Source organism: Azospirillum fermentarium (assembly GCF_025961205.1).
Lineage (GTDB): Bacteria > Pseudomonadota > Alphaproteobacteria > Azospirillales > Azospirillaceae > Azospirillum > Azospirillum fermentarium.
Window position 1 is genome coordinate 985,172 of the sequence record NZ_JAOQNH010000002.1, and the last position, 227,996, is coordinate 1,213,167.

The 227,996-nt window shown below is 67.5% G+C and carries 221 protein-coding genes and 2 tRNA genes (2 of these 223 running past the window's edge); 114 read left to right on the plus strand and 109 right to left on the minus strand.

Annotated features, from left to right (window positions below):
* A protein-coding gene (locus M2352_RS19185; RefSeq protein ID WP_264666105.1) for a hypothetical protein crosses the window boundary here: on the minus strand, positions 1–85 show its 5' end (the start). It extends 209 nt beyond the left edge of the window; the window shows 85 of its 294 coding nt (coding positions 1–85); the start codon lies at positions 83–85; the stop codon falls past the left edge of the window.
* Between the two features lie 87 nt (positions 86–172).
* Positions 173–340 (minus strand): hypothetical protein, encoded by a 168-nt coding sequence (locus M2352_RS19190; RefSeq protein WP_264666106.1) that lies wholly within the window; start codon positions 338–340, stop codon positions 173–175.
* A gap of 348 nt (positions 341–688) precedes the next feature.
* On the opposite strand from M2352_RS19190, the gene M2352_RS19195 reads away from it, so the two are divergent.
* The 4 genes from M2352_RS19195 to M2352_RS19210 all read left to right on the plus strand — a co-directional run bounded on the left by M2352_RS19195 (position 689) and on the right by M2352_RS19210 (position 3,421).
* Positions 689–1,303, plus strand: a complete 615-nt coding sequence (locus M2352_RS19195; RefSeq protein ID WP_264666107.1) for a hypothetical protein — start codon at positions 689–691, stop codon at positions 1,301–1,303.
* 109 nt (positions 1,304–1,412) lie between these two features.
* Entirely contained in the window at positions 1,413–2,447 is a 1,035-nt protein-coding gene (locus tag M2352_RS19200; RefSeq protein ID WP_264666108.1) for a cation:proton antiporter, read from the plus strand.
* A gap of 63 nt (positions 2,448–2,510) precedes the next feature.
* Complete coding sequence (locus tag M2352_RS19205) at positions 2,511–2,978, plus strand: hypothetical protein (RefSeq protein ID WP_264666109.1); 468 nt, start codon at positions 2,511–2,513, stop codon at positions 2,976–2,978.
* A 188-nt stretch (positions 2,979–3,166) separates the two neighbouring features.
* Positions 3,167–3,421 carry a DUF1178 family protein gene (locus tag M2352_RS19210; RefSeq protein ID WP_264666110.1) on the plus strand — a complete coding sequence of 85 codons (255 nt, stop codon included), beginning with the start codon at positions 3,167–3,169 and terminating at the stop codon, positions 3,419–3,421.
* Between the two features lie 18 nt (positions 3,422–3,439).
* Here the strand turns inward: M2352_RS19210 and M2352_RS19215 are convergent, their stop codons facing one another.
* Positions 3,440–4,087, minus strand: coding sequence for a GntR family transcriptional regulator (locus tag M2352_RS19215; protein WP_264666111.1), 648 nt, complete (start codon positions 4,085–4,087; stop codon positions 3,440–3,442).
* Between the two features lie 165 nt (positions 4,088–4,252).
* On the opposite strand from M2352_RS19215, the gene M2352_RS19220 reads away from it, so the two are divergent.
* Complete coding sequence (locus tag M2352_RS19220) at positions 4,253–4,840, plus strand: O-methyltransferase (protein ID WP_264666112.1); 588 nt, start codon at positions 4,253–4,255, stop codon at positions 4,838–4,840.
* Positions 4,841–4,858: 18 nt separating this feature from the next.
* Here M2352_RS19220 and M2352_RS19225 read toward each other — a convergent pair whose 3' ends face one another.
* Positions 4,859–5,455, minus strand: coding sequence for a cation transporter (locus tag M2352_RS19225; protein ID WP_264666113.1), 597 nt, complete (start codon positions 5,453–5,455; stop codon positions 4,859–4,861).
* A gap of 180 nt (positions 5,456–5,635) precedes the next feature.
* Between M2352_RS19225 and M2352_RS19230 the strand changes: the two genes are divergently transcribed.
* Entirely contained in the window at positions 5,636–6,055 is a 420-nt protein-coding gene (locus tag M2352_RS19230) for a GNAT family acetyltransferase (protein WP_264666114.1), read from the plus strand.
* A 20-nt stretch (positions 6,056–6,075) separates the two neighbouring features.
* Here M2352_RS19230 and M2352_RS19235 read toward each other — a convergent pair whose 3' ends face one another.
* The 4 genes from M2352_RS19235 to M2352_RS19250 form a co-directional block, all read right to left on the minus strand.
* Positions 6,076–6,840, minus strand: a complete 765-nt coding sequence (locus tag M2352_RS19235) for an SDR family NAD(P)-dependent oxidoreductase (RefSeq protein ID WP_264666115.1) — start codon at positions 6,838–6,840, stop codon at positions 6,076–6,078.
* A 158-nt stretch (positions 6,841–6,998) separates the two neighbouring features.
* The gene (gene pflA / locus M2352_RS19240) at positions 6,999–7,778 is read right to left on the minus strand and encodes a pyruvate formate-lyase-activating protein (protein ID WP_264666116.1); all 780 of its coding nucleotides are present in this window, start codon (positions 7,776–7,778) and stop codon (positions 6,999–7,001) included.
* A 4-nt stretch (positions 7,779–7,782) separates the two neighbouring features.
* Complete coding sequence (gene pflB, locus M2352_RS19245; protein ID WP_264666117.1) at positions 7,783–10,056, minus strand: formate C-acetyltransferase; 2,274 nt, start codon at positions 10,054–10,056, stop codon at positions 7,783–7,785.
* Positions 10,057–10,157: 101 nt separating this feature from the next.
* Entirely contained in the window at positions 10,158–11,966 is a 1,809-nt protein-coding gene (locus M2352_RS19250; protein WP_264666118.1) for a carbon starvation CstA family protein, read from the minus strand.
* A gap of 222 nt (positions 11,967–12,188) precedes the next feature.
* Here M2352_RS19250 and M2352_RS19255 point away from each other — a divergent pair, with 222 nt between their 5' ends.
* The 9 genes from M2352_RS19255 (at position 12,189) to M2352_RS19295 (ending at position 21,595) form a co-directional block, all read left to right on the plus strand.
* A complete protein-coding gene (locus M2352_RS19255) occupies positions 12,189–12,488 on the plus strand; it encodes a RebB family R body protein (RefSeq protein WP_264666119.1) in 300 nt (99 codons plus the stop codon).
* A 212-nt stretch (positions 12,489–12,700) separates the two neighbouring features.
* Positions 12,701–13,486: a MetQ/NlpA family ABC transporter substrate-binding protein gene (locus M2352_RS19260; RefSeq protein WP_264666120.1), complete on the plus strand. Its 786-nt coding sequence runs from the start codon at positions 12,701–12,703 to the stop codon at positions 13,484–13,486.
* Between the two features lie 43 nt (positions 13,487–13,529).
* Entirely contained in the window at positions 13,530–14,597 is a 1,068-nt protein-coding gene (locus M2352_RS19265) for a methionine ABC transporter ATP-binding protein (RefSeq protein WP_264666121.1), read from the plus strand.
* Complete coding sequence (locus tag M2352_RS19270; RefSeq protein WP_264666122.1) at positions 14,563–15,231, plus strand: methionine ABC transporter permease; 669 nt, start codon at positions 14,563–14,565, stop codon at positions 15,229–15,231. Before M2352_RS19265 ends, M2352_RS19270 begins: the two co-directional genes overlap by 35 nt.
* Positions 15,232–15,249: 18 nt before the next feature.
* Positions 15,250–16,050, plus strand: a complete 801-nt coding sequence (locus M2352_RS19275; protein ID WP_264666123.1) for a MetQ/NlpA family ABC transporter substrate-binding protein — start codon at positions 15,250–15,252, stop codon at positions 16,048–16,050.
* Between the two features lie 253 nt (positions 16,051–16,303).
* On the plus strand, positions 16,304–17,290 hold the full coding sequence (locus tag M2352_RS19280) for an alpha/beta hydrolase (RefSeq protein WP_264666124.1): 987 nt from the start codon (positions 16,304–16,306) through the stop codon (positions 17,288–17,290).
* 123 nt (positions 17,291–17,413) lie between these two features.
* On the plus strand, positions 17,414–18,433 hold the full coding sequence (locus M2352_RS19285; RefSeq protein WP_264666125.1) for an isopenicillin N synthase family dioxygenase: 1,020 nt from the start codon (positions 17,414–17,416) through the stop codon (positions 18,431–18,433).
* 28 nt (positions 18,434–18,461) lie between these two features.
* On the plus strand, positions 18,462–19,772 hold the full coding sequence (locus M2352_RS19290) for an O-acetylhomoserine aminocarboxypropyltransferase/cysteine synthase family protein (RefSeq protein WP_264666126.1): 1,311 nt from the start codon (positions 18,462–18,464) through the stop codon (positions 19,770–19,772).
* A 296-nt stretch (positions 19,773–20,068) separates the two neighbouring features.
* Positions 20,069–21,595 carry an FAD/NAD(P)-binding protein gene (locus M2352_RS19295; RefSeq protein ID WP_264666127.1) on the plus strand — a complete coding sequence of 509 codons (1,527 nt, stop codon included), beginning with the start codon at positions 20,069–20,071 and terminating at the stop codon, positions 21,593–21,595.
* Here the strand turns inward: M2352_RS19295 and M2352_RS19300 are convergent.
* The 3 genes from M2352_RS19300 to M2352_RS19310 all read right to left on the minus strand — a co-directional run bounded on the left by M2352_RS19300 (position 21,583) and on the right by M2352_RS19310 (position 24,208).
* Positions 21,583–22,203 carry a helix-turn-helix domain-containing protein gene (locus tag M2352_RS19300; RefSeq protein WP_264666128.1) on the minus strand — a complete coding sequence of 207 codons (621 nt, stop codon included), beginning with the start codon at positions 22,201–22,203 and terminating at the stop codon, positions 21,583–21,585. The genes M2352_RS19295 and M2352_RS19300 overlap by 13 nt on opposite strands.
* Before the next feature lie 157 nt (positions 22,204–22,360).
* Positions 22,361–23,332: a DMT family transporter gene (locus tag M2352_RS19305; protein ID WP_264666129.1), complete on the minus strand. Its 972-nt coding sequence runs from the start codon at positions 23,330–23,332 to the stop codon at positions 22,361–22,363.
* 69 nt (positions 23,333–23,401) lie between these two features.
* On the minus strand, positions 23,402–24,208 hold the full coding sequence (locus tag M2352_RS19310) for a helix-turn-helix transcriptional regulator (RefSeq protein WP_264666130.1): 807 nt from the start codon (positions 24,206–24,208) through the stop codon (positions 23,402–23,404).
* 161 nt (positions 24,209–24,369) lie between these two features.
* Here M2352_RS19310 and M2352_RS19315 point away from each other — a divergent pair, with 161 nt between their 5' ends.
* The 15 genes from M2352_RS19315 (at position 24,370) to M2352_RS19385 (ending at position 40,028) form a co-directional block, all read left to right on the plus strand.
* The gene (locus tag M2352_RS19315) at positions 24,370–25,704 is read left to right on the plus strand and encodes a phenylacetate--CoA ligase family protein (protein ID WP_406567292.1); all 1,335 of its coding nucleotides are present in this window, start codon (positions 24,370–24,372) and stop codon (positions 25,702–25,704) included.
* A 16-nt stretch (positions 25,705–25,720) separates the two neighbouring features.
* On the plus strand, positions 25,721–26,323 hold the full coding sequence (locus M2352_RS19320) for a malonic semialdehyde reductase (protein WP_264666132.1): 603 nt from the start codon (positions 25,721–25,723) through the stop codon (positions 26,321–26,323).
* Between the two features lie 79 nt (positions 26,324–26,402).
* Positions 26,403–27,413 carry an ABC transporter permease gene (locus tag M2352_RS19325; RefSeq protein WP_264666133.1) on the plus strand — a complete coding sequence of 337 codons (1,011 nt, stop codon included), beginning with the start codon at positions 26,403–26,405 and terminating at the stop codon, positions 27,411–27,413.
* A complete protein-coding gene (locus M2352_RS19330; protein WP_264666134.1) occupies positions 27,407–28,201 on the plus strand; it encodes an ABC transporter ATP-binding protein in 795 nt (264 codons plus the stop codon). Before M2352_RS19325 ends, M2352_RS19330 begins: the two co-directional genes overlap by 7 nt.
* Positions 28,202–28,212: 11 nt before the next feature.
* Complete coding sequence (locus M2352_RS19335; RefSeq protein ID WP_264666135.1) at positions 28,213–28,827, plus strand: cysteine dioxygenase family protein; 615 nt, start codon at positions 28,213–28,215, stop codon at positions 28,825–28,827.
* 15 nt (positions 28,828–28,842) lie between these two features.
* A complete protein-coding gene (locus tag M2352_RS19340) occupies positions 28,843–30,441 on the plus strand; it encodes a rhodanese-like domain-containing protein (protein WP_264666136.1) in 1,599 nt (532 codons plus the stop codon).
* A gap of 239 nt (positions 30,442–30,680) precedes the next feature.
* A complete protein-coding gene (locus tag M2352_RS19345) occupies positions 30,681–31,715 on the plus strand; it encodes an ABC transporter substrate-binding protein (RefSeq protein ID WP_264666137.1) in 1,035 nt (344 codons plus the stop codon).
* A 19-nt stretch (positions 31,716–31,734) separates the two neighbouring features.
* Positions 31,735–32,595: a TauD/TfdA dioxygenase family protein gene (locus M2352_RS19350; RefSeq protein ID WP_264666138.1), complete on the plus strand. Its 861-nt coding sequence runs from the start codon at positions 31,735–31,737 to the stop codon at positions 32,593–32,595.
* A gap of 79 nt (positions 32,596–32,674) precedes the next feature.
* Entirely contained in the window at positions 32,675–33,580 is a 906-nt protein-coding gene (locus M2352_RS19355) for a LysR substrate-binding domain-containing protein (RefSeq protein WP_264666139.1), read from the plus strand.
* A 149-nt stretch (positions 33,581–33,729) separates the two neighbouring features.
* Positions 33,730–34,767: an ABC transporter substrate-binding protein gene (locus tag M2352_RS19360; RefSeq protein ID WP_264666140.1), complete on the plus strand. Its 1,038-nt coding sequence runs from the start codon at positions 33,730–33,732 to the stop codon at positions 34,765–34,767.
* Positions 34,768–34,806: 39 nt separating this feature from the next.
* On the plus strand, positions 34,807–35,919 hold the full coding sequence (locus tag M2352_RS19365) for an LLM class flavin-dependent oxidoreductase (protein ID WP_264666141.1): 1,113 nt from the start codon (positions 34,807–34,809) through the stop codon (positions 35,917–35,919).
* A gap of 5 nt (positions 35,920–35,924) precedes the next feature.
* Positions 35,925–36,938, plus strand: coding sequence for a D-isomer specific 2-hydroxyacid dehydrogenase family protein (locus M2352_RS19370; protein WP_264666142.1), 1,014 nt, complete (start codon positions 35,925–35,927; stop codon positions 36,936–36,938).
* Between the two features lie 30 nt (positions 36,939–36,968).
* Positions 36,969–37,754, plus strand: coding sequence for a class II aldolase/adducin family protein (locus tag M2352_RS19375; RefSeq protein WP_264666143.1), 786 nt, complete (start codon positions 36,969–36,971; stop codon positions 37,752–37,754).
* Between the two features lie 73 nt (positions 37,755–37,827).
* Positions 37,828–38,820, plus strand: coding sequence for an ABC transporter substrate-binding protein (locus M2352_RS19380; RefSeq protein WP_264666144.1), 993 nt, complete (start codon positions 37,828–37,830; stop codon positions 38,818–38,820).
* A 44-nt stretch (positions 38,821–38,864) separates the two neighbouring features.
* A complete protein-coding gene (locus tag M2352_RS19385) occupies positions 38,865–40,028 on the plus strand; it encodes an acyl-CoA dehydrogenase family protein (RefSeq protein WP_264666145.1) in 1,164 nt (387 codons plus the stop codon).
* Positions 40,029–40,051: 23 nt separating this feature from the next.
* Here M2352_RS19385 and M2352_RS19390 read toward each other — a convergent pair whose 3' ends face one another.
* From M2352_RS19390 to M2352_RS19440, 11 genes are all read right to left on the minus strand, one after another.
* Positions 40,052–41,425, minus strand: coding sequence for a trypsin-like peptidase domain-containing protein (locus tag M2352_RS19390; protein WP_264666146.1), 1,374 nt, complete (start codon positions 41,423–41,425; stop codon positions 40,052–40,054).
* Positions 41,426–41,562: 137 nt separating this feature from the next.
* Positions 41,563–42,633 (minus strand): malate/lactate/ureidoglycolate dehydrogenase, encoded by a 1,071-nt coding sequence (locus tag M2352_RS19395; RefSeq protein WP_264666147.1) that lies wholly within the window; start codon positions 42,631–42,633, stop codon positions 41,563–41,565.
* Positions 42,634–42,637: 4 nt separating this feature from the next.
* Positions 42,638–43,417: an HAD-IIB family hydrolase gene (locus M2352_RS19400; protein ID WP_264666148.1), complete on the minus strand. Its 780-nt coding sequence runs from the start codon at positions 43,415–43,417 to the stop codon at positions 42,638–42,640.
* 14 nt (positions 43,418–43,431) lie between these two features.
* On the minus strand, positions 43,432–44,673 hold the full coding sequence (locus tag M2352_RS19405) for a threonine synthase (protein ID WP_264666149.1): 1,242 nt from the start codon (positions 44,671–44,673) through the stop codon (positions 43,432–43,434).
* Between the two features lie 87 nt (positions 44,674–44,760).
* Positions 44,761–45,675, minus strand: coding sequence for an ABC transporter permease (locus tag M2352_RS19410; RefSeq protein WP_264666150.1), 915 nt, complete (start codon positions 45,673–45,675; stop codon positions 44,761–44,763).
* On the minus strand, positions 45,672–46,505 hold the full coding sequence (locus tag M2352_RS19415) for an ABC transporter ATP-binding protein (RefSeq protein WP_264666151.1): 834 nt from the start codon (positions 46,503–46,505) through the stop codon (positions 45,672–45,674). The genes M2352_RS19410 and M2352_RS19415 overlap by 4 nt, the downstream gene beginning before the upstream one ends.
* A 4-nt stretch (positions 46,506–46,509) precedes the next feature.
* On the minus strand, positions 46,510–47,526 hold the full coding sequence (locus M2352_RS19420; protein WP_264666152.1) for an ABC transporter substrate-binding protein: 1,017 nt from the start codon (positions 47,524–47,526) through the stop codon (positions 46,510–46,512).
* 185 nt (positions 47,527–47,711) lie between these two features.
* Positions 47,712–48,575, minus strand: coding sequence for an ATP-binding cassette domain-containing protein (locus M2352_RS19425; protein WP_264666153.1), 864 nt, complete (start codon positions 48,573–48,575; stop codon positions 47,712–47,714).
* Between the two features lie 33 nt (positions 48,576–48,608).
* Positions 48,609–49,379, minus strand: a complete 771-nt coding sequence (gene ssuC, locus M2352_RS19430) for an aliphatic sulfonate ABC transporter permease SsuC (RefSeq protein ID WP_264666154.1) — start codon at positions 49,377–49,379, stop codon at positions 48,609–48,611.
* 22 nt (positions 49,380–49,401) lie between these two features.
* Positions 49,402–50,583 (minus strand): FMNH2-dependent alkanesulfonate monooxygenase, encoded by a 1,182-nt coding sequence (ssuD, locus tag M2352_RS19435; protein WP_264666155.1) that lies wholly within the window; start codon positions 50,581–50,583, stop codon positions 49,402–49,404.
* A gap of 38 nt (positions 50,584–50,621) precedes the next feature.
* Entirely contained in the window at positions 50,622–51,608 is a 987-nt protein-coding gene (locus M2352_RS19440) for a sulfonate ABC transporter substrate-binding protein (protein WP_264666156.1), read from the minus strand.
* A 593-nt stretch (positions 51,609–52,201) separates the two neighbouring features.
* On the opposite strand from M2352_RS19440, the gene M2352_RS19445 reads away from it, so the two are divergent.
* The 6 genes from M2352_RS19445 to M2352_RS19470 all read left to right on the plus strand — a co-directional run bounded on the left by M2352_RS19445 (position 52,202) and on the right by M2352_RS19470 (position 59,470).
* A complete protein-coding gene (locus M2352_RS19445; RefSeq protein WP_264666157.1) occupies positions 52,202–53,308 on the plus strand; it encodes a sigma-54 interaction domain-containing protein in 1,107 nt (368 codons plus the stop codon).
* Between the two features lie 89 nt (positions 53,309–53,397).
* On the plus strand, positions 53,398–54,543 hold the full coding sequence (locus tag M2352_RS19450) for an MFS transporter (protein ID WP_264666158.1): 1,146 nt from the start codon (positions 53,398–53,400) through the stop codon (positions 54,541–54,543).
* Complete coding sequence (locus tag M2352_RS19455) at positions 54,543–55,292, plus strand: helix-turn-helix transcriptional regulator (protein ID WP_264666159.1); 750 nt, start codon at positions 54,543–54,545, stop codon at positions 55,290–55,292. The genes M2352_RS19450 and M2352_RS19455 overlap by 1 nt, the downstream gene beginning before the upstream one ends.
* Before the next feature lie 98 nt (positions 55,293–55,390).
* Entirely contained in the window at positions 55,391–55,606 is a 216-nt protein-coding gene (locus M2352_RS19460; protein ID WP_264666160.1) for a response regulator transcription factor, read from the plus strand.
* Positions 55,607–55,716: 110 nt separating this feature from the next.
* The gene (locus tag M2352_RS19465; protein WP_264666161.1) at positions 55,717–58,572 is read left to right on the plus strand and encodes an autotransporter outer membrane beta-barrel domain-containing protein; all 2,856 of its coding nucleotides are present in this window, start codon (positions 55,717–55,719) and stop codon (positions 58,570–58,572) included.
* Positions 58,573–58,576: 4 nt separating this feature from the next.
* The gene (locus M2352_RS19470) at positions 58,577–59,470 is read left to right on the plus strand and encodes an alpha/beta hydrolase (RefSeq protein ID WP_264666162.1); all 894 of its coding nucleotides are present in this window, start codon (positions 58,577–58,579) and stop codon (positions 59,468–59,470) included.
* Here M2352_RS19470 and btsR read toward each other — a convergent pair.
* The 7 genes from btsR to M2352_RS19505 all read right to left on the minus strand — a co-directional run bounded on the left by btsR (position 59,421) and on the right by M2352_RS19505 (position 68,529).
* Positions 59,421–60,137 carry a two-component system response regulator BtsR gene (btsR, locus tag M2352_RS19475; RefSeq protein WP_264666163.1) on the minus strand — a complete coding sequence of 239 codons (717 nt, stop codon included), beginning with the start codon at positions 60,135–60,137 and terminating at the stop codon, positions 59,421–59,423. The genes M2352_RS19470 and btsR overlap by 50 nt on opposite strands.
* Positions 60,134–61,846, minus strand: coding sequence for a sensor histidine kinase (locus M2352_RS19480; protein ID WP_264666164.1), 1,713 nt, complete (start codon positions 61,844–61,846; stop codon positions 60,134–60,136). Before M2352_RS19480 ends, btsR begins: the two co-directional genes overlap by 4 nt.
* A 73-nt stretch (positions 61,847–61,919) precedes the next feature.
* Positions 61,920–63,401: an IMP dehydrogenase gene (gene guaB / locus M2352_RS19485; protein WP_264666165.1), complete on the minus strand. Its 1,482-nt coding sequence runs from the start codon at positions 63,399–63,401 to the stop codon at positions 61,920–61,922.
* 145 nt (positions 63,402–63,546) lie between these two features.
* Positions 63,547–64,284: an RlmE family RNA methyltransferase gene (locus M2352_RS19490; RefSeq protein WP_264666166.1), complete on the minus strand. Its 738-nt coding sequence runs from the start codon at positions 64,282–64,284 to the stop codon at positions 63,547–63,549.
* A 31-nt stretch (positions 64,285–64,315) separates the two neighbouring features.
* A complete protein-coding gene (locus tag M2352_RS19495; protein ID WP_264666167.1) occupies positions 64,316–65,344 on the minus strand; it encodes a Ppx/GppA phosphatase family protein in 1,029 nt (342 codons plus the stop codon).
* A 213-nt stretch (positions 65,345–65,557) separates the two neighbouring features.
* Positions 65,558–67,648 (minus strand): glycine--tRNA ligase subunit beta, encoded by a 2,091-nt coding sequence (gene glyS, locus M2352_RS19500; protein ID WP_264666168.1) that lies wholly within the window; start codon positions 67,646–67,648, stop codon positions 65,558–65,560.
* A 5-nt stretch (positions 67,649–67,653) separates the two neighbouring features.
* Positions 67,654–68,529, minus strand: a complete 876-nt coding sequence (locus tag M2352_RS19505) for a glycine--tRNA ligase subunit alpha (RefSeq protein ID WP_264666169.1) — start codon at positions 68,527–68,529, stop codon at positions 67,654–67,656.
* 288 nt (positions 68,530–68,817) lie between these two features.
* Here M2352_RS19505 and M2352_RS19510 point away from each other — a divergent pair, with 288 nt between their 5' ends.
* The 6 genes from M2352_RS19510 (at position 68,818) to M2352_RS19535 (ending at position 74,616) form a co-directional block, all read left to right on the plus strand.
* Positions 68,818–69,258 (plus strand): CBS domain-containing protein, encoded by a 441-nt coding sequence (locus M2352_RS19510; protein WP_264666170.1) that lies wholly within the window; start codon positions 68,818–68,820, stop codon positions 69,256–69,258.
* A 227-nt stretch (positions 69,259–69,485) separates the two neighbouring features.
* Entirely contained in the window at positions 69,486–70,325 is an 840-nt protein-coding gene (locus tag M2352_RS19515; protein ID WP_264666171.1) for a response regulator, read from the plus strand.
* Positions 70,326–70,555: 230 nt separating this feature from the next.
* On the plus strand, positions 70,556–74,047 hold the full coding sequence (locus tag M2352_RS19520; protein WP_264666172.1) for an indolepyruvate ferredoxin oxidoreductase family protein: 3,492 nt from the start codon (positions 70,556–70,558) through the stop codon (positions 74,045–74,047).
* A 78-nt stretch (positions 74,048–74,125) separates the two neighbouring features.
* Positions 74,126–74,314 carry a DNA gyrase inhibitor YacG gene (locus M2352_RS19525; RefSeq protein WP_264666173.1) on the plus strand — a complete coding sequence of 63 codons (189 nt, stop codon included), beginning with the start codon at positions 74,126–74,128 and terminating at the stop codon, positions 74,312–74,314.
* Positions 74,315–74,405: 91 nt separating this feature from the next.
* Positions 74,406–74,481: transfer RNA gene (locus tag M2352_RS19530), tRNA-Phe, on the plus strand.
* Positions 74,482–74,540: 59 nt separating this feature from the next.
* Positions 74,541–74,616, plus strand: a tRNA-Phe gene (locus M2352_RS19535).
* 417 nt (positions 74,617–75,033) lie between these two features.
* Here M2352_RS19535 and M2352_RS19540 read toward each other — a convergent pair.
* From M2352_RS19540 to M2352_RS19580, 9 genes are all read right to left on the minus strand, one after another.
* Positions 75,034–75,558 carry a single-stranded DNA-binding protein gene (locus M2352_RS19540; RefSeq protein WP_264666174.1) on the minus strand — a complete coding sequence of 175 codons (525 nt, stop codon included), beginning with the start codon at positions 75,556–75,558 and terminating at the stop codon, positions 75,034–75,036.
* 27 nt (positions 75,559–75,585) lie between these two features.
* Positions 75,586–76,164 carry a 3'-5' exonuclease gene (locus tag M2352_RS19545; protein WP_264666175.1) on the minus strand — a complete coding sequence of 193 codons (579 nt, stop codon included), beginning with the start codon at positions 76,162–76,164 and terminating at the stop codon, positions 75,586–75,588.
* Complete coding sequence (locus M2352_RS19550) at positions 76,161–76,709, minus strand: hypothetical protein (RefSeq protein ID WP_264666176.1); 549 nt, start codon at positions 76,707–76,709, stop codon at positions 76,161–76,163. The genes M2352_RS19545 and M2352_RS19550 overlap by 4 nt, the downstream gene beginning before the upstream one ends.
* Before the next feature lie 19 nt (positions 76,710–76,728).
* Positions 76,729–77,052 carry a hypothetical protein gene (locus M2352_RS19555; RefSeq protein WP_264666177.1) on the minus strand — a complete coding sequence of 108 codons (324 nt, stop codon included), beginning with the start codon at positions 77,050–77,052 and terminating at the stop codon, positions 76,729–76,731.
* Between the two features lie 66 nt (positions 77,053–77,118).
* A complete protein-coding gene (locus tag M2352_RS19560; protein ID WP_264666178.1) occupies positions 77,119–78,684 on the minus strand; it encodes a hypothetical protein in 1,566 nt (521 codons plus the stop codon).
* A gap of 121 nt (positions 78,685–78,805) precedes the next feature.
* Positions 78,806–79,387, minus strand: coding sequence for a hypothetical protein (locus M2352_RS19565; protein WP_264666179.1), 582 nt, complete (start codon positions 79,385–79,387; stop codon positions 78,806–78,808).
* 5 nt (positions 79,388–79,392) lie between these two features.
* Positions 79,393–79,809 carry a hypothetical protein gene (locus tag M2352_RS19570; RefSeq protein ID WP_264666180.1) on the minus strand — a complete coding sequence of 139 codons (417 nt, stop codon included), beginning with the start codon at positions 79,807–79,809 and terminating at the stop codon, positions 79,393–79,395.
* Between the two features lie 111 nt (positions 79,810–79,920).
* Positions 79,921–80,193, minus strand: a complete 273-nt coding sequence (locus tag M2352_RS19575) for a hypothetical protein (RefSeq protein ID WP_264666181.1) — start codon at positions 80,191–80,193, stop codon at positions 79,921–79,923.
* A 419-nt stretch (positions 80,194–80,612) separates the two neighbouring features.
* A complete protein-coding gene (locus M2352_RS19580; RefSeq protein WP_264666182.1) occupies positions 80,613–81,356 on the minus strand; it encodes a LexA family transcriptional regulator in 744 nt (247 codons plus the stop codon).
* A gap of 273 nt (positions 81,357–81,629) precedes the next feature.
* Here M2352_RS19580 and M2352_RS19585 point away from each other — a divergent pair, with 273 nt between their 5' ends.
* The 10 genes from M2352_RS19585 to M2352_RS19630 all read left to right on the plus strand — a co-directional run bounded on the left by M2352_RS19585 (position 81,630) and on the right by M2352_RS19630 (position 88,592).
* A complete protein-coding gene (locus M2352_RS19585) occupies positions 81,630–81,851 on the plus strand; it encodes a helix-turn-helix domain containing protein (protein ID WP_264666183.1) in 222 nt (73 codons plus the stop codon).
* Entirely contained in the window at positions 81,848–82,120 is a 273-nt protein-coding gene (locus M2352_RS19590; protein WP_264666184.1) for a hypothetical protein, read from the plus strand. The genes M2352_RS19585 and M2352_RS19590 overlap by 4 nt, the downstream gene beginning before the upstream one ends.
* On the plus strand, positions 82,117–83,424 hold the full coding sequence (locus M2352_RS19595; RefSeq protein WP_264666185.1) for a DNA cytosine methyltransferase: 1,308 nt from the start codon (positions 82,117–82,119) through the stop codon (positions 83,422–83,424). Before M2352_RS19590 ends, M2352_RS19595 begins: the two co-directional genes overlap by 4 nt.
* A gap of 1 nt (position 83,425) precedes the next feature.
* A complete protein-coding gene (locus tag M2352_RS19600) occupies positions 83,426–84,289 on the plus strand; it encodes a DUF1376 domain-containing protein (protein ID WP_264666186.1) in 864 nt (287 codons plus the stop codon).
* A 14-nt stretch (positions 84,290–84,303) separates the two neighbouring features.
* Entirely contained in the window at positions 84,304–84,954 is a 651-nt protein-coding gene (locus M2352_RS19605) for a hypothetical protein (RefSeq protein ID WP_264666187.1), read from the plus strand.
* Positions 84,951–85,517 (plus strand): regulatory protein GemA, encoded by a 567-nt coding sequence (locus tag M2352_RS19610; protein WP_264666188.1) that lies wholly within the window; start codon positions 84,951–84,953, stop codon positions 85,515–85,517. The genes M2352_RS19605 and M2352_RS19610 overlap by 4 nt, the downstream gene beginning before the upstream one ends.
* Positions 85,518–85,583: 66 nt before the next feature.
* Positions 85,584–86,714 (plus strand): DNA polymerase III subunit beta, encoded by a 1,131-nt coding sequence (gene dnaN / locus M2352_RS19615; RefSeq protein ID WP_264666189.1) that lies wholly within the window; start codon positions 85,584–85,586, stop codon positions 86,712–86,714.
* Between the two features lie 13 nt (positions 86,715–86,727).
* Positions 86,728–87,342, plus strand: coding sequence for an MT-A70 family methyltransferase (locus M2352_RS19620; RefSeq protein WP_264666190.1), 615 nt, complete (start codon positions 86,728–86,730; stop codon positions 87,340–87,342).
* A gap of 12 nt (positions 87,343–87,354) precedes the next feature.
* Positions 87,355–88,287, plus strand: coding sequence for a DUF6456 domain-containing protein (locus M2352_RS19625; protein ID WP_264666191.1), 933 nt, complete (start codon positions 87,355–87,357; stop codon positions 88,285–88,287).
* 17 nt (positions 88,288–88,304) lie between these two features.
* Positions 88,305–88,592, plus strand: a complete 288-nt coding sequence (locus tag M2352_RS19630; protein WP_264666192.1) for a DUF2312 domain-containing protein — start codon at positions 88,305–88,307, stop codon at positions 88,590–88,592.
* Positions 88,593–88,895: 303 nt separating this feature from the next.
* On the opposite strand, the gene M2352_RS19635 is transcribed toward M2352_RS19630, so the two are convergent.
* On the minus strand, positions 88,896–89,675 hold the full coding sequence (locus tag M2352_RS19635) for a hypothetical protein (RefSeq protein WP_264666193.1): 780 nt from the start codon (positions 89,673–89,675) through the stop codon (positions 88,896–88,898).
* Between the two features lie 173 nt (positions 89,676–89,848).
* On the opposite strand from M2352_RS19635, the gene M2352_RS19640 reads away from it, so the two are divergent.
* Positions 89,849–90,340 (plus strand): hypothetical protein, encoded by a 492-nt coding sequence (locus M2352_RS19640; RefSeq protein ID WP_264666194.1) that lies wholly within the window; start codon positions 89,849–89,851, stop codon positions 90,338–90,340.
* Between the two features lie 150 nt (positions 90,341–90,490).
* Here the strand turns inward: M2352_RS19640 and M2352_RS19645 are convergent, their stop codons facing one another.
* Together M2352_RS19645 and M2352_RS19650 are read right to left on the minus strand one after the other, a co-directional pair.
* On the minus strand, positions 90,491–90,817 hold the full coding sequence (locus M2352_RS19645) for a type II toxin-antitoxin system HicB family antitoxin (protein ID WP_264666195.1): 327 nt from the start codon (positions 90,815–90,817) through the stop codon (positions 90,491–90,493).
* On the minus strand, positions 90,814–91,119 hold the full coding sequence (locus M2352_RS19650) for a type II toxin-antitoxin system HicA family toxin (protein ID WP_264666196.1): 306 nt from the start codon (positions 91,117–91,119) through the stop codon (positions 90,814–90,816). The genes M2352_RS19645 and M2352_RS19650 overlap by 4 nt, the downstream gene beginning before the upstream one ends.
* A gap of 709 nt (positions 91,120–91,828) precedes the next feature.
* On the opposite strand from M2352_RS19650, the gene M2352_RS19655 reads away from it, so the two are divergent.
* From M2352_RS19655 to M2352_RS19820, 34 genes are all read left to right on the plus strand, one after another.
* Positions 91,829–92,572, plus strand: coding sequence for a hypothetical protein (locus M2352_RS19655; protein ID WP_264666197.1), 744 nt, complete (start codon positions 91,829–91,831; stop codon positions 92,570–92,572).
* 272 nt (positions 92,573–92,844) lie between these two features.
* Positions 92,845–93,432, plus strand: a complete 588-nt coding sequence (locus M2352_RS19660; RefSeq protein WP_264666198.1) for a terminase small subunit — start codon at positions 92,845–92,847, stop codon at positions 93,430–93,432.
* 82 nt (positions 93,433–93,514) lie between these two features.
* Entirely contained in the window at positions 93,515–95,410 is a 1,896-nt protein-coding gene (locus M2352_RS19665) for a phage terminase large subunit family protein (RefSeq protein WP_264666199.1), read from the plus strand.
* A gap of 14 nt (positions 95,411–95,424) precedes the next feature.
* Positions 95,425–95,637, plus strand: a complete 213-nt coding sequence (locus tag M2352_RS19670) for a hypothetical protein (protein ID WP_264666200.1) — start codon at positions 95,425–95,427, stop codon at positions 95,635–95,637.
* Positions 95,634–97,214, plus strand: a complete 1,581-nt coding sequence (locus M2352_RS19675) for a phage portal protein (protein ID WP_264666201.1) — start codon at positions 95,634–95,636, stop codon at positions 97,212–97,214. Before M2352_RS19670 ends, M2352_RS19675 begins: the two co-directional genes overlap by 4 nt.
* Complete coding sequence (locus M2352_RS19680) at positions 97,211–98,494, plus strand: S49 family peptidase (RefSeq protein WP_264666202.1); 1,284 nt, start codon at positions 97,211–97,213, stop codon at positions 98,492–98,494. Before M2352_RS19675 ends, M2352_RS19680 begins: the two co-directional genes overlap by 4 nt.
* Positions 98,495–98,507: 13 nt before the next feature.
* On the plus strand, positions 98,508–98,894 hold the full coding sequence (locus M2352_RS19685; protein ID WP_264666203.1) for a head decoration protein: 387 nt from the start codon (positions 98,508–98,510) through the stop codon (positions 98,892–98,894).
* Between the two features lie 71 nt (positions 98,895–98,965).
* Positions 98,966–100,006, plus strand: a complete 1,041-nt coding sequence (locus tag M2352_RS19690; protein ID WP_264666204.1) for a major capsid protein — start codon at positions 98,966–98,968, stop codon at positions 100,004–100,006.
* Between the two features lie 11 nt (positions 100,007–100,017).
* A complete protein-coding gene (locus M2352_RS19695) occupies positions 100,018–100,485 on the plus strand; it encodes a hypothetical protein (protein WP_264666205.1) in 468 nt (155 codons plus the stop codon).
* The gene (locus tag M2352_RS19700) at positions 100,475–100,783 is read left to right on the plus strand and encodes a head-tail joining protein (protein WP_264666206.1); all 309 of its coding nucleotides are present in this window, start codon (positions 100,475–100,477) and stop codon (positions 100,781–100,783) included. Before M2352_RS19695 ends, M2352_RS19700 begins: the two co-directional genes overlap by 11 nt.
* Positions 100,780–101,364: a hypothetical protein gene (locus M2352_RS19705; protein ID WP_264666207.1), complete on the plus strand. Its 585-nt coding sequence runs from the start codon at positions 100,780–100,782 to the stop codon at positions 101,362–101,364. Before M2352_RS19700 ends, M2352_RS19705 begins: the two co-directional genes overlap by 4 nt.
* A 13-nt stretch (positions 101,365–101,377) precedes the next feature.
* On the plus strand, positions 101,378–101,692 hold the full coding sequence (locus M2352_RS19710) for a head-tail connector protein (RefSeq protein ID WP_264666208.1): 315 nt from the start codon (positions 101,378–101,380) through the stop codon (positions 101,690–101,692).
* Between the two features lie 3 nt (positions 101,693–101,695).
* Positions 101,696–102,403 (plus strand): phage baseplate assembly protein V, encoded by a 708-nt coding sequence (locus M2352_RS19715; RefSeq protein ID WP_264666209.1) that lies wholly within the window; start codon positions 101,696–101,698, stop codon positions 102,401–102,403.
* Positions 102,404–102,415: 12 nt separating this feature from the next.
* Positions 102,416–102,751, plus strand: a complete 336-nt coding sequence (locus tag M2352_RS19720) for a GPW/gp25 family protein (protein WP_264666210.1) — start codon at positions 102,416–102,418, stop codon at positions 102,749–102,751.
* Complete coding sequence (locus M2352_RS19725; RefSeq protein ID WP_264666211.1) at positions 102,748–103,584, plus strand: baseplate assembly protein; 837 nt, start codon at positions 102,748–102,750, stop codon at positions 103,582–103,584. The genes M2352_RS19720 and M2352_RS19725 overlap by 4 nt, the downstream gene beginning before the upstream one ends.
* Complete coding sequence (locus M2352_RS19730; RefSeq protein WP_264666212.1) at positions 103,585–103,728, plus strand: hypothetical protein; 144 nt, start codon at positions 103,585–103,587, stop codon at positions 103,726–103,728.
* Between the two features lie 60 nt (positions 103,729–103,788).
* Positions 103,789–104,823, plus strand: a complete 1,035-nt coding sequence (locus tag M2352_RS19735; protein ID WP_264666366.1) for a phage tail protein — start codon at positions 103,789–103,791, stop codon at positions 104,821–104,823.
* Positions 104,807–105,496 carry a hypothetical protein gene (locus tag M2352_RS19740; protein ID WP_264666213.1) on the plus strand — a complete coding sequence of 230 codons (690 nt, stop codon included), beginning with the start codon at positions 104,807–104,809 and terminating at the stop codon, positions 105,494–105,496. The genes M2352_RS19735 and M2352_RS19740 overlap by 17 nt, the downstream gene beginning before the upstream one ends.
* Before the next feature lie 12 nt (positions 105,497–105,508).
* Complete coding sequence (locus M2352_RS19745) at positions 105,509–107,482, plus strand: DUF4815 domain-containing protein (protein WP_264666214.1); 1,974 nt, start codon at positions 105,509–105,511, stop codon at positions 107,480–107,482.
* A gap of 15 nt (positions 107,483–107,497) precedes the next feature.
* The gene (locus M2352_RS19750; RefSeq protein ID WP_264666215.1) at positions 107,498–108,697 is read left to right on the plus strand and encodes a hypothetical protein; all 1,200 of its coding nucleotides are present in this window, start codon (positions 107,498–107,500) and stop codon (positions 108,695–108,697) included.
* A gap of 11 nt (positions 108,698–108,708) precedes the next feature.
* Positions 108,709–110,067, plus strand: a complete 1,359-nt coding sequence (locus M2352_RS19755; RefSeq protein WP_264666216.1) for a phage head spike fiber domain-containing protein — start codon at positions 108,709–108,711, stop codon at positions 110,065–110,067.
* Positions 110,068–110,137: 70 nt separating this feature from the next.
* Positions 110,138–110,413: a hypothetical protein gene (locus M2352_RS19760; protein ID WP_264666217.1), complete on the plus strand. Its 276-nt coding sequence runs from the start codon at positions 110,138–110,140 to the stop codon at positions 110,411–110,413.
* Positions 110,410–111,324 (plus strand): discoidin domain-containing protein, encoded by a 915-nt coding sequence (locus tag M2352_RS19765; RefSeq protein ID WP_264666218.1) that lies wholly within the window; start codon positions 110,410–110,412, stop codon positions 111,322–111,324. The genes M2352_RS19760 and M2352_RS19765 overlap by 4 nt, the downstream gene beginning before the upstream one ends.
* Before the next feature lie 12 nt (positions 111,325–111,336).
* A complete protein-coding gene (locus tag M2352_RS19770; protein WP_264666219.1) occupies positions 111,337–111,654 on the plus strand; it encodes a hypothetical protein in 318 nt (105 codons plus the stop codon).
* A 164-nt stretch (positions 111,655–111,818) separates the two neighbouring features.
* Entirely contained in the window at positions 111,819–113,243 is a 1,425-nt protein-coding gene (locus M2352_RS19775) for a phage tail sheath subtilisin-like domain-containing protein (protein ID WP_264666220.1), read from the plus strand.
* 12 nt (positions 113,244–113,255) lie between these two features.
* A complete protein-coding gene (locus M2352_RS19780) occupies positions 113,256–113,762 on the plus strand; it encodes a phage major tail tube protein (protein ID WP_264666221.1) in 507 nt (168 codons plus the stop codon).
* 95 nt (positions 113,763–113,857) lie between these two features.
* Complete coding sequence (locus tag M2352_RS19785) at positions 113,858–114,136, plus strand: phage tail assembly protein (protein WP_264666222.1); 279 nt, start codon at positions 113,858–113,860, stop codon at positions 114,134–114,136.
* Positions 114,137–114,303: 167 nt separating this feature from the next.
* Positions 114,304–116,928: a phage tail tape measure protein gene (locus tag M2352_RS19790; RefSeq protein ID WP_264666223.1), complete on the plus strand. Its 2,625-nt coding sequence runs from the start codon at positions 114,304–114,306 to the stop codon at positions 116,926–116,928.
* A 31-nt stretch (positions 116,929–116,959) separates the two neighbouring features.
* Positions 116,960–117,559: a phage tail protein gene (locus M2352_RS19795; protein ID WP_264666224.1), complete on the plus strand. Its 600-nt coding sequence runs from the start codon at positions 116,960–116,962 to the stop codon at positions 117,557–117,559.
* Positions 117,556–117,762 carry a tail protein X gene (locus M2352_RS19800; protein WP_406567293.1) on the plus strand — a complete coding sequence of 69 codons (207 nt, stop codon included), beginning with the start codon at positions 117,556–117,558 and terminating at the stop codon, positions 117,760–117,762. The genes M2352_RS19795 and M2352_RS19800 overlap by 4 nt, the downstream gene beginning before the upstream one ends.
* Before the next feature lie 3 nt (positions 117,763–117,765).
* Entirely contained in the window at positions 117,766–118,752 is a 987-nt protein-coding gene (locus M2352_RS19805; RefSeq protein WP_264666225.1) for a phage late control D family protein, read from the plus strand.
* Positions 118,753–118,777: 25 nt separating this feature from the next.
* Positions 118,778–119,314: a hypothetical protein gene (locus M2352_RS19810; RefSeq protein ID WP_264666226.1), complete on the plus strand. Its 537-nt coding sequence runs from the start codon at positions 118,778–118,780 to the stop codon at positions 119,312–119,314.
* An 80-nt stretch (positions 119,315–119,394) separates the two neighbouring features.
* Positions 119,395–119,805 carry a glycoside hydrolase family protein gene (locus tag M2352_RS19815; protein WP_264666227.1) on the plus strand — a complete coding sequence of 137 codons (411 nt, stop codon included), beginning with the start codon at positions 119,395–119,397 and terminating at the stop codon, positions 119,803–119,805.
* Between the two features lie 84 nt (positions 119,806–119,889).
* Positions 119,890–120,054 carry a hypothetical protein gene (locus M2352_RS19820; RefSeq protein ID WP_264666228.1) on the plus strand — a complete coding sequence of 55 codons (165 nt, stop codon included), beginning with the start codon at positions 119,890–119,892 and terminating at the stop codon, positions 120,052–120,054.
* Positions 120,055–120,214: 160 nt separating this feature from the next.
* On the opposite strand, the gene M2352_RS19825 is transcribed toward M2352_RS19820, so the two are convergent.
* Positions 120,215–121,300 (minus strand): ParA family protein, encoded by a 1,086-nt coding sequence (locus tag M2352_RS19825; protein ID WP_264666229.1) that lies wholly within the window; start codon positions 121,298–121,300, stop codon positions 120,215–120,217.
* 532 nt (positions 121,301–121,832) lie between these two features.
* On the opposite strand from M2352_RS19825, the gene M2352_RS19830 reads away from it, so the two are divergent.
* Positions 121,833–122,648: a Rha family transcriptional regulator gene (locus tag M2352_RS19830; protein WP_264666230.1), complete on the plus strand. Its 816-nt coding sequence runs from the start codon at positions 121,833–121,835 to the stop codon at positions 122,646–122,648.
* A 56-nt stretch (positions 122,649–122,704) separates the two neighbouring features.
* Here the strand turns inward: M2352_RS19830 and M2352_RS19835 are convergent, their stop codons facing one another.
* Entirely contained in the window at positions 122,705–122,926 is a 222-nt protein-coding gene (locus tag M2352_RS19835) for a hypothetical protein (protein WP_454464568.1), read from the minus strand.
* Entirely contained in the window at positions 122,923–123,201 is a 279-nt protein-coding gene (locus tag M2352_RS19840; protein ID WP_264666231.1) for a hypothetical protein, read from the minus strand. The genes M2352_RS19835 and M2352_RS19840 overlap by 4 nt, the downstream gene beginning before the upstream one ends.
* Before the next feature lie 230 nt (positions 123,202–123,431).
* Here M2352_RS19840 and M2352_RS19845 point away from each other — a divergent pair, with 230 nt between their 5' ends.
* A complete protein-coding gene (locus M2352_RS19845) occupies positions 123,432–124,121 on the plus strand; it encodes an Abi family protein (RefSeq protein ID WP_264666232.1) in 690 nt (229 codons plus the stop codon).
* A gap of 54 nt (positions 124,122–124,175) precedes the next feature.
* Here M2352_RS19845 and M2352_RS19850 read toward each other — a convergent pair whose 3' ends face one another.
* Positions 124,176–124,538, minus strand: coding sequence for a hypothetical protein (locus tag M2352_RS19850; RefSeq protein WP_264666233.1), 363 nt, complete (start codon positions 124,536–124,538; stop codon positions 124,176–124,178).
* A gap of 216 nt (positions 124,539–124,754) precedes the next feature.
* On the opposite strand from M2352_RS19850, the gene M2352_RS19855 reads away from it, so the two are divergent.
* From M2352_RS19855 to M2352_RS19870, 4 genes are all read left to right on the plus strand, one after another.
* Positions 124,755–125,975 (plus strand): tyrosine-type recombinase/integrase, encoded by a 1,221-nt coding sequence (locus M2352_RS19855; RefSeq protein WP_264666234.1) that lies wholly within the window; start codon positions 124,755–124,757, stop codon positions 125,973–125,975.
* 2 nt (positions 125,976–125,977) lie between these two features.
* A complete protein-coding gene (locus tag M2352_RS19860; RefSeq protein WP_264666235.1) occupies positions 125,978–126,400 on the plus strand; it encodes a DUF7831 domain-containing protein in 423 nt (140 codons plus the stop codon).
* 456 nt (positions 126,401–126,856) lie between these two features.
* Entirely contained in the window at positions 126,857–127,558 is a 702-nt protein-coding gene (locus M2352_RS19865; protein ID WP_264666236.1) for a hypothetical protein, read from the plus strand.
* 115 nt (positions 127,559–127,673) lie between these two features.
* A complete protein-coding gene (locus M2352_RS19870; protein ID WP_264666237.1) occupies positions 127,674–128,780 on the plus strand; it encodes a PA0069 family radical SAM protein in 1,107 nt (368 codons plus the stop codon).
* A gap of 34 nt (positions 128,781–128,814) precedes the next feature.
* On the opposite strand, the gene M2352_RS19875 is transcribed toward M2352_RS19870, so the two are convergent.
* Together M2352_RS19875 and M2352_RS19880 are read right to left on the minus strand one after the other, a co-directional pair.
* Positions 128,815–130,158 (minus strand): AmpG family muropeptide MFS transporter, encoded by a 1,344-nt coding sequence (locus tag M2352_RS19875; RefSeq protein ID WP_264666238.1) that lies wholly within the window; start codon positions 130,156–130,158, stop codon positions 128,815–128,817.
* A gap of 38 nt (positions 130,159–130,196) precedes the next feature.
* Positions 130,197–131,465: an MFS transporter gene (locus M2352_RS19880; protein ID WP_264666239.1), complete on the minus strand. Its 1,269-nt coding sequence runs from the start codon at positions 131,463–131,465 to the stop codon at positions 130,197–130,199.
* 185 nt (positions 131,466–131,650) lie between these two features.
* Here M2352_RS19880 and M2352_RS19885 point away from each other — a divergent pair, with 185 nt between their 5' ends.
* Positions 131,651–132,181, plus strand: coding sequence for a group III truncated hemoglobin (locus M2352_RS19885; protein ID WP_264666240.1), 531 nt, complete (start codon positions 131,651–131,653; stop codon positions 132,179–132,181).
* Positions 132,182–132,220: 39 nt separating this feature from the next.
* Here M2352_RS19885 and M2352_RS19890 read toward each other — a convergent pair whose 3' ends face one another.
* On the minus strand, positions 132,221–134,920 hold the full coding sequence (locus tag M2352_RS19890) for a serine/threonine protein kinase (protein WP_264666241.1): 2,700 nt from the start codon (positions 134,918–134,920) through the stop codon (positions 132,221–132,223).
* Between the two features lie 279 nt (positions 134,921–135,199).
* On the opposite strand from M2352_RS19890, the gene M2352_RS19895 reads away from it, so the two are divergent.
* Positions 135,200–136,165, plus strand: a complete 966-nt coding sequence (locus M2352_RS19895; protein WP_264666242.1) for an aldose 1-epimerase — start codon at positions 135,200–135,202, stop codon at positions 136,163–136,165.
* A 115-nt stretch (positions 136,166–136,280) separates the two neighbouring features.
* Positions 136,281–136,907 (plus strand): LabA-like NYN domain-containing protein, encoded by a 627-nt coding sequence (locus M2352_RS19900; RefSeq protein WP_264666243.1) that lies wholly within the window; start codon positions 136,281–136,283, stop codon positions 136,905–136,907.
* Positions 136,908–136,976: 69 nt separating this feature from the next.
* Here M2352_RS19900 and M2352_RS19905 read toward each other — a convergent pair whose 3' ends face one another.
* The 6 genes from M2352_RS19905 to dctP form a co-directional block, all read right to left on the minus strand.
* Positions 136,977–139,115, minus strand: coding sequence for a putative bifunctional diguanylate cyclase/phosphodiesterase (locus M2352_RS19905; protein ID WP_264666244.1), 2,139 nt, complete (start codon positions 139,113–139,115; stop codon positions 136,977–136,979).
* Positions 139,116–139,295: 180 nt separating this feature from the next.
* Complete coding sequence (locus tag M2352_RS19910; RefSeq protein ID WP_264666245.1) at positions 139,296–140,123, minus strand: ABC transporter permease; 828 nt, start codon at positions 140,121–140,123, stop codon at positions 139,296–139,298.
* Positions 140,120–141,367, minus strand: coding sequence for an ABC transporter permease (locus tag M2352_RS19915; protein ID WP_264666246.1), 1,248 nt, complete (start codon positions 141,365–141,367; stop codon positions 140,120–140,122). The genes M2352_RS19910 and M2352_RS19915 overlap by 4 nt, the downstream gene beginning before the upstream one ends.
* A 154-nt stretch (positions 141,368–141,521) precedes the next feature.
* Positions 141,522–142,538: an ABC transporter substrate-binding protein gene (locus M2352_RS19920; protein WP_406567294.1), complete on the minus strand. Its 1,017-nt coding sequence runs from the start codon at positions 142,536–142,538 to the stop codon at positions 141,522–141,524.
* 89 nt (positions 142,539–142,627) lie between these two features.
* A complete protein-coding gene (locus M2352_RS19925) occupies positions 142,628–143,734 on the minus strand; it encodes an ABC transporter ATP-binding protein (protein ID WP_264666248.1) in 1,107 nt (368 codons plus the stop codon).
* A 203-nt stretch (positions 143,735–143,937) separates the two neighbouring features.
* Positions 143,938–145,074, minus strand: coding sequence for a TRAP transporter substrate-binding protein DctP (dctP, locus tag M2352_RS19930; protein WP_264666249.1), 1,137 nt, complete (start codon positions 145,072–145,074; stop codon positions 143,938–143,940).
* Positions 145,075–145,253: 179 nt separating this feature from the next.
* Between dctP and M2352_RS19935 the strand changes: the two genes are divergently transcribed.
* Positions 145,254–146,945: a monovalent cation:proton antiporter-2 (CPA2) family protein gene (locus M2352_RS19935; protein WP_319802054.1), complete on the plus strand. Its 1,692-nt coding sequence runs from the start codon at positions 145,254–145,256 to the stop codon at positions 146,943–146,945.
* Here the strand turns inward: M2352_RS19935 and M2352_RS19940 are convergent.
* The 3 genes from M2352_RS19940 to M2352_RS19950 all read right to left on the minus strand — a co-directional run bounded on the left by M2352_RS19940 (position 146,897) and on the right by M2352_RS19950 (position 148,940).
* Positions 146,897–147,496, minus strand: coding sequence for a GNAT family N-acetyltransferase (locus tag M2352_RS19940; RefSeq protein WP_264666251.1), 600 nt, complete (start codon positions 147,494–147,496; stop codon positions 146,897–146,899). The two genes, M2352_RS19935 and M2352_RS19940, sit on opposite strands and share 49 nt — an antisense overlap.
* 14 nt (positions 147,497–147,510) lie before the next feature.
* Positions 147,511–148,275, minus strand: a complete 765-nt coding sequence (locus tag M2352_RS19945) for an SDR family NAD(P)-dependent oxidoreductase (RefSeq protein WP_264666252.1) — start codon at positions 148,273–148,275, stop codon at positions 147,511–147,513.
* Positions 148,276–148,739: 464 nt separating this feature from the next.
* Positions 148,740–148,940 carry a hypothetical protein gene (locus tag M2352_RS19950; RefSeq protein ID WP_264666253.1) on the minus strand — a complete coding sequence of 67 codons (201 nt, stop codon included), beginning with the start codon at positions 148,938–148,940 and terminating at the stop codon, positions 148,740–148,742.
* A gap of 21 nt (positions 148,941–148,961) precedes the next feature.
* Here M2352_RS19950 and M2352_RS19955 point away from each other — a divergent pair, with 21 nt between their 5' ends.
* Entirely contained in the window at positions 148,962–149,618 is a 657-nt protein-coding gene (locus tag M2352_RS19955) for a hypothetical protein (RefSeq protein ID WP_264666254.1), read from the plus strand.
* On the opposite strand, the gene M2352_RS19960 is transcribed toward M2352_RS19955, so the two are convergent.
* The 4 genes from M2352_RS19960 to M2352_RS19975 form a co-directional block, all read right to left on the minus strand.
* Positions 149,615–150,058, minus strand: coding sequence for a BON domain-containing protein (locus tag M2352_RS19960; protein WP_264666255.1), 444 nt, complete (start codon positions 150,056–150,058; stop codon positions 149,615–149,617). The two genes, M2352_RS19955 and M2352_RS19960, sit on opposite strands and share 4 nt — an antisense overlap.
* A 117-nt stretch (positions 150,059–150,175) precedes the next feature.
* The gene (locus tag M2352_RS19965; RefSeq protein ID WP_264666256.1) at positions 150,176–151,105 is read right to left on the minus strand and encodes a VOC family protein; all 930 of its coding nucleotides are present in this window, start codon (positions 151,103–151,105) and stop codon (positions 150,176–150,178) included.
* Positions 151,106–151,110: 5 nt separating this feature from the next.
* The gene (gene pbpC, locus M2352_RS19970) at positions 151,111–153,168 is read right to left on the minus strand and encodes a penicillin-binding protein 1C (RefSeq protein WP_264666257.1); all 2,058 of its coding nucleotides are present in this window, start codon (positions 153,166–153,168) and stop codon (positions 151,111–151,113) included.
* A 17-nt stretch (positions 153,169–153,185) separates the two neighbouring features.
* A complete protein-coding gene (locus M2352_RS19975) occupies positions 153,186–158,423 on the minus strand; it encodes an alpha-2-macroglobulin family protein (RefSeq protein ID WP_264666258.1) in 5,238 nt (1,745 codons plus the stop codon).
* Between the two features lie 373 nt (positions 158,424–158,796).
* On the opposite strand from M2352_RS19975, the gene M2352_RS19980 reads away from it, so the two are divergent.
* Positions 158,797–159,810, plus strand: a complete 1,014-nt coding sequence (locus M2352_RS19980; RefSeq protein WP_264666259.1) for a LysR family transcriptional regulator — start codon at positions 158,797–158,799, stop codon at positions 159,808–159,810.
* A 25-nt stretch (positions 159,811–159,835) separates the two neighbouring features.
* Here M2352_RS19980 and ybaK read toward each other — a convergent pair whose 3' ends face one another.
* Genes ybaK through M2352_RS19995 form a run of 3 tightly spaced genes read right to left on the minus strand, consistent with a single transcriptional unit; the run spans position 159,836 to position 162,443 of the window.
* Positions 159,836–160,318 (minus strand): Cys-tRNA(Pro) deacylase, encoded by a 483-nt coding sequence (gene ybaK, locus M2352_RS19985; protein ID WP_264666260.1) that lies wholly within the window; start codon positions 160,316–160,318, stop codon positions 159,836–159,838.
* The gene (locus tag M2352_RS19990) at positions 160,251–161,033 is read right to left on the minus strand and encodes a phosphatase PAP2 family protein (protein WP_264666261.1); all 783 of its coding nucleotides are present in this window, start codon (positions 161,031–161,033) and stop codon (positions 160,251–160,253) included. Before M2352_RS19990 ends, ybaK begins: the two co-directional genes overlap by 68 nt.
* 12 nt (positions 161,034–161,045) lie before the next feature.
* Positions 161,046–162,443, minus strand: a complete 1,398-nt coding sequence (locus tag M2352_RS19995) for a M20/M25/M40 family metallo-hydrolase (protein ID WP_264666262.1) — start codon at positions 162,441–162,443, stop codon at positions 161,046–161,048.
* 154 nt (positions 162,444–162,597) lie between these two features.
* On the opposite strand from M2352_RS19995, the gene M2352_RS20000 reads away from it, so the two are divergent.
* Entirely contained in the window at positions 162,598–162,891 is a 294-nt protein-coding gene (locus tag M2352_RS20000; RefSeq protein ID WP_264666263.1) for a DUF1488 domain-containing protein, read from the plus strand.
* A gap of 111 nt (positions 162,892–163,002) precedes the next feature.
* On the opposite strand, the gene M2352_RS20005 is transcribed toward M2352_RS20000, so the two are convergent.
* Complete coding sequence (locus M2352_RS20005; protein WP_264666264.1) at positions 163,003–167,460, minus strand: calcium-binding protein; 4,458 nt, start codon at positions 167,458–167,460, stop codon at positions 163,003–163,005.
* Positions 167,461–167,767: 307 nt separating this feature from the next.
* Positions 167,768–168,769: a GlxA family transcriptional regulator gene (locus M2352_RS20010; RefSeq protein ID WP_264666265.1), complete on the minus strand. Its 1,002-nt coding sequence runs from the start codon at positions 168,767–168,769 to the stop codon at positions 167,768–167,770.
* Between the two features lie 115 nt (positions 168,770–168,884).
* On the opposite strand from M2352_RS20010, the gene M2352_RS20015 reads away from it, so the two are divergent.
* Positions 168,885–169,457: a cysteine hydrolase family protein gene (locus M2352_RS20015; protein WP_264666266.1), complete on the plus strand. Its 573-nt coding sequence runs from the start codon at positions 168,885–168,887 to the stop codon at positions 169,455–169,457.
* Positions 169,458–169,823: 366 nt separating this feature from the next.
* Here M2352_RS20015 and guaA read toward each other — a convergent pair whose 3' ends face one another.
* The gene (gene guaA, locus M2352_RS20020) at positions 169,824–171,374 is read right to left on the minus strand and encodes a glutamine-hydrolyzing GMP synthase (RefSeq protein WP_264666267.1); all 1,551 of its coding nucleotides are present in this window, start codon (positions 171,372–171,374) and stop codon (positions 169,824–169,826) included.
* An 85-nt stretch (positions 171,375–171,459) separates the two neighbouring features.
* Positions 171,460–171,867, minus strand: coding sequence for a hypothetical protein (locus tag M2352_RS20025; protein WP_264666268.1), 408 nt, complete (start codon positions 171,865–171,867; stop codon positions 171,460–171,462).
* Between the two features lie 317 nt (positions 171,868–172,184).
* Here M2352_RS20025 and M2352_RS20030 point away from each other — a divergent pair, with 317 nt between their 5' ends.
* Positions 172,185–173,597 (plus strand): putative bifunctional diguanylate cyclase/phosphodiesterase, encoded by a 1,413-nt coding sequence (locus M2352_RS20030; RefSeq protein WP_264666269.1) that lies wholly within the window; start codon positions 172,185–172,187, stop codon positions 173,595–173,597.
* On the opposite strand, the gene M2352_RS20035 is transcribed toward M2352_RS20030, so the two are convergent.
* The 4 genes from M2352_RS20035 to M2352_RS20050 all read right to left on the minus strand — a co-directional run bounded on the left by M2352_RS20035 (position 173,541) and on the right by M2352_RS20050 (position 178,047).
* On the minus strand, positions 173,541–175,226 hold the full coding sequence (locus M2352_RS20035) for an ArnT family glycosyltransferase (protein ID WP_264666270.1): 1,686 nt from the start codon (positions 175,224–175,226) through the stop codon (positions 173,541–173,543). The two genes, M2352_RS20030 and M2352_RS20035, sit on opposite strands and share 57 nt — an antisense overlap.
* Before the next feature lie 2 nt (positions 175,227–175,228).
* On the minus strand, positions 175,229–175,555 hold the full coding sequence (locus M2352_RS20040; RefSeq protein ID WP_264666271.1) for a lipid-A-disaccharide synthase N-terminal domain-containing protein: 327 nt from the start codon (positions 175,553–175,555) through the stop codon (positions 175,229–175,231).
* Positions 175,556–175,632: 77 nt separating this feature from the next.
* The gene (locus M2352_RS20045; protein WP_454464569.1) at positions 175,633–176,406 is read right to left on the minus strand and encodes a glycosyltransferase family 2 protein; all 774 of its coding nucleotides are present in this window, start codon (positions 176,404–176,406) and stop codon (positions 175,633–175,635) included.
* Between the two features lie 126 nt (positions 176,407–176,532).
* Positions 176,533–178,047 carry a Do family serine endopeptidase gene (locus tag M2352_RS20050; protein ID WP_264666272.1) on the minus strand — a complete coding sequence of 505 codons (1,515 nt, stop codon included), beginning with the start codon at positions 178,045–178,047 and terminating at the stop codon, positions 176,533–176,535.
* A gap of 505 nt (positions 178,048–178,552) precedes the next feature.
* Here M2352_RS20050 and M2352_RS20055 point away from each other — a divergent pair.
* Positions 178,553–179,275 carry a hypothetical protein gene (locus tag M2352_RS20055; RefSeq protein ID WP_264666273.1) on the plus strand — a complete coding sequence of 241 codons (723 nt, stop codon included), beginning with the start codon at positions 178,553–178,555 and terminating at the stop codon, positions 179,273–179,275.
* Positions 179,276–179,363: 88 nt separating this feature from the next.
* Here the strand turns inward: M2352_RS20055 and M2352_RS20060 are convergent, their stop codons facing one another.
* The 5 genes from M2352_RS20060 to proS all read right to left on the minus strand — a co-directional run bounded on the left by M2352_RS20060 (position 179,364) and on the right by proS (position 184,955).
* The gene (locus M2352_RS20060) at positions 179,364–180,221 is read right to left on the minus strand and encodes a dienelactone hydrolase family protein (RefSeq protein ID WP_264666274.1); all 858 of its coding nucleotides are present in this window, start codon (positions 180,219–180,221) and stop codon (positions 179,364–179,366) included.
* Positions 180,222–180,318: 97 nt separating this feature from the next.
* Positions 180,319–181,017: an ABC transporter ATP-binding protein gene (locus M2352_RS20065; RefSeq protein WP_264666275.1), complete on the minus strand. Its 699-nt coding sequence runs from the start codon at positions 181,015–181,017 to the stop codon at positions 180,319–180,321.
* A complete protein-coding gene (locus tag M2352_RS20070; RefSeq protein WP_264666276.1) occupies positions 181,010–182,263 on the minus strand; it encodes a lipoprotein-releasing ABC transporter permease subunit in 1,254 nt (417 codons plus the stop codon). Before M2352_RS20070 ends, M2352_RS20065 begins: the two co-directional genes overlap by 8 nt.
* A gap of 85 nt (positions 182,264–182,348) precedes the next feature.
* The gene (locus tag M2352_RS20075; RefSeq protein WP_264666277.1) at positions 182,349–183,605 is read right to left on the minus strand and encodes a lipoprotein-releasing ABC transporter permease subunit; all 1,257 of its coding nucleotides are present in this window, start codon (positions 183,603–183,605) and stop codon (positions 182,349–182,351) included.
* A gap of 36 nt (positions 183,606–183,641) precedes the next feature.
* Positions 183,642–184,955, minus strand: coding sequence for a proline--tRNA ligase (gene proS / locus M2352_RS20080; protein ID WP_264666278.1), 1,314 nt, complete (start codon positions 184,953–184,955; stop codon positions 183,642–183,644).
* A 250-nt stretch (positions 184,956–185,205) separates the two neighbouring features.
* Here proS and M2352_RS20085 point away from each other — a divergent pair, with 250 nt between their 5' ends.
* Positions 185,206–186,372 carry a cytochrome-c peroxidase gene (locus tag M2352_RS20085; protein WP_264666279.1) on the plus strand — a complete coding sequence of 389 codons (1,167 nt, stop codon included), beginning with the start codon at positions 185,206–185,208 and terminating at the stop codon, positions 186,370–186,372.
* Positions 186,373–186,414: 42 nt separating this feature from the next.
* Here M2352_RS20085 and M2352_RS20090 read toward each other — a convergent pair whose 3' ends face one another.
* The 8 genes from M2352_RS20090 to M2352_RS20125 form a co-directional block, all read right to left on the minus strand.
* Positions 186,415–187,461 carry a cytochrome-c peroxidase gene (locus M2352_RS20090; RefSeq protein WP_406567295.1) on the minus strand — a complete coding sequence of 349 codons (1,047 nt, stop codon included), beginning with the start codon at positions 187,459–187,461 and terminating at the stop codon, positions 186,415–186,417.
* A 178-nt stretch (positions 187,462–187,639) separates the two neighbouring features.
* Positions 187,640–188,578 carry an SAM-dependent methyltransferase gene (locus M2352_RS20095; protein WP_264666280.1) on the minus strand — a complete coding sequence of 313 codons (939 nt, stop codon included), beginning with the start codon at positions 188,576–188,578 and terminating at the stop codon, positions 187,640–187,642.
* Positions 188,579–188,656: 78 nt separating this feature from the next.
* On the minus strand, positions 188,657–189,682 hold the full coding sequence (locus M2352_RS20100; RefSeq protein ID WP_264666281.1) for a 4-(cytidine 5'-diphospho)-2-C-methyl-D-erythritol kinase: 1,026 nt from the start codon (positions 189,680–189,682) through the stop codon (positions 188,657–188,659).
* The gene (locus M2352_RS20105) at positions 189,679–191,376 is read right to left on the minus strand and encodes a tetratricopeptide repeat protein (RefSeq protein ID WP_264666371.1); all 1,698 of its coding nucleotides are present in this window, start codon (positions 191,374–191,376) and stop codon (positions 189,679–189,681) included. Before M2352_RS20105 ends, M2352_RS20100 begins: the two co-directional genes overlap by 4 nt.
* Before the next feature lie 103 nt (positions 191,377–191,479).
* The gene (locus tag M2352_RS20110; protein WP_264666282.1) at positions 191,480–192,406 is read right to left on the minus strand and encodes an aminoglycoside phosphotransferase family protein; all 927 of its coding nucleotides are present in this window, start codon (positions 192,404–192,406) and stop codon (positions 191,480–191,482) included.
* A gap of 86 nt (positions 192,407–192,492) precedes the next feature.
* On the minus strand, positions 192,493–193,029 hold the full coding sequence (moaB, locus tag M2352_RS20115) for a molybdenum cofactor biosynthesis protein B (protein WP_264666283.1): 537 nt from the start codon (positions 193,027–193,029) through the stop codon (positions 192,493–192,495).
* A 26-nt stretch (positions 193,030–193,055) separates the two neighbouring features.
* Positions 193,056–194,831, minus strand: coding sequence for a lytic transglycosylase domain-containing protein (locus M2352_RS20120; RefSeq protein ID WP_264666284.1), 1,776 nt, complete (start codon positions 194,829–194,831; stop codon positions 193,056–193,058).
* A gap of 359 nt (positions 194,832–195,190) precedes the next feature.
* Positions 195,191–195,814 (minus strand): uracil-DNA glycosylase, encoded by a 624-nt coding sequence (locus tag M2352_RS20125; RefSeq protein ID WP_319802055.1) that lies wholly within the window; start codon positions 195,812–195,814, stop codon positions 195,191–195,193.
* A gap of 353 nt (positions 195,815–196,167) precedes the next feature.
* Between M2352_RS20125 and M2352_RS20130 the strand changes: the two genes are divergently transcribed.
* Positions 196,168–197,817: an electron transfer flavoprotein-ubiquinone oxidoreductase gene (locus tag M2352_RS20130; RefSeq protein ID WP_264666286.1), complete on the plus strand. Its 1,650-nt coding sequence runs from the start codon at positions 196,168–196,170 to the stop codon at positions 197,815–197,817.
* Positions 197,818–197,988: 171 nt separating this feature from the next.
* Here the strand turns inward: M2352_RS20130 and M2352_RS20135 are convergent, their stop codons facing one another.
* From M2352_RS20135 to M2352_RS20180, 10 genes are all read right to left on the minus strand, one after another.
* Positions 197,989–198,861 (minus strand): EAL domain-containing protein, encoded by an 873-nt coding sequence (locus M2352_RS20135; protein WP_264666287.1) that lies wholly within the window; start codon positions 198,859–198,861, stop codon positions 197,989–197,991.
* A gap of 111 nt (positions 198,862–198,972) precedes the next feature.
* Positions 198,973–199,599 (minus strand): LysE family transporter, encoded by a 627-nt coding sequence (locus M2352_RS20140; RefSeq protein ID WP_264666288.1) that lies wholly within the window; start codon positions 199,597–199,599, stop codon positions 198,973–198,975.
* Between the two features lie 34 nt (positions 199,600–199,633).
* The gene (locus M2352_RS20145) at positions 199,634–199,993 is read right to left on the minus strand and encodes a cupin domain-containing protein (RefSeq protein WP_264666289.1); all 360 of its coding nucleotides are present in this window, start codon (positions 199,991–199,993) and stop codon (positions 199,634–199,636) included.
* Between the two features lie 27 nt (positions 199,994–200,020).
* Positions 200,021–200,644: an FMN-binding negative transcriptional regulator gene (locus tag M2352_RS20150; protein WP_264666290.1), complete on the minus strand. Its 624-nt coding sequence runs from the start codon at positions 200,642–200,644 to the stop codon at positions 200,021–200,023.
* Positions 200,645–200,653: 9 nt separating this feature from the next.
* A complete protein-coding gene (era, locus tag M2352_RS20155; protein WP_264666291.1) occupies positions 200,654–201,616 on the minus strand; it encodes a GTPase Era in 963 nt (320 codons plus the stop codon).
* On the minus strand, positions 201,609–202,340 hold the full coding sequence (gene rnc / locus M2352_RS20160) for a ribonuclease III (protein WP_264666292.1): 732 nt from the start codon (positions 202,338–202,340) through the stop codon (positions 201,609–201,611). The genes era and rnc overlap by 8 nt, the downstream gene beginning before the upstream one ends.
* Positions 202,341–202,381: 41 nt before the next feature.
* The gene (gene lepB, locus M2352_RS20165; RefSeq protein WP_264666293.1) at positions 202,382–203,137 is read right to left on the minus strand and encodes a signal peptidase I; all 756 of its coding nucleotides are present in this window, start codon (positions 203,135–203,137) and stop codon (positions 202,382–202,384) included.
* Between the two features lie 28 nt (positions 203,138–203,165).
* Entirely contained in the window at positions 203,166–203,588 is a 423-nt protein-coding gene (acpS, locus tag M2352_RS20170; protein ID WP_454464570.1) for a holo-ACP synthase, read from the minus strand.
* An 11-nt stretch (positions 203,589–203,599) separates the two neighbouring features.
* Positions 203,600–204,376 carry a pyridoxine 5'-phosphate synthase gene (locus M2352_RS20175; protein ID WP_264666294.1) on the minus strand — a complete coding sequence of 259 codons (777 nt, stop codon included), beginning with the start codon at positions 204,374–204,376 and terminating at the stop codon, positions 203,600–203,602.
* Positions 204,377–204,543: 167 nt separating this feature from the next.
* Positions 204,544–206,229 (minus strand): hypothetical protein, encoded by a 1,686-nt coding sequence (locus M2352_RS20180; protein ID WP_264666295.1) that lies wholly within the window; start codon positions 206,227–206,229, stop codon positions 204,544–204,546.
* A gap of 327 nt (positions 206,230–206,556) precedes the next feature.
* Here M2352_RS20180 and M2352_RS20185 point away from each other — a divergent pair, with 327 nt between their 5' ends.
* From M2352_RS20185 to M2352_RS20195, 3 genes are all read left to right on the plus strand, one after another.
* Entirely contained in the window at positions 206,557–208,059 is a 1,503-nt protein-coding gene (locus M2352_RS20185) for a leucyl aminopeptidase (protein WP_264666296.1), read from the plus strand.
* 55 nt (positions 208,060–208,114) lie between these two features.
* Positions 208,115–208,564: a DNA polymerase III subunit chi gene (locus M2352_RS20190; RefSeq protein WP_264666297.1), complete on the plus strand. Its 450-nt coding sequence runs from the start codon at positions 208,115–208,117 to the stop codon at positions 208,562–208,564.
* Between the two features lie 99 nt (positions 208,565–208,663).
* The gene (locus tag M2352_RS20195) at positions 208,664–209,902 is read left to right on the plus strand and encodes a hybrid sensor histidine kinase/response regulator (RefSeq protein ID WP_264666298.1); all 1,239 of its coding nucleotides are present in this window, start codon (positions 208,664–208,666) and stop codon (positions 209,900–209,902) included.
* A gap of 28 nt (positions 209,903–209,930) precedes the next feature.
* Here M2352_RS20195 and M2352_RS20200 read toward each other — a convergent pair whose 3' ends face one another.
* From M2352_RS20200 to M2352_RS20235, 8 genes are all read right to left on the minus strand, one after another.
* Positions 209,931–210,416: a YchJ family protein gene (locus M2352_RS20200; RefSeq protein ID WP_264666299.1), complete on the minus strand. Its 486-nt coding sequence runs from the start codon at positions 210,414–210,416 to the stop codon at positions 209,931–209,933.
* Between the two features lie 85 nt (positions 210,417–210,501).
* Positions 210,502–211,278, minus strand: coding sequence for an ABC transporter permease (locus M2352_RS20205; RefSeq protein WP_264666300.1), 777 nt, complete (start codon positions 211,276–211,278; stop codon positions 210,502–210,504).
* Entirely contained in the window at positions 211,275–212,075 is an 801-nt protein-coding gene (locus M2352_RS20210; protein WP_264666301.1) for an ABC transporter ATP-binding protein, read from the minus strand. Before M2352_RS20210 ends, M2352_RS20205 begins: the two co-directional genes overlap by 4 nt.
* 15 nt (positions 212,076–212,090) lie before the next feature.
* Complete coding sequence (locus tag M2352_RS20215; protein WP_264666302.1) at positions 212,091–213,116, minus strand: ABC transporter substrate-binding protein; 1,026 nt, start codon at positions 213,114–213,116, stop codon at positions 212,091–212,093.
* Between the two features lie 201 nt (positions 213,117–213,317).
* Complete coding sequence (locus tag M2352_RS20220) at positions 213,318–213,869, minus strand: GNAT family N-acetyltransferase (protein WP_264666303.1); 552 nt, start codon at positions 213,867–213,869, stop codon at positions 213,318–213,320.
* A 124-nt stretch (positions 213,870–213,993) separates the two neighbouring features.
* Positions 213,994–214,293, minus strand: a complete 300-nt coding sequence (locus M2352_RS20225) for a hypothetical protein (protein WP_264666304.1) — start codon at positions 214,291–214,293, stop codon at positions 213,994–213,996.
* A gap of 166 nt (positions 214,294–214,459) precedes the next feature.
* The gene (gene panC / locus M2352_RS20230) at positions 214,460–215,317 is read right to left on the minus strand and encodes a pantoate--beta-alanine ligase (protein WP_264666305.1); all 858 of its coding nucleotides are present in this window, start codon (positions 215,315–215,317) and stop codon (positions 214,460–214,462) included.
* A 162-nt stretch (positions 215,318–215,479) separates the two neighbouring features.
* Positions 215,480–215,644, minus strand: a complete 165-nt coding sequence (locus tag M2352_RS20235; protein ID WP_264666306.1) for a hypothetical protein — start codon at positions 215,642–215,644, stop codon at positions 215,480–215,482.
* 336 nt (positions 215,645–215,980) lie between these two features.
* Here M2352_RS20235 and M2352_RS20240 point away from each other — a divergent pair, with 336 nt between their 5' ends.
* Positions 215,981–216,793, plus strand: coding sequence for a DUF2189 domain-containing protein (locus M2352_RS20240; RefSeq protein WP_264666307.1), 813 nt, complete (start codon positions 215,981–215,983; stop codon positions 216,791–216,793).
* Between the two features lie 84 nt (positions 216,794–216,877).
* Here the strand turns inward: M2352_RS20240 and M2352_RS20245 are convergent, their stop codons facing one another.
* Positions 216,878–218,311, minus strand: a complete 1,434-nt coding sequence (locus tag M2352_RS20245; protein WP_264666308.1) for a PI-PLC domain-containing protein — start codon at positions 218,309–218,311, stop codon at positions 216,878–216,880.
* A gap of 160 nt (positions 218,312–218,471) precedes the next feature.
* On the opposite strand from M2352_RS20245, the gene pdxR reads away from it, so the two are divergent.
* On the plus strand, positions 218,472–219,926 hold the full coding sequence (pdxR, locus tag M2352_RS20250) for a MocR-like pyridoxine biosynthesis transcription factor PdxR (protein WP_264666309.1): 1,455 nt from the start codon (positions 218,472–218,474) through the stop codon (positions 219,924–219,926).
* Positions 219,927–219,945: 19 nt separating this feature from the next.
* Here pdxR and M2352_RS20255 read toward each other — a convergent pair whose 3' ends face one another.
* Entirely contained in the window at positions 219,946–220,143 is a 198-nt protein-coding gene (locus M2352_RS20255) for a DUF1192 domain-containing protein (protein ID WP_264666310.1), read from the minus strand.
* A gap of 96 nt (positions 220,144–220,239) precedes the next feature.
* On the opposite strand from M2352_RS20255, the gene M2352_RS20260 reads away from it, so the two are divergent.
* Positions 220,240–221,232, plus strand: coding sequence for an NAD(P)H-quinone oxidoreductase (locus tag M2352_RS20260; RefSeq protein ID WP_264666311.1), 993 nt, complete (start codon positions 220,240–220,242; stop codon positions 221,230–221,232).
* Positions 221,233–221,334: 102 nt separating this feature from the next.
* Positions 221,335–221,913 (plus strand): hypothetical protein, encoded by a 579-nt coding sequence (locus tag M2352_RS20265; RefSeq protein ID WP_264666312.1) that lies wholly within the window; start codon positions 221,335–221,337, stop codon positions 221,911–221,913.
* 96 nt (positions 221,914–222,009) lie between these two features.
* Here M2352_RS20265 and M2352_RS20270 read toward each other — a convergent pair whose 3' ends face one another.
* Positions 222,010–223,806 (minus strand): FUSC family protein, encoded by a 1,797-nt coding sequence (locus M2352_RS20270; RefSeq protein ID WP_264666313.1) that lies wholly within the window; start codon positions 223,804–223,806, stop codon positions 222,010–222,012.
* The gene (locus M2352_RS20275; protein ID WP_264666314.1) at positions 223,806–224,258 is read right to left on the minus strand and encodes a MarR family winged helix-turn-helix transcriptional regulator; all 453 of its coding nucleotides are present in this window, start codon (positions 224,256–224,258) and stop codon (positions 223,806–223,808) included. Before M2352_RS20275 ends, M2352_RS20270 begins: the two co-directional genes overlap by 1 nt.
* A gap of 165 nt (positions 224,259–224,423) precedes the next feature.
* On the opposite strand from M2352_RS20275, the gene M2352_RS20280 reads away from it, so the two are divergent.
* Positions 224,424–225,305, plus strand: coding sequence for an EamA family transporter (locus M2352_RS20280; RefSeq protein WP_264666315.1), 882 nt, complete (start codon positions 224,424–224,426; stop codon positions 225,303–225,305).
* 11 nt (positions 225,306–225,316) lie between these two features.
* Here the strand turns inward: M2352_RS20280 and M2352_RS20285 are convergent, their stop codons facing one another.
* On the minus strand, positions 225,317–226,828 hold the full coding sequence (locus M2352_RS20285) for a UbiD family decarboxylase (RefSeq protein WP_264666316.1): 1,512 nt from the start codon (positions 226,826–226,828) through the stop codon (positions 225,317–225,319).
* A 24-nt stretch (positions 226,829–226,852) separates the two neighbouring features.
* The gene (locus M2352_RS20290) at positions 226,853–227,524 is read right to left on the minus strand and encodes a class I SAM-dependent methyltransferase (RefSeq protein WP_264666317.1); all 672 of its coding nucleotides are present in this window, start codon (positions 227,522–227,524) and stop codon (positions 226,853–226,855) included.
* 236 nt (positions 227,525–227,760) lie between these two features.
* Between M2352_RS20290 and M2352_RS20295 the strand changes: the two genes are divergently transcribed.
* Positions 227,761–227,996: the start of a CHAP domain-containing protein gene (locus M2352_RS20295; RefSeq protein ID WP_264666318.1), read on the plus strand. It continues 631 nt past the right edge of the window; only the first 236 of its 867 coding nucleotides appear in the window; its start codon is at positions 227,761–227,763; its stop codon lies beyond the right edge, outside the window.

A 227,996-nucleotide genomic window follows, 5' to 3' on the forward strand; every position in this document is an offset into this window, starting at 1 on the left:
CTTCGACATAGACCCGGACCTTGCCGGGCGTTTCCCGGTCTTGAACGTACCGGAAACGATACCCATTATACGACTCGACAGACATGGACGGCGGCTCCTTCCCCAGGATGGATGGCTGGATGGGGGTGGGGGTGCCCTCACCCCCACCTGCGGCATACTTGCGTTACACGCGTTACTCTGCCGACGGAACCCCGCCATGGTGGTAGGGATCGGATTCCACGCCATGGTAGGGGTCGGATTCGACGCCATGATAGGGGTCGGATTCGACGCCATGGTAGGGATCGGATTCCACGGCACAGTAGATATCCTGCTGAACGCAGCCATTATACTTGGTCGCCATGAGAAACCTCCAAATTTTGGTAGGGTGATTACGCCTGCCTTGGACAGAATTTTCTTATGACATCGGATCGATGCTGCGAAAACGCTGCCCATCGATTTTGGCCTCTACAAGGAAGAAGCATTCTTCTTTGCTGAACACTTCAACCTGATCACGCCGCGTCGGTGAAACACAAGTAACGCAATAAACGCCGTCGCGCAATGTGGTCGCAGGGAATGCGTGATATGCATGTAGCGCAATCCCCCTTCTTTTAATGGGGTTGCGTTTCGCGCGCACTTGTGGTACACAATGTCATCGGCGCACATTCAATGCGCCGTCTTTTGTGCTTGGTGGCTTCAGTCGGCGGCACAAATGGATGTGAGGCTATTGCAGGTTCGATCAGTGACAAAAAATGTAAAAAACAGCCGCTACGCACGCCAAAACTTTGCCGAACTCTTGGATACGGCAACAGGCGGAGAGCGAATCGCAATAGAAAGAATGGGTCATGTTGCCGCCGCCGTGGTCTCCCCGGCGGCGTTATTGTTTTTGGAATCCATTGAATGCGCAGAAAATGTTGATCAACTGCTTGCGGCTCTTTCCTTAAAAGAAGCGGATGGGCGCCCCATGGTCCGTCCCGATCTGGGGGCGTCGCTCATGATCGCGGTGCGGGAACGCAGAGGCGGCCCACGCGGCATCATGGAACTCAGCCGCGCCGTGCCGACACACCGCGACGGCAAAGTCGTGCTGATTGAATTCGGGGACGACGACGCCATCCAAGACGGCTCCATCCACACCTCCACCGGCCGCGACGGGCAGACGCTGCTGCATGGCTGGCTGGAAGTGACGGCCCCGGACCGCCCCCTCGCGCTTGAATTGACCAATGGGCAGCGGATCGACACCTTCGAACGCAATGGAAACGTGTTGAGTTTCCAGCGCGTGCCGGTGAACGGCGACATCGAACTGGAATTCACCAAACTGCGTTATTGACCGTTTGTGGTCGGCTCGTCCGAGGCCAGTGCAGGATCTTTTGCGGCTCTCCCGGTTCTTTCTTGCGGAAATTTGGAGAAAGAAAACAATACAAAAGGAATGTATGCCTATGGTGCAATTCCTGATCCTTTTATCGGCGACACTCTGCGGTGCTTTGCTGCAGTTCTTTTCCGGCGTGGACATTCATACCGGTGACCGCGGATACGAGGTGCTGGTCTCCTTGCTGCTTGCGGTCGGGCTGTACGGCAGTGTGCGCGGCATCGAATTATCCATCGTCCGCACCGACCTGCGCCGCATTGCCTTGGCGATCAGCATCGGCGTCTTTGCCAAAGCCGCCTTGATCGGGGGATTGACCAACGTTCTGACGGGAAACCTGACGCTGGCGCTGATGCTGGGAATCGCCCTGGCGCAGATCGACCCCGTTTCAGTTGCCGCCGCCCTGTCGGGAGGTGGCCCGCGCGGTCCCGTCGTATCGCCGCGGGCTCAGAACATCATTCGCGCCTGGTGCTCCTTCGACGACCCCGTTACCATTCTGATGGCGCTGGCCCTGTACAGCCATCTGGGCGCCGAAAGCGGGATGAACACATCCTCTTTCCTGGGGGAATTGCTGGGGAATGGGGCTCTTGTGGCCGGCGGCGGCTTGGCGGCGCTGGCAGCCCGGCGGATCAAGGGAATGGGCTGGGTGGAAACGCCGGTCCTGGCGGCAGCCTTGGTGGTGTCGGCGGTTTACGGGCTGATGCTCACGCCGGCGATCCTCGGGCTTTTCCTGCGTCCCTCCATCGACCGTTCCCTGAATATGCTGACCCTGGGCGCCCTGTACGGATCGGCGTTCGCCGTCGGGCTGTTCCTCAAGGGAGAGGCGGCGGTGACGATGGGAATGGGGGTGGTGGTCGGCGCCATTGTCTTTTGTGTGCATATCGTTGTTGCTGCCCCTCTCTCCCTGGGGCTGCCCGCAAAAGACCGCGTCTTCCTCGCCCTCGCCCAGCAAAGTGGTATTACCGCCATCCTGATTGCCCTTCTCTTCGAACAATTAAAACCTGGCGTCGTTGCCCTGGCCGTACCCGCTATCCTTATTGTCAATCTTCTTCATCTTTGTACAAATCGCTTGGTCGCCCATCGCATAATGCGCATGCCTCTCGATTGATTGGTTACCCCGCTCGTGCTAGTTTGCGGCGTGTTTAAGGCAATAGCCGGGTATGGGTGCCGTATGATCCGAAAGCACAGGGAAAAATTCAGGACGCTTCTCGAAGAAAGCTTAGCCAAGCCTTCGGACGGAGAGGCCCGCCCCGCACCAAACCGTCCTCCCTGCAGTCCGGCGCAGGAACCCCATGGGGCCCTGGAGTTTGCGACCCTCTTTTTCAACGGTGAGGTTCTGGCGCAGGCCATTGCCCCCCACAGCAAAAATTTCGATTCAAGCAATATCGAAAGATACAACAGACTTCTTTCTTTTTTTACCGATCTAATTAAGACTATCGAGGAAAGAATTGACGATTTCGGAATGGGCGAAATGAGCCGGATTGTCATCGACCCTAAATTTGGAGCTATTTATTTCACGAAGATCGATAAATCTCTTGTGCTTATGTCGGGAACCGGTGTTCAGGAAAACGTTCCCTACGCCGACGCGGATCATTATTACTTGGCGGAGCATGTTATGGAAATGGCCAGGAACCCATAGCCCTGACAGGGGCGCCTTCTCTCCCATACCCGTTCGACGCCACGAATCACTGCCTCATCCGTCCGCTCCGTCCGGCAGGCGCGAACGGCGCACGGGCGGCTCTGCCCCACCCCTTCATTTCCGGCCACGCCCGGTGTAGAAACACCCACAGATCCTATGCTCATCATGGTCTGCCGAGGGACAAGCCGATGATCAAATACGCCCTGAACTGCTCGTGCGGTCACGAATTCGAAGAGTGGTTCGACAACATGGCCGATTACGACGCCAAGAAGGGCACCAGCCTGACCTGCCCGTCGTGCGGCGGTCTGTCGGTGTCCAAGGCGATCATGGCCCCGCGGGTGGGCAAGTCGCAGGCTGCGGCCCCCGCCCTGCCCCCGGCCTGCGGCCCTGGCGGCTGCGGCGGTGCGGGCGGTTGCCCCATGATGTCGCAGATGATGGGATAAGGCCCCATCCGTCCGCGCTCACCCCGTCACCCCGGCCTCTTTCGCCAGGGTGCGGATGTGGGCGCGGGCTTCGCGTTCGGCGTCGTCGGGTTTGCGCGCCCTGATGGCATCCCACAGGCGGGCGTGCTCCTCCCACCGCTGGACCAGACCGGCGCGGCGGGGACCATCGGCCCGGCACATCACGCGGGTGCGGTCGTACAGCGTCAGCAGCAGCCGTTCGATCACGGCGTTGCGGCCCATCTTCATCACCGTCTGGTGGAACACCAGGGCGCCTTCGGCATAGGCGGCCTCGTTGTCGTTCTCCATGGCCGAGCGCTGGTCCAGCAGCGCCACCTCCAGCCGCCGCACGTCGGCGGGGTCGGGCTTCTGCGCGGCCAGACGCGCCACCATCCCCTCCAGCGCTTCGCGCGCCACGAACATCTCGGCCAGCGCCGCCGGGTCGCGGCGGGGCACGAACACGCCCTGGCGCGGCACCACCTCCACCAGCCCTTCCACCTCCAGCCGGGCGATGGCGGCCCAGACGGGGGAGCGGCTGACGCCCAGTTCCCGCGTCATCTCCTCCACGCTGATCTTGGCGCCGGGGGCGAAGCGCCCGCCCATGACCAGGGCACGCACCGCCTCGTACGCTTCGGTGCTCAGGTTGGTGCGCTGAAGCTTGCCGGCCATGTGCCGTCCTCCGCCGTTCCGACGAGTGTCATGTAACATGACACGGGGGCTGGCATGTAACATGAAATGCACCCTGACATGAAACATGAAACTCTGCGTGACACGTAACATGAAACATGGGTATGGTCGGGGCCAGGGACGACCCTGAGGGAAAGGAAACGCATCATGGCGCTGGTATCCGCCGCGGTGGACGCGGTGCTGCGGGATCTGGAAGTGTTCGGCCGGGAAAACGACGCCCACACCGCCGACCGCAACCGAAAGATGCTGAATCTGGAACGGGAGACGGCGGAACTCGTCCACATCCTGATCCGCACGGGCAACCGGCGGCGCGTGCTGGAGATCGGCACGTCCAACGGCTACAGCACCCTCTGGATCGCCGCGGCGCTGGGGGAGAACGGGATTCTGGAAACGCTGGACCGCGACGGCGACAAGCTGGCCGAGGCGCGGCGCAACCTGGCCCGCGCCGGGCTGGACGGGCGGGTCCGCGTCTATCACGGGGCGGGCACCGACATCGTGGCGGCGCTGCCCGGCCCGTTCGATTGCGTGTTCTTCGACGCCGACCGGGTGAGCGCGCCGGACCAGTTGGCGCTGCTGCTGCCCAAGCTGACGCGCGGGTGCCTGCTGCTGGCCGACAACGCCCTGTCGCACCCGGACCAGATCGCCGGCTATGTGGCGGCGGTGGAGGCGCTGCCCGGTGTCAGCACCACCATCCTGCCGGTGGGCAAGGGGCTGCACGTCACCTGCTGCCCCTGAGCCGGGTCACCCGCCCCGTCAGGCCGGGTGGTTGAGACGGCGGCGTCCCAGCAGCCCGGCCAGCGTCATGCCCGACAGGCCCAGCGCCACGGCGGTGTCGGGCCACGGCACGCCGCCCAGCCACACCCCGGCGGCGGCGGCCATGACGGCCAGCAGGGCCAGCACGTCGCGCCGGGCGCACAGCCACACCGCCCGCGCCGACACCCCGCCCCGTCCGCGGTTCTGCCGTCCGGCGAACAACAGGGTGGCCAGCACCAGCGCGATGCCCACCCCGGCCAGCGCCAGCAACGAGACCGGCGGTGCGTCGGGGATCAGGCCCAGGGCGGCGTTGCTGACGGCCACGGCCATCACCCCAACCCCGGCCAGCGCCAGGGCCGCGTTCTTGACGATGGTGTTCAGCGCCACGCCGCCCACCCCGTGAACGGGGCCGCGGCGGACCATCCACAGGCTCGCACCGTAATTGAGCGCCCCCGCGACGAAGCCCAGCCCGCCGGCCATCAGGGCCGCGGACCCCAGCCGCATGCCGCCCCACAGCAGCACCGCCGCGGTCAGGGCGTTGATGACGAAGGACTGCTGCAGCACGCGCTGGAAATCACCGTTTCCCGGCGCGCGCATGCCCCCGCCCCCGGTTCCGCCACCGCCGCCACAGGAACCGCCGCAACATCCGCTCATGGCCCGATCACTCCGTTTCCATCACAGGACGGTAATATGAGGTCCGCGGGCGGTTCGTCCAGGGCCTGGACACGGTTTCCGGGCGCGGCCTATCGTCATGGTTTTCCCCAAGGAGGGCCCCGCATGTCCCTGACCATCCGAAACGCCACGGCGGAGGACGAAGCCGCCCTCGTCGCGCTGTGGCGGGATTGCCATCTGCTGACCAGCTACAACGATCCCGTGGCCGATTTCCGGTTCGCGCGGGGCGGCGCCTGCTCCGACGTGCTGGTGGGGGTGGATGCGGCGGGCGCCATCGTAGGCAGCGTGATGGTGGGCCACGACGGGCACCGGGGGTGGCTCTATTATGTCGCCGCCACGCCCGGCGCCCGCGGCACCGGCATCGGGCGCGGCATGGTCCAGGCGGCGGAGGCCTGGCTGCGCCAGCGCGGCGTGCCCAAGGCCCAGCTCATGGTGCGGGAGACCAACACCGCGGTGGTCGCCTTTTACGAGCGGCTGGGGTTCGAGGTGACGCCGCGGGTGCTGATGGGCAAGTGGCTGGCCTGACCGCCCCCGGCCCCCTACCCCTACCCCTGCGCCGGCTGGCCGTTGGAGGCGGACAGGCCGCCGTCCACCGCCACCATGGCCCCGGTGACGAAGCTGGCGTCGGGACTGGCGAGGAAGGCGATGACCGCCGCCACCTCGTCCGGTTCGCAGACGCGGCCCAACGGGATGCGTTCGGTGAATTTGGCGATCAAGGGTTCGTCGTGCATCATGTCGGCGGTCATGCCGGTGCGGGTCAGGCTGGGGCAGACGGCGTTGACGCGGATGCCGCGGCGGCCCAGATCCAGCGCCAGCGCACGGGTGAGGTTGACCACCCCGCCCTTGGCGGCGTTGTAGGCGCTCATCCCCCAATCGCCCCCGGTGCCGGAGACGGAGGCGGTGTTGACGATGGACCCGCCGGTCTTTTCCAGATGGGGGATGGCGGCGCGGCAGCCGTAGAACACGCCGTCGAGATCCGCCGCCATCACCGCCCGCCACTGGTCGTCGGTGGTGGTGTCGGGTTGGCCGGAATGGTGGATGCCGGCGTTGTTGACCATCACGTCGAGCTGGCCGAAACGGTCCAGCACCGCCCGGACCAGGGCGTCCACCGCCCGGGGGTCCGCCACGTCGGCGGCGTGGGTCATGGTGCGGAGCGGCGGCAGGCCGGCGGCCTCCCGCTCCAGCTTGTCCGCCGTGCGTCCGGCCAGGGCGACCATCGCCCCTTCGCGGGAGAAGCGGCGGGCGGTGGCGGCGCCGATGCCCGATCCGGCGCCGGTGACGATCACCACCTTTTCCTTGAAGCGTTCCATGGGCTGACCTTTCCACGAAATCCGGGAACGGTCCTGCCAACACCCCCGCGGTGAAAAGGTCACGGCCTGGGCGCTGGCGCATAAGACAGAGGAAAACAGATGGTTTCCAAAGGCCCCCGGCCTTTGGCGGGTGCGGGCGGAGCCCGCGAAAGCATCCCTCATCCCAGCCCCGCCACCGTCAGCCCTTCGGCTTGAAAGATCCGCCGCACGCGCTCCGTCTGTTCCGGTGCCGGCGGGGGGGTGTCGGTGAGCTGGTAGGGGCGGCCAAGCTCGCGCCATTTGGCCTCGCCCATCTTGTGGAAGGGCAGCACGTCCACCCGCTCCACGGTGCCCAGCCCGGCGGCGAACTCCGCCAGCCCGGCGATTTCGCTCTCGTCGTCGGTCAGGCCGGGCACCAGCACGTAGCGCAGCCAGATCGGCTTGTTCATCAGCGCCAGCCGTTCGGCGAATTCCAGCGTCGGGCGCAGGGGCGCGCCGGTCAGGTGGCGGTATGTGGCTTCCTTGAACGCCTTGATGTCCAGCAGCACCAGATCCACGTCGGCCAGAAGCGCGTCGGTGGCGTGGGTGCCGAGAAAGCCCGAGGTGTCGAGCGCCGTGTGCAGGCCAAGACGCCTGCACCCGCGCAGGATGGCGGCGGCGAAGTCCGGCTGCACCAGCGGTTCGCCGCCGCTGAGCGTCACCCCGCCGTGGCCGTGGCGCAGGAAGCCGGCAACCCCCTCGATCTCCGCCAGCACGGCGGCGGAGGTGGTGCGGGTGCCGTCGTGCATGTGCTGGGTGTCGGGGTTGTGGCAGTAGAGGCAATGGAGCGGGCAGCCGGCGAAGAACACCACGAACCGCACCCCCGGCCCATCGGCGGTGCCGCCGCTTTCCAGCGAATGAATCCAGCCGGCCACCCCCGCGGGGGTGGCCGTGCCGAAGGAACGGCTGAGGCTGTTCATGGCATCAATGCCGGTCGTGGAAGGTGCGGGAGATCACATCCAACTGCTGTTCGCGGGTCAGCTTGATGAAGTTCACGGCGTACCCCGACACCCGGATGGTCAGTTGCGGGTACAGTTCCGGGTGATCCATGGCGTGCAGCAGCGTGTCGCGGTCGAACACGTTCACGTTGATGTGGTGGCCGCCCTGGGCGAAATAGCCGTCGAGCATGCCCACCAGATTGTCCACCCGTTCCCCCTCCGTCGGCCCCAGCGCGCCGGGGACGATGGTGAAGGTGTAGGAGATGCCGTCCTGCGCATCGGCGTAGGGCAGCTTCGCCACGCTGGCCATGGAGGCGACGGCGCCCTTGTGGTCGCGCCCGTGCATGGGGTTGGCACCGGGGGCAAACGGCTGTCCGGCCTTGCGCCCGTCGGGGGTGTTGCCGGTCTTCTTGCCATAGACCACGTTGGAGGTGATGGTCAGCACCGATTGCGTCGGCGTGGCGCCGCGATAGGCTTTCTGCTTGCGCAGGGCGGCCATGAAGCGCTGCACCACCCACACGGCGATGCCGTCCACGCGGGCGTCGTTGTTGCCGAAGGCGGGGAAATCGCCGTCGATGATGAAATCGGTGGCAAGCCCGCGCTCGTCACGCACCACCGACACCGTGGCGTGGCGGATGGCCGACAGGCTGTCCGCCACCACCGACAGGCCGGCGATCCCGCAGGCCATGGTGCGGAACACGTCGCGGTCGTGCAGCGCCATTTCCAGCCGTTCGTACATGTACTTGTCGTGCATGAAGTGGATGGCGTTCAGCGTGTTCATGTACGCTTTCGCCAGCCAGTCCATCATCGGTTCGAACCGGGCCAGCACCGTGTCGAAATCCAGCACGGTGTCGGTGATGGGGGCGAAGGCCGGGGCCACCTGTTCGCCCGACACCTCGTCCCGCCCGCCGTTGATGGCGTACAGCAGGGTCTTGGCCAGATTGGCCCGCGCACCGAAGAACTGCATCTGCTTGCCGATGCGCATGGCCGACACGCAGCAGGCGATGCCGTAGTCGTCGCCCCAGAAGGGACGCATCAGGTCGTCGTTCTCGTACTGGATGGAGCAGGTCTTGACCGAGGTCTCGGCGCAGAAGCGCTTGAACCCCTCGGGCAGGCGTTCCGACCACAGCACGGTCAGGTTCGGCTCCGGCGCCGGCCCCAGATTGTGCAGGGTCTGGAGCATGCGGAAGCTGGATTTGGTCACCAGCGTGCGCCCGTCCTCGGCCATGCCGCCGATGCATTCGGTGACCCAGGTGGGGTCGCCCGAAAAAAGCTGGTCGTATTCCGGCGTGCGCAGGAAACGCACCATGCGCAGCTTGATGACGAACTGGTCGATCAGTTCCTGCGCCTCCTCCTCGGTCAGCACACCGTCGGCCATGTCGCGGGCGATGTAGATGTCGAGGAAGCTGGACACCCGGCCCAGCGACATGGCGGCCCCGTTCGCCTCCTTCACCGCGGCGAGGTAGGCGAGATAGGTCCACTGCACCGCCTCCCGCGCGGTGGCGGCGGGCCGGCCCACGTCGAAGCCGTAGGACGCGGCCATCAGCACCAGATCGTGCAGCGCCTTGATCTGGTCGGAAATCTCCTCGCGCAGGCGCAGCGTGTCCTCGTCCATGCGGTCGAGGGCGAGGGAGGCAAGCTGCTCCTCCTTGTCCGCGATCAGCCGCTCGGCGCCGTACAGCGCCAGCCGGCGGTAATCGCCGATGATGCGCCCGCGGCCATAGGCGTCGGGCAGGCCGGTGATCACCCCCGACTTGCGGCAGCGCAGCATCTCGTCGGTGTAGACGTCGAACACGCCGTCGTTGTGGGTCTTGCGCAGGCGGGGGAACACCTCCTCCAGCGTGGGCGCGGGGGTGTAGCCATAGGCTTCCAGCCCGCTCTTGACCATGCGCCAGCCACCGAACGGCATCAGGGAGCGCTTCAGCGGCTTTTCGGTCTGCAAACCGACGATCAGTTCCAGCGACCGGTCGATAAAGCCGGGGGCGTGGCTGGTGATGGAGGAGAAGACCGCGGTGTCGGCGTCCAGAACGCCGCCGGTGCTGGCCCGTTCCTTCTTCAGCAATTCGGTGACCTTGGCCCACAGGGCCCTGGTGTTGTCCGCCGGGCCGGCCAGGAAGGCGCCGTCGCCGTCATAGGGGGTGACGTTGCGCAGGATGAAGCCGCGGACATCGACGTCATTCTGCCACGGGCCGGCGGCGAACCCGCGCCACGGGTCGGTCCGGGATACGTCCGCGCCGGTTTCCGTCAACAGTCTGTCCATGGTCCTTATACCTCCCGCTGGGGAGGGGCTGCCCGTGGACCGGGCGGCCCCTTCCGTTTGGTGTCGTCGTAGAGAGTTGGAACCCGCCGTCTCTTTGTCCATCACTCCGCAGGGGTGGCGAACAGCGGGACGTCGGCGGGCTTGGGCGTGTGGAACAGTTCCCACCATTTCTTGAGCGCGGCGATCAGGATGATGAAGCCCAGCACCAGCATGATCGCCGAGATGGCGGCGTTGAAGGGATTATACCCTTTGGCTGCGGTGTTCAGATACACATTCGCGATCATCCAGTAGCCGGCATAGTTCACGGTGACGAACAGATAGGCCAGCGGCACCAGGCAGGTCAGCATGTAGACCCGCTTCTGCGACAGCCGCAGAATGATGGTGGCGCCGATGATGAGGCCGACCGAGGCCATGAGCTGGTTCGACACCCCGAACAGCGCCCACACCGAATTGATGTCGCCCGAGGTCAGCAGATACCCCCACGCCACGCAGGCGATGACGCTGGCGGCGATGGAGCCGGGCAGCCAGTCGAGATTCTTCAGGGGCGCATAGAGGTCGCCGCCCAGATCCTGGATCAGATAGCGGGCCACGCGGGTGCCGCTGTCCACGGCGGTCAGGATGAACACCGCCTCGAACATCACCACGAACTGGAAGAAATAGGACGACAGCGCGCTGAACCACGGGATGCGGGTGAAGATCTCGGTCATGCCGACCGCCAGCGTCACCGCACCGCCGGTGCGGCCGTAGAGGTCGAGCCCGATCTCCTGGCTCAGCCGCGGCAGATCGACGACGGCCATGCCAAGCGCCTGGAAGGCGGCGGGGGAGGAGTTGATGGCGAAGTAATCGGCGGGGTGCAGGGCGGTGGCGGCGATCAGGGCCATCACGCCGACCATGCATTCGGCCAGCATGGCACCGAAGGCGACGGGGCGGATGTCGCTCCACTTGTCCACCAGTTTGGGCGTGGTGCCCGACCCGATGAAGGCGTGGAAGCCGGAAATCGCACCGCAGGCGATGGTGATGGAGATGAAGGGCCACACCGGGCCGCTCAGCACCGGGCCGCCGCCGTGGATGAACGCGGTCAGCGCCGGGAAGCGGATTTCGGGGTTGATGAACACCACGCCGACCACCAGCGCGCCGAACACGCCGATCTTCATGAAGCTCGACAGATACCCGCGCGGGGTCAGCAGCAGCCACACCGGCAAGGCGGTGGCGAAGAAGGCATAGACCGGCAGGATCAGCGCCACGGTTTCCGCGTGCAGCGTCAGCCACGCGCCCAGGGCGGTGCCCTGGATGGACGGGCCGGCCAGGACCGAGGCGGCGATGGCCGCCACGCCCACATAGGTCGCCCCCTTGGAATGGCCGGCGAAACGCTCATAGAGGCCGAGCCCGACGGCGATCGGGATGGTCATGAACACCGCGAAGGCACCCCACGCGTTGCGTTCCAGCGCGTGGACCACGACCATGGACAGCCCGGCCATGGTGATGGTGATGATGAACAGCATGGCGAGGCCCGTGCACCACCCGGCCACGGGGCCGAGTTCGGCCTTCGCCACCTCCGACAGGGATTTCCCCTGGTGCTTCATGGAGGCGAACAGCACCACCGTGTCGTGAACGGCGCCGCCGATGACGCAGCCGATCAGCAGCCACAGGAAGCTCGGCAGATAGCCGAACTGGGCCGCCAGCACCGGGCCGACCAGCGGGCCGGCGGCGGCGATGGCCGCGAAATGCTGGCCGGCGTTGACCCATTTCTCGGTGGGAACATAGTTGCGCCCGTCCGCGAACTGATGGGACGGGGTGACCTCGGTATCGTCGGCACGCAGCACCTTGCGCACGAAGAACACGCCGTAGAAGCGGTAGCACAGGGTCAGGATGCAGAGTGTCGCGATCACAAATGTCAGGGCGTGATCCATGACGGCTCCCCTTGGGCTTATTGGATTGCCGTCACTGTAGGAGCCTGCGTGCGCGGGGTGGGGGGGCGCCGGGGGAGCGGCAGCCGGGCGATGCGAGCGGCGGAAAACGGGCCGCGAGCGGCGCCGCCGGATCGCGGGCCCGAACGGCATCGGACCACAGCCGGGATCGACATTTCCGGTTGCCGCGCCACAATGGGGTGCACCAACCGGAAAGGATGAACCATGGCCTATCCCACCGCGGTCAACAGCCAGATCACCGATGCCGTCACCCAGTCGAACGTCAAGGTCGTGAGCGAAGCGCCCGCCACCGCCATCGGCAATCTTTATCAAAGCGCGGCCCATTCCACGGGCATCCTGTACCAGAACGCCATCGACGCCCAGCAGCAGATGAACGCCCTGTCCCAGGCGGCAACCAACATGGGCGTGATGCAGATCTACGCGGTCGATACCGCCCGGACGGCCGCGATCAACACCGCGTCCCTGGACAGCGTTCTCAAGGCTTTGCAGGGCGTGAAGCCCTAAAGCGGGGCTGGCCGCCCTGCCCCGCACCGGCCCGCCGGCCCCGGGCCGGTGCGGGTTTGGCCATCCAAATTTAACAATATAAAAATGCTAAATTAAGAGAAAAACAAATTAATGTGCGTGAACGTTGTCTTTTACCCAATTATATAGTAGTGAATATGAAGAACGGTGCCGCACCGACACCGCCCCTTCCCCCGACCCAGGACGACAGACCCATGAAGCTCTCCCTGACCGCCGCCCTGCTGGCCGCCGGCCTCGTGGCCGGCGCCGTGACCGTTGCGGACGCTGCCGCGCTCAAGATCGGGGTGTCCGCCGGCCCCTACGGCGAAATCCTCGACGCCGCGGCCAAGATCGCGGCCAGGGAAGGGCTGGAAGCCAAGGTGATCGAGTTCACCGACTGGAACATGCCCAACGCCGCCCTGCAGGCCGGCGACATCGACGCCAACAACTTCCAGCACCAGCCGTTTCTGGACAATCAGGTGAAGCAGCGCGGCTACGACATCGTGTCGGTGGCCAAAAGCGTGGTGGTGCCCATGGGTCTCTACGCCAAGGCGCTGAAGAGCATCGCCGATATCCGCGAGGGCGGATCGGTGTCGATTCCCAACGATCCCACCAACGGGGCGCGCGCGCTGGCGCTGCTGGCCAACGTCGGGTTGCTGTCGCTGAAGGGGGACGGCGGCCCTGGTACGACCATTGCCGACATCACGGAAAATCGTAAGAAAATCAAGATCGTTGAGCTGGACGCAGCCCAGCTTCCCCGCTCGCTGGACGATGTTGACGCGTCGGTCATCACGCTGAATTATGCGGTCCTGGCCGGGCTTGAGCCCAAAACCGCGCTGAAGCTGGAGGACGATCAGTCCAAGTGGCATCTGGTGTGGGCGGTGCGCAAGGACCGGCAGGACGATCCGGCCATCCGGCGTTTCATCGAGATCTACCGCTCGCCCGAGGTGCGGCAGTTCATCCTGACCCGCTTCAACGGCAGCATCATTCCGACGTGGTAACCGCACCAGTGGTTCAGCGGGCGGCGGAACACAGGCAGGCTTCATGATCACTCTGGAACATGTTGAGAAAACCTATCCCCCCCGGGGCGGCGGCGGGGCGGTGACGGCACTGGCCGACACCAGCCTGCACATCGGCCAGGGAGAGATCTTCGGCATCATCGGGCGCTCAGGCGCGGGCAAGAGCACGCTGCTGCGCACCATCAACCTGCTGGAAACGCCGACCCGCGGCACGGTGCGGGTGGACGGGGTGGACATCACCGCCCTGCCCCCCGCGCAGCTTCGTCAGGCCCGCCATTCCATCGGCATGATCTTCCAGCACTTCAACCTGCTGTCCGCGCGCACCGTCTACGGCAACGTGGCGCTGCCGCTGGAGCTGGCCGGAGTGCCGAAGGCGGAGATCAAAAAGACCGTGGAGCCGCTGCTGGACCTCGTCGGTCTGGCGGACAAGAGCGGGCGCTATCCCGCCGAACTGTCGGGCGGGCAGAAGCAGCGCGTGGGCATCGCCCGCGCTCTCGCCTCCAAGCCCAAGGTGCTTTTGTCGGACGAGGCCACCTCGGCGCTCGACCCCGAGACCACCACCCAGATCCTGCACCTGCTGGCCGACATCAACCGGCGGCTGGGGCTGACCATCGTGCTGATCACCCACGAAATCGCGGTGATCAAGGAAATCTGCCACCGGGTGGCGGTGCTGGACGGCGGGCGGGTGATCGAAAGCGGGCCGGTGTTCGACATCTTCGCCCACCCGCAAAGCCCGGTGACCCGCAGCTTCGTCGATCCGGTCATCAACCGCGACCTGCCCGACAGTCTGCGCGCCCGCCTGACGGAGCCGTCGGCGGCGCCGGGGGCCAACCCGGTGATCCGCATCACCTTCACCGGTGAACGCGCCACCGATCCCGTCGTCAGCCAGATGAGCCGCCGTTTCGGCATCGACGCCAACATCTGGCACGGTCAGGTGGACGAGATCCAGGGCGCGCCGTTCGGCACGCTGGTGGTGGAGCTGGAAGGGGGGGCGGACGCCATCGGCACCGCCATCGCCTTCCTCAAGGAATACAATCTCGGAGTAGAGGTGCTGGGCCATGCTGTCCCCGGAGATCATCGCGCTGCTGGTTAAGGCCACGCTCGACACGCTGCACATGGTGGCGGTGTCGGGGGCGCTGGGAACCCTGGTGGGGCTGCCGCTGGGCGTGCTGCTGGCCGTCACCGGGCGGGGCGAGCTGCTGGAGAACGTGTTCTTCAACCGCGCCGTGGGTGCGGTGGTGAACGTCACCCGCTCCACCCCCTTCATCATTCTGGTGGTGGCGATCATCCCGTTCACACGCCTGGTGGCCGGCACCTCCATCGGCACCTCCGCGGCCATCGTGCCGCTGACGGTGGCCGCCATCCCCTTCATCGCCCGCGTGGTGGAAGCGGCGGTGCGCGAGGTGGACCGCGGCCTGATCGAAGCGGCCCAGGCCATGGGCGCCACCCCGTTCCAGATCATCGTCAAGGTGCTGCTGCCCGAGGCGCGGCCCGCCATCACGCTGGGCCTGACCCTGGCGGCGGTCAGCCTGATCGGCTATTCCGCCATGGTGGGAGCCGTGGGCGGCGGCGGCCTGGGCGACCTCGGCATCCGCTACGGCTACCAGCGCTTCCTGCCGGAAGTGATGCTGGCGGTGGTGGTGGTTCTGGTGGTGCTGGTGCAGATCGTGCAGTCCGCCGGCGACTGGCTGGCCCGCCGGTTCAACAAACGAAACCTGACGGTTTGAGTTCAAGGAGTGAGAGATATGATCCGTTCCCGTCTGGCCGGCGCGCTCGCCGGGGCCGCGGCCCTGCTGTCCACCGCCGTGCTCGCCCTGCCGGCATCGGCCGAGGCCATCAAGGTCGGCGTGTCCGCCGGCCCCCACGCCCAGATCCTGGAGCAGGTGAAGGGCATCGCCGCCAAGCAGGGCCTGGACATCGAGATCATCGAGTTCACCGATTACGTGATCCCCAACCAGGCGCTGTCCCAGGGCGACCTGCAGGCGAATTCCTTCCAGCACCAGCCGTACCTGGACAATCAGGTGAAGGACCGCGGCTATGATCTGGTGTCGGTGGGCAAGACGGTGGTGTTCCCCATGGGCATCTATTCCAAGAAGGTGAAGACCCTGGAGGAGGTGAAGGACGGTGCCCGCATCGCCGTTCCCAACGACCCCACCAACGGCGGCCGCGCGCTGCTGCTGCTCCAGGCCAAGGGGCTGATCGGCCTGCGCGATGGCGCCGGGCTGAAGGCGTCGCCGGTGGACATCACGAGCAACCCCAAAAAGCTCCAGATCGTCGAGCTTGACGCCGCCCAGCTTCCCCGCTCGCTGGACGACGTGGACGCCGCCGCGGTCAACACCAACTACGCGCTGGAAGCCGGGCTGAACCCCAACAGCGACACCATCGCGCGGGAAAGCAGCGAAAGCCCCTATGCCAACGTGATCGCCGTGCGCACGGTGGACAAGGGCAAGCCGTGGGTCGCCACCCTGGTCAATTCCTACCACACGCCGGAAGTCCGCCAGTTCGTGCTGGACAAGTTCAAGGGTGCGGTGGCGCCCGCGTGGTGACCGCCGGCCCCTGACGGCCATCCGCCAGAACAGCCGCGTCCGGGACACCGGGCGCGGCTGTTTCCGTTCCGGGGGAAGCGAAGGGCGGCCCGCCCTTCGCGCATCCCGGCCAAGGGCCGGCGGGCCTTGGAAACCGTGCATCATATTTCACACAAGCTACAAACGAAGATAAATCCTATAAACATACATTGACAGTAGATAATGACCGGCATAGGCTTGCCCCATGTGAAATGCTCCGCAGCGGGAGGGCGCCATGCCGGACACCAGCAAGGTTTTCGTGGTCACCGATCTCGATCCCCAGGTCTGCGCCCTGCACGACGCCGTGACCCGCCAGGGGCTGGTGTCGCCCGATCCGCTGTCCATGCCGCTGGATGTGGTGCGCACGGCGGCGGAGCGGTATCACGCCTTTCTCAACGGCCCCGACCGGCCCCCGGCGCGGGTGGACGCCCTGACCATCCCGGAATCGGCGGCGGGGCCGGGCTTCTCGCTGCGGCTCTACCGCCCGGCGGATGCCCCCGACGATGCCGCCCTGCCGGTGCTGGTCTATTTCCACGGCGGCGGCTTCGTGCTGAACAGCCCGGACACCCATGACCGCCTGCTGCGGCTGCTGGCCGGGCGCAGCGGGGTGGCGGTGGCCGCTGTGCGCTATGCCCTGGCGCCCGACCGGGTGTTCCCCCACCAGCACCATCAGGCGGTGGCCGCCGTGCGGTGGATCGCCCGCCACGGCGCCGGCCAGGGCCTGGACCCGTCGCGCATCGCCGTGGGCGGCGATTCCGCCGGGGCCAATCTGGCGCTGGCCACCGCCCTGGCGCTGAAGGGCGATGCCGAGGCCCGCGTGTCCTTCGGCCTGCTGTTCTACGGCATGTTCGCCCACGATTTCGATTCCGTGTCGCACCGCCGCTTCGGCGACGGGCGCTACGGCCTGACCACGCTGCGGATGCGGTGGTACTGGAAACAGTACCTCGGCCACGGCCACCAGACCCGCGACCCGCGGGCGGCCCCGCTGCTGGCCGACCTGACCGGGCTGCCGCCGCTGATGCTGCTGGCCGCGGGCCGTGACTGCCTGCGCGACGACAGCCTGCGGCTGGCCGAACGGCTGGCGGAGTCCGGCGTCGATCACACCCTGGCCGTTTATGACGGCCTGCCCCACGCCTTCGCCAACATGACCCGGCTGGTGGATGCCGCCGACCGGGCGGTGACGGCGGCGGCAGACGCGGTGCGCCGGCATCTGACGGCCTGATTTCCTCTTCCCCCACACACATCATCCGGCGCGGCGCTCCCCCTCGGGAGGGGCCGCGGCGGGAGGAGTGCGCCTGCCATAGCTCCCCACCGTGGCCCCCCGACAAGAAGAAACGGAGCCTTCATGACCTCCCCCACCCTGCCCATTCTGGATTTGCGCGCGCTGGACGGCGGTGCCGCCGAGCGGGCGCTGTTCCTGTCGGCGCTGCGCGCCGCCGCCCGCAGCTACGGCGGTTTCTACGTCACCGGCCACGGGGTCGATCAGGATCTGATCGACAGCGCCTTTGCCGTGTCCCGCCGCTTCTTCGCTCTGCCCGACGCGGACAAGCAGGCCATCGAGATGGTCAATTCCCCCCATTTCCGCGGCTACACCCGCGTGGGCTGGGAGCGCACCCGCGGCGCCGCCGACTGGCGGGAGCAGGTGGACATCGGCGCCGAGCGCCCCGCCCTGCCCCAGGGGCCGGGCACCCCGGCCTGGACCCGGCTCCAGGGGCCGAACCAATGGCCGGACGCCCTGCCCGAGCTGCGGCCCACCGCACTGCGGCTTCAGGCGGAACTGACCGCGGTGGTGGGCCGGCTGCTGCGCGGCGTGGCGCTGGCGCTGGAACAGCCCGAGGACACCTTCGACCGGCTGAACGGCGACACGCCGACCCAGTTGCTCAAGCTGATCCGCTACCCCGGACGCGCCACCGACGGGGAGGCCGGACAGGGCGTCGGACCGCACAAGGACAGCGGCCTGCTGACCCTGGTCATCCAGCACGCGCGCAGCGGGCTGCAGGTGGAAACCGCCGACGGCTGGCTGGACATCCCGCCGGTCCCCGGCACCTTCGTGGTCAACGTGGGCGAATTGCTGGAACTGGCCACCGACGGCTATTTCCGCGCCGACGTGCATCAGGTGGTGACGCCGCCCGCCGGGGCCGACCGGTTGTCGGTGGCCTTCTTCCTCGGCGCGCCGCTGGGGTCGCGGGTGCCGGTGCTGGACCTGCCGCCCCATCTGGCGGCGGAGGCGCGCGGGCCGGAACGCGACCCGTCCAACCCCCTCTACCACGACGTGGGCGAGAACAACCTGAAGAGCCGCCTGCGCTCCCACCCCGACGTGGCCCAGCGCCACCACGCCGACCTGTTGCAGGCCCACGCGGTCTGAAGACCCCATCGTACAGGAGCCTTTCGCCATGACCGCCGACCTGTTCCGCCCCACCTCCACCCATCCCGAAACCCTGGCGCTGCACGGCGGCACCTACCGCGCCGATCCGGCCAGCGGGGCGGTGGCGGTGCCGATCTACCAGACCACCTCGTACCAGTTCCAGGACACCGATCACGCCAGCCGCCTGTTCGCGCTGGAGGAGAACGGCTTCATCTACACCCGCGTCACCAACCCGACCCAGGATGCGCTGGAACAGCGGCTGGCCGCCATCGAGGGCGGCGTGGCCGCCCTGGCGCTGTCGTCGGGGCAGACGGCGACCACCTTCGCGCTGCTGAATCTGGCGCAGGCGGGGGACAACATCGTGTCGTCCACCGACCTCTACGGCGGAACCTGGGCGCTGCTGGCCAGCACGCTGAAGCAGTTCGGGATCGAGGTGCGCTTCGTCGATCCCGCCGACCCTGAGAATTTCCGCCGCGCCACCGACGGCCGCACCCGCGCCTATTACGCCGAGACGCTGCCCAATCCCAAGCTGAACGTCTTCCCCATCCGCGAGGTGGCCGACATCGGGCGGCCGCTGGGCGTGCCGCTGATCGTGGACAACACCGCCGCCCCGCTGCTGGCCCGCCCGCTGGACCATGGGGCGGCCATCGTGGTCTATTCCACCACCAAGTACATCGGCGGCCACGGCACCACCATCGGCGGGGCCATCATCGACGGCGGCACCTTCCCGTGGGAGGAGCACGCCGACCGCTTCCCCCTGCTGACCCAGCCGGACGAGAGCTATCACGGCGCGGTGTGGACCGAGGTGACCAAGCCGCTGGGCCCCGTCGCCTACATCGTGCGGGCGCGGGTGAAGCTGCTGCGCGACGTGGGTGCGGCCATTTCGCCGTTCAACGCCTTTTTGATCCTCCAGGGGCTGGAAACCCTGCCGCTGCGCATCCGCCAGCACACCGAGAACGCGGCCAAGGCCGCCGCCTTCCTGTCCACCCACCCCAAGGTCGAACGGGTGATCTACCCCGGCCTGCAAGACGGCGAGAACCGCCGCCGCGCCGACGCGGTGCTGACGGGGGGCTACGGCGCCCTGGTCGGGTTCGAGCTGAAGGGCGGTGCCGCGGCGGGCCGCGCCTTCATCGACGGGCTGCGGCTGTTCTACCACGTCGCCAACATCGGCGACGCCCGCAGCCTGGCCATCCATCCGGCCACCACCACCCATTCCCAGCTTTCCGGCGAGGACCAGTTGCTGACCGGTGTCACCCCCGGCTACGTCCGCCTGTCGGTGGGGATCGAGCACCCGGACGACATCATCGCCGACCTGTCCACCGCCCTGGACGGGGTGTGACGGCTCCATCGCAACGGAACGCATTCGTCCGGTGGCCGTTCCCATGCGGCCACCGGATTTCCTTATGGAAAACTCAACCTTATTCCCGATTGATTTGATATTATTTCACACATTGACCGATGATAAACTATGTGAAATAGTGCGTTTATGCCTACTTTCGTTATGGGTTTGGCCCTTCGGCCAATGGCCGTCGAAGGCCCCCCATGATAAGCAGGCATGAACAGAGCGCGCCGGCCGCCCTTCCCCCCTCGTGCCGGCCTTTGGGCGCGCACGCCATTGCGCAAGGACGGATACCGATGTCTGCAACGCCCCCGCCTTCGCCTTCGACCACCTTGTCTGACCATTCCCCCGTCTCCGGCCGTCACATCGCCATCGTCGGCGCCGGCTTCACCGGCAGCCTGCTGGCGGCCCATCTGCTGCGCAGCGCCCCCGGCCCGCTGGTGGTTCATCTGATCGAGGCCGGGCACCCCACGGGCGCCGGCCTTGCCTATTCCACCGGCAACAGCGGGCACCTGCTGAACGTGCGCGCCTACAACATGAGCGCCTATCCCGACGATCCGCGGCATTTCCTGCGCTGGCTGTGGGGACGGGACGATGGGGGTGCCATCCCGCCCAGCGGGCACGCCTTCGTGTCACGCGGCCTGTACGGCGCCTATGTCCGCGACGTGCTGGACGAGGCGCAACGGCAGGCCCCGTCCCACGCCCGCCTGAACCTGATCCGGGGGGAGGTGGTGGACCTGCGGGCCGGCGCCCGTGCGCCGGCGGGGCTTCCGGCCCCATGGCAGGTGCGCCTGTCCGACGGGCGGACCATCACCGCCGATACCGCCGCCCTGTGCATCGGCCATTTCCTGCCGGCCCCGCCGCCGCTGTCCAACCCCGGTGCGGCGGACGCGCTGGCCTCCCCCCGCTTCATCGGCGATCCCTGGGACGGTGCGGCCATCGCCGCCATCCCGGCGGACGCGCCGGTGGCGATTCTGGGCACCGGCCTGACCATGGTGGACACGGTGCTGTCGCTGCTGGACCAGGGGCACCGGGGGGTGATCACCGCCGTGTCGCGCCGCGGCCTGCTGCCCCAGCGGCATCAGGAAACCCGCCCCTACACCTCGTTCCTGCACCCCGAGGTGATGCCGCACACGGTGCTGGACGTGCTGATCGCGCTGAAGGCCGACGCCCGGCGGGCGGCGGAGGCCGGGTACGACTGGCGTTCGGCCTTCGACGCGCTGCGGCCCCATCATCACCGCATCTGGGCCTCGCTGCCCATGGAGGAGCGGCGCCGTTTCCTGCGCCACGCCCGCCCCTTCTGGGAGGTCCACCGCCACCGCATGGCACCGGAGGTGGCCGACCGCATCGCGGCTGCCCGCGCGGCGGGCCAACTGACCATCCTGGCCGGGCGGCTGACCGCGGCGGTGCTGGATGATGACGGGCTGGACCTGACCATCGCCGCCCGCGGCGGGGCGGGGGAGCACCGGCTGCGCGCCGCGGCGCTGGTGAACGCCACCGGCACCAACTGCGACTATGCCCGCATCCGCCACCCGCTGGTGCGGTCCCTGCTGGAACGCGGGCTGGCCCGCCCCGATGACTTGCATCTGGGGCTGGACGTGACCGAAGCGGGGGCGGTCATCAACGCCGAGGGCGAGGTGATCCCCCATCTGCTGGCGCTGGGGCCGGTGTCGAAGGCACCGTTGTGGGAAATGACCGCGGTGCCGGAACTGCGCGGCCAGTGCGCCCAGGCGGCAGCGCGCATCCTGGCACGCCTGGACCATCCGGCGGGGGCGGTGCCCCCGGCGGACGCCCTGGGCAGCGCCCCGCATCACAGGATGTAGGACATCACCAGATACAGCACCGCCTCGCCATTGCCCGCGTTGCGATAGGCGTGGGGGACGTCGGCGTCGAACAGGATGGCGTCCCCCTCCTCCAGCCGGTGTTCCCCGGTGCCGGTGACGATCACCACGCTGCCCCGCCCGACCAGAAGGTTCTCCTGGGTGCCGGGCGGGTGGCCGTCCGCCTGCTCGTCGGTGCCGGGGGCCAGACGCAGTTCATAGAATTCCACCTGCCGGTCGCCGGTCAGCGGGAACAGGGCGCGCGACGTGAACCGCCCGTCGCGGGACGCCAGCGGCTGGGACTCCGCCCGGCGGATCACCGTGGTGCCGGCGTCGGCCCCCGAACTCAGCAGGCTGGAAAAGGGCACCTCCAGCGCCTTGGCCACCGTCCACAGGGTGTCGATGTCGGCACGGGTGGTCCCGCCCTCGATGGCGGCCAGCACCGCGCGGCTGTTGCCCGACATCTGCGCCAGCCGGTCCAGCGACAGCCCCTGGCGCAGACGGTAGGTGCGCAGGTTTTCGGCGATCACCGCGGCCAGGGCATCGGGGCCGGCGTCGGCGGATGCTGGGTCCGCCGCGCTGCGGGTGTGGTGGACGGGTCCAGAGGTCATGGCGCCGTGGCTCCTCACGTCAAACGATGGCCGGTCTCTTGCCCGCCGATTGAACACCAGGGATGCGCGCATGGCAATCACTAATCATCACATATTTTGTGTGTTATACGGTTGTTCATCCGTTTAACAACATGGATAAAATGTCAATTCCTGATCGTCAGACCGATGCCAGCACCCGCCCGTCCTCCGCCCGGCCCGGTTTCGGGCGGTGAACGGCGACGCAGGTCAGCACGCTGCCGATGACGCAGACGATGGCGGCGATTTCCATCACCGTCGGCAGCCGCCGTTCCCACAGGAAGCCGTAGAGCAGCGCGAACAGGGTTTCGAACAGGATCATCTGGCCGGTCAGGGTCAGCGGCAGCAGCCGGCTCATGCGGTTCCACAAGGCGTTGCCGACGATGGACGCCAGGACCGCCACCCCGGCGACCACGCCGGTGAAGTGCAGCCACGCCCCCGTGCCGTGATGGTCCTGAGCCATCAGGAAGGCCGGCACCGCCAGCGCCACCGCCTGCAGCCCCGTCACCACGCCGGTCAACAGGCTCCAGTCGTGGGCCGAGACGTGGTGGAGCCGGCCAAGCCAGCGGCTGTTGCTCACGGCATAGGCCGTCCACGACGCCAGCGCCCCCACCGCGCACGCCAGCCCCAGGATCTGGGCCGTCCGCGGCCCGGATGCTGCCCCACCCAGCGATTCCCAGCCGATGCACAGGATGCCGGCGCCCCCCAGCGCCAGCGACGGCACCAGCCGGCGGATCGGCACGGCACCATGGTCGCGGCTGCCGATGACGGTGACCGCCACCGGCAGGAAGCCGATCACCAGCGAGGTCATCGCCATGCCGCCCACCTGCACCGCGGTGGCGAGCAGGGCGTAATAGAGGATGTTGCCCAACAGGCTGAGCCGCACCAGCGCCCACCATTCCGCCCGGCCCATCCCCACCCGCAGCCCCCGCCAGCGCGGCACCACCAGCACGGCGGCGAACAGGCCATAGGCGAGATAGCGCCCGGCGGCGAGCTGCAGCGGCGTAAAATCCCGCACCAGTTCCGGGGCCAGGAAGACCAGCCCCCACAGCGCCCCGGCGGCGATGCCGCACCCGATTCCCAGCCACGTCCCGTTCACCCGCGTCCCGTTCATTGCCGCCTCTCCCGTCACGGTCACGGGCGGCAGGATGCCAGGGGATGCGGGGGGCGGTCTTGACCGGGGCTACCGATTCCTGTGCGCGGACTCCTGTTCCCGCTGCTGGCGGCGATAGGCGGCGGGCGTCAGGCCGGTGGCCCGCCGCAGGGCGCGGGTGAAGGCGCTCTGGTCGGCGTAGCCGGCGCGGTAGGCGATTTCCGCCACCGGCAGGGCGGTGTGCGCCAGCCATCCGCACGCCTTCTTCAGCCGCCGCTCCGCCAGCCACGCCCGCGGGGTGGTGTCGAGTTCGGCGCGGAACAGGGCGTGCAGACGGCTGACGCTGAGGCCGGCGCGCACCGCCATCGTCTCCACGGTCCAGGGCCGTTCCAGTTCCGGCTCGATCCCGGCCAGCAGCGTGCCCAGCCGCGGGTGGGACCGTACCGGCTCCGGCATCACCAGCGTGTCCAGCAGCAGCGGCATCCACAGGCGCAGGCTGGCCGCCGACGCACCGCCGCCGTCCAGCAGCAGGCCCATATAGTCGATCAGCTTGTTCGCCGCCGGCGTCAGCGCCACGAAAGGGGCACGCATCAGCCGCTCCCCCGCCGCCGGCTCCAGCACGGCGGGGTCGAGATCCACGATGAGCGAGCGGTTCGGCCCGCCGCTCATCTGCGAATGGGAGGCGCCGGGCTCGACGAAGGCCGCCCGGCACGGCCCCAGCCGGCTGCCCGCCCCGGCGATGTCGATCTCCAGACTGCCGCTCAACGGCAGCACGAACTGGGCGAACTCGTGCCGGTGGGCGCTGTGGGCCGCACCATAGCTGCGGACGTCGATGGAGATGGGGGGCGTCATGAACAGTCCACGCACACGGGCCGGAACCGGTGCCGAGTAAGGCACGTTTCCCCGGCCCCGATCAAGGGGCGGGTTGGCGTTCCGGCATGGGCCGCTGCATCGGACACTTGACGCCGGGCTTAAAACCTACTTTCCTATAGGAAATTAGTTTCTATCAACACAAACATTGTGTTGATTTCTGGCTGTCAGGGAAAGGAATGGGGATCGTGACGTCTCGGGACGACAACGCCTATTGGCAATCCACGCTGGAAACCCAGAGCCGGGCGGAGTGGCGCCGGCTGCAGCTGGATCTGCTGAAGACCCACCTGCATCACGCCTATACCGGTTCCCCCTATTACCGCGCCGTCTTCGACGCCCACGGGGTGTCGCCCGACGCCCTGCGCTCGCTGGACGATCTGCGCCGCTTTCCCTTTTTGACCAAGGCCGACATCCGCAGCCGTCAGGAAGCGGTGCCGCCGTTCGGCGATCTGGTGGCGGTGCCGGAACAGGACATCGTCTATATCTCCGCCTCCAGCGGCTCCACCGGCGTGCCCACCGCCTCGCCCTTCACCGCCGGGGATTTCGACGATTGGATCGACTACGAGGCGCGGCAGTTCTGGTCCAGCGGCCTGCGCCCCACCGACCGCTACGCCCATGCGCTGAACTTCTCGCTGTTCGTCGGCGGCCCCTGCGTGCTGGGGGCGCAGAAGGTGGGGGCGCTCAGCATCCACGCCGGCACGCTGCCGTCGGAACGGCTGCTGGCGGTGTTGCAGCAGTTCCAGGTGACCGCCCTGTGGACCACGCCGTCCTATGCCTGGCACCTGGGGGAAACCGCCCAGCGCGCCGGCATCGACCCCAAAACGGATCTGGCGGTGCGCCGGCTGTTCGTGGCGGGCGAACCCGGCGGCTCCATCCCCGAAACCCGCGCGCGGATCGAGGCGCTGTGGGGGGCGGAGGTCTATGATTATTACGGCCTGTCCGACATCTTCGGTTCCTGCGCCGGCATGTGCACGGAAAAGGACGGGCTGCACTGGGCCGAGGATCACATTCTGGTCGAAGTGCTCGACCCCGAAACCGGCGAGCCGGTGCCCGAGGGCGAACGGGGCGAGCTGGTCCTGACCACCCTGCGCAAGCGCGCCCGCCCGCTGATCCGCTTCCGCACCGGCGACGTGGTGTCGGTGACCACCGCGCCGTGCCGCTGCGGCCGCACCTCGCTGCGGCTGACCGGCGTTCACGGGCGGCTGGACGACATGCTCATCATCAAGGGCGTCAACCTGTTCCCCGGCGACGTGGAAGCGGTGGTGCGGCAGGAACCGGCCCTGACCGGCGAATACCGGCTGGTGGTGGACCGGGTTGACCATCTGGACCGCCTGACGGTGGAGGTGGAGCACATCCACGGTTTCAACGGCGACCTGACCGACCTGCGCGGCCATGTGCGCCGCCAGTTGAAGGCCGCCACCGGGGTGGGCGCCGACGTTTCCCTGCTGCCCCCCGACACCCTGCCCCGCGCCGTCCACAAGGCCAAACGCATCGAAGACCGCCGTTCCCACGTGTGGTCCTGACACCGGAGTTTCCGCCATGCCCGACACCCTGCTGCCCGCCGACATCCCGGCCCCGGTCCTCGACCGGCTGTTCCGCACCGCCCGCACGCCCCATGCCTGGACCGGCGAGCCGGTGACGGAGGAGACCATCCACCGGCTCTACGAGCTGGTGCGGCTGGCCCCCACCGCCTTCAACGCCAGCCCGGCCCGCTTCGTCTTTCTGACCAGTGCCGCGGCCAAGGAACGGCTGCGTCCGGCGCTGAAACCCAACAACGTGCCCAAGCTGAACGCCGGGGCCGTGGTCATCGTCGCCCACGACACCCGGTTCTTCGAGCACCTGCCCACCCTCAGCCCCCATTACGACCCCTCGGCCCTGTTCGTGGACAACCCGGCCCTGGCCGAGACCACCGCGTTGCGCAGCGGCACGCTGCAGGCGGGGTACCTGATCCTCGCCGCCCGGCTGCTGGGTCTGGACGCCGGGCCGATGTCGGGCTTCGACAACGCCGCGGTGGATGCGGAGTTCTTCCCCGACGGGCGGGTGCGCTCCAACCTGCTGGTGGCGCTGGGCCGGGCCGATGGGCCGCACCCGCGCCCGCGCGCCCCGCGGCTGGATGCCGCGCAGGCCGTCACCATCCTCTGACACCCCCCTAAAACCCCACGGCACGCCGGGCCGCCCTCCCCCGCCTTGGCCGACGCCGCACCACGGGAGATGTGAGATCATGAGCGTCAACGACACGGCCGCCGCCCTGCCGGCGGCCGGGGGCGGAGCCTTGCCGCCGTTGCGGGTGTGGCTGCGCTTCGGCGTGGCAGCCGCCTTGTGGTTCGCCGCCGCCGCCGTCACCAGCCTGTGGCCCGATCTGGACGATTGGGAACGCACGGGCGAATTCGCCGCCCTGCTGGCGGTGGCCGGCGGGCTGCTGGCGCTGGCCGTGCCGCTGCTGGCCGCGGTGAGGCCCGCCAAGGTGCTGGACCGGCTGGACCAGTCCATTCCCTGGCTGGTGGCGCTGGCCATCGGGCTGACGGCATGGGAGGTGCTGACCGCCAAGCTCAACATCCTGCCCCGCCCCTTCTTCGCGCCGCCCCAGGGGTTGCTGGAGGTGTACCTCGACGACTGGCCGCGGCTCCTTGACTGCTTTGCCGCGTCGCTGGGACTGCTGGTCACCGGCTACACCATCGGGTCGGTCCTCGGCATCGTCACCGGGGTCGCCATCGGCTGGTCGCGGGCGGTGGGGTACTGGGTGCATCCGGTGCTGCGGCTGATCGGGCCGCTGCCGGCCACCGCGTGGCTGCCCATCGCCTTCTTCGCCTTCCCCTCGAGCTGGAGCGCCAGCGTGTTCCTGATCGCGCTGGCGGCGGGGGTGCCGGTGGCGATCCTCACATGGTCGGGCGTGGCCGGGGTCAACAGCGCCTATTACGACATCGCCCGCACGCTGGGCGCATCCCAACGGTTCCTGGTGCTGAAGGTGGCGGTGCCCGCCGCCATGCCGCACGTGTTCGTCGGGCTGTTCATGGGTCTGGCCGCCGCCTTTGCCGTGCTGGTGGTGGCGGAGATGCTGGGGGTGAAGTCCGGGGTCGGCTGGTACCTGCAATGGGCGCAGGGGTGGGCCGCCTACGGCAACATGTACGCCGCCTTGCTGGTGATGGCGCTGGTGTGCTCCGGCCTCGTCACCCTGCTGTTCCGGGTGCGCGACCGCCTGCTGGCCTGGCAGAAGGGAATGCTGAAATGGTAGCGCTGAATCGGGCCTTCACCGCGCAGGACGCGGTGGGGATGACCATCGACGTGCAGGGCGTGGACCACCGTTTCGATCTCGACGGCGCGCCGCTGCCGGTGCTGGACGGCGTGGACCTGCGGGTCGAACCGGGGGAGATGGTGGCGCTGCTGGGGCCGTCGGGCTGCGGCAAATCCACCCTGCTTCGCCTGATCGCCGGGCTGGAGCCGCCCAGCCGCGGGCGCATCCTGGCCGACGGCACCCCCATCCGCGGGCCGGAGCCGTCGCGGGTGGTGGTGTTCCAGGATCCCACCCTCTACCCCTGGCGCACCGTGCGCGCCAACGTCGCCCTGGGGCTGGAGGCGCAGGGGCTGCTGCGCACGCAAGGGCACCGCATCGACGATGCCCTGAAACTGGTCGGCCTGACCGGCTTCGCCAACGCCTATCCCCACCAGCTTTCCGGCGGCATGGCCCAGCGCGCCGCCTTGGCCCGCGCGCTGGTCAACGACCCCCGCCTGCTGATCCTGGACGAGCCGCTGGGCAAGCTGGACAGCCTGACCCGCCTGACCATGCAGAGCGAACTGGTGGATCTGTGGCAGCGGGCGGGCTTCACCGGCCTGCTGGTCACCCACGACATCGAAGAGGCGCTGTTCATGGCCACCCGCGTGGTGGTGTTCAGCCCCCGCCCGGCGCGCATCAAGGCCGACCTGCCCATCGGCCGTCCCTATCCCCGCCACCGCGGCGACCCGGTGCTGACCGAGCTTCGCCACCACATCCTTGAACTTCTCGGCCTGGCCGAGACCTGGTGAGGACCATCCGCATGTCCACTCCCAACGGGTCCACTCCCAACATCGACCGCCTGCGCGGTTTCATCGGCGATTTCACCCGGCTGGTGGAACGGCTGGGCGGCAACGAGCCGGCGCTGCTGGCCGAAGGCCGCACCCTGCTGGCCGGTCTGATCGCCGCCGACGACTGGCTGCCCGACGCCTACGCCCAGCCCGACCCGGTGCATTACCGGCAATACCTGCTGCACTGTGACCCGTTCGAACGGTTTTCGGTGGTCAGCTTTGTGTGGGGGCCGGGGCAGCGCACGCCGATCCACGACCACACCGTGTGGGGGCTGGTCGGCGTGCTGCGCGGGTCTGAGGTGTCGCAGCGCTATGACCTGCGCCCCGGCGAACCGCCGCTGGCCCACCCCACCGAGATCCTGCCCACGGGTGCGGTGGAGGCGGTGTCGCCCACCATCGGCGACGTCCACGCCATCTCCAACGCGCTGGCCGACCGCCCGTCCATCAGCATCCACGTCTACGGCGGCAACATCGGGGCGGTGCGCCGGTCGGTGTTCGACCCCCAGACGGGCCAGCCCAAGCTTTTCATCTCCGGCTACGCCAACGCCGCGGTTCCCAACCTGTGGGACCGCTCCAAAGCCGCCTGAAGGAACCTCCCCGCCATGACCCTATCCGTCCGCACCCCCGCCGACATCCGCAACGCCTGGATCGCGGGAAGCGAAACCGCGCTCCTCGACGCACGGGAGGAAGGCCCCTATTCCCTGGCCCATCCGCTGTTCGCGGTATCGGTGCCGCTGAGCCGGGTGGAGCTTCTGGCCCTCGACCTGCTGCCGCGCGTCAGCGTGCCCATCACCGTCTATGACGACGGCGAAGGGGTGGCGGAGCCGGCGGCACGGCGGCTCCAGTCCCTGGGCTACACCGACGTGGCGCTGCTGGCCGGCGGGCTGTCGGGCTGGGTGGCGGCGGGGTTCGAGGTCTACCGCGACGTCAACGTGCCCAGCAAGGCGTTCGGCGAATGGGTGGAGCACCACCGCCACACGCCGTCGCTCTCGGCCACCGAGGTCAAGGCGCTGATCGACGCCAAGGCCGACGTGGTGATCCTGGATGCCCGCCGGTTCGAGGAATACGCCACCATGGCGATCCCCGGCGGCATCAGCGTGCCGGGGGCCGAACTGGTCAAGCGCGTCCACGACATCGCCCCCGACCCCAACACGCTGGTGATCGTCAATTGCGCCGGGCGCACCCGGTCGATCATCGGCGCCCAGTCGCTGGTCAACGCCGGCATCCCCAACGGGGTGGCCGCCCTGCGCAACGGCACCATCGGCTGGACGCTGGCCCGGCAGGAGCTTGAGCACGGCGCCACCCGCCGGTTCCCCGAGGTCTCGCCGGATGGGGACGCCAAGGGCCGCCGGGCCGCCCGCGCCGTGGCCGACCGGGCCGGCGTGCGCCGCATCACCCCGGCCATTCTCGACGGTTACCGCGGCGACGAACGGCGCACGCTGCACCTGCTCGACGTGCGCACGCCGGAGGAATACGCCGCCGGCCACCTTCCGGGATTCCGCCACGCCCCCGGCGGGCAACTGGTGCAGGCGACCGATGAAGTCGTGGCGGTGCGCGGTGCCCGCATCGTGCTGGCCGACGACCCGGCGGGCGGCGGCGGGGTGCGGGCGGACATGACCGCCTCGTGGCTGGCCCAACTCGGCTGGGACGTGGCGGTGCTGGAGGGCGATGTGGCGGGCCTGGGGCTGGAGAGCGGGGCCGACCGCCGCCGCCTGCCGCCGGTGCCCGACGCGCCGGTGGAAACCGTCACCCCCCACGACCTGCTGGCTCTGCTGGACAACGGCGAGGCGGCGGTGATCGACCTGACCCGCAGCCCGCGCTACCGCGCCGGCCACATCCCCGGCGCGTGGTTCGCCGTGCGCGCCCGCCTGGGCGCGGTTCTGGCCCGCCTGCCCGCCGGGGTGCGCCCGGTGCTGACCTGCGGCGACGGCACGCTGACCCGCTACGCGGTTGCGGATTTCGCGGAAAAGGGCTGGCCCGCCCCGCTGCTGCTGACCGGCGGCACCAAGGCATGGGTCGACGCCGGGCTGCCGCTCAGCACCGATCTGGAGCGGCTGGGGCCGGAACCCGACGACATCTACAAGCGCCCGTACGAGGGCACCGACAACAGCGATGCCGCCATGCAGGGCTACATCGACTGGGAACTGGAGCTGGTCGCCCAGTTGAAACGCGACGGCGCCCACCGCTTCCGCGTGATCTGACCCTTCCTGCCAGGGCACCCCATCCGTGACCTTTCCGGCAACACCCCATCCACCGTCATTCCCGCGAAGGCGGGAATCCAGCGTGAGCCGCGATAGCGGCGACATGACTCCCCAAGGTTTCGCGGTGCGAGACCTTCTGGATTCCCGCCTTCGCGGGAATGACGGTGGTTTTGTGCGGAGCGTGGCCGTGGTGCGGATGCCTTGATCCCCTCCCCCCCGAAAGCCAGGAACCCCCGCCCATGCGTTTCCCCTTGTCCTCCCTTCGCCGAACCGCCGCCGGGGCGGTGCTGCTGCTGGCCGCCGGGCTGTCCACCCTGTCCCCCGCCGCCGCGCGGGCCGAAGCGACGGAGGTGCGGTTCGCCCGCAACCTCGGTCTCGGCTACCTGCCGCTTTACGTGATGCAGGACCGCGGGCTGGTGGAAAAGCACGCCAAGGCCGCCGGCCTGGGCGAGGTGACGGCCCGCTATACCCCGCTCGGCAACCCCACCACGATCACCGAGGCCACCCTGTCCGGCAACGCCGATTTCGGGGCGGCGGGGGTACCGGCCTTCATTATCGCCTGGGACAAGACCCGCGGGAACGCCAACCTGACGGGTGTGGCGGCGCTGAACGCCCAGCCCGCCTATCTCAACACCAACAAGCCCACGATCAAGAGCCTGAAGGACTTCACCGACAAGGACCGCATCGTGGTGCCGTCGGTGCGCGCGTCCTATCAGGCCATCGTTCTGCAGATTGCGTCGGAACAGGCGTTCGGCCCCGGCCAGCACGCCAGACTCGACCCGCTGACGGTATCGCTGTCCCACCCCGACGGCACCGCCGCCCTGCTGTCGGGCCGCACCGAGATCACCGCCCATTTCACCAGCCCGCCGTACCAGGACCAGCAGCTCCAGAACCCGGCCATCCACACGGTGCTGAGTTCGTACGACGTGCTGGGCGGGCCGGCGTCGTTCAGCGCGCTGTGGACCTCCGCCGCGTTCCGCGACGCCAACCCCACGCTTTACAAGGCGGTGCTGGCCGCGCTGGACGAGGCGGTGGCGTTCATCAAGGCCGACCCGCAGGAATCCGCCCGCATCTTCATCCGCATCGAGAATTCCAAGCTGCCCGCCGACACGGTGGCGGCCCTGATCAATCACCCGGAGATCAATTATGACCTCACCCCGCGGGGGATCGGCACCTTCACGGGATTCATGGCCCGCATCGGCTCCATCCGCAACAAGCCTGCCGACTGGCGCGACCTGTTCTTCGCCGACATCCATGACCGGGCCGGAAGCTGAGACGCGGGGAGGAACGCCGATGACCACCGATGCCTTTCACATTCATCCCGTCTCGCCGTTGCTGGGCGCGGAGATCCGCGGGCTCGACCTGTCGCAGCCGCTCGGCGACGCCACAGCGGCGGCGCTGGCCGACGCGCTCGACCGCCATCTGGTGCTGGTGTTCCGCGACCAGCGCATCGGCGACGCCGATCAGGTACGGGTGTCGCGCCACTTCGGCCCGCTGGACAAGGCGCCGATCACCGAGCACGGGCGCCTGCACGCCCCCGGCTTTGAAGAGGTCTATGTCATCTCCAACGTGACCGAGGGCGGGCGGCCCATCGGCGCGCTGGGGGCGGGGGAATCCGTGTGGCACGCCGACATGGCCTATCTGGAAACCCCGCCCTACGCCAGCAGCCTCTATGCGCTGGAGGTGCCGGACGAGGGCGGGAACACCGGCTTCATCAGCATGTACGCGGCCTATGACGCCCTGCCCGCCGATCTGCGCACCCACGTGGACGGGCTGTCGCTGAAGCACGACAGCACCACCAACAGCGGCGGCTACCTGCGCCAGGGGTACGAGGCGCCGGTGGACGTGACCACCTCCCCCGGCACGGTGCATCCGCTGGTGATCCGCCACCCGGTGACGGGGCGCAGGGCGCTGCTGCTGGGCCGCCGCCCGTACGCCTACATCCCCGGCCTGTCGGTTGCCGAGAGCGAAGCGCTGCTGGACCGCATCTGGGATGCGGCGGTGCGCCCGGAGCTGGCGTGGCACCACCGCTGGCGGGTGGGGGATCTGGTGATGTGGGACAACCGCTGGACCATGCACCGCCGCGACCCCTTCCCCGAGCACCTGCGCCGCCGGATGCACCGCACCCAGATCCGGGTGCCGGAGCGGGCATGACCGGCGGGCACGCCCCCCGCGTTCCCCCTGTTTTCCCCTCTCCCCCTGGGGAGAGGAGGATTGGAGGGTAGGGCCACCCATGCTCCCGACCAACCTGGACATGGACATCCTGCGCGCACTGGTGATCGCCATGGACCTGGGCGGCTTCGCCCGCGCCGCCGAGCGGCTGGGACGCACCCAGTCGGCCATCAGCCTGCAGATGAAGAAGCTGGAGGAACAGGTGGGCCAGCCGCTGTTCCGCAAGGCCGGGCGCACGGTGGCGCTGACCGACACCGGCGACGTGCTGCTGGGCTACGCCCGCCGCATCGTGGCCCTGAACGACGAGGCGCTGACCACCGCCCGCGGCGGCACCGTGGACGGCACCGTGCGCGTGGGCTTTCCCCAGGATCTGGCCGAACGCTGGCTGCCGGCGGTGCTGGGCGCCTTTCACCGCGCCCACCCGCGGGTGCATGTGGAAGCGCGGGTGGGACGCGGCCAGGAACTGCGCGAACAGGCGGCCCAGGGCGGGTTGGATCTGGCGCTGGCCTTCGGCGCCATCGGTGACACGGCCCCGGCGGGATTATCCGGCGGGCCGGTGACGCTGGCCCATCTGCCGGTGGTGTGGGTGGCGGCCCCCGGCTTCCGCGCCGATCCCACCGCACCGCTGCCGCTGGCGCTGCTGGATTCGCCCTGCATGTTCCGCCAGCACGGCATCGGGCGGCTGGACGAGGCCGGGTGCCCATGGCGCATCACCTTCACCAGCCCCAGTCTGTCGGGCCTGTGGGCGGCGGTGGAAGCCGGGCTGGGGGTTACCGTGCGCACGCCGCTGGGGGTGCCCGCCGGGCTGGCGGTGGTGGGGGCGACCGGCACCGGCTTTCCCGCCCTGTCGCGGGTGCCGCTGGAACTCCACCGCTCCCCCGCCGCCACCAGCCCGGCGGTGGAACGGCTGTGCGGCATCCTGACCGAATCCCTGCGCGGCATCCTGCCGCCCGGCGCCGGCATATAACATTTCATATTTGTTAGTTAAGTTTTCAAAAACAATCTCATTTGTGTTTTTTGTTTTTCCTACACAAAAGATAGGGATATCATCTGACCCGTCACGTGATTGCTCCGCCGCCTTTCCACCCGAGCCATTCACCGAAAAGGGCCGATGCCATGACCGCCGCGCCGCCGTTTCCCACCCCGTTCCCGTCCGCCACCGGCCCGGCGTTCAGCCGCCGCACCCTGCTGCGCGCCGGTGCGGGTGTCTGCGGGGCACTGGCCGCGGGCGGTCTGCCGTTTTCGCTGAACGCGGCGGTGCCAGGGCCGGAAACCACCCTGCGCATCGCCGATTACAAGGCGCTGGACGGGCTGGCGCTGGAATCGGCGGGCCAGCTTCCCACCCCGTACAAGGCCAATTTCGCCGAATTCGCCTCGGGCAACCTGATCGTGGAGGCGATCAACGCCGGGGCCATCGACATCGGGTCCAGCAGCGAGATCCCGCCCGCCTTCGGCGTGACGGCGGGGGCGCGGCTGTCCGTCGTCGCCGTGGTCAAGGACGACGTGAACTGGCAGGTGGTGCTGGTGCCACCCGACAGCCCGATCCGATCCATCGCCGATCTGAAGGGCAAGCGCGTCGGCTATGTCCGCGCCACCACCACGCAATACTACCTGGCCAAGATGCTGGGGGAGGCGGGTTTGCGCTTCACCGACGTCAAGGCCGTGGCCCTGACCCCGGCGGAGGGCAATTCGGCGCTGGAACAGGGGTCGCTGGATGCCTGGGCCATCTATGGCTACAGCGTGCCCGCGGCCATCAAGAAGGGGGCGCGGGTTCTCAAGACCTCCAACGGCTACCTGTCGGGCAACTACCTCTATCTGGCCTCCCCCGACGCGCTGGCCGATCCGGCGAAATCGGCAGCCATCGGCGATTTCCTGCTGCGGCTGCGCCGGGCGCTGGCGTGGCGCGCCGCCAACCTGGACACCTGGGCGCAGATCCACTCATCCGCCATCGGCGTGCCGCTGGAGGTGGACCGGGAAATCCTGTGGAAGAACTCCCGCCAGCGGGATCTCGCCCCCATCACCGACGCCGACGTGGCCTCGGCCCAGAACGTGGCCGACACCTTCCACCAACTGGGCGTGCTGCCGCGGGCCATCGACATGGCCCCGGCCTTCGACCGCCGCTTCACCGACATCCTGTCCCAGCCGCTGGGCTGAGGACCGCTCCCTTTTTCCCGCGCACAAGGAACCCCATCCATGACCACCGCCCCCCATCCGCTGCGCTTCGTCGGTTTCGTCGGAAATCACAACTCGTCGGAAATCATCCCCCGCCAGGGGCCGGTGGTTGACCGCGACTATATCGAGGCAACCGCCAAGGCCCACGAATACGGCGGCTTCGACGCGGTGCTTCAGGCGTTCCATTCCGACGCCCCCGACAGCCTGCAGGTCAGCCAGCACATCACCAGCGTCACCGAGCGGCTGAACGTGCTGATCGCCCACCGTCCGGGGTTCCAGGCGCCGACCATCCTGGCCCGCCAGTTCGCCACGCTGGACCAGTTGAGCCGCGGGCGCACCGCCATCAACGTCATCACCGGGGCCGAGCGCGCCGAACTGGCCCGCGACGGCAACACGCTGGAGGACAAGGACGACCGCTACGCCCGCACGTCGGAATTCCTCGACATCGTGCGCGCCGAATGGACCAGCCAGACGCCGTTCGACTATCAGGGCCGCTTCTATCAGGTGGAACAGGGCTTCTCCCTGGTGAAGCCGTACCGCGAGAGCGGCATCCCGGTGTGGATCGCCGGTGCCTCGCAGGCGGCCATCGACGTGGCCGGGCGCCACGCCGACACCTTCGCCCTGTGGGGTGAAACCCACGATCAGGTGCGCGAACTGCTGAGCCGCGTGCGCGCCGCGGCGGTCAGGAACAACCGCCCGGTCCCGGCCTTCAGCCTGTCGCTGCGCCCGGTCCTGGCCGACACCGAAGAGGCGGCGTGGGCCAAGGCCGACGCCATCTATGAAAAGGCCAAGGCATTGTTGGACAAGACCGGCTTCCGCCGCGGCGACCTGCCCAACAACGAAGGGGCGCGCCGCCTGTTGTCCATCGCCGACCAGGGTCACCGCCACGACACGCGTCTGTGGACCGCCATCGCCGGCCTGACCGGGGCCAAGGGCAACTCCACCTCTCTGGTCGGCACGCCGGATCAGGTGGCCGATGCGCTGCTGGATTATTACGACCTGGGCGTCACCACCTTCCTGATCCGCGGCTTCGACCCGCTGCCGGATTCCATCACCTATGGCCGCGAACTTCTGCCGCGGGTGCGCCAGTTGGTGGCGGAGCGGGAACGCGCCCGCGCCGTGGCGGCGGAGTAACCGGCATGACCGGGACCACGGCAGCCACGGGGGCCGGAGCGGCGGGGGTGCCGGCGCGCCCGCCGGTCATCCTCAACCACCTGGGTCCGGTGGTGGGTGCGCGTCTGGCCGCCCACTGGTCCCGGCCCACGGTGATCGCGCGTGACGAGGCCCAGCCCCCCTGGGTGGTCCCGCGGGGGGTGGACGTGCTGCTGACCCGCCCGCTGATCGGGTGGGACGCCGCACCGGACACCCCGCCCGCCGGCTGGCTGGGCGATCTGCGCTGGATTCAGTCGGCCTCCACCGGCATCGATTTCTATCCCCGCTGGCTCTACGACGGGCCGCACCGGGCGTCGGTGCCGGTCACCTGCGCCCGCGGGGTGTCGGCGGTTCCCATCGCCGAATACGTGCTGGCCGCGGTGCTGCTGTTCGAAAAGCGGCTCGACACCATCCGGGTCCGCGGGCCGCAGGATTGGACGAAAAGCACGCTGGGCGGGCTGACCGGCAAGCGGCTGGGGCTGGTGGGCTATGGCGCCATCGGGCGCGCGGTGGCCGAACGGGCCGCGGCTTTCGGCCTGCAGGTCGGAGCCGTGCGCCGCACCGGCTGGACCACGCCCGAACCGGGTGTGGAGCCGTTCGAGCGGCTGGCCGATCTGGTGGCGGCGTCCGACCATCTGGTGCTGGCCCTGCCGCTGACCGACGATTCCCGCGGGCTGATCGGAGCCGATCTGCTGGCGCGGGCCAAGCCGGGGCAGCACATCGTCAACATCGCCCGCGGCGCCCTGCTGGACCAAGATGCGTTGCTGGCCGCCGTTGAGGCCGGGCGCATCGCCGGGGCCACGCTGGACGTGACCGAGCCGGAACCGCTGCCCGCCGGCCATCCCTTTTACAGCCACCCCGCCATCCGGCTGACGCCGCACGTGTCGTTCTCCGGCCCGGCGGTGGAAGCCCGGCTGGCCGACACGATCCTCACCAACCTCGACGCCTATGCCAGCGGCCGCCCCCTGCACGACCGGGTGGACGCGGCCACCGGCTATTGACCCTTTTCCCACACGGGGAGTTCCGTTCCCATGAACCAGATCAGCCCGCGCCCCAGCACGTTCTGGCCGCCGGTCACCCATGCCCCCCGCACGAGCATCGCGGAGGAGCGGCTGCACCGAAAGCAGCGGCTGGCCGCCACCTTCCGCCTGTTCGGCCATTACGGCTTCGACCAGGGGCTGGCCGGGCACGTCACCGTGCGCGACCCGGAATTCCACGACCGTTTCTGGATCAACCCGCTGGGCCAGCATTTCCGCACCATCCGGGTGTCGGACCTGCATCTGGTGGACATCGACGGGAATGTGCTGCACGGCGACCGCGCGATCAATCAGGCGGGCTTCACCATCCATTCGGCCATCCACCGGGCACGCCCCGACGCGGTGGCCGCCGCCCACACCCATTCCACCTATGGCAAGGCGTGGTCGGCGCTGGGCCGCCCGCTGGACCCCATCAGCCAGGACGCCGCCGCGTTCTATGAGGACCAGGTGATCTTCGACCCCTATTCCGGCGTGGTGCTGCAGGAGGCGGAGGGCCGCCGTCTGGTGGAAGCGCTGGGGGACCGGAAGCTCGCCATCCTGAAGAACCACGGCCTGCTGACCGTCGGCCCGACCATCGAGGCGGCGGCGTGGTGGTACATCACCGCCGACAACGCCGCGCACACGCAACTGCTGGCCGAGGCCGCCGGCACGCCGCAGCCCATGGATCATGCGACGGCGCAACTGACCCGCTCCCAGGTCGGCACGCAGGAGGGCGGGGCCTACAACTTCCACCCCTTGTGGGAATGGATCACCGCCGCCGAACCCGACCTGCTGGATTGATTGCCGACCGATGTTGTCCCCTCTCCCGCCCCGGGGAGAGGGCTATCCCATACCCTTGCCGAAAGCCGCCGTCATGACCGACCGTCTTTTGCCGTCCCTGTCCCGCCGCCGCGTCCTTGCCGCCGGTGCGGCAATCCTGGCCGCCCCCGCCGTCCTGCGCGGGCGGGCGCTGGCCGCCGAGCCGCTGCGCCTGTCGTGGAACGCCGGGGCGGTCTGTCTGGCCGCCGTGCCGCTGGCGCTGAAGAACAACACCTTCCAGAAGCACGGGCTGGAGGTGGAGTTGATCAACTTCACCGGCTCCACCGACCAATTGCTGGAGGCCATCGCCACCCGCAAGGCCGATGCCGGCGTGGGCATGGCGCTGCGCTGGCTCAAACCCCTGGAACAGGGGTTCGACGTCAAGATCTCCGCCGGCATTCACGGCGGCTGCATGCGGCTTTTGGGATCGAAGGCGGCGGGGGTCAACACGCTGCTGGACCTGCGCGGCCGGACGGTGGGCGTCACCGACATGGCCAGCCCGTCCAAGAACTTCTTCTCCATCCTCCTGACCAAGCAGGGCATCGACCCGGTGAAGGAGGTGGAGTGGCGGCAATACCCCGGCGACCTCCTGGGGCTGGCGGTGGAAAAGGGCGAGATCCAGGCGCTGGCCGACGGCGACCCGCTGATCTGGCGCCACACCAAGAATCCCGAACTGGTGGAGATCACCAACAACGTCTGCGGTGAATTCGCCACCCGCACCTGCTGCCTGATCGGGGTGCGCGGCAGCCTGCTGCGCGACAACCCGGCGGCGGCCAAGGGCCTGACCACCGCGCTGATCGAGGCGCAGCACGCGGTTTATGCCGACCCGGTGGCGGCGGCGGAGGCCTATGCCCCCTATGCCCCCAAATTCCCGGTCGAGGAGCTGGCCGCCATGCTGCGCAGCCACGCCCACAACGTGACCCCGGTCGGCAACGACCTGCGCCAGCAACTGGCCCTTTATGTGGACGAGCTGAAAAGCGTGTCGGTGATCAAGCCGCACATCGACAGCGCCAAGTTCGCCGGGAAGATCACCGTCGATCTGGCTTGATCCGCCCCGTTTCCCGGTTCCCTCTCCTTCATGGACTCACCCCCATGCCCTTCGATCAAGCCCCCTCCCCCACCGTGGATGACGCGCTGCTGGCGCGGCTGACGGCGGATTTCGCAGCGCGGGCCGCCGAGCACGACGCCGAGGCCAGCTTTCCGTTCGAAAACTTCGCCGCCCTGCACGAAGCCGGGCTGCTGGGGCTGGTGGACCCGCCGTCGGTGGGGGGCAAGGGGGCGGGGCTGCGCGACGCCCTGGCGGTGGTGGCGGCGGTGGCGCGGGGGGAACCGTCCACCGCCCTGGTGCTGACGCTGCAATACATCATCCATCACCAGATGTGGCGCGGCACCCGCTGGCCGGCGGACCTGCGGGACCGCATCGGCCGCACCGCCGTCACCGACGGGGCGGTCATCAACGCCCTGCGGGTGGAACCGGAATTGGGCACCCCCTTGCGCGGCGGGCTGCCGGCGACGGTGGCGCGCAAGGTGGCGGGCGGCTGGCGGATTTCCGGCACCAAGCTCTATTCCACCGGCGTGCCGGTGCTGGCATGGCTGTCGGTGTGGGCGCGCTCGGACGAGGATGAGCCGCGGGTCGGCGCCTGGATCGTGCCCGCCGGCACCGACGGGGTGGAGATCCGTCCGGTGTGGAACCACATCGGCATGCGCGCCAGCGGCAGCCACGAGGTGGTGTTCCACGACGTCTTCATCACCGACGATCTGGTGGGCGACATTCGCCCGCCCGCGCAGTGGGCGGCCCCCGACGCTGTGGGCAGTGCGTGGACCGCCGCCTTGTTCAGCGCCGTCTATGATTCCGTCGCCCAGGCGGCGCGGGATTGGCTGTTGGGCTTCCTGCGCACCCGCACGCCGACCACCCTGGGCGGGGCGGCGCTGTCCACGGTGCCGCGGCTCCAGGAAGCGGTGGGCGGGATCGAGGCGCTGTTGCAGACCAACCGCGTGCTGCTGCGGTCACTGGCGGCGTCGGTGGATGCGGGCACCCCGCCGCCGCCCCACGAAAGCCTGCTGGTGAAATACACGGTGACCAACAACGCCATCGCCGCGGTGGCGAAGGCGGTGGAGATCACCGGCAACCCCGGCCTGACCCGTGACAACCCGCTGGAGCGGCATTACCGCGACGTCCTGTGCGCCCGCGTCCACGCCCCCCAGAACGACATGATCCTGACCGCCGCCGGCCGGGCGGCGCTGGCGGGGCCGTAACGGCCCCGCCAGCCGGCGGCGGGTCACACCCAGTGCGCCCGCACAGCCTTCAGGATGTTGCGGACCTTGGGAAGGGCGATGGAGAAATTGGACCGGTACCACCCGCCGCCGAAGTGAAGGGCGAGCACCTGATCCTCGTTTTCGTTGAGCGGCACGACGCACGATCCCGAGTTTCCGCCAAGCGTGCTCGAATCATGGGAAACCACCCAGTTCCCCTTATCGTCGATGTTGCTGCCGGGAAGGCTGACGATCTGCCCCGGCGACAGGCGTTTCACCCCGAACTTCCCGTTGAAGTAGCGGAGAAGATCCATGTTCTTTTTGTCGGCCTCCGCGTCCGTCGGCTGGATCACCGTCCGCCCCGGATACCCGACGACGAAAAGATCCTTGCCCTCCACCAACAGGCTTTCCTGAGACGACAGGCTGAGGGCGGGGGGCAGGGAGCGCCCGTCGGCATTGGTGGTTTCGACCTCGAAGATGGCCATGTCCATATTGGACAGGTTCATGCTCTGCTTGTATCGGGCGATCTTGATGCGGTCGGGGATCGTCGTGTCCATCAATTCCGGCACGGCCAGGGGGCCGATGAAAAAGGGCTCCTTGACCCGGAATTGCAGCCGGCCCTGCATCCCATCCCCTTCCTTGAAGTCGATGGAAACACCGGGCTTGACCGCCCACGCCCGATTTCTGCGGAAACCGCTTTCCCCATGGCGCACGATGGCATCGTGGGTCGCCTTTTCCGCCAGGAATACGGCGACATGGACATTGGTCATAATCAGGCCGGGGGCGATCACGTACCCGGTTCCCACCTGCTGGCCATTGAGATTGATCCGCCCCACCGAACCGATGGTTCTCTTGATCTGCCCCATGTTTCTTTCCAGCGTGTCGCGCCACCGGATGGCCTGGGGATCGTCCAGCAGAATCCCGCCGTTCCTCACCAGCAGCGCGGGGCGGTCGAAGCTGCTGATGATCGCTTCCAGATTGCCCGCGTCCTCATCGTCGGGAACGGCGTCCGGATCCGAGCGCTCCAGAAGGGCAACCGACTTCTCAAGCCGCCCGATCAGCGCCGACTGCTCATCGTCGGTCAACGCCTCCTCACCGTCCTCCTTGGCGATGGTCTGGGCGAATTTCAGGACACTGGCCACATGATCCAACAGGCCGTTGACCGTTCCCCCGAAAACATCAACCGAGGATTTGAGAGCGGGGCTGATGGATTCCGTCTGGAACGCCACGCCGTAATCACCGATCCCCAGAACCTCCCGATACTCACCGACTTTGCGGGGGACAAATTCGAGATCATCGAGAACATTATCATGTACGATATCGCCATTCATTTTCTTCTCCATAAAAGAATTTGTAAAATTACTCCAAGTCTTAAAATTGATAATTATGCAACATCTCACGGTCAATGATTTTGCATTGACCGTGAAATTTCGAGATTTTGATTTATTTGTTGTTTTGAATCAAGGCCATAATATTGTCGGAAAGATTTTCTGGTATACATTTGCATGCCAGAAAAGGCGGGAAACCCTTCATACTCTCAAGAACACAACACCCTGTCCACATCCACCCCCACCTCCCCCCCGATCCGGTGCAGCGCCTGCACGGTACCGGGGTCGAGCGCGATCCCCTGCGCGGCCACCTTTTCCCGGTGATGCCGTTCGGGCACACCGGGGATCAGCACGCCGGCGCTGCCGGGGGCGGCGGGGGTGCCGGTGACGTAATCCAGCACGGCGTCGGCCAGCCCCTGCCAACCATCCGCATCGGTGGCGGCGCGGGCGGGGTCGATGACGAAGGCCAGGGCGTTGTTGACCACCCGCCCGGGGCGCAGATTTTCCGGGACTGCGGGCAGAGCGGCCCCCAGCGCGCCGGCCAGGATCTCGCAGGCCAGCGCCAGCCCGTATCCCTTGTACCCGCCGAACGGCAGGATGGCGCCGGTAGGGTCGCGGAACATGGTGCCGGGGTCGCGGGTGGGCTGGCCGTGCTCGTCGATCAGCAGCCCCTCGGCCACCGGCTCGCCACGGGCGGCGGCGACGCGGCATTTGTTGGCGGCGATGGCGCTGGTGGCGAAGTCCAGCAGAAAGGCGCCATGGCGCGGGGTGGCCGGCACCGCGATGCAGATGGGGTTGGTCGCCAGCCGCGGGCGGGCACCGCCGTGAGGAGCGGCCAGCGGGCGGCTGACCACGTTGACGAAGAACACCCCCACCAGCCCGGCGGCGATGCACTGCTCCCCAAACGCCCCCACCCGCCCGATGTGGTGGGCGTTGCGCAGGGTGAGGATGCAGGCCCCGCCGGCCTGCGCGCGGGCGATGGCAAGCTCCGTCGCCTCCCGCCCGATCACCTGCCCATAGCCGACATCGCCGTCCACCACCAGAAACGGCGCTTCGTCGCGCAGGATGCGGGCGTGACGGTTGGGCTGGAGATGGCCCAGCTCCAGGCTTCTCATGTAAACGGGGATCTGGCACACGCCGTGGCTGGCGTGGCCGGTGGCGTCGGCGTCCACCAGATTGGCGGCGACGATGGCCGCCTCCTCCGGGGTGCTGCCGCTGCGCACGAGAATGGCGTCCACCAGCGCGGTCAGGCGTTGGGGATCGAAACGTCCGGGGAGCATGGGATTATCCTTTGGCCTGCAGGATCGCGTCGGCCACCTCGACAAAGCCGGCGCCGCCGGGGCCGCGGGTCACCCAGGTGGGTGGCACCGGCAGGTGGGGGAGGAAATCGACGACGGTGCTGACGCCGACGCTGTTGCCGAAGAAGGCGAACATGGGGGCGTCGTTGGTGGAATCGCCCACGTACAGAATCTCGTCCCCCCGCTCGTCGATGGGCAGGCCGTGGGCCTCGGCCATCACCCGCCGGGCCATGGTCAGCTTGTCGTAATCCCCGAACCAGCCCAGCACCCACAGGGAGTTCACGGTCACCCGCGCGCCGGCATCCCGGAACGCCGCCAGCAGCGCGTCGCGCACCCCCGCATCGGCGGGTGCGTCGTAGGCGAGGCTGGTCAGGCGGAACGGCTGGTCGGAGGCGACGCGGGCCACCGGCACCCGTTCGGCAATGGCGGCGGCCAGGGCGTCGAGCCGGGCCGCCACCGCCGCCCGCTCCGGGTCCGGGTGCCAGAAACGGCGGGTGACGGCGCCGCCGCCGGGGCTGTCGAAGTAAAACCCGCCGTTCTCGCCGATCACCCCGCCGATGGGCCACATGCGGGCCATCTGGTCGCACCAGCCCGCCGGGGCGGCGGTGACCGGGATCACCGGCACCCCGCCGCGGCGCAGCCGTTCCAGGGCGGTGTATGTCTGCGCCGCCAGCGCACCATGGTGCGTCAGCGTGTCGTCCATGTCGGTCAGAACGAAGCGGACCCGCCGCAGCCGTTCCGCCGGCGCCCCGGACAGCGGGCGCATCCTCTCCCCCGCCATCACAGGGCCGCGTAGTCGATGGGCCGGGTGCGGTCCAACGTGCGGTGGACCGGCGGCAGCGGGTATTTCAGCCCGGTGGCGCAGTTGAACAGCACCGCCCGTTCGCCCCGCGACACCCGCCCGTCAGCCAAGGCCTGCTTATAGGCGGCGTAGGTGGCGGCCCCCTCCGGTGACAGCAGGAACCCCTCCTCCCGCGCCGCTTCGTTCAGCGCCGCCTGGATGGCCTCGTCGTCCACGGCGATGGCGAAGCCGCCGCTGTCGCGCACCGCCCGCAGGATCAGGAAATCGCCCACCGCCTGTGGTACGCGGATGCCGGACGCGATGGTGTGCGCCTCCTCCCACCGCGGCGCGTGCTCCACACCCTGTTCCCAGGCGCGGACCATGGGGGCGCAGCCGGCGGCCTGCACCGCCACCATGCGCGGGCGCTTGGCGCCGATGAAGCCGATGGCCTCCAACTCGTCGAACGCCTTCCACATGCCGATCAGGCCGGTGCCGCCGCCGGTGGGGTAGAAGATCACGTCGGGCACGTCCCAGCCCAACTGTTCGGCCAGTTCCAGGCCCATGGTCTTCTTGCCCTCGATCCGGTACGGCTCCTTCAGGGTGGACACATCGAACCAGCCGGCGGACGCCTTGCCCTCGCCGACGATCTTCCCGCAATCGTCGATCAGGCCGTTGACGCGGTAGACGGTGGCGCCCTGAAGTTCGATTTCCGAAACGTTCACCTCCGGCGTGTCCTCGGGGCAGAACACGGTGGTGCGGATGCCGGCGCGGGTGGCATAGGCGGCGAGAGCGGCCCCGGCGTTGCCGTTGGTGGGCATGGCGATGCGGGCGATGCCGAACGCCTTGGCCATCGACACCGCCATCACCAGACCGCGGGCCTTGAACGAGCCGGTGGGCAGGCGCCCCTCGTCCTTCACCAGCACTTCCCCGCCGCCGGAGCGGGCGGCCAGTCTGGGCAGCGGCACCAGCGGGGTCACCGCTTCGCCCAGACTGACGATATCGTCCACCCGGCGGACGGGCAGCAGTTCGCGGTAGCGCCACAGGTCGTGTGGACGGGCGGCAAGCGCGTCCTTGGTCAACGCCCGCTTCACCCCGTCGAGGTCGTAGCGGACCAGCAGCGGCTTGCCGGCGCGGGACAGGTTGTGAACCCGGTCGGCCTCGTACCGCTCGCCGGTGTAGGAACACTCCAGATGGGTGACGAAGGTCGGGCGTTCGGTGGTCAGATTGTCGTTGAACGGCACGATGGGTGATTCCTTGAAACTTTAGCGCACCATGATCCCGGTGCTATCGCACCATACCTCCGGTGCTATCGCACCATGCCCCAGGTGCTATCGCACCATGCCCCAGGTGCGGACGGTGCGGGCTTCGATCCAGCGGAAGACGAGGTTCTCGACCACCAGACCGATCAGGATGACGGTGACCAGACCGGCGAACACCTTGTCGATGTAAAGCTCGTTGCGGTTCTGGAAGATGAACCAGCCCAGGCCCCCCTTGCCCGACGACACGCCGAACACCAGTTCCGCCGCGATCAGCGTGCGCCAGGCAAAGGCCCAGCCCACCTTCAGCCCGGTCAGGATGGCAGGGAACGCCGCCGGGATCAGGATCGTCACCACATAGCGGATGCCGGTCAGGCCATAGTTGCGCCCGGCCATGCGCAGCGTCTCCGGCACGCCGGTAAAACCCGCGTGCGTGTTGAGCGCCAGCGGCCACAGCACCGCGTGCACCAGCACGAACATCAGGCTGACCGATCCCAGCCCGAACCACAGCATGGCGATGGGCAACAAAGCGATGGCCGGCAGCGGGTTGAACATGGACGTCAGGGTGGACAGCACGTCGTTGCCGATGCGGGTGGACACGGCGACGCTGGTCAGCACCACCGCCAGCACCACCGCCACCGCGTACCCCTTCACCAGCACGGCCAGCGACACCCAGGCCATGGACAACAGCCCGTCGTTCCACACCGCATCCCACAGGGCGGTGACGGTGGCGGAAAAGGTGGGGAACATCAGCGGGTTGTTCTGCACCACCGCCGCCCCCTGCCACGCGGCGGCGAACAGCACCAGCACCAGCAGACGGCGCAGGGCCGTGACGTTGCCCAGCCGCTCCCACAGGGACAAAGGCCGGGCGATGTCGCCGATGGGGCCGGTGGAGGTCACGGTGCGCTCGTATTCCGGGCGCCAGGGGGGAACCCGCCCGGCCCGGCGGGCGGGGGACGGGGTGCCGTCATGGGACATCGTGGTCATGGGCGGGGAGTCCCGGTGTCTTCCACGCTGTCGGCGAACAGCATGGTGTGGATGCGCTGGGCGGTATCCTGGAAACCGGGGCTGCCGACGGCGCCGTGGTCGTAGCCGCCGCAGTTGATTTCCGCCTTCACCTGCCCCGGATGGGGCGACAGCACCAGAATGCGCGAGCCGACCACCATCGCCTCTTCGATGGAATGGGTGACGAACAGCATGGTGAAGCGCACGTCGTCCCACAGGGCCAGCAATTCCTCCTGCATCTTGCGGCGGGTCAGGGCGTCCAGCGCCGCGAACGGCTCGTCCATCAGCAGGATGTCCGGCTCCATCGCCATGGCGCGCGCGATGGCGACGCGCTGCTTCATGCCGCCCGACAGCATGTGCGGGTGGGCGTCGGCGAATTTGGACAGGTTGACCTTGGCGATGGCGGACAACGCCTTCTCCTCCGCCTCCCGCCGGGAGAGGTGCGCGGCGGTGAGCAGGGGGAACATCACGTTGTCCTTGACCGTCTTCCACGGCAGAAGCTGGTCGAATTCCTGAAACACCATCATCCGTTCCGGCCCCGGCCCGGCCACCGCGCGGCCGTTGAGGCGGATCGCCCCCTCCACCGGCTGGATGAAGCCGCCCACCGCCTTGAGCAGCGAGGACTTGCCGCAGCCGGACGGCCCGAGAAGCACGTAGCGTTCGCCCTGGAACACCTGAAAATCCACGCGGTAGGTGGCGGTCACCCGATGGCGGCGGGTCTCGTACTGCAGCGTCACCCCCGACACGTCCAGCAACGGACGCTCGGACACGGTTTCCGTGTCGATGTTACCGGGCAGGCTGAGGGCGTTCATGATCTCAGCTCCCGGTTTCGGTGTGGAGATCGGCGAAGAACAGATCCTTCCACGAGGCGGGCTTGGCCTTGATGGCGCCCACCTTGTGCATGAAATCGGCGTAGACCGCGATGCGGCTGGGGGCGGTGGTGAACTGAATGTCGGGGTCGTCGAGGATCTTCAGCAGGAACGCCTTGTCCAGGTCGCCCTTGTTCTGGGCCAGATAGATGTCGGCGGCGGCGGAATGGTCGGCGTTGATCAGCGCGTCCGCCTCCTTCAGCGCGTTCAGGAACGCGGCATAGGTCTTGGGGTTGCCGGTGCGGAACGCGTCCTTGGTCCAGATCAGGTTGAAGGTGTGCGGGCCGCCCAGCACGTCGTACGAGCTGAACACCTTGCGGATCTTAGGGTCCTGAAGCTGCTGGTACTGGAACGGCGGGCCGGAGATGTGGCCGGTGATCTCCGCCGCCCCCGACAAAAGCGCCGCCGTGGCGTCGGGGTGGGGCAGCGAGACGGTCAGCGTGTCGAGAGCGTCCGACTTTCCGTCACCGAATTCCTTTTCGGCGGCGATTTGCAGGGTGCGCGACTGGATCGACACCTTGACCGCCGGCACGGCGATCTTGTCCTTGGCGCTCAGATCCCTCAGCGTTTTGACGCTGGGGTTGCTGGTGGTCAGGAACAGCGGCATGTTGTTCAGCGCCGCGATGGCCTTGACGTTGACGCTGCCGCGGGTGCGGTCCCAGATGGTCAGCAGCGGCCCTACCCCGCCGGACACCAGATCCACGCTGTCCGACAGCAGCGCGTCGTTCATCGCCGCCCCGCCCGACAGTTTCACCCAGTCCACCGCGATGTCCACGCCCAGCGCCTTGCCGTGCTTTTCGATCAGCTGGTTCTGCCGCAGCACGTGCAGCGGCAGGTAACCCAGCCCGTATTGCTCGGCGATGCGGATCGTGCCCTCGGCCAGCACCGGGCCGGCCATGACGACGGCGGCCAGCCCCGCGAGCACGGCGGCAATCCGCCCCGGAAAACGCCGACGATGGCCCATGGATGCCCTCCCGTATTCGCATATATCTAGTATGAAAAAGGAGAACACAAACGGACGGTTTCCGTCAATGTGGAATTGTTGTGGTTATAACGAATTTAAAATGTCAAACATGCCGGGAAACCCGGCCATTCCCCATTTCCCAGGCGGGGATAGGGAAAATTAGCCGGATAGGGTCGGTTTTTTCCTCAAATCCCGCTGCCGTCCAATTCGTGATCCTTGAACAGGCGGTTGAGGATCAGCCCCTCCAGCTCGGCGAAGGCGGCGGAGCCGCGGACCCGCGGGCGGTCCAGGGTAACGGGCAGGTCCAGCGCGATGGTGCCGTCCTCGATCAGCAGGATGCGGTCGGCCAGCGCCACCGCCTCGCTGACGTCGTGGGTGACCATGACGGCGGTGAAGCCCTGGTTCAGCCACACCCGTTCGATCAGATGCTGCATGGAAATACGGGTCAGCGCGTCCAGCGCCCCCAGCGGCTCGTCCAGGATCAGCACCCGCGGGCGGCTGACCAGGGCCCGGGCCAGCGCCACACGCTGGCGCTGGCCGCCCGACAGCACCGACGGCCAGTCGCGCTCGCGGCCCGACAACCCCACCTCCTGCAAGGCGCGTTCGGCGGCGGCGCGGCGGTTGCCGGGGCGGCCCGACAGCCCCACCGCCACATTGTCCACCACCCGGCGCCAGGGCAGCAGGCGCGCCTCCTGAAACATGGTGCGGGCCAGGGGGTTCAGGCCGTCCAGCCGGTCGTCGCCGAACCAGATCTCGCCGCCGTCGGGTTTCTCCAGCCCGGCCAGCAGGCGCATCAGCGTGCTCTTGCCGCAGCCGGACCGGCCGATGACCGCGATGAACTCGCCGGGCTCGATCTTCAGCCCGACGCCGTTCAGCACCCGCTTGCCGCCGTAGCTCTTGCCCAGGTTCCACAGCGACACCGGTACCCCGGCTTCGCCGGTGGATACATGATCGTCGGCGGGCAGTTCGAAGGCGTCGGCGGTCACGTCGGGGATCAGCGGGGCGGCGGCCATGGGGTTGAGGGAAGCCGCCAGCAGGGACATCAGCATCGGCACAGTCTCCGGTCTTCGAAAAGGATAAGCTCAGCGGCCCTGAAACGACGGGTGCCATTGCAGGCACAGGCGTTCCAGCCCGCGCGCCAGGCTGTCGGCCAGCTTGCCCAGCAGGGCGTAGATGACGATGCTCAGCACCACCACGTCGATCAGCATGAAATCCCGCGCGTTCATGGCCAGATAGCCGATGCCCGAGGTGGCGGCGATGGTCTCGGCCACGATGAGCGTCAGCCACATGATGCCGAAGGCGTAGCGCAGCCCCACCAGCACCGACGGCAGCGCCCCCGGCAGGATCACCTGCACGAACAGATCCCAGTTGGACATGCCATAGGTGCGGCCCATCTCGATCAACTGCCGGTCCACCGTGCGGATGCCGTGGAAGGTGTTGAGGTAGACGGGGAAGAACACGCCCAGCGCCACCAGGAACAGCTTGGCCTCCTCGTCGATGCCGAACCACAGGATGACCAGCGGGATCAGCGCCAGATGGGGCACGTTGCGGATCATCTGCAGCGTGCTGTCCAGCAGCGTTTCCGACAGGCGCGACAGCCCGTTGGACAGCCCGAGCACGAAGCCGATGCCCCCACCCACGGCAAAGCCCGCGGCGGCGCGCAGGAAGCTGATGCGGATGTGCTCGGCCAGTTCGCCCGACCACCCCATGCGCCACCCCGCCTCCACCACGGCACTGGGCGCCGGCAGGACGCGGGAGGAGAGAAAGCCACCCTGCACCGCCACCTGCCACACCGCCAGCAGCAGGGCGGGAACCAGCCAGGGCAAAAGCGCGCGAAGCCCGGTCTTGATCATCTCTCTCCCCTCCCTTTCACCGTCAGGACGCCGAGGCCGCCAGCGGGAACCCCTCGTTGGAGACGTTTCCGTTGTGCGGGGTGAAATACACGCCCCGGGTCGGGCGGGCGCCGCTTTGGCCGTGCGCGCCCAGCCCCAGTTCGGGGAACAGCAGCTCGGCCACGCGGTAGGCTTCCTCAAGGTGCGGGTAGCCCGACGCCACGATGGTGTCGATGCCAAGATCCTGGTATTCCCGCAGCCGCGCGGCCACCGTCTTGGGGTCGCCCACCAGCGCGGTGCCGGCCCCGCCGCGCACCAGACCGACGCCGGCCCACAGGTTGGGACTGATTTCCAGCGCGTCGCGGCGGCCGCCGTGCAGCGCGGCCATGCGGTGCTGGCCCTCCGCGTCGGATTCCTCGCGGAAACGGCGTTGCGCCTCGGCGATGGTCTCGTCGGACAGGTGGCTGATCAGGCGGTCGGCGGCGGCCCACGCCTCCGCTTCCGTCTCGCGCACGATCAGGTGCAGGCGCAGGCCATAGCGCAGGGTGCGGCCCAGCTTGGCGGCGCGGGCCTTCACGTCCTCGATCTTCTCCTTCACCTGTTCCGGCGGTTCGGCCCAGGTCAGGTAGGCGTCGAGCTGTTCGGCGGCCAACTGGTGCGCCGCGGGCGACGAACCGCCGAAATAGAGCGGCGGATAGGGGCGCTGCACCGGCGGAAACAGCAGCTTACCCCCTTCGACCTTCAGGTGCTTGCCGTCGTGATCGACGGTTTCGCCCTGGAACAGCCCGCGCAGGATGGTCAGGAACTCGCCCGCGTGCTCATAGCGCTCGTCGTGGCTGAGGAACAGCCCGTCGCCGGCCAGTTCCTGCGGCGCGCCGCCGGCCACCACGTTGATCAGCAGCCGCCCTTCGGACAGCCGGTCGAGCGTCGCCGCCTGACGGGCCAGCAGCGCCGGGCTGGTCACGCCGGGACGCAGCGCCAGCAGGAAGCGCAGGTTGCGCGTCTGCGGGATCAGCGAGGCGGCGGTGATCCACGGGTCTTCCATCTGCCGCCCGGTGGGGACCAGCACGCCGAAATAGCCCAGCCGGTCGGCGGCCAGCGCCACGTCGCGCAGGTAGGTGTTGGTGACCGGGCGGTGCCCGATCTCGGACCCCAGATAGGGGCCGTCGCCGCTGGTGGGCAGGAACCACAGGAAATCCAGAGGCTTGTTGGTATCGGCGGTCATATGTGCGTGTCCCTTTTTTGAAAGAGGTTGTTGGCCGGTCAGGATTTCGGCGGCGTCCACACCGCGTCGCGGATGGACAGCTTCTTCGGGATCAGGCCCAATTCGGCGAAGGTGTCGGCAATGCCCTGCTGGGTGCGGACGTGCTCCTCCCCCACCGGGCCGACGCGGTAGGAGGCGCGGGCGGCGGCCACCTTCTGCACATCCGGGTCGATGCCGTTAACGCGGGCGAAGATCTCCGACACCGCGTCGATGTTGGCCTCGGCCCACACGCCGGCCTTGTCCAGCTCCTCAAGGACGATGGACAGGATCTCGGGGTTCGCCTGGACGAAGGGGCGGCGGGCCAGGAAGAAGCTGGAGCTTTCCACGATGCCCTCGGCGGTGGTCAGAACCCGCACGCCCGGCTGGCGTTCGGCCAGGGCGAAGTACGGATCCCAGATGGCCCAGGCGTCGATGCTGCCGCGTTCGAACGCCGCGCGGGCGTCGGCGGGCGACAGGTTGACCGGCTGGATGTCCTTATAGGACAGGCCGGCACGCTTCAGCACCTCCACCACGATGTTGTTGGCGTTGGAGCCCTTGACGAAGGCCAGCTTGCGGCCCTTCAGGTCGGCGATGGTCCTGATGGGGCCGTCGTCGCGCACCAGAACCGCCGATACCCGCCCAAGATTGGGCTGGCGCCCCACATACAGCAGGTCCGCACCCGCCGCCTGGGCGAAGATGGGCGGGGTGTCGCCGGTGGTGCCGAAATCCAGGCTGCCGACGTTCAACGCCTCCAGCATCGGCGGGCCGGACGGGAACTCGGTCCATGTCACGGACACGCCCTTGGCCGCCAGACGCTGTTCCAGCGCCCCCGTCCCCTTCAGCAGCAGCAGCGGCCCGGATTTCTGGTACCCGATGCGCAAGGTCACCGGATCGGCGGCGTGGGACGGCAAGGACGTCACGCTCGCCGACACGGCGATGGCCGCCACCGCCAGAACATGGCGGACGAAGGCGCGGCGGCCAAGACGGGAGAAAAAGGCGGACGGCATCAAAAACACCTCACGCAAATGGAAAAACCCGGTGAGGGATGACGTTGCACACGCCATGCCAATGTAAAATTCATTCATTCATCGCCAAATTCATGTGGTTTTCGGGCAAAAAAGCACGCCGGCATTGTTTCGGGTGGTGACGGAGCAGCAGGGGCTGTTGCCGCCTGCTGCTCCGTCAACAGCATGGAAAGCCCGGCGCGTGAAATCCCGTCCCCACCCGCGCGGGGCCGGCGGCGGGACAGGGCCGGCAGAACCGGCTGTGTTTTGAAAAGCGGCGGTGGGGCCGCAGGGATGCGGGTCCGGCCCTCCCCGACCGGACCCGCGGCGGCGGCGGCACCCCCGGTACCACCGCCAAAGGACGGCCACGTGTCAGCGGCCTCCTCCCTGGGAAAAAGCACACACCGTGCCAGAGCCAAGCGCTTGATTCACAAGAGTTCGCAAATCACCGTCCTGGGCATGGGGCAACACCCCCGCTGCCATGTGTTGCTGTAGAAACATAATATCAACAATTTTATGTGAATGAATTTTCTGGACTCACATATTCTATACCGTAATTATGGGGAAATGCCGATCCCAGGGGGTGAGAAAGACCGATGATCGTTCAGGACAACCTGCGGAACGGTGAGGGGGTAACCGCCTTTTCCACCCGCCCCGCTGCCCGCCCGCCACACCGGGCCAGCGCCATGGTGTTCGAGGATCCGGCGTCCCGCGCGCTGCTGGTGCGGCTGAGGCAACTGGCCCCGTCGGGCGCCGACACGCTGATCGTCGGGGAAACCGGGACGGGCAAGGAGCTTGTGGCCCGTTTCCTCCACGACAACAGCCCGCGCGCCCGGCGCCCCTTCGTGGCGGTCAATTGCGGCGCCATCGCCGAGACGCTGGTGGATTCCGAACTGTTCGGCCATGAGAAGGGGGCCTTCACCGGCGCCATGACCGCCGAGCCGGGGTGGTTCGAGGCCGCCGACGGCGGCACCCTGTTTCTGGACGAGATCGGCGAACTGCCGCTGCCGATGCAGGTCAAGCTGCTGCGCGTGCTGCAGGAGCGGGAGGTGGTGCGGGTGGGATCGCGCCGGCCCATTCCGGTGAACGTGCGCATCGTGGCGGCCACCAACGTGCGGCTGGACGATGCCGTCGCATCCGGGCGGTTCCGCCAGGATCTTTATTACCGCATCAAGGTGGCGGCGGTGCTGCTGCCCCCCTTGCGCGCGCGGCCCGGCGACATCCTGCCCCTGGCCGACCATTTCCTGTCGGACCTGGGCGCGCGCGGCGGGCGCCCCGGCCTGCGCCTGGCGCCGGAGGCGATGCAGGCGCTGCTGGACCACCCCTGGCCCGGCAACATCCGCGAGTTGGAGAATGTCATCCACAGCGCCCTGGTGACCGCCGCCGGGGATGTCATCACCCGCCGGGACGTGACCCTCGATCCTTTCCAGGATGGGAGCAGGGGCGGGATTGCGGCTTCCGGCCTTGCCATCACCGTGCAGGACTCGCTGAAGGGGGTTCTGGGGCCGCTGTTCGACCAGGGGCACGGCAACCTGTTCGGCGTCATCACCGACGCGGTGATCCGGTCGGCCTATGACTACTGCGGCGGCAATCAGATGCAGACGGCGCGCCTGCTGGGCATCAGCCGCAACGTGCTGCGCGGCCATCTGTCGAAACTGGGACTGGTATCACCGCGAAGCCGGTTGTGCAAAAACGCCCCCTGACCTCCGCACATGCTTCTGAAGGTTGGTTTTCAAAGTAATATCACGTATATGTTTCCTGGCTGAAAGGTGTTTTGATTCGGGACGCGGGCGTGAAACAACGTTTTAACTTCTTCTGCATCCTCGTTATTATTTTTTTCCTATCAACGGCCCAGGGCCTGTCCTATGTCTTCATCGACCTTTCGTTGAGCCATATGGGCGCCTCACCCGCGGGCATCGGCCTGAACGCCGCCATGCCGGCCCTGGGATGGCTGGCCGCCGGGCCGTTCCTTCCCTTCCTTCAGCGCCGTTTCGACTTTTCAAAGATCCTGACCTTTCTTCTGGCGCTGTCGCTGGCATCCGCCGTGGCGTTCCGGCTGGTCCCCGGCGCCGATGCCTGGCTGGCCCTTCGTCTGGTTTTCGGCAGCGGCATCGGCATCGCCCTGCGGCTCATCGAGTATTGGATCAACGCCGGCAGCGCGGATGCCCACCGGGGGCGCACCCTGGGGGTTTATTCCGCGGTCTACTGCACCGGGGCCGCGCTGGGGGCGGCGGCCCTGCCCCTCACCGGATACCAGGGATGGGCGCCGGTCCTGACGATGGCCGGGTTACTGGCGGCGGGGCTGGCCGCCGTCCTGGCGGTCCCGGCCCCGCCGCCCCGTTTGCAGCACCGGCCGCACTGGTCCCTGTCTCTGGCAACCGGGCCGGCCTTTCCCGCTCTGGCCGGGGCGCTGGCCTGCGGGATGCTGGAGAGCATCCCCTACACCCTGATGCCGGTGCAGGTGCTGCGGACCGGAGGGGGCGAGACCCTGGCCGCCTGGACCGCCACCGCCTTTCTGCTGGGCGTGCTGGTCTTCCCCGTCCTGGCGGGAATGCTGGCCGACCGGATCGGACAGTCCCCGGTTCTGGTCCTGTGCGGCGGCGTGGCTCTGGTCATTCCGGTGCTCCTGCCGCCATCCCTGCCGGAACCGCCTCTGTTCCTGGCTCTGATGTTCGCCTGGGGCGGGGCTGGGGGAACCATCTACGCCCTGACCCTGGCGGTCATCGGCGCACGGTTCAGGGATGCCGAGCTGTCCGGGGCCAATGCGCTGTTCGGGGTGGCCAACGGGGCCGGGGCCCTGGCCGGGCCGATCCTCAACGGCACCCTCATGGAAATCCACCCCACCCATGGATTGACCGCCACCAGCATGCTCCTCCCCCTGCTGTTCCTGGGGGCGATGGCAACCGTGCCGCTGCTGTGGCGGACGAAGGAGGCCTGATGCCCGACACCAAAGACCGTCAGAAATTTTTCGATGCCGTGGACAGCTTCCGTCAGGCGGACAGCATCGATGATCTGTGGAACCGGCTCCATAGGGTGCTGGCGGATTACGGTGTGGGCGGCATCTTTTACGGTTCGATGGTGCTGCCTTATGTCGGCAACCGCAAGAACCATCAGGCTTTCATCATCAGCAGCTACCGGCAGGATTACCTGGAAGTGAAACTGAGCCCAGAATACCTCGATCACGACCCATATTACAATAGATTGATTTCTGAAAAAAAAGACATTCTTTGGTCTAATATTGGAATATTTGATACATTTAGTGAAATGGAGCTGAAATCAACATACATTGATTTTGATTTCAATATAACAACCGGCGTTACGCTGCCGTTCCAGTTCGCGGGCAACCTGGGGATCAGCGGCTGCTCGCTGCACACCCCCCATCTCTCATGGGGAGAATTCGAGCGTCTCTGGCAGGAGAAGGGACCGCTGGTCCGTCAGATCGTATCGGCCTTCGATGTCTGTATGCGGGAGCGGCACATCCGCGGCATCTATCCCCTGACCCCCCGCGAAACCGAATGCCTGCAATGGCTTGCCAATGGCCTCCGCCCCCAGCAGATCGCCTTCCATCTTGGTACCCACGCCAAGACGGTGGAAAAGCAGATCAGCGATGCCCGTGCCAAGCTCCAGGCCAACAACGCCGCCCAAGCGGTGGCCAAGGCCCTGATACTCGGCTTGATTGAAATCTGATCGTCCTTTGGCTATGGGGAAAATCCCCCAGTTGCCCCTTGACCCCTCCCTTTCTAAGGTCAAGCGGTTTTGAACGAAATCCTCACCGGAACGGGAACATGAGCGACGGCACAGAAGCGTCTCCGCCACTTTCCAGCCGGGAAAAAGAATGCCTTTTCCACCTTGCCCAGGGAATGACAACCGCACGTCTCGCCGAGGCATTGGGAATATCGGAGAAAACGGCGGAAAAACACATAACATCCGCCCGGAAGAAGATAGGAGCGAAAACACGCGAGCATGCGGTTGCTATCGCCATAAGACATAATCTTTTCTGAATTAAATACCACACGAAAACGCCAACGAGCCGTCAAGCGGGCAGGATGTCATCCTGCCCGATTACTTTTCCATTGCCTCTGCCATAACGATCAACATAGGAAATGTACGGATGAAAGCTTTGTATGGGACGCTGCTGGCGGGGGCATCGACGCTGGCGCTGTCGCTCGCCTGGACCGGCACCGCCACCGCCCAGACCGTCACGCTGGATGGAAGCGCAGGAAAGACGTCCTACACTCATTCCGGCACCCTGACGGGCGGCAACGGCAAGGCGGGCACCAGCGGGCTTCAGGGGGCCGGCGGCTCCGGGGACTGGAGCTCGGGCATCCGCGTCACCGGCACCAACATCACGGTCGATGTGGCATCGGGATCGGTCACCGGCGGCGTCGGCGGCAAGGGCGGCGATGCGGCCTCCCCCTACACCGGCGGGTCCGGGGGCAGCAGCTACGGCATCAACGTGCGGGGCGACCGCGCCTCGGTCACCGTCCGTGGGGGCGCCACCGTGTCGGGGGGCACGTCCGGCGACGGCGGCAGCGGCGCCAACGGCGGCAACAGCGGGGAAACCGCGGGTCTGCTGGTCTATGGGAACGACACCACCGTCGTCAATCAGGGCACCATCCAGTCCGGCACCAGCGGCACCGGCGGCAGCGCCCGTACCGCCGGCGGGCGCAACGGGAATTCCCTGGGATCCAACGCCGTGCGCATCGGCCTGGGCCTGAGCGGCACCCCGGGGTACGTGGGCGACCGCACCACGCTGACCAACGGCGGCAGCATCCTGGGCCGCAGCGGGAGCGGGATCGAGGTCTATTCCGCCGATACGGCGATCACCAACACCGGCACGATCTCGACGGACACCGGCCAGGCGGCCATCCTGCTCGCCCCCGGCAGCGGCCTGACCCGGATCACCAACCGGGGGACCATCGTCAACAGCAACGCGTATGACAAGGACAGCCGCTGGGCCATCGGCAATTTCGGCGCCGGGGCCGAGATCACCAACTATGGAACGATCAAGAGCCAATCCTACGACGCTTCCGCGATTTCCAGCACGGGGAAGACGTCCATCGTCAACTACGGCACGATTCTGGGCGGCATCGACACCTCGGCCCGGGGCGATACCCTGACCTTCGACGGCAGCCAGGGCGGCGCCGCGTTCAGCGGCGGCGTCTGGGGCAACACCGAGGAGGCGAACCCCACCCACGCCACCATCTCGTTCCGCAACGGCGTGACCGAGTTCGTTGCGGCGCAGGGGATCGACACGGCCTATGACCGCAGCAACCGCCTGCGCATCGGCGACCAGCCGTCGGTGACCCTGACCGACCTCACCGCGGTGAGCATCACCTCGTCCAACACGGTGACCATCGAACGGGGCGGCGAACTGGCGCTGTCGTCGGCGAACGCCCTGATCAACAGCGACCGGGGCTTCGTCAACAACGGCGTCTTCAATCTGGGCCGCCGCGTCGCCGTGATCGGCGGGTCGGTGCGGGACAACCCCGACGGCACGGTCACCGTCCTGCCCGGCGGTGCCATTTCCGGCAGCGGCGTCATCACGACCAAGGTCGGCTCGGGCCAGCACGGCTACATCATCGCCACCGCCAACCGGGCCGACGACTTTTCCAAGATGACCGTGGTTCCGGTGGTGGAAGGGACCGGGGTCAAGAACGGCTCCTCCTATGTGCTGGTCCAGAACTACGCCGGCACCGCCGCCGCCCCGACGGTGAGCAAGGCCGGCGGCTTCCTGTGGTCCTCGGCCGTCCAGACCGCCAGCGGACAGGTGGACAGCGACGGCGTGTCCTACGGCACCGCCAACAGCAGCATCATCATTTCCGCCTCGGCCAACGAGCTGATCGCCGGGGCCGCCGGCACCAGCGGCGCCCCGGTTCGGGCCCTGGCCGCCTATATGGGGCCGAACCCCGAACTGGCCGCCCTGTCGCAGGCGGTCAACAACCTGACCAGCGAAGCGGAGGTGCGCAAGGCCGGCGCCCAGCTCAGCCCCGAAACCAACGGCGCCACGGCCCAGGCGGCCATGGGCGCGGTCAACCAGGCGCTGACCACCGTCCAGGTCCGCTCCGACGCCGTGCGCACGGCCATGGCCGGCGAAACCGGTGTCGCCACCGGCGACGCACCGCTGACGGTGGGCGTCTGGGGCCAGATCTTCGGCTCCACCGCCACCCAGGGCCGGCGCAACGGCGTGGACGGGTACGGCAGCGACACCTATGGCGTGGCGTTCGGCGCCGACGGCATGGTGACGGACGAGGTGCTGACCGGCGTGTCCCTGGCCTATGCCCGCACCGGGGTGGACGCCGCCGGCGCCCGGACCGGCAGCGGCCAGGACATCGATTCCTGGATCGCCAGCCTGTACGGCACCTACAGCGCCCCGTCGTGGTACGTGGACGGCGCCCTGACGCTGGGGTGGCATGCCTATGACAGCACGCGCGTGGTCAATTTCGCCGGCATCCAGCCGCAGACGGCGCGCGCCTCCTACAACGGCTTCCAGTACGGGGCCAAGGCGGAGGTGGGCGTGCCGCTGGCCGTGGGCGGCGCCACGGTGACCCCGCTGGCCTCGCTGGCGTTCAGCCGGCTGCGGCAGGACGGGTACAGCGAAACCGGCGCCCCCGGGGCCAACCTGTCGGTGGAGGGCACCTCCACCAATTCGCTGAGGTCCGGGCTGGGGGCCAAGGTGTCGCTGGGCGCCCTGCCCGCCGACGGCTGGACGCTGACCCCGACGGCGCGGGCGGTGTGGCTGCACGAATTCAGCAGTTCGGCCCCCGACCAGACCGCCAGCTTCACCGCCGGCAGCACCCCCTTCACCACCACCGGCACCAGCCCGGCCCGCGACCACGCCAACCTCGGCGTCGGGCTGGACGCGGCCCTGTCGGGGCAGGTCACGCTGTCGGCCCGCTACGACGCCGATCTGGCACAGAGCTACGTGGGGCACAGCGGTTCGCTGCAGCTCCGCGTGAAGTTCTGATCCCATGCGGACGGGGTTTGCCCTGGCCCTGTCCGCCCTGGCGGTGTGGCCCTCCCTGATGGGCTGCACCGCCACCGGCCGCCTTGCCGATGCGGACACCATCGCCGCATCGGCGGGGCTGGCGCGCGTGCGGATACCGGCGGCACCGTTCGTGCTGACGGCGTATCTGCGCATCGGCGATCCCGCCGCCCCGGTGTCCGTCTATATCGAGGGCGACGGGCTGGCGTGGCTGTCGCGCACCGAACCGTCGCCCGACCCCACCCCGCGCTCCCCCGTGGCCCTGCGTCTGGCCGCCGCCGATCCCGCGGCCAACGTCGCCTATCTCGCCCGCCCCTGCCAATACACGCCGATGGCGGAGAACCCGGTCTGCGCCCCCGCCTATTGGACCGGCCGCCGCTTCGCGCCCGAGGTGATCGCCGCCACAGGCCGGGCGCTGGACGCCATTGCCGCCCGCACCACGCGGCGGGAGCTGCACCTGACCGGCTATTCCGGCGGGGGGGCGGTGGCGGTCCTGGCGGCGGCGGAGCGGGGCGGCGTGGCGTCCATCCGCACGGTGGCGGGCAATCTGGACCACGGGGCGGTCAACCGCCTTCACCGGGTCAGCCCGTTGAACGGGTCGCTCAACCCCATCGACGCCGCACCACGGGTGGCCCGCATCCCGCAGATTCATTTCAGCGGGGACAAGGACACGGTGGTGCCGCCGTCCATCGCCGCGGGATTCGCCGCCGCCGCCCCGTCGCCGTGCGTGCAGACCCGCACCATCACCGGCGCCACCCACGCCGACGGGTGGGTGGAGCGGTGGCCGGAGTTGCTGGCGCAAACGCCGGCCTGCACGGACGGCCTGGCCCTCAGCCGATCCCCAGCCGCTCCTTCAGCGGCCCCAGGAAACGGCGGCTGACCGGGATCACCGGCCCGCCCGTGGTGTCGATTTCCGCCAGCCCGTCGCCGAGCAGGCGGATTTCACGGATGCGGTCGGGGTTGACCAGGAACTGCCGGTGACAGCGCACCAGGGGGGTGCGCTCCTGCAAGATGTGCAGCGACAACTCGGTGAACAGTTCCCGCCCGTCCGCCGCCAGCACGAACACCCCGCCGGGGCGGGACGCGATGCCCTCCACCTCCTCCAGCTTCAGCAGGACGATGCGGTTCAGGCCGGTGCAGGGGATGTGGCGCAGGGGATCGGGGCTTTTCAGCGGCGCCATGTCCTGCGGCGCCCGGTCCCGGCGCAGGCGGCCCAGGGTCTTGTCCAGCCGCACCGGGTCCAGCGGCTTCAGCAGATAGTCGAAGGCGTTTTCCTCGAACGCGCGCACGGCGTAATCGTCGTGGGCGGTCAGGAACACGATGCGCGGCATGCGGCCGGGGTCCAGCATCCCCACCATCTCCAGCCCGCTGATGCGCGGCATCTGGATGTCCAGGAACACCACGTCGGGGGACAGGCGGTTGATGGCGCCGATGGCCTCCACCGCGTTGGCCGCCTCCCCCACCACCGCCACGTCGGCCACGCCGTCCAGGGCGCGGCGCAGCTCGCCGCGGGCCAGCGGCTCGTCATCGACGATCAGGATCCTCATGGGCGCACCGTTTCGGTCACGGGGGCTTCCTCCAGGGGCAGGCGCAGGGTGACGCGGGTGGACACGTCGGGCACGCAGGCGATGTCCACGCCCCAGCCGTCGCCGTAGCGGTCGCGCACCCGCCGGTCCACGATGGCCATGCCCAGCCCGTCGCCGCCGGGTTTGGGATCGTAGAGGCCGGCGTTGTCCTCCACCACCAGCCGCAGGGCGCCGCCGCCGCGGTCCGCGGAGATGCGCACATGCCCCGGCCCCAGAAGCTGGGAGGTGCCGTGCTTGATGGCGTTCTCCACCAGCGGCTGGAGCGAGAAGGCCGGCAGCATCACCCCGCGCAGTGCGTCGGGCAGGTCGATGTCCACCGTCAGCCGGTCGGCGAAGCGGGCCAGTTCGATCTGGAGATAGGCGTTCACATGCTCCACCTCGTCCGCCAGGGTCACCAGTTCGCTGGGGCGCTTCAGGTTCTTGCGGAAGAAGGTGGACAGGCTCTGCACCAGCGTGCGCGCCCGTTCCGGGTCGATGCGGATGACGGCGGAGATGGTGTTGAGCGCGTTGAACAGGAAATGCGGGTTGACCTGGGCGTGCAGCAGCTTGATTTCCGACTGGGCCAGCAGCGTCTTTTGCCGCTCGTAGCGCCCGGCCAGGATCTGGCCCGACAGCAGCTTGGCGATCCCCTCCCCCAGCGTGCGGTTGATGGTGGAGAAGATGCGGGTCTTCGGCTCGTACAGCTTGACGGTGCCGATCACCTGCCCGCCGTCGCCGGCCAGCGGGATCACCAGCGCCGCCCCCAGCCGGCAGGCCGGGCTGAGGGAGCAGCGGTAGGCCACCTCGTTGCCGTCGGCGTAGATCACGCGGTTCTCGGCGATGGCCCGGTGGGTCATGGGCGAGGTGATGGGGGTGCCCGGCACATGGTGGTCGTCGCCCAGCCCGATGAAGGCCAGGATCTTGTCACGGTCGGTGATGGCCACAGCCCCCACCCCGGTTTCCTCGTAGATGATGCGGGCGACGCGCATGGAGTTTTCCTGGTCGAAGCCCTGGCGCAGCACCCCGTCGCAGCGGGCGGCGATCTGCAGCGCCTTGGCGGAAAAGGCGCTGGACTGACGCTCGGCCAGCGCCCGCCGGTCCACCAGGATCAGCATGAACAGGGCGGCACCCAGCGTGTTGGCGATGATCATGGGGGCGGCCACCACCTGCACCACATGCACCGCCGCCGGGAACGGGCGGGCCACCGCCAGGATGATCAGCATCTGGGTGATTTCCGCCACCAGCGTCACCGCGGCGATGCGCCAGGGGTCGAACAGCGGCTCCACCGTGCCGCGGCGGACGTAATGGCGGTGGACCATGCCGCCGATCAGCCCCTCCGCCACCGTGGACAGGGCGCAGGCCACCGCCGAGATGCCGCCCAGCGACCAGCGGTGCAGCCCCCCGGTCAGCCCCACCGCGAACCCCACCGATGGCCCCCCGAGGATGCCCCCCAGCACGGCGCCGATGGCGCGGGTGTTGGCGATCGAATCGTCGATCTGCAGCCCGAAATAGGTGCCCATGATGCAGAAGATGGAAAAGATGCCGTAGCAGGCCAGCTTGTGCCGCCACCGCACCGTCACCCGCATCACCGGCAGGAACAGCCGGGTGCGGCTGAGCAGATAGGCGATCACCAGATAGACGCACATCTGCTGAAGCAGCGACAGAACCAGGGTCAACGGTTCGGGCGTCATGGCGTTCCCCTGAAAGCGAAAAGGGGGAGGAGGGGACCGGGCGGCCCCCTCCTCCCCCTTCAGAACGCGGAAATCAGGCGTCCGGGCGGTAGTTGGGCGACTCGTTGGTGATGGTGATGTCGTGGACGTGGCTTTCGCGCAGGCCCGCGTTGGTGATGCGCACGAATTCGCAGCTCTGGCGCATGTCGCCGATGGTGGCGTTGCCGGTGTAGCCCATGGCGGCGCGCAGGCCGCCGACGAGCTGGTGGATCACCGCCGACACCGGCCCCTTGTAGGGCACGCGGCCTTCGACACCTTCCGGCACCAGCTTCATGGTGGACACTTCCTGCTGGAAGTAGCGGTCCGCCGAGCCGCGGGCCATGGCGCCCACCGAGCCCATGCCGCGGTAGCTCTTGTACGAGCGGCCCTGGTACAGGATGACCTCGCCGGGGCTTTCGTCGGTGCCGGCGAACAGGCCGCCCAGCATGGCGCAGCTTGCCCCCGCGGCAATGGCCTTGGCCAGATCGCCGGAATACTTGATGCCGCCGTCGGCGATCACCGGAATGCCGTGCTTCTCGCAGACCTCGACCACATCCATGATGGCGGTCAACTGCGGCACGCCGACACCGGCGATGATGCGGGTGGTGCAGATGGAGCCCGGCCCGATGCCCACCTTGATGGCGTCCGCACCGGCGTCGATCAGCGCCTGGGCCGCCGCCCCGGTGGCGACGTTGCCGGCCACCACCTGGGAATAGCTGGGCAGGTTGCGCACGGCCCGGATCTGGTCCAGCACCTTCGACGAATGGCCGTGGGCGGTATCGACCACCAGCACGTCAACGCCGGCGTCGAACAGCGCCTCGGCCCGGCGCAGCCCGTCGGAGCCGGTGCCGGTGGCGGCGGCCACGCGCAGGCGGCCCTTGTCGTCCTTGCAGGCGTTGGGATAGGCCTGGGCCTTTTCGATGTCCTTCACGGTCATCAGGCCGATGCAGCGATAATCCTCGTCCACCACCAGCAGCTTTTCGATGCGGTGATAGTGCAGCAGCCGCTTGGCCTCGTCCTGGCCCACACCTTCGCGCACGGTGACCAGTTCCTTGGTCATCAGTTCGCTGACCGGCTGCTTGGGATCGCTGGCGAAGCGCACGTCGCGGTTGGTCAGGATGCCGACCAGCTTGCCCGACCCGCGGGCGTCCATGCTCTCCACCACCGGAATGCCGGAGATGCGGTAGGCCGACATCAGCTGGAGCGCGTCGGCCAGGGTGGCGCCGGGGGTGACGGTGATGGGGTTGACCACCATGCCGGATTCGTACCGCTTGACCTTGCGGACCTCTTCGGCCTGACGCTCGATGTCGAGGTTGCGGTGGACCACGCCGATGCCGCCGGCCTGGGCGAGCGCGATGGCAAGACCGCTTTCGGTCACCGTGTCCATGGCCGACGACAGAAGCGGGATGCCCAACTCGATGGTCTTCGTCAGCCGCGTGCGCGTGTCCACGTCGCCGGGCAGCACCGACGAGGCCGCCGGTACGAGAAGAACATCGTCAAAGGTCAGTGCTTCGCGGATTTTGGTGTCGCGCGCCATGGCCCGTCTCCTGCTGAAATTCGCGGCACTATACACAAGACGTGGCACTTGTGAAGGTGCCAGACCCACTATCCCTCGGGTCCGGCCCCGCCGCCGGATGCAGCCCAGCCATGCCGTGCGGACAGACGCCGGACCGCACCACGGCTCACTCCCCGTCCCGGTTGTCCTCGTCCGTCCGCTTCGCGGCACCGCCGCGGAACCCCGTCGCCACCAGATAGGTTTCGGAGGAATCAGCGCGGCTGGCCGCCGGCTTGGCGTGGCGCACGATGGCGAAATCGCGCTTCAGCCGGTCCAGCAGATCCCGTTCCGCCCCCCCCTGGAACAGCTTGCAGACAAAGGCGCCGCCGGGGGCCAGAACCTCTTCGGCGAAATCATACGCCGCCTCGGCCAGACCCATGATGCGCAGATGGTCGGTCTGGGCGTGGCCGGTTGTGGGCGCGGCCATGTCGCTCAGCACCACGTCCGCCGGACCGCCCAGCGCCGCCTTCAGCCGGCCGGGCGCCGTCTCGTCCAGGAAATCCGCCTGCATGGTGATGGCGCCCGGCACCTCGTCCATCTCCAGGATGTCCAGGCCGACCACCTGCCCGCCACCGGTGCTGCTGTTGGAGCGCACCCGCTCCACCGCCACCTGGGTCCAGCCGCCGGGGGCGGCCCCCAGATCGACCACCCGCCGGCCCGGCGCCAGCAGGCGGAACTTGTCGTCAAGCTGCAGCAGCTTGAACGCCGCGCGGGAGCGGAAGCCGCGCTTCTGAGCCTCGGCCACATAGGGGTCGTTCAACTGGCGCTCCAGCCAGCGGGCGGACGACACCGACCGCTTCTTGGCCGTCTTCACCCGGACGGCGGCTTGACGGCCACCCGGCCGCGAGGAGCGTTTTTCTGTCATGACTCGATGCTTTCCCGTCGGACACCCCCCATCAACGGCGGGAGACGCCCATCAATTCCACCAGAATGCCTTCACGCAGGCCGCGGTCGGCGATGCGCAGGCGTTCCACCGGGCAGCAACCGCAGATGGCTTCCAGCACGGCACAGCCGGCGATGACCAGATCGGCGCGTTCCTGCCCGATGCAGGGATGCCGCGCCCGGCCGGCAAAGTCCAGCTTCATCAGATGGCGGATGACCGAACGGGCGTGATCCAGCCGCAGATAACTGCCGTCGATGGTGCGGCGGTCGTAGCGGCTCAACCCCAGATGCAGGCCCGCCAGCGTCGTCACGGTGCCCGACGTGCCCAGGAGTTGCACCCCATCCTCTTCCTGATGGCGGCGGATGGCGTTGCGGGCTTCGAACGGTTCGATCTCGGCGATGATCGATTCCACCATGTTGCGGTACTGGGCCGACGGGATGCGGTCGCCGCCGTAGCGTTCGGTCAGGCTGATGACGCCGCAGCGGATCGACACCTGATCCAGCACCGTGGGCGCCTGCCCCGGCTCCACCCGCAGCCACATCAGTTCGGTGGAGCCGCCGCCGATGTCGAACACCAGGGCATAGGGGATGGCCGGGTCCAGCAGCGGGGCGCAGCCGGCCAGCGCCAGCCGTCCTTCCTCCTGGCTGGAGATGATTTCGATGGCGATGCCGGTTTCCCGCCCCACCACGTCGAGGAAATCGCCGCAGTTGCGCGCCCGCCGGCACGCCTCCGTCGCCACGGCGCGGATGGAGGTGACGCCGCGCTTGCGGATCTTGGTGCCGCAGACGTGCAAGGCCGCCATGGTCCGTTCGATGGCGGCATCCGACAGCTTTTCGTTGCGGCTGATGCCCTCGCCCAGACGGACGATGCGGGAAAAGGCGTCGATGACGCGGAAGCCCCCCGGCGTGTGGGCCGGGCGGGCAATCAGCAGGCGGCAGTTGTTGGTGCCCAGATCCAGCGCGGCAAAGACGGGGCGCGGCGCCGGGGATGATAATCCCCGGTGCGCGATGCCGCCCACCTCTCTGCCGCTGCACAGTTCCACCCGCGTTCCTCCCTGTCCCCCGATGGGGATGTTCGAAACCGCAAGTGTATCCTTTACGTCATCGTCCGCGTACCCTTGCTTTCGGCAAATACGCGGCTATCCCCCCGCGCCGTGGTGTCGCAGGCGGATGATCCGATGGGGTGATGTTTTGCAGGGCGCGAAGACTTCGCAGGAAAACGGCCCCTTTCCGGTCTGGAAAGGGGCCGTCCGGCCTTACCCTTCGATGCGGGAGAAATCCGCCACGCTGTTCAGCGTCGCCCGGATCCGCCCCAGCAGGCGCAGGCGGTTGACGCGCAGGGCCGCATCGTCCGCGTTCACCGTCACCTTGTCGAAGAAGGCGTCCACCGGACCGCGCAGGGCCGCCAGGGCGGCCATGGTGCCGGCGAAATCCTCCCGCTCCAGCAGCGGCCCGGCGGCCTGCGCCGCCGAGTCGAGGGCGGCGGACAGCGCCTTTTCCTCGTCCTGGGCCAGCAGGGCGGCGTCCGGGGCGGCATCATGGGTGATGCCGTCCTTCTTCTCTTCGATGCGGACGATGTTGCTGGCCCGCTTGTAGGCGGTCAACAGGTTCGCCCCGTCCTCCGACCCGACGAAGGCCTGCAGCGCCTGCACCCGCGCCAGCAGGCGGACCAGATCGTCCTCCCCGCCCAGCGCGAACACCGCGTCGATCAGGTCGTGGCGCACACCCTGGTCGCGCAGCACCACCTTCAGACGGTCGGCGAAGAAGCCCACCAGATCCTTGGACACGGTGGCGGCGTCGGCCAGCCCGTCCACCTGATACAGCCGGTGCGATGCCTGGAACAGCGCGGTCAGCGGCAGGCGCAGCCCGTTTTCCAGGATCAGCCGGATGATGCCCAGTGCGGCGCGGCGCAGCGCGTAGGGATCCTTCGAGCCCGTGGGCTTCTCGTCGATGGCGAAGAATCCCGCCAGCGTGTCGATCTTGTCGGCCAGCGCCACCGCCACCGACACCGGGGCCGTGGGGCAGGTGTCGTTGGGGCCCAGCGGCTTGTAATGGTCGGCGATGGCCGCCGCCACGTCCGCCCGCTCGCCCTCGCCGATGGCGTAGTAGCGGCCCATCACCCCCTGAAGCTCGGGGAACTCGCCCACCACGCCGGTGACCAGATCGGCCTTGGCCAGCAAGGCCGCGCTGCGCACCGCGTCCACGTCGGCGCCGGGGATGGCATCGGCGATCTCGGCGGCCAGGGTCTGGACGCGGGTGATCTTGTCGGCCACCGTGCCCAGGCGGGCGTGGAAGGTGATGTCGGCCAGCGCCGGCACCCGTTCCTCCAGCTTGGTCTTGCGGTCGAGATCCCAGAAGAACTTGGCATCCGACAGGCGGGCGCGCAGCACGCGCTCGTTGCCGGCCACCACCGCCTTGCCGCCGTCGGCGGTCACCATGTTGGCGACGACGATGAAGCGCGGCGCCATCCGGCCCTGATGGTCCAGAGCGGCAAAATACTTCTGGTGCGTGCGCATGGAGGTGATGAGCACCTCCGCCGGCACGTCCATGAACGCCTCGTCGATGGCGCCCATCAGCACCACCGGCCATTCCACCAGCCCGCACACCTCGTCCAGCAGCCCGTCGTCGGGGGACAGGACCAGCCCGGCCTCGGTGCACAGCGCCTCGGCGTCGGCCTGGATCTTGCGGCGGCGCTCGGCGCGGTCCAGCAGCACGTGCGCGCCGCGCAGCTTGGCCTGATAATCGGCAAACGAGGTGACGGTGAAGGCATCCGGGGCCAGGAAGCGATGGCCGCGGGTGCTGTTGCCGAAGACCACCGGCGTCTCGCCGCCGCCCAGCGCCACGGCACCGGGGATCACCTGCCCGTCGAACAGGGCGATGATGGAATGCAGCGGACGCACCCAGCGCACGGTGCCGGTGGACCAGCGCATGGACTTGGGCCACGGCAGCTCGGCGGCCACCGCGGTCAGGATCTCGCCCAGCACCGCGGCGGTGGCGCGGCCCTTCTTTTCGATGACCGCGAACCAGAACACGCCCTTGCCGGTGTCGCGCTGTTCGCACTGGTCCAGGCTGGCCAGCCCGGCGGACTTCAGGAAGCCCTGCACCGCCTGTTCGGGGGCACCGACGCGCGGCCCCTTTTTCTCCTCGCGCACGTCGGGCTGCTGGGCCGGCAGGCCATCGACCACCAGCGCCAGACGGCGCGGCGTGGAATGGGCGTCGGCGCGGGCGAAGTCCAGGCCCGCCGCCTTGAGCTTGGCGGTGACCAGCGCCTTCAGATCGTCGGCGGCCCGCGCCTGCATGCGGGCGGGGATCTCTTCGGAGAAGAATTCAATGAGAAATTCCGACATGGCGCTCACTTCGCTCCCGTCCACGCTTCGCAGCAGGCCTTCGCCAGCGCGCGCACGCGGCCGATGTAGGCGGCACGCTCCACGACGCTGATGACGCCGCGGGCATCCAGAAGGTTGAAGAGGTGGGATGCCTTGATGCACTGGTCATAGGCGGGCAGCGCCACGCCCTTGGCCACCAGCGCCTGGCATTCGGCCTCCGCATCCTTGAAATGCTGGAGGAGCGCCTCGGTGTTGGCGTGTTCGAAGTTGTAGGCGGAATATTCCCGTTCCGCCCGCAGGAACACGTCGCCGTACTTCACGCCCGTGCCGTTGAAATCCAGGTCATAGACGTTCTCCACGCCCTGGACGTACATGGCCAGACGCTCCAGCCCATAGGTCAGCTCGACCGAGATGGGGTCGCATTCGATGCCGCCCACCTGCTGGAAATAGGTGAACTGCGTCACCTCCATCCCGTCGCACCACACCTCCCAGCCCAGGCCCCAGGCGCCCAGCGTCGGGCTTTCCCAATCGTCCTCGACGAAGCGGATGTCGTGCAGCGCCGGGTCGATGCCCAGCACCTTCAGGCTTTCCAGATAAAGCTCCTGCGCGTTGGCGGGCGACGGCTTCAGGATCACCTGGTACTGGTAATAGTGCTGCAGGCGGTTGGGATTCTCGCCATAGCGCCCGTCCTTGGGCCGGCGGGACGGCTGCACATAGGCCGCGCGCCATTCCCGGTCCGGCCCCAGCGCCCGGAGCGTGGTGGCGGGATGGAAGGTGCCGGCCCCGACCTCCATGTCGTAGGGCTGGAGGATCACGCAGCCCTGTTCCGACCAGAACTGGTGCAGCTTGAGGATCAGGGCCTGAAAGCTCAGGGCTTTGGTGTTCGCGCTGGACGGCGCCATGGGCGGTCACATGACTTGGATGGTGGCAAAAGCGCGCGGAACGATACGCGGCGCACCCCGCGGAATCAAGCCGTCACGCTCAGGATTTCCACCTTCCCGTACCCCGCACCCACCCGCCACCCGGCCAAATGCCGCAGGGCGGCAGCGCCGTTCACTCGCCCATCGGTCGGTGATACGCTTCGGATCCATTGACGCTGGGTGGAAACGTCATAGCTCTGACAAAAGAGAAGGTGCTGTGCACACCCTCCATAACAATCAACATAACCTTAACGGGAAGGATCGTTGCCCATGACCACTGTCGCTTCTGTTCTGAACACCAAGGGCCGCACCGTCGTCACCATCCTGCCGTCTGAAACCGTGGGCAAGGCCGCGGCCCTGCTGAATGAAAAGCGGATCGGTGCCGTGGTCGTGCGCGACGTGCGCGGCAAGCTGGCCGGCATCCTGTCGGAACGCGACATCGTGCGCGCCGTGGCGGCCAAGGGCGCGACGGCGCTCGATTCCCGTGTCGAGGATCTGATGACCAAGGAGGTCAAGACCTGCCTGCCCACCGACACCATCAAGGATCTGATGCAGACCATGACCCTGCGCCGCCACCGCCACGTGCCGGTGTGCGACGCCAACGGCGATCTGCTGGGCATCGTGTCCATCGGCGACGTGGTGAAGGCCCGCCTGGACGAGCAGGCCCACGAGGTGGCCGTCCTGCGCGACATCACGCTGGTGAAAGGCTAAACGGCCCCCCCCTCTTCCCGGCAGGAAAAGGGGGGCCCCTCTCTTATCCCACCTGACCAAAGGCAATCCCTTCCACCACCCGGATAGGCCTGATCATCCGGGTTTGCACAACGTGCAACCGGCGGCGTGGATGGACGGCGAAAGGCTCTACTCCCATGATCGGGGCTGACGGGCTTCACCGCGGCACACATATCCTTGCCGATGAGTGCCGTGCCAGAGGTTGAGCCATGCCCGCCCCATCCACGCTTCCGCCCTCCTTCCCGTCCCTGGACCGCCTGACCGTTCTGATGGTCGAAGACGACGGGCTGTTGCGCCACGGCCTGCGTGAAACGCTGAGGCTGTGGGGTATCCGCGTCATCGCCGCCGCCGATGGAGAGGAGGCCAAGGCCGTGCTGCGCCGGCAACTGGTCGATCTGGTCATCACCGATTGGATGATGGCCCCCACCGGCGGCGCGGCGCTGGTCCGCTGGGTGCGCACCAGCCCCGACAGCCTGCGGCCCGCCACCCCCATTCTGGTGCTGACCGGCAACACCGATCTGGGCACCGTGCGCACCGCCTGGGATACCGGTGTCACCGCCGTTCTTGCCAAGCCCATCGCCCCGGCGGAACTGCTGCGCCGCATCGAAACGGCGCTGAACCGCCCGACCCGCTCCGCCCTGCCCGCTCTTGTCCAGACGGCGGACGAGCCGGACCGCGGCGCCGAGCGGCAGCGGCTGGTCCGCGCGCTCGACCGGCTGGAGGCGGAAATGGCCCGGCCCCGGCGCGACCTGCTGCGGCTGACCTCCGCCATTCTGGAGGTGGAGCGGACGGCCCGCGGCCTGCCCGGCGTCGCCGACATCGCCGCGTCCCTCTCCGCCTGCCTCAACGGGGTGGGGGCGGGGGCCCAGGGGTTTCTGGACGCCATCGACGCCCATCTGGCGGCCCTGCGCTGGGCGCTGGCGAACGCCGCCGACGGCACCGCCACCGCCCCCGGCCTGCCCGCCCGCGACAGTCTGGTGGCGTGCCTGCGCGCCACCGTCCGCGCCCTGTCGGCCCGGCCCGGCGCATCGGTTCCCCCCACCCAGTGATCCCCGGAAAGACCCGCCGGAAAAAGGGGTGAGTGCGGGAATTACCCGGCCCGCCATCCGATCCCTATATTCCTTCCCAGGGCACCGGCCCCTTCGTGTGGTTCCTTGCTTTTTGCGTGCGGCCCCAAAAGGGCGGTTGCCGCATAGGACAGTGCCTATTACCTTTCTATCCACAAAACAAAAAAGCCTGACCGTATTAACGGCAGTGTTTCAGGACGGGGAAGGAAAACATGGCTCTTGCAACAGTCTCCCTCGAGGACAAGTACGCCCTGGAACAGGGGCGGGTCTATCTTACCGGAACCCAGGCCCTTGTGCGGCTGCCTATGTTGCAGCGCCAAAGAGATCTTGCGGCGGGACTCAACACCGGATGTTTTATTTCGGGATACCGCGGATCGCCGTTGGGAAGTGTTGACCAGAACCTCTGGAACGCCCGAAAGTTTCTCGAAAAAAATCACATCGTGTTCCAGCCCGGCGTCAACGAGGAGCTGGGTGCGACCGCCGTCTGGGGCAGCCAGCAGGTGGGCATGTTCCCCGGCGCCACGTACGACGGCGTGTTCGCCATGTGGTACGGCAAGGGGCCGGGCGTTGACCGCTCCGGCGACGTGCTGAAGCACGGCAACGCCGCCGGCACCGCGCGCCACGGCGGCGTGCTGGTGCTGGCCGGCGACGACCATGCGTGCAAGTCCTCCACCTTCCCGCACCAGTCGGAACACGCCTTCGTTCATGCCATGATCCCGGAACTGAACCCGGCGGGCGTGCAGGAGATCCTGGACTACGGCCTGATCGGCTGGGCCATGAGCCGCTATTCCGGCTGCTGGATCGGCATGAAGACCATCGCCGAGACGGTGGACAGCTCCGCCTCCGTCACCATCGACCCGCACCGGGTGCCGATGGTCCTTCCCACCGATTTCCCCATGCCGCCCGGCGGCCTGAACATCCGCTGGCCCGACCCGCCGCTGGAGCAGGAATACCGGCTGATGAAGCACAAGCTGTACGCCGCCCTGGCGTTCGCGCGTGCCAACCGGCTGGACCGGGTGGTGATCTCCTCGGCCCGCCCGCGGCTGGGCATCGTCACCACCGGCAAATCCTATCTCGACGTGCGCCAGGCGTTCGACGAGCTGGGCATCTCCGAGGAGATGGCGTCGGATCTCGGCGTCACCGTCTACAAGGTCGGCATGCCCTGGCCGCTGGAACGCGACGGCGTGCGCCACTTCGCCGAGGGTCTGGAAGAGATCATCGTGGTGGAGGAAAAGCGCGCCGTCATCGAGAACCAGTTGAAGGAACAGCTTTACAACTGGCACCCCGACGTGCGCCCCCGCGTGGTTGGCAAGTTCGACGAACAGGGCGAATGGATCCTGCCGTCGGCGGGCGAGCTGTCGCCGGCCCAGATCGGCGTGGTGATCGGGCGGCGCCTGCTGGCCTTCGTCGAGAACGACACCATCCGCCAGCGCGTGGCCTTCCTCGACGCCCAGGAAAAGCAGAAGGCCCATGTGGCGCGGGTGGCGCGCAAGCCGACCTTCTGCTCCGGCTGTCCGCACAACACCTCCACCGTGGTGCCGGACGGCAGCCGGGCGCTGGGCGGCATCGGCTGCCATTACATGGCGACGTGGCTGGACCGCAAGACCGACACCTTCACCCAGATGGGCGGCGAAGGCGTGCCGTGGGTGGGGCAGGCGCCGTTCACCAAGGAAAAGCACATCTTCGCCAATCTGGGCGACGGCACCTATTACCATTCCGGCATCCTGGCGATCCGTCAGGCCATCGCCGCCAAGGTGAACATCACCTACAAGATCCTGTTCAACGACGCGGTGGCCATGACCGGCGGCCAGCCGGTGGACGGCACCCTGACCATCCCCGCCCTGGCCGCCCAGTTGGCGGCGGAGGGGGTCAACCGCATCACCGTGGTGTCGGACGAGCCGGAGAAATACGGCATCGGCGCCGGCCTGCCCCCCTTCACCAAGGTCGAGCACCGCGACGACCTGGACCGCGTGCAGCGCGAGATGCGGGAGGAGGCCGGCGTCACCGTCCTGATCTACGACCAGACCTGCGCGGCGGAAAAGCGCCGCCGCCGCAAGCGCGGCAAGATGGCCGACCCCGCCCGCCGGGTGGTCATCAACGAGCTGGTGTGCGAATCCTGCGGCGACTGCTCGGCCAAGTCCAACTGTGTCTCCATCGTGCCGGTGGACACCGAATTCGGGCGCAAGCGCCAGATCGACCAGTCGAGCTGCAACAAGGACATGTCGTGCCTGAAGGGCTTTTGCCCGTCCTTCGTGACGGTGGAGGGGGGCACGCTGCGCAAGCCCCAGCCCATGGGCAAGGACGGGCCGGACATCGGCGGCCTGCCCCAGCCCGCCCTGCCCGACATTTCGGTGCGGCCGTGGAGCATCTACATCACCGGCGTCGGCGGCACCGGCGTGGTGACCGTGGGCGCCCTGATGGGCATGGCCGCCCATCTGGAGGGCAAGGGTGTGGGCGTGCTGGACATGACCGGCCTGGCCCAGAAGGGCGGTGCGGTCACCACCCACATCCGCATCGGCAGGACGCCGGAGGACATCCACGCCGTGCGCATCGCCGCCGGTGGGGCGGATGCGGTGATCGGCTGCGACATCGTGGTGGCCGCCGCCGGCGACGGGCTGTCCAAGATGGCGGCGGGCCGGACGCGGGCGGTGCTGAACACCCATGAATCCATCACCGCCGACTTCACCAAACAGCGCGACCTGACCATTCCCGTGGCCGATCTGGTGGGCGATGTGCAGCGGGCGTGCGGCGGCACGGAGATGGTCAGCGTGGCCGACGCCACCCGCCTTGCCACCGCGCTTTTGGGCGACAGCATCGCCACCAACCCGTTCATGCTGGGCTTCGCGTGGCAGAAGGGTCTGATCCCCCTGTCGGCGGAGGCGCTGCTGAAGGCCATCGAGTTGAACGGGGCGGCGGTGGCGATGAACCGCAACGCCTTCAACTGGGGCCGTCTGGCGGCCCACAGCATGGCGGCGGTGGAGGTGGCGGCAGCGCCCGCCGCCGTTCCCGGCGACGTGATCGGCGGCTATCACCGCCTGTCCCAGAGCATCGACGACGTGATCTCCCGCCGCGAGACGTTTCTGACCGACTATCAGGACGCCGCCTATGCCGCCCGCTACCGCGCCATTGTGGACCGCGTGCGGCGGGTGGAGGGCGAACGGGTGCCCGGCAGCACCGGTCTGACCGACGCCGTGGCCCGCAGCCTGTTCAAGCTGATGGCGTACAAGGACGAGTACGAGGTGGCGCGGCTCTACACCGAAACCGGCTTTGTCGAGCAGGTGGGGCGGATGTTCGAGGGCGACTGGTCGCTGACCTTCCACCTCGCCCCGCCGCTCTTGGGCGACACGGACGAAAACGGCGGCGAACCGAAAAAGCGCACCTATGGCCCGTGGATGCTGAAGGCGCTGAAACTGCTGGCCAAGGGCCGCCGGCTGCGCGGCACGGCGCTGGACCCCTTCGGCTGGTTGCCGGAGCGGCGCACCGAACGTGACCTGATCGCGGCGTTCGAACGCACGGTGGACACGCTGCTGTCGGGGCTGAACCGGGGCAACCACGGGATAGCGGTGGAGATCGCCCGCCTGCCGCTGGACATCCGCGGCTATGGCCCGGTGAAGGACCGCGCGGTGACGGCGGTGCGGGCGAAGGAGGCGTCGCTGATGATGGCCTTCCACGCCCCGGCGGAACAGCCCATGGCGGCGGAATGACGCCATCGGTGATTTGCCGATGATGGGACGGTGGCCCTATACTCGGGGCCACCGTTTTCTTATTCCGGCCTTGGTTCGATGACAAAGACTGCTGAGACCCCTGCCCTCTCCCCCGTCCCCGCCTGCCCCGTGTGCGGCCGGCCGGCGGCGGCAGAGACCCGCCCGTTCTGTTCCCGCCGCTGCGCCGACGTGGATCTGGCCCGCTGGCTGGGCGGCGTGTACCGGGTGGAAACCGACGAAAGGGCTGACGAGAATTTTGACGGATGAGAGGATTTTTCCTCTGGACAGGGTGAGCCGACTTCTCTAAAAAGCGCCCCACGACGCATCTGGCGGGCACACGCTCTGCCAGACGCTCGGTGCCCAGGTAGCTCAGTTGGTAGAGCAGGGGACTGAAAATCCCCGTGTCGGCGGTTCGATTCCGTCCCTGGGCACCATTTCCTCATATCGCGCACGCGATCTGGTGACGAGCAAAGCGCTCGGCCACCCGCCCGGCGCCCAGGTAGCTCAGTTGGTAGAGCAGGGGACTGAAAATCCCCGTGTCGGCGGTTCGATTCCGTCCCTGGGCACCACCCCTTCCCATTGAAAAAATTTATGGCTCGGGTGGTGCCGCCCTTACCCACAGGCGGCAAATGGTTTTTCGTCGCGCCGCGCAAAACCAGAAATAACCCAATATAATCAATGTGTTGCGTCGGGCCGCATTTTGCCCAACCGCACAAAATCCGTACAAAACCGCCCTCCCCCCTTTTCGTGATCCGCCCTCTTCCCATTGAAAATACCGATGGGTCGGGCATTTTTGTACCCCTTACGTTCTCCCCGGCCATGGCGTTTCGACATATCGTTTCCATACCGAAACGGCCCAGCGTTTCCGCCATTCCGCGCAGGGCCGCTTTTTGCCAACCGCACAAAAACCGTACAACGGCCCGCGGCGAACCCCGCGCCCCGCCTCAGGAAAATAAACCCCGCCGGTTCGGGCGGGGTTTCGGGATTCACAGAAGGGCGGTCCGCTTGCGGGGAAGGTCGAACGGGATCACGAACGGAATTTCGTCGTCCAGGCCGTCGTAACCCGGCGGGGTGTAGCCGCCGCCCCCGCCGCCACGCGGGCCGCTGCCGTAGCCCCCGCCCTGACCGTGGCCCCCCTGGGTGCCATGGCCCGCGCGCCCGCTCCCCTGGTTTCCATAGCCGGCCCCACGTTCGTCGCGGTCACGCTCCCCACCTGTGAAGTCCAGTTCGGTTACCCGGACCGCAAGGCCGGCGCCCCGCGTCCCGTCGCGGCGTTCGAACTCCCGAAGGGTGACTTCGCCGGAAATGACCAGCCCCTTCCCCCTGGTCAGGTGCGGGGCAAGCCGCTCGGCGCGCTGGCCCCAGAGGGAACAGTCAACCCATTGGGTCGTCTTCCGGTCGCCGAATCCGACGTCGTTGGCGACGCGGAAATTCAGCACCCGGTCGCCGGTCTGGGTCGTCCGCAGGTCGGCGTCGGCACCAAGCCGGCCGGTGAAGGTCCACACATTCATTGCAGGCTTCCTTGTGCTGTGGGGATATCAGGCTTCCCCGCGGGCGCGGGCAAGGTGGTACAGGCGGCGGCACGCCCGGACATCGACCAGGGCGTCATGCGCCCCGTCCAGGTCTTCGCCGAAGAAGTGCCGGATCGCCTCTTCCAGCTTCGCGGCTTTCGGCTTGTGGCCGTAGCCGGCGCGGACCATGCGGTCCGTCGGCGGAAGGTTGACGATCGGGGTTGCCCATTCCTTGGTGCAAAAGACGTCCAGGGCGCCGAGGGCACAGGACTCGCCCCGGCCGATCCGGGCGAAGGCGGCTTCGACGAACCGGATGTCGAAGCCGACGTTATGGCCTACGCCGACCAGCGCGGCGCGGCACAGGTGGTTGAAAGCGGCTAAGGCGACGACCAGGGGGACGCCGTTGGCGGCGGCTATCTCGGTGGTGATGCCGTGAAGGCGGGCGGCTTCCGCCGGGACCGTCCAGCCGTCCGGCCGGATCAGCAGGTTCAGGGCGGCACGCTCGCGCTCCTGGCCGTCGTCCAGGACGGCGGCTATCTGGACGATGACGTCACGGGCCGGATCGGTCCCGGTCGTTTCCACGTCAAAAAACAGGGCCGGCTTCATGGCCGGCGCCGCTTATCCAGGTCGTCCACCTTCGCCGACAGGGCCGACAGTTGCGACAACAGATCGTCGATCGAACGGCGAAGGGCCGCGACGTCCGGATCGACCCGCAAGACACCGAAGGCGTCTTCGCGGGTCTTGGTCACGAAGATGGGCGACGCGCCGGTTTCGCGGGCGATCCGGGCATCGCTCCATCCGTCCTGAAAGGCGCCGGTTTCGGGGTTGAAGCGGTCTTCCAGCATGGCGAAGACCTGACGGAGAAGCTTCGGCGACGGCATGGGCGCGGGTGTCGTCAGCGTGGCGGGCATGGTCACGGGCAGGGTTCCTTTCCTGCTGGGGTGGCAATCCGGGCAAAAGCAGCGGTTGGCGTTGCGGCGGTCCACGGACCAGCCCTCACGCTCGAAGGTCTTCGCGATGGTTTCGGGGGGTGGGCGGGCATCGACGCGGCATTCGGCATGGGCAGCACAGGACCGGCAGACGATCCGCGCGAAGGTTGCCGGCTTCCCGTCGATCCGCCGCCGGATGAGGTCGTAAGCCGCTCTGGGCATTGGCCGGGCGTCCTACGGATCACGCCCCGGCGGAATGGCGGGGGCGCCCGCGGCGGGGCGGGGCCTTGCCGGGGTCATCCCGGCTGCCACCCATGACCTTCTGGGCGGCGGCGTCCTGGCGCTTGCGGAAAACGTCGATCAGGGTCCGCTTGGCGATGTAGCACTTGCCATCCAACCCCTTGAAGAACGGCAGGGTCTTGCGGTCGCGCCACCCCACGACCGTCACAAGGTCGGGCTTCGGGAAGCCGAGTTCGGCGACGGCGTCGCGGACGCCCTCATAGTCGAGATAGACGTCATCAAGCGGCTTGGCGGCGGGGGGCGTGGCGGTGATGACCGTGGTCATGGTCTGAGGCTTTCTTTTTAGGGAGCGTGGCGGGAAGGGTGCGCGCCCCTCCCACCGGGGGCTTGATCAGGCGAGGGCCACCCGCTTTTCCTGAAGCATGTCGGACAGGGCCTTCGCCCACGCCGGGGCGTGCGCCTTCACCAGTTCCAGGCGGTCGATGTTGTCGTCCCGCCAATCCTCCAGGACCGCCCGGTCGGCGATCTTCTGAAGGCCGGTCTTCAGCAGGGCGAACAGCCGGGTCACGTCCGGCCCCTGCCCGCCGGCCATGGGCGGGACGGTGACCGCATAGGCGCCGGGCGGGGCCGTCCGGGAAGACGGGGCGTCATCGTCGGCGGGGATGGGGGCATCCTCATCCACCATCGGCCCGGCAACCGGCCCGGCGGGCGGAACGGCGTCCACCCGCTCGGCGGCGGCGTCCTGAACACGCTGAGTGTGTTCGTCCGGCAGATCGTCGATGGTGTCGGCGTTGTGGTCCAGGATGGCCGCAACGTCGTCCGCGGTCCCCGCCTTGCCGATTTCGGCGATGATCGAATCCGCCGCGCGCTTGGCCTGGGTATAGGTCGCAACCTGTTCCCCCGTGGCATCCCGGATTACGAAGGCCGGCTTCGCATCCGCCGTGTCCGCCGGTATCGGTGCGGTGGCCGGCGCCGGGGATTCGGGCACCGTGTCCGCCTGCTGCTGCGTTTGGGGCATCACGGCGGCGATGCGTTCACGGGCGATCCGTTCGGCTTGGCAGACCGATTCCCGGCCGCCATCATCCATGGCGGCCAGAGCGTCGGCGGAATAGCGAAGGAAGGCGTCAAGGCTTTCCCCCGACGTGGCGGCGGCATGAAGACCGCGGATCACGGCGCCGACGTCCACCACGGGCGGCGTGGGGACCGGCTTCTCAGGGCCGGCCTTGGCGGGCGTCTTCTTCCCCGGCTTCGGCGGTTCGGCGGATGCCGTGGCGCGGGGAGCACCGCGCATGGCGTCCAGTTTCTCCACATCGCCTTCGTGGGACGTCGGTTCCGGGCGGACCGGACGGTCACCCGCCGGCACACCGAAGGACCCGTCGGGAAGCGGAACCGCATCGACAAAGGCACCGTCTTCCAGTTCTTCAATGGTCGGGAAGCCGAGCTTCACCTCGGGGGCGTAGAAGCCGATCAGCGCGGACGCGGCGCGGTACTTCAGCATCCGGTCGGGAATCGACCGATACTTCGCGTTGCGTCCATACCAGCCGTCGGCGATCGCCGTCTTCAGGCTGACCGATTCCGCGGCTTCCGTGCCGTCGTGCAGGGTGGCATAGGCCGTGGCTTCCAAATCCCCGGCTTCGGCGGACCCGGTCACGCTGAACTTGATGGGGGTGGCGAACGCCTTGCGGTGGTTGGCAAGCCCGATCAGGAATTGCGCGTAGAAGCCGGGCCGCCCCCCGTGTTCATAGGTGTTCTGAAGGACCGTGAACAACGGAAGCTGAAGCTTCTCGGCAATGTCGATGGCGATGAAGCAGGCTTCGGGCTTGTTGCGGTAGAACGCCGGGCAATGCGGGGCGGCGGCGATCAGCTTGGACGCTTCCCATGCCTGACGGAAAAGCGTCGGTTCCAGGTACAGGGCGACCGGAGACGAAGACGACAGAAGGGAGGGAACGGACGTCATGATCAGGGGTGACTCCCACGTTCATGGTTTTGGGGACAGGCTTCGCCATATGGCGAAATGCCATTTCAAAAGGCGTGAAAAAGCGGCTGGACGTGCGGCGCGGGCATGGTGGGCCACGCCATCAGCGGACCCCGGCCTTGCGGGTCACGATGCGGGTAACACCCGCGATGGGAACGGCCTTCTTCACCGCCGCCCGAACCGCGGTTTCGTCGATCTTCCAGTATTCCAGGGGGACCGCTTCCGGGGCATCGATCGTGAAGCCGATGTCGTCGGACAGGCTGGCGACCTGCCCCAAGTCGGTGCGGATCGTCGCCTTGTCCTTGTCGTCCTTGGCGACCCCGCGCATGTAGGCGGACAGAAGGTCGATCGCGGTTTCCTTCGCCGCCTTCACATCATCGGCCATGGGCTTGAAGAAGCCGTCGCACGCCTTGGACAGCGCGTCATGCGGTGCTTTCGCCATCTTGCGCGCGTCTTCGGCCTTGGCGGTGAAAGCGCCCATCTGGGCGATCAGGTCCACAAGGTTATGGGCCTGATCCGCCGTTTCGATCTTATCGCCGAAGGTCTTCAGGGCGGTGGTAAGTTCCCGCGCCCGGACCGTCGCATCGACGTTGGCGATTTCCAGGTCAAGAACCAAGGTTTCCACCGGGTCCGGAGCGGCGGTGTCCAGGGCGGGACCGCCGTTGTGTCCGATCAAAGGGTACATGCGCGTCAAGACTCCATGTTTCGGGGCTGAAGCCGGTCCAGGATGACCGGACGGAAAGGATTGACCAGCGGGTCGGCGGGGCGGTTGGCGCGCAGCCACGCGATGCGGTCCCGCATGTATCGGTAATCGCGTTCCGCGATCCGGACCCCATGGGTCCAGACGCGGCAAATCCGCGAGAATTCGGCGGCCGGGGCGAAGTCGAAGACCTGGACCTGAAGGCGCCACGACCTGTCCAGTTCGTCGCCGGTCAGCGGATCGTGGGGCGGGCCATTCCAGATGCGCGCCGGAACCCACGGCCCGGACCTGACGAGCCGGATCTTGAAGAAGCCGGGTTCGGGCCGGTCAACGGTACGGGGGGCGTCCCCTGCGTACCGGCCCGTGTTTACGAAAGGCTTCCGCTTCAGAGCGTCACCATCTGCCATATTCCAATTTGCCATTTCGAAAGCCAAAAAAAGAGGGATCGACCGATCCCGGCGAAAAAGCAGACAGCGATGACAAGGGGCCGGCGCCTTGCGCCGTGGCCTTGGGCCGGATCAGTTCGTCCGCTGGCGAAACGGCGGCGTCCTTGCCCCGGCAGCGGCGCGGGCATAGACACGCAAATATTCGGTATCCCGCGCAACGGCCTGAACCGCGGCGGTGACCAGCGGATCCCCGGTGTCGAGACGCCCGCCATCCCGGTCCGCCTTCGCGCGAAGCCCGGCGTTCAGGTCTTCCACATCGGCGCCGATTTCCAGGCACGCCAAGGCCGCAAGCTCCGCTTCATCAAGGCCGGCGTTTTCCCGGCCATGCATCATGATACGGAGCATCGCATCGGCAGCCACAGCCTTGAACGTGCGGGATTCCAGGTACGCGACTTCAGGGTACGCGCATGAGGCGGCACCGGATTCGGCGCATTTTGCGGGACAGCGGGAACAGGGTTCACGTCCTGGATCGGTTGCCTGTCCGCCGGGGATTACGGGAAGCATTCGCCGTCACGCTCCGGTCATGAAAGGGTTGAAGGAAGGGGGCGGGTTTCTGGGGGCGATGGTCCAGAACGGGCCGTCTTTCTACGCACATTCATAAATGACACTTTGCCATATGGCAACAATTAAATTTCAGTGCTGTAATGACACCAAAGCCCGCCATCATGCCGCCATGGCCCGACAGGTTACCTCAAAACACAAAGCCCGCGCACGACAAAACGTCGTACACGGGCCATTGGCGAAAACGGAAAGGTTGCGCGTGGTTACGGCTTCAGAATGGCGGCAACCCCATCGGCGCGGGTGATGCGGTCCGCCTGGATCGTGAAGTCCTGGACCGGGTTCAGGAAGCGCAGGGCAACGGCGCGGACCGACGTCGGGTCGGCGGGATCGGACAGGCTCGTCCCCTTGAATTGAGCGAAGAAACATTCCCCGGACTCCAGTTGCACGAAGGTCATGTCCCCATCCCGGATCGGGCGGTTCGCGTCCAGGATCGCCGTGTCACCGGCATCAATGGCGGGGGTCATGGCGTCGTCCTGGCAAACGACGGCGTAACTGGCACGGCTGGTCAGGGCAACGGCGGCGTCCAGGTTACCCGACGCTTCCCGCTCCAGCTTGGGCGCTTCGAAGCCGGCGCGCCTGATGGCGAACAGCGGGACGCGAAGCGGTGACAAGCGCCCCGGACGCGCCTTGGGTTCCGTCTGGATCAGAACAATCTTGTCGTCGTCACGGCCTCCGATGATGATGTCGAAGCTCTCCTTCGCGGCCCGGACATCGGATCCTGTCGCCTTATCGGCGGGAATGCGCGGGCGGATGATCGACCATAGCTTGGTCAGGTCCTCGAATCCCGGCTCACGCTGACCAAGCTCCCACTTGGAGATGGTTGACTGGTCAACGTCCAGCAGGCCAGCAAGTTCTTTCTGCGACAATCCAGCCGCTTCACGAAGCGCGCGCAACCGGCCCGCGAGTTTGTCGGACATGGCGTTCTGTCCCTTGGGGTTGGCGTTCATGCTCTTATCACTCATTGGTCTGCATTTGTGTCCCCGTCGTATGTCACTTTGCCATACATTCATCGTGGCATCACCGTGAACAAGCAAGGAACATCCGCATTTCTGCTGGTTTTGCCACGGCCTGAAGTCCTATGGCGAAGCCGCTGATGGGCAGACGTATTGCCATCCTGAAACAGCCGATGATGACGAATTGCCATTTTGTCATTGACGCTCAATGGCGTTACGCCATATGAGTCTGATCCAGCGTTCTCCCTGACAAACGCGGATCACCCCATGAACACCCTGATCGTTGAACGCATCACCCGCCTGTTCGGCGGACAAACCGTGTTAAGCGCCGCTATCGACGTCCCACAATCCACCATCGCGTGGTGGAAGAAACGTGGGTCCATCCCGCCGAAGTATTGGCCGGCGATCATCGCCGCCGCCGCCGAACGCGGGGTCATCCTGACCGGCGACGACTTCCTTCGGCTTCCCGGCGCCGAGGCGGCGGCGTGAGCGCCGTTCACAACCGTGTCTCCCTGTTCGACCTTGCCGAACAACTCGGCAGGTTGACACAGGCCGGGAGCACGAAGCCGAAGCCCCTCCCCTGGATCAAGCCGCCCTGCCTGATCTGCGATGCGCCGAACCCGCCGTATGGCGTGGCGGTGACCGATGAAGCCGGCTGCACGCGCGAAGATTGGTTCTGCCCGGCGCACGTCCCGCCTGGGTTCTTCGCCGCCCGTGACCAGAACCCCGCCACGGCAGCGGGAAAGGTGGGGACATGATCTTCGGGTCCATCTGTAGCGGCATCGAAGCCGCGTCCGTCGCATGGGAACCGCTTGGCTGGCAGCCGGCGTTCCTGTCCGAAATCGACCCGTTCGCATCCGCGGTGCTGGCACACCGATACGGCGCGAATCTTCCAGGCGAACCGTCGGCACGCAACGGCACCCCGAACCTGGGCGACATGACAAAGATCGATGGTGCGTCCTGGCGCGGAAAGATCGACGTCCTGATCGGCGGGACGCCCTGTCAGGCGTTCAGCACCGCCGGGCTTCGGAAGTCGCTGGACGACGACCGCGGCAACCTGACCCTGAAATTCGTGGAATTGGTCCATGCAATCGCCCCCGAATTCGTCGTCTGGGAAAACGTTCCCGGCGTCCTCAACACAAAAGATAATGCCTTTGGATGTTTCCTCGCTGCTTTGGTGGGGGAATACGCCCCCATCGAATGTCCAGGCGGGAAATGGCCCCGTGCTGGCATGGTTATCGGAAACGAAAGGTCCGCTGCATGGCGCATTCTCGATGCTCAATACTTCGGAGTGCCCCAACGGCGGCGGCGTGTCTTCGTCGTTAGCTGCCGTATTGGAGACGGCACCAATCCCGGAGCGATACTTTTTGAGCCGGAAGGCGTGCGCGGGGATTCTTCGCCGCGCCGAAGCACGGGGACGGCAGTTGCCGCCCTTACTGCAAACGGTGTTGGAACGTGTGGCCCGGACGACAACCAAGCCAAGGCCGGACACCTGATCCCCCTTGCCTTCTCATGCAAGGATTATGGAAACGACGTCGGCGTCGATGTCGCTCCCACCTTGCGGAGCATGAGCGGCACCCGGCCCGAGATCCAGAGCGGCGGCGGGCAGGTCGCCGTTGTCTACCATCAGGCGGGAAACGCGGCGGCGTCTGCGATCCCCATCCAGGAAATCGGGAAGCGGACCGGAACCAGCACCACCAATCCACGCGCCGGGATCGGAATAGGTTCCGACGGCGACCCCATGTTCACCCTTCAGGCAAGCGCACAGCACGGCATCGCCGTCGGGCTTTCCGAGGGAACGGGGCGGGCCGCCGGCGATGACGCGGCAGATTTGCGGCATGACGCCGCCGTCCGCCGCCTGACACCACGCGAATGCGAGCGTCTTCAGGGCTTCCCCGATGACTGGACCTTGATCCCATGGCGGGGAAAGCCGGCTGAGGCTTGCCCTGACTCCCGGCGGTACAAGGCGGTGGGCAATTCGATGGCCGTTCCCGTGATCCGTTGGATTGGCACGCGCATCCAGCATGTCGCGGATGCCCGCGCCGAACGATACGGGGAATGAGATGAGCCGCCAATCTCCAAAGGCTGACACCTGGATTCCGATCTACATCGGCGATTACCTGAAGGACACGGGACACCTGACCACGGCCCAGCACGGTGCTTATCTGCTGCTGCTATTCCAGCAATGGACGTCACAAACTGGATACCTGCCCGTGAATCTGGAGTCCCTGCGGAAGATCGCCCGCATGGACCCGGCGGAATGGGCTGATGCTTGGCCTGTGCTTCAAGCATTCTTCAAGCAATGCTCCGAAGGATGCTACTCCCCCCGACTGGCACAAGTCAGGGCAGATGCCGAAGCCAAACGGGTAAAATACTGCAACCGGGCTAAGAACGCCGCTGACACGCGGTGGAGAAAGCGCGATCAATCACTTAGTGAAAGCGAAGATGCTTCAAGCAATGCTTCATACATTCCTTATGGCAATGCTTCCGGCAATGCCGCGAGCAATGCTTCGGCTGATGCTTCATCCATGCTTGGGCAATGCCCGTCACCTTCAGAATTAGATTCCCCTGACGGGGAATCTAGTAAGCGCCGCAAGCGGGCGGCCCGGCTTCCCAACGATTGGGTTCTGACCGACGAATGGGCGGTCGAAGGGGAAATCGCCCGCCTGAACGCCGGGCTTCCGTCGATCGACCTTCGGGTCGAAGCCGACAAGTTCCGGGACTACTGGCACGCCAAAAGCGGGAAGGACGCGGCCAAGGCGGATTGGCTGGCGACGTGGCGGAACTGGTGCCGCAACGCCCGTTCATCCGGCCCGCCCCCTTCCCGCCCGTCCGCCACGTCTCCCCCCGACCGCAAGTCCCGCCTGTCCGACACTCTTCGCCGCCGGATCGCCGACGCCGACCGGCAGGACGACACCACCCCCTGAACGGAAAACCGCGCATGAACGACAAGCCCCCCTGCCCCCTTGCCACCACCCTTCCGGCGCCGGCCCTGCCCGCCGGGTCGGCCGCGGCGGCTTACTGGCCGGTTCTGGACAGTCCGGACAAGGTCGGCGAATACACCAAGCTGATCCCGCCCGCGGACGCCCGCGCGATCGTGGCCGAATTGACCAGCACCGCACCGCCCGCGCGCCCCGGCGAAGCAGCACGCCTGTCCGCGCTGCTGATCGGCTCCTACCCGAACGCCCAGCCGCCGGAACCGGAAATCTACGCATCGCAGGTCGAAGCCGTCTTCCGCATGTTCCCCGCCGACCTGGGGGCACAGGCGGTTGACATCCTGACCCTGAAGCTGAAGTTCCCGCCGTCCCGTGCGGAAGTCTATGAGGCCGTCGCGTCGCTGGTGGCAAAGCGGATGGCCGGGGCGCGCACCGCCCAAGCCCACATCGCCGAACACAGCCGCCGGGCGCGCGAAGAGGCGGACCGCCGGACACGGAAGCGGTATTGCGACATGACCCCGGCGGAACAGGCGGCGTTCGACGCCATGATCGGGGCCGTGGTCCGCGCCGGCCGGACCGCCGAACCGTCCCGCCGGGGGGATGCCGAAGACCTGAAGCCGATGGGCACCATCCTTCACCGGGAGAACGTGGCATGAAGAACCGCACCGTCGCACAGTTCGAGGTCGATTCCCTCTGGGATCAGCTTGCGGATGCCGGGGCGTTCCGGACCGGAAGCAACGCCCGACTGGATACGTGGCTTCGGCGGCATTACGGCGTCACCGCGACCGTCTTCCTGTCCGACGCCGACGCGAAAGGCGCCGGGCGGATGCTGTCGCTGTGGCTGGACCGGGTCCTGACCGAAAAGGGGCAGCCGGCGATTCCCGCTCCGTCCTACAGCCCGCGGCTTGTCATTCTGGAAGTGCCCTTCGACCCGACAGGCGGCGTGGACAGCGACTATGCGGTTGCCGCCATGGCGGACAGCCTGTCACGGAGCGAAGCCCCGTTCGTGCCGAGCCTGACCTACCCCCGTACCCTGGATTTCCATGACCCCATCGCCCGGTGGAAGGGGGTTGTTTGCGGTTTGGCCTGGGGCGCAAAGGCGGACGCGACCATCGTTTACGCCGACCACGGGATCACCATCGAAATGGCCGCTGGGATCAAACGCGCCCGCCGCGAACGGCGCCCGGTCGAGTACCGCACCCTGTCTCAGCCCCTCTGACCCCTTTTTTGCCTGCCAATATGGCAATTCGTCATATGGCAAGACCATGAATCGTGAGAACAGCCCATGACAAAATTTACCGCGAAGGCCGGTGACCTTCTCCGCGCCGTCGGCGCCGTCGCCCCCATCATCGAACGCCGGAACACGATCCCGATTCTGTCCTGCCTTCTTGTCCGGGCCGAAGGCGAAACCGTCCGGATCAAGGCAACCGACCAGGACACGGAACTGACCGCGGCCCTGTCCGCGGACGTCCACGCGCCGGGCGGTGTGTGCGTGGCCGCCGCTCCGTTCTGGCGCCTGCTGCGGACACAGGAAGACGACGCGCCCGTCACGATCAGCGCCCATTCCGAAAACAGGATCACGATCGAGGCGGGCGAAACGACCGTCATCCTGCGCGGCCAGCCCGAAGAGGATTTTCCGCATTCCGACCTGGGCGCCCTGATCGGGGTCTTCCGCCTGACCGCCGAAGACCTGACCACCCTGATCGGGCGGGTCGCGTTCGCCATCAGCACGAATGAAGCCCGCTATTACCTGAACGGCGTCCACATCCGGGCGAAGGATGGCCGCCTGTTGGCCGAAGCGACCGACGGGCACCGGCTGGCGCAATCGACCATCCCGCTTCCCGCGACCGACGCCGGGACCTTGCCGTCCGTGATCCTCTCCCGCCGATTCGTCCAGTGGCTTTTGTGCGAGGCCGGGAAAGCCGACGCGGCCAGCGAGGTCACGGTCAACGCCTATGGCAAGGGGCGCGCCTGGACAACCGTGGACGTCTCCTTCGGCACGCTGACCGCCGTGTCGAAGACCATCGACGCCACCTTCCCCGACACGGACCGGGTCGTCCCGGAACGCAATGGCCCACCCGCCACGCTGGACCGGCGCCGGCTGATCCGCGCCCTGGATATCGTCGACAGCGTCCGGGAGGAAAAAGCCGGCGCCGTTGCTTTCGGCTTCAATGGGGCGCGCCTGTCCCTGACCCTGGATCAAAGCTGTGGGGGCACCGCGAAGACAGCGATCCCGTCCGGCTATGCCGGGGCGGAAACGACCATCGGGTTCCAGTGGCGCTACATGCGCGAACTGGCCCGCGTCTTCCGCGGCGACCTGCTTCGCGTCCACCTGACCGACGCGGCGAACCCGGCGATTTTCGACACCCCGGACGACCCGTCTTTCCTGGTCGTCCAGATGCCCATGCGGCTGTGACGGAGGGCGCATCATGTCAGAGCTTGCATCGGCGGTCTTCGACGGGGTTCCGGCGAACCACTTCCGCGTGATCCTGGCCGATCCGCCGTGGGGGTTCAAAACTTACGGCGGCGGTGAAGCCCAGCCCGGCAAGGCTGGCCGGGGCGACCGCGCCGCGCCCTACCCGACCATGTCGCTTTCGGCGATCAAGTCGCTTCCGGTCGGCGACTTGGCCGCGCCGGATTGCGTCCTGTTCCTGTGGACGACCGATCCGTTCCTGAAGGCCGCGTTCGAGGTGCTGGACGCCTGGGGCTTCACCTACAAAACCCGCGCGTTCGAGTGGGTGAAGCTGAACAAGGGGTCGGAAACCCGCCTGTGGCTGGACGATTCCGACCTGTTCATGGGCGGCGGCTTCTGGACGCGGTCGAACCCGGAACCCTGCCTGCTGGCGACCAGGGGAAAGCCGAAGCGGCTGAACGCCGACGTCCGGCAAGTGATCGTCTCGCCGATCCGGGAGCACAGCCGGAAACCCGATTGCCAATACGAGCGGATCGAGCGCCTGACCGCCGGTCCGTACCTGGAACTTTTCTCCCGCACCAACCGCCCCGGCTGGACCACCTGGGGTGCTGACGCGGGGCAATTCGCCTGAACGGGGATCACCATGGCACCGAAAAAGCACAAGACGCCGCCGAAGCGGCGGCGGAAGGCAGCCGCCGCGCCGAAGGGCACGCTTGCCCGGCTGGAAGCCCGGCGAAAGGCCGAAGCACGCCCGTCCGACGACCCGACCCGGAACGGCCGGTTCGAGGTCCAGACGGACGATCTGGCAATCAAAACGGTCGATCCCCGGACCGGAGAGGCCGTCATTTCCGAAATCCGGACCGTGACCCGCATCCTGAACGCTTGGCCGCTGGACCGCATGTTCCGGAACGGCACGATCGATCCCGTCGCCTACCGCGCGGGCGGGCTGTTCCGCGACGATTACGAACTTGCCGGCATGGCCGAGCGGTTGGCGGCGTCGAACCTGTCGCCGCTGGCCGGCTGTTCGGGCGGTGGCAAGGTCGCTGACCTGGGCGGGAACCTCGCGGCCCGGCGCCGCATTCGTGACGTGCTGGACTGCATGTCGCACGACATGGCGTCGGCAATGGAATGGATCGTCGGGAACGGGCACGCCCTTTCCCAATGGGTCCAGCGAATGCGGTGGGGCGGGCGGACCCTAAACGAGCACTTCGCCCGCGGGCTGGTCGTCGGCGGGCTGGACATCGCCGCCACCGTCTACGGGCTTCGGAAGGTCCGCCACACCATCCGGCCGGCGCGTCCATCCGACCCCACCCCGCATGAGGTGGACGCGATCCGGAAAGCACGCGCCGACGGGGCGACGGTCCTGGAACTGTTCCGGGCCTACCGCTTCCCCGTCGCCGTGATCGCCCGCATCGTCGAAGGCGACGACGATATCCGCCGGGCGGAACGCGACGCCCACATCCGGGCGGCAATCCGCGACCGGCTGGCCGGCGGCGACGACCCGGAAACCGTCGCGATCCTGTTCAACGTGACCATGGACTTCGTCGGCGACGTCGTCCGCACCACCGCCCCCTGAAGCTGGAAGGAAACATCATGGCTGGTATCGGACACAACAGCGGCGCCAAGCCGAACGACGTCGGCGGCATCGCCGCGGACCGGCTTCGGTCCTTCGTTGACAGGGTCGAACGCCTGGAAGAAGAGAAAAAAGGGCTGCAGGACGACATTCGTGAGGTCTACAGTGAAGCGAAGGGGACCGGATTTGACGTGAGGCTTCTTCGCGAAATCATTCGTCTGCGCAGGATGGACAAGGCGGACCGGCAGGAACGGGAAGCCGTCCTTGCGCTTTACAAGGAAGCCTTGGGGATGGATGTGGAGTTTTGACAGCGGCGTCGCCGTGTGCCGATTGGTGCACGGCGACATGCTTCGACGTGGCTGGTCTGAATCGACATGGACGACCACAGTCAGGTCGCCGTGTCGGGCTGGGCGGGCGCGCCAACGCCGGTCGTAAAGCCGGTGCTGGTGGGGGGGGAAACTGAAGCTGATAAAAGCCCCCTGCACCAATCCGGCGGTTCCGGTTAGACATATTTCCGAACAGTTCAAGCTCTCGCGACCCACACTCTATCGTGAGTATGAGCCGCGCAGCGGAACAGAGAAAAAAGAAATTTAAAAAATTGATTTGAAATTTTACTGAAATTCATAAGGCTTACATGATGATATTACTTCTTCATCAGATACCTGAATACCCGGCATTCCCTTCTCACTTACAGCTATATATAATGACTCAGAAATAAGTGAAAAACAATGTATTGACTGCCTATTTATTTCAGAAAATCTGCATGATGATATTATTTCTTTAGCATGCGTATTATCTATGAAAGATTTTCCTCTATAATCATCAAAAGCCTGTGTTATGCAGGCATCCATAATACTTAATATTCCTGGTTTTATTGGAATTTTTTGCGCATTTAAAAGAGTACGCGCTTCACTTCCATAAAATAGGATATTTGCATTAGTTAAACCATCAATGTATTTTGCATAATATGAACGAGACCACCGAAGCCCAGCTCTAATACGTAATATATCACTAGGAATTTTTGTATTCCATCGAATATAGGCTTCATCATATGCTATTTTTCTCGCCACGACTTCCGATTCAGGGGCGGCTCTCATAATACTAGAGATAACTAATGTACCTCTAGCTCGTCGTTCGTTAAAAAGCTCAGAAAGATTACTGGCGGAAGATATTGCATTATTTCTTGTTGATATCGCTATATCTTCTATATGATTAGAAGCGTTAAGCCACCATGTTAGTAACGCTCCCAATATGCCTGTGCATAAAAAGCCAAAGAAAGCCACAACAATCGGATGACGAGAAATCTCATCTATTCTTGATTTGAACGAGGTGGAAACATTTGATGCATCAGACTGGCCCTCTTTTATATTTTTATCAGCATCTTGGGTCATGAATTATCCCAAATATTATTATAATTGGAATCAATGTATCATCTATGAGGTGAACCAGTCAAAGATCTTTAGGTAATTGATAAGCTTGCTGATACGATTCATCAAATCCTATGCCTTTCTGCATCTTTATGTATTCAGCGCAAGGCTGCTACGAAAAGGAGGGATTTTATATAATGGCGCAAGATATTTTATATTTGAGACGTTTGTCGAGTAATCGGTATATATTATCAGTCGCCATGGCCGGCAATAATTCGGAACATGGTGGCATTCTTGTAAAGTTATTGCTAGAAGGTGGCGCAACCGAGTCTTTTCTCCTTATCAGTGGGCCAGCCAAAGCAACCTTCCAATATTTCCTAATTGCGCAACGGAATGGCATATTACCTGCTCTTTCCGAGGCAGACCATGACGTAATCCTGAGTATCTTACCCACGATTGAGGATTATGATTGGGATTTGCAGCATTCACAGGCCAGGGTCGCCGCTGTTGCAAAGGCGCTCATCGGGTCTGATGGGGTTGGATTAGAATTCGTGATGCAAGATGCTTCTCTAAGGCAATTCTGGTTGCCTACGCTGGTCGCTCGGTTCTTTGGCGAGTACCTTTCTCAGTATAAAAGCAAATTCATTCATCATCAAGACAGCGACCCTGACGAACTGGTAGTTTACTAAGCGCGTTGCTAAAAAATGCAACCTCGGTGGTTGTTGATGCTGTAACGAAAGGGAGCAACTCGCCCTTGATGCTGGTGCCCTCCACGTCCTGGCCTGGGTGGAGGGCTGCGACGCCACGGCCGTAGCGCCCCGGTGCTGCCAAGTTCCCTTTCAAGGCGCAGCATCAATCTGCCGGGCAACCCATTGGCTAAGGCTGATACCCTCAGCAGCAGCACGCAGCGCGGCCTTCCGGTGCTGGTCGGAGCTAGCACGCACGAATATTTTGCCACTGAAGGGCTTGTCGGGGGTCCGGCCCTTTTCAGCGCATATCGCAAGATATTCGTCGATGCTGCCCTTGAAGCTTTCCAGCAGTGATTCAGCGTCAATACCTTCGAAATGGATCACATCCGACAGCCCGGCGACGGTACCGGAAAAGGTACCGTCTTCAGGATCGAAGTCGATAGGGCCGGACACGTACCCTTTGTATTCCATCGTCATGGCTTGATCCCTGCATTCATCAGCAACTTGCGCATGGCATCCACCGCGCCTTTCTTGGCTTCGGGGCGTGGGTGGGGGCGGTGGAACACCGCACCTTTACCGTTAATCTCCACCCATACGCGGCTTCCGGCGCGTTCTTCCACGACACCATCCAACGCCTTCACCAAGGTCTCGATATCCGACCACCGTATGGTGGATGGCGTCGGTCGGGCAAAGATGGCGATAAGGATGGTACGGTGCGCCTTGTTCATGGGAAGATGATAGCGCATCGCGATAGCATGTGTCACGGGAGAAAACAGCATACGCTGCCCTGCCGGCTATGCCAGGAAAGCGACTCGGTTGCTGTGAAGGAAGCCAAAGCGCCATATCGACACGCACGTCGAGTCCCGTCCATAGCCATGCGTTACGAAACGCACTGAAACGCATCGAAACGCACGGGGCTGTTTCACTTTTGCTTCAGGGCACACTTTGGGAACCGGCGAAGCAAATGCTTCCCCATAGATCCGCCCATCACATCAACCGGAACGGCGTCGCAATCGGCCCGAATCTGGGCTGCGATAGTGTCGGCTGGTGCACCACCGCCTTGAAGGAGCGCGGCGGGATCAGCCTTTACCGTATGCTAATATATTGAAAAAAATAGGAAATTCAAATTTCACGGAGAGCGTTTGGACTTGGCTGGGGCGCCAAAAAATGAAACGCATGGAAACGCGGGGTGAAACGCACATGAAACGCAGGTGAAACGAAAAATGGAACGGTGAAACGCCTATAGAGTCAGAGTAAGAGTCTTCTCCTGACGGAGAAGATAATAGGCGGCGCAAGCGTGCTGATCGGGACATTCCGATTTGCCATCGTCGATGAAAAATTCCGTTGCGCCATGTACGGCAGATATGGCACAAGGGGCTACCCTGGCCTTTGATGCGTTCGCCGTTGCTCCGGTCGGGGGCCATCTTCCGCCACTTCCTCCCGCTGCCTTGCCGCCCTTCACCGGGGGGCGTTCCCCTTGGGGTGCCCATGTTCGAACTCGACATCGAGACAGACCGGGTCAGCCTGAAGGGGCTGGACAGCCTGACCGGCGACGCCCGCTTCGCTTGCGCTATCGCCCTGACGAAGACGGCGAAACTGGCGAAAGCGGACGTAAAGGACGCGATGACGCGGGTCTTCGACCGGCCCACCCCCTTCACGCTGAATTCCGTCTACGCCAAGCCCGCCCGGAAGAACGACTTGGTCGCGGGGGTCTTCTTCCGCGACACCGCCACCAAGGGGACGCCGGCTTCGAAGTACATCTTCCCCGAGGTCTACGGCGGCGGGCGGCGGCTGAAGCGTTCCGAACGTTCCCTTCAGGCGGCGGGGAAGATGCCGGGCGGCATGTTCTCCACCCCCGGACCGGGGGCCGAACTGGATCGGTACGGCAACGTGAACCGGGGGCAAATCGTCAAGCTGCTGTCCTACCTGAAGGCGTCCAATGATCCGACCCAGAACCGGAACCCCGAGGGGCGGCAGCGCGGGAAGCGGAAGAGCGAGCACTATTTCGCCATCCTGAAGGCAACCGGGCCGCTGACCCCCGGCGTGTTCAAACGGGTCGGAGACAAGGGCCGCGGGTTCGTGAAGGTCCTGAACTACACGGACAGCCCCAGCTATTCGAAGCGCCTTCCCTTCGCGGAAATCGTCGGCGCGACAGTGGACCGGGAATTCCTGGATCAGTTCGACATGGCGTTCGCTTCGGTGGTGTCCCACGCGAAGTACGGGAAGCGGTAGGGCACGGCATCACCCTGCCCGTCCCCGCCCCCTGCCCAGCCCCGCGGGCGGGCCGAATGCGAAAGAAAGTTGCGCATCCGGCCCCTTTTGGGTCCTTCCAGACGTACAGGGGTGTGGGTTTGTTCGAACCCAGCCGTTTTCCTAGCCGCAAGGCCGCGGAAACCGCTTTTATGTTTACTTTCCGGGCCGGGTCCGGCCGGAAGGAAATCAGCCTCGGCGCCTTGTGGCGTCTTGGGTTTCGGCGGATCGCCGCCCCATAGGAAATCACCGCCATGAAAGTAAACCGTGCGGGACTCGCCGATTGTTTCGGCGTGTCGCTTCCGACCGTCGATGCATGGCTTCGGAAGGGAATGCCCTTCGAACGGCGCGGGGCGCGCGGCGTCGATTGGCAGTTCGACACGGCGGACGTCGCGAAGTGGCGCGAAGAACAGGTTCAGGCGGCGGTCGATGACGCGCTGAAGGACCTGTCCATCGACCAGCTTCAGAAACGGAAGCTGATGGCGGAAACGTCGATCCTGGAACGCCGGGACCGGCTGGAAGCGAAAGAAATCTTCGAAGGATCGGACGTCGAACGGCTGATTGCCGAAGCCGTCGGCAAATGCCGGACGCGCTTTCTGGCGATCCCCACCGACGCGGCGGACCTGCTGGTCGGCATGACCAGCGCGGCCGAAGTCCGGGCCGTTCTCGACCGTCTGGTCCTGGACGCCCTGGCAGAACTGGCGGCAATGGATGGCATCGCAGGCACGGACCAGGACGACGGCGACGACGGCGCGGAAGCCGGCGGCGACGATCGCGAAGCCGAACGCCCAAAGACCGGAAACCGCACGGGCGGCCCGGCGAAAGGCGGCGGCAAACGCTAGACGGCGGATCGGCGCCGCGTTCCGGCGCGCCCTGGCCCCGCCGCCGAAACAGACGGTCAGCGAGTGGGCCGACGCCGAACGGATGTTGTCCGCGGAATCGTCGTCGAAGCCCGGCCGCTGGCGGACCGAACAGGTCGCCCCGGCCAAAGGCGTCATGGACGCCTTCAGCGATCCGCAGGTCGAGCGCGTGACCGTCATGGTCTGTGCCCAGCTTCTGAAGACGGAGGTTTTGAACAACGTCGTCGGGTTCCACATCCACCGGACCCCGGCGCCGATGCTGGTGCTTCAGCCGACCCTTTCCATGGGCGAAGCGTGGTCGAAGGACCGGCTGGCCCCCATGATCCGCGACACCCCGGCGCTTGCCGGGAAATTCCAGGGCGACACCGCCAACGACAACGCTCCGGCATCCGGCCGGAAGCGGAAGTCGAAGGCGAAGGACACGAACGACACCATCCTTCACAAGAAGTTCGCGGGCGGCCATGTCACGGTTGCCGGCGCGAATTCCCCGGCGTCGCTGGCGTCCCGCCCGATCCAGGTCGTCTTGTGCGACGAGGTTGACCGCTACCCCGCGTCCGCCGGATCGGAGGGCGACCCGGTCAACCTTGCGGCGGAACGGACCAACACCTTCTGGAACCGCAAGATCGGGCTGTTCAGCACGCCGACGGTCAAGGGTGCGTCCCGGATCGAGGCGTCGTATGAGACGTCCGACATGCGGCGTCTGTTCGTTCCCTGCCCTCATTGCCAGCACCGGCAAACCCTGAAGTGGCCGCAAGTCCGCTGGGGCGACGATCCGGAAAAAGCCGCGTACCACTGCGAACGGTGCGAAAGGCCATGGACCGAGGGCGACCGCATCCGCGCTGTCCGTGCCGTCCTGGCCCTTCGTGACGCCGGGTGGCGGCAGACGGCCCCCTTCGTGTGCGCCGAGGCCGGGTGCGACCTGATGGGGGAGAAACAGACCCCCGCCGCCTGGACGGAGGATGGCCGGTCGGTGTGCGCGTGCTGCGGCACGATCACGCCGTTCAAGGGGCACGCCGGCTTCCATTGCAACGCCCTGGCGTCGCCGTGGACGACGGTCGCGAAGCTGGCCGCGCAATGGCTGGAAGCCAAGCGCGGCGGGCCGGAAACCCTGAAGGTCTTCATCAACACGAAGCTGGCGGAAACCTGGGAAGAAGACGCCGCCGGGCTGGAATCGTCCGGGCTGTTCAAGCGGCGCGAAGCCTATGACCACGATCCGGTCCCGTCCGGCGTCGCCCTGATCACCGTCGGCGGCGACATGCAGGACGACCGCGGCGAATTCGAGTTCGTCGGTTGGGGCAAGGGCGATGAATCCTGGTCGCTGGACTATGTCCGCGTGACCGGCGACCCGTCGTCCCCTGCCTTCTGGTCGGAGGTGGACGAGGTGCTGAAGCGGACCTTCAGCCATCCGTCCGGCCAGACGCTTCGGGTTGAGGCCGCCTGCATCGACAGCGGCGGCCACCACACCGCCGCCGTCTATGACTTCGTCCGCTCCCGCTTCGACCGCCGGGTCTACGCGATCAAAGGGGTCGGCGGCGAAGGCCGGAAAATCTGGCCCGACCGGGCGACGAAGAACGCCGCCAAGGCGGTCAACGTCTTCCTGATCGGCGTCGATACCATCAAGGAACGGGTCTATTCCCGCCTGCAAATCCAGGACGCGGGGCCGGGCTTCTGCCACTTCCCGACCCGGTACGACGAAGCCTATTTCGAACAACTGACGTCCGAAAAGGTCGTCACGAAGTACCGCAAGGGCTTCCCCTACCGGGTTTGGGAAAAGCCCAAGGGTGCCCGCAACGAAGCCCTTGACTGCCGCGTCTACGCCACCGCGGCGCGCACGTCCCTGAACATCGACATCGACCGCCGCGTCGATGTGCTGACCAAGGCCACGGAAGGCGACCGCCGCCCGCTGGACGCCGTCCGCACCCGCACGCGCGGCGTCCGGTCCAGGGGTGTCGCCGCCTGACAGGAGTCCCCCACATGCTTGTCGATTACGCCGCCCAACTGGCGGAAGTGAACCGCGCGGTCACGGCGATCACCGAACGGGGACAGCGGTACGTCTTCCAGGGCCGGGAACTGACGCGGGCCGACCTGGGAATGCTGCTGAAGGAACGCGCCCGCCTGGAACCGCTGGCCCTTCGCCAAGCCGGGGGCCGGGGCGGCGTGCGGGTCCGGCGGGTGGTGCCGCTATGATCCCGACGGTCAAGCCGAAGATCCGCGTCCCCGCCCGCACCAGGGCAACCGCCGGGTTCACGGCCGGCGAAGCCATGGCGCTCCGTCAGTTCATGGCCGGGCAGTACATCGGCGCCCGATCCGACCGGAACGCCCTGAAAAACTGGAACCCGCTTGTCGGGTCGGCGGACGGCGACACCATCGGCGACCTTCAGACCCTTCGGGCGCGGTCACGCGACCTTGTCCGAAACGCCCCGCTGGCCGGAGGTGCCGTCGCGACCGTCGTCACCAACACGGTCGGCACCGGGCTTCGGCTCCGGTCAACCATCGACCGCGATTTCCTCGGGCTGACGGAGGAACAGGCGGATGCGTGGCAGAACGCCGCCGAACGCATCTATCGGACGTGGGCGGAATCGACCCACTGCGACCTGACCATGACGCAGACCTTCGCCGGCCTTCAGGACTTGGCCTTCCGGTCCACCCTGGAATCCGGCGACGTGTTCGTCATCCGCCGCCACAAACCACGACCCGGTGCCATCCTGGGGTTGACCCTTCAGATCGTCGAAGCCGACCGGGTATCGACCCCCGACGGCAAACAGGACGGCCCCCGGCTGGTCGATGGCGTCGAAATCGACGGCGACGGCGCCCCGGTCCGCTATTGGGTCCGGTCCAGCTTCCCCGATCAAACCGCCGGGTGGGTGCGCGACGTACCGACATGGGACCCCGTCCCGGCCTTCGGCGCGTCGGGCGCCCGCGTGACGCTCCACCTGTTCCGCCGGCTTCGTCCGGGGCTGAACCGCGGCGCCCCCTATCTCGCGCCCATCATCGAACCCCTGAAGCAACTGGACCGCTACAGCGAAGCCGAAATCATGGCGGCGGTGGTATCCGCCCTGTTCACGGTCTTCGTGAAGACGCCGTCCGGTCAGGGGTTGGGCGACCTGGAAGGGGCGGTTCCGGCAACCGGGGGCTACGCCCTGGGAACCGGCGCGATCCTGGACTTAGGCCCCGGCGAAGAAGTCGAAATCGCCAATCCGGGGCGCCCGAACACAGCGTTCGACCCCTTCGTCCAGGCGGTTCTAAGACAGATCGGCGTCGCCCTGGAACTCCCGTTCGAAATCCTGGTCAAGCACTTCACCGCGTCTTACAGCGCATCGAAGGCCGCCGTCGAACAGGCGTTCCAATTCTTCCGGACCCGGCGCGCCTGGTTGGAGGAAAATCTGTGCGACCCGGTTTATGAATGGGTCATCACGGAAGCAATCCTTCGCGGCTACCTGGACGCCCCCGGCTTCCTGGACGATCCCATGATCCGCGCGGCCTACCTGGGAACCGAATGGATCGGGCCGAAACGGATCACCCTGGACCCGCTGAAGGAAGCCAAGGCCGACGAAGTCCTGATCGGGCTGAAGGTCAAGACCCGGTCCGAAGTGTGCGTCGAGACGACCGGCGTCGATCTCGACCGCAAGCTTCCGCAGATCCGCAAGGAAGAAGCCCTGTTCCCGCCGCCCGCCCCTGCCCCCGCCGCCGGGATCGGGCACAACGGCGGCCCACCCCTGGACGGTCAGGACGACGCCGGCCAGAACGAGGAACCGGAAGAATGAAGGACCTGATCGCCATGATCGGTGACCCGTGGGCGATCACCGACGACGGGTTCGCCGCCGTGGCCGCCACGGTCGAAGCCCTGTCCGGCGCGGATCTTCCCGACGGCCCGGCCGCTCTGTCCGCCGAGAACGACCGGCCGCTTCCGGGCACCCGGACGGCGGAATTCCGGGACGGGACCGCCATCATCCCGGTACGGGGGCCGCTGTTCGCACGGGGAAACTGGCTGACCCGTTACCTGGGCTTCGGCGATTACCAGACCATCGCACAGGACTTCCGCACGGCACACCGCGACCCCGGCGTGAAGGCGGTGATCCTGGACGTGGACAGCCCCGGCGGCATGGTGACGGGCGTCGCCGAACTGGCGGCGCTGATCCATCAGGCCCGCGGGAAGGGAAAACCCATCATCGCTTTCGCGGGCGGGATGATGGCGTCCGCCGCCTATTGGCTGGGGTCTGCCGCCGACACGGTCGTCGCCGCCGAAACCGCCCTGGTCGGGTCCATCGGGGTCCGGGTCGATGTGCAGGACACCAGCGAACGCGACGCCCGGTCCGGCGTGAAGCGGCTGACCGTCGTCAGCCGGCAGACGCCGAACAAGGGCGCCGACATGGGATCGGACGAAGGCCGGAATCAGGTCCAGGGGACGGTTGACGCGCTGGCAACGGTCTTCATTGAAACGGTCGCCCGCCACCGCGGCACCACCGCCGACGCCGTCGCCGATGGTTACGGCAAGGGCGGCGTCATGGTCGCCCGCGACGCGAAGACGGCGGGCATGATCGACCGGATCGGGACCTTCGAATCCGTGGCCGGGGACCTGTCCGCCGCCAACACCCCCGCCGGATGGTCCGGCATCACCGCCGGCCATGGCGGAACCACCACTCCCCACGAGGAACCAATGACGACGATCGAGGTGTCGGCAATCACCGCCGATTACATCGCCGCCAATCACCCGGACATCGCGAAAAAGTTCCGGGACGACGGCGCGGCGCAGGGCGCCAAGGCCGAGAGCGAGCGCATCCGGAAAATCGACGCCCTGGCGCTTCCCGGCTGTGACGGCATCGCCGCCACGGCCAAGGCCGACCCGTCCATGACGGTGGAAGCCTTCGCCGTGGCGCAAGCCGAGCACCTGAAGGCGAAGAAGGCGACGGCGCTGGACCGCTTCACCACCGACGACCAGGGCTTCACCCCGCCCGCCGCCGACGCCGGAAAGCCGGACGCCGGGGCGGCGGGTGGCGACGACGCCACGGTGAAGGCGCTGATCGCCAGCATTGCCAACGCATGACATCGGGGGACCCATGAGCGCCGGTTTTGAAACGGTGGGGACCTATGTCCCCGACAACCTGATCGCGGGCGACTTCCCGCAGAACTTCGAGAAGGTCACGCTGAAGGGCGGGCGCGCGTACAAGCGCGGCGAACTGCTGGGGCGGATCGCCACCGACAAGAAGCACGTCCTGTCGGCCCGGACCGACGGCAACGGCGACGCCGTCACCGACGGCAGCGAAGCCCCCCGCGCCATCCTGGTCGATGACGTCGATGCGACGGCCGGCGATGCCGAAGGGCTGGTCTACCTGTCCGGGACCTTCGACACCCAGTCCGTCATCCTCGGCGATGGTCACACCGCCGACAGCGTGAAGGACGGCCTTCGCGACAAGGGAATCTGGCTGGTCAAGACCACCGCCTGACCAGGGCGGCACCCGAACGAAACACACAAGACGGCCCGGTTCGGGGCCGTTTTTTTATGGGAACACCCTTCATGGTCGATATTTACGACACCCGCGTCCTTGTCGGCGTGGTTTCGACCCTTCCGCGCCCGAAAACCTTCATCCTGGACAATTTCTTCCCGACGATCTCGGAATCCGTGGAAGAAACCATCCTGTTCGACGTCGTCGAAGGCTCCCGCCGGCTGGCGCCGTTCGTCGCCCCGTCGGTCGCCGGGCGCGTGGTCCGCTCCCGCGGGTACACGACGCAATCCTTCCGCCCGGCCTATGTGAAGGACAAGCGGGTCCTGAACCCGAACCGGGCGGTGAAGCGGCTGGCCGGCGAAGCGATCGGCGGAAGCATGACGCCCGAACAGCGGCGCAACGTGCTGCTGAAGACGGAGCTTCAGGAACAGGTCGATATGCTCACCCGCCGTCAGGAAGCCATGGCGATGGAAGCCCTGGTCACCGGCAAGACGACCGTGACCGGCGACGACTACCCGACCCAGATCGTCGATTTCAAACGGAAGCCAGCGCTGACCAAGGTGCTGACCGGCGGGGCGCGCTGGGGCGTGGTGACGAACCCCGACGATCCCGCCTACGTCGATCCGGTCAACGACCTGGAACGCTGGTGCGGTGAGGTCTTCAAGGCGTCCGGCATCGCCCCGACCGACGTCCTTCTGACACAGGAAGCGTGGGAACTGATCAAGAAATCGCCCCGCTTCAAGGACGCCATCGACCTGAACAAGCGCGGCGGATCGGCGTCGGCCGAACTCGGCATCATCATCGTGGACGGCGTCGCCCACGTCGCAACCATGGGGGCCGTCCGCCTGTGGGTCTACAACGACTATTACGAAGACGATGACGGGAACGAGGTCGCCATGCTGCCCGCGTATGGCGTCCTGATCCTGTCGCGCGGTGTTCAGGGGGTGCGCCATTACGGCGCCATCCTGGACGACGATGTCCTTCAGGCGATGGCCTATTTCCCCAAGTCCTGGAAGCAGGAAGACCCGTCGGTCCGTTTCCTGCTGCTGCAATCGGCGCCGCTCCCGGTCCCGTACCGCATCAACGCCAGCATGTTCGTCAAGGTCCGGTAAGGGGAGCGGCCATGCTGATCGAAACCCTGGTCACCATCACCATTCCGCACCCCGACGGACCGCCGCAGACGGTGGACATCCCGCCGGGGTCATTCGTCGATATCGACGATGACGAAGCGGAATCCCTGATCGCCGGCACCTTCGCCAAGCGCCTGAAGGGCGGCGTCGCCGCCGTGGCGCTTGGCGGCGGGCGCCCCTCTCCCCCCACCGGGACCGCGCCGGCCCCGGCACTCCCCATGCCCATCGTGCCCACCCTTGCCCCGGCGGCACCGGACGACGGCGGGGATGGGGACGAAGAAGACGACGGCGACACCGGCATCCTGGACGCCTTCGAACTGCTGGAACGGGACAACCCGGACCACTGGACGGCGGACGGTCGCCCGGATGTCCGCGCCCTGTCCGCCATCGCCGGACGCACGGTCAAGGCGGCGGACCGTGATCGTCTCTGGGCCGAATGGACAGCCGGCCATGGGGATTGAAACGGCGGAAGACCGCGCGGTCTTCCTGAACCCTGACGAATTCGGGGAAGAAGCGACCCTCTTCCCCGGTTTGCCCAGCGCCCGGACCATCGCCGTCGTCTATGAGGAATCATGGACGGCGGCGGACCCGGAAACCGGCGTTCCGGTGTCCAGCACCACACCCCGCCTGTTCACCCGCACCGACGACCTTTCCGGCGTCGAACAGGGCGACCGTGTCACCGTCGCCGGGAAGGTCTGGCGGTTCGCCGACCTTCAGCCGGACGGAACCGGCTTTACCATAGGGGTCCTGACCCGATGACCACCCCTGAACGGCGGCGCATCCGTGATGCGTTCTGCGCCCGGCTGAAGACGCCGCTGACCGGCGGAACCGACACGGTTTACCGGACCACCGCCGCGGACAGGGTCTTCACCTCCCGCACATTGCGCCTGTTCAGAAAGGATCTTCCGGCCATCCTGGTCTATGCCCGGTCGGAAGACGCCGTCGGCGACACGGTCAGCGACGGGTCCGCCGTGGTCACCGTCCGGAACCTGCGCCTTGCCGTCGAAGGCATCGTCGAGGCCGAAGAGGGGATCGACGACCGCCTTGACGAACTGGCCGAACAGATCGAAGCGGCGATCGACGGGTTCGACATTCCGGGCCTTGAAACCGCCCGGATCGACTATGCCGGGACCGAAATCCAGGTGGACACGGACGCGGAAACCCCCTTCGGCGGCGTCCGGCTTACCTACACGGTCCGCTATCGCCGCGCCCGCGATATCCCGCCGGAAGGCATCCCGCCGCCGTCGGTCTTCCTGGGGATTTCCCCCAAGATCGGCACCGCGCACGAGGGCGATTACGTGCTGATCAGCGACCCGGACGCCCCGTGTCATTGCCCCTGACAGGAAACGAGCCATGAGAAAGAAGACCGTCCCGGCCCCCGCCGCAGCCCCCGCCCGCGTGACCCTGGAAACCCTTCAGGCGGAATTCGCCGGTGACAGCCCCGATGCCGCCGCCCTGGTCGCCCACGCCCACCGGAACGCCGTCGAGAGCATCCGCCGTGCGGTCCGCCCCGGCACCGATCCCGACGGCGGCGACACCGCCCACGCCTTCGGTCAGGCGGTCCGCCTGCTGGTGGGCTTCATGCTGGCGACCGGCAACGGCGCGGTGCGCACCTTCGACGATCTTCCGGCGACGGTGCGTTATCTGATCCACCCGTTCCGGGGCTGATCCATGGTGTTCGCCCTGGATCGGTCCGCCGGACGGACGGGCGGGGTCGGGTCGGCGGAGCAGACCGACGCCCAGCGCCGCATCACGAACCTGATCCGTTACGGGAAGGTCGCCGAAATCGACCCGCCGAACGGGCGGATCAAGGTCCGGATCGGCGACCCCGCGGACCCGAACGGCCATGTCGTCACCACCTGGATTCCCTGGCTGTCCGGACGCGCCGGCAAGGACCGTCAGTTCTGGTCACCCGAACCGGGCGAAGCCGTGGTCCTGTTCTCCCCCGGCGGCGACCTGTCCACGGCCATCGCCGCACCCGGCGCCTTCAGCACCGACCATCCCGCACCCGGCGACCGGGAAACGCTGCATCGGATCGAATACGCCGACGGCGCCGTCGTCGAGTATGACCGCGAAGCCCACGCCCACACGATCCAGATCCCGCCCGACGGCACCGCGACGGTCCGGGTCGGCGGCTCCACGGTCGTCACGGCAAAGGACGCGGTCACCCTGACCTGCGGCGGGTCATCCCTGCGGATCACGCCGGAGGGGATCTTCCTGGAAGGGCCGACCGTCGCCATGACCGCGGGCGGCGGGGCCGGTGCGGCGACCCTGGCCGGAAATTTCCAGATGAAGGGCGCCCTTGCCGTCGATGGCAGCGTCGCGGCGTCGGGGACCATCATCGACGCGGGCGGCAACAGCAATCACCACACCCACTGAACGGGGGCGCCCATGCAGGGTATGAACGCGGTGACCGGCGGACGGGCCGACGGCGTCCGTCATCTGCTGCAAAGCATCCGGGCCATCATCACCACCCCCATCGGAACCCGCATCCACCGCCGGGATTTCGGATCGCGGGTTCCCTTCCTGATCGACGCCCCGATCAACGCGGCGACGATCATCGAGATTTACGCGGGCGTCGCCGAAGCCCTGGACCGTTGGGAACCGCGTTTCGCCCTGTCGCGGATCATCCTGGAAAGTGCCGCCCCCGGACGGGTCGAAATGACCATCGAAGGGATCTACCGCCCGGAAAACCGCGACATCAGGATGGAAGGGATCATCGTATGACCTTCGACCTTCGCAACGTCCCGCCGCCGACAGTCATCGAACCGCTGGATTTCGAAACGATCCTTGCGGAGATGGTCGCCGACCTGAAGGCACGCGACCCCGCCTATGACGCCATCCTTGAAAGCGACCCGGCCATCATCGTCCTGGAAGTCGCGGCAGCCCGTGAACTGATCATCCGCCAACGGGTGAACGACGCCCTTCGGGCAACCCTGCTGGCCTTCGCGGCGGGAACCGATTTGGACAACGTCGCCGCCTTCTACGGGGTCGCCCGCCTGGACGGCGAAGACGACGGCGCCCTTCGGTCCCGGACCGTCGATCGCATCAAGGGATGGTCGTCGGCGGGCGGGACAGCGCATTACCGTTTCTTCGCCACGTCGGCGGACCCGCGGGTGAAGGACGCCGCCGTCGATTCCCCGGAAACCGGGCGGGTCCGCATCTCCGTGCTGTCCAAGGACGGCGACGGTGCGCCATCCCCGGACCTGCTGGCCGCGGTCCGCGCGGCGGTCACGAAGGATGATGTCCGCGTCCTGACCGACACGGTTGACGTCGTCGCCGCCACCGTCGTCCCGGTCACCATCCGGGCGTCGGTGTGGCTCTACCCCGATACGCCGCTGACCGTTTTCGACCGCCTTGGCGCCGATTTCCGCACCGCCTTCGCCGCCCGCGCGGGGCTTGGGTGGGATCTTGCCCGGTCCTGGATCATCCGGACGCTTCACGCCGACGGGGTCCAGCGGGTCGAGGTGGAGGCGCCGGCCGCCGACGTCCCGGTCGATGACACGTCGTCGGCCGCGATTGGGTCCCTGGAACTCACCCTGAAGGGACGGACATTCTAAATGACCGACCTGCTTCCGCCGTCGGCGACGAAGCTGGAACGCGATCTTTCGGACGCTTCCGACTTCCTGCGCCGGACCGCCGGGGCCGTCCCGGCGCTCCGGACAGCAAAGCGGACCGACATCCCGGCCAGCGTCGTCCCATGACTGATCGTCGAATACGGCCTGGGCGAACTTCTGCCCTACCTGACCGATCCCCGCCGGGCCATCGCCGAGGGTGTCCTGTGGCAACGCATCCGCGGCACGCCGGGCGCGCTGAAAACCGCCCTGTCCTGGATCGGCTTCACCGCCGACGTCGAGGAAGCCCGGTCGCCGGGGGCCGCCCGCTGGGCCGATTTCCAATTGGGTCTTGATGCGGCACCCGCCGACGTCGCCTTCGTTCAGCGCGCCGTCGAACTGGCGCGGCTGTCGGCGCCGGTCCGGTCCAAGCTGACCCGCATCCACGGCGGCTATGACCGCCGGAAGTTCGTTCTGTCCCGGTCGAAGCTTTCCGGCCCCGGCCTGCTGTCGGACTACTCGGGCACGATGCTTCGCCCGGATTGGCCGGTCCTGTCCTTCGGGCGCCTGTACGCCCGAACGGTGGATTGGGGGGTGCCCACCGCCGCCGGGCACCGGGACCGGGCGCACACGGTCCGGTCGTTCCACCCGACCCGCTTCGTCCTGGACGCCGGGCGTCTGGACGAGGGGCGGCACATCCGGTCCCCCGACGTCATGCACGGACGGAACTACACCCTGTCGAACCCCGGCGGTGACCTTGCCGTACCCGGTTCGCTGACCCCGTTCCGCCGGTTCGCGAAGGCCGCGGTCGTCCTGTCGGGCCGGTCGAAGCTTGGTCAGGTCAACACCGCTTTGCCGGTGACGGAACGGACCGCGGCGGGGCGGCCCTTCACCCTGTCCGGCGGGACCAAGCTGTCGGAAAACCGGCAGGGATGGCGCTTCACCCCGATCAACGAGCGCTTCGTCAGGGCGACGGCGGTCACCGCCGAGCTTCCGCAGGATCAGGCGGCAACCGGCGGCGTGGCCGAGCGGCTGACGGTGCTGTCCGTCCTTCCCGCGAAGCGCTGGCCGACCCTGTCGGCGAAATGGCCTGGGGTCCGCGCCGACGCGGTGATCCACGCCACCGCCCGCGTGATCGGCAGTACCGCGCAAGGGCAGTTCTGGACGTCGGCCAACTGGCGCAGCGGCGCCACCTGGACCGCAACCCGAGACATCACAGGAATCATCCATGTCCGTGACAACTAAGCCGGGCCGCGCCGCTTTGGCGGCAGCGATCAAGGACCGCCCGATTCACATGGTATGGGGGCGCGGCGAAGCGTGGTGGGACACGGCGCAGACCGTTCCCCGGACCTTCACCGACGACACGGTCAACGTCGGGCGGACGAAGATCGGCAGCGTCACCGTCTCCGCCGCCGACGGCGTCGGCACGTTCACCAGGGACGCCGACTATACGGTCAACCCGGCGGCCGGCGACGTGACCCGCATCGACGGCGGGGCAATCGCTCCCGGCGCGCCGGTTCTGATTACTTTCGTTGCGGCCCGTCCAACGCCGAGCGTCAACGCAACATCCCTGACCGCCGAAGTCGGACGGCGCGCCCTGACCGCCGTCCAGTTCTGCACCCCGGACCCGGCAGGGGCCATCATCGCCCCGTCAGGCCGGTTCACCCCGTCACCCACCCCGACGAACAACCTGCATTTCCGCTTCGTGTTCGACTTCGGCGACGCTGCGACGGAAACGATCCGCGAAGTTGGCGTCGTCATCGACAGCGTCATGCAAGCCGGTCTTCCGGCCGGGCAGATGTATTTCCAGCCGTCCGAGGTCGCCACGCCGGGGATTTTGCTGCTGGTGGAAAACGTGGCCCCGATCGTCCGGTCCGCCGCGACCCGCGAAACCTTCGAATTCGTCCACACCTTCTAAGGGTCACCGACCATGCCGATCGCTGATTATTATGACCGTTTCGACCCGGCGAAGGGCTATGACGACCTTCTCTTCCTGGCATCCAGGGGGCTTCAGGCAGCCGAACTGAACGACCTTCAGAAGATCATCGCCCATCGCCTGACCCGCATCGCCGACGTGCTGTTCCGGGAAGGGGACGTCGTGCGCGACGGCGCGTGCGTCGTCGATCCGGACACGGGTGCGGTCAAGATGGGGGCTGGTGCGGTCTATATCGCGGGTGCCGTCCGCGACGTCCCGGCGACAGCCTTCGCGATCCCGGTCAACCGGACCGTCAAGATCGGCGTCCGCATGACGGCGGCCTATGTGACGGAACTGGAAGATCCCGGCCTTCGCGACCCGGCACCGGGGACTGAGAATTTCGGCGAACCCGGTGCCGCCCGGACCAAGCGGGTCTGCGTATGGGGATGGGATGCCGATGGGGTGGCAGCGGCCTTCTACCCAACGCACACCATCGAAAACGGCGTCCTGGTGGACAACACGCCGCCGCCGCAACTGGATGCCGTGACCGCCGCCCTGGCGCTTTACGACCGGGAATCGAACGGGAACTATGTGGTATCCGGCTTCATGCTGTCGGCGCTGGGGCTGGACGGCGGCGATCAGGTCTTCGTCCTGACCGAAGGGACGGCGAACGTAGACGGCTTCAAGACGTCGCGGGCCACGTCCACCCGCCTTCGCTACGCCGAAGACCCAGACCTGTCCGCCGTCACGTCCGAGCCGAAGACCTTCGCCGACCAGGGCGGCGGCGCCATGCGGGTCACCGTGAACCATGCGCCGCTGTCCGCCGTGACGAACGTCGTCGTCACCAAGGAACGGATCGTCGCCGTGAACCGCGGCGGCTTTACCGGCGGGGCCGACGCCTTGCCGGACACGTCGGTCCTGTCGATCGTGGCCGTGAACCAGGGCGGAACCTGGAACGGGTCGGCGTTCGTCGGCGGAACCACCTATGCGGCGAACACGTCCTACACCCTGACCGCGGACAAGGTCGATTGGGCGCCGGGCGGCCCGGAACCGGGTATCGGCACCGAATACAAGGTCGTCTATCGCTACCTGACGGCCGTCACGCCCACCGCCGTGGACGCCACCGGCTTCACCGTGACCGGGGCGGTTCCGGGAACGCTGGTCCTGACGGACTATCGGTGGAAGCTTCCCCGCGTCGATAGCATCGCCATCAACCGGGACGGTCAGGTCGTCCGCATCAAGGGGCTGTCCCGCCCCTATGCGGTGCAGGCGCCGGGGGTTCCGGCGAACCTGCTGGAAGTGGCGGTCATCGAACACAAATGGGGGCAGACGCCCACCGTGAAGAACACGGGCGTCAAGGTGATCCCCATGCACGAGTTGGCCGAGATGCGGAACCAGATCGGCAGCCTGTTCGACCTGTTCGCCATCCAGCAGCTTCAGACGGACATTTCCATCCGCGAACCGGCGTCGAAGAAAGGGGTCTTCGCCGACGCCTTCCGCAACGAAAACCAGCGTGATCCCGGCATCGTCCAGGACGCCGCCATCGTCAACGGACAGCTTGTCCTTCCGATCGATGCGAGCGTCAACGAAGCCGGGGATGGGGCGACCCGCTGGGCCTTGGCCTATACCCTGGAACCCATCGTCGAACAGACGCTTCATTCGGGGTCCATGAAGGTCAATCCCTATATGGCGTTCGCCCCGATGCCGGCGCGCGTGACCCTGACCCCGCCCGTCGATTTCTGGACGGAGGTCATTTCGACCACGTCGGAGACGACGCAACGGTTCCAATCCGGCCATTTCGTTCCCGGCGTGTCCCGCGTGGTCAGCGAAACCATCGTCGGGACGTCCGTCGAAATCATCAACCGCGGCTCGGCCGAAATACCGAACCTGCGCCAGCGCGACATCGAATTCCGCGCCGAAGGTTTCGATCCCGGCGAAGTCCTGGCCGAACTGACCTTTGACGGGATCACCGTCACGGCAGCCGCGTAACCCTGGAGTCCCCACATGGCTGTTCCTGTTGCGAATGCGTCCGGCGTGATCGCCGGGCGCTTCACCATCCCGGCCGGCGTCCCGGCGGGGGCAAAGCGCGTCACGGTCCGGGGGGTGAACGGCTCCTTCGGCGACGCCACCTTCACCGGCCGCGGTATCATCACGACGGAGGAACGCCGGATCGTCCGCCGGATCGACGAATACCACGTCGATCCGCTGGCCCAGACGGTCACGCTGGCCGAAGGCCGCTTGATCGGCGGTGTGGACCTGAAATTCACCGCGAAGGGCGGCAACTCCCCCGTGATCGTCCAGATCCGTTCGACGCAGGTCGGCTTTCCCACGGCGAAAGTGCTGGCCGAAGGCATCATCCCGGCGGCGGCGATCAGGACCAACGGCGACTGGACCCGCGCCGAATGGCCGCTGCTGTGGGTGGAGGGGGGCCGCGAAGTGGCGATCGTCTGCCTGACCGACGACCCGGACCACGCCCTTGCGGTCGCCCAACTCGGCAAATACGACCAGAACAACGTCGCCATCACGGGCCAGCCGTATCAGGTCGGCGTTCTGCTGTCGTCGTCCAATGCGTCCACCTGGACCCCGCACCAGGACAAGGATCTTGCCTTCCGGCTGCTGGCAGCAAAGTTCACCGAAACCCGCCGGACGGTCCCGCTGGGGTCCATCGCCTTCGATCAGGTGTCCGATATCATCGCTCTTGCCGGCGTCGAACGCCCGGCGGCGGACACCGACGTCACGCTGATCCTGACCGACCCGTCGGGCAAGGCGATTGAGGTCGCCGACGGTCAGGTCGTGTCACTGGATGCCCGCCTGTCGGGGACCGTGACCGTATCCGCCGTTCTGAAGGGATCGGAAAAGCGGTCGCCGCTGCTGTTCCCCGGCGTTCAGGCGATCTTGGGCACGCTCAAGGACAGCGCGGTTTACGTGTCCCGCCAAATCGCCGCCGGGACCAACGTCAAGGCGGCGGTGACCTTCGAAGCCTTCGTTCCGGGAACCTCGTCCGTGACCGTCCATGTGCAGGACGGTTCCGGCAACTGGCAGCCGTTGACCCTCGCATCCTCAATCCAAGTGGGCGACGGGTGGGAGGAACGGACCTTCACCCTGGCGACCTTCACCGCGGCATACACCCGCGTCAAGCTGACCCTGTCCGGGTCGGCCCTGAACCGCCCGCGCGTCCGCAAGCTGCGCGCGGTCATCACCTGATGGGAGGCGACATGTCGGACCCTGTCCCTGAACACGACGACCGGACCGGAAGGGGCTATCCCCTCCCCCACCGGGAAAACACACTGAACGTTGACGCCGACCGTCTTCGCGATGCCGTCACCAAGATCGACGCCGACATTACCGCCGTAGAGGTCGGCCTTGCCAGCATAGACGCTGTGGTGACAGGGCTGGGCGACCGAGTTACCGCCGTGGCCGCGAGCCTCGCGCAGGTCAAGCAGCCCGCCGAGATCGCGGGGATACCTCCCGTGATCGACCTGCCCTGTGACGGGCCTGACTGCCTGCCCAGCGGCGTTGTGCAGGGTGGCAGCGGCAAGTGGGTGACCCGCCCCTCCGGCCTGCTGACCTGGGCGCCCGCGGGCACGCCTCCCATCGACTATGATCCGGTGACGGGGACATGGCATGGGCTGCTGGCCGAGGAGATGCGCACCAACCTGCTGTTGTGGTCCAGTGGATTTGGGGCCGCTTGGTCGAAATTTGGCGCCGTGACGGTGACAGGTGACGCGGTGGCGGCGCCTGATGGCACGCTGACGGCGGACAAGATAGGATTCGGCGCGGGTACGGCTGGTTTCTATCAGAATGTTACGGTGACCAGCGGAGTTACTGTCACAGGAAGTATCTGGCTGCGGGCCGACACTCCCACAACAGTCTCCCTTATTTCCAACGATACCCCGTCTACTGGCGTTGTTTCCAAGGCGTGCGGCCTCACCACGACGTGGCGGCGGTTTGATGTGAGCCGGTCAACACCGAATACGACAGTAAACTTGCAGGTCAGCGGTCCGGGAACCGCGGTGGTGATTTACGCCTGGGGTGCACAGCTAGAAGTCGGCAGTTCCCCGACCAGCTATATTCCCACCGCCTCCTCCGCCGTTACTCGTGCCGCTGACCTGAACGTGCTGTCGCTGTCCCGTGTAGACGGGTGGAATGCAACGGAAGGCACGTTGCTTTTGGACTTCATTCCCGGCGCCCGCAACAACAATTGGAACAGAGCGGTGGGGCTGGACGACGGCACAGGCAATAACGTCATACACATTGTTAACCGCGGCAACACAGCATCTCTGTACGCCGCTGTTATAGCGGATGGGGCAGCTGTCGCAGATTTCCAGGCATTCCGGGGACCGGACGTTCTGTTTGCCTTGCAAAGAGTGGCTATCGCCTGGGCAGCCAATGATTTCGGGTTTTCTGTTAACGGCGGAAACACAGTGACGGATTTGTCCGGGGCAGTCCCCCTGGTAACGCGCATTACTTTTGGGACCAGCAGCGTTACCCGTGCAAACGGCTGGCTCCGACGCGTCACCGTGTTCCCGCGCCGCTTGCCCAACCCCACCCTCCCTCTCCTGACCGCTCTGTGAGGCCCCTATGCCCCAGCAGACCCTACGCCTGCGCGTCGGCACCGAGGCCGACCTGATCGCGGCCCTGCCGATGCTCCGTGCGACCGACGACGCCGGCAATCCGTGCTGGCTGACCGCCGGCCCGGTATGCGACGTGGATCCCATCGGCCCCCTGACGCTGACAGCCCCCGAAGTCGATCCCGAGACGGGCGAGGTGCTGACGCCCGCCATCGTGGGCGAGCGCTTCCACGCCAACATCCGCGGACCACGAGCGGGCGCCGACCCCGCCGCATGGGCTGCTGTCGTCCAAGCCGCAGCCCCCTACACCCTGACCGTCGCCAACCCCCGCCAGAGGTTCGCACCATGACCTATCCTCTTGCATCCCGCGCCGTCACCGGCCTCATGTCCGCTGGCGACAAGGAGCGCCTGGACGGACTCGTCCTCTGGGCCGGCACAGCCGGCGGCACGGCCAACGCCCTCACCGTGACGACCGGAGCCGGTCTGACCGCGCTGCGCCGGGATATGGTCATCGGCTTGCGGGCGACGGCTGCCAACACCGGCGCGACAACCCTTACGGTTGATGGCCTTACCGCTGAGGTGCGCCGGGATGGTGTCGCCTTGGCCGGCGGAGAATTCCAGCCGAATATGGACGCCCGCGTCCAGTACGACGGCACGTGCTGGCGGTTCATGGGGAGCGGACTGACAATCAAAAGCAGCGGTGTCCATATTGGTGGCGGGGTGACATCTCTTGATTTTGTATTGGGGACCGGGTCTGTTTCGGTGTCTGGGGCGCTCGCCACCATCACTATCAATCTACCGCCCTGGCGTTACTTGCGGGTCGAGGCGCTGACGCCCTCGCATTTGCCAAGGCCGCCCGGCTCGACCTACTTTAACGACTACAGAGGGGTCGGCGTTTACCTGACAAGCAATGCCACGGGGACTAATTGGGCATTGGGCAAGACGGCGACCGCGAGCGCAACTGCGCCGGAATATGGGGCCAATGACGTGCTGGACGGCAACCCCACGACCCGGTGGGCCAATCCTCTGGGCGATACCTCACCGCCCTGGCTGCAGATCGACTTCGGGGCTTCTGGCCTGCCCCAAGCCCCCGGCTCGGTTACAATCTATCCAGCGGACAGCGTGACTGCTGCCTACATCGCGACCCAACTTCGGCTTGGGCTATCACGCGATTCGATCGGCTGGGTATGGACCCCTGCCTATGCAACTGCGTCAACGCCGGGTGTAACGCAAGTCTTTAACAACCTGACGTTTTCATAACCGGGGCGCCACATGCAGAAATCCATCCTGATCCCAGGGCATGATCCCTTGACCCACGCCGTTACCGATGAGGTGACCGAGACAGCGGTCAACGGAGAGCCGTGGCCCGCCTACGTGCTGCGCGAGTTGGCCCATGACGAGCGCCTTGCCGCCATCCGCGACGCCCGCAGGGTGGCCTATCCGCCAGTGGGTGACCAACTCGACGCGCTGGCGCGGTGCGTGCAGGCGCTGGCTGATGCCGGCGCACCACTCCCACCGGAGACTGCGCGGTGGCTGGACGACGTGGCGGCGGTCAAGGCGGCCTACCCCAAGCCGCCAGAACCGGAATGACATGCGTCAAACCATCTGGCGCTTTCTGTCAAACCATCTGGCGCGCTACATGGCCATCGACCCGGCGGCGGACTGGCCGTCGTAACGCCGCCATCAACAGCCCGCTAACCCGCCCGGCCAGCGCGCCGGGCTTTTTCATGCCTGCATGAAAGGGACACCCCCTTATGTCCGAATTGTTCCTTCACGGCGTCGAGGTTGTGGAAATCACGTCCGGTGCCCGTCCGATCCGGACCGTCCGGTCATCGACGATCGGCCTGATCGGCACCGCCCCGGACGCCGACCCGGCGAAGTTCCCCCTGAACACGCCGGTCCTGATCGCCGGCAAGCGGATCGACGCCGCCGGGCTGGGCGCCACCGGCACCCTTCCGGGCGCGGTCGATGCGATCTTCGATCAGGCAGGCGCCGTGATCGCCCTGATCCGCGTCGCGGCGGGGTCAGGCGACAACGCCGAAGCCGAAACCCTGGCGAACATCATCGGCGGCGTGAACGAAACGACCGGCGCCTATGAGGGCGTCCAGGCGTTCGCCGCCGCGGAATCCGTCTTGGGCTTCGCCCCGAAGATCCTGATCGCCCCCGGCTTCACGTCGAAGCGTGCGTCCGGCGCCGTGACCGCGGTCACCATGACCGCCCACGGCAGCGGCTACACCTCCGCCCCGGCCGTGACGATCAGCGGCGGCGGCGGCGAAGGGGCCGAAGCCGCCGCGGTGGTGACCGGCGGCAAGGTGACGGCCATCACCATCACGAAGAACGGCGACGGCTACACGTCGGCCCCGACGCTTACCCTGACGGGCGGCGGCGGCACGGGTGCGGCGGCCACCGCCGTCACCGGCCCCTACCGGAACCCGGTCGTCGCGGAAATGCTGGGCATCGCCGAACGGCTTCGCGCGGTCGTCATCGCCGACGGTCCGGGAACCACCGACGCCGACGCCATCGCCTACCGCGGGGATTGGGGGTCCGACCGCGTCTATGTGATCGACCCGCCCGCCCTGGTCATGGACGCCGGGTCCGGTGCCATGGTCCCGGCGCCCATGTCGCCCCGCGTTGCCGGCCTGATCGCCCGCACCGACCAGGACCGCGGTTTCTGGTGGTCGCCGTCGAACCAGGAAATCTATGGAATCGTCGGCACCTCCCGCCCGGTCGATTTCAGCCTTGGCGACTACAACAGCCGCGCCAACCTGCTGAACGAAAAGGAGGTGGCGACGGTCATCCGTCAGGACGGGTTCCGCCTGTGGGGGAACCGGACGACGTCGTCCGATCCCAAGTTCGCCTTCCTGTGCGTCCGCCGCACCGCGGACATGATCAACGAATCACTGCTGAAGGCGCACCTGTGGGCGGTCGATCGCTGCATCACCAAGACATACGTCGAAGACGTGATCGAAAGTGTGCGCGGCTATCTCAACCGCCTGAAGGCACAGGGCGCCATTCTCGGCGGCGACATCTGGGCCGACCCCGAACTGAACACCCCGACGTCGATCCAGGATGGGCGGATCTACTTCGATTTCGACTTCACGCCCCCCTATCCGGCGGAACGGGTCGTTTTCCGGTCGCATCTGGTCAACACCTACATTTCCGATATCTTCGCGAAGTAAAGGCGGCGAGCAATGGCAATTCCGCGCGTTCTGAAGAACTTCAATCTGTTCGTCGATGGCCGGGGCTATGCCGGCCTTGTGAGCGAACTGGAACTTCCCGAACTGTCGATCCAGGAAGAAGAATACCGGGGCGGCGGCATGGACGTCCCCGTCAAGCTGGACATGGGCCAAGAGGCCATGGAAGCGACGTTCAAGCTGGCCGACCCGGATGAAAACGCCCTTCGCCTCTGGGGGCTGGCCGACGGCGGCGCCGTCCAGTTCACGGCCCGCGGCGCCCTTCAGCGGGACGGCGAAGCCGTGGTCCCGATCGTGGTCAACCTCCGCGGCTCGATCCCCAAGCTTGCCATGGGATCATGGAAGGCCGGCGACCCCAGCGAAACCGACTTCACCATGTCGGTCCGGTACTACCGCTACAATCAAGGCGGCGAAGACCTGATCGAAATCGACGCCGTCAACATGATCCGCAAGGTCGGCGGCGTCGATCAGCTTCAGGGCATCCGTCAGGCGATCGGCGTCTGACCGGCCCCCTTCAGCACCACCCCATCAACGAAGCCAAGGGAACGGCCCGGCCCGCGGGACGGTGCCCTCTTGCGCCCGACAAGAAAGACGACACCATGTCGAAAGATATGCGTCCGCACGCGGACATCACGCTCGATTTCCCGATCATGGTCGATGGCGTCGAAGTGAAGGCGCTGCGTATGCGCCGGCCCAAGGCGCGCGACGAACTGAAGTTCATGGAATCCAAGGGGTCCGAGGGGCGCCGGTCGCTCGAAATGTTCGCCGACCTGTGCGAAATGCCCCTGAACACCATCCTGGATATCGACGCCGCCGACTTGGCGAAGATGGCCGAACAGTTGGGAAAGTTCAAAGGGCAGGAAACGCCGACGACCTGAGACGGTCGATCGTCGTCCTGTCCAAACTGACCGGCTGGACCCTGTCCGACATCCTGGACCTGACCGCCGACGACATCGCGGAATGGACCCGCGCCGCGGCCGACGTCCAAAAACAAATCAACAAGGCGACGTCCCGCTGACGCGGGGCGCCGTCCGGAGGGTATCTTATGGCGAATGGCGCCGGACCGTCCGTGCTGGTCACCATCGGCGGCAAGGTGGCGTCGTCGCTGGGGACGGCGATCAGCCAAGTGAAGAATCAGGTCGGCAGTCTGGAACGGTCGATCCGTATTCAGACCAGGGCGAATGAACAGAACCGCGCCGCTTTGCGCGGCCAGATGGTCGATGCCTTCGCCCTGGGGGCCAGCCTGAACGCCCTGGTCAAGCCGGCCATCGAATTCGAATCTGCCATGGCCGACGTCCGCAAGGTCGTCGAGTTCAAGGACGGGGCCGCCGGTCTTCAGGCGATGGGAAAGTCGATCAAGGAACTGTCCCGCGAAATCCCCATCAGTCAGGCGGGCCTTGCGGCCATCGTCGCAGCGGGCGGGCGCATGGGCATCGCGGAAGACGACCTTCTGTCCTACACTCGGACGGTCGCCAAGATGTCCACCGCCTGGGAAATGCCGCCCGAAATCGCCGGCGAATCCATGGGCAAGATCGCCAACATCATGGGCCTGTCGATCAATCAGATCGAACGGGTCAGCGACGCCATCAACAGCCTGGACGACAGTTCCACCGCCAAGGCATCGGAAATCGTCGATGTTCTGAAGCGGACCGGGGGTGTGGCGAAGCAATTCGGCCTGACCACCCAGCAAGCCGCCGCCCTTTCGACGGCCATGCTGGACCTGGGATCGTCCCCGGAAGTCGCGGCCACCGGCATCAACGCCCTGCTGAACAAGATGCAGTCGGCCCCGGCGCAGTCCAAGAAATTCCAGGAAGCGTTGGGCAAGCTGGGATGGACCGCCAAGGGGATGCAGAAGGCGATTGCGAAGGACGCCCAAGGCACCCTGAACAAATTTCTGGAACAGCTATCGACACTGGACAAGATCCCGCAGGCAGACATCCTTGCGGAACTGTTCGGCGCCGAATACTCCGACGACATGGCGAAGCTTGTCGGGGGGATGGATAAATACAAGCAACACCTGAAGCTCGTTTCAACTGAGGCCAATTACGCCGGGTCCATGCAGAAGGAATTCGCCATCCGGACGGAAACGGCGAAAAACCAGCTTGAAATCGCATCGAACCTGACCCGCGAAATGGCGATCAACACCGGGTCGGCCCTGCTGCCGGGGATCGTATCGGTCCTGAAGGCCATGGGTCCCTATGTGACCAGCTTGGCCGAATTCGCCGAACGGCACCCCATGGTCATCAAGGGCGTCGTCGGCACGGCGGTGGCGCTGGCCGGGCTGAAGATCGCCGTCATCGGAACCGGCTACGCCTGGACCTTCGTGAAGGGGGCGGCCCTGACGACGTCGTCGGTCCTGGTCAAATCGGCGGGCGTGGCGGCAACCGCAACGCGGCTGGCCTTCCTCCCCCTCACGGGGCTGGGGTCGCTGGTCTACCGGGCGGCGGTTCAGGCGCGCATCGGGCTGGAGCTCCTTCAGTCCGGCTCGATCACCACCGGGCAGTTCCTGACCGGCATGTTCACCGGCCTTGGGCGCGGCTTCCTCAACCTCGGTGCCATGTTCCGCATGGGGTCGATCATCATCCGGGCCGCCCTGATTTCAACCGGCATCGGCGCCATCATGGTCGGGGTTGGGATGGCCGTCGCGTGGGTCATGAACAACACCGAAAACCTGACGATCGCGTGGGAGGCGTTCAAGGGTGCCTTCGACCGGGCAATCGCCCCGGTCCGCCCGGCGGTCGATGCCATCGCCGGGCCGTTGTCGGACCTGTGGGACTGGATCACCACTCTGGTCGGGCCGGTCGATGGGCTGGGCGGCGGCTTCGCCGCCTTCGGCATCAAGGCGGGGAACGCCGTCGGCGGCTTGGTCGTTGCCATCGTCAACTTTGTCAGCAACGTCGGCTCTTGGTTCTCAACAGCGTGGAACAGCGTCAAGGAAGCGACCACTTCCGGCTGGTCATCGATCCGCGACACGGTCGGGGCGGCAATCGACAACGTGATCGGGCGGTTCATCGCCGTCACCACCGCGTTCGACCAGGGCGTTATTCAAGGCATCATCGCCCTGTTCCAGAATTTCAGCCCCGTTGCCCTGGTCGCCGAAGGGATCAACGCCGTCGTGGCCTACCTGACCGGGATCGACCTGTCGGCGTCCGGCGCGGCGATCATCGACACCATCGTCCAGGGGGTGAAGGCGAAAGCGTCGGCCCTGGTGGATGCGGTCAAGGAAACGCTGGCGTCGGTCCGGGAATACCTCCCCTTCAGCGACGCCAAGCGCGGCCCCCTCTCGACCCTGACCTATTCCGGCAAGGCGCTGGTCGGAACCATCGGCGAAGGCGTCCAGATGGCCGGCGCGCCGGCCCTGTCCGGGCCGCTGGCGGCGGCGTTCGGCGGTGCCCTGGCAACCCTGTCCAGCGGGGCGGCGAACGCATCCGCCACCATGCCCGCGGTTGCCGGCGTGGTGGCGACGGACGTCCTGGCCGGCGCCACGTCGGCGGGAACGGCGGCCATCGCCGGGGCGTCCCCCGCCCGCGGCGTCAGCGTGTCGGCGCCGATCACCATCACCGTCAACGGCAACGCCGACCCGGCGGCCATCGCCGATCAGGTCCGCGACGCCCTGGAACGGCTGATCGGCGACGCGGAGTCCGCCCGCCGGTCGGCCCTTCACGACTGACGTCCCTGTTCACAGGAAAGGAGGATCACCCATGGCCGGCGTCATGATGGCGTTGGGCGACTACCGCTTCAGCCTGGACACCGCGGCTTACGACACGCTGAACCGCGAATCCGAATACCGCTGGCCGCTTCAGGAACGCCTGACCGTCCAGCCGGCGGCGCAGTTCCTGGGGCCGGGTGCGGAAAAGATCAGCCTGTCCGGCTCCATCTTCCCCCACTTCCGCGGCGGGCTTGGGCAACTCGACCGCATGAGGGCAGAGGCCGAAAAGGGCGAATCCCTGCTGCTGACCGACGGGCGGGGCCGGGTCTGGGGCCGGTACGGGGTCACCAAGATCGCCGAAACGCAAAGCGTCTTCTTCGACGACGGCACGCCCCGGCGGATCGACTTCAGCATCGACCTTGTCCGCTACCACGAAGACCAGGGCGACGCCGCATCCCCGGTCAAGGTCCAGCCCGAAACCGCGGCCCCGAAGGTGGGGGCGAAGCCGGCGTCGAAGACCGTCCCCGCCCCCGCCAAGAAGCCCGTATCCCCCGGCGCCGGGCTGCCGAAACCGAACGAGGTCAACCCGTCCACCGGCGCCCCCTACACCCCTGCCCAGAAGGCGGCGTTCGGACCGGGGAGGTCGATTTGATCATCTACCAGACCCGTCAGGGCGACACCGTCGATTACATCGCCTGGAAGCATTACGGCCGCACACAGGAAACGGTCGAATCCATCTTCCGCGCCAACCCCGAACTTGCGGACCAAGGGCCGGTCCTTCCGCCCGGCCTGCTGGTCTTCCTGCCGGACAACCCGGAACCGGACCGTCAGCGCGTCATCCGCCTGTGGGACTGAACCATGAAACCCGATTTCCGAATTGAGATCGGCGGGATCGACCGGACCGACGTGGTCCGCACCCGCCTTCTGGACGCCAAGGTCACGGACGAAGCCGGACAGATGTCCGACCGCCTGGAACTGAACTTCGACGACCGCGACGCCGCCATCCCCATCCCGCCGAAGGACGCGGACATCCGCCTGTGGCTGGGGTACGCCGATCATCCCACCCTTCGCCCGGTCTACATGGGGTCGTTCAAGGTCGATGAAGCCGAGGTCGGCAGCGGTCCCCGCTCGCTGGCGATCCGGGCCAAGGCCGCGGACCTGGGCGGCGGTTTCCGGTCGCCCAAGTTCCGGTCGTGGGACGGGAAGACGATCGGCGACATCGTCGGGCAGGTCGCCGCCGACAACGGCTATACGCCCCTGATCGACCCCGAGCTATCGGCCATCGTCGTCCCCCACATCGACCAGACGGAAGAGTCCGACGCGGCCTTCCTGACCCGCCTTGCCGGGAACCATGACGCCGTCGCCAAACCCGCCGACGGGAAGCTGATCTTCACCAAGCGGCACGGCGACACCCGCCCCGGCGGCGGGGCGATCCCGACCGTCGCCCTGACCCCGAAGGACTTCACGTCCTGGAAGGCGAAGATCAGCGAGCGCGGCAATCACGGGAAGGTCACGTCCTATTACCAGGACCACGCGACCGGCGAACGGGCCGCCGTGACCGTGGGCGACGGCGGTGACGATGTTTCCCCCTACCTGGACCGCGACCCCTACGGGACGCGGGAAGAAGCGGAGGCCGGCGCCAAGGCGAAGCTGAACGACTTCGGGCGCGGGAAGCTGTCCTTCAACGGATCGGGGCCGGGGCGCCCGGACCTGTTCGCCGAAGCCCGCATCGTGCTTTCCGGCTTCCGACCGGGCGTGGATGGGTCATACGCCCTGAAATCCGTCGAACATTCCTTCAGCAACAGCGGCTTTACGACCAGCGTCACCGCCGAGACGACGGCGTAAAGCCCCGGCCAGAGAGGTCAATTTCATGCAAGACACAGTGCAGGGGGCGGGCGGGATTGTCGAAAACCTGATCCCGACCATCCTTGACGGCGGGCACAAGGGGACCATCGCCGTCCTTCTCGTCGTTCTTCTGGCAGCCTACTTCACCGCGAAGAAGGCCGCCGCCCTGGTCTGGGGGCAGGTCATCGCCCCGCACCTGCCCCAGAACGCCCGCCCGCCCGACCCGTCCGCCGCCGTGGTGGCCGAGATCCGCGCCCTGGACGCCAAGGTCGCGGACGCCCTGCGCCAGCACGCCGAGGCAAGTTCCGAGGGCCGGCGCCGGCTGTACGAGCGGATCGACGCCATGGATCAGCAGAACGACCAGCGGTTCGGCCGGATCGAACAGCGGATCGACGACGGTGTGAAGACCTACGCCACCCGCGCCGAGGTCGAAGCCCAGATCAAGCCGCTTCAGACCGTGTGCGAACACGCCATCGACGAAGCCGGCCGGCTGGTGTCCGAGTTGCGCCGGATGGTCGGCTTCACCCTGACCCGCGGGGGGACCGACGCCGCCCCGGACTGACCCGGCGTCACCAAGCACCGCAACCCACCAACCACCAGGGCCGCCACCGCGCGGCCCTTTTTCATTGAGGGAGAGCACCCGTGAACCTGGACCAACTGAAGGCCGACCTGATTCGCGACGAAGACCTGAAGCTTCGCGCCTACACCTGCACCGCCGGGAAGACGACGGTCGGTGTTGGCCGCAACCTGGACGACGTCGGCATCAGCCGCGACGAAGCCCTGTACCTTCTGGACAACGACATCCGGCGCGTGACCGCGGATCTTAACCGGGAATTCCCCTGGTGGCGCCGGCTGTCCGAACCCCGTCAGCGGGCGGTGGCGAACATGTGCTTCAACATGGGCATCAACCGGCTGAAGGGCTTCCGCAAGATGCTCGCCGCCCTTCAGGCGGGCGACTATGGCCGGGCGGCAGCCGAAGCGACAGACAGCGCGTGGTTCCGTCAGGTCGGCGTCCGCGGCCCGCGCGTCGTGGCGCTGATCCGGAACGGGTAACGCCTGCATTCCTGTACCACACCCCACCAAGCCGCCGGCATCCCGCCCGCGGCTCTTTTCATGCCCATAGGAGGGGCAATCACAATGAACCTGAACATCATCGCCCGCGGCGGAATGCTGGCACGCCACAAGGGGAAGCTGGTCGTCGGCGTGGCGGTCGTTGCCGCCTTGGCCGACTACCTGACCGGAACGACCGACCTGTCGGGCTTCCTGGGGCGGCTGATCCCTGCTCTGGTTGGCGGCATGTAGGGTATAGTTGAGAATTAATTTTATTAACCAAATAAAGGAGCGGCCCCGCTCATAGCTGCTCCTTTATTCAGAAACAATACCACCTTCAGAGGAGGCATCAGAGAAGAAATTTTCCTGGATCGGCAATAAAAATCCGATCAAAAAAATAGAAAAATTTCCTTTAAATAATTCTATCGGTTAAATGCTTTATTTCATCAATAGTCAGCGCATAATTCGATGAAGGTAAATTGATTTTATCACCGTCCGGCATAACATAAGAGGCTTTTTTAGTAAGTGACAGTATAGGTATACCAAGAGAAGCTGATACTTTCCCGGAAGTATGAAAATCTTTGACATTTGATACGTACCTTATAACGAAATCTCTTTCACTTTCTGCAAAACTTCCATCATCATAGAATAATTCTGGAAAATCATTGTATTGTTGATAGGCATATTGAATAATGTCATTTCTTATAGCATCATAAGCCATCGCCACGCCGCGATTTGCCGTATAATTATTAAAGATTATCTCATAAATTTTTGGGAGAGAAACGTTAAATTGCCTTACTTGGCTATAGAAAGTTACTATATCTTCTGCATATTTTTTGTTTGATTCCGATGGATGCTTACCATAAAGAAGCATAAAAATACCTTTTATACCCTCAAGAGAGCTATAATCAGCCATAACAGGTAATATCAAATGATCAGAAGACACTAAAGCCATTTGAGTATATATAGAAAAGCTTGGATTGCAATCTATAAATACAGTCATTTCTGTATATCTCTTAGGGTCTTGCTCCAATTCAAAATGACATAGCTTACGAATTGCAACCATATGATCACGCCAAGCATTTTTATTTACAGGATTCAGAACAGCATAGTTCAAACCCAAAGATAAGGACTCAAGAAATGAATCGCCAGCAATAAGATATAAATTATCGCTAATGTTCTCATTATACTGAGAAATTTGTATTCCATAAGTACTTCTTGGTTTTGTTGTAAAACTTGAATTTCCTTTTAAAACCCAATCAATAAATCCAACAATATTTTTTCTTCCAGACGTTTTTTGAATTTTTTGATTTACGTTATACCCAGCTTCTCCCCCACCAAGGAAAAATTGAGACGAATTTGCCTGAGGGCACATATCAATTACTAATATTTTTTTATTTTGATGCTTTTTTGCATAATTAGAAGCCAAATTCGTGCATAACGTAGTTTTCCCAACACCGCCTTTGTTATTGTAAAAGCAATATATATTTACAGACATTCTATATTTCCATGTGTTGTATTTAGGAATCAGGAATATTTTGGAGAATTTAGGTTGCTAATTATTGTGACATAACATTTTTCCCTGATTAAGAAAAGATGAGTGTCAAAAAAACCTTGCCTCTAGCGCTCCCTCCCACAGATGCGACAATATATATTTTTAATGGGGAGAATGTAAGACACATTTTCCCGTATATGGCGAAATGGAAAATAATGGCGCTTTGTCATATTACGCTTGCCCCCATAAAGTTACCTCCATAGGGTTAAGCTGCCCTTGACAGAGCGACATGAAAACCGTAGGGCTTGGGACGGAGCTAACAACTCCTGTTCAGAAGCGGCTGTCGCCCGTCACACGACTTTCACGTCCGGATTCTATCCGTGCGGTCCCTATGGCGGGGGTGCGAGGAATATAAGACCCGAAAGGGGAATAACTCCGCCCGACTTCTGACGGGTTGTTAGCCCCCGCTGCCAGGGGCGGTCTAACAAGCTTCCCTTGGTGACGGCAATACAATGCCGCTCAGAAGGGGCTTGATATGACCGTTCCGACTGCCGACACCCAAGCTGTGTCCGCATTAACCATTTCCGACATCAACACCACCATCAATCATGAGCCGCGCATTCGCGACCTTCGGCTTGCCGAAGCTCTTGGCTTCGCGCGCCAAGCTGATATTCGACCGCTGATCGAAAGGCACCGTATAGCCCTTGAACGGTTTGGGGAGGTTTTCCGCACCGTGCGGAAAACCTCTCCCAAGGGCGGCCGCCCTGCCCGTGAAAACTGGCTGAACAAGCGCCAAGCCCTTTTTCTCTGCACCAAATCCGAAACCGACCGGGCAACGGAAATCACGATCCGGATCGTCGAGGTCTTCGACGAAGTGACGTCCACAGCAGCGGGCCAGACACCCCCGCCGACGCATATCGTCCCGGTCCGCCAGCACGAACGCCGCATCTCTGCCCGCCATACCGATACCGTCCGGCTGGCCGACGTGGCAGCACGGCTGGAAGCAGCCGCCACCACCTTCCGCCCCTTCCCTCTTGAAAACGGGATGGGCGCCATGGTCCTGGACGGCGAAGTCGTGATCTTCGACGCGAACGACGTCGGCTTGGGCGGGGACATGACCGAAGTGGTCATGGTCGGCGTTGACGGCGGCGTCGCCGCGCGCCGGCTGGTGCCTCTGGACCACGGCGACATGCTTCGCCGTGGGCGCGTCTGGACCGACATGGACGACCGCCGTCAGGTCGCGGCCTTGGGCCGGGTGGTCGAACGCCGGCCGCTGCCGGGCGGCACCCTGAAGCACCAGGACATCCCAACCATCGGGGTTCACCGGGGCCTGTCCCTGCTGGTGGGCTGAACGCAACGGGCGCCCCTTGTACGGGGGCGCCCTTCCCTCTTTGCCCATGGAGACGGTCAGGCGACCTGCGTCTTGGCCGGGAGCGGCGGCGGGTCCGCCTGCATCGCGGTTGCCCGCCGTTCCAGCCACGCGCCGACGTCGTCGGGAATGCTGTACTGCCCAGCGGCCCAGCGCCGAATCTGCCGGGGATCACGGTGGATCATCTCGGCGAACCCCCGTTGGGACCAGCCGAGGATATCCAGGCATTCACGGAAGCGGTCCGGGGTCATGGGGGTCAAAAGACCCCCATCCTTTGGAGTGCTGTCACGATCGCAAGAACCAGCCCGGTTGCCGCGCCGACGGTCGCCATGGCGAGCGCCCACGGGGCAAGGCCATGGTCGCGCCGCAGCTTGTCGGCTTCCGCCGCAAGCTTCTGCTGTTCGACCAAGAGTTTATGCTGTTCCGCGACCAGCTTCAGGGTTTCTTCCAGAAGCTTCCCGGCTTCGGCTTGGGTGCGGTCGATCCGCGCAAGGGCTTCCCTTATGTTCAGGTTGCCGGTAGTGGTATCGGTCATGAAATATTCTGCCCGATCATTTAGCAATCGCCAGCACATGCCATGCGCGAAAATACGCTCAAACTGTAGCGGAACAGGTGCGCGTCTGCTAGAAATGCGAAAGGCCAGCGCTTGCGCACCGGCCTTTCACGTTCTTTGTCCGTGAGGATTATGCCCGGCGCTGATCCACGGAGGGGGCGCTTTAGATAGGCAGGGAATTCACTCACGACTCATACAGGGAAGATAGGTCGGTGCATCGCTATCTGCAAGCTCATTTTCGATTGCTCCCTTCGGCGACGACCGCAATTCATCAGGCGATATCGCCTACTCGGATGAATGAGTATGTGCGGATGGCGAACGGCGATACGGAACAAGCTTTGCGTCTGTATCTATGGAACGCACGCATCTGTGAGTCACTGTATTTTCCGATGCAGATATTGGAAGTTACAGTTCGCAACGCAATCTCGGAAGCAGCCGAGGCGGCGAGAGGGCCAAAGTGGACGAAGCACAAGGACATTCTTAAGCAGCTTGATCCGCATTGGATGGATCAACTTCGGAAAGTTCGTGGCCGTATCAACAAGTCCGGCCAACCTGTAACCACAGACCGCATCATTGCCGGTATCACGTTTGGCTTTTGGTGTCACCTTCTGGCTGTTCGCTTCACGCCAATCCTTTGGAAATCAGGGATTGCCTCACGATTTCGTCATGTCCCCAGCAATATCACCCAAGCTGATATTCTAGCAGAACTCGACCGCTTGAGTGCTTATAGGAATCGTATTGCACACCACAAGTCCATGTATGACAAGCTACCTGAACAGATTCTCTCTGATATTATCAGGGTGATTGGATATCGCTGCCCGGTTAGCGCACATTATGTCGAGGCGACCTGTCCCCTGGACAGCATCATCGCTCAACGTCCAAACCCGGCCGATTTTGCCTGACCTTGTTGCCCTTCAGGCCGGATTCCCTACGCCCTTTTTTGTGCATCTGTTCCATCACCCGGCCAAGACCGAAGCAACGCGGACCGGGGCCGGGTCCGGCATCCGGCGGCGGACGCGGATGGCAAGATAGTCGGCAAAGCCGCGGGTGCTGACCAGGAAGGCGCGCCCTGCATCGTCGGTCCAGGCATCGACGATCCCGCGATCTTCCTTAACCGCCGGCCCGGCGTAGAAGCGCAGGACACCCCCGTCCCGGCGGATCAGGCAAAACCGCTCACGCGGCGGACAAACCTTGGCCCTGACCAGACTCCGGGCCGCGTCCATGAGCCTATGGAAACCGGCGCCCGGCTGAAAGCGGAAGACATCGGAGGCGAAGCGCATGGGGGGCGCGGCCTTCGCGGGGACTGCAATCGCAGACATGCGGGATTCCTTTGGCTTGGGGAACGATGGCCGTCGTCGGCATCAACCGCTATATGCCTCCCCCCAAATCATGTCAACACGACATATGGCATTTTGGAATCTTTAATGGCGTTACGCCATTTTTGGCTTGCGCCGTTCCGCGCCATCACCCCATGATCCAGGAGAACAGCGCCTTATGGCGATACGAAATGGAATAGGCCAGAGAGATCAAAAAATATGGCAACCGTGAAGAAGCGGACATGGACAAGCGCCACAGGCACCAAGGGGGAGGGGTGGCAGGTCCGGTATACCGACCAGTTCGGCAAGGACCGTTCAAAGAGCTTTGACCGCAAGAAGGAAGCGGAGGAATTCGCCGCGACGGTCACGATCCAGGTCAAGCAAGGGCTGCACATTCCGAACAGCCAATCGGTGACCGTCCGCGAAGCCGCCGAAGTGTGGTTGGAAGCCGTGAAGAACGGGCGCAACGGCCGCCCACCGGCTGAGGAATCGACGCTTGGTCAATATCGGTCGCACATCGACAACCACATCGTGCCGTTCCTGGGCGGCGTCCGGCTGACCCAACTCACGACTCCGCAAGTCGCGTACTTCCGGGATGAGCTTCTTCGGAATGGCCGCTCCCGCGTCATGACCCGCAAGATCCTGACGTCCTTGAAGGGAATGCTGAACGAGGCCATGACCCGCGGCATGATCGGGGCAAACACCGCCCTTCCGGTGAAAATCATCAACTCGGGCCGCGAAGACAGCAAGGTCGTCATCCCGTCGAAAGCGGAGGTCCGCGCCCTGGTGTCCGTCCTGGCACGCTGGGCGACGGGCGATTTCCCGGCGGCCCGAAACAAGGCGGGGCTGAGCCGTCACAAGTGGTTCGACCTGTTCATCAGGACGACGATCGCCACCGGCTGCCGGTCATCCGAAATACGGGGGCTTCCCTGGGCGGCGTTCGATGCCGCATCCGGGACGGTCGAGATCGTCCAGCGCGCCGACGAAAAGGGAGACATCGGAACCCCGAAGTCAAAGGCCGGATACCGGACCCTGTACCTTCCCAGCGAGCTTGTCCGCGACCTGAAGGCATGGCAGGTGCTCTGCCCGCCGGGCAAGCTGGGGCTGGTCTTCCCGAACGCATCCGGGCGCGTCGAGTCCCTGGCGAACATCGTGAATCGGTGGTGGGGTCCGCTCCAGCGCGAAGCCGGCGTCGTCGAGGTTGACCCGGCCACCGGCAAGAAGACAGCCCGGTACGGCGGAATGCATGTCCTTCGTCATTTCCGCGCATCGATTCTGATCGAAGCCGGGGCCGACATAAAGGAGGTGCAGAAGGCCATGGGGCATTCATCGGCCCATGTGACCCTTGATGTGTACGGGCACCTGTTCGAAGACGACGACGCGATCCGCCGCCGGAAGGCCATGGCCGAAGCCGCGAACCGCGCCGTGTTCGGGGACTGACCATGCCGATCCGGTCGAAGCCCTTCATCACCCGCGACGATGTCCGCCGCCGCCGGGATTGCGTCTTCGTCTTCAGCGACGACGACACCCGGAAGGGGCGCGGCGGACAGGCGCACGCTTGCCGGGGTGAACCGAACGCGATCGGCATCCGGTTCAAGAAGGGGCCGGGCGACCATGTGTCCTTCGCGTGGTCGGACACCGACTTGGAAGCGAATTGCCGGAAGATCGATGAAGACGTCGCCGCGGTCCGCCGCGCCCTGGAAGACGGGTTGACCGTCGTCTTCCCGAAGGCCGGGATCGGGACCGGAGTCTGTCGCCTGGAAGACGTCGCCCCGCTGACGGCCCTGCACCTTCGCCGCCGGCTGACGGAACTGAAAACGATCCCCGGCGCCATCCCCGAAGCCCGGAAAGACGGCATTGGGTGATTGATCCATCAGCCATCTTTAACGAATAATCTCTATCGCTTTATCTACCATGGGATGTTTTTGGAGGCGAGAAATAAGGAATAAAGTCTTAAAATTTAACCTGTGTGAATGATTTTTTGACCCTATCAGCCTATTTCTGGCAAAATAAAATACGTCCGTACAATATCCGTACAAAGTAGGCTGGGATTTATGTCTACGCCAATAAACAAGCCATAATAATGAAGCCTGAAAATCCCCGTGTCGGCGGTTCGATTCCGTCCCTGGGCACCACCCCTCCCCATTGAAAAAATTTATGGCTCGGGTATCGTCTCCTTTACCCACAGGCGGCAAATGGTTTTTCGAAACCCGCGTTCTGCGTGGGGGAAATAAGCCCCGCCGGTTTCGGGCGGGGTTTCGGGATTCACGGAAGCGCGGTCCGCTTGCTGGGCCGGCTCTGCGTTCGTCGCAGCGTGCCCCGTGAAGGATGTAAACACTGCAAAAAAACTTCCATTGCGCGATTTTACGGGACATTCTTCAACCATCAAGACCAAGGAAATTGGGGAGATGGCATTGAAGGACGAGGTATTACGGCGGACCGGTGACCAGCGCGCCTTTCACGGGCCGGGTGCTCCCACCGGAGTGATCGTTGATTTCTGGCGCTGGGCATTCAGTGATCTCCTGGTCAACACCACACGCGGCGTCTTTGCGGAATGGATGGTCGCACGGCTCCTTGATATTCCCCTGGCACCGGACCGGGTGGAATGGGATGCCCATGATCTGGTGACCTCGGAAGGGGTTAAGATCGAGGTGAAGTGCGGCTCATACCGCCAGCGGTGGCACACCCATCACCCAAGCTCCAAAATCATCTTCTCAGGGCTGCGGGCACGCACATGGTCCGCCGAGACGGGCCTCTTTGCCGATGAACGATCCTACAATTCAGATCTTTACGTTTTCTGCGTCCAGACGGAGACGGACGCCAGCAAATGGGATGCCTTCGATCTCAATCAGTGGCGATTCTATGTCCTGCGGCGGGACGCGGTTGTGAAGCTCAATCAGGACTCGGTCGGGCTTGTGACATTGCGGCGGATGGCGCCTGAGATGGATTCACCGGCGTTCAGGTCGGTGATGCTGAAGGAGATTGCGGCAGCGGCGGCCGAGGCCATGGTCAGCAGCAACTGAAGCCCTCCGCCCTCCGCCTGGGCAATAATCCACTCGGTTGACGGGAGGGCGGGTGCCAAAGCGTCAGCCCACAAAAGTTCTTGATTTGTTCTTTTTGTGCCACCATCCTCTCCCCATGCAGGATGATCCGTACCCCGACGACATGCTTCCCGGCCGGGCGCACAAAGGCCGCGGAGCGGTGGGCAATCCGGCGCCCCGTTACGACCGCCTGACGGGACAGGCGGTCGATGACGGCTGGGTGCGTGAAGAGGGGGACGAACCACCGCTGCGCACCACCGTCCTGCCCGACACGGCGCGCAGCCTGATCTGCCGCAACGATTCCCCCGACATCCCCCTGGAACAGTCCATCAACCCGTACAAGGGGTGCGAGCACGGGTGCGTCTATTGTTTCGCCCGGCCCAACCATGCCTATCTCGGCCTGTCGCCGGGGCTGGATTTCGAAACGCGGCTGTTCGCCAAATTCAATGCTCCCGCTTTGCTGGACGCCGAGTTGCGCTCCCCCCGCTACCGTTGCCGTCCCATCGCCCTCGGCACCAGCACCGACGCCTATCAGCCGGTGGAACGGGAACTGCGCATCACCCGCGGGCTGTGGGAGGTGCTGTCGGCCTTCAACCACCCGGCGGCCCTGGTGACCAAATCGGCGCTGGTGCTGCGGGATCTCGACATCCTGGCCGATATGGCCGCACGGCGGCTGGTGCAGGTGGGGATCTCGGTCACCACGCTCGACCCCACCATCGCCCGCACGCTGGAGCCGCGGGCCTCCGCCCCCCACCGCCGTCTGGCCACCATCGAAGCGTTGAGCCGCGCCGGGGTGCCGGTGGTGGTGATGGCGGCCCCCATGATCCCCGGCCTGACCGATCATGAGCTGGATGCCATCCTCACCGCCGCCCGCGATGCCGGGGCGGTGGGGGCCGCCTACATCCTGGTGCGCCTGCCCCATGAGGTGAAGGAGCTGATGCGGTCGTGGCTCGACACCCACACCCCCAGCCGCACCGGACGGGTGCTGGGGCTGATCCGTGATTGCCACGGCGGCAAGCTGTACGAGGCGGAGTTCGGGCGCCGCTTCACCGGCCACGGGGTCTATGCCGACCTGCTGCGGGCGCGCTTCCACGCCGCCTGCCGCCGGCTGGGGCTGAACACCCGCAACCGCGACAGCATGAACCTGGATTGCAGCCGCTTCGCCCCGCCACCGCGGGCGGGGGATCAACTGGCGCTGTTCTGATCGAGGATCGCCCCTCCATGGGGCGCAGGGGCCGTCAGGCCCCTGCCGGAGAGCGTCGAGAGGCAACGCCTCTCGACATCAGCCACATCAGCACCAGAAGCCCCGGCACAGCCCCGGCGGTGGACAGCAAAAAGAAGTCGTGCCAGCCCAGCCGGTCGGCCAGCCAGCCGCTGTTGGCCCCGAACAGATCCCCGCCCAGCTTGTAGAAGCTGGACAGCAACGCGTATTGCGTGGCGGTGTAGGCGGCATCGCACAGACCCGACAGATAGGCGACGAACGCCGCGGTGGCGATGCCGCCGCACAGGTTCTCCACCGCCACCGTCACGGCCAGCGCGCCCGTGTCGTGCCCGGCCCAGGCCAGGAACAGATAGCCCAGGTTGGACACCATCTGCAAAAACCCGCCCACCAGCAGCCCGCGCATCACCCCCAGCCGGCCCACCACCACCCCGCCGATCAGGCCGCCGGCAATGGTGGCCCACAGGCCGAACACCTTGGTCACCGCGGCGATCTCGTCCTTGGTGAAGCCCAGGTCCACATAGAAGGGCGCGGCCATCACCCCGGCCAGCACGTCGCCCAGCTTGTAGCAGGCGATGAACAGCAGCACCGCCGCCCACGCCCGCCGGGTCATGAACTGGGCGAACGGCGCCACCACCGCCCCGTGCAGCCACGCCAGAACCGCCGCCTGCCGCGGCGACAGGTGCGGGCGGGCGGCCAGCCACTCCGCCGCGTGGCGTTCGCGGACCGCGGCGGCGGCGGATGTGACGGGCTTGGGCTCCGGGGCCAGAAGGATGGTGACCATCCCAACCCCAACCAGGGCCGCCATGCAGGCATAGGCCACCAGCCAGCCTTCGGCGGCGGCGATGAACAGGGCGCCCGCCCCCGCCGCCAGCATGCCGAAACGGTAGCCCAGAACCAGCGTCGCCGCCCCCGCCGCCTGCTTCTCGTCCTCCAGCAGCTCGACGCGGTAGGCGTCGATCACGATGTCCTGGCTGGCCGAGCAGAAGGCGACGATCACCGCGCACACCGCCATGGTGGCCACGTCGGTGGCCGGGTTGCTGAAGCCCAGCGCCAGCAGGGCCAGCATCAGCGCCGCCTGGGTCGCCAGCGCCCAGCCGCGCCGCCGCCCGAACACGCGGGTCAGCACCGGCAGCCGCAGACGATCGATCAGCGGCGCCCACAGGAATTTCAGCGCATAGGGCATGGTGACCAGGGCGAACAGCCCGATGGCCGTACGGCTGATCCCCTCCTCCCGCAACCAGACCGACAGGGTGCTGCCGGTCAGCGCCAGCGGCAGCCCTTCGGAAAAACCCAGGAACAGAATCGCCACGACCCGCGGGTCGCGGTAGAGCGCCAGCGCCCGGCCCCAGGAGGATGCCATCACCACCGTTCCTTCTCGTCCTCGTCAGGGCAACAGGACTACCGCACCTGCGACAGCCGGTCCAGGCGGCGCAGTTCGGGGAACAGCCACGCCCACGCACCGGCCAGCATCACCGCCCCGACGCCGCCCACCACCACCGCCGGCACGGCCCCGAGAAACGCGGCGGCAGCGCCGGATTCGAACTCGCCCAGCTGGTTCGACGCGCCGATGAACAGGGATGATACCGCCCCCACCCGCCCGCGCATGTCGTCGGGCGTGGAAAGCTGGATCAGAGTCTGGCGCACCAGCACGCTGATCTGGTCGCACGCACCCAGCGCGATCAGCGCGCCGAACGACACCACCACGTTGGACGACAGCCCGAACACCACGGTCGCCACCCCGAACCCGGCCACCGCCGTCAGCATCCAGCCCCCGGCGTTGCGCTCCACGCCCGTGCGGGCCAGAACCACCGCCATGGCCAGCGCCCCCACCGCCGGAGCGGCGCGCAGCAGGCCCAGCCCCCACGGCCCCACCATCAGCACGTCACGGGCGAACACCGGCAGCAGCGCCGTGGCCCCGCCCAGCAGCACCGCCATCATGTCCAGCGAGATGGCGCCCAGAATGGCCTTGCGGCTGCGGATGAAGGTGATGCCGGCCAGAAGCGACGACAGGCTGACCGCGCGGGGCGCCAGTTCCACCCGCCGCGGGCGCAGCAGCAGCACGAACGCCACGGCACAGCACAGCAGCACCGTGCTGACCCCATAGACCACCGCCGGCCCGGCGATGTAGAGCACGCCGCCCACCGCCGGCCCCGCCACCATGGCCGTCTGCATGGCCGAGGAATTCCAGGCGATGGCGTTCGACAGGTCTTCGGGTGGGACCAGGGCCGACAGGATGGCCTGCATCGCCGGCCCCTCGAACGCCTTGGCGGTGCCGATCACCGCGACGATGGCAAAGATCTTCATCGGGCTGATGGTGCCGGTCACCGTCATCAGGCACAGCGATCCGATGGCCAGCGTCTCCAGCGCCACCACGACCGCCAGGATGCGCTTGCGGTCCACCATGTCCACCACCTGGCCCGCCACCAGCGCCAGGGCCAGGGTGGGCAGGAACTGGAACAGCCCGACCAGCCCCAGATGCAGCGCATCGCCGGTGATGGCATAGACCTGCCAGCCCACCGCCACCACCTGCATCTGCATGGCAAGCCACGCGCAGATGCGGGCCCCCCAGAAGAAACGGAACGACGGATGCCGGAACGCCGATCCGAAGCCTCCGGCGGCGGCGGGAGAATCGGACGGTGCGGACGGCGCGGCGGGGGTGGACGTCATCGGGCGGATCGCTTTCTTGACGGCGGTCAAGGATAGGGGGGTGGACAAAAGGACAGTGTGACAGAACTGTTTAGTGATGCCCGAGGGGAAACCCCCCGGCATCCCGCAATTCACGGGCACCACCCATACCGCCACGCCGCTTGACTTGCACAATCATTCCGGTCTTTCCGAACAAGGTTCTTCCGATGAACGCCAGCCCCACCGCCATCCCCGTCCGTGTCGCCGACGATAACGGCGCTTTGGCCCATGACGACGGACACGGCGGCCCTTCCGGCCCCGAGCGCCGGGCCGAAGCCACCCGCCGCATCCAGGAACGGACGGGAATCGACGCGGCGATGATCGCCCGCGTGGTCGATACCTTCTATGGCCGGGTGCGGGCCGATGCCGAGCTGGGACCGATCTTCGACGCGTTGATCGGCGATTGGGAACCGCACCTGGAACGGATGCGGGCGTTCTGGGCGTCGGTCACGCTGAAGACGGGGGACTACCAGGGCCAGCCCATGCGCGCGCACCTGCCCCTGCCGGTGGACGCCCGCCACTTCGACCGCTGGCTGGCGCTGTTCGAAGCCACCGTGGCCGACGTCTGCCCGCCGGAAGCGGCGGAGCTGTTCCTGCTGCGCGCCCGCAGCATCGCCGAAAGCCTGGAACTGGGCATCGCCGGGGCCCGCGGCCACATGCTGCGCCGGGGCGAACGGCTGCCGCCCGCCGCCGGGTGACCGCACGCGGGTGATGCACCGGACCCGCGGCCCGGTGCATCACCCCCCGGTGTTCAGCGCAGCGGTCAGGCTCTTCATCAGTTCCAGCATGCTCTGGGGCCGGTCCTGCCAGCGCATGGAAATGCCGTTCATGATGACCTTTTCCACCGCCACCGGCACGGACGCCCCCATGGCGGCGAAGCTGGGCACCCGGTCGTCCATGAACCGGCTGGTGGCGTCGGGCGGCGCCTTGCCGGTCAGGGTGCAATAGGCGGTGGCGCACAGGGCATAGACGTCGGTCCACGGCCCCTGGCGCCCGTCGGGGGTGTATTGTTCGGGCGGGGCGTAACCGGGCTTCAGCATCACGGTCAGCCCGCCGCCCTCCCCCGCCGCCTGACGGGCCGCGGCCTGGCGGGCGGCACCGAAATCCAGCAGCTTGCGGTCGCCCTTGACGGTGATGAAGATGTTGTCGGGGCTGATGTCGCGGTGGATCATCCCCTGATCGTGCACCGATTGCAGCGCGCGCATGATGGGGGTCAGCACCGCCAGCGTCCGCCGCACGTCGAGCCGCCCGTTCTGTTCGGCGACGTAGCGCTTCAGCGTCCGCCCCTCCAGCAGCTCCATCACGATATAGGCGGTGCCGTTGGCTTCGAAGAAGTCCTGCACATCGACGATGGCCGGCACCTCGCGCAGGCGGGCCAGGGTCCGCGCCTCTTCCAGGAACTTCACCCGCCCGGCGTCGAAGCTGCGCCCGTGCTCGTCGGAATAGGGCACCACGTCGATGCCGTTGGCGACCCGGCACACCAGATTGCCGGGGTAGTATTCCTTGATGGCGACCTTGACCTGCAGCCGCTCGTCCCAGCCCAGATAGGTCATGCCGAAACCGCCCTGCCCCAAGAGCCGCCCGGTGCGGTAGCGCCCGAACAGGTCGGTGCCGGGGGGCAGGTGCAGCCCCTCGCGGTTGGTGTTGGTGCGGGGAAACTGGCAGGCCGTGCAAAGATCCCCCGCCGGACGGGGGGTGAAGCAATAGGGGCAGCGGTCGCCGGGCGGCGGTGCGGCCAGGGGAAGACGGCCCGCACCCGCGGCCAGGGGCGCCACCACGGTTTCCGCCTCGGCCAGCGCCACGGAGGACACCGCCACGGAGGACACCGCCGCGCTTTCCACCCCGGCACCGGTCAGTACCGGGGCCGGATTCTGGGCCGGGACGGGAGTGGGAACTGGGGCGGACGGGGACGCGGGCGCCGCTGCCGGACGGGCGGCCCCGGCCCCGGACCCGCGCCCGGTCTGCCGCAGCCGGTCGAGCAGACCGTAAAGACGGCGCACCTCCGCCTGGCCCAGGTCGGTGTTGGGCACGCTGGCCAGATCGTCCTGGAACTGCGGCTGCTTGACGATCTCCAGAATGTGCTGACGCAGGACCGGCAACCCGCCGTCTTCCCGCACCAGCCCCGACACCGCCAGTTCGGCCAGCCGGATCACCCGGCGGCGCAGCACGCTTTCCGACCCGCGCAAAATGGCGAACAGCCGGCCCTGGCTGGCGTAATCGTCCACCAGACCGGCCAGCCGGCGCGCCATGCGCTCGCGCAGGTCGGTGGGCAGATTGGCCCCGCGCAGAACCGCCACCGCCCCGTCGAACGCGGTGCGCAGGGCGTCGGGATCCTGGCTCTGGGTGATCAGCGCCTCGATCAGCAGCTCGTTGCCCAGGGCCGCTTCCAGCGCGTCGGCGATTTCCCGCCGGTGCCGGTCGGCCATGGGGGCGTGGGACACCGCGGCCAAGTAATGGATGCGCGCGAACAGGTCACGCAGCGTCTCGGCGATGCCCGCCAGCGCGTGGCGGAAGGCGGCGGCCCCGCCGTGCTCCATCCGCCGGGCGTAGCGCTGGGTCAGCGCCTCGGCCATGCCGGTGCCGCCGACGACGCCGTTGGCGCTCAGCAGCACGGCGCACAGCGCCCGCACCATCTCCGCCTCGTCCTGGGGGGTGCGGCCCATGGGCTGGGGCACCCGCAGCATCCGGCGCATGCGGTCCAGCACCGCTTCGCGCGCCTGGGGCAGCCGGCCCTGGCGGAAGAACCCGTTCAGCACCGCCACCAGCCCCTGCCCGCCGGTGGACGTGCGGCTCAGCACCATGTCGCACAGCCCCATCACCTGGGTGGCAGGCGTGGAATTGACCCCGAACAGGTCGTTGAGCACCGGGCCGGAGCACAGGAAATCGGCCATCAGCCCGTCGAGCGGACCGGCCAGCCGCTCGTCGCGCATCTCCTGCATCCACACGATCAGCCGCTCGCCCTTGGCCGACCACGTGCGCTCGTCCGACAATTGCAGGCACAGCGCCACCCGCAGGTCGTAATCGGAATCGCCGGTGATGCCCCGCGCCGGGGCGGCCAGCACCGCATCGATGGGCCCGCGGTTCTTGGGCAGGTCGGCGAAGGCAAGCTGGGCCACCCGCGCCTTGGCCTGGACCTCGTTGAACGCCGCCTGCATGGCCTGGACGCGGGCGCGCTGCTGCTGGCCCGGCTGGCGGGCCTGGGCGGCGGCAATGCGGGTGATGGCGTTGTTGGCCAGCGGCCCCTGGTCGGTCAGCGCCTTCAGATGGCGGTTGACGTACATCACCTCGCTGGGCAGCAGCACCTGCGCGTCCAGATAGGCGCGCAGCACGTTGCCGATGACGATGCGCGCACGCAAACCCTGGTAATCGGCCAGGGTTTCGCACATCTCCGCATCCTCGACCGTGCCCAGGGCCGTGGTCGTCGTTGTCCCAGCCATCCGGGCCGGCACCGCTCGGGGGTCCATGCCACCACCATTGCTGCGTCGCACGGGAAAACGCCACGCCGGCACGTTCCATGGGCGACTCACGATCGGCAGAATGCCGCGTCTTGGTAAATCCAAGGTATATAAGCCTGATGGCCGGGGGGATGAAAATCGGTTTTCTTCCTTTGTGCGCTGTGCCATATCCCACCCGCCTCCCGTCCGCGGTGCCAGGGGGTGAGCGCAACCGCGTCCGCGCCGTCATTGGCACCCTCATCCGCATGAGCCGCCGACCCGATGGATCCTTCCGGTGCTCTGAGCTTTCCCGGTGGCGTCATCATCCTGCGCCACGGCCCGTCCGCCTGCGCCGTCGCACCCGCGGCGGGCGGGGCCCTGGCCGGGTGGGTGACGGAAACCAGCCGCGGGCCGGTGGACCTGATGCGCCGTGGCCGTCCGGGGGCGGTGGCCGCCGGACCGTCGTTCGACCTGTCGTGCTTTCCCCTGGTGCCCTTTTCCAACCGTGTCGATCAGGGGCGGTTCCGGTTCGGCGGGCGCGACGTGGCCCTGCCGGTGGACCGCTGGAACCGGCCGCACGCCATCCACGGCCACGGCTGGGAAGCGGCCTGGGCCGTGGACGGGCGGAGCGGCGACAGCCTGCACCTCAGCTACCGCCACCCCGCCGGGGCGTGGCCCTGGCCGTACCGGGCCGAGCAGGTCTTTCACCTGACCGGCGACGGGCTGAGCATCACCATCGCCATCACCAACGAAGGGGATGAGCCGATGCCCGCCGGGCTCGGCCTGCATCCCTATTTTCCGCGTCCACCGGGAACGGTGCTGACCGCCCGCACCGACGGCATGTGGACCAACGGCCCCACCCGCCTGCCCGAACGGCGCAGCGCCGTGCCCGCGCAATGGGACACCCGTCGGGGGTTGTGCCTGGACGGGGTGAATATCGATCATGGGTTCTTCGGCTGGGCCGGCGGCGCCACCCTATCGTGGCCAGACCGCCCGCCGGGCACGGAAGACGGGCCGATTCCCTGGGGAATGTCGCTCTCGGTTGAGGCGGACCCTCTGTTCAGTCACTTATTGATCTATGCTCCCCACGGTGAGCATTACGTCTGCGTTGAACCCGTCAGTCATATGACCAATGCTTTGAATCGCATTAAAGAACCCGATACAGGAATATGTGTTCTTCCTCCCGGAAAACGCCTGTCTGGTTGCGTCACATTCCGTATCAATCCCAACATGCCCCTTGTTTGTTGAACCGCGCCCCCCTACTTTGAGCCTGGGACGCGGTTCTCCGAGCTCTCTAAAATTTGCTATATTGCTACCTGAAAGGATTACGGCTTTGGACCGTTCTAATGTTCTGCCTAAGGATGTGAGCCGACTTTTTTACAAGGAAGAACGCATCGCTCTGTTCATCGACGGCGCCAATCTTTACGCTGCGGCACGGTCTTTGGGGTTTGATATCGATTACAAGCGCTTGAGGGACGGATTCGCAAACGAAGCCCGCCTTGTTCGGGCATTTTATTACACGGCCTTGGTTGAGGATCAGGAGTACTCCCCCATCCGTCCCCTGGTGGACTGGCTGGACTACAACGGCTACACCATGGTGACCAAGCCGACCAAGGAGTTCACGGACGCCTCGGGCCGGCGCAAGATCAAAGGCAACATGGACATCGAGCTGGCCATCGACGTGATGGAGATGGCCGAGCACGTGGACCATATCCTGCTGTTTTCCGGCGACGGCGATTTCCGCCGGCTGGTGGAGGCGGTGCAGCGCAAGGGCGTGCGGGTCAGCGTCATCAGCACGGTGAAATCCCAGCCGCCGATGGTCGCCGACGAACTGCGCCGGCAGGCCGACAACTTCATCGAACTGCAGGATCTGGCCGGCAGCATCGCGCGTGTCCACCACTACCGTGACCAGCCCCAACAGGCCCCGGCCCCGCAGCAGCCGTCCGCCGGTTCGCTGCACGGCAGCGCCCACGATTTCGACGATCTCTAAGACTGCGGGTGTTCTTCCCGGTCTGACGGCACAAAAAGGGGGAAGCTGCGGCTTCCCTTTTTTGTGCCCTCAGCCAAGCCCGAGAATCGCGCCGTCCGATGCATCCTCGGTGGCGTCGGTCAGCAGCGCCTCCACCACCTCCGCCGGGGCGGGGCGGTGGAACAGATAGCCCTGACCGAACTTGCACATGATGTCGCGCAGGAATTCCGCCTCGGTCTCCGTCTCGATCCCCTCGGCCACCACATCCATGCGCAAGATCGCCGCCAGGGTCGAAATGACCTGGACGATGGCCGCACTGCTCTCGCCCGTGCTGATGGCCGAGACGAAGGCCCGGTCGATCTTCAGCGTGTCGGCGGGAAAGGTGTGCAGGTAACTCAAGGACGAATAGCCGGTGCCGAAATCGTCGATGGACAGGCGCACGTCCATATCGCGGATCCGCTGCATCACGTCGCGGCTTTTGGCCGGATCCTGCATCAGCAGACTTTCGGTGATCTCCAGCTTCAGCGACGACGGCGGGATGCCGCTGCCCGCCAGCACCTCGGCCACCAGCCCGGCGAGATCGTCGTCGTGGATCTGGCGGGGGGAGACGTTGACGCTCATGAACAGCGGCACGGGCCGGGGAAACCGCGCCTGCCACTGGACGATCTGGCGGACCGCCTCGCGCAGCGCCCAGCGCCCGATGGGCACGATCAGCCCGGTTTCCTCGGCCAGCGGGATGAACTCGCCGGGCGGCACCAGCCCGCGTTCGGGGTGGCGCCAGCGGATCAGCGCCTCGAACCCGTCGATGCGGTTGTGGGCCAGAGACACGATGGGCTGATAGAACAGGCAGAGCTGGTCCTGCTCCAGGGCCGCGCGCAGTTCGGTTTCCAGCCGCATGGCCGACATGGCCTGACGGCGCAGGTTGCTGTCGAACACATCGACGCGGTTGCGCCCCTGCTGTTTGGCGCGGAACACCGCCAGACTGGCATCGCGCATCAGATCCTCGGCCCGCTCATAGCCGGTGACGCTGTGGGCGATGCCGATGGAGGCGGTGATCTGGATGTCGTGGTCGAACAGGTCGATGGGCTGGGCGATGGACCGGGCCAGCCGCTCGGCGGCGGTGATGGCGTCGCCCACGTCGTCGATGTCGTTCAGCAGCATGGCGAATTCATCCGCCGACACCCGCGCCAGGGTATCGCCCATGCGCCGCGCCTCTTCCAGCCGCTTGGCGATCACCCGCAGCACCCGGTCGCCGATGGCCGAGCCGTGGGTCTCGTTGACGGTCTTGAAGCGGTCCAGGTCGATCACCAGCACCGCGAACGGGCGGCTGGCGGTGCGGCGGTCGCGGTTCAGCGCCTGCCCCACCCGGTCCAGCAGCAGCGTGCGGTTGGCAAGACCGGTCATGGTGTCGTGGAAGGCGTCGAACAGAAGCTGCTGCTCGGCCTTTTTCCGCGGGGTGATGTCGGTCACGGTGCCGGTCAGCCGCACGGCACGGCCGGTGACATCACGCATGGCCTTCCCGCGCACCAGCACCCAATGCTCCTGCCCGGACGAATCGACCATGCGGAATTCGTGGCGCAGCACCGGGCGCTCGCCGCTCAGATGCATGTCGATGGCGCCTTCCAGCCCGGCGCGGTCGGCGGCCACCACGCGGGCGAACCAGGCGTGGATGGTGCCATCCAGGGCCGTGTCGGAACAGCGGGTGGCGATGCGCTTCCATTCCGGGGAATAATGGACGGTGCCGGCGCCCAGGTCCCAGTCCCACACCCCGTCGCCGCTGCCGCGCAACGCCAGGGACGCGCGCTCCTCCGCCATGCGCTGGGCGGTGATGTCCGACAGGGTGCCGGCCAGCCGCCCGCCCGCCCATGGCATGCCCAGAGCGCGCAGCCACAGCCACGGCCCGGCCCCGCCGTCCTCCCCTTCCCCGCCCGCCCCGCCGGACCCGCCGGCAAGGGAACTGGCCGGATCGGCCACGCGGAAATCGAGGGAAAAGCCGCAGACGGCGCCGTCGGTCGCCGGCGCCAGGGCCGAGGCCAGGGCCGGGCGGTCATCGGGATGCAGCCGCGCCAGCCAGTCGGCCAGCGTCACCGCCCCGCCCGCACGGGACGGGGGGATCAGGCGGCAGAAGCCGGGGGACGCCCGCAGCGTGAAGGCACCAGGGTCCACCTCCCAGACACCATCGGCTCCAGCCGCTTCGGCCATCGGGCTGGGTTCGGTCGGACTGCTCACATCTTCCTCACCGGCGCACTCGGCTTCGACCCAAAACAGCATAGCTCATTTGCGGGAACGGGGCACCATAGGTGAGGAATGGTAAACGATGTGTGAAGCCCCCGCCAACAACATGGTTTAAGGCCGCGGAACGGATCGGGGGTGACCGGGCGGGGATGGATCCCCCGCCCGGTCCCGTTTTCAGCCCTTGCCCTGCAACCGTTCCGACCGGCGGCGCAGCCATTCCAGGGTGGACAGCAGGAACACCGACAGCAGGGTCAGGATCACGGCCACCGCGGTGATGGTCGGGCTGATGTTCTCGCGGATGCCGCTGAACATCTCGCGCGGCAGGGTGCGCTGCTCCGGCCCGGCCATGAACAGCACGATCACCACCTCGTCGAAGGACGTGGCGAAGGCGAACAGCGCCCCCGACGCCATGCCCGGCAGGATCAGCGGCAGGATGACCTTGCGGAACACCAGGAGCGGCGGAGCCCCCAGCGACGCCGCCGCACGGGCCAGATTCATGTCGAAGCTTTGCAGCGTGGCGCTGACCGTGATGACCACGAACGGAGTGGCGAGTGCGGTGTGGGCCAGGATCAGTCCGGCGTAGTTCCCCGTCAGCCCCAAAGGCGCAAAGAAGAAATACAGGCCGACCGCGGCGATCACCACCGGCACCACCATGGGCGACAGCACCACCGCCAGCACCAGCGGCTTGAACGTGCTTTTCCACTGGGCCAGCCCCAGGGCGGCCAGCGTGCCGAGCGTCATGGACAGAAACGTGGCCGACACCCCGATGATCATGCTGTTCTTCAGCGCCAGCATCCATTTGGGGGAGGCCAGGAAATCCTCGTACCACCGCAGCGACAGCCCCGGCAGCGGGTAGGTCAGATAGGTGGACGAGCTGAACGACAGCGGCACGATGGCCAGGATCGGCGCCATCAGGAAGAAGAACACCAGTCCGGCGCCGACGACGGTGGCGGTCCAGCCGATGCGCTGGCTGGCGGTGCGGGGGGCGTGAGAGTCGCTCAATTCTTCAGTCCTCCCGTGTTCTGCTGGCCGTGGACCAGCTTGCCGTAGACCATCGCCAGCAGCAGCGTCGCCACCAGCAGCACCGCCCCCAGGGCCGAGGCCAGGCCCCAGTTGACCGTATCCGTGGTGTAGAACGCGATGAAATAGCTGATCATCTGGTCGGCGGCCCCGCCCACCAGGGCTGGCGTGATGTAGTAGCCGATGGCCAGGATGAACACCAACAGGCACCCCGCTCCCATGCCCGGCAGCGTCTGGGGCAGGTAGATCCGCACGAAGGCCACCGCCGGCGGCGCCCCCAGCGACGTGGCCGCCCGCATATAGGCCGGGGAGATCGACCGCATCACGCTGTAGAGCGGCAGGATCATGAACGGCAGCAGCACGTGGGTCATGGCGATGAACACGCCGACCCGGTTGTAGATCAGCCGCAGCGGCGCGTCGATCAGCCCGACCCAGCGCAGCAGGTCGTTGATCAGCCCCTCGCCCTGCAACAGCACGATCCAGGCGCAGGTGCGCACCAGAAGCGAGGTCCAGAACGGCAGCAGCACGAAGATCATCAGCAGGTTCGACTGCCCCGCCGGCAGGCTGGCCAGCAGGTACGCCACCGGAAAGCCCAGGATCAAGCACAGCGCCGTGACGCCGAGGCCGATGCCGAAGGTGCGCCCGAACACGTCCACATAGATGGCCTGTTCCTCCGGCGCACGGACGATCGAGCCTTCCATGTTGCGCTTCAGGTCGAGCGCCCCCAGCAGGTAGAAGTCGGAGACCGGCCCCGACGCCCCCTTGATGGCGGTCCAGGTGATGCGCTCGCCCCACGCCGGGTCCATGGCGATCAGCGTCTCGCGCGCCGTGCCGGGGGCCGGCAGGTCGTGGATCCGGCGCGCCGTGCCCATCACCGTGGTGCGCAGCCCGTTGGAGACGTAGTTGAGACGCTTGGCCACCCCGGCGATGGAGCGGTCCTGATAGCTCTGCCGCAGGTCGGCGGCCAGGGCTGCGAAAGCCGGTTCGCCCGGCACGTCCTTGCCGTCCCAGCCGGACAATGCTGCGACGGTGCGGGGCATGGCCTGCCCCACCTCGGGATCTTCCACACTGCGCCACAGCATCCCGCCGATGGGGATGAGGAAGGTGAACAGCAGGAAGGCCAGCAGCGGCAGCACCAGCGCCAACGCGCGGAACTGGCGCGCCCGCTCGGCCCGGCGAAGCCGGCGCTTCAACGGAATGTCGCCTGCGGCGACAACGGCGACCATGACGGCCTCCCTTTCAAAGTCGGCAATTCCCCTCTCCCCCATGGGGAGAGGCCGGGGGGAGGGCCGGTCCGGCGCTGAAACGCCCCGCCCCTTCCCCAGCGCTCATCGGCGCGCCCCCTCTCCCCCCGAAGAGGAGGGGGGTAGCATCACACCCTTACTTGGCCGCCCACTTGTTGAAGCGTTCGGTCAGGCGGTCGAGGTTTTCCAGCCAGAAGGCGGTGTTGATCTCGATCGCGTTGGCCATGTTGGCCTCCGCCGTCGGCAGGTCGGCCAGGACGTCCGGCTTCACATGCTTGGGCGCGTCCTTGGCCGAGGTGCCGTAGGCGATGTTTTCCGACAGCTTGGCCTGGATCTCCGGCTTGCCGACGTAGTTCAGGAACTTGTAGGAGGCTTCGGTGTTGGGGCTGCCCTTCAGGATGACCCAGCTGTCGATGGTGAACAGCGCGCCGTTCCACACCATGCCGAAGTTCTTCTTTTCCTTCTTGTTGGCGGCGTCGATGCGGCCGTTGTAGACCGAGGTCATCGCCACTTCGCCCGACGCCAGCAGCTGGGGCGGCTGGGCGCCGGCCTTCCACCACACGATGTCGTTCTTGATGCTGTCCAGCTTCTTGAAGGCGCGTTCCACACCGGCGTCGGTGCCCAGTTCCTTATAGACGTCCTTGGGCGCCACGCCGTCGGCCATCAGGGCGATTTCCAGCGTAGTCTTCGGGCCCTGGCGCAGGCCGCGCTTGCCCGGATAGGTCTTGGTGTCGAAGAAATCGGCCCAGCCCTTGGGCGCGCTCTTCAGCTTGTCCTTGTCGTAGCCGAGCACGAAGTCGTACACGATGGCGCCGACGCCGCAGGAATTGACGGTGGCCGGCAGGTACTGCGCCTCGCCGCCGATCTTGGCGAAGTCGAGCGGCTGGAACAGCCCCTCTTCACAGCCCAGCGCCAGCTCCTCGCTTTCCACCTGCACCACGTCCCAGGTGGCGTTGCCGCCCTGGACCTTGGCGCGCAGGACGCCGATGCCGCCGTCCCACGATTCGTCGTTCATGGCGGTGCCGGTGGCCTTGAACGGCTCGAAATAGACCTGCTTCTGCACGTCCTGGTACGCGCCGCCCCACGACACCACCGTCAGGTCACGCGCATTCGCCGCCGCCGACAGGGCCGCCACCGCGGTCAGGGTGGCCATAAAACCCGCTGCCTTGCCCATGATGCTCATTGTCCCTGAACCCCTTATGTCCGTTGAGGTTGTTTTATGAAGTGAAGACGTGCGGCGGTTCACACCGCGTCCAGCGCCCTACAGTCCTCGGGCCGGAAGGTGACGGTCACCGCCTGCCCGTGGCTCAGACCCACGTGCCCGCCGGCGGGCAGCTTGACCATGAATTCGGAATTGCCCGCCACCTCCAGCACCGCCAGAGCGTGGTCGCCCAGATAGATGGTTTCCAGCAGCACCGCGGGCAGCCGGTTCGGCCCCTCGCCGCCGTCGGCCGGGGCCAGCGACACCCGTTCGGGGCGGATCGACAGGGTGGTGCGGCGCCCCGCACCGGCCACGTTGGCCGCCAGCGCCACCACCGATCCGCCGCCGTCCAGCCGCACGGTGCAGAACCCCTGTTCAAGATTTTCGACAACACCGCTCAACGCGTTGTTTTCACCGATGAAATTGGCGACGAAGCTGTTGACCGGCCGCTCATAGAGCGCATCGGGGCTGTCGATCTGCTGGATGATGCCGTCGTTGAACACCGCGATGCGGTCGGACATGGTGAGCGCCTCCCCCTGGTCATGGGTGACGTAGACCACGGTGATGCCCGTCGTCTCGTGGATGCGCTTGATCTCGAGCTGCATATGCTCGCGCAGCCGCTTGTCGAGCGCGCCCAGGGGTTCGTCCATCAGCACGAGCTGGGGGTTGAACACCAGCGCGCGGGCCAGCGCCACGCGCTGCTGCTGCCCGCCGGAAAGCTGGCCCGGACGGCGGTTGCGCAGGGGCTGGAGCTTGATCATCTCCAGCGCCCGGTCCACCCGCTGGCCGATCTCCGCCTTGGACATCTTGCGCACGCTCAAGGGGAACGCCAGGTTCTCCGCCACCGTCATGTGGGGGAACAGGGCGTAGTTCTGGAACACCATGCCGATGTCGCGCTTGTGCGGGGGCATGTTCTTGATGGGGCGCCCGTCGAGGTAGATTTCCCCGTGGGTCGGCACCTCGAACCCCGCCAGCATCATCAGCGTGGTGGTCTTGCCCGAGCCCGACGGCCCCAGCAGCGTGACGAATTCCCCCTTGGCAATGTCGAGATCCAGACTTTTCACGACGAGGTGCTCGCCGTCATAGGTTTTCTGGACTCCCTGGAACCGCACCAGGGCCTGCGCCGTGACCGTCATGCCGCCGTCCATGTGCCGAGCCACCCTCTTTCCCGTAATGTCGGACCGGCCTTGCGCAACCCTGTCAGTCATGCGCTGCGCGCCGGGCCGGTATCGCGGAACAGACGGTAGCTGTGTTTAAGAAAATAGACAAGCCCGTTTGAACGCTTTGTAGCCACTTTCCATCGATGCCGAATTCTTGTGCACTGCAAACAGGGATTTTGCCTGTTTCCGCCTCATCGCGCCGCCCGGGGCGCTGCATCTGCGAAGGGTTGGCCGGGCTGGGCGTAGAGGTAGCTGTCGAAACTGTTTTCGGCGACGCGGAACCACATCTGTTCCTCCTCCCGGAATCGGCCCCAGGCGCGGTAGATGGTGCGGAACCGCGTATCCGACTCCGCCCGCTCCTCGTACAGCGCAAAGGCGGCGCTGTAGGCCGCATCCATCACCGCGGGCGGAAAGGGCTTCAGCACCACGCCGGCCCCCACGAGCTGGCGCAACGCGATGGCGTTGAGGGAATCGTACTTGGCCAGCATCCAGGCCCCGGTTTCGGCACACGCCTGTTCCAGAATAACCCGATAGGACGGGGGCAGCGCGTCCCACAGCGGGCGGTGGACCATCAGCGACGCCTGCGCCGCCCCCTCCCACCAGCCGGGATAGTAATAATAGGAGGCACCACGGTGGAGGCCGAGGCGCTGGTCGTCGTAAGGGCCGGACCATTCCGCCGCATCCAGCGTGCCGGCGGCCAGGGCATCGGCCAGCGCATCACCGGGCAGCGACCGCACCGACACCCCCAGCCGCTCCATCACGGACGCCCCCAGACCGGCGATGCGCATGGTCAGACCGCGCAGATCATCCGGCCGGTTGACGGCCCGGCGGAACCACCCGCCCATCTGCGCCCCGGTGTTGCCGGCGGGAAAGGCCACGATGCCGTGATCGGCAAAGACCGTGCCCATCAGCCCCGCCCCGCCGCCGTGCATCATCCACGCCGCGTGCTGGCGGGCGTTGAGACCGAAAGGAATGCCGGTGTCGAAACACAGGACCGGATCACGCTCCGCGGCCAGGGCGGCGGCGGTCAGCCCGCACTCCACCGTGCCGGCGGACACGGCACCGAACACGCCCAGGGCCGGTACCAGTTCGCCCGCGGCGTGGACCTGGATGTCGAAGGCGCCATCGGTCGCGCCCCGCACGCGGGCGGCGATTCGTTCGGCGGCGCCATGGATGGAATCCAGGGTTTTCGGGTAGCTGGAGGCCAGCCGCCAGCGCACCGCCGGCCCGGCCTTCGCCGGTCCCGGACCCGTCATCGCGGCCGCACCGGCCACCCCGGCAGCCGCGGCCGTTTTCCCCCCCACCGTCAGGAAATCGCGCCGTTTCACGCCGGCTTTCTCCTGTCCGTCTTGCTGTCGGGACCAGTTTACACGCTGGAAACGTCTGTCGCGCAAGGGGTTTAACCGATGAGCACGCGCGGCTTTTGCTTGACCCCGGCGTGCGGATGGTCCATGCGACACATCGTCCCCGTCCTGTCACCGCCGCCATCATGCACGATACACGCCTTTTGATTGACGTCCTGTTCCTGCTGTTGGCCGCGGTGGTGGTGGTGCCGGTGTTCCAGAAGCTGCGCATCCCCGCGGTTCTGGGCTACCTCGCCGCCGGCATCATGCTGGGGCCGCATACGCCGGGGCCGGTGGTGGACCGCACCATTCCCGACATTCTGGCGGAATTCGGCGTGGTGTTCCTGCTGTTCGCCATCGGGCTGGAATTGCCGCTGTCGCGGCTTCAGGCCATGCGGCGGTTCATGTTCGGGCTGGGGCTGTTCCAGGTGGTGGGAACCACCGCCGTGCTGGGGCTGGCGGCCTATGGGCTGGGGCTGCGGCCGGAATCGGCGCTGGTGGTCGGGGGGGCTCTGGCCTTCTCCTCCACCGCCACCGTGCTGAAGATGCTGGTGGAACGGGGGGAGACGGTGGCGCGTTTCGGACGCGTGTCGGTGGCGGTGCTGATCTTTCAGGATCTGGCGGTGGTGCCGCTGCTGACGCTGCTGCCGCTGCTGGCATCGCCCGAAACCAGCATCGTCCAGGCGCTGGCCCTGGCACTGGCCAAGGGTGTCGCCGCCATCGGCGTCATCATGCTGCTGGGCCGGTTCGTGGTGCGCCCGGTCTATGAATATGTGGCGGCATCCCGCCACCCCGAGGTGTTCACCGCCATGAACCTGCTGCTGGTGCTGGCGGTGGGGTGGGTGACGCTGGAAGCGGGCATGTCCATGGCGCTGGGGGCGTTCCTGGCCGGGCTGCTGCTGGCCGACACCGCGTTCCGCCATCAGGTGGAAGCCGACATCGAACCGTTCCGCGGCCTGCTGCTGGGCCTGTTCTTCATGACCGTCGGCATGGCGCTGGACCTGCCCTTCATGCTGACCCACGCGCCGCAGATCCTGCTGGTCACCGCCGGGCTGCTGCTGGGCAAGAGCACGCTGCTGTTCGCGCTGTGCCGGCTGTCGGGGCTGGGCACGGCCACGTCGCTGCGGGTGGGGCTCTTGCTGTCGCAAGGGGGCGAATTCGCCTTCGTCCTGATCGGCAAGGCGGTGGGGCTGTCGGTGCTGACCGGGGAGACGGGGCAGATCCTGACCTCGGTCGTGGCGCTGTCCATGGCGGTGACCCCGGCCATCGGCGCGCTGGCCCACCGCGGGGCGTCGGCCATCGAACGCCGCTGGGGGGCCGAGGCATTCGGCATCGAGACCAGCGACATCAAGGGCCATGTGCTGATCGCCGGCTATGGCCGCGTGGGCCGGGCCGTGGCCCGCGTGCTGACCCGCCAGGGCATCCCCTTCATCGCCCTGGATCTGGAACCGCAGCGGGTCTCATCCTCGCGCGCGGCCGGGCTGCCGGTCTATTACGGCGATGCCAGCCACGGGGGCGTGCTGCGGGCCGCCGGCATCGAGCGGGCACGGGTGGCGCTGGTCACCGTCAACCAGCCGGCGCTGGCGGTGCGGGCGGTGGAAAGCATCCGGCGGCAGGCCCCCGACCTGCCCATCGTGGTGCGCGCCCACGATCTGGGGCAGGTGGAGCGGCTGGAGCGGGCCGGGGCCACCGCCGTGGTGCCCGAAACCATCGAGGCCAGCCTGCAGATGGCCGGTCTGGTCATGCGCTCCACCGGCGTGCCGGTGGACATCGTGGACGAGACGCTGGACGCGCTGCGCCGCGACGGTTACGCCCCGCTGGCCGGGCCGAAATCCGTTTCGTCCGGGGACGACTGAACGCCGAACGCCGCCAGCGTGTGTTCGCGGGTGAAGGGGTGGCGCCTGGACTCCCACTCGGCCCGTGTCATCTCGAACAGGGTCACGTCGTGGAAGCGGCCGTATTTGAAGATATGCTCCCGCAGCACCCCGACCTCGCGGAACTTCAGCAGGCGCTGGATATGGATCACGCCATCGTTGCCGGCCAGAAAGCTGTTGACGATCTTGTTCATTCCCAGCCCGTAGAAACAATAATCCAGGATGAACGTGCTGAGCAGCCCCGGCACCGTACCCCCGGCGCTGCGGTCACCGATGTACGATCCCGATGAACAGCGCCGGTTCACCCGGTCGATGTCGGAATAGGACAGATAACCGATGGGCTGCCCCGCGTGCTCGATCACGAAATGGCAGAAATCCGCCCGCCCGGCAGCGGCGGCCAGCCATTCCCTCTGCCGCTCCTCGTCGGGATTCTCGATATCCGTATACATGAACCGGGTGATGACCGGATCGGTGCGCCAGCGCAGCAGCAGACCGGCATCGTCCAGGGTGGGGGGGCGGAAACGGAAGGGCATGGGATGCTGTCTCCTCACACCGCCAGATAGCCGCCGTCCACCGGCAGCGTCACGCCGGTGATCCACCGGCTGCCCGGTCCCAGCAGAAAGGCAATGGCGTTCGCCACATCCTCCGGCTTGCCGAAGCCCATGGGGTGGGCGTTGCGCACGGCGGCGAACTGGTCGTCGGTGATGGTGGTGCGGAAACGGTCCATCATCTCGGTCTCCACCAGGGCGGGGGCGACGCAGTTGACGCGGATCCCGTCGCGCAACAGCTCCATGGCCAGCGCCCGCCCGGCGGCCACCAGCCCGCCCTTGCTGGCGGCATAGGCCACGTTGCCCGGCTGTCCGATCAGCGCCGCCACCGAGGCGACGAAGACCACCGAGGCGTCAGGCCCATGGCATCCCTTCTGCCGCAGCCCGCGGGCCAGGGACAAGGCGCTCAGCAGGTTCACGTGCATGGTCTGGTCGAAGAAGGCGCGGTCCACCGACCGCACCGGCTTTCCCACCTGCACGCCCGCGCAATGGGCCAGCCCGTCGAACGGGCCGCCGTCCGCGGCCTGGACCTTGATCCAGGCGGGGATGGCGTCGGTGTCGGACAGGTCGAAGGGGGCGGCCCGGTGTCCCTCCCCCGCCAGTGCTGCGGCGGTGTCGGCCAGACGCCCGGCGTTGCGGGCCGTCACCGTCACCCGCGCCCCCAGCCCCGCCGCCGCCACCGCCACCGCCCGCCCGATGCCGGTGGAGGCCCCGGTCACCAGAATGTGACGGCCCGACAGGGAAAACGGGGTGGAACCGGGCATGGGCGGGATCCTTGCAAGCAGCCGGGCGAAATGCCCTCAAGGCGATAGCGCCCCCCGCCCGCCCCGTCAAGGCGGCGGGGGCAGGGCAATCGCACAGAGGACTTTATCGTCCCGATAAGGATTATCGCCATGCCCGCGAAAGCGGGAAGCCAGGTGCTGAGCCGCGGCAACGGCGACGTGAGTCTCTTGGTTCTCAAAGTGCTGAGCGTGGAGAGACCGTCTGAATCCCAGCCTTTGCTGGGATGATGATAAACCTAAATAGGATCATATGCTGCATCTGCGGCTGCCCTGCGGGGAGGAGAGGGCTTCTTAACCTGACAGCATTGCCATGGACGTACGGCAAAAAAGTGTGTTTTTGGGTTTTGCGCAGCCGATTGCCTGCATATCCATTGCATGGATGCATCTTTTTGAATTTTGCCAGCGAAATCAACTTTCAGATAAAGAAAGAACCGGCCATGAGCATTTTAGGTTCGCTCTGCGACATCGCCCTGGCCCCGGTCAGGGCCAGGAACAGCATGATCGACCAGATATTTTACGATATCGGTTCCTTGAGCAGCGCGGAAAGACTGCACCTGCATGAATTGAACAACAGCGATGGGCATATTTTCTGCGAAGGGCACATCATCCTTGTTTCCCCCACAGGGCCGGGGCAGGGAATCCGCCATTTTGCTTCCGTCGGCGCTTTCTTGCAGGGCACGGATAACAGCTTTGCCGCCATCGCCGTGGCCGGGGTGGGAAGCTCCATTCTCGGCACGGCGGCCCTGGCGCGCAACGTCGCCGATGCGCTGGGCGCGCCCGTAGCCGGGATCGTGTCCGGCTATGGCATGGCCGATCTGATGGCGGAGGCGCTGGGCGGCTGGTTCCTGTTCGGCGCCATCGACCGGCACAGGCCGCTCAACGGTCTGGTGCACCTGATCCCGGCACAGCGGGACATCATCGCCCTGTCCGCCCTCTTGGATGCGGCCCCGCCCGGCCTGCGCTGGGTGGTGGGGCACAGCAAGGGCAGCCTGGTCATCGATTGCGCCCTTGAACGCTATGCCCATGCCCACCCCACCGGCTCCCCGCTCTACGATCAGGTGACGGTGGTGACCCTGGGCGCGGTGGTGAACACGCCCCCGGCCTTTACCCGCGTGGTCCAGGTCATCGGCGGCGACGACGCGCTGGGCCGCGCCAATTCCTTCCGCCCGGCGGCGCGGTGTACGATTCCGGGCAAGCGGCACAGCCTCAACCCCCGCGTTCCCGGCCATATGGACGCCAAAGGGATCATCAGCCGGATCGAGGACGGCCTTATCCCCATCGGACCGCCGGTCCCGGCCCCCAGCCTCAGTCCGCTGGCCGCCTAGCCCATCCGCCCGGTGCCGGGATCGCCGTCCAGGGATTCCATGGTGCCGGGCAGCGGCACGGCGGCGGACAGGTTGCGCACGGTCAGCCCGTTGCGGACGCTGCGCACGCCATCGACCGCCGCCGCGATCTCCCCCGCCCGCTGGCGGGCCAGATGATCGTTGACCAGCCCGTCCAGGCCAACCACCCCGTCCTGCACGGTCAGGATGATGTCGCCCTCGTCCACGCAGGCATCATAGGCCAGCCGCTGGACGATGGCGCCGCGGATGGCCGCATCCCCCGGCACGCCCGGCTGGGCGAATGCCTGGGCCGCGCGCTGCCGCTCCTCCGCCCGCCAGCCGTCGCGCATGGCGCGGTCCTCGCCGGAGCTGTTGGCGACCTGGCCCAGACGTTCCCCTTCGCGCAGGATGCCCTTGTCCCGGTCCCAGTTTTTCAGATCCATGGCGCTGCCTCCATCCGCTGTGATCCTGTACGGAACAACAGGGCCGGACGGCGAAGGTTGGCCGGGGAAAAGGGGGAGGCCCCCCGCCCCCGGACACGCCGCGTCAAACCTCTTCCGTCACCGCGGAATCAGACGCCCCAGATCCAGGCTTTCGCTCAGGGCCAGCAGGATGCCGTGGGCGTGGGCCGAGCCGACGCGGAAGATGGCGTCGCTGCCCATGGCGGGCAGCTTGCTCTTTTGCAGCGCCTGCTGGGCGGCGTCGCGGGACGACACCCGCACCACCACGCCGGCCAGCCGCGGCACCGGCAGGTCCAGCAGCGGGTCGTCGCCCCACGTCCAGCGCAGGGAATCGGGGGTGGCGACCACGACGGGTGCGGTGCCGGTGGTGACCACGCGGGCGGATCCGTGGGCCGACGGCTCGGTCCCGAACAGCCGGCCATAGGCACCGGCCACATCATCCACATCCGCCGCGGTGACGATCACCGCCGCCAGCCCCTGGGCGGTGTTCTCGTGGGTCTGCGCCTCCCCCTGCCACAGGGCGTCGCGCCCGTGCCGCTGGATCACCAGCGCCGTGGCACCGGGAACGGCGCTGGCCGCCACCGGCGTCACCGACAGGCGCACGTCCTGGTCCCCGCCCACCACGGCGGAATCCACCACGTCGCCCCCCGACAGCCCGGCAGATGTCAGAGCCACCCACGCCGCCCGCGCGTCGTCGGCCTTCAGCCCCAGGAACGCGGCCCCCTCGCGTTCCCTCAGCAGGTCGGCAGCGGGGGCGGTGAAGGGGTGCGCGCCCTCCAGCGCCAGCAGGTCCAGGGAATCGCCGTCGGCGAACCGGGCGCTGTGCCCCGCGGTCTGCAACGCCGCGCTCCGCCCCAGGGTGCCCATGGAAAAGCCCAGCCGGGTGAAGGTTTCCCGCGCCTTTTCCACATCGCGCACCGCGACCGCCAGATGGCCGATACCGTTGATGCCGTAAGCCCCCATCTCTTCCTCGTGTCTGGACGCCCCCAAAACGGCGGCGATGGTGGAGCAGCGCGCGGCAGAGAGCAAGCGCGTCAACGCACCTCGACGCCCACGGAATCGCTTCGCCCGTCCGCATCGACCACGGTGATGCGGGCGAACCCCGGTCCGTCGGGCCGCCACGGCACGTCGCGGGCCACCGGGGTGGTGGCGATGCGCCGCCCGTCCACCAGCCACGTCAGCGGCCGCCGGCCCCCCGATGCGCTGAGAATCACCGGCTCGTCCTCCCCCATCCGCTCCACGGTGGCGGCATCCAGGGGGAAGATCAGGCGCGGCGGATCGGCGGCCAGCGCGGGCGGCCCCCCATCGCCGCCGCCCAGCCGGCGCAGCAGTGCCGGCGCCTGCGCCATGCCGGCCAGGGCCGCCCCCCCCGGCTCCGGCGGCAGCCGGTCGAACACGCGGAACAGGATGGGGGCGGCGGTGTTGCGCCCGTAATGTCCCGGGACGGGTGTCCCATCGGGCCGCCCGGTCCACACCCCCACCGTATAGCGCCCCGACACCCCGAAGGCCCAGGCGTCGCGGAAGCCGAAGCTGGTCCCGGTCTTCAGCGCCACCGGGCGGCGGCGCCGCACCTCCTGCGCCTGCACCACCCCGGCGGGGGGAGCCGCCCCTTCCAGGATGCGCAGCACCTGTGCCGCCGCGGCGGGGGCCATCAGGGAGACGCCCTCGGCCCTGGGCGCATCGGCCAGGGCGCGCAAGGGAGCCACCCGCCCGCCGTTGGCCAACCCGGCGTAGAGGGCGGCCATGTCCCACAGGTCCACCGCCGCCCCGCCCAGCGCCAGCGGCAGCCCCGGCACCTCCACCCCGCGCGGCAGGGTCAGGCGCACGCCCGACCGTTCCAAGGCGGCGGCGAAGCGCACCGGCCCCACCCGGTCCAGCACCGCCACCGCCGGCACGTTGAGGGACCGTTGCAAGGCCTCGCGGATGGTCAGGTCGCCGTCGAAATCGCGGTCGAAATTGCGCGGGGCATAGTCGCCGAAGCGGGTGGAGACGTCGGCCACCAGGGTTTCCGGGTGGATCAGCCCGTCGTTGAACCCCAGCCCGTAGATAAAGGGCTTCAGCGCCGACCCCGGCGAGCGGCGGGCGTGCAGCAGATCGACCCAGCCCTGCCGGCGGTCGTCCAGCGGGTCCGGCCCGCCCACCGCCGCCAGCACCGCGCGGCTGGCGTTGTCCACCACCACGATGGCCAGCCCGGCCTGTTCGTGCAGGCCCGCGGCCTCGGCCCGCGCCAGATCCTGCACCGCGCGCTGCAGCGGCCCGTCGAGGGTGGTGCGCAGCACCCGTTCCCCCGGATGGGTGCGCACCAGCCGTTCGGCCAGATGGGCGGCATCCATCAGCGCCGGTTCGCGGGCGGTGGGAATGGGCTCTCCGTTCCCTTCCCGCACCTGGGCCCCGGTCAGCACGCCGGCTTCCAGCGCCCGGTCCAGCACCTTGGCGCGGGCGGCCCGCGCGCGCTCGGGGAAACGGTCGGGGCGCAGCGCCGTGGGCGATTGCGGCAGGGCCACCAGCAAGGCCGCCTCCCCCACCGTCAGTTCCTGCGGCTCCTTGGCGAAATAGGCACGGGTGGCCGCCCGCACCCCCTCCAGATTGCCGCCATAGGGGGCAAGCGTCAGGTAGAAGGACAGGATGGCGTCCTTGCCGAACCGCGCCTCCAACTGGGCGGCGCGGGCCATGTCGCGGAGCTTGCCGGTCAGGCTGCGCGGGTGCGGCTCCAACAGACGGGCCACCTGCATGGTCAGGGTGGACGCCCCCGACACCACCCGGCCCGAGGCTGCGTTCTGCCCCGCCGCCCGCAGCAGCGCCAGCGGATCGACGCCGGCATGATCCCAAAACCGCCGGTCTTCATAGGCCAGCAGCAGGCGGACGAACAGCGGGTCCACCGGGCCGTGCTCCGCCACCGGCAGCCGCCACGCCCCCTCCCCGTTCAGGAACACGCGCAGGGGCCGCCCGTCGCGGTCCACCACCGCGGGCGACAGGTCGGCCAGCCGCGACAGGTCGGGCGGGAACAGCCGGTCGAGCGCCACCGCCGCCAGCCCCAGCCCGGCCAGCACCAGGGCCAGCCCCGCCGTCCACCGCCGGATGCGGCGCCCCATGACGCCCGCTCCCCGGATCAGGGCGGCGGCAGGACGGTGATGCGGCCCACCGCCTGCCGGGCGAAGAAGCGGGGCTTGTACATGTCCTCCACCTGCGCGCCGGGCAGTTCATAGTTCCCCGGCGTGACGGCCCGCACCAGATAGGCCAGCTTGAAGCGGGTCTGATCCTCGGTCAGATCGACGGCGGCGACATAGCGGTCGTCGCGCGCCTCCACCGACAAGGGCGTGGTCATGTCGGTCAGCCACGGCATGTCGTCGGTGCCCGCGGCCCCCAGGTGGGAGTTCTCGATCTCCCACCCCGCCGGCAGCGGGTGGACGACGATGGCCTGATGGTCCAGGCCGGTGTTCGCCTCCCCCTCCAGAACGATGACGAACACGTCGTTCTGGCGAAGCTGGTCGAGGTTCAGCGGCTCGCCGCTGCGGGTGAAGAAGTTGCGCTTGATGCGCAGCCCCTCCCGCGCCGCCGGGCGCGGTTCCGCCGGGATGCCCGACAGGGACACCGCCTGCCACACCGCCTCGGATCCTGCGTTGGCGACGCGCACCCCCTGGGCCAGGGCCTCGGGCGGCGGAGCGATGATGACCGGATCGCCCTTCCCCGCCCCGCCAGCACCACCAACGGCACCGGTGACGGTCAGGCGCAGGGGCGCCTTGCCGCGCATCAGCGCGTCGGCGGCCATGACGATCCACGCCTGTTCCTGGGTGCTGGTCTGCCTGGCCGTGGTTTCCGACGCCGGCAGCCGGTCCACCAGCGTCTGCAACCGGTTGCCCAGCATCTGCACCTCGCCCATCACCGCCACCAGGGCGGCGGCGTCGCGCACGGTGCTGCCGTAATCCACCCACCAGGGCTTGCGGGTCAACTGCGACACGGCAGAGGCAAAGGCGCTTTCCGCCCGCCCCTTGTCGCCCAGCCGGGCCAGCGCCGCCCCCACCTGCCCCTTGGACAGCGGCGTGGGCATCTGGTCGAGGAAGGCATCGTGCAGATAGCGCGCCGGCCCCGGCACCGACACCCCGCCCAGCGCCAGCACGTGCAGGGCATAGGCGCGGGACGCCAGATCCGCCGGTTCCCGCCCGCCGTCCACCAGATGGCGGCGCAGCCAGTCCATGCCGTTGCGCAACGGCTGGTCCGGCACCGGATAGCCGCCGTTGCGCGCCCGGACCAGGAATTCCATGGCATAGGCGGTCAGCCACGCATCGGTATCCCCCACCGCACTCCACAGGCCGAACGACCCGTCGTAGCGCTGGCGGTCCAGCACCCGCGACACCGCCTGTCCCACCCGGCCCTCAAGCCCGGTGTCGCCCTTGTCCGAACGGCCCAGCGCCGATTCCACGTCGCGCACCACCAGGAGCGGCAGGGCACGGCTGATGGTCTGCTCGGTGCAGCCGAAGGGGTAGCGGTCCAGCGCCTGGAGGATCCCCGCCAGATCGAAGGGCGGTGCGGCGCTGAACGTGGCCGCCACCCGCCCGGTCCCCGGCAGGAAGCCGGCCAGCGTGGCGGCGGTCAGGTCCGCCGACGCGCCAGGGGCAAGCTGCTGCGTCACGAACTGCGTTTCCACCGGGCGGGAGGGCCGGACGGTGATGCCGTACGCGTGGCGCACCGCGAAGCCCCCCGGCCCGGCCACCTCCAGCGCCACCGAGCCGATGCCCGCCTGCACCCCGCGGAAGGGCAGGTACAAGGTGCGGCGCTCCCCGGCCGGCAGATCCACGGTCTGGATGCCGTTGTCCACCGCCACCGCCCCGCCGCCGGTCACCGCCACGCGGTAGGACCCCGCCGCCGCCTCCACATTGTGGAGCGAGACGGTCAGTTGGCTGGCATCGCCGGGGGCGAGGAAGCGGGGCATCACCGCGTCGGCCACCAGCGGGTCGCGCACGGTCAGCCTGGCCGAGGCCGATCCCAGCCGCCCCTTGCCGAAGGCCACCGCCATCAGCCGCAGTTCACCGTTGAAATCGGGAATGTCGAACCGGACCCGCGCCATCCCGTCCGGCCCCACCGTCACCGGCCCCTTGAACAGCGACACCACGGTGAAGGGCACCACCGGCAGCGCCGCCCCGCTGGAATCGCCGCCCTGGCGCAACGCCCCGAACGGCCCGTCCAGCATCTCCAGCAGCCGCCCGTAATCGTCGCGCAGGTCCAGCCCCAGCAGGCGCTTGCCGAAATAATGGCGGCCCGGATCGGGGGATTGGAAATCGGTGAGCTGCAGGATCCCCTCGTCCACCGCAGCCAGGGTGACCCAGGCGTCCTCGGCCCGTCCGCCGCCGGCGGGGGCGACGTTCAGGGCCAGCTCCACGGGCTGGCGCGGACGCGCCACCTTGGGCGGGTCGGCGAAGGCCACGTCCAGCCGGCGCACCGCCGGGTCGATGCCCAGCCACGCCACACCGATGGCGCGCACCGGCTGCCGCTCCTTCCCCTTCACCGGGGGGCGGTAGGCGGTGGCGATGACATAGGCGCCCGGCCCCCAGGCGGCATCGACGGGAATGTCCACCGTGCCGCCGGTGGCCGGCACCGACAGGGTTTTCACCCCCCACACGCGGTCGGTGGCGATGGTGACCAGCACCTCCCCCGCGAACGGCGGGGTCAGCTTCAGCCGCGCCGTCTCGCCCGGCGTGTAGGCCGGCTTGTCGGCGATCAGTTCCAGCGTGTCGGGCGTGTCGCCGGTGCCCGGCCCCATCACCCACCCCGACGAGAACCGCAGGGACGAGGCGACACCGGTGGCGGAATCCGCCACCTCCAGCCGGTAGCGGCCCACCGGGCGCTTGCCCGCCGCGATCACCGCCGGGCCGGCGGTGCCGAGGTCCGTCTTGCCCGACGCCGCCGGGCTGTCGCGGGTGAAGGCGCGGTAGGTGTAGCGCCCGTCCTTCATGTACCACTGATAGGTCGTGCGCTCCTCCACCAGCGACCAGGACAGGCCGGGCTTGGCCAGCGGGGTGCCGTCGGGGGCGACCGCGATCACCTCGAACGACGCCTCTTCCTCCTCGCCCAGCCGCCCGCCGTCGAAGCGCGGGCGGATGCCGACGGCGTAGGCCTTGGTCCGCACGGGGAAGCTCACCGACTGGCGCGTCGGGCGCCCGCCCGGCTCCGACACCGCCACCCGCACCTCGGCGCGCAGGGGCCGGGTGGTGTCGGGCAGCGGCGGCAGCGTCACCTCAACCGCCGCCTGCCCCTGGGCGTCGGTGCCGTCGAAGGTCAGCGGCTCCACCTTGGGCTCGAACCGTTCCTGCACCAGACCGAAACGGTATCCGCGGTGCTGGGGATAGGGGTTGGGGTCGGGCTGCAGCGACACCTCCGCCGTGCCGGGCAGGCCGGCGGCGGGCGGGCCATAGAGGAAGCGGCCCTTCACCAGCACCTGGAACGGCTTGCCCACCTCCATGATGGGGGCGGAGGGGGTAAGGTCCACCGCCAGCCGTTCCGGCACGAAATCATCCACCTGGAAGGTGGCGCTGCCCACCGCCGCCCCCTTGGGGTCGGTGAAGGCCTGGACGGTCCAGCCGCCCAGGGGGGCAGTGCGGCTGAGCGCCAGCGGCAGCACATAGCTGCCCCCCGGCCCCGGTATCGGCGTACCCGCCCAATATTCCGTGCCGCTGGGGCGCAGCACCTTGACCGTCAGGGGGAAGCCCTCCACCGCCTCCGTCCGGGCATCGCGCAGCAGGGTGGTGATGTTGACCGTCTCCCCCTGCCGGTAGACGCCGCGGTCGGTGTAGAGGAAGGCGTCCATCGGCCCCGGCTGGGGCCGCCCGCCGACGCCGCGGTCGGACAGGTCGAAGGCGGCGGTGCTCAGATCCAGGGCGGCGAAATCCGCCCCGGCATAGGCCATCACCGAAATCGGCGTGTTGCCGCCGCCCCCCCGCGCCAGCCCGGCGGGAAAGCTGGCCCGCCCGTCGGCGTCGGTGGTGATGCGGCCCAGTTCGTTGTTGTTGCGGGCGACCAGCGCCACATCCACCCCCGCCATGGGCTTGGCGGTGCCGAAGGAACGGGCGAAGACGGTGATGCCGTCCGCCCCGCGGTAGGCGGTCAGCCCGATGTCGGACACCAGCAGCCATTGGGTGGCGCGGACATAGGGGACCGCCTCCTGCGCCACGTCCACCGGCTCGGCCATCACGGCGTAGAATCCGGGCTTGGGCTCGGGCACCGCCTGACGGAAGGGCAGCAGGGTGGTGATCTCGCGGTTCCGCTCCCCGGTGGTGGTCAGGCGCCCTTCCCACACCTTCTCGCCCCAGTCGTCGCCGACATCCTCGGCGGCGTATTCGTTCAGCGGCTCCAGAATCCGGTTGCGGATGTTGGGAGCGACATTGCGGTCGTTGACGCGGAAGACGGTGACCTTCACCTGTTCCAGGTTGACGGTCACCACCGGCACCCCCTCGTTCCCCGTGCGGGGCAGGATGAAGCCCGGCCCGCGGAACGCCACCGCCGCCGCCCGGTCGGGCACGCGCACGGTGTGGGTCTCGTCGGCCTTCAGCACCAGCCCGTCGGCGCCGGGCAGGCCCTGGCGCAGGGTGACGGCATAGCTGGTGCCGTGGGCAAGTCCGGTCACGCACAGGCTGTTCCCGCGGGCGTCAACCGCGCCCTTGACCGCCGGCTCCACCCGCACGAAATCGGCGAACCGCACCTCCTTGCGCTCCGACAGGGGATCGGCGAAGCGGAAGCAGGCGCGCGGCGGCGTGGTTTCCGCATCCGCCGCCACCGAGGCCAGCGTCAGCCCGATGCGGGCGCGCAGCCCGGCGATGCGCGCCTCCAGCCCCGGCGCCCGGCCTTGCAGGATTTCCGGCGTCAGGTCGGGGATCTCGCGGAGGGTGCGCAGGGCGCGCAGCGCCTCCGCCGGGTTGTTGAACACGCTGTCGAACAGATCGGCCAGCCGCCACAGGGCCGCCGCCTGGATCTCCGGCGAGCCGTTCTGGTAGGCGAGGAAGGCCGCTTGCAGCGCGTGGTCGCGGCTGGGCTTGGGATGGGCCATCCACGCATCGCTCAGCGCCAGCCACGCCGGCCCCTCCTCCGCCCCCAGGGCGATGGCCTGCTCATAGGCGGCGATGGCGGCGGGAATGTCCTTTTTCGCCAGGGCCGCCTGCGCCCGTTTGGTGGCGTCGGCCCGCTGGGCGGCGGTGGACTGGGGAGGGGCCTTGGCCCGGATGGGGTTGGCATAGGCCGCGGCGTCGCTGCCCAGGCCGGGTGGCGCGTAGTCCGCCCGCCCCGGTGCGGCCACGGCCAGCATTCCCAGCATCAGACACAGGCAGAACCACACGCGGACCAGCAGACGGCGGGACATGCTGCACCCCCCATTCGGGCAAACCACGCCCCACGGCACGGGACGCGGGCGGGATCATAGCGAAGTTCGCGCTTTGTCCCAAGCCAGCCGAACGGCAGATGGCCGGAAGATCATCCATAAGACGGGGGTGGAGACGGCAACGGCGGCCCCCGGTTGTCCGGGGTGCCGCCGCGTCTCTGCCGGGTGTCCGGGACCGTCGTGCGGCCCTGTACCGGACACCCCCTCTCCCTGACCGCCCTTGCCGGGCCATTGCGGTCCTGCTGTCCGCGCCACCGGGGCGGTCAACGGGCCGGGCCAACTGCGCCGAATTAAAATTACCTTTTCTCCAATCCACAAATGGATATTCTGCATCCTTCCCATAAGGTCAATTTATATGAGCGCCCTCTTGGATAGCGACCGCGGCGGCCATCATCTGGACTGGAACCTTCTGCGCACCTTTTTGGTGATCGTGGAGGAAGGGGGCGTGACCCGCGCGGCCTCCCGCCTCGGATTGACGCAACCGGCGGTGAGTCAGGCGCTCAAACGGCTCGAAGACCAGTTGGGATGCCCGTTGATCGAGCGGGGCCAGGGGCGGTTCACCATCACCCGTGCCGGCACGCTCATCCATGAAGAGGTCCGCGACATTTTCGGGACCATCGCGCGGTTCGGCCTGCTGGTCCACGATGCGCCGGAGCAGGAGGCGGTGTCGGGCACCGTGCGGCTGCTGCTGGTCAGCCGGATCGAGGCGGCGATTCTCGACGCCGTTCTGCAACGCTTCAACGCGCTGTTCCCCGCCGCCGACCTGCGAATCGACGTGATGGCCAGCGCCGACATCCACGCGGCCCTCCAGCAAAAGGCGGCGTGCTGCGGCATCGGCCTGCTGCGCGGCGAGCCGGCGCATCTGGAACACCGGCTGTTCACCCGCCAGACCTTCCGCTTCTACTGCGGCCCCCGCCACCGGCTGTTCGGACGTTCGGGGCTGGAGCCGGCGGACCTGAAGGGGGAAACCTGGGTGTCGTTCACCAGCGACCAGATCGACGGGATCATGGCGCCGCTGGCCGTGTTCCGCGTGCAGGAGGGGCTGGACACCCGCATCGCCGGCGCCTCCTCCAACATGGACGAGGTGCGGCGGATGATCGTCGCGGGCCTGGGCATCGGTCCGCTGCCCATGCACGCCGCCGCCCGCGAGGTGGCCGAGGGCCGGCTGTGGCCCCTGCCCCCGGAAGAAGGGGTGTGCCCCATGAACCTGCACCTGCTGTGGAACCCCGCCGCCCGGCTGAACCGGGCGGAGCGGGCGTTCCTGGCCGTGGTCAACGATGCGCTGGAGACGGTGCCATCCGAACGCCGTTTCGATCCCGCCGCGTGCGCGGCGTGGATCCGCGATGCCGGACCGGCGCCCAAGGTGTGATGCTCCCCTTACGGCGTGATGCCCTTTATGGCGTCATGATCGGCAGCACGGCGGCACCCAGGACGCGGGCGAGGTCGGCGGGCTTCAGCGCGATCTGCAGGCCCCGGCGCCCACCGTTGACCACCATCTCGTCCAACGCCGCGGCGCTTTCGTCGATGAAGGTGGGCAGGCGGCGTTTCTGGCCCAGCGGGCTGATGCCGCCCACCAGATAGCCCGACGAGCGTTCCGCCGCCGCCGGGTCGGCCAGATCGGCTTTTTTCCCCTTGGCCGCCGCGGCCAGCGCCTTCAGGTCCAGGCGGGCGGCCACGGGGATGACGGCGCACACCAGCGCCTTGCCGTCCACCTGCGCCACCAGCGTCTTGTAGACCATGGCCGGGTCCAGCCCCAGCGCGTCCGCCGCCGCCAGCCCGATGGCGTCGGCGTTGGGGTCGTAGTCGTATTCAAGCAGACGGAACGCAATCCCCGCCGCCTTGGCCGCGCTGACCGCCGGTGTCCCCTTCGCCGCCATTCCCCGTTCCTTCCTTCTCCACCACCCCGCGGCGCTGCAGCCACAGGGCCGCCAGCCAGCAGATGGCCGACCATGCCGCCCCCACGCACCAGCCGGCCAGCACGTCGGTCGGCCAGTGCACCCCCAGATAGACCCGGCTGCACCCCACCAGGACGGTCAGCAGCACCGCCGACAGCAGGATGTACGCCTTGACCCGCCGCCGCGGCTGCACCCGCGCCATCAGCGCGCCCAGCGTCAGAAAGGCCACCGCCGACAGCATGGCGTGCCCGCTGGGGAAGCTGGCGGTATAGACCACATCGCCGTGGGGCACCAGATCCGGACGGGGGCGGCCGAAGCCCATCTTCAGCAGCGTGGACAGGATCATGCCGCCGCCCACCGACACCAGCACCATCACCGCCGCGGCCCGCTTGGCCGTCAGCGCCAGATACCCCACCGCCGCCAGCACCAGCAGCGTCAGGTTGACCGTGCTGCCGAGCGCCGTGATATCGCGGGCGGCGTTCTCCAGCCACCCCGGCCCGATGGGATCGGACACGTCGGCGGGGTTGCGCAGCAGCAACAGCAGGGAACGGTCGAAGGCGGTGATCTCCCCCTCCAGCACCGCCCCCGCCAGTTCGACGAAGCCCAGCAGCAACGCCGCCACCACCAGAACCGTCAGCAGAACCGGAAGTTCATGGCGGCCGATGCGCGCCAGCAGAGCTTCGATCGTGCTCCTCATCCACTCGCTCCGTCAGGGTTTCAGAGCCGCGAACCGCTCCAGCATGGCTATATGGGCACGGATGCCGTTCTTGTAGCAGCGCAGCTCGAACTTTTCGTTGGGAGAGTGGATGCGGTCGTCCTCCAGCCCGAATCCCACAAAGATGGAATCGATGCCCAGCTCATCCAGCACATAGCCGCCGACCGGGATCGACCCGCCGCTGCCGACCATGGCCGGGCGGTTGTCGAACACGTCGCCCAGCGCGTCCAGCGTCGCCCGCAGATAGGGGGAATCGGTGGGCACGCAGAACCCCGGCGACTTGCCGAAGGTCTTGTACTCGATCTGCGCGTCGGGGGGCAGACGGGCGGCGAAGAACGCCTTGATCCCCGTCAGCACGGCCTCGGGATCCTGCCCCGGCACCAGACGGCAGGAGAATTTCGCCGTGGCCTTGGACGCGATGACGGTCTTGGCCCCCTCGCCGGTGTAGCCGCCGATGATGCCGTTGATATCGCAGGTGGGGCGCGACCACAGCCGCTCGGCCAGCGTCCGCCCGGCCTCCCCCGCCGGGGTCTTCAGGCCGACGCCGGCCAGGAACGCCGCCTCGTCATAGCCCAGACCGTTCCAGATGGCCTTTTCCTCGTTCGACGCCTCGGCAACACCATCGTAGAAGCCGGGGAACTGCACGCGGCCCTGATCGTCGTGGATCTGGCCCAGGATGCGGGTCAGCGCGTTGATGGGGTTCAGCACAGCCCCCCCGAACATGCCGGAATGCAGGTCGTGGCTGGGGCCGGTCAGCGTGGCTTCCACATACAGCAGGCCGCGCAGGCGGGTGGTGATGGCCGGGGTGTCGATGGTCCAGGCGTTGGTGTCGGTGATGACGCAGACGTCCGCCGCCAGTTCGGCGCGGTTGTCGCGCAGGAAGGCTTTCAGGGACGGGCTGCCGGATTCCTCCTCGCCCTCCAGCAGCACGGTGATGCGGATGGGCAGCGACCCGTGGACGGATTTCCACAGCCGGAACGCCTCGAGGAAGGTCATCACCTGTCCCTTGTCGTCCACCGCCCCGCGGGCGACCAGACGGGGGCCGTGCTGCGCCTCCACGATCACCGGGTCGAACGGCGGGCTGTTCCACAACTCCAGCGGTTCGGGCGGCTGCACGTCGTAGTGGCCGTAATAGAGGATGTGCGGCGCATCCGCCGGGCCGGGGTAATGGGCCACCACCGCGGGCAGCCACCCGGTCTCGCGCACGCCGGCCTGGAACCCCAGCGCCTCCAGCTCCCGGGTCAGCCACGCGGCGGCGCGGCGCACCTCGCCCTCGTGGTCGGGCTTGGAGCTGACGCTGGGGATGCGCAGCAGGTCGATGAGACGGGCAACGGACTGGTCGAAGGCGCGGTCGGCTTCGGCCAGGACCGGCGCGATGGTCGGGGTGGTCATGATCTCGTCTATCCCTGTCCCGCGGGTGTGCGGGGTGCGTTGATTTTGCGGGAAAGGATGGGTGGCGGGTTTCGGGCTGTCAAACCCATTTGCCGGCTGGCTGCCGGGCGCTAGGATGGACGCTCGGCCCCTTTTCCCAGCCCCGGATCGCCCTATGCCCCTGTTCCAGTTTCCCGACGACGCCGACTGGGATTTCGAGGCGGACCGCCTGGTCTTCACCGTGCAGGTGGGGGAGTATGTGGGCCAGGTGTTCGTGGAGCGCCGCGCCTTCACCTCGCTGATGGAGCGGCGTCCGACGCCGGAGGAGGCCAGCGCCTTCTTCCACGACAACCGCCCGGCGTTCGAGCGGGCGGTGGAGCTGCGCATCCTGGACCGCCGCCTGGATCCCGACGCCAACATCCACCTGACCGCCCGCGACGTGCGGCAGGCGGGTCCGGGGAAGCGATAGGGACGCGGGGATCCGTATCCCCGAGGCGGGGATGATACGGCATCACCGGCACGCACCAGCCGCCGGGAGCGGCCCCCGCCCATGCCACAGCATGGCCGGGGGCCCTTCCCGTCAGACCGTGACGAACCAGCCAGACGACACGGCGGACGCCTGAACCCCAAAGAGGGTCAGCGTCCCCGAGGTGGCGAAAGAAACCACCGCATCGCCGTGCGCGTTGCTGCCGACCGTATAGACCTCCCCGACGGCAAGGCCGATCCGATCGCCCTGAACGGCCGAGAAATCGCGGATCAGGTCGTCGCCATCCCCCGTCTTCCACACGAACAGGTCGGCCCCGGCACCACCCACCAGATAGTCGGCGCCCGAACCGCCGGTCAGCATGTCATTGCCGTTGCCGCCGGTCAGCGTATCGTTGCCCGCGCCACCGGTCAGCCAGTCGTCGCCGTCATCCCCACGCAGGCTGTCGTCCCCCAAGCCCCCGGTCAGCCAGTCGTCCCCCGCCCCGCCGAGCAGGTCCACGCGGCCCGACGCGCCGGCGGCGCTGAGCGTATCGTTGCCGGCCCCGCCATAGGCATGTTCGATGCCCATCGAGACATCCAGCAGCGCTCCCCCGGCAAAACGGACAAAAACCGTGTCGTCGCCGTCGCCGCCGTCCAGCACCGCGGTTGCGGTATCGACATAGAGCTGGTCGTCGCCGGCCTCGCCGAACAGGCTGTTGTCGCCGGCACCGCCCACCAAGGTGTCGTTGCCGCCGCCGCCATACAGCGTATCATTGCCCGCGTCACCGCGCAGAACATCGCCGTAAGCGCTTCCGAGGAAATAATCGTCCCCGGCGTTGCCGTTGACCTCCACCCCAGCGGTGGATGCCGACGCGGAGAAGCTGTCGTTCCCGGTCCCGCTGAACACGCGCTCGATGCCGCTGGCCGCAAGGTCCAGGGTCAGATCCCCGGTCCCCTGCATGTAAAGAGTGTCAAAGCCGGCCCCGCCATTCACCGACGCATCGCCCGCACCGATGTAAAGCAGGTCGTCGCCATCACCCCCATACAGCGTGTCACGGCCGCTCCCGCCGGTCAGGGTGTCGTTGAAGGCCCCGCCGACGATCAGGTCATCACCCTCGCGGCCATTGATGTACAGCCCGGCCAGGGCGCCCGTCCCGATCAGGGTATCGTTTCCGGTGCCGCCATAGGCCTGCTCGATGCCGCACGCCACCAGATCGAGAAACGCCGGCGCCGCCCCCTGAATGACGGCGGTGTCAAAGCCGCTGCCCCCCTGAACCGGCGCGTCGGCGGCATCGATGTAGAAACGGTCGTCACCATCACCGCCGATCAATGTGTCAGCCCCGGCTCCGCCGGTCAGCGTATCATTGCCCGCCCCACCGACAATCAGGTTGTCCAGATCGTTCCCGGTTCCCTTGAACGCACCGCTTCCGGCGAAGATCAGATGTTCCAGATTGGCGCCAAGGGTATAGACGCCGAGCGTGGTGCGAATGGCGTCGATGCCTTCGCCAGCGACTTCACGGACGGTATCGCCCGCGCTGTTGACCAGATAGACGTCATCCCCGGCCCCGCCATAGAGGACGTTTGTCCCGGCTCCACCGTCCAGGGTGTCGTTGCCGTTTCCACCATACAAGCGGTCATTGCCGCCGCCCCCGAACAGGGCGTCGCCACCGTCGAGGCCGTTGAGCGTGTCGTCACCCGCCCCGCCGTACAAGGTATCGCCCGAGGCGCCGCCGGTCAGGCTGTCGTTGCCGTCCAACCCGTCGATGCGGTGCGGAAGATCGGTCACCGCCGTCAGCGTGTCGTTGCCCGACGAACCTTCCATGGGAATGCAAGGCTGCACCGGAGCGTCGGTCCCGATGAACTCCCGCACCTGGATACCATAGCCGGAGGCGTCCGGCCCGATCCAGGTGGCGACGAAGCCACCGCCCGGACGGGCGGCAAGCGCCGGCTGCATCTGGTTGCCGCTCAGCGTCTCCGCCAGCACGAACTCGCCGCCGGTCTTGTTCCCGCCGCCGTCGTAGCGCTGGGCGTAGGCGCCGTAGCCGCTGCCGTCCTGCGCTTCCGACGTCCAGGCCACAACAAAGCCGCCGTCGGCCAGCGCCGTCACGCTGGGCTGGTACTGGTGACCGACGGCATAGCCGTTGACCTGCGTCTCCCCGCTCAGCGCCTGCCCGCCGGCATTGAACCGGCGCAGGAAGATGCCGTCACCGCTGCCGTCCCGACCGCCGGTCGCCGCATAGACCACCACGAACCCGCCGTCGGCCAGCCCGGCCACGGCGTTCGACGACTGGAAGGAATTCGAGCCCGAGGCCGAGGTGATCCGGGTCGGCCCGCTCACCACCGCGTTCGCCGCGGAATAGACCTGGGTGTAGATGTTCCAATCCGTTTGCTGGGCGGACGTCTGCGTCCAGGTCACCGCATAGCCGCCGTTGGCCAGGGCGCTGACATGGGGGGCATCCAGATGATAGGGGATGTCCCCATGCTGGATGGTGAACGGCCCCGTGAGCGCCACCCCCTGGGCGTCGAAGCGCTGGCCGGTGAGGTTGATCGAACTGCCCTGCGGCGTTGACCACACCGCCATCACGCTGCCGTCGGCCAGCGTCGTCGCCTGGGGAAACCGGGCGTCGGAGCCGGTCGCCAGGGTCATCTGCCCGCCGACCGCATTGCCGGCGGCATCATAACGTTGGGCGTAAATGCCAGTCGCACCCGGATTGCCGGTGCCGCCGCCAACCGACGGCAGGCTGACGTCCTGCCCCCAGAAGACCATGAAACCGCCGTCGCCCAGCGCCGTCACCGACGGGTTGTCCTGGTTGTTGCCGGTCACCGCATTGACCCGGAACTCGTCCCCCACCGGCTGGCCGGCGGCGTCGAGACGCCGGGCATAGATCCCGTAGCCCGAACCGTCCTGCCCGTTCGATGCCCAGACCACCACCTGCGCCCCGTTCTCCAGAACCGCCACAGACGGCTGAATCTGATCGTTGGACGTGGTGGTGTTGACGGAAATCTCCGCCGAAGGCACCAGGGAAGACGTGGGTGACAGGGTTGTCACCGTACCGATGTCCCAATCGGACCAGTGGGCGCCGTCCGAAACGCGGATACGGATCGCATCCGCACTGGCGGCACTGCCGCCGACAAAGTGCAGGCTGCCAAGCTGATCGGCGGTGACGGAAATGGTCTGCCCAGCCGCCTGAACCACACCGTTCAACGTAAAATAGCCACTGTCCGACGCCGCGTTGACGTCAACGAATTCATAGGCGGTGATCCGCTGAAGCCCGGACGTTGCCAGGGCGTCGCCCTGCGTGTGCCCGGTTTGCAGCAAACTGGCGGCCCGCTTCACTTCGTTGCGGGACGAGAACAGATCCTGGGCCGCGAAAACCGGTGCTTCGGAACTGGCAGGAAACTCCCGCACCTGGATACCATAGCCGGAGGCGTCCGGCCCGATCCAGGTGGCGACGAAACCGCCATCCGGACGGGCGGCAAGCACCGGCTGCATCTGGTTGCCGCTCAGCGTCTCCGCCAGCACGAACTCGCCGCCGGTCTTGTTCCCGCCGCCGTCGTAGCGCTGGGCGTAGGCGCCGTAGCCGCTGCCGTCCTGCGCTTCCGACGTCCAGGCCACAACAAAGCCGCCGTCGGCCAGCGCCGTCACGCTGGGCTGGTACTGGTGACCGACGGCATAGCCGTTGACCTGCGTCTCCCCGCTCAGCGCCTGCCCGCCGGCATTGAACCGGCGCAGGAAGATGCCGTCACCGCTGCCGTCCCGACCGCCGGTCGCCGCATAGACCACCACGAACCCGCCGTCGGCCAGCCCGGCCACGGCGTTCGACGACTGGAAGGAATTCGAGCCCGAGGCCGAGGTGATCCGGGTCGGCCCGCTCACCACCGCGTTCGCCGCGGAATAGACCTGGGTGTAGATGTTCCAATCCGTTTGCTGGGCGGACGTCTGCGTCCAGGTCACCGCATAGCCGCCGTTGGCCAGGGCGCTGACATGGGGGGCATCCAGATGATAGGGGATGTCCCCATGCTGGATGGTGAACGGCCCCGTGAGCGCCACCCCCTGGGCGTCGAAGCGCTGGCCGGTGAGGTTGATCGAACTGCCCTGCGGCGTTGACCACACCGCCATCACGCTGCCGTCGGCCAGCGTCGTCGCCTGGGGAAACCGGGCGTCGGAGCCGGTCGCCAGGGTCATCTGCCCGCCGACCGCATTGCCGGCGGCATCATAACGTTGGGCGTAAATGCCAGTCGCACCCGGATTGGCGGTGCCGCCGCCAACCGACGGCAGGCTGACGTCCTGCCCCCAGAAGACCATGAAACCGCCGTCGCCCAGCGCCGTCACCGACGGGTTGTCCTGGTTGTTGCCGGTCACCGCATTGACCCGGAACTCCTCCCCCACCGGCTGGCCGGCGGCGTCGAGGCGCCGGGCATAGATCCCGTAGCCCGAACCGTCCTGCCCGTTCGATGCCCAGACCACCACCTGCGCCCCGTTCTCCAGAACCGCCACAGACGGCTGAATCTGGTCGTTGGACGTGGTGGTGTTGACGGAAATCTCCGCCGAAGCCAGCAATGACGTTGACATCAAATTCTCCAAAAACGATAAGAACACTCATAATATCTATTATAAGTTTTATTATTATGCAAATTTTGATTGTGCATGCGGTGGTTTGTCGCATTCCGGTGAAGGCTCCAGCCGCATTGGTATCGGACACGAACACCCAGATTATTCAATAAAATACAGGCCCCACACGTTGGCCGTCATGCAAACGCATTGGGCCGTCATGCAAACAATTGCATTTTCTCATTGAAAAACCGCGTCACACGATAGCAACGAACAATACTTGTAAATTTTTATTCCACTCGAAAAGAAGCGGCCGGGGGCCTCAGGCTCATTCGGAACGGGCCGAACGGCCACGGGACACACCGAAACGGCGGCGATAGGTGCTTGGCGTCAGGCCCGTGAGCTTCAGGAAAAGCTTGCGGAACGACGCGGGATCGTCATAGCCGACATCCCATCCGATCCGCTCGACCGCGGTGTTCGTGGTCTCCAGCATCTCGCGGGCCTTGGCGATGCGCAGATGCTGGCAATACTCGATCGGGCGGAGCCCTGTGGCCGCCCGGAACCGGCGCAGAAACGTCCGCTCCTCAAGCCCCGCCTGCGCCGCCATGGCCCCGACGGTCATTCCCCCGGTTCCGTTCGCCTCAAGCCAGCGCTGAACCTTCAGGACCGGCTCGTCGCCATGGTCCAGGCGGGGCACGAAGCCTCCATAGCAGCGCTGGTCCCGCCCCGGTGGATCGATCAGGAGATAGCGCGCCGTCTCGACCATGGCGGCCGGGTCCAAAAGCCGGTCCAGAAGCAGAAGACCAAGATCGGTCCAGGCCATCAGCCCGCCTGCCGTGATGACGTCGCCGGTATCGACCAGCAGCTTGCGCGTATCGACACGCGCTTCGGGAAAGCGCGTGGCCAGAGGCCCGGCATAAAGCCAGTGCGTGGTCACCGTGCGCCCGGCCAGCAGACCGGTCTCCCCCAGCAGAAACGCACCGGCACAGACCGAGGCGAGGGCGGCACCGCCGGCGTGCTTTTCCTTCAGCCAGCCCGCCAAGGGTGCCAGGGCAGGCCCCGAGGGAGGATCCCCCAGGCTTGGCGGCAGGATGATGACATCCGGGTCACCGCCGGTTCCCCCATGGGTGTCGAACAGCGCCGCAACCCCCCGGTGGTCCGGTGTGGAACCGAGGTGGCTGACACGCAGCACCGGCTGCTCGACGCCAAGCCGCTTGCGCGCCAGACTGTCGGCCACGGCGAACAGGTCGGTCAGCCCCAGAACCGCGGACATCTGCGCACCGGGGTAGATCAGCACGCCGACATGCGGGGGCCGGTTCGATTCGGTCATTTGTCGGAAATACCCCCTTCTTTGTCAGAATAGCCAATGTTCATCCTGCCGCAGCCTGCCTAACCTCGGCAAACGCGTGGCGCCGCGCTCCACAATAACCGGAAGGAAATCCCAGATGGCGAAACGTGCGCTCATCATTATTGATTTGCAGAATGATTATTTCGATGGGGGTAAATTCACCCTGGAAAACATCGATGCCGCGGCGGCGAACGCTGCGCGCCTGCTGGACGCGGCCCGCGCGCAGGGCGATCTGGTGGTGCATGTCCGCCATGAGTTCCCCATGGCGGACGCCCCCTTCTTTGCCCCCACGTCCGAAGGCTCCGCCATCAACGGGGCCGTGCTGCCGCGGGACGGTGAGACCGTCCTGCTCAAGAACGCCGTCAATGCCTTTCTCGGCACGGGCCTGAAGGATGTGCTCGACCGCAACGGTATCACCGAGGTGACCGTCGCCGGCGCCATGAGCCACATGTGCATCGATGCCGCGGTGCGCGCCGCGGCTGATTACGGCTACCGCACCACCGTGATCCACGACGCTGTTGCCACGCGGGATGTCGCCTTCGAGGGCATCACCGTTCCGGCGGCCCAGGTGCATGCCGCGGCGATGGCGGCGCTGGGGTTCGCCTATGCCACGCTGCTGTCCACCGATGCCTATCTGGCCGCAGCCACGGCACCGGCGGGTGCCGCCTGATACTCTGCCGTCCGGGGGGCCCTTCGCACCCCCGGACGGCGTGTCCGCTGCCCGCCCCATCAGCCGGAGGACGGTATCCGCTGTCTGATGCCGATTGGGGGCATGGGAACACCGCTCGAACTGGCCAATCCAGCCGTGTTCCTGCCTCGGATGACTCGAGATTCGTCGTCGGCACGGCATTGCTGGCCGATGGCGGGACCGGCAATTTCCGCCCCCCGCTCCGCCCTATGGTGAAGGGGGTCACACGTGCCGCGTCTTGCAAATGCGCCAACTCACCGGCGGAGCCCATCGCTTGAGGGCGATGGGCTCCGGCCGCGCATGGCTAAAGGGTGCAACCGTTCGCGGAACGCCGCGAAACGAACCGTCTCATTCCCACTCGATGGTGCCGGGCGGCTTCGAGGTGATGTCGTAGACGACGCGGTTGACGCCGCGGACTTCATTCACGATGCGGTTGGACACACGGGCCAGGAAGTCGTGGGGGAAGTGGTACCAGTCGGCGGTCATGCCGTCGGTGGAGGTCACCGCGCGCAGCGCCAGAACATGGTCGTAGGTGCGGCCGTCGCCCATCACCCCCACCGTGCGCACCGGCAGCAGCACCGCAAACGCCTGCCAGATGGCGTCGTACAGGCCGGCGTTGCGGATCTCTTCCAGATAAACGGTGTCCGCCTTGCGCAGGATCTCCAGCTTCTCGGCCGTGATCTCGCCGGGAACGCGGATGGCCAGGCCGGGACCGGGGAAGGGGTGGCGCTTCACGAACGCATCGGGCAGGCCCAGTTCACGGCCCAGCGCCCGCACCTCGTCCTTGAACAGTTCGCGCAGCGGCTCCACCAGCTTCAGGTTCATCCGCTCCGGCAGACCGCCCACGTTGTGGTGCGACTTGATGGTCACCGACGGGCCGCCGGTGAACGACACGCTTTCGATCACGTCGGGGTACAGCGTGCCCTGGGCCAGGAACCCCGCACCGCCGATCTTGTGCGCTTCCTCGTCGAACACGTCGATGAAGGTGGCGCCGATGATCTTGCGCTTGCGTTCCGGGTCGCTCACCCCGTCCAGCTTGCCCAGGAACAGGTCGGCGGCGTTCCGGTGAATGAGCGGGATGTTGTAATGGTCGCGGAACAGGGTCACCACCTCGTCCGCCTCGCCCGCGCGCATCAGGCCGGTATCGACGAAGATGCAGGTGAGCTGGTCGCCGATGGCCTCGTGGATCAGCACCGCCGCCACGGAGCTGTCAACGCCGCCCGACAGGCCGCAGATCACCTTGCCGCCGCCCACCTGGGCGCGGATCTGGGCGATGGCCTGCTGGCGGAACGCCGCCATGGTCCAGTCGCCGGTGCAGCCCGCCACCTTCCGCACGAAATTCGCCAGCAGCTTGGCCCCGTCGGGGGTGTGCACCACCTCGGGGTGGAACTGCACGCCGTAGAAACGGCGGCTCTCATCGGCGATGGCGGCATAGGGGGCGCCGTCGCTGACCGCCACCACCTGGAATCCCGGCGGGATCGCGGTCACGCGGTCGCCGTGGCTCATCCACACCTGCTCGCGCCCGCCCACGGCCCACACCCCGTCGAACAGAGCGCAGGATTCCGTCACCTCGATGAAGGCGCGGCCGAATTCGCGGTGGTCGCTGCCGGTCACCGATCCGCCAAGCTGGGCACACATGGTCTGCTGCCCATAGCAGATGCCCAGCACCGGCACGCCCAGCGTGAACACCACCTCCGGCGCGCGGGGGCCGTTCTCGTCGTTCACCGACGCCGGGCTGCCCGACAGGATGATCGCCTTGGGCGCGAACGCCTGAATGCGCGCGGCATCGACGGAAAAGGGATGGATTTCGCAGTAGACCCCGGCTTCACGAACGCGGCGGGCGATCAGCTGGGTCACCTGCGACCCGAAATCGAGGATGAGGACACGATCGGCGGTCATGGCGGACTCATGCGTGGCTGTTCAAAGCGGGTTCATGGCCCGCAACGCATCCGCGGTCAAGAATTTTCCGGGCAATTTCCCCGCCCTACCACGACATGCAGCTTTGCATCCGCCGCTTGCTTCCCCCGAACACCTCGCGGCAGCCGTCGCGCAGGGCGCGTTCGCTGTTCCGCTCCCCATCCATGCACTGCCAGTACTTGTGCGAACCGGCGCCATACCGGTTGGCGCACCCCCGCTCCAGCCCCGCCCGGCCTTTGTTGTTCAGATCCCGCACGTCGCGCCCGCCGCCATAAGCCGAGCCGTAGCCGTACGGCGCAGAGCCGGAACCGCCATAAGGGCCGCCATAGCCATAAGGGCCACCATAAGAGCCGCCGTAGGAACCGCTGTACAGGGAATACCGCCCGCTGCCGGCGGGCATGCAGGCCGCCATCAACAGGGCACCGGCCAGAACCGCGGCCATCCCGCCCCTGCCAAACCCGAACACGCCTGTCATGGACCACTCCGCACCCGTCGAGGAAGACCTTCTCAGACGAACACGCAACACCGGCCTTTCATTCCCCGGCGCCATGGATGGGATCGAACACGGTTCCGCCATTTTATAATCATGATTATATAATTAAATTACTTTGCTGTAAAACAAGATATCAAATCGTTCATGACCGAATAACCATAAGAGAATGCGTCTTCTGTATTTTCCAAAAGGCGCATAGGTCGGATGCGTTTCCGTTGAAAATTGTGCGTTGCCCCTTAAATCCTCTTTTAATGTCTTTGGCAGAAGCTTTGATGAGTGCGCTGACAGGATATCCGGGTATGGACAGCATGGATCGCGACCGCAGAATGGAAGATGCCTTCCCCCCGGCAGAATCAGCGGAACGGCTGTTGCGCGTCTCCTATTTCGACGCACTGACCGGGGCCTACAACCGCACCCTCTTCACCAGCATCCTGGAGGAAACGGTCAACCGCAGCCGCCAGCGGGACGAAGGGTTCGTGCTGCTGGACGTGGACATCGACCGCTTCCGCATGATGAACGAGGCCTTCGGCCAGCATTTCGGCGATGCCGTTTTGCGGGAGGTGGTCGCCCGCATCGCCCGCTGGCTGGCCCCGCAAGAGGTGCAGGCCCGCATCGGCAGCGACGAATTCGCCATTCTCCTGCCCCGCACCACCCCCGGTCCGGCGCTGGAATGGCGGCTGAGCTGCCTGTTGCGCGAACTGGCGCTGCCGCTGCCGGGGGACGACACCGGGCTGTCGCTGTCGGTCAGCATCGGCATCGCCAGCTTCCCCAACGACGGGGCCACGGCCAGCGAGTTGCTGCACCACGCCGGGGCGGCGCTGGGCCGCGCCAAGCAGCAGGCGCAACACCGCTTCGTCCATTACGCGCCGATCGAGGCGGAACGGTCGCGCAACCGCCTGCTGCTGGAAAGCCGGCTGCGCCGCGCCATCGAAAACGGCGTGTTCCAGGTGCGGTTCCAGCCCCAGGTCAATCTGGCCACCGGCCACCTGCACGGGGCCGAGGCGCTGGCCCGCTGGACCGACACCGACCTGGGGGTGGTGTCGCCGGATGTGTTCATCCGCCTGGCCGAGGAAACCGGGCTGGCCCGCGACATCGACGAGCAGGTTCTGGGCACGGTGGTGGAGCACGCCACCCGCTGGCAGGCGATGGGCATCCCGCCGTTTCCCATCGGGGTGAACCTGTCGGCGCTGCATTTCACCGACGACCGGCTGGAAAATCTGATGGCCGGGCTGCTGGACCGCCATGGGCTGAACCCGGCGTGGCTGATGCTGGAGCTGACGGAAACCGCCCTGCTGGCCGATGCCGAGCGCACCCGCACGGTGATGGACAGCCTGTGCGCGCTGGGGGTCCGGTTTTCGCTGGACGATTTCGGCACCGGCTATTCCAGCCTGAGCCACCTGCACCAGTTCCCCATCTCGGAAATCAAGATCGACCGCAGCTTCGTCTCCCGCATTCCCGGCAGCGAACCCCACCTGCGCATCATCCGCGCCGTGATCAATCTGGCCCACGACCTTGCCAAGACCGTGGTGGCCGAAGGGGTGGAAAGCACCGACCAGATCGCGGTGCTCAACGCCATGGGCTGCGGCACCGGCCAGGGCTATGCCTTCGACCACGCCATTCCGGTGGACGGCTTTGAAAAGCGCTGGCTGCCCCGGCTACCGCCCCAGACGGTAAAGGGTCAGCACCATGCGCCGTCCGTTGTTGTAATTTAGCCCTTCCGCCACGCCCAGCGCCTGGACCTGCGGCGCTGCGATGCCGGCGGCATCCAGCCCGGTGCGGAACGCGGCTTCCTGCCGGCTTTCCACCAGCGCCAGGGCGCAGGCGGGCTCGGCGGCCAGATGCGCCGCCGCCTTGTCCCCCGAGACCAGGCTGGTCCGGGTTCCCACCAGGAAGACGAGGCTGGGTTCGGAATAGCCGGCAGAGGCCACCACCGATCCCGGACACGTCCGGTTGGCCGCCACCAGCGCCGCCGCCGACCGGCTGACCCACAGCCCGTCCAGCGCCGGAAGCGTGGCGCCATAGGCCGCCACGTACAAAATCCCCGCCGACGCCAGCCCGGCGGCCAGCCCCAGCGTACGCCGCCCGCGGTTCAGCAGCGCCACCATGCCGGCGAACAGCACCAGAACCACCGGCACCGCGGCCACCGCCGCCGGGTTGATGCGGCGGTCGATCACCCACGGCAGCACCGCCACCGCCACCGCCAGGGCCGCGAAGCCGAACGCCCCCAGCCCCAGCGCCACGCGGAACGGCCAGCGCCCGCGCAAGCGCTCATACCCGTCATGCAGCATGGCCGCCGCCAGCAGCGCCACCGCCGGGAACGCCGGCAGGGTGTAGTGCAGCAGCTTGGTCGGCACCAGCTCGAACACGATCCAGGTGGGGATGATCCAGGCCAGACAGAAGCGCACCGCCGCGCGCGTGCGGTTGGCCCACACCCACGGCACCGCCGCCAGCGCCAGGAACGCCCACGGCTGGAAGGTGACCAGGAAGGTCAGAAGGTAATAGCCCGGCGGCAGCCCCTTGCCCTCCTGGCCCGACGCGACCTTGCCCAGCATGTCGTGGCCGACGGATTCGGCGAAGAAGGCACCCTTGGTCTGCACCGCGATGGCCACCAGCCACGGCAGCACCAGGGCCGCCAGCAGCAGCAGCCCCCACCCCGGACGCAACGCCCGCAGCCACCCGGCGGACCAGCGCCCGCCCTGCAGCCGGTCGGCCAGCACCAGCCCCGCCGCCGTGCCGCCGGACACCAGCGCCACCAGCGGCCCCTTGACCAGAACGCTGATGCCCGCGGCCCCCCAGAACAGCAGCCACGTCCAGCGCGGCGCCGCGCTCTCCTCGCCCCCGGGACGGGCGCGGTAGGCCAGCGCCAGGGCGCCCTGGGCCGCCACCAGGGTGGCCAGCAGCACGGCGTCGGTCTTGGCCAGCCGCGCCTCCACCCCCAGCACCACGCAGCCGGCCAGCATCACCGCCGCACTCAGCCCCACCGCGGTTCCGAACAAACGAGCCCCGGCCCACGCGGTCAGCAGCACCGCCGCCACCGCACCGAGCAGCGACGGCAGGCGGTAGGTCCAGATCTCCTTCACCCCCGGCGTGCCGGCAAGGACGGTGGCGGCACTCTGCATCCAATAGATGCCCACCGGCTTCTTGTGCCGTGCCTCGTCCTGAAAGCGGATGTCCACCAGATCGCCGGTGTCCAGCATCTGGTATGAGGCCTGGGCAAAGCGGGATTCGTCGCGGTCGAACGGCGGCAGGGTGAAGAAGCCCGGCAGGTACAGCGCCAGGCACAAGACCACCAGCAGCCCATAGGCCAGGGGCGGAACCCGCCGTTCAGCCGCCGCCGTCATCGTCATGCCCCCGCGGCGCCCGAGCCGCCCTGCTTCTTATGGTTCCAGACCAGATGCAGATTGCGCAGATAGATCAGCAGCCCCAGCCCCTGCCCGAACATGAACACCGGGTCGGCCCGGTGGATGGAATAGGCGAACAGCAGCACGCCGCCGCCGATGGAGAAGTACCAGAACATGTCGGGCAGGATGGACCGGCGCGCGCGTTCGCTGGCGATCCATTGCACCACGAACCGGCCCATGAACAGGGCCTGGGCGAAAAAGCCGATGCCGATCCACACCAGCTCCTCGGTGGACCGTTCGGCGTACCAGGACAGAAAAGCGTTCAGCATCGTCGCATCACAGCCCACGCACAGGGAAAATCAGGGGCGGTGCGTCGCCCCGCGGCCCCGGAACCGGGCCGCATGGATCAGCAATGTTCCGATGCGGACGTCACGCGGGTGCGGCGCTTCAGCCACCACACGCCCAAAAGATCGGCAACCCCCACCAGCGCCCGCTGCCAGTTGGTGTATTTCGACACCCCGCGCGTGCGCGGGCGGTGGTTGACCGGCAGGTAATCCACCGCATGCCCATGGGCGGTGAACAATGCCGGCAGAAAACGGTGCATGGCGTTGAACGAGGGCAGGTCGAGAAAGGCGGCGCGGGCGAACACCTTGATGCCGCACCCGCTGTCGCGGCAGCCGTCCTGCAGCATCGCCTGCCGCACCGCGTTGGCAAGGCGGGAGGCCAGACGCTTGGAAAAGCTGTCCTGGCGCTTGGCGCGGATGCCGCCCACCAGCAGCGGCCCGCCCGGCGTCTGGGTGCGGGCGAAAAGCGCGGGGATGTCGGCGGGGTCGTTCTGCCCGTCGCCGTCCAGGGTGGCGATCCAGGGGGCATGGGCCGCCTTCACGCCCGTGCGCACCGCCGTGCTCTGGCCCGAGCGGGTGTGGTGGCGCAGCAGCCGCACCGGGCGGCCCGCGGCGATGGCCGCCGCCACCCGCGCCGCCGTGCCGTCGGTGGAGCAATCGTCAACGAACACCACCTCGAACGGGACCACCGGCGTCAGGGCGCGTTCGATCTCGTCCAGCAGGGGGGTGACGTTTTCCGCTTCGTTGAACACGGGCACGACCACCGACAGGCGCGGCCCCGCCGCCGCAGACACGGCAGCCGCACCGGGGTTGGAAACGTCGAGAACTGTGGTCACCGTCACACACCCTATCGAACCCGTACAGCGGCGCAAAATACCGCCGACCACACCGGAACGGTAGGGGAAAAGGAAGGGCCGGCCCATCAGGCCAGCCCTGCGCGCGTCAGGACGGAATCGGCGGAATCACCCGGCCGACGGCACCGGCACCGCCACATACCGCAGGTCGCCCTGCCGGCTGATGAACAGGGGCAGGCTGTGGCGCCCCTGGCCGCGGGCGTCGTGCAGGCGCGCCATCACATCCTCGGGCTTGCCGACGGGGTGCTGGCCGGCCTCCAGGATCACGTCGCCCACCTCGATGCCCTGGGCTTCGGCGGCACCGCCGCCGCGCACCTCGGTCACCACCACCCCTTCCACCGAGCGCTCGATGCCATAGGCCACCCGCAGCCGCGGGCTGATGGTGGCCATCACCAGCCCCAGCGGCGGCTCCGCGGGCGTGTCCGACGCGCCGCTGGGCTGCTGGGAGGTGCCGGTGGACCCCAGCGCCACCGCCGTCACCTCCGGCAGGGCACCGATGGTGACCTTCACGCTCTGGGCCTTGCCCCGCCGCAGCAGCCGCACGTCGAGGATGGTGCCGATGCCGGCCTGGGACACCGCCTTGGGCAGGGCGCGCATGGAATCGATGGCGCTGGGACCAAAGGCGGTGATCACGTCGCCCCGGCGCACCCCGCCCCGCTCCGCCGGGCCGCCGGGGGTGACGGCGGCCACCAGCGCGCCGGTGGTTCCGGCCATGCCCATGCCCTCGGCCAGTTCCGGGGTCAGATCCTGCACCTGCACCCCCAGCCAGCCGCGCCGCACCGCCCCGTGTTCGCGCAACTGGTCGATCACCGGGCGGGCCAGGTTGGACGGAATGGCGAAGGCGATACCCACCGACCCGCCCGTGGGGGAATAGATGGCGGCGTTGATGCCGATCACCTTGCCGTCCAGATTGAACAGCGGGCCGCCGGAATTGCCGCGGTTGATGGGGGCGTCGGTCTGCAGATACTCGTCGTACGGCCCCTGCTGGATGTCGCGGGCGCGGGCCGACAGGATGCCCGCCGTCACCGTCCCCCCCAGCCCGAAGGGGTTGCCGATGGCCAGCACCCAGTCGCCCACCGACGCCCCGTCGCTGTCCCCCCACTCCACCGCCGTCAGCGGCCGGTCCGCGTCCACCTTCAAAACCGCAAGATCGGTGGCGGGATCGGCCCCGGCCAGCCGGGCGGGACGGCGGCCGCCGTCCTGGAACACCACCGAAATCCCGCCGGCATCGGCCACCACGTGATAGTTGGTGACCACCCACCCGCCGGAATCGATGACGAAGCCGGTGCCCAGCACCGCCCCCGACCCGCCGCCGTCCGGGGGCGTGTTGCGGTGCAGGTCGCGGAAGAAATCGTTGAACGGCGAGCCTTGCGGGAACGGCGGCGCCCCATCGCCCTTTGACGGCCGCGGCCCGGTCTTGCCCTCGGTCATCACGTTGACCACCGCCGGAAGTTGTGTCTTCACCACGGTGGAGAAGGACGGCACCGGGAGCGCCGGGGCCGGGGCCGCGGGCACCACCCCCTCCGGTTCGGCGCGGATGGGGGACGCCGACAGGAAACCCGCCAGAGTCAAAGCGAAAACAAGGCCGGAACGGCGGAGAAAGGGCGCTTTGTCGAACGTCATCGGCGTCTCCCGGACTCTGGCTGCGCCGATGAAACGCCCGGAGACGCGCTCTTGTTCAAAGCCACTCTTCAAAAAGTGCATTTTCTCTTAACGGGCGTACCCCGGTCCGGCTGCCCCTTTTAAAAGATGCACGGGTTTTTGAAAGCCGCCGCGCCCCTCATCCTACGCCGGACGGACCAGTTGACGCATCGGAGCGGGGCTCCGGTCTAAAAAGGCTTTTCGCCATAAAGTAATGCTGGTATTTTGTCAGGCAGTCGTCGATATTAAAGATGACTGACAGTGACCGTTCCGCAAGCGCAAGCCCGCAAAAGCCCGCCGATCGTTCCGGCGCGGTGCGTGTTGGTCTCCCCGCGCCTGAGTACGTTGACAAATGACGCAGAATTCTTCGTGGCAGCCGAGTGATATTATGACTTCAGAAACCGGCAACGAGGCGGAATCCCCGCGGCGGCGTGGACGCATCCCGCAATCGGCATGGCCCCAAATACTTGAACGTCACCGCGCCGGCATGACCCTATCGGCGATTGCCCGCGAGTTCGAATGCACGCCCAGCGCGATCTCCTATATCGTGCGCAAGGCGGAAGCTTCGGGCGGCCAGGAGGATGAGGCCATGGGCGGCGAGCCGACCCTGCCCCTTGACACCCCCGCGGCGGAACCGGCCCCCACGGCCGAAGCCCCCAAAACCACCGCCCCGCGGGGTGATGCGCCCAAGCGGGACGCTCACCGCGTCCCCAAGGGCGATGCGCCGCGCGAACCGGCCCGCGCCGCCGCCCCGGCGGATACGGCCTCCGCGGCGGAGCCGGCCCCGGCCCCCGTGGTCCACACCTCGCACGGCGAAACCCTGAAGCTGTCGCGCCCGGAAGCCGGTCCGCCGGTCAGCCAGGCCCCGGCCCAGCCCGCCGCCGTTCCGGCGGACGCATCGGCGGCCAAGACGGCTCCCGCCACCGCGGCGGCGCCGGCCGCTCCGGCGGCCGCCCGCACCGAACCGGGCACCCCGGTGGATGCGGTGGAAGCGCGGCTGCGCGAAACCGCCAAGGCGTGCCTGGGCGCCTACCGCACCTGGCGCCAGCAGCCGGGTGAGGGGAGCATCCAGTCGCTGTCGGACGCGGTGCACGAACTGCGCAAGGCTCTGGCCCGCATCGAAATCGACATGTCGGCCAGCCGGAAAGAGGAACAGGCGATCCGCCCGATTCCGATCCCGGCCCACCGCGCCGCGCGGCGCCATCAGTAACCCGCGGCATCCGCATTTTGAAAAAGCCCCCTTTCTGAAAAGAGAGGGGGCTTTTTCTTTAAAAAACCTTTTTGTGTTTGTAGCCGGTTCAGGCCAGCGCGCTTTTCAAAAAGGCGATGGTGCGGTCCCACGCCAGATCCGCCGCCGCCTTGTCGAAGCGTTCCGCCGAGGTGTCGTTGTGAAAAGCGTGGTTCACGCCCTCGTACATGAAAATCTCGTGCTTCACGCCGGCCTTTTTCAAAGCCTCGTCATAAGCGGGGATCCCGGCGTTGATGCGCTGGTCCAGCCCGGCGTAATGCAGCAGCAAGGGCGCCTTGATGGCCGCGGCCTGGGCCGGTTCGGGGATGGGGCCGTAAAAGGCGACGCCGGCATCCAGATCGGGGGCCGCCACCGCCAGTTGATTGACCATGCCCCCGCCCCAGCAGAAACCCACCGCCCCCACCTTGCCGGTCACGGCGGTGTCGGCGCGCAGCGCGGTCATGGCGGCCTGGAGATCCTTGACCACCGCCGCGCGGTCCAGCTTGGCGATCAGGTCGCGGGCCTGATCGGGGTCGGCGGGGGTGCCGCCCAAGGGCGACAGCAGGTCGGGGGCCAGCGCCACGAATCCGGCCTTCGCCACCCGCCGCGCCACGTCCTGGACATAGGGGTTGAGGCCACGGTTTTCGTGAATGACGATGACGGCGGGCGCCTTGCCCAGCCCCTTGGGCGCTGCGCGGTACGCCTTGACCGTGCCGGCGGGGCCGGGATAGCCGGTCATGGCGGCATCGATGCCGGGATCGTTTTCCGGCACCTGGGCGGCCAGGGCGTAATTGGGTTCGATCTGCGACAGGATGGCGGGGATGCCCGCCGCCCCGCCGGCCAGCAGCGTCAGCCGTTCCAGAAACACCCGCCGCGGCAGCGGCGCGTGGGTGTATTCGTCGTAAAGATCGATGATGCGCTGGTCCATGGCGCCCGTTCCTCCCGTTTTCGGTGACCGGCGCCATGGTGGCAAAGCCCGCCCCGTCCGCCAACCGCGACAAAAGTCAGGGGGAGGGGGAATACGCTCAATGCTCGATCAGCACGCCGTCGCGCAGTTCGAGGATGCGGTCCATGCGCTGGGCGATGTCCAGATTGTGGGTGGCGATCAGGGCGGCCACGCCGGCCCCGCGCACCAGCCGGGTCAGCAGGGCGAACACCCCTTCCGCCGTGTGGGGGTCCAGGTTCCCGGTGGGCTCGTCGGCGATCAGCAGGCCGGGAGCGTTGGCCAGCGCACGCGCGATGGCGACGCGCTGCTGCTCGCCGCCCGACAGCCGGGCGGGGCGGTGGCCGGCGCGGGGTTCCAGCCCCACCATGGCCAGCAGCCGGCGGGCGCGCTCCATGGCCTCCCCCCGGTTCAGGCCGGCGATCATCTGCGGCAGCACCACGTTTTCCAGCGCCGAGAATTCCGGCAGCAGGTGATGGAACTGATAGACGAAGCCGATCTCCCGGCGGCGCAGGGCCGTGCGCCCGGCGTCGTCCAGGGTGGAGGCGTCGGTGCCGGCGATGCGCACGGTGCCGGCGGTGGGCGGCTCCAGCAGGCCCGCCACGTGCAGCAGGGTGGATTTACCGGCCCCCGACGGCCCGACCAGCGCCACCAGTTCGCCCGAATTCAAGGTCAGGGAGGCACCGCGGAGCACCTCCAGCCGGCTGTCCGCCTGCTCGTACACCCGCACCACGTTGGCCAGCTCCAGCATGGGGGTCCCTTTCGTCACGGCGTCATTCATAGCGGAGAGCTTCCACGGGGTCCAGGCGGGCGGCCCGCCACGACGGATAGAGGGTGGCGGCGAACGACAGCGCCAGCGCCATCACCGCCACCTGCCCCACCTGCAGCCACTCGATGCGGGCCGGCAGCCGGGTCAGGAAATAGATCTCAGGCGAGAACACCTGCACCCCGGTCACGGCCTGCACCACCTGGCGGATGGATTCGATGTTGGTGGCGAACGCCACCCCCAGCACCAGCCCCAGCAGCGTGCCGGTGATCCCCACCGAGGCACCGGACAGGAAGAACACCCGCATCACCATGCCGCGGCTGGCCCCCATGGTGCGCAGGATGGCGATGTCCCGCCCCTTGTCCTTCACCAGCATGATCAGCGACGAGATGATGTTGAAGGCGGCCACCAGGATGATCAGCGTCAGGATCAGGAACATGACGTTCCGTTCCACCTGCAGCGCCTGAAGGAACCCGGTGTTGCTCTGCTGCCAGTCGGCGACCCGGCCGCGGCCCGCGGCGGCTTCCGCCAGCGATTCCCGCACCGCGGTGGTGTCGGACGGATCCTTGACCATCACCTCCAGCGACGACGCCATGGCGGGCAGGCGGAAGAACGCCTGGGCGGAATCCAGCGCCATGAACACGAAGCTGTTGTCGTATTCGAACATGCCCACGTCGAACACCGCGCCGACGCGGTAGGTCTTGGACCGCGGGATCGTGCCGAAGGCGGTGGCGTTGCCCTGGGGGGAAATCAGGGTCAGGCTGTCGCCGGGCTTGAGGTTCAGCCGCTCGGCCATGCGCACGCCGATGGCGACCGTGTCCTCCTCGGCCAAGGCATCGGGCGATCCGGCCTTGATGCCGGCGGCCAGCGCCGGACGGCCGCGGAAATCCTGGGGCGCCATGCCGCGGACGATGGCGCCCGACGGCGGGCGCCCGCTGACCGCCACCAGCCCCTGCCCCTCGACGATGGGGGCGACGGCCAGCACGCCGGGCACCTGCCGCAGCCGGGCGGCCAGCCCGTCGTATTCGGGCAGCGGCCCGCCGCGGGCGGCAAACACGTTCAGATGGCCGTTCAGCCCCAGCACGCGGCCCACCAGTTCGGCGCGGAAACCGTTCATCACCGCCATCACGACGATGAGCGTGGCCACCCCCAGCGCGATCCCCAGCAAGGAGAACCCGGCGATGACGGAGATGAACCCCTCCTGCCGCCGCGCACGGAGGTAGCGCAGGGCGATCATGCGTTCGACGGCGGAAAAGATCATGGCGCCTGTTCAGCGATGACGGACGGCGGAAACCGGGAACGGGGGTATCACGGCGCCGTGCCCCTGACCACCCCCTAAAACGGCATTACTCGTACCGCAGGGCTTCGACGGGGTCGAGCCGGGCGGCGCGCCACGACGGGTACAGCGTGGCGCCGACGGACAGCACCAGCCCCATCACCACCACCAGCGTCACCTCGCCCCACGCGATACGGGCCGGCAGGCGGGAGAGGAAAGCCGCTTCGGGCGACAGCCCGCCGCCGCCGGACACCAGCTCGATCAGATGACCGATGCCGTCCATGTTGCCGGCCAGCACCACCCCCAGCACGAACCCCGCCAGCGTGCCCACCACCCCGACCGAGGCGCCGGACAACAGGAAGATGCGCATCACCATGCCCCGTGACGCCCCCATGGTGCGCAGGATGGCGACGTCGCGCCCCTTTTCCTTCACCAGCATCATCAGCGACGAGATGATGTTGAAGGCGGCGACCAGGATGATCAGCGTCAGGATGATGAACATCACCGTGCGCTCGACCTGCAGCGCGGTGAACAGGCTGCTGTTGACCTGCTGCCAGCCCAGCACGCGGCCACGGGCCCCCACGGTCTTTTCCACCGCCGCCCGGACCTGATCCATGGCCATGGGATCGAGCACGAAGAGTTCCAGCGCCGTGGCCTGCCCCTCGGCCAGCCCGAAGAAGGACTGGGCGGCCTCCAGCGGCATGAAGATGGTGGAATTGTCCACCTCGGCCATGTTCACGTCGAACACGGCGGCGACGGGAAAGGCCCGCGCCCGGGGGGCGGTGCCGAACGCCTTCACGTCGGTCTGCGGCACGGTCAGCGTCAGCACATCCTCGCCGCCGTAGCCGATGGCCAGCCGCTGGGCCATGCGGTAGCCCACCGCCAGCCGGTCGTCGCCGAACCCGCCGGCGCTGCCGCGCACGATGCGGTTGGCAAGGGAGGGCCGGTTGCGGAAATCCTCGGCCCGCACGCCGCGGATCTGGGCACCCAGGGCCGCACCACGGGCCGAGACCAGCGCCTGCCCCTCCACCAGCGGCATGACGGTGATCACGCCGGGCAGCCGGCGCAGTTCGTCGGCCAGCGGGTCGAAGGCCGGGAGCGGGCCGCCGTCCACCGCCTTGACGGTCAGATGGCCGTTCAGCCCCAGCACCCGGCCCATCAGTTCGCCGCGGAAGCCGTTCATCACCGCCATCACCACGATCAGCGTCGCCACCCCGAGCGCTATGCCCAGGAAGGAGAAGCCGGCAATGACCGAGATGAATCCCTCCTGCCGGCGGGCGCGCAGGTAGCGCATGGCGATGAGACGTTCCAGGGGGCTGAACATCATGATGGCCCGTACGCTCCTGCTGTGCCGCCTTGTGCCTTACGCCGTCAGCTTGGCCAGCGCGGCGTCGGCGGGAAGTTCCTCGCGCACGCCGGTGGCGCGGCGCTTCAGTTCCACCACGCCGTTCTTGATGCCGCGGGGGCCGACCACCAGATGCCACGGCACGCCGATCAGGTCCATGTCGGCGAACTTCACGCCGGGGCGTTCGTCGCGGTCGTCGTACAGCACGTCCACGCCCGCCGCCTGCAGCTTTTCATAAAGCTCGGCGCTCACGCGGTCGCTGTCGGCATCGCCGGGCTTCAGGTTGATCAGGCCGACGGTGAACGGGGCCACGGAATCCGGCCAGATGATGCCGCTGTCGTCGTGGCTGGCCTCGATGATGGCGCCCATCAGGCGCGACACCCCGATGCCGTACGACCCCATCTCCACCGGAACCTGTTCGCCGTCGGGACCGGCGACGGTGGCGTTCATCGGCTTGGAATATTTGGTGCCGAAATAGAAGATGTGGCCCACCTCGATCCCGCGGGCCGACACCAGCTCGTCCGCCGGGATCGGGCAGGTGGCCGCGTCGTGCTTCTCGTCGGTGGCGGCATAGATGCCGGTGGCCTTTTCGAAGAAGGGCTTGAGATCGTCGGTGTAGTCCGGCGCGTCGGCCAGCACGTCGAGATCCAGCCATTCCTTCTGGCAGAACACGCCGCTTTCGCCGGTTTCCGCCAGGATGATGAATTCGTGCGACAGGTCGCCGCCGATGGGGCCGGTGTCGGCGCGCATGGGGATCGCCTTCAGCCCCATGCGGGCGAAGGTGCGCAGGTACGCCAGGAACATGGCCTGATACGACCGGCGGGCGCTGTCGCCGTCGATGTCGAAGGAATAGGCGTCCTTCATCAGGAATTCGCGCCCGCGCATCACGCCGAAGCGGGGGCGGATCTCGTCACGGAACTTCCACTGGATGTGGTAGAGGTTCAGCGGGAGCTGGCGGTAGCTGCGCACGAAACCGCGGAAGATGTCGGTGATCATCTCCTCGTTCGTGGGGCCGAACAGCATTTCGCGGTCGTGCCGGTCGGTGATGCGCAGCATCTCCTTGCCGTAATCGTCGTAACGGCCGGATTCGCGCCACAGGTCCGCCGACTGGATGGTCGGCATCAGCAGTTCCTGGGCGCCGGCGCGGTTCTGTTCCTCCCGCACGATCTGTTCGATCTTCTTCAGCACCCGCAGGCCCAGCGGCAGCCAGGCATAGATGCCGGCGCTGGTCTGGCGGATCATGCCGGCGCGCAGCATCAGCCGGTGCGAGACGATCTGCGCCTCGGTCGGGGTTTCCTTCAGGGTGGGCAGGAAGAAGGCGGACAGCCGCATGGTTCGACTCTTCGGCAACGATCGAGGACGGGAAAAGCGGGCCGGCACCGCCGTCGAGGCGGGCGGAGGCGTGTCTGACTTTAAGAACCCGCACCCCGCTTGTCCATGCCCGTTACGCCGTAACAGGAGCGCCAAAACGTCAGCCCGGCCTTTCGGGGCACCCCGTTTGATCCGTGTCAAGGCGCCGCAGTGGTTTTTCGGGCAGGTTCATGCGACTGATAATCACTTGTTTCATGCCGGAGCGCCGCCCATGCCCACCCTGCCCCACCCCCGCCGGACCGGCACCCTCCTGCTGTCCGCCGTCCTGGGAATGACCGCCGGGCTGCTGTCCACCGCCGCCGTGGCCGAGGACGCCGCCATCGCCAGCCGCGAAGACCTGGGCCGCGCGCTGTTCTTCGACACCAACCTGTCGCAGACCCGCACCCAGTCGTGCGCCACCTGCCACAACCCCGACACCGGCTTTGCCGATCCCAGCGGGGCGGCGGCGTCGCTGGGGGCCGACGGCAAATCCCTGGGCGACCGCAACGCCCCCACCGCGTCCTACGCCCGCTTCAGCCCGCCGTTCGCCATCGGTCCGGGCCGCATCCCGGTGGGCGGGCAGTTCCACGACGGGCGGGCTTCCACGCTCAAGGATCAGGCCGGCGGGCCGCCGCTGAACCCCGGCGAGATGGCGATGCCGTCGAAAGCGGCGGTGCGCGACCGGCTGCGGGAGAATCCCAGCTACGTCCGCGCCTTCGCCGCCTTTTACGGCGACGGCGTGCTGGACGACGCCAACCGGGCCTATGACGCCATGAGCGACAGCATCGCCCGGTTCGAGAGCACCGACCTGTTCGCGCCCTTCGATTCCAAATACGACCGCTACCTGCGCGGCGAGTACAAGATGACGCCGGAGGAGGATCTGGGCATGACCCTGTTCTTCTCCACCCAGTTCACCAACTGCAACGTCTGCCACAAGCTGAACGCCATGCCGGCGTCGGCGGGGGAGACCTTCACCAACTATCAGTATTTCAACATCGGCGTGCCGGTGAACGCGGACCTGCGCGCGGCCAACGGCAAGGGCAAGAAAGCCATCGACCGCGGTCTGGCCGAGAATCCCGCCGCCAAGGGTGCGGCCCACGAGGGCCGGTTCAAGACCCCCACCCTGCGCAATGTGGCCGTCACCGGCCCCTACATGCACAACGGGGTGTTCAAGGATCTGGAAACCGTCATCCGCTTCTACAACAAATACAACAACCCCACCGAAGCGGCGCAGATCAACCCCGAGACCGGCAAGCCGTGGGGCAAGCCCGAGGTGGCGAAGAACATTGCGCTGAAGGAGCTGGAAACCGGCCCGGCGCTCGACACCCGCCGCATCCGCGCCCTGGTGGCCTTCCTGAAGACCCTGACCGATGCGCGGTACGAGCATCTGGTGAAGTAAAAAACCGGCCCGCCCCCTTTAACGGGGGGCGGGCCGTCCTCCTCACTCCGGCTTCGGCGTGCTGGCGGTGCTGACCGGCAGGATCGGGTAGGTGATCTGCGGCTGGCGCCCGGTCAGGCCGTGCAGGAAGGCGGTGATGGCCTTCACTTCGTCGGGCTTCAACTGCTCGCCCAACTGGCTGGCGCCCATGATGGCGACCGCCTGTTCCAGATCCCACACCTTGCCGGTGTGGAAATAGGGCGCGGTCAGCGCGATGTTGCGCAGCGGCGGGGCACGGAAGACGTATTCGTCATCCGCGGTCTTGGTGACGGCAAACCGGCCCTTGTCCTCCTTGGGCAGGATCTCCGCACCGGGCTTTTCCACCACGCCGAACGGGTAATAGCCGTTGCCGCCGATGTTCACCCCGTTGTGACAGGCGGCACAGCCCTTGTCGATGAACAGCGACAGACCGGTCTTCTGATCGGCGCTGAGCGCGTTGTCGTTGCCTTCGATGAACTGGTCGAGCGGGGCGGCGGGGGTGACCAGCGTGGCCTCGAACGCTTCGATGGCCATGGCCACGTTGTCGAAGGTTACCGGATCCGCCTCGTTGGGGAAGGCGGTCTTGAAGCGGGTGACATATTCGGGAATGCTCTTCAGCACCTCCACCACGCGGGCGGGGGTGTTGTTCATCTCCACGCTGGCCTGGATCGGCCCCTTGGCCTGGGCCTTCAGGTCGTCGGCACGGCCGTCCCAGAACTGGGCGACGTTCAGCACGGCGTTCAGCACGGTGGGGGCGTTGCGCGGCCCCTTCTGCCAGCCGTGACCGATGGAGGTGGGCACGTTGTCGTCGCCGCCCATGCCCAGGTTGTGGCACGAGTTGCAGCTGATGAACTGGCTGCCCGACAGGCGGGGATCGAAAAAGAGCATCTGGCCCAGTTCGACCTTTTCCCGCGTGACGGCGTTGTTCTTCACCGCCGGAAGAATGGACGGAATAACCTGAAAATTCTGTTTGGCCTTGTCACGCAGGTCGGCCTGGGCGTGGGCAGTACCGGCCATGACGCCGGACAGCACAAGAGCCGCCGTCAACGCCGCGGAAACAGGGAATTTCATCGGGTGCCTCCTGATAGCGCGGGCCGCACCGGTGTGTGAAGGGGGCGCTTGTTCGTTTCAGCCCCGGTTGTTGACGGCGCAGCCCGTCTTTTTGGAACACCTCTAAGCTAGACCTTCGCCCGCACCGCGGCCATGGAAAAAGACCCCGCCCACCGTGGTGGATTGCCGCATTACCGGATCACGGTGCCGGCCACAGCCACGTCAACTCGTGCTTGTTGCACGACAGATGGACCACCTGCCCGCCGGGAATGGACAGCAACCGGTGCACCGCGTCGAAATCGGTGCTGCCCTGAAACTTGATGGTGCAGACGAAATTCTTCACCAGCCCGCTGCCGTGCCACGTCTCCACCAGCCGCAGCAGGCGGTCGGGGTAACAGATGACGTCGCAGGTCAGCCAGTCCAGCGGCCCCACCTGATCGGGGCGGATGGCGAAGGCGCTGTCCTGGCGGTATTCCACCCGCGGCAAGGCGGCGATGGCCGGGTCCAGCGGCGCCTTGTCCACCGCGATGACCGAGGCGCCGCATTCGTGCAGCACCCACGTCCACCCGCCGGGACAGGCCCCCAGATCCATGCAGCGGTCCCCCGGTGCCGGACGGCGGCCCAGGCGGGTCAGCGCCTCCCACAGTTTCAGATAGGCGCGGTTGGGCGGGGTGGCCTTGTCCTCGACGAACGCCACCTCCCCATGGCGGAAGGGGCTGGAGCAGCGGGGGGCGGCCAGCAGGGTGTTTTCGTCCAGCAGCGTCCACGATCCCAGCGGTGCGGTGGGCACCGGTGCCGGGAAGGTCAGCGGCTTGGCCGACACGTGCGGCAGGTTTTCCTGAATGAGGTTGGCGCGGCGGTGGTTGCGGATGGACCACAAGGCCCAGTTCCGCTGAATCCCCCGCAGGGCGCGCGCCGCGTCCTTGATGGAGGTGAACGGGATCAGCAGCGGGTCGTACCAGACGTTCTGGGCCCACACCACGGGCCGGGCCGGGCCGGGCGCGAAGACCAGCCGCCCTTCCACCTCCCCCACCGTGCCGTCGCCCGACAGGCGCAGGTCGGCGACGAGATCGTCCACATAGCCGTCCGCCGCCAGATAGACGGTGCCGGGATAGGTTTCGTACGGGGCTTGGGTCATGGTGAACGCCGCAGGATGGCCGGTGGGGAACCGCCGGACCCTAGAGCATTCACCGCCGCAGGGGAATCGGGATCCGCATCAGCCCACGCCCCACCCGCCGGTGTCGGGGAAGGGAATCGGGGGACGCGGGGCCAGCGGGCCGCCGTCCTCAGGCGTCAGCAGGCCGATGGGCAGCGGGCGCGGCTGGTCGGGCGGGGGAAGCAGACGGGCGGCCCGCACCCACCACGAGGGCTGCGCCGCCTGGATGGCGTCCGCCGCGCGGCGGGCCTCCTCCGCCGCGGCATAAAGGCCGAAGCCGGTGGCGCCGCTGCCGGACAGGCGGGCCAGCAGGCAGCCGTCCGTCCCCTCCAGCGCCGCCAGCACGTCCGCGATCACCGGGGCGATGGTCAGGGCCGGTCCGGTCAGGTCGTTGCGCCGTTCGGCCAGCAGGGCCGCCAGCGCCCGCGCGTCCGCCGGGCTTTCCGCGAAGCGTGCCAGGGGCGAAAACGGACCGCTGCGCGCCTTGAACACGGCGGGCGTGGACACCGGCACGCCGGGGTTGACCAGCACCGCGTGGGTTTCCGGCAAGGCCGGCGCCGGGTCGAGCTGTTCGCCCAGGCCGCCCAGGAACAGCGGGCGCCCGGCGATGCAGGCGGGCACGTCGGCCCCCAGCGACACCCCCAGGCGGTAGAGCAGATCCGCGTCCGCCTCCACCCCCCACAGCCGGGCCAGCGCCACCAGCGTGGCCGCCGCATCCGCCGATCCGCCGCCGATGCCCGAGGCCACGGGCAGGTGCTTGTCCAGCAGCAGCATCACCGACGGCGGCCGTTCCAGCGCCCCGGCCAGGGCGTAAGCCGCGCGGTTGACCAGATTGCCGGCGGGATCTTCGGCCATCAGCGTGCGGGCGAAGGGGCCGGACAGGGACAGGCGCGGCACCGGCGGCGTGCGCTCCACCCCGCGCAGCGGCGGCGGGGCCGGGGTATCCAGCACCGTCACCCGGTCGCCCACGTCGGCGAAGACCACCAGACTGTCCAGCGCGTGGAACCCGTCGGGGCGGCGGCCCAGCACATGCAGGTACAGGTTCAGCTTGGCCGGGGCCTGTTCGGTGATGCGCGGGCGGCTCATGGCATCTTGTCCTTGGGGGTCTTGTCCTTGGATGCCTCGGTCTTGACCTCCGCCGCCTTCTGTTCGGGCAGGCCGCGGTCCAGCTTTTCGGCGATGGCCTGCTTGGAGGGTTCGTCCTCGGCGGTGCGCAGCGCGCGCTGCCACTGGAACCGGGCCTCGATCCGCCGGCCCACCCGCCAATAGGCGTCGCCCAGATGGTCGTTGATGGTGGGATCCACCGGCTTCAGCTCCACCGCCTTTTCCAGTCTGGCGACGGCGCCCTCGTAATCGCCCAGGCGGTAGAGCGCCCAGCCCAGGCTGTCCATGATGTACCCGTCCTTGGGCCGCAGCTCGACCGCGCGGGCGACCATGGCCTTGGCCTCGTCCAGGTTGACGCCCCGGTCGATCCAGGAATAGCCCAGGTAGTTCAGCAGGTACGGCTCTTCGGGCTGCAGCGCCATGGCCTTTTTCAAGTCGGTTTCGGTCTCCGGCCAGCGTTTCAGTCCGTCCCACGCCAGGGCGCGGGCGTAATAGAGCGCCCAGTGGCGCTGTTCCGGCTCCCCGATGCGGTCGAGCGCACGGGTGTAGGTGTCCGCCGCCTCCTGCCAGTTCTTCTTGGAGCGGTGCAGGTCGGCCAGCCGGATCACCGCCTCCACCCGGTCGGGGCGCTCGGCGGTCAGGGTCTGAAGCTGGGCGATGGCCTCGTCGGTGCGCTCCATGCGGGCCAGGGCGTCGGCGGCGCGCAGCCGCGCCACCCAGCCCAGCGCCGGATCGGCGGCCAGCGCCTGATAATCGGCCAGGGCCGCGCCGGCCCGTTCGCGCCCGTCCAGCACGTCGGCCACCATCAGCCGCGCCAGGGACATGCCGGGCTGCAGATGCAGGGCGATTCGCCCGAACAGCAGCGCGGTTTCCTCCGCCCCCTCGTGGTGCAGGGCGCTGCCCAGGTCGAACAGCGCCTCGGCCAGCCCGTCCACCGCGTTGGCGACCGGCGGGGGGGAGGTCTTTCCGGCGTCCAGCGCCCTCAGGGCCGGTTCGATCATCAGGCTGTCGGAGGCATCGAGGAACGCCTCGTACAGCGCGCGCGCCTTGTCGGGGCGGCCCGTGCGTTCATAGAAGCTGCCCACCACCTGCACCACCCGCAGCGGCGCCTGGGCGGCGGTGACGGCGGTGTAGCGCGCCTCCGCCAGATCCCGCCGCCCGGCAAGGTCGAGGATCAGCCCGGAATGCAGGTGGTAGAGGGCGGCGAACCCCGCCTCCTTCTCCAGCGGGGCCAGGGTCTGAAGGGCGGCGTCGGTCTTGCCCTGGGCCACCGACAGCCACGCGCGGGCCAGCGGGACCACGTACTTGCCCAGCCCCTGAGTCGGCAGCGCCGCGGCCAGGGTGCCCGCCTCGTCCAGCCGCCCGCCCTTCACGGCGTCGGCCAGCAGCAGCAGCGAACTCAGTTGCGGGTCGCCGTCGGTGCCCTGGAGCCGGCGGGCCAGCACCAGCGCCTCGCCCAGCCGCCCTTCGCTCAAGGCCAGCACATAGGTGCGGCGCAACAAACCCAGATCGCCCGGATCGGCGGCCAGCGCCCGGCCCATATAGGCGGCGGCGGCCCCCCAATCGTCGTGCTGCTGGGCGAAGCGTCCGGCCAGATAGCTGCCGGCGGGGGATGCGTTCTCCGCCTCCGCCAGCGCCGATGCCGGCAGCGGGGCCAGCGCCGCGCCGGCGCACACCGCCAAAACCCAAAATCCGCGCCGGTTCCAGGGAAAGCCCATCGCCGATACCCCACACCCGTGACAGCAAAATGCAGAACGCACCAACGGTAAGGCCGAAACCCTACCCGTTCAAGTGCCACTCCCCCCGCACGCGCTCGATCACGGCGGGACGGAAAATATCCACCACCCGCGCATCCAGGTGGGTGCGCAATTTTTCGGGCATTCCCGCCGACAGCCGGGCGCCGTCCACCCGCCACCGGGCCATCCAGGTCATGGTGCGCAGCCACGTCAGCCGCCGCATGGGCACCCGCCACGGCGCCACCGCCCGAGCCAGATCCGCCGGTACCGCCGCCGCCCAGTCCGCGAGAAAGGACTCCACCGCGGCCCCCGACAGTTCCGCGTCCACCTCCGGCGCCCAGCGGGTGGATGTGGGCAGGCTGGCGTGGGCCAGATCGATGGCGGGCAGGCTGTAATGGGCCTTTTCCAGATCGGTGAACCACGCCCTTCCCGCATCGTCGATCAGGAAATTGCCGGGATGGGTATCGGCCCCGCACAGCGCCACCGGCACGGGCGCGTCCGGGCGGCGGCGGCGGGCGGCGTCCAGCTCCTCGTCCAGCAGGCGGCGGGCCGCCGGGTCCAGGCCGGCGGCGTCGAACGCCGCGGCCTGCCGCTCCACCTGCTCCAGCAGGGCGGCGGCGGGGTCGGCGGGGTCCAGCAGCGGCGGGCGCAATGCGGCGGGCGGCAGCGGCAGGGCGTGCAGCGCCGCCAGCGCGCGGGCGATGGCACCCATGTCATCCGGCAGGCGCGGGGGGCGCCCATGGATCTCCGTCACCACGAGACCGCCCATGGGGAGCGAATCCGGGTCCGGCGGCAGCACGGCCACCAGATGGGGGGTGTGGCCGCAGGGGGCGGCGCGGCGAAAGGCTTCGGCCTGATAGGCAAGGTTGGCGGCGGGGTCCAGCCCCTGCTGGCTCCACCGCGGCAGCCGGGCCACCAGCCCGCGGTCCCCCAACCGCACATGGTCGTGGGCCACACCCTTCAGCGCCATCGGCTCCAGCACCGTCCCCCCCAGCCCGGCGGCGGACAGGGCGGAGTCCAGGGCCGGCAGCAGGGTGTCGAGCGGAACGGGCGCGCTCAGCGCTGGTGCTCCTTCAGCCGGGGCATCAACTCCACCAGATTGCAGGGGCGGTGGCGGTTGTCCAACTGGAACACCAGAATGTCGTCCCACGCATCGCGGCAGGCGCTGGGCGAGCCCGGCAGGGCGAAGACATAGGTGCCGTTGGCCACACCCGCCGTCGCCCGGCTCTGGATGGTGGAGGTGCCGACCTTGGCGTAGCTCAGCCAGCGGAACAGCTCGCCGAAGCCGGGGATGGTCTTTTCGAACAGGGCTTCCACCGCTTCCGGCGTGACGTCGCGCCCGGTGACGCCGGTACCGCCGGTGGTCAGCACCACGTCGATCTCGGGATCGGCGATCCACGCCTGCACCTGCGCGCGGATGGCGGCCACGTCGTCGCGCACGATGGTGCGGGCGGCCAGCCGGTGGCCGGCGGCGGTCAGCCGTTCGGCCAGCGCGGTGCCGGAGCGGTCGTCCTGCGCCTGCCGCGTGTCGGAAACGGTCAGGATGGCGATGTTCACCGCCAGGAACGGGCGGGTGTCGTCGATCTTGGGCATGGCGTCCGCGCGTGGGGTGGAAACGGTCAGTTGTCCGGCGTCTGCGCCACCTGTGTGGGGTGGGCGTCCTGGGGCATATAGACCGGCCAGCGGCCCGCCGCAACGGCGTCCAGCGAGTCCAGCCCCTGGCCCAGCCGCATGCGGTAGGCCCAATAGTTCGCCAGCACCTTCTGCACGTAATCCCGCGTCTCGGCGAAGGGGATGCTTTCCATGTACAGCAGCGGGTCGCCGATGCCGGCCAGCGTGTCGCGGCGCCAGCGCAGCGCGTTGCCGGGGCCGGCGTTGTAGGCGGCGGCCAGATGGATCAGGTTGTTCCCCACCTCCGGCATCGCCAGCAGTTCGGCCAGATAGCGCTGGCCCAGTTCCATGTTGATGGCGGTGTCGAACAGGGCGGACCGCTCGGTGTCCTCCCCCTCGATGTCGTCGTGGCGTTCGCGCACGTGCTGGGCGGTGGCGGGCATGATCTGCATCAGCCCCAGCGCCCCCGCCGGGCTGACCATGGTCCGGTCGAAGCGGGATTCCTGCCGCATCACCCCGAACACCAGGGCCCGGTCCAGGCTGAAGCCGTTGCGCGGCGTCCAATAGGGCAGCGGGAACAGGGCGGCGTCATAGGGCGCGCCGTCGGGCGCCGACACCGCGTTGCCCACCTGCAGCGCCAGCCCCGGCAGCCCGGCGCGGTCGCCCAGCAGCAGCATGGCCTCGGCCACCAGCCGGTCGCCGCGGGGATGGACGCGGCGCAACTCCCGCTCCGCCATGTCCTTGCGGCCCGCCTGCAGCAGCCCGATGGCCCGCGCGCCCGCCGGGTTGGCGGCCAGCGCCGCCAGATGGCGCCCGGTCAGGTCCGGCATGTCCCAGTGCAGCGGGTTCATCACCCCCAGCGACCGCCCCGCCAGCATGCCGTAAAAGGTATGGGGGTAGCGGGCGGCCAGTTGCAGATACCCGCGCGCCTCCGCCTTGCGGCCCAGCCGCACTTCCATCCGCGCGGCCCAGAAGGCGGCGGCGGCCATCTGCCACGGCGACGACGGCCCGGCCTTGACCATGGCGGTGAAATGGGCGTCGGCCCGTTCGGTCTGTTTCAGCCGCCACGCGGTCAGCCCGGCGACCCAATGGGCCAGCGGCACCCGGTCGCCCGACCGTTCGGCGCTGGCGGTGGCCAGGGATTGGGCGGTGCGCACGTCACCGGCATAATAGAGGGCGGCGGCGATGCGGGCGCGGGCGGCGTCGTACTGGGCGGCTTCCAGGTGACGGCTGTACTGGGCGTCGTTCAGCAGCGCCAGCGCCGCCGCGGGCTTGCCGGCGGCGATCAGGTCGGCGATGCGCCCGGTGACCGCCACGCCGCCGCGGCCGCGGCCCGACCGGCTGGACGGCGACACCGCCTGCGAATCCTCGTCGTCCTCGTCCGCCGTGCGGGGACGGGCGCCGGCCAGCCGTTCCAGCGAGCCTTGCAGCCGGTCGGCCTCCACCGGGCTGCGCGGCGCCTTCTGCCCGGCGGGCTGGCGGCGGACGGCCAGGGTGTGGATGCGCTCGGCGCCGGCGTGGTCGGCGTAGCGGGCCAGCCACCCGGCCAACTCGTCGTATGTTGCCTTGCGCCCCGGCAGCAGCAGCCGCTGGCGTTCCACATGGCCCATCAGCCGGCGGTCGCGGAGCCGGCGGATCTCCGCATCGGCCCCGTCCAGGTCACCGGCGGCCTGAAGCTCGAAGATGCGGCGGTAGCGCGCCGCATCCTCCGCCGGCATCTGCGCCCGCGCGGCGGCCGGGTCGTCGGCGGCCAGCAGAAGGGTGGAGGGAAGCCCCGCCAGCACGGGAATGGAAACGGGAGCGGGAACGGCAGGGGCAAGGGCGGCGGGGATCGGATCCCCGTCCGCAGACCCCGCTTCGGCGGCGGGAACAGCCGCGTCCGGTCCACGAATGATCAGGGCGGCCCGGCCCGTGCCGGATGCTCCCAAGACCGCGGCCGCCAGGGCCGCGGCGCATGCCGCCCTAAGGATGTCTGTGCGCGGACCCCCTATCCGGGGGCGTATCGCGCTGCACCAAGTCCTTAGCATTTGACATGATTTATGGAAGCATCCGAGGAACCGCAAGCCCTGGTTTTGTTCGTGCACGTATAAAATCGCCGTGACAAGAACAGCGGCAAGGGGTTAGGCACCCCCGGATTTTCGCCTTACGACGAAAGGGCAAGCCTCTGACGCAGGGTCAGCATGTCCCGCCACGCCTCGCGCTTGGACACGGGATTCCGCAGCAGATACGCCGGGTGCAGCATGGGCAGCACCGGCACCGGCGTGCCGGCGGGATACTCGAACCAGCGCCCGCGCAGCCGGGTGATTCCCTCCGCCCGGTTCAGCAGCGCCTTGGCCGCCGTGCCGCCCAGCGGGACCAGCACGGCCGGTGCGATCAGGTCCACATGCCGTTCCATGAAGGGCATGCAGGCGGCGATTTCCGCCTGGGTCGGGCTGCGGTTGCCGGGGGGGCGCCAGGGCAGGATGTTGGTGATGTAGACGTTCGTGCGGTCCAGCCCGATGGCCGCCAGCATGCGGTCGAGCAGCCGCCCGCTGACCCCGACGAAGGGGCGGCCCTGGCGATCCTCGTCCTCCCCCGGCGCCTCACCCACCAGCATCACCCGCGCCTCGGGGTTGCCGTCGGCGAAGACGGTGTTGGTGGCGGTGAATTTCAGCGGACACCCGTCGAAGGCGCGCACCGCCGCTTCCAGCGCGGCCAGGGTCCTGGCCTCTCCCGCACGGGCGCGGGCGGACGCCCCGGCCTCGCTGGCGCCAAGGGGGGGGCCCAAGGAAGCACCCAGGGGTGAGGCGGCGGGAATCGGCAGCGCTGTTGACGCATACGTCATCCGATTCGCGTGCACGTCACCCCTGGCAGGGGGCCGGGGGGCGGATGCCGGGGCCGGAGTCGGGGCGGGACGGGCGGCGATGGTGGTCCAGTCCAGGGGAATTTCCCCAATGGATTCATCGCATCCGACCTCAACATGCCAGCGCAGGGCCGCGAGTATGTCGCATGTGTCACTCATGATTTGACCTTAGCACCAATCTTATGGTCATACATGGAGGGTCGGAACATTCGGGAGCGTATGCTCGCCACCGCACCCCCGCCAACGGGGGCGCTTTCTCGGACTGGGAGGTTGGGGCCATGGAGCGCGAACCGCGCGAGGTGATGGAATATGACGTTGTGATCGTCGGCGGCGGCCCGTCGGGTCTGTCCGCCGCCATCCGGCTGAAGCAGCTTGCCAACGAGGCCGGGAGCGATCTTAACGTCTGCCTCATCGAAAAAGGATCGGAAATCGGTGCCCACCTGCTGTCCGGCGCGGTGTTCGAGCCGCACGCGCTCCAGGAACTGATCCCCGACTGGCAGGAAAAGGGTGCGCCCCTCCACACCAGGGCCAAGGAAGACCGCTTCCTCTTCCTGACCGAAACCAAGTCCTTCGCGTTCCCCATGGTGCCCCCCACCATGCACAACGAGGGGAACTACATCATCAGCCTGGGCAACCTGGGCCGCTGGCTGGGTGAGCAGGCGGAAGCGCTGGGCGTGGAAATCTATGCCGGCTTCGCCGCGGCGGAGGTGCTGTACGACGACTCCGGTGCGGTGAAGGGTGTCGCCACCGGCGACATGGGCATCGGCAAGGACGGCCAGCCCACCGGCAACTACACCCCCGGCGTGGAACTGCACGCCCGTCAGACCATCTTCGCCGAGGGCTGCCGCGGGTCGCTGACCAAGACGCTGATGGCGCGCTTCGCCTTGCGCGACGGCGTGGACCCGCAGACCTACGGCATCGGCATCAAGGAGTTGTGGGAGATCGACCCGGCCAAGTCGCGCCCCGGCCTGATCGAGCACACCATCGGCTGGCCGCTGGACCCCAAGACCTACGGCGGTTCGTTCCTCTACCACCTGGACAACAATCTGGTGTCGGTGGGCTTCGTGGTCGGTCTCGATTACGAGAACCCGCACCTGTCGCCGTTCGAGGAATTCCAGCGCTACAAGACCCACCCGGCGATCCGCCCGACGTTCGAGGGCGGGCGGCGCATCGCCTATGGCGCGCGCGCCCTGTCGGAAGGCGGGTTCCAGTCGATTCCGAAGCTGACCTTCCCCGGCGGCGTGCTGGTGGGCGACACCGCCGGTTTCCTCAACGTGCCGAAGATCAAGGGCAACCACACCGCCATGAAGTCGGGCATGGTGGCGGCCGAAGCGGTGTTCGAGCATCTGACCAAGGGGAATGCCGGGCCGGAAGCCACCGAATACCCCGAGCGTCTGCGGGCGAGCTGGGTGTGGGATGAACTCTACACCGTGCGCAACATCCGCCCGGCGTTCCGCTGGGGGCTGTTCCCGGCGCTGGCCTATGGCGCGCTGGACACCTACATCCTCAAGGGCCGTGCGCCGTGGACCTTCCACCACAAGCACGCCGACAACGCCACGCTGAAGAAGGCCAGCGAGGCGCCGAAGATCGCTTACCCCAAGCCGGACGGCAAGGTCAGCTTCGACCGCCTGTCCTCGGTGTTCCTGTCCAACACCAACCACGAGGAAGACCAGCCGGCGCATCTGACGCTGAAGGACGCCGAGACCCCGATCCGGGTCAACCTCGCCCTCTACGACGCGCCGGAAACCCGCTACTGCCCGGCGGGCGTGTACGAGATCGTGCGCAACGAGGACAACACCAACCCACGCCTGCAGATCAACGCGCAAAACTGCGTGCACTGCAAGACCTGCGACATCAAGGATCCGACCCAGAACATCAACTGGGTTGTGCCGGAAGGCGGCGGGGGGCCGAACTATCCGGGGATGTGAGCCCAGCCACTCCGAATCCACCCCTATCCCCCCTCTCCCCTGCGGGGAGAGGGCCGGGGTGAAGGATGATTTTCGCGCGTCAGCCCGAAAATCAAGCCGTAAGGCTCTCGAAATCAGGATTTGGCGTTGCTTCGCAACGGATGTTGGGCCTACCGGCGCGACATCCGACCCTCACCCCCGCGCTTCGCGCGCCCCTCTCCCCGGAGGGGCGAGGGGGGTATCCCGCAACACTGGGGCCGGTCGGGCGTAGTGATACCCCTGCACCAGATCGGCCCCGGCATCGGCGGCAAGCTGGTGCTGGTCGGCGGTCTCGATTCCCTCGCACACCGCCTGGGCGCCCAGCGAGTGGATGATCTCCACCAGCCGCGGCAGGATCAGGCGGGCGCGGCGGTTGTGGGTGGCCTGCTCGATCAGGCTGCGGTCCAGCTTCACGATGTCCGGCGTCAGGTGCCACAGCCGGTCGAAATTGGAATGGCGGCAGCCGAAATCGTCCAACGCGATGCGGTAGCCGCGGCGCTGGTACGCCTCCACCGCCACAGCCAGATGGCCCAGATCGTCGATGCCCGATTCCAGAATCTCCAGAACCACCCGGCTGGGCGACAGACCGCACTGGGCCAGCAGCGCTTCGAACGCCGCCCCGTGGCCGCCGCCGACGCTGAGCAGGTGGCGCGCGTCCACGTTGAGGAAAAGCGTGTCGCCGGCCCGCGCCTGACGGGCGAAGTTCAGGGCGTGGACCGTGCGGCACAGCCGGTCGAAGGTCACGATGTCCGCCCCTTGCGGCCGGGCAAAGGCATCCGGGGGGGCCAGGGGGCTGCCGTCGGCGTCGGTGGCGCGCAACAGCGCCTCGAACGCCACGGGCTGATGGGTGCGGGGGTCGAGAATCGGCTGAAAGACGCTGCGCAGCGTCAGCCCCTTGAAACGGGCAAAAGCGGCCCCATCCTCCCCATCCCGGTTCAGACCCACCCCATCATGCCCGCAAAAATAGTTTTCGATGCCGGTATCGTGCCGCAAGGGCGGGGTTCGGGGATTGATTGCAACGTTCATGGCGCTCTCCCGGCCTTCTCACGGAACCGAGGATAGGAGATTGCGATAACAATGTACAGGAGAACGCCGGGAAAGCGTGGAATATTCTACAGTTATACAAATATATAACGTTCAATCCACAGCAAGCATCAACCGTGCGCCCAGCAGGCCCAGCGCGGCGGCGGCGGCCCGGTCGAACCAGCCTTTCCCGCGCAGATAGGCGGCCCGCGGCCCCGCCGAGGAAAACACCACGGCGACCAGCGTGTACCACCCCGCCTCGATCAGGAAGACGGCGGGCGGCAGCGCGGCCACGATCCACCCCGGCGGCTCGGCGGGCAGCAGCGCGGCGAAGATGCCGCCATAGACCAGGGCGGTCTTGGGGTTGCTGATCTGGGTCGCCAGCCCCAATCCCAGGCTGCGCCAGAACCGCGGCGGTTCCCCGGCCCCGTCCAGGCGGACGGCCATGGGCTCCCCGGCCCCGCGCCACAGCCGCCACGCCAGCAGCAGCAGATAGCCCCCGCCGAGGATCTTCAGCCCGAGATACAGCCACCCCACGGTGCTGAGCAGGGCATAGAGACCCACCAGCGCCAGGGCGGCGAACACCACCCCGCCGGCCCCCATGCCCACCGCCGCCGCCACCCCGTCCGCCCGCGACCGGGCCACCGCGGTGCGGGCCACCAGCACGAAGCTGGGGCCGGGGCTGGCCGCCCCCATGGCCAGAGCCGCCAGAATAGCGAGGAACGCAAGCACGGGGTCCATGAAAAGATCCTTTACGGCAAAGAGGGCTGCCAGATTACAGCCTCGCCGGATCAGCCACCGTGCGTTCGTTGGTCACATTGCCGGTGTTCAGCGTGGTCTTCGGCTCCAGCAGCAGCACCGCGCATTCCTCCGGTGCCACCGGCATGTGCTCGACGCCGCGGGGCACCACGATGAACTCGCCCGGTTCGACCCACACGTCGTGACCGCGGAAGCGCATCAGCATCCGGCCCGACACTACGAGGAACAGTTCGTCCTCGGCCTCGTGGTGATGCCAGACGAATTCGCCCTTCAGCTTGACCAGCTTCACATGGCTGTCGTTGACCTCCCCGGCAATGCGGGGGGACCAGTGTTCGGAGAAGGAGGCGAAGGCGTCGGCCAGGTTGACTTTCTTCACGGGGGGAAACTCCTTCCAGATTGGGGATCAGGGATCGGTGGGCACCAGCGCCGCCATCGCCCCCTGCCCCTCCGCGGCCAGACCGGCGGCCACGCCGGCGCGGTCGGCGGGGGTGCGGTTCTGGCTGGCCTTCCATTTGCCCTCGATGCGGGCGATGGGGATGCGGATGCCGACGATGCCCTTCAGTTGCGCGGCGATGAAGTCCGCCGGGGCGTCGTCCACGCCCCAGGGGTCGGCGCGGCCCGCCTCGTGCCGGTCGCTCAGGCGGGCGACCACCCCGTGCAGGCGTCCGGCGTCCTCGAACACCTCCAGCGGGCCATAGGCGTGGACGGCGACGTAGTTCCAGGTGGGCACCACCTTCCCCGTCCCGGCCTTCGTCGGGTACCACGACGGGGTGACATAGGCGTCCGGTCCTTGGACCATCACCAGCGCCTCCACGCGCGAGTCGAAACGCCGCCATTGGGGGTTGCCGCGGGACAGGTGGCCGTAGAGCGTGCCCCGCTCCCCCTCCGCCTCGTCCAGCAGCAGGGGCAGCGGCGTGGCCTCCAGCCCTTCCGTGCCCATGGTCACCAGGGTCGCCAGCCCCGCCCGGCGGATGGCGTCGAACAGCACGGGCAGGCGGTTCTCGGCGAACGCGGGCGGGACGTGCATGGGCGTTCCTCAGCTCTGGTAATCCAGGCCCCAGACCCGGTAGCGTTCGGGGTCGTCCAGCCAGCCTTCGCGCACCTTGACGAACAGCATCAGGTGGACGCGCTGTTCCAGCATCGCCTCAAGCTCGGTGCGGGCGGAGGAGCCGATCTGCTTGATGCGCTGGCCGCCCTTGCCCAGAACGATGGCCTTCTGGCTTTCGCGCTGGACATAGACGACCTGGCTGATCTTCACCGACCCGTCCTGGAACTCCTCCCACGCTTCCGTTTCCACGGTGGTGGCATAGGGCAGTTCCTGGTGAAGCTGAAGGAACAGCTTCTCCCGCGTGATTTCCGCCGCCAGCAGCCGCATGGGCATGTCGGAAATCTGGTCCTCGGGGTACAGCCACGGCCCCTCTTCCACCTGGGCGGCCAGGAAGGAGCGCAGCCGGCCCACGCCGTCGCCGGTCTGGGCGGAGATCATGAAGGTGTCGGTGAACACCCCCTCGGCGTTCAGCTCCTGCGTCAGCGCCAGCAGGACTTCGCGCTTCACCAGATCGATCTTGTTGAGGATCAGGATGGCCGGACGCTTGCTGTCCTTCAGCCGGGCGATGATGCCGCGGGTGTCGTCGTCGATGCCGCGGCGGCTGCTGTCATACAGCACCGCGATCATGTCGGCCTCTTCCGCCCCCTGCCAGGCGGCGGCGACCATGGCCTTGTCCAGCCGGCGGCGGGGGGTGAAGATGCCGGGGGTGTCCACGAACAGCAGCTGGCTGTCGCCCTCGATGGTGATGCCCAGCACGCGCGAGCGGGTGGTCTGCACCTTGGGGCTGACGATGGACACCTTGGCGCCGATCATGGTGTTGACCAGCGTCGATTTGCCGGCGTTGGGCGCGCCCACCAGCGCCACGAAGCCGCAGCGGGTCTGACCGCCCTCCCCGTCCCCGGCATCCGCGTCATCCCCCGCCGGGTTCAGGGATTCGAAATCGTCACTCATCAACCACAACTCCCACCAGCCGCAGCAGCGCGCGTGCGGCATTCTTCTCGGCAATGCGTTTGCTGGAGCCGGCGCCGTCCGCCGCCCCCACACCGTCAACCATCACTGTAACCTGAAATTCCGGCGCATGAGCCGGGCCGCGGCATTCCACCAGGGCATAGGAGGGCAGCGGCTTTCCCTTGCCCTGCGCCCATTCCTGCAAAATCGTCTTGGGATCGCTGGGCGGGGCGGCGGAGCGGTCGATGCGCCCGGCCCAGCGGTCGCGCACGAACCGGTACGCCGCCGGCATGCCGCCGTCGAGATAGAGCGCGCCGATCACCGCTTCGCACGCGTCGGCCAGGATGGTGGCGTTGGTGCGCCCGCCCCCCGCCGCTTCCGACGGCGACAGCCGCAGATGGCCGCCCAGCCCGATGGACAACGCCACCTGCTCCAGCGTTTCCCGGCGGACCAGGGACGCGTGGCGCTTGGCCAGCGCCCCTTCCTTTTCGGTGGGGAACCGCTCCAGCAGCCATTCGGCGATCAGCAGCCCCACCACCCGGTCGCCCAGGAACTCCAGCCGTTCGTACCCCGCCCCCGGCCCGCCCGGCTGCCGGGTGCGCCCGGCCCGCTCCAGCCCCATCAGGCTGGGGTGGGTCACCGCATCGGCCAGCAGCGCCGGGTCGGCGAAACGGTGCCCCAGCGCATCGGCCAGGGCATCCAGCGTGCCCGCTTCCGGCGTGGTCATGATGTGCCCTTCGACCTCACGCGATGCCTGCATTGTCCGGGTCATTTCACGCCGGTGAACAGCCGGCCCAGGCGCAGGTCGAACGGCCAGCGCCAGATCTCATAGAAGGATGTGCCGTTATCCAGCGAGAAGAAGAGGAATTCCGCCCGGCCCACCAGATTTTCCATGGGCACATAGCCGACCATCCCCGGCACCCGGCTGTCCAGCGAGTTGTCGCGGTTGTCGCCCATCATGAACAGGTGCCCCGGCGGCACGGTGTACACGGGGGTGTTGTCCAGCGGCCCCATGTCGGATTCCTCCAGAATCCGGTGCTTGCGGCCGTTGGGCAGGGTCTCGACGTACTGGGTGGTGCGCAGCTCGCGCCCGCTGGCGTCGGTGGTGACGAAATCCTCGATCCGTTCGCGCGGGACCGGCTGGCCGTTGATGTGCAGGATGCCGCCGGTCATCTGGATGGTGTCGCCGGGCAGGCCGATGACGCGCTTGATGTAATCGGTCTTGTTGTCCTTGGGCAGCTTGAACACCGCCACGTCGCCCCGCTCCGGCACCTTTTCCATGATGCGCCCCGAGAACAGCGGCAGCCCCAGCGTGACCGAATAGCGGCTGTATCCATAAGAATATTTGGAGACGAACAGGTAATCGCCGACCAGCAGCGTGGGGATCATCGAACCGGACGGAATGTTGAACGGCTCGAAGGCGAAAGTGCGCACGCCGAACGCGATGATGACCGCGTAGAACACGGTCTTCAGGGTTTCGGCGAAACCGCCGTCTTCCTTCTTCTGGTTTTCAATCAAGGCCATGGGCTTTCGGTCGGGGGCTGGAAAACGGTCACGGGGAAAGGGGGACGGCACTGATGACCACGAACGCCTCGGCCAGCGGGTATTCGTCGGTCAGGCTGACGTCGATGCGGGCGGTGTGGCCGGGGGGGGTGATGGCCTCCAGCCGGGCCAGCGCCCCGCCGGTCAGGTGCAGCGTCGGCTGGCCGCCGGGACGGTTGACCACACCGATGTCGCGCAGGAACACACCCTGGGAAAAACCGGTGCCCAGCGCCTTGGCGCAGGCTTCCTTGGCGGCGAAGCGCTTGGCGTAGCTGGCGGCCCGCCCGCGGGCGCGGCGTTCGGACCGGGCGCGCTCCACCGCGGTGAAGACGCGGGCGATGAAGCGCTCGCCGAACCGCTCCAGGCTCTTTTCCACCCGGCGGATGTCGGTCAGGTCGTTGCCGATCCCGAGGATCAGGCCGGCGGGGGCCATGCCGGCGCCGCTCATGGGGCTCCCGTCCAGGGCGGCACCGCCTCGCGCGCCGCGTCCATGGCCGCGCGCATCCGGCGGATGGCGGCGTCCAGGCCGATGAACAGCGCCTCGCCCATCAGGAAATGGCCGATGTTCAACTCGACGATGGTGGGGATGGCGGCCACCGGGCCGACGGTCTCGTAGCTCAGGCCGTGGCCGGCGTGGCATTCCAGCCCGATGGCGGCGGCATGGGCCGCGGCGCGCCGGATGCGGGCCAGCTCGTGGTCCCGCTCCGCTCCCTCGGGTGCATCGCAATAGGCGCCGGTGTGCAGTTCCACCACCGGGGCGCCCAGCGCGCGCGCGGCGTCGAGCTGGGCCGGCTCCGGGTCGATGAACAGCGATACCCGCACGCCCGCCGCCCCCAGCTCGGCGATATAGCGTTGCAGATGATCCCGCCCGCCGATGACGTCCAGCCCGCCCTCGGTCGTCACCTCGGTGCGCTTTTCCGGGACCAGACAGGCGGCATGCGGCTTGTGTTGCCGCGCGATGCCCAGCATCTCGGGCGTGGCGGCCATTTCGAAATTGAGCGGAATGGCGATGGACGCCATCAGCCGTTCGATGTCGGCGTCGCGGATGTGGCGGCGGTCTTCGCGCAGATGGGCGGTGATGCCGTCGGCCCCCGCCGCCTGTGCCGCCAGGGCGGCGCGCACCGGGTCGGGGTGCTGGCCGCCGCGGGCGTTGCGCACGGTCGCCACATGGTCGATGTTCACGCCGAGACGCAGGGCATGAGGGGTCGGATGGCGGGTCATGGCGGCGGGCGGCTCCGGGGCAACGGTCCCACCGCGACAGGGCCGGCGCGCGGCGGAGGACTGCCGACTATATAGCGGTGCGCCGGCCCGCCGTCACCTGCGGATGCGGGCTTTTGTGATGCCGGGCCGGCGCATCCGTGCACAGCCCCCAGCGCATGCCACCCGGTTCAGGACCGGAACGTCAGGTCGTTGCCGTTCAGCAGTGTGTTGGCGAACACCCCCAGCAGCCGCACGTCGGCGGCGGTGATGTTGCCGTCGCCGCCGCTGTCCTGGACCTGATACAGCCCGGTGTTGGTGCCGTCGGTGGCCAGCAGCAGGAACGGATCCTGGCTGCCGCCCTGGGTTGTGCCGATGGCCCGCCGCACGCTGGCCAGTTCCGCATCGGCCAGGGCGGCGATGGGGGTGCCCAGGTGGAACAGCTCGATCCCCCCGCCGGGGGTGATGCCGTTGGTGTCGGCCGCCCGCTTGCCCATCACCCCGTTGTGGTCGCGGTCCAGCCCGTTGAACAGCCCGCCGAAGACCACCACCAGATCCTCGCCGCCGGCAAAGCCGTTGATGGTGTCGTACCCATACGACTGGCCGAGGCCGCCCCCCTGTTCCGAGCCGTTGTACAACACCTCGTCCCGGCCGTTGCCGGTGACGAGGTGCAGGGTGTCGGCCCCCAGCCGGCCGTTGAAGCTGACGGTCCCCGCCCCCAGCCGCACGGAATCGTCGCTGTCGCTGCCGCTCAGGGTTTCGATACCGCTGAAGAACAGGGTGCTGTTGGTGTCCAGGGTCACCACGTCGGTGTTGACGCCCCCGGTCAGCACATCCACGCCCGACACGGTGATGGTGGAGCCGGTACCGGCCAGATCGACCCATTCCAGGCCCGCACCGCCCCACAGCGCCTCGACGTCATAGACCGTCATCCAACTGAAGGAACCGCGCAGGGACACCGAATCGGAGCCGGCGCTGCCGTACAGGGTTTCCAGACCGCTGACCGCGATGACCGATCCGCTTTCGTCGCCGATGGACGTCAGGGTGACCACATCGGTGCCGGTGCCGCCGATCAGGGTTTCCATCCGGTTGGTGAACAGCGTGCTGCCCATGCCGCCCAGCGTCACCACGTCGGTTTCGGTGCTGCCCTGCAGCGCGTCGATGGCACCGATGGTCAGGGTGGAGGCTGCGGCCAGCACCACGGTTTCCCGCGCGGCGGACCCGAACAGGGTTTCGATGCCCCACACCGTCATCACCTGTTCCGCCGCCAGGCCGGTGTCGTGGGCCAGGGTGACCACATCGGTGCCGGTGCCGCCGGCGATGGCCGCCTGGCCGGCGGACACCTGCACCGTGTTCCCGGCGTTGCCCAGGATCAGGGTCGTCCCGTTGGGCAGGGCGTTCACCACCTCCACCCCCGCCATCAACACCGACGACGGCCCCTCGTCGGTGGTCCGGCCCAGGGTCACCGCGTCGGTGCCGGTGCCGCCGTAGATGATATAGGGGTTGAGCACGGTGACGGTGGAGCCGGCCGGCCCGCCGAGCTGGACCGCTTCCGTCACCGGCCCGGTGCCCCCGGACGTGTACGGCGTGCCGGTGATGGTCTCCACCCCCTGGAACACGGTGGTCACCCCGTTGACCCCCGTTCCCGCCGATACCCGCCCGGCGCTGGTGAAGAGCAGCGTGACCGCATCCTCGCCGCTGGAGCCGAACACCGATTCGATCCCCACCGCGCCAGAGGTGGGGGTGTAGACCCAGCCATGGTTGATGGTGACGCCCCCGCCGGTCAGGTTCAGAACGTCCGTTCCCGGCCCGGCGGTCAGCACATCGCCGTTGGACGCCGTGATGGTTTCACCGGCGGGGTTGAAGGTGATGTCCATGGCTGCCTCGTTCGGTTTAAAGCTGGAGCGTTCGGCAAAGCCTCCGATTGTGGTTATCATGGGGAGCGGGGAGTCCGGGCGCAAGCATCAGAAATCGCTGATCTTCCCCTTATCCCCCGGAAAAACGGCGTACCTCCCCGGCCCGCCCCCGTCAGCGGGGGGATGCCCTTGCCGTTGAGCAGGGATCCGGCGGACACGGGCTGGCAGCCGGGCCGTCGCCCCGGGCCGCAGGCCGCCTTGACAGCGCCGCCGGGAAAGCATTTGCTCACGGTTCCAACGCGCCAGCCCCGGCAGACGCCCACACCAAGACGAGAGAAAGAGGGCCGGATGAACGTCTCCTTCGCTAAGCCCGCCACGCCGACGGCCGGCGCCCTGGCCGTGACCGTCGCGGCCGGCGGCACCCTGGGAACCACCGGCAAGACCGTTGACGACGCCACCGGCGGGGCCCTGACCCGTGCCATGGCCGCCGGCCGCTTCGCCGGCAAGCGCGAGGAAACCCTGACCATCCTCGCCCCCCATGGGCTGGAGCTGTCGCGGATCGTGCTGATCGGGCTGGGCAAGGCGGAGCAGGTGGACGCCCTGACGCTCCAGGCCGTGGGCGGGGTTGCCGCCGCCGCCCTGGAAAAGGCCGGCGACGCCGGGGCCGCCATCGCGCTGGACCTGCCGGAGGGCCTGTCCCTCTCCCCCGCCGATGCGGCGGCGGAGGTGGCGTACGGTGCCCGCCTGCGCGGCTACCGCTTCGACAAGTACCGCACCCGGGAAGCCAAGGACCAGAAGCCCACCCTGACGGACCTGACCGTCCAGACCGGCGCGCCGGAAGAAGCCGCCGCCGCCTTCGCCCCCCGCGGCGCGGTGGCCGAGGCCGTGGCCTTCACCCGCGATCTGGTGAGCGAACCGGCCAACGTGATCTATCCCGAAACCCTGGCCAACGCCTGCGTCGGCCTCAGCGCCTTCGGCGTGTCGGTGCAGGTGCTGGACCTGCCGGCGCTGCAGAAGCTGGGCATGGGCGCGCTGCTGGGCGTGGCCCAGGGCAGCGCGCGGGAACCGCGGGTGGTGGTCATGCGCTGGGACGGCGCCCCCGGCGCCGAGGACAAGCGCCCGCTGGCCTTCGTCGGCAAGGGCGTCACCTTCGACACCGGCGGCATCTCCATCAAGCCGGCGGCGGGGATGGAGGACATGAAGTGGGACATGGGCGGGTCGGCCACCGTCATCGGCCTGATGCGCGCCCTGGCCGCCCGCAAGGCGCGGGTGAACGCGGTCGGCATCGTCGGGCTGGTGGAGAACATGCCCTCGGGCACCGCCCAGCGCCCCGGCGACGTGGTGACGTCCCTGTCCGGCCAGACCATCGAGGTCATCAACACCGACGCCGAAGGGCGGCTGGTGCTGGCCGACTGCCTGTGGTACGCGAAGGAAACCTTCACGCCGCGGCTGATCGTCGATCTCGCCACCCTGACCGGGGCGATCATGGTGGCGCTGGGGACCGAATACGCCGGGCTGTTCGCCAACGACGACGCGCTGGCCGCCGGTCTGGCCGCCGCCGGCACCGCGGTGGGCGAGCCGCTGTGGCGCATGCCCATGGGCGACGCCTATGACAAGGAGATCAATTCCGACATCGCCGACATGAAGAACACCGGGGCGGGGCGCAACGGCGGGTCGATCACCGCCGCCCAGTTCCTGAAGCGTTTCGTCGGCGACGTGCCGTGGGCGCATCTGGACATCGCCGGGATGGCCTGGACCAAGAAGGACAGCGCCACCGTGCCCAAGGGCGCCAGCGGCTTCGGCGTGCGGCTGCTCGACCGCTTCGTCGCCGACCGTTACGAGACCGCGTGACCCCGTGCCTCCCCCCTCTCCCGCCGGGGAGAGGGGGATTGAAAGTGTCCCACCCATGACCGACGTGCGTTTCTATCACCTGCAGCGCCGCACCCTGGAGATGGCCTTGCCCAAGCTCCTGGAAAAGACGCTTGAGCGGGGATGGCGCGCCGTGGTCATGGCCGGGTCACCGGAGCGGGTGGAAGCGCTCAACCAGCACCTGTGGACCTATGATCCCGGCGGCTTCCTGCCTCACGGCAGCGCCCGTGACGGCTTCGCCCCCGACCAGCCGGTGTGGCTGACCGATTCGGACGAGAACCCCAACGGTGCCACCGTGCTGATGCTGGTGGACGGGGTGGAGGGGGCGCGGCTGGACGGGTTCGATCTGGTCTGCGACCTGTTCGACGGGCGCGACGACGACGCGGTGGCCGCCGCCCGCGGCCGCTGGCGCGCGTGCAAGACGGCGGGCCACGCGCTCACCTATTGGCAGGAAAACGACCGCGGCGCGTGGGAGAAAAAAGCCTGAGCGCTGCGCTTTCCTCCGGATTGCCCGCTCAATTTGGAAACACCCGCCGGTTATTCCAGTTATACTGCGTGACGGGAGCGCAGGGGGGGCCGCGGTGGTATGATATCCACGGATCTTGACCGGGAAGCGGGCGGCGATATTCAGGACGCCTCCATCCTGGTCGTTGACGACAATCTGGCCAACGTCGAACTTCTGCGCGAGATTCTGACGCACACCGGCTATCGCCGCGTGCGGGGGGAAACCGACCCGCGCAAGGTGCCCGGCCTGTTGCGGGCCGAGGTGTTCGACCTGATCCTGCTGGACATCCGCATGCCCTTCATCAGCGGGTTCGAGCTGATGGAACAGGCCAAGGCCATCTATGCCGGCGACCATGTGCCGGTGCTGGTGCTGACCGCCCAGACCGACCAGGACACCCGCCGCCGGTCGCTGGAGATGGGGGCCAACGATTTCCTGACCAAGCCCTTCATCACCTGGGAACTGCTGCACCGCGTGCGCAACATGCTGGAGATCCGCACGCTCTACCGCCGCGCCGCCGCCCTCAACCGCGAACTGGAGCAGCGGGTGTCGGAACGCACCGCCGAACTGTCGGAGGCGCTGGCCGACGCGCGGCAGGCCAACCGGGCCAAGCTGGATTTCCTGGCGGTGATGAGCCACGAGCTGCGCACGCCGCTGAATTCCATCATCGGCTTCGCCGAGGTGATGGCGGCGCAGTCGCTGGGGCCGCTGGGCCACCCGGAATACCGCGAATACGTGGCCATGATCGAGGAAAGCGGCAAGACGCTGCTGACCATGGTCAATTCGATCCTGGACTACACCCGCGGCACCACCGGGGCCATCGAACTGCTGGAGTCGGAAGTGCGGCTTCCCCAGCTTCTCGACGCCTGTCTGGCGATGATCCACCCCAAGGCGCAGGCCCGCCAGGTGCGGGTGAGCCGCCAGGGATGCCCGGCGGTCAGCCTGCGCGCCGACCAGCGGCGGCTGCGCGAGATCATCCTGAACCTGCTGGACAACGCGGTGAAGTTCAACCGCCCCGGCGGCTCCGCGACGCTGGCGGCCAGCCTGTCGGCGGACCGGCTCACGGTGTCGGTGACGGACGACGGCCCCGGCGTTCCCGACGCGCTGGCCCAGCGCATCTTCAGCCCCTTCACCCACAGCGACGCGGTGCGCGCCCGCCGTCACGAGGGCATCGGCCTTGGCCTGCCCATCGCCCAGCGCTACGCCGAACTGCACGGCGGCACGGTGGAACTGGCCCAGGCGCCGGGAGGCGGGACGGTGGCCAGCGTCCACCTGCCCATCGACCGGCTTCTGACCCGGTGCGAACCGGAAGCGCTGAACTGACTCAAGCGCTTCCCGCCGATGGGCCGCGTTACGCCGCGGCGCCGCAGCACTTCTTGTACTTCTTGCCCGACCCGCAGGTGCAGGGGTCGTTGCGGCCGACCTTCGGCGCGGTGCGCGGCTTCTGGCCCATGATGCCGTCCACGTAGTACCAGCGGCCATCCTCCTTGGCGAAGGTGCCGGTTTCGTGGTGGACGTAGTTCTCGCCCTTGACCGTGAAGCGGGCGACGAACTCCACGTCGCCTTCCGCGTCGTTCTCCCCGCCCTTGACGGCGCGGCGCACCTCCAGCCCGGTCCACTGGCTGTTGGCGGCCCATTCGGCCACGTGCTCGCGGTTGAAGTCGTGACGGGTGGAGGGCAGCAGCGTGTCGTGCAGATAATCCACGTTCTGGGTGCAGAAGGCGGAATAACGCGAGCGCATCAGCGCCTCCGCCGTGGGCGGCAGGGCCGCACCCGACAGGTAGGGGCCGCAGCACTCGGCGAAGGAACGGCCGGAGCCGCAGTGGCAATCGGTCATGACGGAAAACTCCCAACACGGATCGGGCGCTTTCCTACCCCCTTTGCGGCCCGCCCGTCCACCCTTCACCCCGGTCCGGGCCGCATCAATCCGCCACGGGGGCCGTGCGGCGGGTGGCCCACCCGGTCATCCGCCCTTCCACGGCGGCGAACAGGAAATACATCACCACCCCCATGGCAGCGATCACCAGCAGCCCGGCGAACACCAGCGGGATGTCGAACCGCGACGACGCCTGCAGCATCAGGTAGCCGATGCCCTCGTTCGACGCCACCGTCTCGGCGATCACCGAGCCGACGAAGGCCAGCGTCACCGCCACCTTGAGCGAGGCGAAGAAGTAGGGCAGCGACCGCGGCAGCCCCACCTTCACCAGAATGTCCCAGCGTTTCGCCCCCAGCGAGCGCAGCACGTCCTCAAGCTCCGGCTCCAGGGTGGCGAGGCCGGTGGCCACGTTCACCGCGATGGGAAAGAAGCTGATCATGAAGGCGGTGAGGATGGCCGGCACCGTGCCGATGCCGAACCACACCACCAGCACCGGCACCACCGCCACCTTCGGGATGGCGTTGAACCCGATCAGCACCGGGTACAACCCGTGATAGACCAGCGGCGAGGCGCCCACCGCCATGCCCAGCAGCACCCCGCCCACCACCGCCACGGCGAACCCCGCCAGCGTGGTCATCAGCGTGTGGACCGAATGATCCCACAGGGGGCCGGCGTACCGGACGGTGGTGCCGAACACCACCGACGGGGCCGGCAGGATGTATTGCGGCACCGCCAGGGCGTGGCAGGCCACCTCCCACACCAGGAACAGGCCGATCACCACCAGCCACGGCATCACCCGCTGCACCGCCGCCTGCCGCATCATGCCGTCTCCTCGTCCCGTGTCATGGTGCGGGCGCGGCTGATCTCGTCGCGCAACGCATGGACCAGTTCGCCGAAGGCGGGGGTGAAGGTGGTGTCCAGCGTGCGCGGGCGCGGCAGGTCGATGGCGTATTCCGCGATCACCCGCCCCGGCCGGCTGGACAGCACGAACACCCGGTCGGCCAGATAGACCGCCTCGCGCAAATCATGGGTGACCAGGATGCCGGTAAAGCGCCGCTCCATCCACACGTCCTGCAATACCGCCCACAGCTCCTCGCGGGTGAAGGCGTCGAGCGCGCCGAACGGCTCGTCCAGCATCAGCAGCTTGGGCTCGTGGATCAGCGCCCGGCAGAGGGAGGCGCGCTGCTGCATGCCCCCCGACAATTGCCACGGATGCCGCGGCCCGAACCCGGCCAGCCCGACGCGGGCCAGCAGCTGTTCGGCCTTCGCCACATAGGCCGCCCGCTCGCGGCGCAGCCGGCGGCGGTGCGGCTCCACGATCTCCAGCGGCAGCAGCAGATTGTCCAGCGTGGTGCGCCAGGGCAGCAGCGTGGGGTTCTGGAACGCCATGCCGGCGATCTTCAGCGGCCCCGCCACCTCGTGCCCATCGACGATCACGCCGCCGGCGCCGGGCCGTACCAGCCCGGTCACCAGCTTCATCAGGGTGGATTTGCCGCAGCCCGACGGGCCGACCACCGCGGCGAATGCGCCGGGGGCCACGCCGAGCGACAGCCCGTCCACCGCCAGGGTGCCGCCGGCATAGGTCAGCGACACCCGGTCCAGTTCCACAAAGGGGCGCATGGGCCTTGGTCTCCCTTACGGCAGGGTGCGGGCGTCCTTGGGCGGCAGGAAGCCGTCGGTGAAGACATCCCCCGGCGTCAGGGCGGCGGCATAGCCGTAGGTGGCCTTCAGGATGTCCAGCGCCGTCTGCATGCGGGCCGGGTCGATGCCGCCCAGGCCGTTGGCCTTGGCCTCCGGGCTCAGCATCAGCTCGTTGAAGGCCAGCAGCATGCGTTCCTTCTCGATGGCCGGGTCGATCAGCGGATCGCGCTTCTTCAGGGCGGCGATGGCGGCGTCGGGATCCTTCACCGCCTCGATGTGGGCCTTCAGCACCGCGCGGACGAAGCCGGCCAGCGCCTCGGGCTTGGACCGGGCGAACGCCGTGCTGGTGATCAGCGCGTTGGAATAGAGCGTCACACCGTAATCGCGGTAGCGCAGGACCACCATGTCCTGCTCCTTCACTCCCGCCGCCTTCAGCGTCAGGATGCCGGTGGTGAGAAAGCCGGAAATGGCGTCCACCTGTCCCTGCACCAGCATGGTTTCCCGAAGCTGGGGGGAGACGGTCTGCCACGTCACCGCCGCCGGGTCGATGCCGACGGCCTTGGCGAAGGCGGGAAAGATCTGGCGGCCGGAATCCGTCTCCGGTGCCGCCAGCCGCTTGCCGGCCAGATCCTTGGGTGCGGTCACCCCCGCCTTCTTCAGCGCGATCACCGACAGGGGCGAGGCGTCGTAGAGCACGGCCACCGCCTGCAGCGGCACGCCCTTTTCCGCCACGAAGCGGATCATGGGGTTGATGTCGCCGAAGCCGATGTCATAGGCGCCCGAGGCGACCCGCGGCGGCACCGCCCCCGACCCTTCGCCGCGGTCGATGGTCACGTCCAGCCCCTCGGCGGTGAAATAGCCGCGTTCGGCGGCCAGCAGGAATGGCGCCTGCGGCCCCTGGAACGCCCAGTCCAGGGTGACCTTCACCGGCGTGCCCGCCTGGGCCGCGCCCAGCGCCGCCATCAGGGTGCCGGCAGCCAACGCCACGATGCGGGACAGTTTCAAACGGGACGACGCCATCGGACCGGCTCCTCGACAGGTGTTGCGCACCCGTAAACGAGCAATCCCCGTACCAGTTGGCCGATTTTACGGAAGATGGGAAAGGCGTAACGGAAAACCGCGTTTCCGTTACGTCTTTCCCACAGGCGTTGGAGACACACGCACCGCCTCTCTTCCAGGCATGGGCGCGAAAAGGGCGTGATATGCCCGTTTTTCAGGCAATCAGCCCACTTTGGGATCGGCGTCCAGCAGCAACGGCATCAGATCGCGCCAGACGAAGGCGACCTCCTTCTGCTCCGACCCGCCGAAGCGGATGGGGCGCTCGGCCACCTTCTGGCCACCCAGACGCTCATAGAACCAGCGGGACGGGTTGCCGGCCAGACACCATACCAGCGCCGATTGCAGCCCGATGTCCAGCAGCCGTTCCGCCATCACCCCCATCAGCCGGCGCCCGATGCCGCAGCCCTGCGCCTCGTCCAGCAGGTAGAGGGCGTAGAACTCCCCGTCGTACCCGTCGAGCTGCGAGCAGGCCCGGCGCAGACCGCAATGGCCGAACCCCACCACCCCATCGCCCGGCTCCACCGCCACCAACGTGCGGCGGCCCAGATGGGTGGACGACAGGATGGACCGCCAGCGCTGCTGAGCGGAGCTTTCCGACATGGCAACCAGATAGGAGTCCGGCAGCAGCCCCGGATAGGTGGACCGCCAGCTTGTCACATGCACCCGTGCGATGGCGTCGGCATCGCCGGGCACGGCCTCGCGGATAATGGTCAAGGCACCCCTGCCCCGGCCCGGCGGCCGTCCGCCGCCGAACCGTCACTGATGAGTCGGCATGCAGAAAATGTGACACCGGAACGCTTCGGAATCCAGAAGGTTCACGCGGACAACCACCAATCGGTCAGACGAGGACGTCCAAAAGCGAGCCCCGGCCCTGGGCGCGGTAACCGGTGCCGTTGGTGCGGGCCTGGATGGCGTTGGCCATGGTGTCGCGCGACTGGCCGGTTTCGGTGCCGGTGCGGGTGTCGCGGGACTGATCCGCCTTCCCCGACGCCTGGGGCGCCGCGGCGGTCTGGGTGCGGACCTGGGGAACGGTCTGCTGCGCCGCCACCACCGCCGGCGTCACGGCAACCTGCGCCGCCGTGTTCATGGGCGGCTGGGGTTTTGCCTGGATCGGCGATATGAGCGGATTGACTTGCATAATAAAAAATTACGCCCTCCCCCGCCGGTTTACAAGGCGGCACCGGCGGAGACGGGGGGATTTCCACGGCAATCGGCGCAATGGGACGCAATGCCGCGGCTAGGCCGCGGCCACAGGGGGACGCAATGCCGCGGCTGGGCCGCGGCCACAGGAGGCAATGCCGCGGTCAGGCCGCGGCCACCACCGGCATGTTGTCGATCAGCCGGGTGCGGCCCATCCAGGCGGCGGCCAGCAGCCGTGCCGGGCGGGCGGCGGAGGTCACCGGGGCCAGCGACTCGGCATCGCGCAGTTCCACATAGTCGATGGAGGCAAAGCCCGCCGCCGCCAGCCGGGCGCGCACCCCATCCAGCGCCGCCGCCGAATCGCCGCCCGCCGCGATGGCCGCGGCGGCGTCGGACAGGGCGCGGCTGAGTTCCACCGCCCGGCCCCGCTCGTCCGGGGTCAGATAGGCGTTGCGCGACGACAGCGCCATGCCGTCGGCCTCGCGCACCGTGGGCAGCCCCTCCACATGGACCGGGATGTCCAGGTCGCGGGTGAAACGGCGGACCACCTGAAGCTGCTGGTAATCCTTTTCCCCGAACACCGCCACGTCGGGCTGCGCCTGGATGAACAGCTTGGACACCACCAGCGCCACCCCGCCGAACATCTGCGGGCGGAAGGCACCGCACAGCCCCTCGGCCGGGCCGGTCATGGCCATGGAGGTGGCGAAGCCCTCGGGGTACATCTCCCGCACCGACGGCGCGTAGAGCAGGTGGCAGCCCGCCGAGGTCAGCTTGGCGGCATCCCCCGCCTCGTCGCGGGGGTAACGGTCGAAATCCTCGTGCGGGGCGAACTGGGCCGGGTTGACGAAGACGCTGGCGATCACCCGGTCCGCCAGGTCGCGGGCACGGCGCACCAGCCCCAGATGCCCTTCGTGCAGGGCGCCCATGGTGGGCACCAGGGCGACGCTCAGCCCCCCGGCGCGCCAGGCGCCCACCTGCGCGCGCAAATCGGCCACGGTGCGGACGACGGGAAGGCTGCTCATGGGAACGGCTCCATCTGGAGAGGGTTCGGACGCGCTCCGATAGCCCGCCCCGCCCCGCTTGTCCAGCATGGCCGCGCGATTTTGCTCAAAAACGTGAAAAGGGGGGCGCGCCCCACGGGCACACCCCCCTTTTCACCAGACACCACGGATGGAAATCCGGCGTCAGCCGCGCACGGTGAACACCACCATGCCGGCGATGTACGACAGAGCCGCAATCACCATCAGGACCACGGTCACCGCCGGAGCGGCGACGATGGTGCCGATCAGAACGCCCAGCACGACGACGAGCGCGATCAGGGCGAGGAACGTAACGCGGGAGTCTTCCATGTGTCGTAATCCATGAGCGAGATGGGCAAAACGGCGCTCTCCTTACCGGATTTCCGCGCGCCCGTGTGACAGAATCCGCAAATTCCCATCATTTCTTCAAGGTCATTGGCGGAATTGTTGCGCGCCGGCAACTGTCCGCCGCACGGCGCCGGCTCCATCCCCCGGCCGTCACCGCCAAAAGGTGAATCACCGGACGGCCGAGCCCCGTTGCCCTTTGGTTATGAGTCAACGCCTGACTGTTCGCCCATCGAGCTATCTGGCGCACAACCAAGCCGCTTGCTATGTTTTTCACCGGAACCGGAGAATCAGCCGGGCCGTTACAGGGAGACTGGCACCATGGTGGACCTGTCGTCGCATCGCACGCCTGCACCGGCCGCCCACCCGGCGGCAGCCGAATCCTCCACCCCCCGCATCCGCACCATCGACACCAACCGCCCGTGGGTCTGGCTGGCCGCCGGCTGGCGGGATATGTGGGCCGCCCCCATGGTCAGCCTGGGCTATGGGCTGCTGGCGGTGGTCTCCAGCTTCCTGCTGACCGCCGGGCTGGTGATGGCCGAACTCGGTTATCTGGTCCTGCCGCTGGCGGCGGGATTCATGCTGATCGGGCCGATCCTGGCCGTCGGGCTGTACCAGACCAGCCGCCTTCTCGAACAGGGGCAGCGCGTCACGCTGCCGGCCATCCTCGCCGCCTACGCCGCCAACGGGGCGCAGATCGCCGCCATCGGGCTGGTGCTGATGCTGGCGATGCTGGCGTGGATCCGGGTGGCGTTCCTGATCTTCGCCATCTTCTTCTCGTCCGACCCGCCGCCGCTGGACATGCTGGTGGACCGGATCTTCTTCTCCGCCGAAACCATCCCGTTCCTGCTGACCGGGACCATCGTCGGGGGGGTGATCGCCGCCCTGGTGTTCGCCATCAGCGTGATTTCGCTGCCCATGCTGCTGGACCGCGACACCGACGTCATCACGGCCATGGGCACCAGCGTGGAAGCGGTGCGCCACAACATCAAGCCGATGGCGGTGTGGGCCGGGCTGATCGCCCTGTTCATGGCCGCGGGCATGAGCATGGCCTTCGTCGGGCTGGTGCTGACCTTCCCGCTGATCGGCATGGCCTCGTGGCACGCCTACCGGGATCTGGTGGAGCACCGCTGACGGGATCGCCGGAACGGAAAAAGGGGCCGCATCCCGCGGGGGATGCGGCCCTTTTCATTGGCCGGTGAGCGCCGGCCCCAGCCGTCAGCCGTGCGCCTTGGTGTTGGTGAAGCCGAAGCGCATATCCACCAGCCCATAGCGGCCCTGCTCGCGGCCCTGCAGACCGGTCAGCGCAAGGCCGTCCAGCGTCACCACCGCGTGCTCGCCGCCATCCGGGTTGCCCGCGAGCCAGCCGGATTCCTTGCCCGAAGCGGTCCAGAAGCGCAGATCGACGATGCCATAGCCGCCCTGCTCCTTGATCTGGACCTTGGTGATGGCCTCGCCGGGGAAGCAGCGGCTGCGGTTGTCCTGCGACTCCTGGTTGCCGCAGGTCCAGCCGCTTTCCGACACCGCGCCGTTTCCGTCGTTGAACAGCAGCCGGGCGTTGGTGATGCCGTAGCGGGCCTGCTGCTTCACCTCGATCCCGCTGGGCAACCGGCCGGCCGGCGCTTCGATGCGTCCGGTCCAGCCGCCTTCCTTATTGCGGGTCACGCCGTCGGTCCAAAACTCACCGAAATTGCGCGCGATGGCGATGTCCACCGCATCCGAATCCTCGAAGAAGTCGGTGACGATCAGGTTGCAGCGGACAGCGTACCGGGCGTTCAGGAAGGAGCGGAGCCGGCCGGCGCATTTGCCGTTCAGCCAGCGCAGGTCTTGGGTTGCGCTGATGGGATTGATCATGTTCTTGACGCCCGCCACGATGTCGTCCTGGGTGGGCGTCAGGATCCACTGCATCCCGCTCAGCCCGTCACGCGCCGCCGCCGCCCGGGACAGGTGATCCGCGGCCTTTTTCTCAAGGGTGTCGGGAGAATTGGTTTCGAAATAGCCCGCGTTGGCGCGGCTGCGGCCGATGCGCTGGTCGCCGCCGCTGTCCTTCAGCTTATCGTCGTTGCACATCAGGAACAGGCGCGAGCCGGCGGCGGTGATCTCGCCCAGCGTCTTGGACAGGATATGATCGACCGGGGCCAACAGGGGCGCGACCGTCCTGTCGATGATGCCCGCCATTTCGTCATAGTCGCGGGGCTGGAAATCCAGGAGCACCAGATCGACGATGACCACTTCACGGCGCGTATGGCGCAGGAAACCGGCGATCTCCTCCAGCCCCACCGCGGCCTCTTCGCCGACCAGCCCATGGCAGAAGTGGAGCTTGCCGGTCTTTTGCGAGCGCATCACCCGCAGATCGACGTAGCGGATACCCCGTTCGAACTGATTGACAAGGCGCATGGACTGCGCCTTTCCCCAGCCCGCGATGGTCCCGACCAGCTTCGAATAGCCGACCCGTGCGATGATATTGGCGTACGCCCCCGTCCGGAGCCCCTCGATAATCGGCTCCCAACGCTTGTTGTGTTTATCCACCTCGTCATTGATGAAATAGTAGGCACCGCTGTCATGGGTGCCCGGCAGGGTGACATCAATCAGCGTGCACGTTCCCGGCAGAAGATCGCCCATCCAATTGCGCATGTCGATATTATTCAGCATAACAGCCTCTTCTGAAGATTAATTATCATGAAAGGGATGCCGTAAACCGGAATGTTTGCTTTTTGCGAGAGCAGCATTCGAGGCTTCTTTACGCATCGTGCGCAACAAGCGTATGACGTGCCCCCGGCAAGGAGGCTATCCTCCAGTTTTGAAATTCCGCATGGTCCAGATGCTCCGACCTTGGCCGCTCCACATCCCTCTCGACCGGCAGGGTCCGGCCGCCCTCCACAGCCAGATCTCCCAAGCCGTGGCGGCGGGGGTCCGGTCCGGGCGGCTCCCGCCGGGAAGCCCCCTGCCCGGCACGCGGGAACTGGCCGCCCAGTTGGGGGTGAACCGCAAGACGGTTCAGTTGGCCTACGACGATCTCGTCGCCGGCGGCTGGGCCACGGCACAAGGGCGGCGCGGCACCTTCATCGCCCCGGAACAGCCGGCGGCCCTGTGCCCGGCGGCGGACGCCGGGCCGCCCCCCGTAACCGCCCGGCACCGGCGTGTGGTTCCGTCACCGCCGGCACCGGAGATGATCGTGTTCGACGATGGCGCGCCGGACACGCGGCTGGTGCCGGTGACGGCCTTGGCGCAAGCCTACCGCAACGCGCTGCTGCGGCTCAGCTCCGGCAACCGGCTGGCGGACGAACATCCGCTGGGCAACACCGCCCTGCGCCGGTCGATCTCCACCATGCTCAACTTCAACCGGGGCATGGCGACCGTGCCGGAACGGATCTGCCTGACGCGGGGCAGCCAGATGGCGATCTTTCTGGCCGCCCGCCTCCTGACCGGTCCCGGCACCGTGGCCGCCATGGAGGAACCCGGCTATTCCGAGGCACGCGCCGCGTTCCGGGCGGCGGGCGCCGATCTGGCCCCCATCCCGGTGGACCGCGCGGGGCTGCGGGTCGATGCGCTGGAGGAGCTGTGCCGGCACCGGCCCCCGGCGTGCGTCTATGTCACGCCCCACCACCAGTTTCCCACCACCGTCAGCCTGACGCCGGAGCGCCGTCGGCATCTTCTGGACCTGTCCGGCCGTTACGGCTTCACGATCCTGGAGGATGACTACGACCACGAATTCCATTTCGTCCGCGCGCCCATCCTGCCGGTCGCCAGCCTCGATGGGGCTGAGAACATCGTCTACATCGGCACCTTTTCGAAGCTGCTGTCCCCGCACCTGCGGTCCGGCTATCTGACGGGGCCGGCCTGGTTCATCCGCCGGGCCGCGGCGGCGGTCAGGCAGATCGACCGGCTGGGAGATCCGGTGACGGAACTGGCCGTGGCCGACCTGATCGACTCGGGCGTAATCCAGCGCCACCACGAGAAGGCGCGGCACCTGTACGACCAGCGCCGGCAGGCGTTCGGCACGATGCTGCACCAGACGTTCGGCCCCCTGGCCCGCTGCACCCTGCCCGACGGGGGACTGGCCTGCTGGGTGGAGTTCGATGCGCCGTTCGGCGCGGCGGGCTGCGCCGCCCGGATGCGGGCGGCCGGAATCCGCCCGCTGCCCGGCCGGATCTTCTGGGCCGGGAAGCCCAACCCGCAGACGACGCGGATCGGTTACGCGCACATGGCTCCCGCCCAGATGGCCAAGGCCCTGCGCCGCCTGAAACAGGCGTTGTGGCCCCAGTGACCGGACGGGGCCACCCCCCTCAGCGCTTGAACAGCGCCTCCGCCGCCGAGCGGTGGGCCTGCTTGCCGGCGATGGCGGCGCGGGCGCGTTCGATCTCCGCTTCCAGCCCGGCGATGTAGGTCAGCAGCTCATCGACGGACATCACGCCGAGATCCTTCGGCGGCGCCTTGGCCGCCGGCATGGGGCGGGGTTCCAGATCGTCGGTGTCGAGAGCCATCGGTCCAGCCTCCTTCGTCTTTCCCATGCGGGTTGCCAGCATGGGCCGCCGGGGTCTACCGTCCACCCGGCTCATGATCGTGACACGAGGAATACCATGACCGAAGGGATGCGGTGTGTCGAAATCGCCCAGGCCGGCGGACCGGAGGTGCTGCGCCCCGTCACCCGCCCGCGGCCCCGGCCCGCGGCGGGCGAGGTGCTGATCGCGGTGGAGGCGGCGGGCGTCAACCGCCCCGACACGCTCCAGCGCCAGGGCCGCTACGACCCGCCCCCCGGCGCGTCCGACCTGCCGGGGCTGGAGGTCGCGGGCCGCATCGCCGCGGTGGGCGCGGGCGTCACCGGCTGGGCCGCGGGCGACGCCGTGTGCGCGCTGGTGGCCGGCGGCGGCTACGCCCAGTTCTGCACGGCACCGGCCCCGCAGCTCCTCCCCGTTCCCGCCGGCCTGTCCATGGCCGAGGCGGCGGCCCTGCCGGAAACCGTCTTCACCGTCTGGACCAACGTGTTCGAGCGCGGTGGCCTGAAGCCCGGCGAAAGCCTGCTGGTCCACGGCGGGTCCAGCGGCATCGGCACCACGGCCATCCAACTGGCCCGCGCGCTGGGATCGCCCGTCTACACCACCGCCGGCAGCGCCGACAAATGCGCGGCCTGCGAAACGCTGGGGGCCACCCGCGCCATCAACTACAGGACCGAGGATTACCCCACGGTGATCCGCGCGGCGACCCAGGGGCGCGGCGTCGATGTGGTGCTGGACATGGTGGGCGGCGATTACGTGGCCCGCGACATCGACATCATGGCCCCCGACGGGCGTCACGTCTCCATCGCCTTCCTCAACGGGCCGAAGGTCACGCTGAACCTGTTTCCCGTCATGACCAAGCGGCTGACCATCACCGGCTCCACGCTGCGCGCCCGCTCGGTGGCGGAGAAGGGGCGCATCGCCGCGGCGGTGCGGGCCACCGTGTGGCCGCTGGTGGAACAGGGGACGGTGCGCCCGGTGATGCACGCCGCCTTCCCCCTGGAGCAGGCGGCGGAGGCCCACCGCCTGATGGAGTCGAGCGCCCACATCGGCAAGATCGTGCTGACCGTGGCGTGAGATTCCGGCAACGGCGGAAGGATGCCGGCCTTTCCCGATCCCGAGTGCCGTGATAAGCAACGGACTCCATCAACCCGTATCGCTGACCGGACGGAGGATTACATGGCGCGCATCCCTTCCGCCATTCCGGCCCTGGCCCTGATGGCCGTGCTGGTGGCTGCGTGCGAGACGGCGCCGCCCCCGCCACCCCCCGCACCGTCCCAGGCGGCCGAACCGGCCAGCGGCACCGACGGCGAAATCCTGCGGCAGCGGCGCGGGTGGACCGTCACCCTGCACCGCACCGACGGCAAGCCCAGCCTGTGCCTCGCCTCGCGCCTGGGCGCGCCGGGGGCCACGCTGGCCTTTGCCACCACCGCAACGGAAGGGCGGGTGCTGCTGCGCGGTGCCCCCACCAGCGCACAGCCCGGCACCGTCGTCACCCTGAACGCCGTGGTGGAAGGGGCCGAGCCGGTCAACCTGTCGGCCATCCTGCGCACCGACGGCACGCTGGCCGCCGTGCTGCCCTTCGCCCAGTTCGAACAGACCGTCAGCCCCTTCGCCCATGGCCGCCGCGCCACCTTCGAAGGGGCCGCCATCACCCAGCCGCCCAGGCCCATCAACCTGACCGGCAGCGAATGGGCGATCAACTCGGTGCTGGAGTGCCGGATTCTGCACCTGACCGCCGGCGGACAAGGGGCGTAACGGGGCGACCGCCCCGGACCCTTCCGATTTTTATGATGATGAAAAAACGGGGGGTATGGGGGCTGTGCCCCCATGCGGGTGCAGGCGGCAGCCCGCTCACACCAGCCGGCGCGTGGCAAAGAACGCCGCGTTCCCCCGCAACGCCCGCGCTCCGGCCAGCAGAATGGCTGCCTCCGGGCCGTCCACCCGCACCGCGGCACGGTCCAGGGAATCCGCGGCGGCGGCGGGCTTCAGCGACAACGACTGAAGCCGGCGCAGGGCGAGAGCCAAGCGGCGGCGCACCGGGGCGGGGGTATCCACCCGATCCACCACGCGGCGGGCCGACAGAATTGCTTCCCCCACGCTGAAGGCGGCGAGCGCACCGTCGATGGCGGCGGTGTCGCGGCCCTCCACCAGATCGGCCCGCCGTACCAGCCGCAACGTGCGGTGATAGAGCCGTGCCCGCCACCGGCGGGGCGACTCCGCGGCCTGCGATGCCGCCAGGGATTCCAGATCGCGCACGGTCATCGCCACCACGGTGCGCAGCCGCACCGCCGCGTTGACCGGCAGCACCACGCGGAACGACACCAGCGCCAGCCCGATGCCCAGCAGCATGGCCGCCGCCCCGTGCAGCAGCTCCTCCACCCCGCCGTGCAGCGGTGCGGTGGGATGGGCCAGCAGCAGGAAGGCCATGGCGTAATCCAGCGACGGCATGCGGGTCACCGGGTGGGCCATGGCCACCGCGCCCAGCGCCAGGAACGGCGCGGTCAGCACCAGCGCCTCCAGCGGGCCGGGGTCCACCGGCAGCACCGCCAGACGGCAGACCACCGCCGCCACCGCCCCCGCCGCCGATCCCATCAGCACCAGACGCAGCACCCGCACCGGATCGTCGAAGCTGGAGAACAGCGATGCCATCACCGCCGTGCCCAGCATCAGATAGGGTCCGGCCTCCCACCCCGTCGCCACCCACAGCGCCCCTGCGGCCAGCACCGCCGCCAGCGCCCGCACCGACGCCGCGGCCGCCCCGCCCCAATCGCGGTGCAGGCGGATGGCCACGGAGGGCAGCGCCTCGATCCCCTCCCCCGCCGTCAGGGCGGCCAGGGCCGTGCGCACGGCGGCGGTTTCGGGCAAAGGGCCGGCACCCTTGCCGCCCGCGCGGGTGGCGGCCATCAGCGCCAGCACCGCCGCGGCCAGACGCCGGGCGCCGCGGATGCGGCGGTAACCGGCGGGAGAGCCGGAGGCATGGGCGTCGAGCAGGTCGTCCACCGCCGCCAGCTCCGACAGGATGGCGCGTTCACGCTCGGCCACCTCGCGCCCGCCGGCCCCGGTCAGGACGGTGGCGCTCCACGCCAGGGCATCGCCCGCGGCCCCGCGCAGCCGGTCCATCAGCAGCGGTTCCGCCGCCGGGGGCAGGAACAGCCACGACACCAGGGCCGAGGCCGCGATGCCGATGGCCACCGTCACCACCCGCCCGGCGGCCAGCCCCAGCACATGGTCGGGGTGCGGCACGTCCATCAGCGCCACCATGGCGGCGGTGTAGCCGGCCAGCAGCAGCCCGTACGTCTGGAAATGGCGCAGCAGATTGCCGGCCCCGGCGCACAGCGCCACCCACAGCGCCAGCCCGCCGGTCAGCAGCCACGGGTTGCCGCCGCTGCCCAGCACCAGCCCCACCCCCACCACCGAGCCGGCAAAGGTGCCGGTCAGGCGGTAGAGGCTCTTTTCCACCAGCATCCCGCGGGTGGGCTGGGCCACCACCCACACGGTCATGGCGGCCCAATGGGGGCTTTCCAGCCCGAGCGCCGTGGCCAGAGCCAGCGCCAGCCAGCTTGCGAAGGCGGTGCGCAGGGTAAAGCTCAGCCGCGGTCCCTCGAACCCCCGCAGGCCGGCGCGCAATGTGGAGAGAATCGCGGCCATCACGCCCCCCGCCGCTGGGAAAGGGAGGAATCCAGCCGGTCGAAGGCGTCCATCATCATGAGAAGCTCGTCATCGGAAAAATCACTCAGCAGCGTTTCCTCCGCCGCCGTGATCATGGTTTGCATGGTGTCCACCAGCCGCAGCCCGGCGTCGGTCAGGTACAGGCACTTGGCCCGCCCGTCGGCGGGATCGTCGTGCCGTTCCAGCAGCCCGCGCTCCTCCAGAAGGCCGATCAGGCGGACCACGGTGGAGCCGTCCACGCCCAGCGCCGCCGCCAGATCCTTTTGCCGCATGCCGCCGCCCTGGCGGTGCAGGTGGATCAGCGGGCGCCACGCGGCGTCGGTCAGGCCGGCGGCCAGCAGTTCGGCGTCGATGGCCTGCCGCCAGCGCCGCGCCAGCAGCACGAGGCGGAACCCGAAACGGTGCCGGGGATTGGGGGTTGGTGTCGTCATGGGATAATTAGATGATATGTCATCTATTGGGATCAAATGTATTTCTCATCCCGCAACGCACCACAGCCCTGCGCACACCACAGCACCGCAAAACCTGCGATTGACGCACGGATCAGGCGCCCCCTACCCTTCCGCTCTCGGATGAATCTGGAAGAAGGCCGGCCCATGCGTCCGCTCCACATCGCCCTTGCCGTCGCGGTTGCGGCGGTGTGGGGGTTCAATTTCGTGATGATCAAGCTGGGCCTGCGGGATTTTCCGCCGGTTCTGTTCTCATGCCTGCGCTTTGCCCTGGCGGCCACGCCGCTGCTGGTGCTGGGGGTGCGGGGCGGGCCGCCGGTGCCGTGGCGCTTCATCGTCGGCATCGGGGTGTCGCTGGGGGTGGTGAAATTCTCGCTGCTGTTCATCGGCATGGACATCGGCATGCCGGCGGGGCTGTCGTCGCTGGTGCTGCAATCCCAGGCGTTCTTCACCGCCCTGTTCGCCGCCGTGGTGCTGGGCGACCGGCCCGGCCCGCGGCAGGTGGCGGGCATGGCCGTGGCCTTCGGCGGCATCGGCCTGATCGCGCTGGAGATGCCGGCGGGGGATTCGCTGCTGGGGCTGGTGCTGGTGGTGGCCGCCGCCGCCTGCTGGGGCGTGTCCAACATCATCATGAAGACGGCGAAGGCGCCGGACCTGTTCCGCCTGATGCTGTGGGTCAGCCTGATCCCGCCGATCCCGCTGTTCCTGCTGTCGCTGGGGACCGAGGGGCCGGACCGGATCGCCGCCGCCCTGACCGGGCTGTCGGGCATGGGCGTCGCCGCCCTGGTCTACATCGCCGCGGGCGCCACGCTGTTCGGGTTCGCCGCCTGGGGGTTCCTGCTGCGCAGCTACCCGGCCAGCCAGGTCGCCCCCTTCTCGCTGCTGGTGCCGATCTTCGGCATGACGTCGAGCGCGCTGGTGCTGGGGGAAACGCTGACGGCGGCGAAGCTGGCGGGGGCGGCGCTGGTGTTCGCGGGCGTGGCGCTGACGGCGCTGCCGTGGCCGCTGCGCCGCCGCGCGCCGGTGTAACCCCGACTCCCTTACTTCCAGATGGGCGTCCCGCTGCCGGGCAGGCCGTAGGAGGCCCATTTGCGCGACACGGTGTCGATCACGTCATCGTCCATGCGGATCTTTTCGCCCCATTCGCGCTTGGTCTCGGGCGGCCATTTGTTGGTGGCGTCCAGCCCCACCTTGCCCCCCAGCCCGGAGTCGGGGGAAGCGAAGTCCAGATAGTCGATGGGCGTGCCCTCGATCACCGTGATGTCGCGGGCGGGGTCCATGCGGGTGGACACGGCCCACATCACGTCCTTCCAGTCGCGGGCGTTGATGTCGTCGTCCACCACGATCACCCATTTGGTGTACATGAACTGGCGCAGGAACGACCACACGCCCATCATCACCCGCTTGGCGTGGCCGGGGTAGGCCTTCTTCATCGACACCACGGCGATGCGGTAGGAGCAGCCCTCGGGCGGCAGCCAGAAATCGACGATTTCCGGGAACTGCTGCACCAGGAGCGGGATGAACACCTCGTTCAGCGCCTCCCCCAGCACCGACGGCTCGTCCGGCGGGCGCCCGGTGAAGGTGGACAGATAGATGGGCGCCCGGCGCATGGTCATGCACGACACGGTGAACACCGGGAACTCGTCCACCGCGTTGTAATAGCCGGTGTGGTCGCCGTACGGCCCCTCCGCCGCCGTCTCGTCCAGGCTGACGTGGCCTTCCAGCACGATTTCCGCCTGGGCCGGCACCTTCAGCGGCACGGTCTTGCAATCCACCAGTTCCACCTTCTTGCCGCGCAGCAGGCCGGCGAACTGGTATTCCGACAGGGTGTCGGGCACCGGGGTCACCGCGGCCAGGATGGTGCCGGGATCGGCGCCCAGCACCACCGCGCACGGCAGCGGCTCGCGCCTGCCCGACGCCGCCCAGCGGCGGTAATGCTGGGCGCCGCCGCGGTGCTTCAGCCAGCGCATGATGGTCTTGTTCTTTCCCAGGACCTGCATGCGGTAGATGCCGAGATTGTGGTCGTCCTCGCGCTTGCCCGTCGGCCCCTTGGTCACCACCAGCGGCCAGGTGATCAGCGGGGCCGGTTCGCCCGGCCAGCAGCTCTGCACCGGCAGCCGGCCCAGGTCCACCTGATCGCCGGTCAGCACCACCTCCTGGCACGGGGCCGAGCCGACGGTACGCGGCTTCATGGACAGCACGGTCTTGACCAGCGGGATCATGTCCAGCGCCTCGCGGAAGCCGCCGGGGGGTTCCGGCTGCTTCAGGAAGGCCAGCGTCTCGCCGACCGCGCGCAGTTCATGGGGTTCGCGGTCCATGCCCCACGCCACCCGCTCCACCGTGCCGAACAGGTTGACCAGCACCGGCATGTCCGACCGGGTGCCGTCGGCCTTGATCGGGTTCTGGAACAACACCGCCGGCCCGCCTTCCGCCAGCAGGCGGGTCTGGATCTCGGTCATTTCCAGAACGGTGGAGACGGGTTCCTTCACCACCACCAGCCGGCCCTGGGATTCCAGCCGGTCCATGAAATCGCGCAGCGAGGTATAGGGCATGATCCCTGTCCTAAATAAGAAGTCTCACGCGGGAAGCAGCTTCCACACCGTGGTCTGCCGCACCGTCCGGTCCTCCAGCTCCAGCGAGGTGGGGACGTCATAGACCGCCACCCGCTCGATGCCGTCGCGGGGAACATAGGCGCGTCCCGGATCGCCGAACAGCACCAGCGTGCCCCCCGCCGCCAACGTGCGCAGCCATGCGGTCACCCGCTCCGCCATCGGGCGTTCGTAACAGACGTCCCCGGCCAGCACCACGTCGAATCCGGGCAGCGGCTTGCCCACCAGATCGTCGCCCGCCGCCGCCAGTTCCACCCCGCAGGCGGCGGCGTTCAGCCGAATCGCCTCCAGCGCGAAGGGGTCGATTTCGGCGGCCAGCGCGCGGGCCGCCCCCGCCTTCATCGCCGCGATGCCCACCACGCCGGTGCCGGCGGCAAAGTCGAGCACCGCACGCCCCCGGACAACCTCCGGGTTGTCAAGGACATAGCGGGCCACCGCCTGCCCGCCGGGCCAGGCGAAGGCCCAATAGGGGGGTGGAAGGTTGTTGCGGGCCAGCGTCGCTTCGGTCGCTTCCCACAGGGGCGTGACCTCCGTCGCCAGATGGAGACTCACCTCCGGCACCAGGGAGGGAGCGGCCAGAACCGTGTTTCGAAGAACGAATTCGGCGGGGCCGACAGGGGGGGCGGACGGATCGGTCATGGGGAAGTTCTATTGTCCTTTTAAGGTGTTATGACACTTATCCACATTCGTGGAATGTTACCGCTTTCAAACGGAGTAGACAGGGCCACGAAAGCCATGTTACCCAAACCCCACAGGGAAGAACGAACGACGGGAAAAACATCATGCGGACAAAAGAGCTTGGAACCCGGCTTTCCCTTGCCGCACTTCTCGCTCTTAGCCCTCTGGTGGCCCTTCCCGCAAGCGCCGAAGATTGCGTGCGCGTCGTCCGCTCCATTTCCAGCTTCGACATCCGCGGCGATGCCTGGACGTGGTGGGCTTCGGCCGAAGGTGACTATGGCCGCAGCGCCGCCCCCGCCCGCGGCTCGGTGATGGTGTTCAAGAAGACCGGGCGTCTGAACCGCGGCCATGTTTCCCTGGTGTCCGCCGTTCTGAACGACCGCACCATTCTGGTCGATCATTCCTGGCTGGGTGGCCGCGGCCTGCGCCGCGG

Bases quoted from the DNA above. Each gene is read 5' to 3' on its own strand.
- M2352_RS19350 (WP_264666138.1), top strand. From the start codon at position 31,735: ATGACCACCGATGCCTTTCACATTCATCCCGTCTCGCCGTTGCTGGGC.
- M2352_RS19755 (WP_264666216.1), top strand. From the start codon at position 108,709: ATGTCGGACCCTGTCCCTGAACACGACGACCGGACCGGAAGGGGCTAT.
- M2352_RS19425 (WP_264666153.1), bottom strand. From the start codon at position 48,575: ATGCTGATGTCCCTGCTGGCGGCTTCCCTCAACCCCATGGCCGCCGCC.
- M2352_RS19525 (WP_264666173.1), top strand. From the start codon at position 74,126: ATGACAAAGACTGCTGAGACCCCTGCCCTCTCCCCCGTCCCCGCCTGC.
- M2352_RS20010 (WP_264666265.1), bottom strand. From the start codon at position 168,769: ATGACCGAATCGAACCGGCCCCCGCATGTCGGCGTGCTGATCTACCCC.
- M2352_RS20065 (WP_264666275.1), bottom strand. From the start codon at position 181,017: ATGAATGACGCCGTGACGAAAGGGACCCCCATGCTGGAGCTGGCCAAC.
- M2352_RS19460 (WP_264666160.1), top strand. From the start codon at position 55,391: ATGAGCGACGGCACAGAAGCGTCTCCGCCACTTTCCAGCCGGGAAAAA.
- M2352_RS19285 (WP_264666125.1), top strand. From the start codon at position 17,414: ATGACCTCCCCCACCCTGCCCATTCTGGATTTGCGCGCGCTGGACGGC.
- M2352_RS19775 (WP_264666220.1), top strand. From the start codon at position 111,819: ATGTCCGAATTGTTCCTTCACGGCGTCGAGGTTGTGGAAATCACGTCC.
- M2352_RS19190 (WP_264666106.1), bottom strand. From the start codon at position 340: ATGGCGACCAAGTATAATGGCTGCGTTCAGCAGGATATCTACTGTGCC.
- M2352_RS19420 (WP_264666152.1), bottom strand. From the start codon at position 47,526: ATGGGCCATCGTCGGCGTTTTCCGGGGCGGATTGCCGCCGTGCTCGCG.
- M2352_RS20110 (WP_264666282.1), bottom strand. From the start codon at position 192,406: ATGGCGCTGAAGGGTGTGGCCCACGACCATGTGCGGTTGGGGGACCGC.
- M2352_RS19995 (WP_264666262.1), bottom strand. From the start codon at position 162,443: ATGACCACCCCGACCATCGCGCCGGTCCTGGCCGAAGCCGACCGCGCC.
- M2352_RS19840 (WP_264666231.1), bottom strand. From the start codon at position 123,201: ATGACCGATACCACTACCGGCAACCTGAACATAAGGGAAGCCCTTGCG.
- M2352_RS19710 (WP_264666208.1), top strand. From the start codon at position 101,378: ATGAGAAAGAAGACCGTCCCGGCCCCCGCCGCAGCCCCCGCCCGCGTG.
- pbpC (WP_264666257.1), bottom strand. From the start codon at position 153,168: ATGGGGCGCCGCATCCGGCGGTGGACGGCGGGGCTGGCCCTGGTGCTG.
- M2352_RS20000 (WP_264666263.1), top strand. From the start codon at position 162,598: ATGCCCCTGTTCCAGTTTCCCGACGACGCCGACTGGGATTTCGAGGCG.
- M2352_RS19705 (WP_264666207.1), top strand. From the start codon at position 100,780: ATGACCACCCCTGAACGGCGGCGCATCCGTGATGCGTTCTGCGCCCGG.
- M2352_RS19715 (WP_264666209.1), top strand. From the start codon at position 101,696: ATGGTGTTCGCCCTGGATCGGTCCGCCGGACGGACGGGCGGGGTCGGG.
- M2352_RS20200 (WP_264666299.1), bottom strand. From the start codon at position 210,416: ATGACCGATTGCCACTGCGGCTCCGGCCGTTCCTTCGCCGAGTGCTGC.
- M2352_RS19670 (WP_264666200.1), top strand. From the start codon at position 95,425: ATGCTTGTCGATTACGCCGCCCAACTGGCGGAAGTGAACCGCGCGGTC.
- M2352_RS19510 (WP_264666170.1), top strand. From the start codon at position 68,818: ATGACCACTGTCGCTTCTGTTCTGAACACCAAGGGCCGCACCGTCGTC.
- moaB (WP_264666283.1), bottom strand. From the start codon at position 193,029: ATGCCCAAGATCGACGACACCCGCCCGTTCCTGGCGGTGAACATCGCC.
- M2352_RS19355 (WP_264666139.1), top strand. From the start codon at position 32,675: ATGCTCCCGACCAACCTGGACATGGACATCCTGCGCGCACTGGTGATC.
- M2352_RS20095 (WP_264666280.1), bottom strand. From the start codon at position 188,578: ATGACCCAAGCCCCGTACGAAACCTATCCCGGCACCGTCTATCTGGCG.
- M2352_RS19260 (WP_264666120.1), top strand. From the start codon at position 12,701: ATGAAGCTCTCCCTGACCGCCGCCCTGCTGGCCGCCGGCCTCGTGGCC.
- M2352_RS19940 (WP_264666251.1), bottom strand. From the start codon at position 147,496: ATGCCCTTCCGTTTCCGCCCCCCCACCCTGGACGATGCCGGTCTGCTG.
- M2352_RS19325 (WP_264666133.1), top strand. From the start codon at position 26,403: ATGAGCGTCAACGACACGGCCGCCGCCCTGCCGGCGGCCGGGGGCGGA.
- M2352_RS19730 (WP_264666212.1), top strand. From the start codon at position 103,585: ATGACCGACCTGCTTCCGCCGTCGGCGACGAAGCTGGAACGCGATCTT.
- M2352_RS19520 (WP_264666172.1), top strand. From the start codon at position 70,556: ATGGCTCTTGCAACAGTCTCCCTCGAGGACAAGTACGCCCTGGAACAG.
- M2352_RS20150 (WP_264666290.1), bottom strand. From the start codon at position 200,644: ATGCACGTCCCGCCCGCGTTCGCCGAGAACCGCCTGCCCGTGCTGTTC.
- M2352_RS19625 (WP_264666191.1), top strand. From the start codon at position 87,355: ATGGCACCGAAAAAGCACAAGACGCCGCCGAAGCGGCGGCGGAAGGCA.
- M2352_RS20175 (WP_264666294.1), bottom strand. From the start codon at position 204,376: ATGACCCGCCATCCGACCCCTCATGCCCTGCGTCTCGGCGTGAACATC.
- M2352_RS19665 (WP_264666199.1), top strand. From the start codon at position 93,515: ATGTTGTCCGCGGAATCGTCGTCGAAGCCCGGCCGCTGGCGGACCGAA.
- M2352_RS19545 (WP_264666175.1), bottom strand. From the start codon at position 76,164: ATGAAGCCGGCCCTGTTTTTTGACGTGGAAACGACCGGGACCGATCCG.
- acpS (WP_454464570.1), bottom strand. From the start codon at position 203,588: ATGGCCCCCGCCGGCCTGATCCTCGGGATCGGCAACGACCTGACCGAC.
- M2352_RS19850 (WP_264666233.1), bottom strand. From the start codon at position 124,538: ATGTCTGCGATTGCAGTCCCCGCGAAGGCCGCGCCCCCCATGCGCTTC.
- M2352_RS19645 (WP_264666195.1), bottom strand. From the start codon at position 90,817: ATGACGATGGAATACAAAGGGTACGTGTCCGGCCCTATCGACTTCGAT.
- M2352_RS19455 (WP_264666159.1), top strand. From the start codon at position 54,543: ATGCCCGACACCAAAGACCGTCAGAAATTTTTCGATGCCGTGGACAGC.
- M2352_RS19680 (WP_264666202.1), top strand. From the start codon at position 97,211: ATGAAGGACCTGATCGCCATGATCGGTGACCCGTGGGCGATCACCGAC.
- era (WP_264666291.1), bottom strand. From the start codon at position 201,616: ATGAGTGACGATTTCGAATCCCTGAACCCGGCGGGGGATGACGCGGAT.
- M2352_RS19990 (WP_264666261.1), bottom strand. From the start codon at position 161,033: ATGAGGAGCACGATCGAAGCTCTGCTGGCGCGCATCGGCCGCCATGAA.
- M2352_RS19695 (WP_264666205.1), top strand. From the start codon at position 100,018: ATGCTGATCGAAACCCTGGTCACCATCACCATTCCGCACCCCGACGGA.
- M2352_RS19740 (WP_264666213.1), top strand. From the start codon at position 104,807: ATGTCCGTGACAACTAAGCCGGGCCGCGCCGCTTTGGCGGCAGCGATC.
- M2352_RS19335 (WP_264666135.1), top strand. From the start codon at position 28,213: ATGTCCACTCCCAACGGGTCCACTCCCAACATCGACCGCCTGCGCGGT.
- M2352_RS19470 (WP_264666162.1), top strand. From the start codon at position 58,577: ATGCGGACGGGGTTTGCCCTGGCCCTGTCCGCCCTGGCGGTGTGGCCC.
- M2352_RS19635 (WP_264666193.1), bottom strand. From the start codon at position 89,675: ATGACCCAAGATGCTGATAAAAATATAAAAGAGGGCCAGTCTGATGCA.
- M2352_RS19345 (WP_264666137.1), top strand. From the start codon at position 30,681: ATGCGTTTCCCCTTGTCCTCCCTTCGCCGAACCGCCGCCGGGGCGGTG.
- M2352_RS19270 (WP_264666122.1), top strand. From the start codon at position 14,563: ATGCTGTCCCCGGAGATCATCGCGCTGCTGGTTAAGGCCACGCTCGAC.
- M2352_RS20285 (WP_264666316.1), bottom strand. From the start codon at position 226,828: ATGCCCTATACCTCGCTGCGCGATTTCATGGACCGGCTGGAATCCCAG.
- M2352_RS19375 (WP_264666143.1), top strand. From the start codon at position 36,969: ATGAACCAGATCAGCCCGCGCCCCAGCACGTTCTGGCCGCCGGTCACC.
- M2352_RS19860 (WP_264666235.1), top strand. From the start codon at position 125,978: ATGCCGATCCGGTCGAAGCCCTTCATCACCCGCGACGATGTCCGCCGC.
- M2352_RS19855 (WP_264666234.1), top strand. From the start codon at position 124,755: ATGGCAACCGTGAAGAAGCGGACATGGACAAGCGCCACAGGCACCAAG.
- M2352_RS20265 (WP_264666312.1), top strand. From the start codon at position 221,335: ATGGCGCGCATCCCTTCCGCCATTCCGGCCCTGGCCCTGATGGCCGTG.
- pdxR (WP_264666309.1), top strand. From the start codon at position 218,472: ATGGTCCAGATGCTCCGACCTTGGCCGCTCCACATCCCTCTCGACCGG.
- M2352_RS20240 (WP_264666307.1), top strand. From the start codon at position 215,981: ATGGTGGACCTGTCGTCGCATCGCACGCCTGCACCGGCCGCCCACCCG.
- M2352_RS20260 (WP_264666311.1), top strand. From the start codon at position 220,240: ATGACCGAAGGGATGCGGTGTGTCGAAATCGCCCAGGCCGGCGGACCG.
- M2352_RS19215 (WP_264666111.1), bottom strand. From the start codon at position 4,087: ATGGCCGGCAAGCTTCAGCGCACCAACCTGAGCACCGAAGCGTACGAG.
- pflB (WP_264666117.1), bottom strand. From the start codon at position 10,056: ATGGACAGACTGTTGACGGAAACCGGCGCGGACGTATCCCGGACCGAC.
- M2352_RS20225 (WP_264666304.1), bottom strand. From the start codon at position 214,293: ATGCAAGTCAATCCGCTCATATCGCCGATCCAGGCAAAACCCCAGCCG.
- M2352_RS19575 (WP_264666181.1), bottom strand. From the start codon at position 80,193: ATGCTCCGTATCATGATGCATGGCCGGGAAAACGCCGGCCTTGATGAA.
- M2352_RS19210 (WP_264666110.1), top strand. From the start codon at position 3,167: ATGATCAAATACGCCCTGAACTGCTCGTGCGGTCACGAATTCGAAGAG.
- M2352_RS19685 (WP_264666203.1), top strand. From the start codon at position 98,508: ATGAGCGCCGGTTTTGAAACGGTGGGGACCTATGTCCCCGACAACCTG.
- M2352_RS19830 (WP_264666230.1), top strand. From the start codon at position 121,833: ATGACCGTTCCGACTGCCGACACCCAAGCTGTGTCCGCATTAACCATT.
- M2352_RS19660 (WP_264666198.1), top strand. From the start codon at position 92,845: ATGAAAGTAAACCGTGCGGGACTCGCCGATTGTTTCGGCGTGTCGCTT.
- lepB (WP_264666293.1), bottom strand. From the start codon at position 203,137: ATGGCCTTGATTGAAAACCAGAAGAAGGAAGACGGCGGTTTCGCCGAA.
- M2352_RS20090 (WP_406567295.1), bottom strand. From the start codon at position 187,461: ATGAAATTCCCTGTTTCCGCGGCGTTGACGGCGGCTCTTGTGCTGTCC.
- M2352_RS19920 (WP_406567294.1), bottom strand. From the start codon at position 142,538: ATGGCCACCCTGACCGCGGTGGCGGCCCTGTCGGCGGCGGCGAATGCG.
- M2352_RS20025 (WP_264666268.1), bottom strand. From the start codon at position 171,867: ATGACAGGCGTGTTCGGGTTTGGCAGGGGCGGGATGGCCGCGGTTCTG.
- M2352_RS19275 (WP_264666123.1), top strand. From the start codon at position 15,250: ATGATCCGTTCCCGTCTGGCCGGCGCGCTCGCCGGGGCCGCGGCCCTG.
- M2352_RS20215 (WP_264666302.1), bottom strand. From the start codon at position 213,116: ATGGCGTCGTCCCGTTTGAAACTGTCCCGCATCGTGGCGTTGGCTGCC.
- M2352_RS19200 (WP_264666108.1), top strand. From the start codon at position 1,413: ATGGTGCAATTCCTGATCCTTTTATCGGCGACACTCTGCGGTGCTTTG.
- M2352_RS19445 (WP_264666157.1), top strand. From the start codon at position 52,202: ATGATCGTTCAGGACAACCTGCGGAACGGTGAGGGGGTAACCGCCTTT.
- M2352_RS19600 (WP_264666186.1), top strand. From the start codon at position 83,426: ATGAGCCGCCAATCTCCAAAGGCTGACACCTGGATTCCGATCTACATC.
- M2352_RS19885 (WP_264666240.1), top strand. From the start codon at position 131,651: ATGAACGCCAGCCCCACCGCCATCCCCGTCCGTGTCGCCGACGATAAC.
- M2352_RS20100 (WP_264666281.1), bottom strand. From the start codon at position 189,682: ATGAGCCGCCCGCGCATCACCGAACAGGCCCCGGCCAAGCTGAACCTG.
- M2352_RS19280 (WP_264666124.1), top strand. From the start codon at position 16,304: ATGCCGGACACCAGCAAGGTTTTCGTGGTCACCGATCTCGATCCCCAG.
- M2352_RS20185 (WP_264666296.1), top strand. From the start codon at position 206,557: ATGAACGTCTCCTTCGCTAAGCCCGCCACGCCGACGGCCGGCGCCCTG.
- M2352_RS20140 (WP_264666288.1), bottom strand. From the start codon at position 199,599: ATGGACCCCGTGCTTGCGTTCCTCGCTATTCTGGCGGCTCTGGCCATG.
- M2352_RS19340 (WP_264666136.1), top strand. From the start codon at position 28,843: ATGACCCTATCCGTCCGCACCCCCGCCGACATCCGCAACGCCTGGATC.
- M2352_RS20130 (WP_264666286.1), top strand. From the start codon at position 196,168: ATGGAGCGCGAACCGCGCGAGGTGATGGAATATGACGTTGTGATCGTC.
- dnaN (WP_264666189.1), top strand. From the start codon at position 85,584: ATGACAAAATTTACCGCGAAGGCCGGTGACCTTCTCCGCGCCGTCGGC.
- M2352_RS19380 (WP_264666144.1), top strand. From the start codon at position 37,828: ATGACCGACCGTCTTTTGCCGTCCCTGTCCCGCCGCCGCGTCCTTGCC.
- M2352_RS19640 (WP_264666194.1), top strand. From the start codon at position 89,849: ATGGCGCAAGATATTTTATATTTGAGACGTTTGTCGAGTAATCGGTAT.
- M2352_RS19725 (WP_264666211.1), top strand. From the start codon at position 102,748: ATGACCTTCGACCTTCGCAACGTCCCGCCGCCGACAGTCATCGAACCG.
- M2352_RS20040 (WP_264666271.1), bottom strand. From the start codon at position 175,555: ATGCTGAACGCTTTTCTGTCCTGGTACGCCGAACGGTCCACCGAGGAG.
- M2352_RS20210 (WP_264666301.1), bottom strand. From the start codon at position 212,075: ATGCGCCCCTTTGTGGAACTGGACCGGGTGTCGCTGACCTATGCCGGC.
- M2352_RS19870 (WP_264666237.1), top strand. From the start codon at position 127,674: ATGCAGGATGATCCGTACCCCGACGACATGCTTCCCGGCCGGGCGCAC.
- M2352_RS20205 (WP_264666300.1), bottom strand. From the start codon at position 211,278: ATGATGCGGCAGGCGGCGGTGCAGCGGGTGATGCCGTGGCTGGTGGTG.
- M2352_RS19820 (WP_264666228.1), top strand. From the start codon at position 119,890: ATGAACCTGAACATCATCGCCCGCGGCGGAATGCTGGCACGCCACAAG.
- M2352_RS19630 (WP_264666192.1), top strand. From the start codon at position 88,305: ATGGCTGGTATCGGACACAACAGCGGCGCCAAGCCGAACGACGTCGGC.
- M2352_RS19895 (WP_264666242.1), top strand. From the start codon at position 135,200: ATGGATCCTTCCGGTGCTCTGAGCTTTCCCGGTGGCGTCATCATCCTG.
- M2352_RS19490 (WP_264666166.1), bottom strand. From the start codon at position 64,284: ATGACAGAAAAACGCTCCTCGCGGCCGGGTGGCCGTCAAGCCGCCGTC.
- M2352_RS19440 (WP_264666156.1), bottom strand. From the start codon at position 51,608: ATGCCGTCCGCCTTTTTCTCCCGTCTTGGCCGCCGCGCCTTCGTCCGC.
- M2352_RS19960 (WP_264666255.1), bottom strand. From the start codon at position 150,058: ATGGATCTGAAAAACTGGGACCGGGACAAGGGCATCCTGCGCGAAGGG.
- M2352_RS20195 (WP_264666298.1), top strand. From the start codon at position 208,664: ATGATATCCACGGATCTTGACCGGGAAGCGGGCGGCGATATTCAGGAC.
- M2352_RS19410 (WP_264666150.1), bottom strand. From the start codon at position 45,675: ATGACCACGATGTCCCATGACGGCACCCCGTCCCCCGCCCGCCGGGCC.
- M2352_RS19925 (WP_264666248.1), bottom strand. From the start codon at position 143,734: ATGGACGGCGGCATGACGGTCACGGCGCAGGCCCTGGTGCGGTTCCAG.
- M2352_RS19360 (WP_264666140.1), top strand. From the start codon at position 33,730: ATGACCGCCGCGCCGCCGTTTCCCACCCCGTTCCCGTCCGCCACCGGC.
- M2352_RS19750 (WP_264666215.1), top strand. From the start codon at position 107,498: ATGGCTGTTCCTGTTGCGAATGCGTCCGGCGTGATCGCCGGGCGCTTC.
- M2352_RS20245 (WP_264666308.1), bottom strand. From the start codon at position 218,311: ATGCTGAATAATATCGACATGCGCAATTGGATGGGCGATCTTCTGCCG.
- M2352_RS20005 (WP_264666264.1), bottom strand. From the start codon at position 167,460: ATGTCAACGTCATTGCTGGCTTCGGCGGAGATTTCCGTCAACACCACC.
- ybaK (WP_264666260.1), bottom strand. From the start codon at position 160,318: ATGGCGGCGAAGGGGACACCGGCGGTCAGCGCGGCCAAGGCGGCGGGG.
- M2352_RS19795 (WP_264666224.1), top strand. From the start codon at position 116,960: ATGGCCGGCGTCATGATGGCGTTGGGCGACTACCGCTTCAGCCTGGAC.
- M2352_RS20085 (WP_264666279.1), top strand. From the start codon at position 185,206: ATGCCCACCCTGCCCCACCCCCGCCGGACCGGCACCCTCCTGCTGTCC.
- M2352_RS20180 (WP_264666295.1), bottom strand. From the start codon at position 206,229: ATGGACATCACCTTCAACCCCGCCGGTGAAACCATCACGGCGTCCAAC.
- M2352_RS19300 (WP_264666128.1), bottom strand. From the start codon at position 22,203: ATGACCTCTGGACCCGTCCACCACACCCGCAGCGCGGCGGACCCAGCA.
- M2352_RS20030 (WP_264666269.1), top strand. From the start codon at position 172,185: ATGGACAGCATGGATCGCGACCGCAGAATGGAAGATGCCTTCCCCCCG.
- M2352_RS19915 (WP_264666246.1), bottom strand. From the start codon at position 141,367: ATGGTCGCCGTTGTCGCCGCAGGCGACATTCCGTTGAAGCGCCGGCTT.
- M2352_RS19805 (WP_264666225.1), top strand. From the start codon at position 117,766: ATGAAACCCGATTTCCGAATTGAGATCGGCGGGATCGACCGGACCGAC.
- M2352_RS19515 (WP_264666171.1), top strand. From the start codon at position 69,486: ATGCCCGCCCCATCCACGCTTCCGCCCTCCTTCCCGTCCCTGGACCGC.
- M2352_RS19415 (WP_264666151.1), bottom strand. From the start codon at position 46,505: ATGAACGCCCTCAGCCTGCCCGGTAACATCGACACGGAAACCGTGTCC.
- M2352_RS19370 (WP_264666142.1), top strand. From the start codon at position 35,925: ATGACCGGGACCACGGCAGCCACGGGGGCCGGAGCGGCGGGGGTGCCG.
- M2352_RS19550 (WP_264666176.1), bottom strand. From the start codon at position 76,709: ATGCCCAGAGCGGCTTACGACCTCATCCGGCGGCGGATCGACGGGAAG.
- M2352_RS19585 (WP_264666183.1), top strand. From the start codon at position 81,630: ATGAACACCCTGATCGTTGAACGCATCACCCGCCTGTTCGGCGGACAA.
- M2352_RS19265 (WP_264666121.1), top strand. From the start codon at position 13,530: ATGATCACTCTGGAACATGTTGAGAAAACCTATCCCCCCCGGGGCGGC.
- M2352_RS20255 (WP_264666310.1), bottom strand. From the start codon at position 220,143: ATGGCTCTCGACACCGACGATCTGGAACCCCGCCCCATGCCGGCGGCC.
- M2352_RS19780 (WP_264666221.1), top strand. From the start codon at position 113,256: ATGGCAATTCCGCGCGTTCTGAAGAACTTCAATCTGTTCGTCGATGGC.
- M2352_RS19790 (WP_264666223.1), top strand. From the start codon at position 114,304: ATGGCGAATGGCGCCGGACCGTCCGTGCTGGTCACCATCGGCGGCAAG.
- M2352_RS19880 (WP_264666239.1), bottom strand. From the start codon at position 131,465: ATGACGTCCACCCCCGCCGCGCCGTCCGCACCGTCCGATTCTCCCGCC.
- proS (WP_264666278.1), bottom strand. From the start codon at position 184,955: ATGCGGCTGTCCGCCTTCTTCCTGCCCACCCTGAAGGAAACCCCGACC.
- M2352_RS19765 (WP_264666218.1), top strand. From the start codon at position 110,410: ATGACCTATCCTCTTGCATCCCGCGCCGTCACCGGCCTCATGTCCGCT.
- M2352_RS19305 (WP_264666129.1), bottom strand. From the start codon at position 23,332: ATGAACGGGACGCGGGTGAACGGGACGTGGCTGGGAATCGGGTGCGGC.
- M2352_RS20075 (WP_264666277.1), bottom strand. From the start codon at position 183,605: ATGATGTTCAGCCCCCTGGAACGTCTCATCGCCATGCGCTACCTGCGC.
- M2352_RS20290 (WP_264666317.1), bottom strand. From the start codon at position 227,524: ATGACCGATCCGTCCGCCCCCCCTGTCGGCCCCGCCGAATTCGTTCTT.
- M2352_RS19365 (WP_264666141.1), top strand. From the start codon at position 34,807: ATGACCACCGCCCCCCATCCGCTGCGCTTCGTCGGTTTCGTCGGAAAT.
- M2352_RS19400 (WP_264666148.1), bottom strand. From the start codon at position 43,417: ATGCGCCCGCTGTCCGGGGCGCCGGCGGAACGGCTGCGGCGGGTCCGC.
- pflA (WP_264666116.1), bottom strand. From the start codon at position 7,778: ATGAACAGCCTCAGCCGTTCCTTCGGCACGGCCACCCCCGCGGGGGTG.
- M2352_RS19650 (WP_264666196.1), bottom strand. From the start codon at position 91,119: ATGCTGTTTTCTCCCGTGACACATGCTATCGCGATGCGCTATCATCTT.
- M2352_RS19555 (WP_264666177.1), bottom strand. From the start codon at position 77,052: ATGACCACGGTCATCACCGCCACGCCCCCCGCCGCCAAGCCGCTTGAT.
- M2352_RS19785 (WP_264666222.1), top strand. From the start codon at position 113,858: ATGTCGAAAGATATGCGTCCGCACGCGGACATCACGCTCGATTTCCCG.
- M2352_RS19480 (WP_264666164.1), bottom strand. From the start codon at position 61,846: ATGACGCCCGAACCGTTGACCCTGGTTCTGTCGCTGCTTCAGCAGATG.
- M2352_RS20190 (WP_264666297.1), top strand. From the start codon at position 208,115: ATGACCGACGTGCGTTTCTATCACCTGCAGCGCCGCACCCTGGAGATG.
- M2352_RS19220 (WP_264666112.1), top strand. From the start codon at position 4,253: ATGGCGCTGGTATCCGCCGCGGTGGACGCGGTGCTGCGGGATCTGGAA.
- M2352_RS19225 (WP_264666113.1), bottom strand. From the start codon at position 5,455: ATGCGCGCGCCGGGAAACGGTGATTTCCAGCGCGTGCTGCAGCAGTCC.
- M2352_RS19205 (WP_264666109.1), top strand. From the start codon at position 2,511: ATGATCCGAAAGCACAGGGAAAAATTCAGGACGCTTCTCGAAGAAAGC.
- M2352_RS19250 (WP_264666118.1), bottom strand. From the start codon at position 11,966: ATGGATCACGCCCTGACATTTGTGATCGCGACACTCTGCATCCTGACC.
- M2352_RS20015 (WP_264666266.1), top strand. From the start codon at position 168,885: ATGGCGAAACGTGCGCTCATCATTATTGATTTGCAGAATGATTATTTC.
- M2352_RS19540 (WP_264666174.1), bottom strand. From the start codon at position 75,558: ATGAATGTGTGGACCTTCACCGGCCGGCTTGGTGCCGACGCCGACCTG.
- M2352_RS19720 (WP_264666210.1), top strand. From the start codon at position 102,416: ATGCAGGGTATGAACGCGGTGACCGGCGGACGGGCCGACGGCGTCCGT.
- M2352_RS19465 (WP_264666161.1), top strand. From the start codon at position 55,717: ATGAAAGCTTTGTATGGGACGCTGCTGGCGGGGGCATCGACGCTGGCG.
- M2352_RS20275 (WP_264666314.1), bottom strand. From the start codon at position 224,258: ATGACGACACCAACCCCCAATCCCCGGCACCGTTTCGGGTTCCGCCTC.
- ssuD (WP_264666155.1), bottom strand. From the start codon at position 50,583: ATGACCGCCGATACCAACAAGCCTCTGGATTTCCTGTGGTTCCTGCCC.
- M2352_RS19980 (WP_264666259.1), top strand. From the start codon at position 158,797: ATGAGCGCCCTCTTGGATAGCGACCGCGGCGGCCATCATCTGGACTGG.
- M2352_RS19950 (WP_264666253.1), bottom strand. From the start codon at position 148,940: ATGGCGGATTCCCTGCCCCGGCCCTGTGGGGGAAACAAGGATGATGTG.
- M2352_RS19945 (WP_264666252.1), bottom strand. From the start codon at position 148,275: ATGCCCGGTTCCACCCCGTTTTCCCTGTCGGGCCGTCACATTCTGGTG.
- M2352_RS19890 (WP_264666241.1), bottom strand. From the start codon at position 134,920: ATGGCTGGGACAACGACGACCACGGCCCTGGGCACGGTCGAGGATGCG.
- M2352_RS19395 (WP_264666147.1), bottom strand. From the start codon at position 42,633: ATGCTCCCCGGACGTTTCGATCCCCAACGCCTGACCGCGCTGGTGGAC.
- M2352_RS20280 (WP_264666315.1), top strand. From the start codon at position 224,424: ATGCGTCCGCTCCACATCGCCCTTGCCGTCGCGGTTGCGGCGGTGTGG.
- M2352_RS19875 (WP_264666238.1), bottom strand. From the start codon at position 130,158: ATGGCATCCTCCTGGGGCCGGGCGCTGGCGCTCTACCGCGACCCGCGG.
- M2352_RS19195 (WP_264666107.1), top strand. From the start codon at position 689: ATGGATGTGAGGCTATTGCAGGTTCGATCAGTGACAAAAAATGTAAAA.
- M2352_RS19320 (WP_264666132.1), top strand. From the start codon at position 25,721: ATGCCCGACACCCTGCTGCCCGCCGACATCCCGGCCCCGGTCCTCGAC.
- M2352_RS19295 (WP_264666127.1), top strand. From the start codon at position 20,069: ATGTCTGCAACGCCCCCGCCTTCGCCTTCGACCACCTTGTCTGACCAT.
- M2352_RS19235 (WP_264666115.1), bottom strand. From the start codon at position 6,840: ATGGAACGCTTCAAGGAAAAGGTGGTGATCGTCACCGGCGCCGGATCG.
- M2352_RS19770 (WP_264666219.1), top strand. From the start codon at position 111,337: ATGCAGAAATCCATCCTGATCCCAGGGCATGATCCCTTGACCCACGCC.
- M2352_RS19565 (WP_264666179.1), bottom strand. From the start codon at position 79,387: ATGTACCCTTTGATCGGACACAACGGCGGTCCCGCCCTGGACACCGCC.
- M2352_RS19290 (WP_264666126.1), top strand. From the start codon at position 18,462: ATGACCGCCGACCTGTTCCGCCCCACCTCCACCCATCCCGAAACCCTG.
- M2352_RS19605 (WP_264666187.1), top strand. From the start codon at position 84,304: ATGAACGACAAGCCCCCCTGCCCCCTTGCCACCACCCTTCCGGCGCCG.
- glyS (WP_264666168.1), bottom strand. From the start codon at position 67,648: ATGTCGGAATTTCTCATTGAATTCTTCTCCGAAGAGATCCCCGCCCGC.
- M2352_RS19385 (WP_264666145.1), top strand. From the start codon at position 38,865: ATGCCCTTCGATCAAGCCCCCTCCCCCACCGTGGATGACGCGCTGCTG.
- M2352_RS19505 (WP_264666169.1), bottom strand. From the start codon at position 68,529: ATGGCGCCGTCCAGCGCGAACACCAAAGCCCTGAGCTTTCAGGCCCTG.
- M2352_RS20055 (WP_264666273.1), top strand. From the start codon at position 178,553: ATGACCCTATCGGCGATTGCCCGCGAGTTCGAATGCACGCCCAGCGCG.
- M2352_RS19745 (WP_264666214.1), top strand. From the start codon at position 105,509: ATGCCGATCGCTGATTATTATGACCGTTTCGACCCGGCGAAGGGCTAT.
- M2352_RS20270 (WP_264666313.1), bottom strand. From the start codon at position 223,806: ATGGCCGCGATTCTCTCCACATTGCGCGCCGGCCTGCGGGGGTTCGAG.
- M2352_RS19975 (WP_264666258.1), bottom strand. From the start codon at position 158,423: ATGTCCCGCCGTCTGCTGGTCCGCGTGTGGTTCTGCCTGTGTCTGATG.
- M2352_RS19810 (WP_264666226.1), top strand. From the start codon at position 118,778: ATGCAAGACACAGTGCAGGGGGCGGGCGGGATTGTCGAAAACCTGATC.
- M2352_RS19655 (WP_264666197.1), top strand. From the start codon at position 91,829: ATGTTCGAACTCGACATCGAGACAGACCGGGTCAGCCTGAAGGGGCTG.
- ssuC (WP_264666154.1), bottom strand. From the start codon at position 49,379: ATGATCAAGACCGGGCTTCGCGCGCTTTTGCCCTGGCTGGTTCCCGCC.
- M2352_RS19690 (WP_264666204.1), top strand. From the start codon at position 98,966: ATGGTCGATATTTACGACACCCGCGTCCTTGTCGGCGTGGTTTCGACC.
- panC (WP_264666305.1), bottom strand. From the start codon at position 215,317: ATGAGCAGCCTTCCCGTCGTCCGCACCGTGGCCGATTTGCGCGCGCAG.
- M2352_RS20235 (WP_264666306.1), bottom strand. From the start codon at position 215,644: ATGGAAGACTCCCGCGTTACGTTCCTCGCCCTGATCGCGCTCGTCGTC.
- btsR (WP_264666163.1), bottom strand. From the start codon at position 60,137: ATGAGGATCCTGATCGTCGATGACGAGCCGCTGGCCCGCGGCGAGCTG.
- M2352_RS19700 (WP_264666206.1), top strand. From the start codon at position 100,475: ATGGGGATTGAAACGGCGGAAGACCGCGCGGTCTTCCTGAACCCTGAC.
- M2352_RS20135 (WP_264666287.1), bottom strand. From the start codon at position 198,861: ATGAACGTTGCAATCAATCCCCGAACCCCGCCCTTGCGGCACGATACC.
- M2352_RS20035 (WP_264666270.1), bottom strand. From the start codon at position 175,226: ATGACGGCGGCGGCTGAACGGCGGGTTCCGCCCCTGGCCTATGGGCTG.
- M2352_RS19255 (WP_264666119.1), top strand. From the start codon at position 12,189: ATGGCCTATCCCACCGCGGTCAACAGCCAGATCACCGATGCCGTCACC.
- guaB (WP_264666165.1), bottom strand. From the start codon at position 63,401: ATGGCGCGCGACACCAAAATCCGCGAAGCACTGACCTTTGACGATGTT.
- M2352_RS19595 (WP_264666185.1), top strand. From the start codon at position 82,117: ATGATCTTCGGGTCCATCTGTAGCGGCATCGAAGCCGCGTCCGTCGCA.
- M2352_RS19620 (WP_264666190.1), top strand. From the start codon at position 86,728: ATGTCAGAGCTTGCATCGGCGGTCTTCGACGGGGTTCCGGCGAACCAC.
- rnc (WP_264666292.1), bottom strand. From the start codon at position 202,340: ATGACCACGCCGGAAGCGGGCACGCTGGATGCCCTGGCCGATGCGCTG.
- M2352_RS19760 (WP_264666217.1), top strand. From the start codon at position 110,138: ATGCTCCGTGCGACCGACGACGCCGGCAATCCGTGCTGGCTGACCGCC.
- M2352_RS20050 (WP_264666272.1), bottom strand. From the start codon at position 178,047: ATGACGTTCGACAAAGCGCCCTTTCTCCGCCGTTCCGGCCTTGTTTTC.
- M2352_RS19610 (WP_264666188.1), top strand. From the start codon at position 84,951: ATGAAGAACCGCACCGTCGCACAGTTCGAGGTCGATTCCCTCTGGGAT.
- M2352_RS19330 (WP_264666134.1), top strand. From the start codon at position 27,407: ATGGTAGCGCTGAATCGGGCCTTCACCGCGCAGGACGCGGTGGGGATG.
- M2352_RS19825 (WP_264666229.1), bottom strand. From the start codon at position 121,300: ATGTCTGTAAATATATATTGCTTTTACAATAACAAAGGCGGTGTTGGG.
- guaA (WP_264666267.1), bottom strand. From the start codon at position 171,374: ATGACCGCCGATCGTGTCCTCATCCTCGATTTCGGGTCGCAGGTGACC.
- M2352_RS19570 (WP_264666180.1), bottom strand. From the start codon at position 79,809: ATGGCAGATGGTGACGCTCTGAAGCGGAAGCCTTTCGTAAACACGGGC.
- M2352_RS19675 (WP_264666201.1), top strand. From the start codon at position 95,634: ATGATCCCGACGGTCAAGCCGAAGATCCGCGTCCCCGCCCGCACCAGG.
- M2352_RS19560 (WP_264666178.1), bottom strand. From the start codon at position 78,684: ATGACGTCCGTTCCCTCCCTTCTGTCGTCTTCGTCTCCGGTCGCCCTG.
- M2352_RS20060 (WP_264666274.1), bottom strand. From the start codon at position 180,221: ATGGACCAGCGCATCATCGATCTTTACGACGAATACACCCACGCGCCG.
- M2352_RS19230 (WP_264666114.1), top strand. From the start codon at position 5,636: ATGTCCCTGACCATCCGAAACGCCACGGCGGAGGACGAAGCCGCCCTC.
- M2352_RS20070 (WP_264666276.1), bottom strand. From the start codon at position 182,263: ATGATCTTTTCCGCCGTCGAACGCATGATCGCCCTGCGCTACCTCCGT.
- M2352_RS19580 (WP_264666182.1), bottom strand. From the start codon at position 81,356: ATGAACGCCAACCCCAAGGGACAGAACGCCATGTCCGACAAACTCGCG.